The following is a 228590-nucleotide window of genomic DNA, read 5'->3' as shown; positions in this document are numbered from 1 at the left end:
CACGCTCGAGCGCCGGGATATCCGAGCAGCAACGCAGCGCGGCGAACCTCGCGGCCTGCCCGCGTCCCGCCCCCGGCACCGCCGGTTCCGGCCCGCTGGCCGGTATCCCGGTCAGCTGCCTGGCCGACGGCGGCGCGGTCGACCTGGCCGCCGCGCTCGCGGGTAAACCCGCGCTGCTGAACCTCTGGGCCTACTGGTGCGGGCCGTGTGCGCAAGAATTGCCGTATTTGCAGCAGTTCGCCCAACGCGCCGGAAACGCGATTACCGTGCTGACCGTGCACAGCGACCCCGATGAGGCCAAGGCGATTTCACGACTGACCGGACTGAACGTGAAACTCCCTGGAGTGCTCGACGCCGACGCGCGCGTGCGCACGGCCGTCGGCGCGCCCGCCGTGCTGCCGATCTCGGTGCTGTTGCGGGCCGACGGTTCGGTCGCGCGGGTCGAGGTGCGCGCGTTCACCGGGGTCGACGACATCGCGAACACCGTCGCGCAGGAGCTCGGGGTTGCCGCATGACCATCCCTGTGCCGCAAGACATTCCGAAGTGGCTGAGCAAGGCCACCGAGCCCGCGACGGACAACTCGGACACTCTCACGATCGCGCGCACGCTGCGTCGCGCCATGTCCATCACCTCGACGCCACGGCAGGCGGCGGTTCTGGTGCTGTTCGGCGGCGCACCCGAGGCCGATGCCGACGGGCTCGGCGGCCTGCCCGCCGATGCGGAGGTGCTGCTCACCCAGCGTGCCGCCACCTTGCGGCAGCATCGCGGCCAGATCGCGTTCCCCGGCGGCGCGGTGGATCCGGGTGACACCGGGCCGATCGATACCGCGTTGCGCGAGGCGTGCGAGGAGACCGGGCTGGATCGGGCCGGCGTGGATCCCCTTGCGGTGCTGCCGAAGTTGTTCGTGCCGCCGTCGCGCTTCGATGTGACGCCGGTGGTCGCCTACTGGCGCACCCCGAGCGAGGTCGGGGTGGTCGACGAGAGCGAGACCGAACGGGTGGTGCGCGTGCCGCTGGCCAGCCTGCTCGATCCGGCGAACCGTTTCCTGGTCCGCAGCAGTCTCGGCTACCAGAGCCCCGCGTTTCAGGTGGACGGCATGCTGGTCTGGGGTCTGACCGGCGGGATCCTCGCCGGGATCTTCAAAGCCGCGGGCTGGGAACCGGATTGGAACCACCGGGATGTGCGTGACCTAGAGGCCGCCCTTGCCGACGTGGGAATGACCTTATGAGTACCTCGGCCTGGCTCGATATCGCGGTGGTGCTGCTCGCGCTGCTGGCCGCCTCCTCGGGGTGGCGGCAGGGCGCGGTCGCGTCCGCCCTCGCGTTCCTCGGCGTCGTCCTCGGTGCGGTCGCGGGCATTCTGATCGCCCCGCACATCCTGATCCATGTCGACGAGGGCCGCGCCAGGGTCCTTACCGGCGTGCTGCTGATCGTGCTGCTGGTGATCGTCGGCGAGGTCGCGGGCATGGTGCTCGGCCGCGCCGCACGCGGCGGCATGCGACATCCGTTCACCCGCAGCGTGGACAGCGTGGTCGGTGCGGTGCTGCAGGCGGTGGCGGTGCTGGTCACCGCATGGCTGCTCGCGTTGCCGCTGGCCACCTCGTCGCAGCCGTCGATCGCCACCGCGATCAACGGTTCCCGGGTGCTCACCGACGTCAACGATGTCGCGCCGAACTGGTTGCGCCGCTTGCCCAACGAGTTCTCCAAGCTGCTCAACACCTCCGGCCTGCCGGACGTGATCGGCCCGTTCGGCCGCGCGCCCATCGCGGCCGTCGAACCGCCGGACCCGAGCGTGCTGTCCAGCCCGGTCGCCGCCTCGCTGCAGGGCAGCGTGCTGCGCATCCGCGGCGTCGCGCCGAGTTGCCAGCGCGCGCTGGAGGGTTCGGGTTTCGTGATCGCGCCCGAACGCATCATGACCAATGCACACGTGGTCGCGGGTACCACCAGCGTGCAGGTGGACACCGTGCGCGGCCCGCTGGACGCGAGCGTGGTGCTGTTCGACCCGTCCAAGGACGTCGCGGTGCTCGCGGTACCGGGGCTCACGGCCCCGGTGGTGCCGCAGGCGCCCGCCGCCGCGCGGCCGGGTGACAGTGCCATCGTGCTGGGCTACCCAGGCGGTGGTCCGTACACGGCGAGCGCGGCGCGCGTCCGGGAGACGCTGGACCTCACCGGTCCGACGATCTACCGCGACGGAACGGTGGAGCGTGAGGTCTACACCGTGCGTGGCCGGGTCCGCGCGGGCAATTCCGGTGGGCCACTGGTGGATACCGACGGCGAGGTGCTCGGCGTGGTCTTCGGCGCCGCCGTAACCGACGACGACACCGGCTACGTCCTCACGTTGTCCGAGGTCCGCGCCCAGCTCGATGCCGCATCCGGGTCCACTGTCCCGGTCGGCACCGGCGCCTGCGTCCTCAGCTGATACCCCGACCCGACCGAAGGCGACCTTCAGCCCGCCAGACAGCCCAAAGGGCGCCTTCGGTCAGCGTCCCGTCTCGAGGTTGTGCTGACCGCAGGCGACCTTCATCCCGGCAGACGGGTTGAAGGGCGCCTTCGGTCGGGGTTAGGTCAGGAGTTTGGCCAATTCGGCGGTGACCAGGTCCGGGTTTTCCTGATGGGCGTAGTGGCCCGCGGCGGGGATGGTGGCCAGGCGGCGGTCCGGTGAAAGGTGCTGGCCGCGGCGGAAGGTGCTGGTGAGCACGTACGGGTCGAGGTCGCCGCGCATGGCGAGGACCGGGATGCGGATCGGTTCGCGCATGGTGGCCATGAAGCGGCGGCCGTCCGGACGCCACTGGCTGCGGAAGGCCCAGCGCTGATATTCCAGCGCACAGTGCGCGGCGCCGGGAATCTGGATGGCCGAACGCATTCGGCGCGCGGTGTCGACGAATTCGGTGGTGCCCGACCAGGATCCGCTCACCCGCTGCCGCAGCAGCCGCTCGACCTCGAACCCGTCGGCGGTGGTCAGCAGCCGCTCGCCATAGCGGGGCAGCTGGTAGCGCAGGAAGTTGGGCAGCCAGGTCGCGCGCTGGTGCCGGTTGCGCAGCACCGCGCTCTTGAGTGCCGCCGGATGCGGGGAGCTCACCACCGCGATGGACCGGACCAGCCGAGGATGCAGCACCGCGGTCGCCCAGCACACCAGACCACCATCGGCATGCCCGACAAGTGTCGCGTCGGTGTAGCCGAGCGCGCGGATGAGCCCGGCGATATCGCCGGCCAGAGTCCAGCCGTCGTAGCCGCGCGGCGGTTTGTCACTGTCGCCGTACCCGCGCAGGTCCACGGCCACCGCGCGATAGCCGAGCTCGGCGAGCCCGGTCAGCTGATGCCGCCAGGACCACCAGAAGTCGGCGAAACCGTGCAGCAGCACCACCAGCGGTGCGTCGGTGCGCTCCGGGGCGGCATCGACCACGTGGAATCGAATGCCGTTGGCATGAACGTCCCGATGCGCCCACGGCCCGTCGAAACGGACGCTGGACGGATCCGGAATATAGTGCGACGACACGCCGATGCAGCCTAGTAGTTCGGGGTATCCGCGCGCGAGCGAGCGGTTACGAAGCGGGTTTTTCCAGCGAGCGGGGCGCGTCGTGGGCGGCGGCGCCGAGTCCGTGCGGCAGCGCCGCGCGGGCCTGCTTGAGCGAATCGATCGTCTTCTCCGGCGCGCGCAGCTTCTTCACCCGCAGATAGCCGAGGTAGGCGAGCACCGCGGTCGCGACGATCATCGACGCGAACACGATCAGGAACGCCGCCCAGCGGGCCAGCCACACGTCGAGCAGCTCGGCGACGAAGAAGAAAAAGAAGAACGTGCTGAACAGCAGGACGGTCAGCGCGAGGATGAAGTAGACACTGCCCTGCAGGCCCTTCTTGATCTCGCCGGTCACCTCGGCCTTGGCCAGCGCGACCTCGGCCCGGACCAGGGTCGACATCTGTTCGGTGGCGTCGCGCACCAGCGTGCCGAAGCTGGCGCTACCGCTGGGATTGGCGTCGGACAGGGGAATGGAGGTCACCGTACGACCGCGCTGTGCGTCGTTCCCGTTTCCGCCGTTTGTGACACTCACTTGGTAGACCCTTCTCCCTGTCCAGGCACTGCTTCGGCCTCACTCTTCTGGTTGTAGCGCACGGGCGTCCCGCCGCGCCTGGTGGACACGCCCACGTCGCAACAGTAGCGCCGAACCGGCGAGCGACGCCGCCATTGATGTGACCAACACAGCGGCCTTCGCCAATTCGACTTCGGAGCCGTCTCCGACGTCGGCCAGCGCGAGTTCTGCCACCAGAAGGCTAACGGTGAACCCGATCGCGCCGAGCACCGACAGGGCGAACATGTCGCGATAGCCGAGTCCGGCGGGCCGCTTCGCCACCCCGAACCGGATTGCGAGCCAGCTGATCCCGAAGATTCCGGCGGTCTTGCCGAGCAGCAACCCGAGAATGACGGCCAGCGCCAGCCTGTCGCTGAACAGCGCGCCGAATACCTTGCCGTCCAACGGAACTCCGGAGGCGAACAACGCGAACAGCGGCACGCACAGTCCGGCCGAGATCGGCTGGATCAGGTGCTCCAACCGGGTGGCGGGCGCCTCCTCCTCGCCGGGGTCGGTCCGCACTCGAGTGAGGAGGCCGAGTGCCACGCCGGCGAGCGTCGGGTGGATGCCCGCCTCGTGCAGCGCGTACCAGGACACCAACGCCAGCGGCAGATAGAGCCACGGCGTGCTGATCCGCTTGTGCTGAGCCAGCGCCCACGCCGCGAAGCAGGCCGCGGCGGCCAGCAGCCACAGCAGCGCCAGCGTGGAGGTGAACAGCACGGCGATCAGAATGATGGCCATCAAATCGTCGACCACGGCGAGGCTCAGCAGGAACACCCGCGCACTCGCCGGGATGCGCGATCCGGTCATCGCCAGCACGGCCAGCGCGAACGCGATATCGGTCGCCACCGGAATGGCCCAGCCGCGATCCATTCCCGGCACGCCCAGGCCGACCACCAGGGCGATCAATGCCGGGGTGACCACGCCGCCGACCGCGGCGATGATCGGCAGCGCGGCCCGCTTCGGGTCGGCCAGCTCGCCGACGACGAGCTCGCGTTTGAGCTCCAGCCCGGCGACGAAGAAGAAGATGGCGAGCAGGCCGTCGGCGGTCCACTCGGCCAGCGTGAGGTCCAGGTGCAGCCCCGGGATGGCGAGCGTCGTCTGTGTCATCGTCAGGTAGCTGTCGCCCCAGGGCGAGTTCACCCACAGCAATGCGACGGCCGCCGCGATGAGAAGGATTGCACCGCCGACTGTTTCGGTCCGGAGATAGCGGGACAGTTCCGAGCGCACTTGCGTGATCACGGGGAACCTTTCGGCAGGATCGGTCAACGCTGCGACCACGCCATCCACCGATTCGGCTGTCAGGTACGTGAGCGCATGCCGACCAGACTTCCCGGCACACCTTACGCAATCCTAACGGGTAGGGCCGGTGACGAATCACGCCACCGGCCCTAACATGGGGCGCTTGCGAGCCGCGAATGCGTGCGGCCACATGCACTGGTTATCGGAGCTGGGCTACGCCTTGGTCGCCCGAATCGCCTCGAAGACGTTGGGATCGACCAGCGTCGAGGTGTCGCCGAGTTCCCGGCCCTCGGCGACGTCGCGCAGCAACCTGCGCATGATCTTGCCGCTGCGTGTCTTGGGCAGCTCGGGCACCACGTGGATCTCCCGCGGCTTCGCGATCGGGCTGATCGCGCGGGACACCTCCGCCTTCAGCTCGTTCACCAGCGCCGTGCCGGTGTCCTCGGCCTCGGCGGTCAGGATGACGAACGCGACGATGCCCTGACCGGTGGTCTCGTCACTGGCCCCGACCACCGCGGCCTCCGCGACACCGGAATGCCCGACCAGCGCCGACTCCACCTCGGCGGTGGAGATCCGGTGGCCCGACACGTTCATCACGTCATCGACCCGGCCGAGCACCCAGAGGTCGCCGTCGGCGTCGAGCTTGGCGCCGTCACCGGCGAAGTACCAGCCCTGCTCGGCATAGCGCTCCCAGTAGGTGGCCCGGTACCGATCCATGTCGCCCCAGATGCCGCGCAGCATCGACGGCCACGGCTGGTCGAGCACCAGATAGCCGTTGGCCTCGGCCTCGCCGCGCTGCACCGGCTTGCCTTCCTCATCGACGACCAGCGCCGAGATGCCGGGCAACGCACCCATCGCCGCACCGGGCTTGGTCGCGGTGACGCCGGGTAGCGGGGAGATCATGATCGCGCCGGTCTCGGTCTGCCACCAGGTGTCCACGATCGGAGTCCGGTTGCCGCCGATGACCTCTCGGTACCAGCGCCACGCCTCCGGGTTGATCGGCTCACCGACGCTGCCGAGCAGCCGGATGCTGGACAGGTCGTGCGCGGCCGGGATCTCGCGGCCCCACTTCATGAACGTGCGCACCAGTGTCGGCGCGATGTAATAGATAGTGACGCCGTACTTTTCGATGATCTGGAAGTGCCGGTGCTCATCCGGGGAATTGGGCGTGCCCTCGTACACCACCTGGGTGGTGCGGTTGGCGAGTGGCCCGTAGACGATATAGCTGTGCCCGGTGACCCAGCCGATGTCGGCGGTGCACCAGTAAACGTCTTGTCCCGCTTTGTGATCGAAGACGTTGTGGTGGGTATAGGACGTCTGGGTGAGGTATCCGCCTGAGGTGTGCAGGATGCCCTTGGGCTTCCCGGTGGTGCCGGAGGTGTAGAGGATGAACAGCGGATGCTCGGCATCGAACGGCTGTGCCTCGTGCTCCGGGGATGCCTGCGCGACCGTCTCGTGCCACCACAGGTCGCGACCGTCGGTCCACGGCACCTCGATCTCGGTGCGGCGCACCACGAGTACGTGCTCGACGCTGTGCGGCACGTCGCCGTTCGCGAACAGCGCCTCGTCCACCGCCTCTTTGAGCGGGGCGGACTTGCCGCGCCGCCACTGCCCGTCGGTGGTGATGATCAGTCGGGCGCTCGCGTCGTCGACGCGCTGGCGCAGCGCGGTGGGCGAGAAGCCCGCGAACACCACCGAGTGGGTGAGGCCGAGCCGCGCGCAGGCCAGCATCGACACGATGGCTTCGGGCACCATCGGCATGTAGATGGCGACGCGGTCGCCTGCTTCGAGGCCGAGTTCGGTGAGGTAGTTCGCAGCGCGGCTGACCTCGGCGAGCAGCTCGCGGTAGGTGATCGCCCGCGAATCGCCGGGCTCGCCCTCCCAGTGGATCGCGATCTGGTCGCCGTGCCCGTCCAGCACGTGCCGGTCCACGCAGTTGTAGGCGACATTGAGCTTGCCGTCGGCGAACCACTTCGCCACCGGCGCATCGCTCCAGTCCAGCACCTGTGACCATGGCTGATGCCAGTGCAACCGACTCGCCTGCTCGGCCCAGAACGCGTCACGATCGGCCGACGCCCGCTCGTAGAGCGCGGCATCGGCGTTCGCCGCGGCCGCGAACTCCGCGCTCGGCGAGTACGAGTCCCTGTGGTCGGCGGTTTCGGTCATCTCGTATCTTCTTTCCACGTAGCCTGAGCCCACGATTCAAACGCAGCAAGTTCGACAGTAATCAACTGTGACCTACGCCGCGTCCGGTGTTTCCACCGGGTTTCGGTCCAGTCACTCCGTCGCGTAATCCGCAACGGAGTGGTCGGTCCCAGGAGACACCGGACGGTCTCTACGGAGGCAATGTTCCGGCCGATAGGCCATTTTCGCGCGATGTTTTCCGTGTTTCGGTCATGTTGCCGGATTGGTAACAAGTGGAACGAACCTTTGTCAATCCGATGACAAGGCACGTTCTTGTGGATAATCTGCGAGGCACCCAAGGCGGTTTGTGCCGGCATGCGCCTGGTGACCTCATGCGCGTGCCACGGATTCCGCCCTTCTCGAAATCGGGAGAACGCGTTGAGATTCAACAGAGCAATGGCGCTGACTGCGGCAGCCCTGCTGGCTACGAGCCTCGGACTGTCCGCATGTTCGTCGGACGACAGTGCCGACGCGAGCATCGTCACCACGAACGGTGGTGAGCCGCAGAACCCGTTGGTGCCCACCAATACCAACGAGAACATGGGCGGCCGCGTCGTCGACCGATTGTTCGCCGGCCTGAAGTACTACGACGCCAACGGCGTCGCGCACGACGAGATGGCGCAGAAGATCGAGACGACCGACCGCAAGAACTACACGATCACCATCAAGCCGGACTGGAAGTTCTCCGACGGCACGACGGTGACCGCGAAGTCGTTCGTCGACGCCTGGAACTACGGCGCCCTCGGCACCAACGCTCAGTTGCAGAGCTACGCGTTCACCCCGATCGTCGGGTTCGACGAGGTGTCGGCGGAGAAGCCGACGGCACAGACCATGTCGGGCCTGAAGGTGGTCGACGACAAGACCTTCACCGTCGCGCTCAAGTCGCCGTCCATCGACTTCGAGACCGAGCTCGGCTACGCGCCGTTCTACCCGCTGCCCGAGGCTGCGTTCAAGGACATCAAGGCGTTCGGCGAGAACCCGATCGGCAACGGCCCGTACAAGTTCGCGAAGAACGGCGCCTGGCAGCACAACGTGCAGATCGACCTGGTGGCCAACCCGGACTACCACGGTGGCCGCGCGCCCAAGAACAAGGGCCTGCGCTTCGTGATGTACCAGTCCTACGACACGGCATACGCCGATCTGATCGCGGGCAACCTGGACACCCTCGACACCATCCCGGACAGCGCGATCACCTCTTACGAGAAGGATCTCGGCGACCGGGCGATCACCAAGCCGACCGCGCAGAACCAGCACATCGGCATCCAGTCCAACGTCCCGCACTTCTCGGGCGAAGAAGGCGTGCTGCGCCGCAAGGCCCTCTCGATGGCGATCAACCGAGACCAGATCTGCGAGAACATCTTCCACAAGACCCGGTTGCCCGCGCGTGACTTCACCTCGGCCTCGCTGCCCGGCTTCAACGGCAACCTGCCCGGCTCGGAGTTCCTGAAGTACAACCCGGACGAGGCCAAGAAGCTGTGGGCCCAGGCCAACACCATGTCCCCGTGGTCGGGTCGCTTCGAGATCGCCTACAACTCCGACGGTGGCCACCAGGCCTGGATCGAAGCCGTTGCCAACAGCATCAAGAACACTCTCGGCATCGAGTCCATCGGCGCCCCGTACCCGACCTTCAAGAACATCCGTGACGAGGTGAACGCCAAGTCCATCGGCAAGGCGTTCCGCTACGGCTGGCAGGGCGATTACCCGACCATGCTGCAGTTCCTCACCTCGCAGTACTACAGCTACTCCTCCACCAACAACGTCGACTGGAAGGTGCCGGAGTTCGACAAGCTGCTCGACGCCGCGCTCGCCGCGCCGACACAGGAGGAGTCCTACAAGATCACCGCGCAGGCGCAGACCATGATGCTGCAGCAGATGGCCGACATCCCGGTCCTCGACTACATCGCGTCCGCCGGTCGCTCCGACAAGGTGAAGTCGGCCGGTCTCGCGTGGAACGGCCTGTTCGACTTCGAAGGCATCCAGAAGTAGCCGCTGCTGAGCCGCGCCGCCCCGCGCGGCGCGGCTCAGCACTGACCCAGGAGGCGAAATGGCCTGGTATATCGTGCGGCGTCTGCTTCAAATGATCCCCGTGTTCCTCGGGGCGACGTTGCTCATCTATGCCCTGGTATTCCTCGTCCCCGGCGATCCGATTCACGCGCTCGCCGGCGACAAACCGATGACCCCCGCGGTGGAGGCCCAACTCCGCGCGCGGTACCACCTCGACCGGCCCTTCTTCATGCAGTATCTGCTGTACCTGAAGGGCATCGTCACCTTCGACTTCGGCACCGCCTTCTCCGGCAGGCCGGTGCGCGCGGAGTTGGCTCGCGCCTTCCCCATCACGATCAAGCTCGCCTCCATGGCGGTGGTCATCGAGGCTGTGTTCGGCGTGGCGTTCGGCCTGATCGCCGGCCTGCGCAAGGGCAAGCTGTTCGACTCGACCATGCTGGTCGTCAGCCTGATCGTGATCGCAGTGCCGATCTTCGTGGTCGGCTTCCTCGCGCAGTTCCTGCTCGGCGTGAAGTGGGGGATCGCGCCGGTGACCGTCACCGGCAAGGCGAGTTTCACCGAGCTGCTTGTCCCGGCGTTCGTGCTCGGGTCGCTGTCGTTCGCCTACGTGCTGCGGCTGACCCGGAACTCGGTGGCGGAGAACATGTCCGCCGACTATGTGCGCACCGCGACCGCGAAGGGGCTGAGCAGGCCGCGCGTGGTGACCGTGCACATCCTGCGCAACTCGATGATCCCGGTGATCACCTTCCTCGGCGCCGAACTCGGCTCGTTGATGGGCGGTGCCATCGTCACCGAAGGCATCTTCAACATTCCCGGCGTCGGCGGCACGCTGTACCAGGCGATCACCCGAGGCGAACCGCCGACGGTCGTCTCGTTCGTCACGGTTCTGATCATCATCTTCTTGGTCTCGAACCTGATCGTCGACCTGCTCTACGCCGCACTCGATCCGAGGATCCGCTATGCCTGACCTCGACAAAGGACAAGGAATCGACCTCGCGGAGAGCGCGGCTCGGGGTAGGCAGACCTACTTCGTCGCGCCGCCCGACGAGGTCGAGGTGCTCGCCACCGACATGGTCGTCGACCAGGGCTCGCCGAGCAGCATCTGGTACGACGCGTGGCGGCAGCTGCGGCGCAACCCGATCTTCATTGTCGCGGCGCTGATGATCCTGTTCGTGCTCGTCGTGGTGATCTGGCCCGGTCTGTTCACCAGTCAGGATCCCCGGTATTGCAACGGCGACTTCAGCATGAATCCGCGCGGCGCGGGTCATCCGTTCGGCTTCGACAAGCAGGGCTGTGACATCTACGCCCGAACCGTGTACGGCGCAAGGGCTTCGGTGATGGCCGGGGTCGGCTCGACGATCGCCTTCGTGCTGATCGGCGGTGTGCTCGGCGCACTGGCCGGCTTCTACGGTGGGTTCCTCGACTCGATCGTGTCCCGCGTCGCCGAGATCTTCTACGCGATCCCGCTGATGCTGGCCGCGATCGTGATCATGCAGCTGCTCGATTCGCGGACCATCTGGACCGTGATCGTCATCCTCGCCGGGTTCACCTGGCCGCAGGCGGCCCGGATCGCACGCAGCGCGGTGATCCAGGCGAAGAACAGTGATTACGTCATGGCGGCAAAGGCATTGGGCGTTTCCCGAATACGCACGCTGATTCGGCACGTGCTGCCGAACTCGGCGGGCCCGCTGATCGTGGTCACCACGATCTGGCTCGGCGTCTTCATCGTCACCGAGGCGACGTTGTCCTACCTCGGCGTCGGGTTGCCGCGCACCATCGTGTCGTGGGGCGCCGATATCGCCTCCGGGCAGAAGGAGATTCGCACCTCCGCGATCCTGTTCTATCCCTCGGCGGCCTTGGCGCTCACCGTGCTGAGCTTCATCATGCTGGGCGACGCCGTGCGCGATGCCCTCGACCCGAAGGCGAGGAAGCGATGAGTGAATTCCGCAGCGCACAGTCGCCACTGCTCGAAATCAAGGACCTGAACGTCTGTTTCACCTCGGACGGCAAGAAGATCCCCGCGGTCCGTGATGTGAACCTGTCGGTATATCCGGGCCAGACCGTCGCGATCGTCGGCGAATCCGGCTCGGGCAAGTCGACGACGGCGCACGCGATCATCAATCTGCTGCCCGGCACCGGACAGGTGACCTCCGGGTCCATCATGTTCGACGGCAAGGACCTCGCGAAGGCGTCCAAGAAGGATGTCGTCGCGGTTCGCGGCAGCGGGATCGGGCTGGTCCCGCAGGACCCGATGTCCAACCTGAACCCGGTGTGGAAGATCGGCTTCCAGATCCGGGAGACGTTGGAGGCCAACGGGATCGCCAAGGGCAAGGCCGCCAAGCAGCGCGCTATCGAACTGCTGCACGAGGCGGGCATGTCCGACGGCGAGCGGCGGGTAAACCAGTATCCGCACGAGTTCTCCGGTGGTATGCGGCAGCGCGCGCTCATCGCCATCGGTCTGGCCTGCCGGCCCAAGCTGCTGATCGCGGACGAGCCGACCTCGGCGCTCGACGTCACCGTGCAGCGGCAGATCCTCGATCACCTCGACGGCCTCACCAACGAACTCGGCACCGCGGTCCTGTTGATCACGCACGATCTCGGCCTCGCCGCCGAACGCGCGGAGCACCTGGTCGTGATGTACCGCGGGCGCGTGGTGGAATCCGGTCCGGCGCTGCAGATTCTGCGTGAACCGCAGCATCTGTACACCAAGCGGCTGGTGAACTCGGCGCCCTCGCTCGCCTCGCAGCGGCTGTCTTCGGTGAAGCAGCGCATCGAGATTCGCGAGCAGGCGGTGCAGGTGGCCGAGCAGATCGCGGCCGCCGACACCGAGTTGTCCGGTGCTCCGGACGACGTGGTGGTCGTCGACAACCTCACCAAGGCCTTCAAGATCCGCGGCAACGCGCCCTGGAAGTCGTCGGACTTCATTGCGGTGCAGGATGTTTCGTTCCGGCTGCGGCGTGGCACCACCACCGCCATCGTCGGCGAATCGGGTTCGGGCAAATCGACTGTCGCGCAGATGATTCTCGGTCTGCTCGAGCCCACCTCGGGCAAGGTCGTGTTCGACGGCAAGGAAGTGGCGAAGCTGGATCGCAAGAGCGCCTTCGCGTTCCGGCGCCGGGTGCAGCCCATCTTCCAGGACCCGTACGGCTCGCTGGACCCGATGTACTCGATCTACCGCACCATCGAGGAGCCGTTGCGCACGCACAACATCGGTTCACCGAAGGAGCGCGAGGCCACGGTGCGTGAGCTGCTCGACAAGGTGTCGTTGCCGTCCACCGTGATGCGCCGGTACCCGAACGAGTTGTCCGGTGGTCAGCGGCAGCGTGTCGCCGTCGCCCGCGCCCTCGCGCTCTCGCCCGAGGTCGTGGTCTGTGACGAGGCGGTGTCCGCGCTCGACGTGCTGGTGCAGGCGCAGATCCTGCGGTTGCTGAACGATCTGCAGGCCGAACTCGGTTTGTCGTATGTCTTCATCACCCACGACCTGGCCGTTGTCCGGCAGATCGCCGACAACGTGCTGGTCATGCAGACCGGCAAGGTGGTCGAGGCAGCATCGACCGAAGAGGTCTTCGACAGTCCGCGGGAGGAGTACACGCGGCGGCTGTTGGATGCCATTCCGGGCCGAGATCTGTTGGTGAGCTGAGGAATCGGCTAGCCGAGAGCGTCAAGCGAAGCGGCCGCCTCGACCTGTTGGGTCGAGGCGGCCGCTGCTGTAAGAAGATTCGGGCCATGCTGACGGCCGCTCAGCTGGCGGCATTCAGGGGGCCGACAAAACCCCGCGGCAGGCTCCGGAACGGGCTGGGTAAGGCGTTCACGCGGGCGCAAGTAGCCTCGTAAGCCGTGACCGATCCGCTACAGCCCCTTGTCGATCTGCCCGGCGTCCGTGCCGCCGCCGACCGCGCCCGTGACGCACTCGCCGAGGTGCATCGGCACAGGGCGAATCGGCGGGGCTGGCCGACCACCGCCGCCGAGGCCGCGGTGCGTGCCGCTCGGTCCTCCGCCGCCATCGACGGCGGCAGCACCGAGCTGCCCGCCGACGGTCAGGTCGGTGATCCGATTCTGGCCGGATCGTTGCGGGTCGGGCAGGCGTTGGACGGTGACGCGCTGCGCAATCTCGTCGGCACCTGGCAGCGGGCGCCGTTGCAGGCGCTGGCCCGGCTGCATCTGCTCGCCGCGGCCGACTTGGTGGCGGACGAGGAGTCGCTCGGCAGGCCGCGCGCGGATGCCGGCGTGGCGGAGCGGCTCGATCTGCTGGTGCAGGCGGTGCTCGGGTCGAGTGCGCCCGCGCCGGTGATCGCGGCGGTGGTGCACGGGGAACTGCTCGCGCTACGGCCGTTCGGCACCGCCGACGGCGTGGTGGCGCGTGCGGCATCGCGGCTGGTGGCGGTGTCTAGTGGGCTGGATCCGCACAGTTTGGGGGTGCCCGAGGTTTTCTGGTTGCGGCGCAGGCAGGCGTATCTCGACGCCGCTGCGGCGTTCGGGAGCGGTGCGGCGGACGCGGTCGGCAGCTGGGTGATGCTGTGCTGCGGTGCGCTGGAGGACGGAGCGCGCGAGGCCACGTCGATCGCCGATTCGGCGGGATAACCCCGGACATCAAAACGGGCGGCGTTGTCGTTGTCGACCTCGCCGCCCGCGTAGCACGGACTACCCGGTTACCAAGCGTGCTGGGTGGGTTGTGTTCTTGCGGCCTCGGCGATAGTCCGAACTCCGGCGGTTCATCCCCGCAACCTGTGCGAGGCCCTCGCCGACGAAGACCCGGATTTCGCAGGCCCACAACGCTTCTGCCCTTGTCGCGGCGCGCTCCGCGTGGGTGCCTGGTGCCCGTGCTGGGAAGGGTGGTTGGGAGACTGAACCTTCTCTTCCGGTCCTGCCTTGGCCTTCCGACCTTCCGTAGTTACCTTTTTACCCTGTGATGGCCCTCACATCAATAGCTGGGAAAACATTGAATTTTCGGCGTGTCGAGCGGCGTTTCGTGGTTCAATGCCTGGTCGTGATTTCCTTGGCGTTTCGCCAGCAAACTCCCTTGGCAAGTACCCCGCTTCCCCTCGAGCAGCGCTGGGCGTGGTGCGGTGCGCGGTGGCTAAGCCTCAGCTGCGGCGGCGCAGCAAGCGATAGCTGATCGCGCCGGCGAGGACCGCGCTCAAGCCGACCACCGCGGTAGCGGCAAGGGTGGTGGACGACGGCGCCTGGAAGCGCGCCCACAGCGACACCGGATTCGAAAAGGTCAGGATGGGCCAACCTTTGGCGACCGCCTCCCGGCGCAGGTTGCGATCCGGATTGACCGCCGTCGGATGACCGACCGCGTTCAGCAGCGGCAGATCGGTGACCGAATCGGAGTAGGCGTAACAGCGCGCGAGGTCGTAACCCTCACTGGCGGCGAGCTTTTCGATCGCGGCGACCTTGCCCTCGCCGTAGCAGTAGAACTCGACCTCGCCGGTGTACTTGCCGTCCGCGACGACCATCCGCGTCGCCGCGGTGTGCGAAGCGCCGAGCACCTCCGCGATCGGGCCGACGATCTCCTCGCCCGAGGCCGACACGATCACCACGTCGTGGCCCCGGATCTTGTGGTCGGCAATGAGATCGGCCGCCTCGGCGTAGATCAGCGGATCCACCAGCTCGTGAAGCGTCTCGGCCACAATGGATTTCACCTGCTCCACGTCCCACCCGGCGCACATGTTCGTGAGATGGGCGCGCATCCGCTCCATTTGGTCGTGGTCCGCGCCGGACAGCATGAACAGGAAGTGGGCGTAACTGCTTTCGAGCACGTCGCGGCGATTCAACAGGCCTTGCGCGTAGAAGGGCTTGCTGAAGACGAACGTGCTCGATTTCGCGATCACGGTCTTGTCGAGATCGAAGAAGGCGGCGACGCGTCCGTCCGCAGTGGGTGAGTCCACTCGACCAGCATAGGCGTACGCCGGGATCCGCTTCGGCCGCGCGCGGGCGGTGTTCGTCGCGGCGGTCGCGCGGAACGGAACTGGGGATCGTCTGGGGACGGCGCCGGTGTCGTCCGCAGGCGGTTTCCGAGTCGCAGCCGCGGCCGCGAGCGGGGAGTTTGCCCCGCGGCCACGGAGCAGGTAATCGCCGTAAACTTCTGCCGCGACAGACTTGCGTTGTGGGCGGGGCTTGGGTGTAGTATTGCTGGCACCTGGACATGGTCCAGGCGCGTTCAGCCCGACCCCCCGGGGCTGAACCCGACGGCCCCAGCCTCCTCCCCCCCCGGCTGGGGCCGTCCTCTATTCAAGGGACGGTTCGCGTCCTGCTCGGCAGCCCTCGAATCCCGCGCCGCAGCACGCAAAAGTTCTCCACACCCCCGAGTTATCCACAATCGGCGCATCGCCTCTTCTGCCATCGCGCGAATTCGGCCACGCTCGGCCGCATGAATCTTGAAGTGGCGCCGGACAACAGCAGCCCGCCACCGGCACTGGTGCTCCTGCACGACTCCCGGCTGCGCGACGAAGTACGTCGCGTCGCCGCCGCGGCCGAACGTGCCCTCGACGAACGCTCGCTGCCTGTCGGCAGGCACGCCTGGACCGGAGCGCCATTGGTGATCCTGGACACAGCCGCGGCCCGGCAGGCCGCCGAAGCCGGGTATCTGCGCCGAGTCGGCGTCGTGCTGGTCACCGACGGCGAACCCGGATTGCTCGACTGGCAAGCCGCCGCGGCAGTCGGCGCCGAGCGCGTTATCGCGCTGCCCGGTGCCGCCGAAGGACTTGTCGAGATGTTTGCTGAGTACGGCGAACACCGCACGGGAGACGGTGTCGTTGTCGCCGTCGCGGGCGCCGCCGGAGGAGCCGGAGCGTCGACTCTGGCCGCCGCGCTTGCGTTGCGATCCGCCGCCGAAGGGTTCCGGCGCGACACCGTCCTGGTCGACGGCGCACCCCTCGGCGGTGGTCTCGACCTGCTGCTCGGCATCGAAACAAGCGCCGGACTGCGCTGGCCGGAACTGGTCGTCGAGGACGGCAGAGTCTCCGCGGCGGCACTGCACTCCGCGCTGCCCACCGCGGCGCCCGGCTTGGCGGTGCTCGCCTGCGGCCGCTGCGGTGCGGGCCGGTTGCCACGCGAGATCGGACCCGCCGCCGTGCGCGCCGTGATCGAAGCAGGCCGTGCCGCAGGCGATTTGGTGGTTTGCGACATTTCCGGCGAACGCGGCCCACATGCCGATCAGATGCTCGACTCGGCCGACCTGGTCGTGCTGGTCGTTCCGGCACGGTTACGCGCGGTTGCCGCCGCGGAAGCCGTGTCCGCGCACATCGGGCGTCGAAACCCCAACCAGGGCTTGATAGTCCGAGGCCCCGCGCCCGGCGGTTTGCGCGGCCCGGAGGTGGCCGAGGTGCTCGACCTCCCGCTGCTCGCCGCCGTCCGTGCTCAATCCGGTTTGGCCGCCCGCCTGGAACGCGGCGGGTTGACCGTGCATCGGCGCGGCCCGCTGCGCGATGCCGCCGACGCGGTACTCGGTGTCTTGAGCGCGCCTGCGGGGCAGCGGCGATGAGTGCGTTGGTGACGTCCGAGCTGTTGGATCGGGTACGGGAGCGGTTGTCCGGTGGCGCGGGGGATCCGGATCCGGCGCAGGTGGCCGCCGCTATTCGGGCCGAGGCGGGCGGGGTGCTCGGGGACACGGATCTGCTGCGGGCGCTGCGGTTGTTGCAGACCGAGATGACCGGGGCCGGGGTGCTCGAGCCGCTGCTGCACGATCCACAGGTCGCCGATGTGCTGGTGACCGGTCCGGATGCGGTGTGGATAGATCGCGGGCACGGTCTGGAGAAGACCTCGATCACCTTTCCGGACGAGGCGGCGGTGCGCAGGCTCGCGCAACGGCTCGCCCTCTCGGCCGGCCGGCGGCTCGACGACGCGCAGCCGTGGGTGGACGGCAGGCTGTCCGGAACCGGAGCGGCGCTGGGTGATTCGTTCGGCGTGCGACTGCACGCCGTACTCGCGCCGGTCGCACACGGTGGCACCTGCCTGTCGCTGCGGGTGCTGCGGCCCGCCACCCAGGGCTTGGACGCATTGGCGGCCGCCGGTGCGGTACCGCCCGAGGCAAAGCGACTGCTGGAGCGGATCATTCAGGCGCGATTGGCGTTCCTGGTGGTCGGTGGTACCGGCGCGGGCAAGACGACGCTGCTCTCCGGCCTGCTCGCCAAGGTCGAACCGCGCGAGCGCATCGTCTGTGTGGAGGACGCCGCCGAACTCGCACCGCCCCACCCGCATGTGGTGCGGCTCGTCGCGCGCACCGCGAACGTCGAGGGCGTCGGCGCGGTGACCGTCCGCGACCTGGTGCGACAGGCCCTGCGCATGCGACCGGACCGCATCGTCGTCGGCGAGGTCAGAGGCGCCGAGGTCGTCGACCTGCTGACCGCGCTGAACACCGGTCATGACGGCGGCGCCGGAACAGTCCACGCGAACTCGCCACAGGAGGTACCGGCGCGTCTGGAAGCCCTTGCGGCCCTTGGTGGCATGGATCGCGCCGCCCTGCACAGTCAACTCGCCGCCGCAGTCCAGATCGTCCTGCACGTGCACCGGCGGCCGGACGGCTCCCGAGGGCTGCGCGAGATCGGCCTGGTCCACCGCGACGCCGACGGCCGCGTCCGCATCGCCCCCGCCTGGCACGAATCCGCCCCGGCCCCCGCCTGCGGCGACCTTACTCGGCTCCTCGACCAAAGGCTCGACCGATGAGTGCCGAACGGACGGGCACAACACCGAAGCGGGTCAGCCGATGACCATGGCATTGACGTGTCTCGCGCTGGCACTGCTCACGGTGCCGGCTTCGACTTCGCGTCGTCGATTCGACGATCTGTTCGTGGAGCCGATCGAGGCTGGAAGAGTGCGGCGCGACACGGTACTTCGGGGGATTGCCTGCGGCGGAGTCGCGGCTGTGCTGGTGGTCGGGCTCGGTCCGTTCGTTGCGGCGGCAATGGTGGCGGGGACGGTGGGATTCCGGGTTCGTCGAGCGGGTCGGGATCGGCGCAGGAACGCCGAATGCGCCCATCTGCTGGACGCGTTGGAGGCGGTGATCGGCGAGTTGCGAGTCGGTGCGCATCCGAGTGCCGCTGCCGAGGTCGCGGCGAGTGAGGCTCGGGGTGAGTCCGCCAAGGCGTTCGCCGTGAGCGCCGGACGCAGCAGGCTGGGCGGTTCCGCCGCCGAGGGACTACGGCATCCGGACTCCATCGTGGCCGGCGAGCTCTCCCGCATCGCCGACGCATGGCAGGTGGCCGAGCGGCACGGACTCGCGCTCGCTGAGCTGTTGTCCGCCGCACGCACAGACCTGGTGGGCCGCATCCGTTTCCACGGCCGCACCACCGCCGCCCTCGCCGGTGCCCGCGCGACGGCCACCGTCCTTGCGGCATTGCCTCTCCTCGGCATCGGTCTCGGCCAACTGATGGGCGCCGCGCCACTACACGTCCTCTTCGCGTCGTCGGCGGGCACGATCCTGCTGCCACTAGGCGCCGCCCTCGCGTGCTCGGGCTTGCTGTGGACCGATGTCATCACCCGAAAGGTGCTCGTATGAAGCAAGTCAATTCGCATCGGTGCGGACAAACCATTGCGCGGCAAACGAATTCGTCATCCGCGACAGGCTCGGTTTCGCATTTCACGACTTACCTTGCGCTAGAGGAATATTCGTCTGACAACGTGCGTGGGGAGGCTCTGGGTGGAGCTGTCGGTAAGTTGTCCGGCACTGCCGGCGTTGCTGCTTGCGGTCGCACTGATCCTGTTGCCGGGCCGGGTCGCGGTGAGCCGTCGCCTGCGGGCCCTTCGGCAGCGGGAGGTCACGCAAACCACCACCCCTGCGTCCAAGCAGAAGCTGGACCCGCTCGCATCGGCCTCGGTGTTCGACCTGCTGGCAGCGTGTCTGCGAGCAGGGCTGCCGATGGCGGGCGCGGCTCGGGCGGTGGCGCCCGGGGCGCCGGAACCGTTGGGGGAGGCGCTGCGACGGGCCGCAGACCTGCTCGCGCTCGGTGCCGATGCCGCGACGGCATGGGAGCGTGCGGCGGCAGACGGAGCCGGGCGCGCGGGTACCGAGGAAGTCGAGTCACTGGCACGGATGGCGCGACGGTCGGCGCGGTCGGGCGCCTCGCTGGCGGTCGCCGTCGGCGAGCTGGCCGAACAACGTCGGGCCGCGGTCGAGGATGCCGCCGCGGCACGAGCCGAGCGAGCCGGAGTATTGATCGGCGGTCCACTCGGACTCTGCTTCCTACCCGCCTTCGTCTGCCTCGGCATCGTCCCGGTGGTGATCGGACTGGCCGGACGAGTGCTCGGCGGCGGACTGCTGTGAGCGAGCGTCCGTGCGGAGCGTCGTGAGCAAGCGGGGCACGACCGGAGCCGTGTACGCAAGGACCGCACGGCCCATCGGAACATGCCTGTGCGGATCGGCCGCGCGGGGTGAGGTGAGAGGGGAATCAGGTGCGGATCGAGCGATTGACGAGCCACGCGAGCCACGGCTCGAGGGCTGTATATACGGAGCTGCGTTTGCGAATCATGCACGCGGTGATCGCCGACGACGGGATGAGCACAGCGGAGTACGCGATCGGCACGATCGCCGCCGCGGCGTTCGGTGCCGTGCTGTACGGGGTGGTGACCGGCGACAGCATTGTGAACGCGCTGACGAAGATCATCGATCGGGCCCTCAACACCGCCGTGTAGTTACGTCACTGCACAGGGTAAGTCGTTGTGGTGCAACGTCTCTCGTGGATGATCGAGGATCGGTGACGGTAGAGGCGGCGATCGCCCTCGCCGCTCTTGTCGTCGCTGTCGTGCTGTGTATCGGAGCATTGCTGGCGGCGTCGACGCAGGTGCGCTGCGTCGACGCCGCTCGCGAGGCAGCGCGGCTGTCGGCCCGCGGCGACGAAGCGAACGCGATCTCGGCCGCACGCCGTGTCGCACCACCAACCGCGGACATCTCGGTGCACAGCGAAGGCAGCCAGGTAATCGCCCGAGTCACCGCCCGAACCCCTCTTCTGCCCCTGCTGACCCTCCACGCGGATGCTGTCGCGTCACGCGAGCCCGGGACAACACCGTGATCGCCTGTCGGCGGGAACCGCAGGTGCAGCGCGTCAGCGCGCGAGGGGCCGCGTGTCGGCGAGGTGCGATCGTGCGCGCCTTGGCGCGCTTGCGTCATCGATCGCCACCCGCCGGGCAGCGTGCGGGCGGCGGCGCTGTTCGGGTGTGGGCTGCGTGTTCTCGGCCGTTGTCTGGGCGTCGGTGGCCGGATCGTGGTGGCCGGGTGGGTGCGCCTGCGCGGCTTCGGGGTGAGGGTGGGGCCGCGACGGTGTTTGCGTGTCTTGCGCTGGCCGGGCTTATCGCGGGGACGCTGATGGTGGGGCAGGTGGGTGTGGTGGTTGTCACTCGGCATCGGGCGCAGGCGGCGGCGGATTTGGCGGCGCTCGCGGCGGCGGGGGCATTGGCCGAAGGGGGCGATGCGGGGTGTGCCGAGGCGGGTGTGGTTGCGCGGCGGATGGGGGTGCAGTTGGAAGGGTGTGAAGTCGCCGAGTGGGACGCAACTGTGATTGTTAACAGGAATGTACCAATGGGTCTGTTAGGAGTACGCATGGTGCGCGCTGTCGCACGCGCCGGACCGGTAGAAGACTGAGAGAAACCTAAGTGCAGACGCGCACTTCCGGGTTGTCGCGAGTGGCGGAAATTGGCAATTGCCCTGGCCAAATAATTTCAGACGGCACAATTGTCCGCAGGTATGCGGATAAAGAATCGAATGAATGCGCATGTACGCAGGCGACGATGTGGCAATAGCTCAGTTAACCTGAATACATTCCTCTTTATTCGGCTACCCTGCCCGGACCGCGGTCCGCACCGCCGGCAGCCGCCTGTGCCGGTGATCGCACAGGTCAGGTCGCTATTCGAGCACAAGCCGAGCTCGGCACCGTCACGGACCGAGCTCGGCCCGTCACCTGACCGACAGCTCGGCCAGCACCGCGGTGAGTAACCGTGCGGCGCAGGTCTTGTCGAGCGGGTGGTTCCCGTTTCCGCACTTGGGCGACTGTACGCAGGACGGACAGCCCGCGGCGCAGGCGCAGGACTCGATGACGGCGAGGGTCGCCGAGAGCCACCGCTGCAGCTGGGCGAACCCACGCTCGGCGAAGCCGGCCCCACCCGGCTGGCCGTCGTAGACGAATACCGTCGGCAGCCCGGTATCCGGGTGCTCGGCGGTGGAGACCCCGCCGATATCCCACCGGTCGCAGGTCGCCACCAGCGGCAACAGCCCGATCGCCGCGTGCTCGGCGGCATGCAACGCACCCGGCACGTCCGCCGCGTCGATTCCGGCCAGCGCCAACAACTCCGGGCTGACCGTGTACAGCACCGCCCTGGTCGGCAGCGTGTGCTCGGGCATGTCGAGTTCGACCAGGTCGAGCACCTCGCCGGTGACCAGGGTCCGCAAATAACCGACCACCTGGCTGGTCACCCTGACCTGCGCCAATGCGGTCGTCACATGGCCGTGGCGGCGCTGGTCGGTCATCGCGTCGATGGCGATCGAGGTGACCGACCGAGCGCTGGTGGTCCACCCGGGCTCGGCGCCGTGCACGAACGCGACACCGTCCTCGAGATCCAGCTCGTCGACCACATAGGTATCGCCTTGATGCAGGTGAACGGCGCCTTGATGCAGCGTCGCCGGCGCCCGACCGGCATCGGCCGTGCCGAGCAATCTGCCGGTCTCCCCGTCCACGATGGCCACCGGCGTACCGATCCCACCGCGGACATCCACGGCGTCGTGCGGCTGCGTCTCCGCCGTGACGTACCAGCGCCCGCGCTCCTCGTCGCCCGCGACCGCGCGCCGCCTGATCAGCCCTTTCTCGGCCAGACCGGTGAGCACCTCGCGCGCGCCGAGCTCGTCCACCTCCACGTCGGTGAGCGGCAGCTCCAACGCGGCGCAGAGCAATTGCGGACCCAGCACATAAGGGTTGCGCGGATCGGTGATGGTGGCCTCTACGGGCTTGTCCAGCAGCGCTTCCGGATGGTGCACCAGGTAGGTGTCCAGCGGATCGTCCCTGGCCACCAGCAGTACCAACGACCCTTGGGTGCGCCGCCCCGCCCGCCCCGCCTGCTGCCAGAACGACGCGACCGTCCCGGGAAAACCGCAGATCACCACGGCATCGAGCCCGGCGATATCGACCCCGAGCTCGAGCGCGTTGGTGGTCGCCGCGCCGAGCAGTGAACCGTCCGACAGCGCCGTCTCCAGCTCGCGCCGATCCTCCGCCAAATACCCCGCCCGATAGGCGGCAACGCGCTCGGCAAGGCTCGGATCGGTCTCGCTCAGCAGCCGCCGCGCATCCATCGCGGTGAGCTCGGCGGCCCGCCGCGACCGCACGAAGGTCAGCGTTCGCGCGCCCTCGACCACCAGGTCGGCCATGATCCGCGCGGCCTCCGTGGTGGCCGCCCGCCGGACCGGTGCGCCGTTTTCGCCGGTCACCGTGGTGAGCAGCGGCGGCTCCCACAACGCGACGGTGCGTGGCCCCTGCGGCGACCCGTCCTCGGTGACCGCGACGCACGGCGCCCCGATCAGCCGGGACGCGGCGGCCGCGGGATCCGCCGTAGTGGCCGAACACAGCACGAACACCGGGTCGGCGCCGTAACGCGCGGCGATCCGGCGCAGCCTGCGCAGCACCAGCGCCACGTGCGAACCGAATACGCCGCGATAGGCATGGCATTCGTCGACGACGATGTACCGCAGCCTGCGCAGCACCCGTGCCCAGCGCTGATGCGAGCGCAGGATGCCGAGATGCAGCATGTCGGGGTTGGTGAAAACCCAGCGTGCGTTCGCCCGTACCCACTGCCTGATCTCGGCAGGCGTATCGCCGTCATAGGTCGCCGGATGAATATCGCGCAGCGGTCCCTCATGAGTCAGCGCGCCGACCGCACGCAGCTGATCCGCGCCGAGCGCTTTGGTAGGTGACAGATAAATAGCGGTGGCACGTGGGTCTTCGCGCAGCGCGGTCAATACCGGCAGCTGATATCCCATCGACTTACCGGATGCTGTGCCGGTGCTGACCACAACGTTGGCGCCGCCGAAGGCGAGGTCGGCGGTGCGGGTCTGATGACTCCACGGCGCGGCCACTCCGGTGTCCTGTAATGCCGAGATCACCTCTGGCGATGTCCAATCGGGCCAGGTGGTGACCTCGGCGGCGCGTGCGGATAGCTCGACCACATGGGTTAGCCGAGGGTCGTCAGCGGGTGCGCCGGCTAGGACACGATTCAGCAACGATGTCCCGTAGCCGAGGTCGTTAGGGAGTGCCGCACGGGCGGTCGAGTTCGTCGGATTCATGCGGCGCGCGCCGCGACACGCTGAGAAAGTGTGAAACGTGCGCGGTTAGGAAGCCCTACCTGCCAATTCGATACCAAATAGCGACCTGGGTCACAGGCTGTTTGCCATACGCCCGCTCGGTTATCGGGAGGCAAACGAACCTCAAGTCTGGATTCTGGCATTGTGTCCCTCACCTGCGCATTCGCAAGATCAACTTTTTTGCAAATTGTCGGTAACTCGACTGTTGAATTGCTCGGAGACATGGTTCACTGGTTCCTGGTCGCAAGCTTCTGTGTTCGAGGGTCGGATCCAAAGTCCAAACCGTCAGCAGGATCGATGTTGCGAACGGTGTGCTTGGTGCTTTCCTGCAGGGGGAACCAACAGTACAGCGGTCGGAACGGGCCCGGTGGACGAACCCAGTTGTCCGCCGTTCCGGTAAGAAAAGAGAAGGAACAGAATGGCACAGGGAACTGTGAAGTGGTTCAACGCGGAGAAGGGGTTCGGCTTCATCGCGCCCGAGGACGGCTCCGCTGACGTCTTCGTCCACTACTCCGAAATTCAGGGTTCGGGCTTCCGCACCCTCGAAGAGAACCAGAAGGTCGAGTTCGAGGTCGGCCAGGGCACCAAGGGCCCGCAGGCCACCGGAGTTCGCGCGCTCAGCTGAGCGACGCCATCCAACACTCGTCCCTCACCGCCGGTAACCCGGAGGTGGGGGACGAGCTATATCTAGGGCAAAGACACACCCGGCGACTCAGGTCAGGGCGTTGTGAACACGCCGTGGCGCAGCGGAGGCCTGAACACAAGGCATACTGATTCGCAGTGACGCGCGTACGCTCTGTGGTTCAAGTCGCAAGCACTCGACCACACGTAGCGTCAAGGTATAAACGTGTCTGGTGGCGACGCCCAGCCGTCGTCCCCGCTTGCCCCAGCCGTGCACAGCGCCGAAAAGCGTCAGCGCGGGTCGACAGGAAAGGTGTATTCGCCGGTGGCAACACGAGACCGCGGTGCAGCCGACCAGGGCCGTCCCCTGCGTCGTCTCGTGATCGTCGAGTCCCCAACCAAGGCCCGAAAGATAGCGCCGTACCTAGGCCGTAACTACACGGTCGAGGCGTCGGTGGGACATATCCGGGACTTGCCACGGGGGGCGGCGGACGTCCCCGCCAAATACAAGGGTGAGTCCTGGGCGCGCCTCGGCGTCGACGTGGACCACGACTTCGAGGCCATCTATGTGGTGAGCCCCGATAAGAAGGCCAAGGTCGCCGAGCTCAAGAGCTTGCTGAAAGACGCCGACGAGCTCTATCTCGCCACCGACCCCGACCGCGAGGGCGAGGCGATCGCCTGGCACCTGCTGGAGACGCTCAAGCCCAAGATCCCGGTCCGGCGGATGGTGTTCCACGAGGTCACCGAGCCCGCGGTCCAGGCGGCCGCGGCCGACACGCGAGACCTCGACAACGATCTGGTCGACGCGCAGGAGACCCGCCGCATTCTGGACCGGCTGTACGGCTACGAAGTCAGTCCGGTGCTGTGGAAGAAGGTCATGCCCCGGCTCTCGGCGGGCCGGGTGCAGTCGGTCGCCACCAGGGTGATCGTCCAGCGCGAACGCGAGCGGATGGCGTTCCGCTCCGCCGAATACTGGGATATCGCCGCGAAACTCGACGCGGGCCCGGGCGAAGACGGTGACACCAGCAACCCGCGGACCTTCGGGGCGCGGCTGGTGAACGTGGCGGGCGCGCGCGTCGCGACCGGTCGCGACTTCAGCTCGGACGGCCAGCTCAAGACCGCCTCCGGGGTGGTCGTGCTGGACGAGGCTTACGCGCACCGCCTGGCGCAGGCGCTCAACGGCGCCGATCTGGTGGTCTCCTCCGCGGAGGCCAAGCCGTACAGCCGCAAGCCGTATCCGCCGTTCATGACTTCGACGCTGCAGCAGGAGGCCGGGCGCAAGCTGCGCTTCAACTCCGAGCGCACGATGCGGGTCGCGCAGCGGCTGTATGAAAACGGCTACATCACCTATATGCGTACCGACTCGACCACACTGTCGGAGTCGGCGATCGCCGCGGCCCGTTCGCAGGCGACGCAGCTCTACGGCACCGAGTATGTGCATCCGACACCGCGGCAATACACCCGCAAGGTGAAGAACGCGCAGGAGGCCCACGAGGCGATCCGCCCGGCCGGCGACACCTTCGCCACCCCGGGGCAGTTGCACGCGCGGCTGGACAACGACGAGTTCCGGCTCTACGAGATGATCTGGCAGCGCACGGTCGCCTCGCAGATGGCTGACGCCAGGGGCACCACGCTGACCCTGCGCATCACCGGCACCGCGACAACCGGCGAGGAATGCGTGTTCTCCGCCTCTGGTCGCACCATCACCTTCGCGGGCTTCCTCAAGGCCTACGTGGAGAGCGTGGACGAGGAGGCGGGCGGTCAATCCGACGACGCCGAATCCCGGCTGCCCGCGCTCGCCGAGGGCCAGGGCGTCACCGCGGTCGAGCTGAATCCCGATGGGCACAGCACGAATCCGCCCGCCAGATACACCGAGGCCTCGCTCATCAAGACGCTCGAAGAGCTCGGCATCGGCCGACCTTCCACCTATGCGTCGATCATCAAGACGATTCTCGATCGCGGCTATGTGTACAAGCGCGGCAGCGCGCTGGTGCCGTCGTGGGTGGCGTTCGCCGTGATCGGTTTGCTGGAAGAGCATTTCGGCCGACTGGTCGACTTCGACTTCACCGCGGGCATGGAGGACGATCTCGACGCCATCGCCGGTGGCCGCGAGCAGCGCGGAAGTTGGTTGTCCAGCTTCTATTTCGGCGGCGAGACCGGCGCCGAGGGTTCGGTGGCGCGCTCGGGCGGGCTGAAGAAGATGGTAGGCGAGCGACTCGATGACATCGACGCGCGAGAAATCAACTCCATCAAGCTCTTTGCCGACGAAGAGGGACGCGACGTCGTCGTCCGGGTCGGCAGGTACGGGCCGTACCTGGAGCGGATGGTCGTCAATCCCGATGACCCCGAAGGCAATTCGATCTCGCAGCGGGCCAACCTGCCCGACGATCTGCCACCGGACGAGCTGACCATCGAGGTCGCCGAGAAGCTGTTCTCGACGCCGCAGGAGGGTCGCTCGCTGGGCACGGATCCGACGTCCGGGCACGAAATCGTCGCCAAGGAAGGACGTTTCGGCCCGTACGTCACCGAGGTGCTGCCCGAGCCCGCCGCCGAGGAAACGGCCGCGCCCGCCAAGAAGACGGCGAAGAAGGCGGTCGCGCCCAAGCCGCGCACCGGGTCGCTGTTCAAGTCGATGGACCTGGCCTCGGTCACGCTCGACGACGCGCTCAAGCTGCTGTCGTTGCCGCGCGTGGTCGGCGCGGATCCGGCCTCCGGCGAGGAGATCACGGCGCAGAACGGCCGCTACGGCCCATATCTGAAGAAGGGCACCGACTCTCGTTCGCTCACCAGCGAGGATCAGATCTTCGACGTCACGCTCGACGAGGCGCTGAAGATCTACGCCGAGCCGAAGCGGCGCGGGCGGCAGGCGTCCGCCGCGGCGCCGTTGCGCGAGTTGGGCACCGACTCGGCCTCCGGCCAGCCGATGGTGATCAAGGACGGACGGTTCGGTCCGTACGTCACCGACGGCGAGACCAATGCCACGCTGCGCAAGGGCGACGAGATCGAGTCGATCACCCCGGAGCGGGCGATGGAACTGCTCGCCGATCGCCGGGCGCGCGGACCGGTGAAGAAGAAGGCGGCGGCCAAGAAGGCGCCCGCCAAGAAGACTGCGGCGAAGAAGACCACCGCCAAGAAGGCGACGGCGAGCAAGTCGACGACCACCAAGACGGTCGCCAAGAAGACCGCCGCGCAGAAGTCGGCGGCGAAGAAGACCGGCGTCGGGAATTCCTGAGTTCACGGGCCGGGCGGACCGCCCGGCCCGTGACCGGATTTCGCGTTATTTGCCGAGCACCCTGAGGAATTCACGCATCCACGCGGGATGATCGGGCCAGGCGCGACCGGTGACGATGTTCTCGTCGACGTAGGCCTCGCTGTCCACGAACTTGGCACCGGCCGCCTCGATATCCGGGGCCAACGCCGGGTACGCGCTGCACGAGCGGCCGACCAGCACGCCGGCGGCAGCGAGGATCAGCGGTCCGTGGCACAGCGCGGCGATGGGTTTGCCCGCCTCCGCGAAGTGCCGGGCCAGGCGCTGGCAGTCCGGGTTGTTGCGCAGGTACTCCGGTGCCCGGCCGCCCGGCACGACCAACGCGTCGTAGCCGACCGGATCGACGTCGGCGAACGCGACGTCGGCAGGCCAACTGTGCCCGAGCTTTTCGGTGTAGGTATCGAAGCCGTCGACGAAGTCGTGCACCACGAACTGCAACTTCTTGACGGCGGGGGCCGCGATGTGTACCTCGTGGCCCTCTTCGAGTAGGCGCTGGTACGGGTACATGACCTCGAGGTCTTCGGCCGCATCGCCGGTGATCAACAGGATTCTCACGATGATTCCACCTCCTTCTCGAGGATCCGCCCGGCAGTCGGCACGGTCAATAGCCGTGTGCGCGTCGCCCGCACCCGACCGGGCGATCCGTGTCGGTGCGGGCGGCTAGGGTGTACGGCGTGGCAGGTGTCTTCGATCGGTTGGTCGGCCAGGATGCGGTCGAGTCCGCGCTCACGACTGCCTCGGTCGCGGCCCGCGCGGAGGTCGTCCAGGGGGCGATGACGCACTCATGGCTGTTCACCGGTCCGCCCGGATCGGGCAGATCCGTTGCGGCGCTGTGTTTTGCGGCCGCGTTGCAGTGCACCGACCCCGGCACGCCGGGCTGCGGTCGCTGCCATGCCTGCACCACCACCATGGCGGGCACGCACGGCGACGTGCGCCGGGTGGTCCCGGAGGGGCTCAGCATCAGCACCAAGGAGATGCGCGAGATCGTGCAGATCGCCTCGCGCAGGCCGAGCACCGGCCGGTGGCAGGTGGTCGTCATCGAGGACGCCGACCGGTTGACCGAGGCCGCCGGCAACGTACTGCTGAAGGTGGTCGAGGAGCCGCCGGACCGGACGGTGTTCCTGCTGTGCGCGCCGTCGGTCGATCCCGAAGACATCTCGGTCACCCTGCGCTCGCGCTGCAGGCATGTGCATCTGGTGACGCCCTCGGTGCCTGCCATCGCGCAGGTGCTGCGGGAGCGCGACAACCTCGACGAGAAGACCGCGAACTGGGCCGCCTCGATCAGCGGCGGCCATGTCGGCCGAGCCCGCCGCCTGGCTACCGACGCGGAAGCGCGCGAACGCCGTCAACGGGCGCTGGCCCTGGTCGCCGCCGCCTCGAAACCCGGCGCCGCCTATGCCGCCGCCGACGAGCTGGTCAAGGCCGCCGACGACGAAGCCAAACAGATGAGCGCGGGCCGCGACGACCGCGAGCGCGAAGAATTGGCCACTGCGATGGGCGCGGGCGGCACCGGCAAGGGCGCGGCGGGTGCCACCCGCGGTTCCGCAGGCGTGCTGAAAGACCTGGAGCGACGCCAGAAGTCGCGGGCCACCCGCACCGGGCGCGACTCGCTCGACCGCGCTCTCATCGACGTGGCCGGCGTCTACCGCGACGCACTCGCGGTCCGCTTCGGTGCCGCCCGCAACGGCTCCGGCGTGGCCCTCACCCACCCCGACATGTCCGACCAGATCCACGACCTGGCCGACCGCGTCCGCCCCGAGGGCCTGCTCAAATCCATCGACGCCGTCCTGGCCTGCCGCGAGGCCCTCGACGTCAACGTCAAACCCCGCTTCGCCCTGGCCGCCCTGGCCGCCGCCCTGATGGCCGCCCAATCCGGCTGACATCACCTGGGTCCGCCCGCGGTGACCACCCGTTTTCGCGATCCACCCCCCAAGACGATAGACTCGCCACGCCGAAAGGCACGCCGCCTTAGCTCAGTCGGTAGAGCGCTTCACTCGTAATGAAAAGGTCGCGAGTTCGATTCTCGCAGGCGGCTCCATACTCCCAGTTGCGGGCCGATTTTCGGTCGCAACGGGGTTCGGCCTCTCTGGCTGAACTCCCACCGAAGTCCCGACAAAGTCGTTCGACGTGCCCGGCTGATCAGCGGGGATTGCTGACTGCGCGGTTCATGGCATCTGCGGGGTGATGCACTCGGCTGTGGCCACGTGCACCGACGCCGCCGAGCATTCCGCCGCGGTGCTCTGGCCTATCCAGCGTCTGGCTGACCACCGGCGATGACATCGCTCAGAATCACGCCGACGTGCGCGAAGAAGAAATTTCCGGGCCGTGTCGATCTTCGGCGTTCCCCGTTCGACCTATGGATGAAAGGGTCCACAGGGGACCCGGACGAACCTAGGAGACGAAACCATGAAGTACATGCTGGTGATGCGCGCGACGGACGAGGCGTATGCGGGGATGGGCGAGATCGACTTCGAGAAGATGCTGGAGACGGTCGGGCGGTTCAACGAGGAGTTGATCCGGGCCGGGGTGCTGCTCGCGGCCGAGGGGCTCGCGGATGCGGCCGAGGGGGTGGTCGTCGACTTCGCCGCCGAGCCGCCCATCGTCACCGACGGCCCCTACGGTGAGACCAAGGAGTTGTTCGGCGGCTTCTACATCCTCAATGTGGCGTCGAAGGAGGAGGCGATCGAGTGGGCCAAGCGCATGCCGATAGCCGGGCCCGGCTTCAAGACCGAGATCAGGCGAGTTTCCTCGATCGACGAATTCCCGCAGGACAACGAGTGGATTCAGAAGGAGCGGGTGTGGCGCGAAGCCACCGGTCAGCTCTGAGCGGGACGGCGGGCGATGGCCGAGCACACCGGTCGTGCGGCCGTCGCCGCCGTCTGGCGGATCGAATCCGCGCGGATCGTCGGTGCGCTGGCGCGCTACACCGGTGATTTCTCGCTCGCCGAGGACCTCGCGCAGGAGGCGCTGGCCGAAGCGCTGGTGACCTGGCCGCGCGACGGGGTGCCGGGCAATCCCGCTGGGTGGCTGCTCACCGTCGGCAGGCGGCGTGCGATCGACGCGTTCCGGCGGCGCTCCGCCCTCGACGACCGGTACATCGCGCTCGCCCGAAACCTGGGCGAGGGCGGTGCCGTCTCGGGCAGCGAACCGGCCGAGCCCACCGGCGACGTGCTGTGGGATCCGGACCAGATCGATGACGACATCCTCGCGCTGATGTTCATCTCCTGCCACCCGACGCTGTCCAGGGACGCCAGGGTCGCGCTCACGCTGCGCGTCATCGGCGGTCTGACCAGCGACGAGATCGCCAAGGCATGCCTGGTGCCGACGGCGACCGTGCAGGCGCGGATCACCAGGGCGAAGAAGACGCTGGCCGCGGCCAGGGTGCGGTTCGAGGTGCCGTCGGCGCAGGAGCGGGCCGCGCGGCTCGGCTCGGTGCTCAACGTGGTGTATGTGATTTTCACCGAGGGATCCACGGCCAGTTCCGGCAGTGAGTTGATCCGATCCGAGCTCGCGGGCGAGGCGCAGCGGCTGGCCCGGGTGCTCGCCCGGTTGGTGCCGAACGAGCCTGAGGCACAGGGACTTCTGGCGCTACTCGAGCTCACCGCGGCCCGCTTTCCCGCGCGCACCGGACCGGACGGACACCCGATCCTGTTGGCGCAGCAGGATCGTCGTCGCTGGGATCGCGCCGCGATCCGCCGCGGCCGCGCGGCCTTGGATCGCGCGGTGCGGGTCGGCCGAGGTCTCGGCGCCTACGGCCTACAGGCCGCGATCGCCGAATGTCATGCTGTCGCACCGTCGGTCGAGGACACGGCCTGGGATCGCATCGTGCTGCTGTACGAAGCCCTCGGCCGACTGGCCCCCTCACCGGTGGTCGATCTCAACCGCGCGGTGGCGGTGTCCATGGCGCAGGGGCCAGCGGCCGCGCTACTGATTGTCGACGAGTTATCCACAGCCCCAGCACTTTCGGGTACGCATCTGTTGCCGAGCGTGCGCGGCGAACTGCTGATCCAGTTGGGCAGGAACTCGGAAGCACGCGCTGAGCTGACACGCGCAATCACCTTGTGCGGCAACACCCGTGAGCGCGCGATCCTCTCCGACAAGCTCGCCGCCCTGGCCTAACCGCTGGTACATCGTCGAACGGGACACGATGGCGGTGACACACCCCGCAGCTGCCGCCACCATGTCCCGTTCGATGACGTGGCAGCCGAATTCCCTGGTTGTCAGGGCAGTTTGACGATTACCATCGCGCCATGTCAGTAAGGACGACGTCGCGCCGACGAACTAATCGGTACGGGGGTGTTGCTCCTGGGCTGGGCGCCGTTGACCAGCCCAGGAGAACAAGCGGGGTCAGCCTGCGACAGCCGTGCGGAGATTGGCCTGCTGGGCTACCAGTTCGAGTTCCGCGTTGAAGCGGTCGGCGGCCTCGATATTGCCGAGGTGGCCGGTCGGCCAGCTGTGGTATGCGGCGAGGTGGCCGGTGCCGGACAGGGTGTCGGCGATTCGGCGGGCCATCCGTTCCGGCAGCAGCCGGTCGTGGCTGCCGGAGATGACCGTGGTGGGGATGGTCAGGTGCGTGGCGCCGTCGCTGACGTCGAGGTCGGCCAGGGCGGCGGCGTGCTTGCCGCGGGCCAGCGGGCGACAGGAGCGGACGATGCCGAGGGCGAAGTTCACCTCGTCGGCGGTGGCGTGCTTGCTCATCACCCGGTCCTTGAGCACCGCGCCGACCAGCCAGCCGCCGGGCAGCGGGACCGGGCTGGTGAGCACGGTCTCGGAGACGAAGGTGGGCAGGCGGACCGGGGCGCCGAGTAGAGTGACCGGCTTGTTCTGCACGGTGAGCTGCTTGTTCAGCAGGGGGAGCAGGTCGGTGTCGTACCGGATATTGCCCGCGGTGGTGTTCAGCAGGATGGCGGCCGAGGCGCGGCGGGCCACCTGCTCGGGGTAGCGAGCTGCCCACGCCTGCACGGTGATACCGCCCATGCTGTGCCCGGCGAGCACGGCCCGCTGGCCGGGGCGCAGGGCGGCGTCGAGCACGGCGGACAGGTCGTCGGCGAGGGTGTCCCGGCTCGGCATGCGGCGGCCGAGTTCGCTGGCACCGTGGCCGCGCTGGTCGTAGCAGACCACCCGATACCGGTCGGCGAAGGTGTTGATCTGCGGATTCCAGTACTCGATGCTGCAGCTCCAGCCGTGGATCAGCACGATAACGTCGCCGTCGGCGGGGCCGTAGGCGTGCACCCGCAGGCGGGTGCCGTCGACGGTGGTGACCGGGATGACCTCGAGTGGTGCGGTGGGTGCGTTCAACGACGCGGTGCGGAAGGTGCGTGATCGCAGTCCGGCACGATAGGCGGCGGTCAGGGCGCCGTTACGCGCGTCCGCCAAAGTCTTCATCGACTTCACCAGCATCGGGCACTCCTTTGTGTCTGCCGCCACAGTACAGTGCAAGCTGAGTGCTTGCTAGTGCAAGCGCGCCGCAGCGGAACTTCTGGCTCACTGGGTTGAATACCCGGAATTCGGTGCAGTGACACCGTCTCTTTTCACAAAAAATCGGGTGGAGGATGGGCCTCTGCTCACTTCATCGCACCACCTGCCCGGCCCCGTTAGCCCGCGAAAGTGGCAATCCAGTAACGGTTTCCGCGAACGCGCTCAACTCGTGGAGTACAACGCGGCGATCACCTCGGGCAGCACCAGGCACACCTGGTCGTCCGGATGGAAGTCGCTGGGCACATCGCTGCGATTGGGCGCACGGACGAAGACCACCACCGAGGAACCGTCGCCGGGATCGATTTCTACCGCGACCATCCGACCGCTGTCGTCGTCGAGATCGTGATGCTTGGGTGCGGACCAGTGCCCCACATGCCCGAAATCGAGCCTGCGAGTCGCGCTGACCGCGAATCCGTCGAGCCGGGTAAAACCAACGGCATCCACAACAGAAATCATACTCTACCTGCGAAGATAGTGAATATATTCGATCATGTCCGACCCCGGTGCGATGATCGTCGGGTGGCTTCCGATGCGATCGGCTTCGCAGCACCCATTCCCGTATTGCGCATGTTCGATGTCGCGCGGGCGTACGAATTCTATTGCGACTACCTGGGTTTCACCGTCGACTGGGAGCACCGGTTCGGCGACAACTTCCCGCTGTACGCCGAGGTCTCGCGGGGCGCGGCGAAATTCCACCTCAGCGAGCATCACGGTGACGGCACGCCGGGCACCGTGGTGTGGATCGCGGTGGCCGACATCAAGGCCTGGTATACCGAGCTAGCAGGCAAGGAGTACCGCTACGCCAAGCCGGGACCACCCGAGAACGGCCCGGGCGGTCCGGGATTCGAGCTGATCGACCCCTCCGGCAACACCCTGCGCTTCGCCCAGCCCGACTGAGCCCGCGCCATCGGTATGGCGGTGACCGGTGGCGCGCAGTTACCGTTGGTGCTGTGGACAGCACGCACGTGGCACCGGAACCGGCGGCGCAGCAGCAATCAGCACCGACCAAGCCCGGTTTGCGCGGCGTGGGAGTGCCGCTGCTGGTGGCGGGTGTCGGCATCGGAATCGGGGTGCTGCTGCACGTGCGCGACCCGCACGTCGACGGCTCCTACGGTGTGTGCCCGGTCTACGCGCTGACCGGATGGTGGTGTCCCGGCTGCGGCGGCATGCGCGCTGTGCACAACCTGACCGACGGCCACCTGCTGGACGCGGTGCACAGCAACCTGCTTACGATTCCGCTGGTCCTCGCCTTCGTGCTGTGGGTGAGCGACTGGACCCTGCGCGCCTGGCGCGGCCAGCGCATGCGCCTGCCCTCGATCTCCCGCACCACGATGTGGACCTTCTTCGCGCTACTGACGGTCTACACCGTATTGCGCAATACGCCGTGGGGCACCTGGTTCACCCCGGTCTGATCCGCTCCGGCGTGCCCGGGTGATTTCCCCGCCGCGGACCGGGCAAGCTGCACCCATGAGTGATTCGCTGAAGGACCGTGTCCGCTCGAAGCTATTGCGCCAGCTCGCCGAAGACGGCACGCCGGACGCCGAACAGGACGATCCCCGCCGGCTCTCGGTCGAATCCGATCTCGAGGCACTCGACCACGTCGCCGACGACGATCCCCTCATCGAAGAACTCGCCTCGCGCTACCTGGTGTTCTGACGAACTACGCCGCCGAGGGCGGGAGCTGCGGCAGCGGCTTCTCCACCAACCAGCTGTCCCACAGCGGCCGCAGCGGAGTCCGGCTGTAATGCCCGGCCAGATCGGTGAACTCCTCGGTGCTCACCGAGCCGTGCCGGTAGCGAATCGTCCACTCCCGCAACAGATCGTAGAATCCGAGATCGCCCAGTTCCAGCCGCAATGCGTGCAGCGTGAGCGCGCCGCGCTTGTAGACCCGATCGTCGAACATGTGCTGCGGCCCCGGATCGCCGACGGCGATGTCCTGCGGCTGCCTGGACAGATTGTGCCGGGCCGCGCGCGCGAGCTGGTCGGCGGTCGGGCCGCCCGCCTCCTCGGACCAGATCCATTCGGCGTAACAGGCGAAGCCTTCGTGTAGCCAGATGTCGCGCCACTGCCGAATGGTGAGGCTGTTGCCGAACCACTGATGCGCCAACTCGTGCGCGACCAGCCGTTCCGCGCCGCGCCTGCCGTCGCAGTGGTTGGCACCGAAGATGGAAATGCCCTGTGCCTCGATCGGGATCTCCAGATCGTCGTCGGTGACGACCACGGTGTAACCCTCGAACGGATAGGGCCCGAACCGTTCGGTGAAGATCGCCATCATCTGCGGCTGGCGCGCGAAGTCGTGCTCGAAGTTGGCGCGCAGCCGGACCGGGGCGACGGCATGCATGGGCACCGAGTTGGGTGGGGAGACGATGCGGTGCTTCTGATACGGCCCGACCTGGATGGTCGCCAGATAGGTGGCCATCGGTTCGGCCTGCTCATAGACCCAGGTGGTCTGGCTGGCCTTGACCTGCTTGCGCAGCAGGGTGCCGTTGGCCAGCGCGTAGTACGGACTGTCGGTGGTGATCGAAATCCGGTAGCTGGCTTTGGAACTCGGATGGTCGTCACACGGGAACCAGGACGCCGCGCCGTTGGGCTGGCTGGCCACCAGCGCGCCCTCGGTGAGCTCCTCCCAGCCGACCGCACCCCACGGTCCACGCACCGGGCGCGGGATGCCGCCATACTGGACGACCAGCGAGAGCACACCGCCCGCCGGAATCCGCTGCTGCGGCGTGATCACCAACTTGCCGCGCTGATGGGTGTACTTCGCGGCCTTGGCGCCGTTGACGAACACCTTGGACACGGTGAGCGCCTGGGACAGATCGAGCGAGAAGCGCGGTTGCACGGCGGTGGTCACCGCGGTGATCTCCGCGCGGCCGGCCAACCGGTTGCTCGCCACCTTGTAGGTGAGGTCGAGCTCGTACCGCGATACCCGGTAGCCCCGATTTCCGTTCTGCGGCAGGTATTCGTCGATCGGTGCTTCGTAGAACTTCCCCGGCATCAGCGGGCCGCTCCCGGGTCGCCTCCGAACCAAGGCGCGATCGGGTTGCCCCACCAGCGAGTGGACGGGGGCACGGTATCGCCGCGCATCACCAGCGAGGCGGGGCCGATGGTCGCGCCCTCGCCGATGGTCGAGGCGGGCAGCGCGACGCAGTGCGGGCCGAGCGTGGCGCCCGCGCCGAGGGTGACCGTGTCCATGGACATGATGCGGTCGTGGAAGAGATGGGTCTGCACGACGCAGCCGCGTTCCACGGTCGCGCCGTCACCGAGTGTCACCAGGTCCGCCTCCGGTAGCCAGTAGGACTCGCACCATACCCCGCGGCCGATCTTGGCACCGAGTCCGCGAAGCCACAGGTTCAGCACCGGTGTACCCGTCGCGGCGCGCGCGAACCACGGCGCGGCAACGGTTTCCACGAAGGTGTCGGACACCTCGTTGCGCCACACGAACGAACTCCACAGGGGGTGCTCCTCGGCGCGAATCCGGCCGATCAGCAACCATTTCGCGGCCACCGAGCTCGCGCCCGCGAGCGCGCCGGCGGCCAGCAGCACGAAGCCGCTGAGTAGCGCAGTGGGCAGGTGGCCGAGGCTCTGCGCGAGCCAGGCGAGGGTGAACAGCACGCCGAGCCCGATGGCGAAGGTCACCAGCACCGGGATCAGGCGGCAGGTCTCGACGATGCCGCGCGCGATCCGCAGCTTCGGCGGCGGATCGAAAGTGCGTGCGGTGTCCGAGCTTTCCGGCGCGCGACGCAGCCGCACGGGCGGGCTGCCCAGCCAGGAGGAGCCGGCCTTGGACTTGGACGGCGCGGCCGAAAGAACCGCGACCAGACCGTTTTTCGGCACCCGACGACCGGGCGCGGTCATGCCGGAGTTGCCGAGGAACGCCCGCTTGCCGACCTTCGCCTCGCCGATGCGCAGCCAGCCGCCGCCGAGCTCGTAGCTGGCGATCATGGTGTCGTCGGCCAGGAACGCGCCGTCGGCGACCGTGGTGAACTTGGGCAGCAGCAGCACCGTCGACGCCTCGACGCCCTTGCCGATCTTCGCGCCGAGCAGGCGCAGCCAGATCGGCGTGAGCAGGCTCGCGTAGAGCGGAAACAGGAAGGTACGCGCGGAATCCAGCAGGCGCTCGGTGGACCAGACCTGCCACCCGGTCCGGCTGCGCACCGGGTGATAGCCCTCGCGCAACCGGAAGCTGAGCAGCCGCACCAGGATGATGGTGACCGCTGCGTAGACCGCGAGGCTGAGCAGCGTGGCGACCGGCAGGATAGCGAAGGCGCGGCCCAAACCGCCCGCGAGCGTGCGGGTGTCGCGGATGAACCAGGCGATGAAGAGACCACCCGAGCCGAGACCGAGGATGGGCACCGCGGCCAAGGTCATCGAGGTGACGCCGAAGATCGCGACCCAGTGCGCCGCGCGATCGGGCGTGTGCGCGGGCCAGCGGTGCTGTGCCTTACCGATTTTCGCGGCGGGCGAGCCCGCCCACTCCTGCTCGGCCTTGACCTTGCCGGATACCGCCGAGCCGGGCGCGACCTCCGCGTTCTTGCCGATCCTGGTGCCGGGCAACAGGATCGATCGGGCGCCGACCACCGCGCCGGGTCCGATGGTGATCGGGCCGAGGTGCACGACGTCGCCGTCGATCCAATAGCCGGACAGGTCGACCTCGGGTTCCACGCTGCAGCCGTCGCCCAGTTCGAGCATGCCGGTGACCGGCGGGAGGGTGTGCAGGTCGACGCCCTTGCCGATCTTGGCGCCGAGTGCCCGTGCGAACGGCACCATCCACGGTGCGCCGGAGAGGTTTTCCGCACCGCTCGCCTCGGACAGGCGTACCGCGGCCCACAGCCGTAGGTGTACCGCGCCGCCGCGCGGATACCGGCCGGGTGCGACGCCGCGCAGCAGCAGTCGAGCGCCGGCCACGCAGATCGCCATCCGGCCGGGCGGTGAGATGAAGAGCAGGAACGCCACCAGCGTCCACCACCAGGACAGCTGCGGGAGCCACGGCAGCGAGCCGGACCAGGCCGCGACATTGCCGACGATGGCCAGCCAGGTGAGCCACTGCAGGCCGGTGAGCGTCGTGAGTGGAATGGTTGCCAGCACCTGCGCCCACTGGGCGGGCCGCGGCGTCGGGCGCACCACGCGCTCCTCGACGGCGACGGCCGGTGTGCTCTGCTCGAGCAGTTCCACCAGCGCGCCGAGGCGGGGGTGGTCGTAGAGGTCGGCGACGGTGATCTGTGGATAACGCGCACGCAGCGCGGTCACCATCTGCGCCGCGGCCAGCGAGCCGCCGCCCAGGTCGAAGAAGTCGGCATCGAGGTCGGTGACCTCGCCGCCGAGCACCGAATCCCACAGTCCGGCAACCCATTGCGCGGTGCCGGTGAGATCGCTCTCGTCGTCGTCGGTGTTGTTCGGCAGCGGCCAGGGCAGGGCGTTGCGGTCGACCTTGCCCGAGGTGCGGGTGGGTAGCTCGTCGACCACGGCGAGCCGGGGGACCAGTGGCGCCGGAAGCTGTTCGGCGAGTTGGGCTCTGGCCGCCTTGCTGTCGAAATCGGGGCCGGTGCCGGCGAGGTAGCCGACCAGGATCTTGTTGCCCGCCTTGGTCGTTCGGATCGCGGCGGCGGCGCCGGTGACGCCGGGCAGGTGCTGTAGCGCGTTGTCGATCTCGCCGAGTTCGATGCGGCGGCCGCCGAGCTTGATCTGGTCGTCGGCGCGGCCGAGGAAGACCAAGCCCGCGCTGTCGTTGCGAACCAGGTCGCCGCTGCGGTAGGCGCGATCCCAGCCGACCGAGGGCAGCGGCGCGTACTTCTCGGCGTCCTTCGCGGGATCGAGGTAGCGGGCCAGGCCGACGCCGCCGATCACCAGTTCGCCGGATTCGCCCTCGGCCACCGGGTTTCCGGCCGCGTCGATCACCACCAGGTCCCAGCCGTCGAGCGGCAGCCCGATCCGGATGGGCCACGCGCCGTCGAGCAGCGCGGCACAGGCGACCACGGTTGCCTCGGTGGGGCCGTAGGTATTCCAGACCTCGCGATCCGTATCACCATTTCCGGCAAGGCGTTCGGCGAGTTCGGGCGGTACCGCCTCGCCGCCGAAGATCAGCAGCCGGACCGCGTCCAGCGCCTCGGCGGGCCAGGTGGCGGCCAGCGTCGGCACGGTGGAGACGATGCTGATCTCCCGGCGCACCAGCCACGGGCCGAGATCGGCGCCGGTGCGGACCAGGTCGCGCGGGGCGGGCACGAGACAGGCGCCGTTGCGCCAGGCCAGCCACATTTCCTCGCAGGAGGCGTCGAAGGCGACCGAGAGTCCGGCGAGCACCCGGTCGCCGGGGCCGATCGGGGCGTCCGGCAGGAAGAGCCTGGCCTCGGCGTCCACGAACGCGGCGGCGTTGCGATGGGTCACCGCAACACCTTTCGGCGTTCCGGTGGAGCCGGAGGTGAAGATGATCCAGGCGTCGTCGGCGGGGGTCGGCAGGGTGCTGGTGCTCGCGTCGGCCGGATGGTCGGTCGCGGCCCGGATACCCGCCGGTGTCGTCTCGATGCCTGCCGCCGTGACGATCGCGGTGACCTGCGCCTCGCCGAAGACCAGCTGGGCCCGTTCGTCCGGGTCGTCGGCGTCGACCGGCACATAGGCGGCGCCCGCGTACAGGACGGCGAGGATGGTCAGGTAGAGCTCCCTGGAGCCCGACGGCATCCGCACGCCGACCCGGTCGCCCGGCCGCACGCCCGCGGTGGCGAGCCGGGCCATGGTCTTCTCGATCTCGACGACGAGCTCGAGGTAGCTGAGCACCACCTTGCCGTCATCGATGGCGGGGGCGTCGGGATGGGTCAGCGCGGTCGCGGTCAGGATGTCGACGAGGGTCCGGGCCGGTGGCGTGTGCGCGGTCCGAAGTAGTGGGTCCACCGTCACATCAACCTGTGGTTGGAGCATGACGCCCTGCCCACCTCCCATTCGACCTGCCTCGCACTTCCCTGGTGTTGTTTGTGTCATAGCTGGGTTACCAGTGGGCAAACGCCACGGTGACCAGTTGTCCACGGTACTCGGGGTTGTCGACGTTTGTTGTTCACCGGCGCGGTTCCCGGTCGCGGGACTGTGGGCGGGGTTGTTGCAGGTCGTGGCGATTTTTGTCGGGCGCGCCGAAGCAACGCCTGGTGGGCGGGTTACCCGGTGGGTTCGCTGGACGGTCGCTGCGTCGAGCTGCTCATCCCGGTGTGATTCCCCACATGGGCTTGGTGATCTTGCAGCTCAGGGCGTTTCGAGCAGGGGCGATCAGGCCGCGGAGGCGGCGGTGCCGAGGCCGAGGGTGGCCAGGATCGCGGCGCTCACCTGTTCGAGTCGATCCCGGAGCTTCGGGCGGCGCAGCAGCGTGACCGCGCGAGAGGCGGCCAGGGCCAGGAGCACCATCGCTACCGCGGCAATGCTCGATTCGACGGCGCCGAGGGCGAGGGTGTTGGCAAAAGTGACCTCGGTCAGGAACTGGGGCAGCACGGCGAGATAGAACAGGCCGACTTTCGGGTTGAACATGCACGAGACGACGCCCGCGGTGAACGCCGAGCGAACCGATGCGCGGGTGCCGCTGCTCGCGTGCGCCAGACCCTCGGCGTCGGTGGCTTCCCGGCCTGTCCTGCGCTGCCGCCACTGGTCGAGCAGCGCGCGAATACCCAAGTACACCAAGTAGATTCCGCCGATCAGCTTCAGCGCGCGATACGCGGTCGCCGACTGCTCCAGCAGCGTGGCGACACCGGCCGCGACCACCACCGCCCACAGGATCCCGCCCAGCGCCGACCCGATCGCGGCCGCGACGCCCGGTCGGGCGTCTACCAGCGAGAACCGCAGCACGAGAAACGAATCCGGGCCCGGCGTCAGCGCCAGCAGCACGCACAGACCGACGAAGCTGAACAGCAGCGAAAGCGACACCTCATGATGTGACCGCAAAGTCGCCGGAGAAGCAATGGATTTCCACCGGTCCCGCCGGAGGTGACCAGCGCGCGAGATTTCCGGGCGAACACGCGGCGCCGCCGACCAGTTGACAGCGCCGGGGGATGTCTGCCAATCTCGGATCAGGTCATGAGTACCAGCGTTCAGCCCCGGCTTGCTGGTCGGCAACCCTCCTCCGCGGTGGGGTGCTCCGGGTGACGACCGGGCTGACACCCGACCGGGTGCGGCAAGCGCGGACTCGACGAATCACCTGATTGCGGGTCCCAGAGCCGACGGGATTTCGTGATGACTGCTGTTGTGACCCAGAACTGTGCGCCCCTCGCCCGGGTTTCCGGTGACGACCTCCAGGTGCCGCTCGTCCAAGGCGGGACAACCACCTACGCCAACTTCGACTACGCGGCGAGCGCGCCCGCCTTGGCCCAGGTCACCGACCGGATCCAGCAGCTGCTGCCGTTCTACGCGAGCGTGCACCGCGGCGCGGGCTACGCCTCCCGGATCTCCACCGAGTGCTACGAAGCCGCCCGTGGTTCGGTGACCCGCTTCCTCGACGCGACCGACGACCAGGCGGTGGTGTTCACTCGCAACACCACCGACTCGCTGAACCTGCTCGCGTCCTGTGTCCCGGGCGACACCGTGGTGCTCGACATCGAACATCACGCCAACTTCCTGCCGTGGACCAAGCACGGCCGCCGCGTCGTGCAGGCCGCGGCCACGGTCGAGGAGACCATCGGGCGCCTGGTCGCCGAGCTGTGTAGCAAGCCCGCCGCGCTGCTCGCGGTCACCGGCGCCTCCAACGTCACCGGCGAGGTGCTGCCGCTGGAGCGACTGGCCACCATCGCCCACCAGTGCGGCGCCCGCATCCTCGTCGACGCCGCCCAGCTCGCGCCGCACCGGCGAATCAGCCTGCGCGACACCGGTATCGACTACCTCGCATGCTCCGGCCACAAGCTGTACGCGCCGTTCGGCGCCGGCGTGCTGGTCGGCCGCCGCGACTGGCTCGACAACGCCGAGCCGTACCTGGCCGGCGGCGGCGCGGTCCGCGAGGTCACCACCACCGGCGCCGAATGGGCGCCCGCCCCGCAGCGGCACGAGGGCGGTTCACCCAACGTGCTCGGCGCCGCCGCCCTCGCCGCCGCCTGTGACGCGCTCTGTGAGATCGACGCCGACACGCTCGCCACGCACGAACACCAGCTCGCCGACCGACTGCGCGCCGGACTCGCGGCCATCCCCGGCGTCAACCTGCTGCGCATCTGGACCGACGCCCCCGACACCGTCGGTATCGTCGCCTTCACCCTGGACGGTTTCGTTCCCGGCCACGTCGCCGCCTACCTGTCCGCCGAACACGGCATCGGCGTCCGCGACGGCCGCTTCTGCGCCCACCCGCTGCTGGCCCGCCTCGATCTCGACGGCGCCCTGCGCGCCAGCATCGGCCTCGGCACCACCCTCGCCGACGTAGAGCGCCTGATCCAAGCCATTGCCACGCTCGTCGAGGGCGGACCGGCCTGGAACTACGCCACCACCCAGGGGCTCTGGAACCCCACCCCCGAAACCCGTCCCTTCACGTCCGAATCTCCCACCGGCGCAGCCCCCTGCCTCGTCGACTAGCCCGGCAACATCGCCCGGGCCCGGCGACCGCGTTCAGTCGCCGAGTCTGGTGGGGCGGTGGTAGCGGCCGTTGTAGTAGAGGAGGGGAGCGGCGGCGGGAGTTTCGTCGGTGTTGTCGTGGACTCGGGTTACCAGGCCGACGACGAGGGTGTGATCGCCCAACGGGATCAGTTGGTGGATGGTGGCGCGCAGCCAGATGGGGGTGCCGTGCAGGACGGGTTCACCGGTGTCCAGGGTGGTCCACAGCGAGCGGTCGGTGAAGCGGTCCGCGGCGGTGCGGGCGAAGCGCTGGGCCAGGTCGTGCTGGTGTTCGCCGAGGAAATGGATGACGACGGATTCGGCGTCCAGCAGGGCGGTGAGACTCGACGAGGTGTGCGCGATGTTGAAGGACACGAGCGGCGGCGTCAGCGACAGGGATGCGAACGAGGTCGCGGTGAAGCCGATCGGGCCGTTCGGTGAGTTCAGCGTGACAACGGTGACGCCCGCCGGATAGTGGCGCATCGAGGCGCGGAACTGTTCGGCGGTGATCCCGCTCAGATCATCAGGGATCTGGATATCCGTGGCGGGCCGTTCTGCTTCGGTCACCCGTCCAAAACTACGCGGGGTTCCTACGGCTCGCCTATAACGCCCGCGGTGACTTGTGGTCCGATTCGCTGCCAGCAGTTCTGCTGAATTCAGTCGACGTCTATCGGCAGGCCCGCGGTGATTCGCACCAGTTCGTGAAATGAGGTGCGGAACACCGTGTTCGGGTGGCCGCCTGCGGCCCACACCTCGCGATGGTTGGCGAGGGCGGTGTCTACCCAGGTGGGGAGGTTGGTGGGGTGGCCTACCGGGGCGACGCCGCCGATCGGCTGGCCGGTCACCTCGCGCACCATCTCGGCCGGTGCGTGGGTGAGCGTGCCCTCCAGCCGCTTTCCGGTGGACTCGAGATCGACCTCGTGTGCGCCGGAAACCAGCAGCAGCACCGGATCCTCGTCCAACAGGAAGACCAGCGCGGAGGTGATGGCACCCACCTCGACGCCGAGGGTTCGCGCGGCATCGGCGATGGTGGGTGTTGGTGCCGGCTGGGTCACGATGACACCGTGATGGCCTCGGGCGATGAGGGTGTCCGCGACTCGGCAGGCGATCGGTGGCAATGTCGACCTGCGCATGCCACCAGAGTAGAGCGATTGCGGATGGTGCGCCGGGCTACTCGATAATGCGTCAGTATTCCGGATAGCCCTCGCTCGGCCCGAGCATCAGCGTGATCCGCGCGCGGGTGATCCGCGCGAGCTCGGTCACGCTGCCGCCCGAGACCTGTTCGTGCGCAACTGCTTCGAGTGCCCGATCCAGATCGCCCTGGGACAACGCGAGCAACTCGATATCGGCCTCGGCCAGCAGCGCGTCCCGATCCGGATAGGGCCGGGCGGCCGCGAGCTTGGCGGCCCAGGTGACATTGCAGCAGCAGGAGAAGAGTGCGTGTATCGCACGGGCACGGGAGATTTCGTTGAACCGTTCGAGACCGATTCCTTGATGCATCAGCATGATGGCCTCCGACTCGATGATTGAGGTTTGCTGACCGCCTTCATGATCCGCCCGAGGGTGAGGTGGGACCTAGTGCGCCGCACCGATTTTGCGCAGGGTTTACATGGGAGGGGTGCCGGCCGCGCGATCGCGATGTTGACGTCCGGGTGGCTGCACCGTGTTCACGGGGCCACGAACTGCGCTCGTAAATCCACACCGTGCTGGTCGCGTGTGTGCCCCATTCCGGGATGCGGAGTGCCCGGCTCCCACCTGCTCGATACGCTGTACAAATGACTGATTGGCAGGCTTTCACCGTAGAAACGAAGGACCGCGTCGCACAGGTGACATTGACGGGTCCCGGCAAGGGCAATGCGATGGGCCCGGACTTCTGGCGGGAGCTGCCGGAGATCTTCCATGGCCTCGACGCCGACCCTGAGGTCCGGGCGATCGTGCTCACCGGCTCGGGCAAGCACTTCTCGTACGGCCTCGACCTGCCCGCGATGAGCGGCATGTTCGGCCCGCTGATGGCCGACAAGGCGTTCGCCGCGCCGCGCACCGAGTTCCTGGTCGAGCTGCGCAAGTTGCAGGCGGCGGTGACCGCGGTGGCGGATTGCCGCAAGCCGGTGATCGCGGCGATCTCCGGCTGGTGCATCGGCGGCGGGCTGGACCTGATCGCCGCCGTCGACATCCGCTACGCCAGCGCGGACGCGAAGTTCAGCCTGCGCGAGGCGAAGGTTGCCATCGTCGCCGACATCGGGTCGCTGCACCGGCTGCCCGGCATCATCGGCGAGGGCCAGCTGCGCGAACTCGCCTACACCGGCAAGGACATCGACGCGGCACGGGCGGAGAAGATCGGCCTGGTCAACGACGTGTTCGCGGATCAGGAGGCGGCGCTGGACGCGGCACACGCCACCGCGCGCGAAATCGCCACGAACCCGCCGCTGGTGGTGCAGGGTGTGAAGGACGTGCTCGATCAGCGGAACAAGGACCAGGTGGCCGCCGGGCTGCGCTACGTGTCCGCGTGGAACTCCGCGTTCCTGCCGTCGGAAGACCTCACCGAGGCGATCAAAGCGGTGTTCGAGAAGCGGGCGCCGGAGTTCAAGGGTAAGTAAAGCTCGGTAAATCACTTGCCCCAGTAGGAGGCTCGTCCGCATACTTGCATCGCGCAACTAATTGATTGATGCAAGCAAAGGTATAGGGTTTGGACGAGCAAACGATCGACACGATCGCGATGCAGCTCACCCGATTGCAGCGGATCCGCGACCGTACGGCGGCCCAGATCGGCACGTGGACCAAGGACGGGCTCGACCCCGCCGCGTACGGCACACTGCTTCGGCTGTGCTGTGACGGTCCGATGCGATCGGGCGCGCTGGCCGACGCGTTGCACTCGGACGCGTCGACGGTGAGCCGTCAGGTGGCACAGCTCGTCGGCAAGCAGTTGGTCGAGCGGCAGGCCGACCCGGCGGACGGGCGAGCCACCGTGCTCGTCGTTACCGAACGTGGCCGGACGGTCGCCGAAGAGGTCCGTAGGCGGCGCAACGAGAACCTGTCCCGGGTGCTGGCCGAATGGGCGCCGCAATCCCGGGCCGAGTTCGCCGAGCTGCTCCGGCAGTTCGTCGACGACTTCGAGCGCACCAGACCCGAGATGATCGCCGCGATGCGCCGCAACTGGGATCAGACCTTTACTGGGACGGAGAAAGACACGTGAGCGAGCAACGCGAGCGAACCGAAGACACAGCCGCCGTGGGCACGATGGAGCCGAGCGTCAGCGAGGCGCAGTCGTGACTACCGCTGAGAAGGTGGAGGCGCCACCCGCGTTCACTCATCGCCAGATCCTGGTGATCCTGAGTGGCTTGATGCTCGGGATGCTGCTCGCGGCATTGGACCAGACGATCGTGTCCACCGCGATCCGCACCATCGCCGACGACCTCGACGGCTACTCGTTGCAGGCGTGGGCGACCACCGCATACCTGATCACCGCGACGCTGGCGACGCCACTGTACGGCAAGTTGTCCGACATGTTCGGCCGCAAGCAGTTCTTCATGCTGGCGATCGCGATCTTCATCGTCGGCTCGCTGCTGTGCACGATCTCCCAGTCGATGTACGAGCTGGCGGCGTTCCGTGCCGTGCAGGGCATCGGTGCGGGCGGTCTGATGTCGCTGGCGCTGACCATCCTCGGCGATATCGTCGGGCCGCGGGAACGCGCCAAGTACCAGGGTTACTTCCTGGCCGTGTTCGGCACCTCCAGCGTGATCGGCCCGGTGCTCGGCGGCGTACTCGCCGGGCAGGACACGATCCTCGGGGTGAGCGGCTGGCGCTGGGTGTTCCTGGTGAACGTGCCGATCGGCCTGATCGCGCTCGCGGTGGTGTACCGGGTGCTCAAGCTGCCGAAGCGGCCGCATTCCACCGACCGGGTGGACTGGTGGGGCGTGTTCGTCCTCGCCGTCGGCCTGGTGCCGCTGCTCATCGTCGCCGAGCAGGGTCGCGAATGGGGTTGGGCCAGTGGGCGTTCCATTGCCTGCTATGTGATCGGTGTGGCCGGTGTGATCGGCTTCGTGTTCGTGGAGAAGTCGCTGCGTGACGCGGCGCTGATCCCGCTGCGGATCTTCAAGAACAAGACCTTCGCGCTCGGCGTGGTGATCTCGTTCGTGGTCGGCGCGGGCATGTTCGGCGGCATCTCGCTGCTGCCGCAGTACCTGCAGGTGGTGCGCGGCGCCAGCCCGACGTTGGCGGGTCTGCAGATGCTGCCCATGGTGCTCGGACTGATGACCGGTTCGGTGGTGTCCGGCCAGCTGATCTCGCGGACCGGCCGCTACCGCACCTTCACCATCATCGGCGCGACCATGCTGACGCTGGGCCTGTTCCTGCTGCACTTCCTGACCGCCGACACCCCGCTGTGGCTCGCGATGATCTTCATGGCGTGCACCGGATTCGGGCTCGGCAACCTGATGCAGCCGCTCACCCTGGCGCTGCAGAATGCGTTGCCGCCCAAGGACATGGGCGTGTCCACCGCGGCCGCCACCTTCTTCCGGCAGATCGGCGGCACGCTCGGTGTCGCGGTGTTCCTGTCCATCCTGTTCGCGCAGCTGACGCCCAACATCTCCGACGAGATGCGCAGTGCGGCAGCCGATCCGGCCTTCCAGCACGCGGTGGTCGAGGGCGCGCAGAGTAGCAACCCCGCCGATGTCGCATTGTCGAAAGGCCTGCTCGCGCAGGATACTTCGGCCGCGGGTGCGGTGCTGAAGGACAGCTCGGTCATCCAGCAGCTGAGCCCGGAGCTGGCCCGCCCGTTCAAGGTCGGATTCGCGGAATCCATGTCGACGGTGTTCCTGTCGGCGACCGGTATCGCGTTGCTCGCGCTGATCCTCGTGCTGTTCTGGCGAGAAGTGCCGCTGCGCATGGTCAGCGGCATCCAGGCGGCCAAGGACGCGGCGGCCGGCGAGTCGAACTCGGCGCTCGACGCGGAGGCCCGCGTGGTGGAACAGGCCGGGCTGCTGCTCGGCGGCGGGGAGGCGGTGAGTCCGCCGAACGGCGATAGTGGGCGCGACGGTGCCGCGGGTAGATCCACGGACGGCTCCGGCTCGGCGTGACCGCAGCCGGTGGCACCGCGCCCGGGTCGATGAGGGACTCGGGCGCGGTGGCGTCCGCGCGGCTGACAGCATGAACAACGTGATGGTGGCCCTACGCGCAGCGCGCGACCGATTGCGGCGCCTGCCGGGTGCGATCGTTTACCTGGTGGTCGGCGTCGTGACGTCGGTGGCCGCGCTGTTCGCGGTGATCGGCCTGTTGCTCGCCGCCGGATTCTGCTTGATCGGTATCGGAATACCAGCTCTGCCCGATGCGATTCGGGCGGTCCGCCCCGTGGCGTCATTCGAACGGCGCAGGGCGGCAAAGCAACTCGGCGAGCCGATCGTCGAGGCTTATCAACCCCTGACGGGTGGGCTGCGGCAACGGGTGACCACGGTTTTCACCGACCCGGCCAATCGCCGCGACTTCGCCTGGCTGGTCGCACAGGCGCTGACCGGGATGTTCGTCGGGCTCATTGCCGCCGCGCTGCCGGTAAGCGCGCTCATACAGCTGGTGACCCCGGCGATTTGGCAGCATGTGCCCCCTGGAGAACTGACCAGCTACGGATTCGAGGTCAACTCGTGGCCACGGGCGGCGCTGAGCTTTCTGATCGCGTTCCCCGTCGGATTCTTGGTCCTGCAGATCCCGCTCGTGGCGCGCTGGCAGGCGCTGCTGGCCCGCGCGCTGCTCGGACCTGCCGAGGGCGTCGTGCTCGCCGACCGGGTCGCCGCGCTGACCGCGACCAGGGCCGCCGCGTTGGACGCGCACGGTGCCGAACTGCGCCGGATCGAACGCGACCTGCACGACGGTGCGCAGGCCAGGATCGCGGCGGTGATCATGCAGCTCGGCCTGGCCGACCAGCTGCGCGAACAAGATCCCGAGACGGCGGCCGGGCTGGTCCGCAAGGCGCAGGACACCGCGACGGCCGCGCTCGCCGAACTGCGTGACGTGGTGCGCAACGTGTACCCGCCGGTGCTCTCGGATCGCGGGCTGGTGAGCGCGATCTCGGCGATCGCCGCGCGCAGCCCGATCCCGTGCGTGCTCGATTCGAGCGAGGTGGGCAGGCGGCCTGCGGCGGTGGAGGCGGCGGCCTACTTCGTCATCACCGAGGCGCTCACCAACGCCACCAAACATTCAGGCGCCGAAGGCCTTTCCCTGGTGCTGGGTGGCCCGCCCGAGCTGTTGCGGATCGAGATCCGCGACGACGGTGTCGGTGGTGCGGTCGAGACCTATGGCGGCGGCCTGGCCGGTATCCGGCGCCGGGCCGAGGCACTCGACGGCAGCATGGTGCTGACCAGTCCGCCCGGTGGCCCTACTGTGTTGCGGGTGGAGTTGCCGTGCGGGTCATGATCGCCGAAGACGACGCCCTGCTGCGGGAGGGGCTCGTCCTGTTGCTGAGCACCGCGGGCATCGAGGTGGTCGCCGCCGTGGACAACGCGGACGATTTCCTCGCCGCGGTGGCTGCGGACCGGCCGGACGCAGTGGTCGTCGACATCCGATTGCCGCCGACGTTCACCGACGACGGGCTGCGCGCCGCCGTCAGCGCCAGGAAGCTGCATCCCGGCCTGCCCGTGCTGGTGTTGTCGTCCTGGGTGGAGGACAGTTACGCCGCCGAACTGCTCGGCGACGGCGCGGGCGGAGTGGGCTATCTACTCAAGGAACGGGTCGGTAAGGTCGATCGCTTCCTCGATTCGTTGCGCCGGGTCGCCGCGGGTGGCACCGCCATGGACCCCGAGGTGATCTCGCAGCTGCTGGTCCGGCGTAAGGCCGACGATCCGCTGGCGGTACTGACCGTCCGCGAGCGCGAGGTGCTCGCGCTGATGGCCGAGGGACACAACAACGGGACCATCGCCGAACGGCTGGTGGTCACTGAAGGTGCTGTGCACAAGCACATTCGGAGTATCTTCGCGAAACTCGGGTTGTCCACCGAGGACGTCGGTCACCGTCGAGTGCTGGCCGTGCTCGCCTACCTGAACGCGTGAAGGCCTGAACCCGTTGGGGTTCAGGCCATTACACGATGTGATCAGTCGACGTGGCAGGTGACGTCGGCGGCGGGCATGGTGCCGTCGCGGAGGTAGGTGTTCACCGCCGAGTAGGTGCAGGCGTTCTGGTAACGCCCGAAGATCCAGTGAATCGGGACATCCTGGAGGGTGACCAGGCGGGATCCGCTCAGGTAGTTGTGCAAGGCGACCGCGCCTTGGTAAGCGGTCCGCGTGTCACCGGTGGACTGCACGATCAGAGCCGGCACCGAATTGCGCACCACGGTGGCCGGTTCGGCGGGCGGGGCCCAGAACGCGCACGGGGTGATGTTGTTGGTGAACGGGCCGAACACCGGTTGGGTGGGACGGGCAGCCTCGATATTGCGCCAGTAGAATCCCGGATCCCGTGGTGCGGCCACGTCGCCGCACATGATCGCCATCTGCGACGAATTATCTTGCGGCCGCGCCTTCAGCGCGTATCCGAGGCTGGCGTCCAACGTCTTGTCGAGCTCAGCGGGCTTGCCCGCGGCGGCGTCGGCGATCGTGCGGATTTGACCGGCGAGCATCTCGTATTGCTGTGGGCTGTCCAGTCCGACGAACAGCACAATCGGTAGCCAATGATCGTCGATCTCGTACTCGCCCAACCGGATCGGCTTGTCCGCGGCCTGTCGGATCAGGTCCTGGACTGCGCCGCGGACCTGGGCTCGGTCGGTGCCGAAGTGGTACTCGCCGTCACGCGCCGCGACCCAATCCGCCCACAGGTCGAGCGCGGCCTCATTGGCAGGCCCCATCGCCTGCATCATGCCGACGGTTCCGTAATTGTCCGGATCCGCCGCGCTGTCCAGCACGATCCGGTCGCTGCGGTCGGGGAACATCTGGGTGAATACCGCGCCGAGGTAGGTGCCGTATGAGGTGCCGTAGTAGCTGATTCGGTCGACGCCGAAGATGCCGCGGATCACGTCCATGTCCCGCGCGGTGTTCCGGGTGGTGATGTAGGGCAGTCGAGCCGCCTCCGTGGTCGCGCAGCGCGCGGCCAGATCACCCTGCACCGCAACGGATTTCGCGAAACCTGCCGCGTCGACGCCCGCCGACTGTAGCGCGATGCCGATCGGCCAGTGGCACTGGATAGGGGAGGAGCGCCCGACACCACGCGGGTCCATGCCGATCAGGTCGTAGCGGGCCCGCACGTCGGGGGTCATCGCCTTGCTGACGTCGACCATGAAATCCAGGCCCGCGCCGCCCGGTCCGCCGGGGTTGGACAACATGACGCCGCGCTTCTGTGCGGGATCGGTCGCGGCGAGCCGGGATATCGCGACCGTGAGGGTAGACCCTTGCGGCTCAGCATAATTCAGCGGAACGGTGACGTTCGCGCACTGCGCGCCCGCCTCGTCCAGTTTCGGCTCGCCGCAAGCCTTCCAGTCCAGCTGCTGGCTGTAGAAGCGGTCCAGCGCGGGGGCGCCCGGTTGCGCTTCGGCCTCGGGTCCGGCGCAGCCGAGCAGACCGGCACCGGCCACCAGGCTCGCCAAGGCGATGGCCAGCCCTTTCGTGCGTCTCACTGATTCTCCTCGGAAGTCATTCGGCTGCAACAGATATCGGCACGTTCGGGCTGAATGGCAGTACGGCCGATCATGAGGCGCACAGCGCGGCATCGAGCACACCGCCGACCGCGTCGGCCCCCTCCTCGGTGGTCGGCAGCTGGTTCACCGTGACCGTCACCGCGGTGCCATCGGCCAGCACGCCGTTGCGCGTCTCGAAGCCGGGAATGCTGCCGCCGTGTCCCCACACCTCTTTACCGCACGGGGTGGTCCGGTGGATAAGGGCGAGACCGTAATCGGCCCCGGCCATCCGATCGAACGGCACGGTACGCTTCATTTCCGCCAATTGCGCCGGCGGCAACAGCTTTCCGGCCGACAACGCGGTGAAGAACCGATTCAGGTCGGTCGCTGTGCCGACCATATCGCCGGCGGTGCCGCCCCAGGACGGGTCGAGGTCGGTGAAATCGACTTGCTTGCCGCCCACGACGTGGTAGCCCTGAGCATGCGGGCCACGAATGGTCGTTTCGCGCGAGGCGGGCACGTAGGTGTCGCGCAGGCCGAGCGGCTCGATGATCCGGCGGCCGATCTCGGCGGCGGCCGGATTGCCGGTCACCCGTTCGATCAGCAGGCCGGCCAGCACGTAGTTGGTGTTGGTGTAGACCGATTTCGCGCCGGGTTCGAAGTTCGGCCGCGCGCTCATCGCCCGGCGGACCAGATCGGCCGCGTCGAAGTGCTGCCAGCGGAGGGCTTCTTCGTCCGGGTTCAGCTGCTCGGAATGATCACGCTGGACGCCGTCGGGGCTGCCGTGGCCGAGGTAGTCCGGTATGCCGCTGGTGTGCTGCAGCAGCTGGCGCACGCTGATCCGGTTGCCGTCGTTGCCATTACCCTGCACGACGCCGGGCAGGTAACGCTCGATCGGCGCGTCCAGCTCGATCTTGCCCTCGGCGACGAGCTGCAGGACCACCGTCGATACGAATGTCTTTGTGTTGCTGCCGATTCGGACGCGAGCGTCGTCCGGGAACGGTGCCCGGGTGGTCAGGTCGCCGACGCCCGCGGTGAAGGTGCGATGCCCGCCGGGTCCGTCGATCACCACCTGCACGCCGGGAAATCCCTTGCGCACCGCGTTGTCCATGGCGGTGGACACGGCGGTCGGTGGCGTCTTCGCCGGATCATCGGTTTTGCCCGTCGACGTCTCACCGCCGCATGCGGACGCGGCGAGTACCGCGCCGACCACTGCGGCCGTGACGGCCGCCCTGCCGGAGTTGCGCCGAAATGGGTTCATGAGCAGTGCTTTCCTCCTGTTCGAGCCGGAAGGCGTTGGTGCATCCCCGACGCTTTCGAGCCTAGGAATCGGCAGCCGTCGCGCCCATGACGCGCGCACCCGAATGCGGGGTATTGCCTGCTGGTGTCCGATGGTGGGGCTAGCACTACCGCGCGCGGTCGCTCAGCAGCGGTGGCGAGCACCCGCAGTGCGTGCAAACATACGGTGACCGGGATCTGTATATCTATTACCGATCTCAACTGTCGAGAAGGGACATCCGGCCGAGTCGGATGTCCCTTTTCGTGCCTATACCAGCGCCGGATCAGTAAGCCGTCACGAAAAACTCATGAAACCATTGGTTGGATGTCTGGGCGATGACGTCAGATCAGCAGTGGCTCATCGGTGACTTCGCTTGGGCAGGACGGCCGAATACGTCGGACGATTGGCTACGTTCATTGTTGAACGATCGACGGTCAGAGAGAGGACCGAATGCTGAAGTTCGCTGTACTCGGCGAGGTGCGTGCGTGGCGCGGCGAACTGGAGCTCGATCTCGGCTCCAAACAGCGCCGAGCCTTGCTGGCGGCCCTGTTGCTGCGCAGCGGACGTTCGGCGACGGTGCCGGAACTCATCGACGGCGTCTGGGGCGAGCATCCGACGCCGAGCGCGATCGGCGCGCTGCGCAACCACATCCTGCATCTGCGCCGCGCGCTCGAGCCGGACCGGGCGGCCGGCGCGCCCGCCACGGTGCTCGTCGGGTTCGGCGGCGGCTACGCGCTGCGGCTGCCGCAGGGCGCGGTCGATGTGGAGATGGTCGAGGATATGCTGCTCGAGGTGCAGCCGGACCGGATCGACGCGGAGTCGGCGCACGCGGTCGAGCAGATCCGTGAACGGCTCGATGCCGCGCTGCGGCTCTGGTCGGGTACGCCGCTGGCCGGGCTGCCCGGCCCCTACGCGGACCGGCAGCGCACGCAGCTGATCGAACGGCGAGTCGCGCTGCTGGAACAGCGCATCGAGCTGGACCTGCGCTTGGGCCGCTATCCGGAGGTGATCGCCGAGCTGACACCGCTGTGCGGCGAGCACCCGATGCGCGAGCAGCTGCGCGGCCTGTTGATGACCGCGCTGTATCACGCGGGCAGGCAGGCCGAGGCGCTCGCGGTGTATGCCGATACCCGCAAGGTGCTCATCGAACGGCTCGGCATCGAACCGGGACAGCAGCTCGCCGAACTGCACCAGCGCATCCTGCGGGCGGATCTGCGTGCGCCACAACGAGATACCGAGAACGAAGCGGTCATCGTGCGACCGCCACGCCGTACCGTTGGGCGGGTCGCGCAGCTGCCCGCCGATGTCGTCGACTTCACCGGCCGCGCCGACACGGTCCGCCGGATCAGCGAATGGCTCACCCGCGCAGACGGTTTCGCGGTGCCGGTGTGTGTGATCGGCGGCATGGGCGGAATCGGCAAGAGCGCGCTCGCGGTGCACGTCGGTCATCGCGTCCGGGACCGGTTTCCGGACGGGCAGCTGCACGTCGATATGCACGGCTTCGCGCAGGCCCGCGGTCGCGGTCCCGGCACTCGATCCGGCACCCCGGCCGCGGACACGCTCGGCGATTTCCTGCGCGCCCTTGGCATTCCGGAGGGCGAGATCGCGCCGACCCTGGCCGAGCGTTCGGCCCAGTTCCGCAGCATCCTCGACGGCAAGCGGGTGCTCGTCGTGCTGGACAACGCGCGCGACAGCGACCAGGTCGCACCGCTGATTCCGGGCACACCCGGCTCGGCGGTGCTGATCACCAGCCGCTCATCGATGCCCGAATTACCTTGCGTGGTGGGCGTTCTCGGCGTGCGGCTCGACGTGCTGTCCCGGGCCGAGGCGCGCATCCTGCTCGCCGGAATCGCGGGTTCGCGTCGCGTCACCGCCGAGCCCGACGCGGTGGACAGCGTGCTCACCGCGTGCGGCGGGCTGCCGCTGGCCGTCCGGATCATCGGCGCGCGGCTGGCGGCCAGGCCGAACTGGAGCATCAGCAGCGTGGCCGAGCGGCTGGACGACGAGAAGCAGCGGCTCGGCACCCTGCGCAGCGGCGACCTCGCGGTCGAGGCGGCGTTCCGGCTCAGCTACGACCAGCTCGATTGCGCGCAGGCCAGGGCCTTCCGGATGTTGGCCATGCCGGAGGTCGCGGAGCTCTCGCTCGACGGCGCGGCCGCGATCCTCGGCTCGGACCGGATGCTGGTCGAGGAACTCTGTGAGTCGCTCGTCGACCTGAACCTGATGGAGACCAGCGCGTCCGGGCGCTACACCTATCACGATCTGCCCCGCCTGTTCGCCCGCGAGCTGCACCTGGGCCCCGACGCGGCCGAGCCGGTGTCCGGCGTGCTGATCCGCCTGCTCGACTTCTATCTGGCGACCATGAAAAACCTGATGACGGTGTGCAATCCGGGCTCACGACTATCGGAACACCTGGCGCCCACCGCAGCCGCCGGACTGTCGTTCCCCGACAGCATCGCCGCGCAGTACTGGCTCGACGTCGAGCGACCGAACCTGATCTCGCTGTACGAGCAGATCGCCAGGATCGGTGGTCCCGCGCTCGCGCTGGCCGCCGATATCGCCTGGGCCACTGCGGAATTGATCGACGGCGGGCCGCACTGTCAGGAGCTGTCGCGGGCGCTGGACCGGCTGCTCGAGGCAGGCGTGCGGGCGGGCGATCGCCGCGTCGAATGCCGGATCCGGGTCACCCTCGGCACGATCTACAGCTACTCGCTCGGCACGCTGCGCCAAGGCCGGGATCACGTGCGCATCGCGCTGTCCCTACCGCCGGCCTCGGCGAGTGACGTGCGACTGATCGCGTTCGCCGGCCAGCTGCTCGCCGCGACCACCAGGATGGGCACCGAGACGGCGGCCTCGATCGCGCACGCGGAACGGGCGATCCGGCTGGCCAGACGGGTCGAGGACCCCGCCGTCGAATGCGCCAGCCTGGTGCACATGTCCAAAACCCTGTCGGACGCAGGGAAATACCCGCAATCCCAGGAACGGGCGACCGAGGCGAAGACCCTGGCCGCCAAGATCGGCAATGCCGCGCTGGAGGCGATGGCGACCCACGAGCTCGGCGCGAGTCGCGGCTATCAGGGCGACCATCGGCACGCGATCGAGTTGTGCCGCGAGTCGGTGCGACTGGCCCGGCTCAGCGGGGTGGAACTGCGCGAAGGCTGGGCACTGGCCCGGCTGGCGCACGTGCACATGATGGCCGGGCAGGTGATCGAGGCCGAACCGATCGCCGATGCGGCAATCCGAATGCTCAACCGCGCGATCGGGCCGATGTCGCGGGCCCGCGTGCTGGTGCTGCACGGTCTCATCCTGCAGGCGGTCGGCCGGACCCATCAGGCGTATTGCGTATACCGTTCGGCGGCAGAGGCTTTCGCCCTCATGGAGGACGCGCACTTCACCCACGAACGGCTCAACGGTCAGGTGGAGGCGCCGATCCTGGCGCTGCTCGGCGAGCACCTCGACCAGGTGATCGCCGAACGCAATCAGCGGCGTGCCGCCACCGGTTCGGCGTAAGCGGGAAGCCACCGACGGACTTCCCGCTCACCGTGCCGCACGGCTCAGTGGCCGCCGTTGTCCTTCAGCCGCTGGATCGAGGCCGTCACCTCGGCCTCGGCCTCGGTGCGGCCGACCCACTCCGAGCCCTTGACGAACTTGCCGGGCTCGAGATCCTTGTACCGCTCGAAGAAGTGCTTGATCGCGGCAAGCTCGAACTCGGGCACATCCTTCAGATCCTGGATGTGCTCCCAGCGCGGATCGCCGGCCGGCACGCACAGCACCTTGTCGTCGCCGCCTGCCTCGTCGACCATCTTGTACATCGCGACCGGGCGCACCTCGATGAGGCAGCCGGGGAACACCGACTCGGGCAGCAGGACCAGCGCGTCCAGCGGGTCACCGTCCTCGCCGAGGGTGTTCTCGATGTAGCCGTAGTCGGCGGGGTAGACCATGGACGTGTAGAGGTGCCGATCGAGCCGGACCCGTCCGGTCTCGTGATCGACCTCGTACTTGTTCCGAGAGCCCTTGGGGATCTCGATGGTGACGTCGAACTCCACGCCATCTCCTTCGGTGCATCTATGAGCATGAGCAGTCACGACTGCCGACTCGCCAGGTTGTTCGGGGGAACGGTTGCGCAACGAGGATAGTGTGGTCGGCGGGGACATGGGTGCGGCAGGCGGCTGCTGCGGAAATCAGTCGAGGAGAGCTGCGGGCTGTGGTTGGTAAGAACATCGGTGGCTTGGCTGCCCGACGGCGCCGCAATATCTGGATCGGACTCGGCGTGACGCTCGCCGTCGTCCTCGCGGCGGGTGGTGGCGTCCTGCTCACGGTCAAGCCGTGGACCGACGAATTCCGGCACGGCGGCCTGACCACGGCCGCGCCGCCCGCGCCGGTCAAACCGTATCCGCAGGTGGCCCCCGCGCCCTCGAACGCGCCAGCGCCGAGCCCGGCCGGGATCGCCGCCGCGCTCGCGCCGGTCATCGGCAATCCCGATCTCGGCGCCTTCGCCGGGCAGGTCACCGACGCCGACAGCGCGACGGTGCTGTGGAGCGGCGACCCGACCCGGCCGATGATTCCGTCGTCCACCGCGAAGATCCTGACCACGGCCGCCGCGCTGCTCACGCTGCCGGACAATCATCGGCTGATCACCAAGGTGGTGGCCGGGACCGCGCCGAACGAGCTGGTGCTGGTCGGCGGCGGCGATCCGACGCTCACCGCCGAGCCGGAAGGCAAGGGTTACTACCCGAACTCGGCGCGGGTGTCCGATCTCGTCGCCCAGATCAAGAACTCGGGCCGGGCCATCGACACGATCGTGGTCGACACCTCGGCCTACGCCGGGCCGAGCATGGCGAAGGGCTGGGACCCGGTCGACATCCACGACGGCTCGATCGCGCCGATGGAGTCGGTGATGATCGACGGCGGCAGGCTGCAGCCGCTCGTCGAGTACTCGCCGCGCACCCCGACGCCCGCGCTGGACGCCGGGCGCAGGCTGGCCACCGACCTCGGTCTCGACCCGGCCAAGGTCCGGGCCGGCACCGCGTCGCCCGGCGCCGCCGAGGTGGCGAGTGTGCAGTCGGCGCCGCTGCGCGACCGGCTGCGCGACATGATGGTTTACTCCGACAACATTCTCGCCGAGGCGGTCGGGCGGGAGATCTCCGTCGCCAACGGCGGCGAGGCCTCGTTCAGCGGCGCGGTCGACGCGGTGCGCACCGCGCTCGGCAAGGCGGGCTTCGACCTGGCCGGGCTGGACATGCAGGACAACAGCGGGTTGTCGGTGGACGACCGCGTTCCGGCCAAGCTGCTCGATCGGGTCATCGCGACCGCGGCCAAGCCGAACGCGTCGACGGCCGTCCAGCCCGCCAACACCATGGCACGCCCCGAAAACGACCGGCTCGCAGCCACTTTGGCGCCGCTGCTGGACGACCTGCCGATCGCGGGCGCGACCGGGTCGCTGACCAGCCGCTATGTCGAACGCAACCGGCAGGGCGCCGGTTTTGTCCGGGCCAAGACTGGAACTCTGTCGGTGTCCAGCGCGTTGGTCGGGTATGTGCTCGACGCCGATGGGCGGGTGCTGACCTTCGCGTTGATGTCGAACGATCGACCGCCGGAGGTGAGCAGGCCCGCGCTCGACGCGATCGCAGGCACGCTACGCAACTGTGGATGCTCGTGACGGGTGGTTGACAATGCACGGAGAAATTTCCGACCCAGCTGATACCGGCGCGGGTTCAGTCGAGCCCGTGGCCGCGGGTGCGGTCGAGAAGGCCAAGGGCCGCTCGGGGTTCTCCGGTGCCGTCGACTGGAAGTTGGCCGCGAAGACCGGCGCCACCCTGGTGCCGTCCGGTCCGCGTACCTCGCGATACTCGGCCGAGCAGGTGGTGGCCGAGCTGGCCGTCGCGTCCGAACGCGCCGAAGGACCGGTCCGGGAAGTGAGCGGGCTGCTCGACGATCAGCCGGTGCCCGCCGCTCGGATCGTCGACCGGCCGGGCTGGATCGAGGCGGCCGCCGACTCGATGGGCCAGCTCACCGGCACCGGCGGGAACACCGGCGAGCGCGGGCTGCTGCAAGGCAAACCGGCAGGCGTGCAGGCGGGCGCGATGCTGGCCTTCCTGTCCACCGCGATCCTCGGCCAGTACGACCCGTTCACCGGGCCGGACGGCACCCTGCTGCTGGTCGCGCCGAACATCGTGGCGGTGGAGCGCGCACTGGGCGTCTCGCCGAGCGACTTCCGGCTCTGGGTCTGTCTGCACGAGGTGACGCACCGGGTGCAGTTCTCCTCGGCGCCCTGGCTGGCCGACTACATGCGCACCAATGTCGAGGTGCTCGGCGACGTCGGCGACGAACCGCTCAACGAGATGCTCTCCCGCTTGGTCGAGGAGGTCCGCGACCGCCGCCGCGGCAGCACGCCCGACGATCCCGCCGCCCGCGGTGTGGTCGGCCTGCTGCGGGCCACCCAGGCTCCGCCGCAACGCGAGGCCCTCGATCGATTGCTGATGCTCGGCACGCTGCTGGAAGGCCACGCCGACCATGTGATGGATGCCGTCGGTCCCGCCGTGGTCCCCTCGGTCGAACAGATCCGTTCCGCGTTCGACCAGCGCCGCAAGCGCCCGACCAACCCGCTGCAGCGCATCATGCGCGCGCTGCTCGGGGTGGACGCGAAGGTCGCGCAGTACGTGCGCGGCAAGGCGTTCGTGGACGACGTCGTCGGCCGGGTCGGCATGGAACGCTTCAACACCATCTGGACCAACGCCGAAACCCTGCCCCGCACAGACGAAATCGAGCGTCCTGAACGCTGGGTCACCCGCGTCCTCGGCTGACGCCGCGACCACGCGACTCCTCGACGGTAGGGGCGAGGTCGGTACGCTCCGGTTATGGGTGGACCTGTGGCTGAGCCGCGTCGGCTGCCGGAGACGGCGGCGGTGCTGGCGGTCCGGCGCGCGGTCCGGGACTGGGTCGCCGCGTATGCGCCGGGTGGGGATCTCGTAGTAGCGCTGTCGGGCGGGGCTGACTCGCTGGCGCTCACTGCCGCGGCTGTGGTCGAGGCGGGCGCGGTCGATGCGATCGTGATCGACCATCAATTGCAGGCGGGCTCGGACGTGGTCGCGGCGGACGCCGCTGCTGCGGCGCTGGCATTCGGGTGCCGCTCGGCTCGGGTGATCGCGGTCGAGGTCGGTGGCGAAGGCGGGCTGGAAGCAGCCGCGCGGCGGGCTCGGTATGCGGCATTGGACCAAGCACGGGACGGGCGGCCGGTGCTGCTCGGGCACACCCTCGATGATCAGGCGGAAACCGTATTACTCGGGTTGGCGCGCGGGTCGGGCGGACGTTCGATTCAGGGGATGGGCGAGTGGACGCAGCCTTGGGGCCGCCCGCTGCTCGGCGTGCGGCGGGCGGTGACACGGCAGTTGTGTGCGGACGTGGACGTGTCGCCGTACGAGGATCCGCACAACGCATCACCCGAGTTCACCAGGGTTCGATTGCGCACCGAAGTGCTGCCGTTGCTGGAGGAGGTGCTCGGCGGCGGGGTCGCCGCCGCGCTCGCGCGCACGGCCGAACAGTTGCGCGAAGACGGCGCGGTGCTCGACGCATTTGCGAGTGAGCTGCTGCACACCGCGAGTGATGGCGCGGCGCTGTCGATCGAGACGCTCGCCACTGCGCCCGCCGCGCTGCGTCGCCGGGCGATCCGGGCCTGGCTGCTCGCGGGCGGGGCGAAAGCGCTGACCGGCAAGCATTTACGCGCGGTGGACGAGCTGATCACCGACTGGCGCGGGCAGGGCGGGGTCGCGGTCGGCGGCGGGCGCGCGGGTAGCAGGTTGGTCGCGGCGCGCGAACATGGCAGGCTGACACTGCGGCGTGAGCGTCCGGCGTGACCACGCAGGGCCAGGGAACGCCGCCCGTGTTACTGCGTCTGCGCAGCGGCTGATGACACATAATGGGTCGGCCGTCCGGGAGCGAAAACCAGAAGGGAACAGCTGACGTGTACGGGGACGACATCGCGTCTGTTCTGATCACCCAGGAAGAGATCGCCGCCAAGACGAAAGAGCTGGCCGAGCTCATCGCCAAGCGCTATCCCGCCGACGCCCCCGAGGGGGACCTGCTGCTGGTAGGCGTGCTCAAGGGCGCGATCTTCTTCATGACCGACCTGGCCAAGGCGTTGCCGATCCCGACCCAGCTCGAGTTCATGGCCGTCTCGTCGTACGGGTCGTCCACCTCGTCCTCCGGCGTGGTCCGCATCATGAAGGACCTGGACAAGGACATTGCCGGGCGCAACGTGCTGATCGTCGAGGACATCATCGACTCGGGCCTGACGCTGTCCTGGCTCAAGCGCAACCTATCCACCCGCAACCCGGCCTCGCTCGAGGTGGTCACCCTGCTGCGCAAGCCGGACGCGCTACGCACCCACGTCGACGTCGCGCACGTCGGCTTCGATATCCCGAACGAATTCGTCGTCGGCTACGGCCTCGACTACGCGGAGCGCTACCGCGACCTGCCCTACATCGGCACCCTCGACCCGAAGGTCTACTCCTAGCGGTCCGGCAGAATGCCGAAAATCGTTGCGGGGGAGCCGGAGCCGCGCCGGTAGAGCGGCCCGCCGACCAGGATCCAGGCACCGGTCGCGGGGATCGCGGCCAGGTTGGCCAAGCACTCCAGGCTGATCCGGTGCTCGCCGTAGAGCAGTTTGGAGACGGCGTTGGTGTCGTCGGTGCCCAGGTCGGGGCCGAAGGTGTCGATGCCGAGCGCGCCGCGGTGGCCGAGCCTGCCGGTGCGCAGCAGCCATTCGATCGTCTCGACCGCGAAACCCGGCTGATGGTCGGCGAATTCGGCGGTGCCGAGGAATTCCGGGGTGCCCCACTTGGCATCCCAGCCCGTCCAGGCGATCACCGCCGCGCCGTTCGGGATGCGTCCGTGCCGTCCCTCCCACTGCTTCAGATCGGCGACGGTGATCGCGTAGTCACGATCGCGGTCGCACGCCTCGCGGACATCGACCTTCACCGCGGGCAGCAGCAGATCGTCCAGGTCGAGCTGGTCGGCGCCGAGACCGTCGGAGTGGAAGTGAATCGGTGCGCCCCAATGGGTTCCGGTGTGTTCGCCCTGCTGGATGTAGCGCAGGTAGAAGCCGTCGTTGGCGACCGTCGCGACGATGTCGGTGCGGAACTCCGGATCGTCCGGATACAACGGCGTGGTGGCCGGATCGTGCACATGCGAGAGGCTGACCAGCCGCCCGAGCGGACGCGGCGAGGTCATCGTTTCCGCTGCGGGATGGCTCGCGCGAGCGCGAGCAGGTCGGCCTCTAGCCAGCGGAACAACCGGTAGGTAACCACGAAGGCCAGAATGCCACCGACGCTGAGCAAGCGCACCGGAACGATCACCAACTCCAGGTCCCCGGCGTCGACGAAGGTCGCACCCGCCACGCCGAGCAGTGGCACCGACGCCGCGACGCCGAGATAGAAGTTGCCGCGCCGGGCCAGATTTCGCAGCTGGCGTTCGTCGCCCGGTCCGATTCCGCCGCGCACCAACAACTGTGGATACACCGAGCGGACCGCGTAGACCATGATCGGGAAGAACGGATAGGCCAGCGCGATGGCCGCGCAAACCACCTGTGCCGCAAAGAAATGCAGGAACGTCTTCGGCGGCAGATCGACACCGGTGAAAGCCAGGCCGAGCGGCCAGATCACGCCGGCGGCGAGCCAGAAGCCGAACGGCACCAACACCGCCCAGTCACCCATCAGCAAGGTGTCGCGGCGCGCCTTGGCCAGCGTGCGCGCGGAATACTCACGGCCACGGGCCAGGCGGAAGCCGATGGTCAGCGGCCTGCGGGTGAGGAAGATCAGCAGCAGCGCGGCGACCGGGAAGGCGATCAGGTTGTTGACCAACCCGACGGTGGCGAACTTGTGCTGATCGGCCTCCGACATCCGATCGATGATCAGCGACTGGTTCAGCTGGATGTTGTACCAGCTCGCCAGCACGTTCGGCACGCCGATGCACACGGCGGCGAACGGGATCAGCCAGCCGCGCGCCCGATGGGCCAGGCTGGTCGGCGGCGGATCGGCCAGGTTCCGTGCGCGGGCGTCCAGGCACAGGTCGAGCTGTCCGGCCAGCTCGGCGCCGTTGCGCCAGCGGCGTCTCGGGTCGGCGTGCAGGCAGTCCAGCAGCACGCGGCGCAGGGCCGCCGGTGTGTCCGCGGGCAGTTGGGAGCGGGTGGCGGCGGTGACGCCGTCGCGGCGTACGGCGAGCATGCGCGCGTGCGTCTCGGCCGGTGTCTCGCCTGCTCGCGGGGTGTCGTCGAACGGGCTTGCGCCCGTGAGCATTTCCCACAGCAACACACCGAGCGAGTAGATATCGCTGCGGGTGCCCGGCGCGGGCGCGGCCGGGTCGAGGAGGCGGGCCAGCTGCTCCGGCGACCGGTACGGCAGCGAATCATCCACGGGCTGAGCCGGATTCGCCGCGGCCGGGCGTGGACCCGACTCGCTCAGCGCGAAATCGGCCAGCTTCGGAATGCCCTCGGCGGTGAACAGCACGTTCGCGGGTTTGAGGTCGTGATGCAGCACCCCGTGGTGCTCCGCGTAATCCAGCGCGTCGGCCAGCCGCCTGCCCACCCAGGCCACCGTCTCCGGCCAGCTCAGCGCCCCGATCTCGGCCCGCACACTCGAATCCGACGGCCGGATCTCGCCTTTCGCCTCCATCGCCGCATCGATGGCGCGCAGCAGCAGCGCGCCACCGTCGGACTCCGGGCCGGTGCGCCGCTGGTCGAGCACGCCGACCGCGGTACCGCCGGGCAGGTACTGCATGTAGACGAGGCGGGGCGCGGCGGCGCTGAGCAGCGAGCGGCCGGTGCCGACCGGTGTGCCGGTGTCTCGCGCAACGCGTTCGCCAGGGAACGTGTCTGTCCGCGTAGGTCGCGGGAAGCCGGTGCTGCGGCCGCGCGGTGCGGCGACCGTCGCGTCGTCGGTCTGGCTCGGCGGATTACCGCTGACCGCGGTGGAATCGGCGTCTACCGGGCTGGCCACGGTAGCGTCGCTGTCCGAGGGTGCACCGTCGCGCACAGTGTTGTCTGTGCCGCCGGGCGCGTTGGCGACGGTGGCATCGAGCGATGCACTCCCGCGCACGGTGTCGTCTGAATCGAGGTTGTGCGGGGATGGGACCGTGACGTCGTCGGCCGAGGGTTTGCGGTCGGGCTCGGTGGGGTCTTCTGGGCGTGGGCGTTGCACGCTGTGGAAGCCGGGCGGCTTCGATCGGGAGCCCGCTCGGTTACCGGTGTCGCGGACGGAATCATCTGTCTCCCAGTCGAACGGGTCATCGCGGTCGGCGGAGGGGTCGGTACTCAGCAGCCGCTGGTCGAAGACTCGGACGATGTGCGCGTGATCGAGCTGCGCCATGGTGCGCGGCGCGCTGGCCCGGCCCGCCGAAAGGCGCACGGCGACAAGCCGTTGCATGGAGCGTTGCCTGGCCAGGAAGACTCGGCCGAGTACGCCGGTGCCGAGGTCGGTGATCAGGTCGAAGTCGTCGATCTGCCGACCGGGGGCCAGATCGGCCAGTGCGGCAACCGCTTCGGCGGATTCCGCCGTGCCGAAGTCGGCGGTGCTGTCATCGATGGCGAAGTCGGCGAGGCGCTCGCGCACCTCGTCGGCGAGTTCCGGGTATTCGGTGAGGAAGTCCTCGATGGTCAGCGGTGCGTGGCGGCGCCGCGCCAGGAACTCCTCGCAGAGCAGGTCGGTCAGCGCGGGACAGTGCTCGACCTCCGGAAATTCCTTGCGGTACTCGGCAATCCGCTTGCCGAGGTCGGCGGCCCTGGCCCAGCGCTCGCGTAGGTCGATGCGCAGCAGATCGGCGAGCACCGCGAGGCGCACCTGGGCGCCGTCGGGCACGTAGTCCGCGAGCCGCGGCGGCGTGAACGGATCCGCGCGCAGGCTGCGCTGCCAATCGTCGGCGAACCGGGCGACGGCGTCGGCGCGCGACGAGGTCACGTGCGCGTCTCCGGCCCGGTCGGCCCGCTGTCGTCGAAATCGGCCACTGTCACAACAATATTCGTGCCCGCCGACTCCGGCGCGACGACGCGCTCCAGCGCCCGCAGATCGGCCTCCAGCGCGCGGAACAGCAGATAGGAGCCGACGAACGCGATGATGCCGCCCGCGCACAGCACCCGAACGGCGAAGATCACCATCGGAATATCGGACGGCGGCAGGAAAGTCACCCCCGCCACCGCGAGCAACGGCACCGACGCGGCGACCGCCAGATATCCGTTGCACCGCCGGTCGAGCCCGCGCAGCCAGATCGCGTCCTCCGGGCTGATGTCGCCGTGCCGCAGGAACAGCGGATAGATGCAGCGCACCATGTAGAAGGTCAGCAGGAAGAACGGATACGCGACCGCGATGGCACCGCATACCACCAGCGACGCGAGGAAGTGCACGATCGCCCGCGCGGGCAGATCACCGGTCACCAGTTGCAGCGTGAGCGGGAAGGTGATGCCCGACAGCACCCACAGCGAAAACGCAACGGCCACCGCACGATCGCCGAGCAGCAGCGCGTCGCGTCTGGCATGGCGCAATGTCTCCGGGTCGTAGCGTCGCCCCTTGCGTAGTCCGCGCGGCACCGTCAGCAACGACCGGGACAGGTACACCACGATCGCGATACCGGTGGGGAAGAACACCGCGTTCACCACGCCGGTGATGACGACAAAGCTGTGCTGGGCCTCCTCGGTCAGCCTGCTGATGATCAGGTGCTGGTTGTGCTGGATGTTGTACAGCGAGGCAAGCACATTCGGCAGCCCGACCGACAGCAGCGTGACCAGCACCATCCACGGCCGCAGCCGCAGCCGCCAGCTGTTCGGCGCCGGATCGACGAGCTCGCGGGCCCGCGCGTCCAGGCACAGCTCGAACTGCCGTGCCAGCACCGACCCGTTCGCCCACCGCTTCGTCCGCTCCGGCTCCAGGCAGCTGAGCAACACCCGGCGCAGCGCCGCCGGGCAATCGGCCGGAACCCGTTCCAGCGCAGCCGCGTCCACCCCGCCGCTGCGCCGTTCCAGCATGGCCTCCAGCGTGGTGTCGTCGCCGGGATTGTCGGCGCCCGCGGTGCTGTCGTCGAACGGTTTCGCCCCGGTGAGCAGTTCCCACAGCACCACTCCGAGCGAGTAGATGTCGGCGCGGGTGTCCAGATCCGCCGCGCTGCGGTCGAATCCGGGATGGCAGGCCTCCAGCTGCTCCGGCGACATGTACGCCAGCGAGCCGCCGAAATAGGCCACCGGGCTGGTGCCCTCGACATTGCGGCTGAAGCTGATGTTGAAGTCGGCGAGCTTGGGCACCGCCTCCGCGGTGAGCAGCACATTGGCCGGTTTCACGTCGCGGTGCAGCACCCCGTGCGCCGAGGCGTAGTCGAGCGCCTCGGCCAGCCTGCGGCCCAGCCAGGCCACCGTCTCCGGCCAGCTGAGCGCGGCGATCTCGGCGCGCACGCTCGAATCCGTCGGCCGGATCTCGCCTTTCTCCTCCATTGCCGCGTCGACCGCGTCGAGCAGCAGCTGACCGCTGCGTTCGGCGGGTGGGGTGGCGCGCACCCAGCGCAGTACGCCCAGCAGGGTGCCGCCGGGCAGGAACTGCATGTAGAGCAGGCGCAGCCGGCGCGCGGGACCGGCGTCGTCGAGCAGGCGCTGGTCGAAGACCCGCACGATGTAGTCGTGGTCGAGCTGGGCCAGCGTCTGCGGTTCGGTGCCGTGATCGGTGGAGATCTTGACCGCGACGAGCCGCTGCAGCGAGCGCTGCCTGGCCAGGAAGACGCGGGCGAACGCGCCGCTGCCCAGCCCGGTCAGCAGGTCGAAATCATCGATCCGCTGGCCGATTTCGATGCGGTCGAGCGCGTCGAGCCGTCCGGGGCCGGTGCCGATCGTGGTGGGAATGGCTGTCGCCGTTCCCGTCAGATCGGTGGTGGTCGCTCGGGTCACTTCTGAACCACGAGTCGACTCGGTAGTTCGGTTCAATTCGTTATCGACGAAGGCGGCTCTGGTGCGCGCGAGCGCGGTCAGCGTGAAATCCTGCAGCGCCGCCCGCCGGGTGCTCTGATCGACATCATCGGCGTTCAGCAGTGCACGCAGTTCGGTCACCTGGTGGGGATATTCGCGCAGGCATTCGCGCGGATCCACCCGTTCGCCGCTGTGCCTGCGGATGACGAACTCCTCGTACACCAGACCGGCCGGGATACTTCCGGGCTGAAGTTCGGGAAACTCGGCGCAGTATTCGGCGAGCCGTTTACGGGTGTCCTGGTTTGCACCGAGCACCGTCCGGCGCAACCAGCGATGCCGCAGGTCGACGCGGATCAGCTCGAGCAGCGCCTCGGTGCGCAGCGTCCGGGCGTCGGGCAAATACTCCGCGATCTCGGGCGGGCGGCGGGCGGATTCATCGGCGGCGTCTTCCCACGCGGCGGAGAACGCTGCCACGGCGCTGAATTCGGTACGCAGCGGATGGTTGCCGAAACCAGCGCGCGCATCGAAACCGGCGGCGGAATCGGAACTTCTATCGGAGTTGGCACTCATTCTCGGACCTAGTGGCTCGGCGGACACCGGAGAATCCGCACTGGTCGGTCGGGTGGATGTGCCGGAGAAATTCCGCCACACCCGACGCCATCGTCCCCCGAGCAGTATTCGGAATGATAACTTGCGGCTTGAGAGCGATCACCCGAATTCGACAACGATGCGACGGGGGACGACCAGCACATGCAGATCAAGGCCACAGCGGTGGCGGACGCTTCGGCGAAAACCGAAACTTCCGGCCCGGAGACAGCCGCGCAGACGTCGACCAAGCACTCGGCGGTCGCGCAAGTTACCCAGAAACAGTCGACGGTCGCACCGGCATCGCCGACCCGATCGGGAGCCGAGGCGAGTGCGCCCGCTCAAGATAGTCCGCTAGGCGCGAACGACCAAATCCTGTCCGACAAGGGTCCGGCCGCGGCCATCGCGGCGGGCGTGCGGGACGGTTCGCTGACCGCGACGGAGGTGGTCGAGACGACCATGGCCCGGATCGTCGCCGAACACCGGAACACCAATGCCTTCAGCGTCATTCGCACCGAGAAGGCCAGGTCCGAGGCGGCGGCGCTGGAGCAGCGCGCCGATCTGGACGTGCTGCCGCTGGCCGGAGTGCCGATCGCGATCAAGCACAACATCGCGGTGACCGGCGAGACGATGCGGTCCGGCTCGGCGGCCACCGATGCCCGTCCGGTCGCCGACGATCATCCGGTGGTGCGCAGGCTGCGGGCCGCGGGCGCGGTGGTCGTCGGACTCACCACGGTGCCGGAGCTCGGGCTGTGGGGCACCACCGATACCCCGGAGCGGATCACCAGCAATCCATGGAACGTCGCGCGGAGTTCGGGCGGCTCGTCCGGCGGTTCGGCCGCGGCGGTCGCCGCCGGGCTGGTGCCGATCGCGCACGGCAACGACGGACTCGGTTCGATCCGCATCCCCGCGGCCTGCTGCGGGGTGTACGGCATCAAGCCGGGCCGCTACACGGTGCCCGCGGAGATCGGCGTCGACTCTTGGTCGGGCATGGTCGAAAACGGCGTGCTGGCAACGACAGTCGGCGATGCCGCGCTGACGCTGTCGGTGCTGGCCGCCCGACCGGACCTAGCCGAGGTGGAGCCGCCCGGCCGACTACGCATCGGTCTAGCCGTGGCTCCGCCGTATCGCTGCTTTCCGGTCGACCGGCACTGGACCAACGCCGCCCGCACCGCGGCCTCGGTCGCCGCCGCGGCAGGCCATCTGGTCGAGCCGACCACGTTGCCCTATGGCGACGCGATGCTGTCGATCTTCTTGCGCTGGTTGGCCGTTGGGTCCCGCGCCGCCGCCGCGCTACCCCATCCCGACCGCCTGCAACCGCGCACCCGCCGCCACCTCGCGCTCGGCCGCCTGGTGCAGCGACTACGCCTGGTTCGACCGGCCCAGATCGATCGGGTCGAGGCGCGCCTGCTCGAATACTTCGACCGCTACGACGTGGTGATCACGCCCACGCTCGCCTGCCCGCCGCCCAAGGCGCGGGCCTGGCACAGTCGCAGCTGGCTGGCCAATGTGCTTGCCACCGCCCGGTTTTCGCCCTTCACCCCGCTGTGGAACCTGGTCGGCTGGCCGGCCGCGTCCATCCCGATGGGCATGCATCCCGATGTCGGGACGCCGGTGGCCGCTCAGCTCGCCGGTCCGCCGGGGAGCGAATCCACCCTGCTGCGGTTGTCCGCGCAACTGGAATCGCTGCACCCGTGGCGGCGCACCATCAACTGATCAGGCGCTGATGGCGGGTTGCGGCTGCTGCACCGAGAACCCGCCGTCCACTGCGCGGCCGGCGAATTCGAGGATGGTCGGCCGGGTGTCGTCGGCCCGCCACGCGACGGCCAGCTCGCACGGTGCGAGGCCAGCCACCGGTCGCGCGGTGAGGCCGGGCCAGCGGTACATCGGCACGTTGTTCTCGGCCAGCAGGCAGACGCCGAGACCGAGGCTCACGGCCTCCAGCTTGTCCTCGGGGGTCGCCGCCTCGGCGCCGATCTTCGGCTGACGTCCGTTGCGGGCGTCGTTGCCGAGCCAGAAGTCGCGCACCGCACCGGCTTCGGTGGGCAGCGCGATGAACGGCTCGTCGAGCAGGTCGGTGAACTCGATGATTTCCCGGTCGGCCAGCGGGTGGTTCTCCGGGAGCAGCACCCAGCGCGGCTCGGTGCGCAGCACCTGCCAGCGGTAGCGGTTCGGGTCCGGCAGCGGCAGCCACACCAGCGACAGGTCCGCCTGCCGACCGGACAGGCCGCTGGACGGGTCGGTCCAGGAGGCCGCGTGCAGCGCGAGTCGGTGGCCGCTCGCGCTTTCCAGGTCGTTCAGCAGGCCACGGCCGAGCGCGGACTGGATGCCGACGCGCAGCACCTCGCCCGCCTCCTGCAGCGAGACGTTGGTGACCTCCCACAGCTCCAGGATCTTGCGGGCGCCCTCGAGCAGTTCCTTGCCTGCCACGGTCAGGGCCACGCTGCGCTGGTTGCGGTCGAACAGGACCACGTCGAGCTGGCGTTCCAGCTGCCGGATCTGACGCGACAGGGTGGGTTGAGCGATGTGCAGCCGCTGAGCGGCGTTGGTGAAGTGCAGTTCCTCAGCGACGGCGACGAAATACCGCAGGTCGCGCAAATGCGGGTCCATAGCCCCTTGCTATCAGAATCAGTCCTGAATTTCCAGCCTTATCAGGCCGGAAAGTTCGGATACGGGTACCAAAACGTTCTACAGGTTTGTTAGGGACAGCATATTGCTTGTGATGGTGGGACGCACCATCGACTCCGCGAATCTTCGGCATGTGAGCGCCGAACCGGCCACTCGGCGACAGTTGGGCGCGTGACCAGCAATGATGGTGGCCCGCCGCGCGCCGCGCGAGCTGAAACTGGCGGTCTGTGTGATTGCCGTTCGTCAGCTGGACACCCTCTTCTGGCCGATGTGTGGTCATTTCCTCCCCCGATAGTGATTTTCGTCACAATTTGGTTTGTATTGCCGATTGGACCGCATCTCGGACCGCTCCCGAACACGCGAAAAGGCGCTGCGGCCGGGACGAATCCACGGCCGCAGCGCCCGCTGCGCGACCCGATCTAGACGCTGCGCGCCCGGTCCTCATACGCCTTGCGCTTATCGGCGTCGACGTCGTCGAGGAACGCGTGACCCGAGCCGAGCACCCGGCCGAGGCCGTCGCCGATCGCCTCCGGCAGCAGCCCGACCAACTGCGAGACAATGCCCGCCACCGCCGTCACCCGCACCTTCGACTTCGGCGCGACGATCAGTCCGACGATCGCGTCGGCGATCTCCTCCGGCTCGGCCGGGCGCAGCAGCTTCGGCGCGGTGACGCCCGCACCGAGCTCGGTGTTGGTCAGCGTCGGCAGCACCGAGGAGAAGCGAACGCCGGAATCGCGGTACTCCTCGCGCAGCGTGTCGGTGAACCCGAGCACCGCGTGCTTGCTCGCGTTGTAGGTGGCCAGGCCGGGGATATGCGTCTCGCCCGCGAGCGAGGCGATGTTGATGACGTGCCCGCGTTTGCGCGGCAGCATCCGGGCCAGGCCCAGTTTGGAGCCGAGAATTACACCGTAGACATTGATGTCCAGGATGCGCCGGGTGATCTGGTCCGGCTCGTCGACCAGCTTGCCGGTCGGCATGATCCCCGCGTTGTTGATCAGTACGTCGATCGGGCCGACGGTGCGCTCGACCTCGTCGAGGAAGTTCTCGAACGAGGCGGGATCGGTGACGTCGAGGCGGCCGTACAGCTCGAAGCCGCGCGCGGTGCCGGACTCCTTCACGGTGGCCTCGTCGATATCGCCGATCGCGATCTTGGCGCCGAGCGCCTGCAACGCGGTGGCGGTAGCCAGGCCGATGCCGCGGGCGCCGCCGGTGATGACGACGACCTTGCCGCGAATCTTCGAAGTGTCCGTCACTTGTTGTCTCCCTTGAGCTTCAGCACGGCGGGCAGGTCGATGCGGCGCAGGCCGCGGGCACCGGCCGCGCGCATGGCGCCGAGTGCGAAGAGCAGCTTCGGCATCGAGTACGGGTACCAGAACAGCTCTTTGTCCTGGGTCGGCAGCATCGGCGCGGTGATCGCCTGCTGACGGCAGTACTTGCGCACGCCGTTGGCGCCGCCCCAGCGCGCGCCGACGCCGGACAGGCCCCAGCCGCCCATCGGCAGCGCGAAGTTGAACAGGTTGCTGAAGACGTCGTTGATGTTCACCGCGCCCGCGTTCAGCTGCCTGGCGATCCGCTCGCCGCGGTCCTTGTCGCCGGTCCACACCGACGCGGACAGTCCGTAGATCGAATCATTGGCCAGCCGAACGGCTTCCGCCTCGTCGGCCACCTTCATCACCGGCAGCGTCGGGCCGAAGGTCTCCTCGGTGATGCAGGACATGGTGTGGTCGACGTCGACCAGCACGGTCGGCTCGAACGCGGTGCCGAACCCGGCCCGCTTGCCGCCGGTGAGCACCCGTGCCCCGGCCGCGACGGCCTCGTCGACGTGGCGCTGCACGATGTTCGTCTGGTTCTCGTTGGCCAGCGCGCCCACGTCGTGCTTGGACTCGCGGCCGTCGATGCCCTGCCGCAGTGCCTTGACGTTCGCGGTCAGCTTGGCCACGAACTCGTCGTAGACCGGCGCCTCGACGTAGACCCGCTCCACCGAGATACATACCTGGCCGGAGTTGAACATGCCGCCGAACGCGATGCCGTGCGCGGCCCGATCCAGGTCGGCGTCGGCCAGCACGATGGCCGGATCCTTGCCGCCGAGTTCCAGGCTGTACGGGACCATCCGCTCGGCACAGGCCACCGCGATCTTGCGGCCGGTCGCGGTCGAGCCGGTGAACTGGATGTAGTCGGCATTGCCGACGACGGCCCCGCCGGTCGCGCCTGCGCCGGTGACCACCGCGAACACCGGCGGTGCGCCGATTTCGGCCCAGCCCCTTGCCATTTCGAGCGCGGACAGCGGCGTCACCTCGGATGGCTTCAGGATGACGGCGGCGCCCGCGGCCAAGGCGGGGAACACGTCCAGCGCGGGCATGGCGAGCGGGAAGTTCCACGGGGTGATCACGCCGACGACCGGATACGGCTTGTAGACGGTGGTCAGCTTCTTCACCCTGGCCAGCGGGCTGTGCGGCGACGGGTGGTCGTCGGCGAGGAACTTGGCGGCGCGGCGCGCGTAGTAGCCGACCAGGTCGGTCGCGAAGGCCGGATCGATCAGCGAGTCGACCCGCGGCTTGCCGGTTTCGGACTGCACCACGTCGGCGATGGAGTCGGTGTGGTCGATCAGCCAGTCCTGGAACTTCAGCAGCCATTCCTTGCGACCGTTCGGGCCGATGGCCTCCCACTCCGGCTGATACAGCCGCAGCTCGCGCACCTTGGCCGCGACCTCGTCCGCGCTCACCACCGGCACCGTCCCGACCAGCTCGCCGGTGCCGGGATTGCGCACCTCGATGACGGCGGGGGCGTCGGTCTCCTGGCGCACCGGCTCCGCCTTGGCCGCCGGGGCCACCGCCTTCTTCGCGGCCGTCTTTCGTGCCGGTGCCTTCTTTGCCGCGGCGGGCGCTGGGTCGGTATTGGTCACGCTGTTCTCCCACTGACGTTGTGCTGTGAACCGCATCGGCTGACTACTGTGAGTCAGAACACTGAACTATGATCGTGACACAATGCTGGGGGAGTTTCTTGGCTCGGTTTGTCAACGGATGCGAGCTAATTTGTGTTCTGAGAACAAATCGGAGGAGATGTGACCGCATCGTCGCCCCAGCGGATCGGGCCGAACAGTGAAGTGGTCCGCGACTGGCTGGCGGAGTACGTCTACGAGACGATGCGCAGCGAGTCCATCGAGCAGATCGTGCACCGGCTCGACAGCGCCATCATCGCGAGCCTGCCCGAGCTCGCCGATCGTGACGTGCGCCGCGATCTCGCCGCGAGTACCCGCGCGCACGCCAGGGTCATGCTGAGCGGAATCACCAGCGACACTTTCGAATACGTGCTGCCCGAGGAGGCGCACACCTTCGCGCGAACCATCGCGCGTCGTGGCTTCGAACTGCGCATGCTGCTGCGGACCTATCACGTCGGCATGGAGGCGGTGCTCGACTACATGACCGAGACGCTCGAGCAGCGCCCGGCGCCGCAGGACATCGAGCGGGCGGTGATGCTGCGGATGTTCGAGCGGGCGACGAAGTGGGTCAGCCTGTCGGTCGAATTGCTCACCGACACCTACATGGAGGAGCGCGAGCGAGTCCTGCGGGCCGCGCTCAATCGGCGCACCGAGACCATTCGCGCAGTGCTGGCCGGTGACGAACTCGATCTGGATCAGGCCTCGGCCCGGCTCGGGTATCGGCTCGGCCAGCGGCACGTTGCCTTCGTGCTGTGGACCGATGAAGGTGAATCCGGCAGTGGGGAAGGCGAAGTCGTCGGTTTGCTCGACCGGGTCGCCACTCGGGTCGCGGCCGAGATCGGCAACGGCCGGGTGCTCACCGTGGCGTCCGGGTCCAGCGGCATGTGGGCGTGGGCCGGGCTCGATGACCTAGCCGATGCGGCCCAGGAGCCCGGCGCGCTGGAGTCCGTAGCCGCCGGGCTGGTCGAATCGCCGGTCCGGGTGGCCTTCGGCGTGCCCGCCGCGCAGGTCGCCGGATTCCGGCAGAGTCATCGCGAGGCGGTGGCCGCCAGGCAGGTGGCCGAGCGCGGCCCGGCCGCCACGGCACGGGTCATCGGTTATCGCGAGGTGGAGATCGCCTATCTGGCCGGTGCCGACGACGCGGCGATGCGCGGCCTGATCGGCCGGGAATTGCGCACACTGTCCGGATCGGACCCGAACGCGGCGCGGCTGCGCGAGACGCTGCACGCCTACCTGAAAAGCCATCGCAGCCCGGAGGCCACGGCGAAACTGCTTGGGGTGCACAAGAACACGGTCCGCTATCGGATCCAGCGGATCGAGGAACTGCTCGGTCATCCGATCGAACAGCGCAGCCTGCCGCTGGAGGTCGCGCTGGCCTGCGTCGCCGCCTTCGGGGTAGACGCGCTGCCCTGAAAGCGGCGAGCGCTCAGTCGATGGTTGTCTCGCCTGCGGCGACGCGACGCGACGGCGGTTCCGTCGGCGCGGCCACCGGGCGATCGGGTAGGTCCGCAAGTAGCTGCGTGGTGGCCGCGGCGATGGCCGTGACCGCCTTGTCGACGGCCACCTTGGTCGTGGAGCTCAGGCCGGACACACCACCGACCGTGCGCACGTACTGCAGTGCGGCAGCATAGATTTCCTGCTCGGTAGGGGCAGGCTCCAGGCCGCGAAGGAGGGTGATGTTACTACTCATGCGAGCACAGTAGCTCTCGAGCACGGTATGCGGCAGGGCAAGAAAACTCCCGCTCCGAAAATCGCGCCGCGCCCGTCCGTGCGCGGAACCGGCCCCGGCGGACGAAGACGGGCGAGCAAACTCCGGCGCGCCAGCAGGGACACGCAGAATTCGTCCCGTTACACAGGCTCTTCCAAGATCTATGGTGAACAATCGGGGCCATGGCTGCCCGCGGTGTACCCACGTTGACAACCTTCCCGTACGAGGAGCTGGATCAGCGCGAAGAGGACCACTGGTCCGGCGCGGCGGTGGCCGACGACGAATTACGGGCGCTGGCGCTCGGCGCCTTCTACTCCGCGCGCTGGGACGCCTTCCACGACGCGCTGCTGCTCGGGCCGGAGCGCGAGCATCCGCTCGGCGACCGCCGCGAGCTCGCCATCGACACGCTCACCGGCGCCTGGGGCATCACCGACGCGACCGAGGCGCAGGCCTCGATGGAGCAGTTGCTGGACGGCATGCACGCGCCGCTGTACGCGCTGGTCCATCCGCTGGTGATGGCCTCGATCAACGCCAGCGAACGGGACCGGTTCGGCGAGCGCGCCGATCGGCACCGCGCGTTCCTGCGTCAGGTCGGCTCGTTCCGCGGCATGGACAACCCGGAGGCGCTGGTCCGCGACTACGACATCTGGTCCCAGGCGATCAAGATCGGCTTCACCGACCACCTCGCCCGCCCGCTGCCCAGCGACATCCACGCGTGGGACCTGGCCCGCGTGGTCGCCGTCGCGCGGATGGCCTTCACCGCCGGATATCTCGACGCCGATCTGGCCTGGGACTATCTGGCCAGGGCACTGCCCATCGCACAGGCCAAGTACCGCAACTGGCGTCAGTTCGGCGACGCCTACCTGACCGGCTGGACCTACTGGCAGGCGTGCGAAGACCTCGCCGAACTGAAGAACGGCGGCGTCGACCGCCGGATGGAACTGCTGCGGCTGTGGATGCGGCCGACCAGCCCGTGGCGGCGGATCAGCCTGACCGTGCCGCCGGTGGTGCAGCCCTAGCGGCCGGCCGCCGTCGGGCAGAGCGACGACCGCCATCGGGCCGAGCGGTCAGCCGCCGTCGGGGAGTGAGCGCAGGATGCCGCGGCCGTAGCGCTGGAACTGCGCGTCGTCGACCATGCCGAGCGAGTGCCGCTCGACCAGCAGCTCCCACTCTGAATACAGTTGGGCCACACCGGGATCGGCCGGGCCCGCGCCACCGTCGGCGGAATCGCGGCGCACCGCGAAGTTCACCGCGAGCGTGACGCGCTCGGTGTCGGCTCGATCGCTGCCGGTGAAATGCAGGGTGATGTTGCCGTCGTGCACATCCATCCCCGCCTCGCCGCGGACCGCGCCGATCTCGCCCGCCGCCGTCGGCGTGCCGTCGGTATTGCGAGCCCACAGCACCGCGGGGATGGGAAGTTCATGTGCGTAGCGGGCGCCGGTGCCGATCGAGATGAACAGCAGCCGCCCGGTCGTCGCGGCGAGCAGGCCCGGGCCGGTGCCGGCCGGCGGGTGCCCGACGGCGATCGCGGTCTCCAGCACGTATTCGTCCGGCGTGACGTATCGATGCAGCGCGGCGATGGCCGACTTCGCCTCGCGGTGCGGCGCCATCCGGCGCACGGCACGGTCCACATCGGCGCGGGTCGGGCCGGACTTGCCCCAGGTGGGGGCGGGCGGGTTCAGGTCGGGGGCGGCCACGTCGATGCGCTGGGTCGCCAGGATCTGGCCGTTGATCCGGTCGACGATCTCGGTCGCGGCCGGCACGTCGTGCTCGGCGATGAGCACGGGCAGCGGGGTGCGGTCGGCGGGCACGCCGGTCAGCACGGGAGTCGGGTATCTCAGATATATCTCGATGACAACGGCGTCGTCGGCGCGACGATTCAAGCGGACCTTCAACAGATCCGAGACCGGTACGTCGAGCACCCGCTCGCCATCGGAGCCAGGGCGCAACACGATCAATCGCCCGCGGCCGTGACGCACTATCGCTGTGGGTGTCCGTAGCTCAACTATGTCCATACCCCCTGCGCTCTGTTGGGTTTACGGTGCTCGCGGGCTGAGTAACGTGGTTCGCAAGCTACCGCCTCCGTGCCCGTCGTTCGCACCGCGGTGTTGTGTCGTCGCTCACGATAGGCCGAACATGCCATGATTGTGACCACTTGGAGTAACCCGGACCGGGGTCTTCGGGAACCACCGAGGTCCCTTGACCGTTTACCCCTTTAACTGCACCTGCAGCCGAACTGCGCGATGTATCGACTAGACCGTACGCGGTAACGTGGCATGTCCGCATCCGAACCCTCCCGGAGCCGGACGCGCTCGATGCATTGCTAGCACGAACCGGAGACACCGGAAAGGACTGGCCGGACCGGCCGACGCTCTATGAACCGCAAGACTGTGTTTCGCACCCTGGCCATAGTCTCGGGCATCTTGCTCGTGATCTATGCGTTCAGCTATTTCGGCAACGACACGCGCGGCTGGAAGAGCGTCGATACGTCCGTCGCATTGAGCCAGCTGAACGACAAGAGCAACGTCAAGAATGTTCAGATCGATGATCGTGAACAGCAACTGCGCATCGAGCTGAAGAACGGCAACGATGCGACCGGTGGCCAGAGCAAGATCATCGCCAAATACCCGGGTGGCAGCGCGACCTCCGGACAGGTTTTCGATGCCGTGAAGAATTCCGGCGCGACCTATAACACCGTGGTCAAGCAGGACAGCTGGCTCACCCAGATCCTGCTGTTCGTGCTGCCGATGATCATTCTGTTGGGGCTGTTCGTCTTCGTGATGGCCCGCATGCAGGGCGGTGGTCGCGGCGGCATGATGGGCTTCGGCAAGTCCAAGGCCAAACAGCTGTCCAAGGACATGCCCAAGACCACGTTCGGTGATGTGGCCGGTGCCGACGAGGCGGTCGAAGAGCTCTACGAGATCAAGGACTTCCTGCAGAACCCGGTGCGCTACCAGGCGCTCGGCGCCAAGATCCCGAAGGGCGTGCTGCTGTACGGCCCGCCGGGAACCGGTAAGACGTTGCTCGCGCGCGCCGTGGCCGGCGAGGCGGGTGTGCCGTTCTTCACCATTTCCGGCTCGGACTTCGTCGAGATGTTCGTCGGTGTCGGCGCGTCCCGGGTGCGTGACCTGTTCGAACAGGCCAAGCAGAACAGCCCGTGCATCATCTTCGTCGACGAGATCGACGCGGTCGGCCGCCAGCGCGGCGCCGGCCTCGGCGGCGGTCACGACGAACGTGAGCAGACGCTGAACCAGCTGCTCGTCGAGATGGACGGCTTCGGCGATCGCACCGGCGTCATCCTGATCGCGGCGACCAACCGCCCCGACATCCTCGATCCCGCGCTGCTGCGTCCCGGCCGGTTCGACCGGCAGATCCCGGTCGGCAACCCCGACCTGGCGGGCCGGCGCGCCATCCTGCGGGTGCACTCGCAGGGCAAGCCGATCTCGCCCGACGCCGACCTCGACGGTCTGGCCAAGCGCACCGTCGGCATGTCCGGCGCCGACCTGGCCAACGTGATCAACGAGGCCGCGCTGCTCACCGCCCGCGAGAACGGCGCCGTCATCACCGGCGACTCGCTCGAGGAGTCGGTGGACCGCGTCGTCGGTGGCCCGCGCCGCAAGAGCCGGATCATCAGCGAGCACGAGAAGAAGATCACCGCCTACCACGAGGGCGGCCACACCCTGGCCGCCTGGGCGATGCCGGACATCGAGCCTGTCTACAAGGTGACCATCCTGGCCCGCGGCCGCACCGGCGGTCATGCCATGACGGTGCCCGAGGACGACAAGGGCCTGATGACCCGCTCGGAGATGATCGCCCGCCTGGTGATGGCGATGGGCGGCCGCGCGGCCGAGGAGCTGGTGTTCCACGAGCCGACCACCGGCGCGTCCTCGGATATCGACCAGGCCACCAAGATCGCTCGCGCGATGGTGACCGAATACGGCATGAGCTCGCGCCTCGGCGCGGTGCGCTACGGCCAGGAGGCGGGCGACCCGTTCCTCGGTCGCTCGATGGGCCAGAGTTCGGATTACTCGCACGAGGTCGCCGGCGCCATCGACGAGGAGGTGCGCAACCTGATCGAGGCCGCGCACACCGAGGCGTGGGCCATCCTCAACGAGTACCGCGACGTGCTCGACGTGCTGGCGACGGCGCTGCTCGAGAAGGAGACGTTGCACCGCAAGGAACTCGAGACGCTGCTCGCCTCGGTGCAGAAGCGGCCGAGGATCACCGCGTTCAACGACTTCGGCGATCGGGTGCCCTCGAACAAGCCGCCGGTGAAGACCCCGGGCGAGCTGGCGCTGGAGCGCGGCGAGCCGTGGCCGCCGCCGGAGCAGATCCCGGCGCCGCTGCCCGCGGGCGTGGCGCGGGAGGGCCAGCCCGCCAACGGCTACCCGGGCGAGGGCGCCTACAACGCCCAGCCGCAATACGGTTACCCGGCGCCGCCCGCGACCGGCTATCCGGTGCCGCAGGGACCCGCAACGGGCGGCTACCCGCAGCGCGGTGGCACGCACGGCTCGCGGCCGGACTACGGCGCTCCCGCCGGCTGGTCGGCCCCGGGCTGGCCGCCGCGCGACGACCAGCAGCAGCCCGATCAGCCCAGCGGCTGGACCGAGCCGCCGCACCAGGGTTACCAGCCTTCCTGGGGCCCGCAGGGTGGTCCGCAGGACGGCGGCCACGACCGCGGTAACTACGGCGAGCACCCCGGCTACGACGAGCCGCGTCGCACCAACCCGAACGGCGAGGGCGACAACGGCGAATGGGATGGACCGAACAACGGTCGGCACTGAAGTACGGCGGCGCTCGCGCGACCTTTCCCGGTCGGCGCGAGTCGCCGCCGCCGGGCCTGTTGCTCACGCCGTGAGCAGCGACGATTAGGCTCGACCAGCGGGGTGCCGAGTAATTGCCGGGACCCGAGATTTTGGAGGTGTCCTCGATTGTCGGCCAACAATCACGTCGGCGGCCACGCGCTCGCCGATTCGGACGATGTTGACGAAAACGGTGCCGGCAACGGCGTGACCGGGCCGGAGCTCGTCGCTCTGGGAACCGGTCAACCGTTCGACCAGGCCAGGGCCGAAGCCGCGGTGCGCGAGCTGCTGCTGGCGGTCGGTGAGGATCCCGACCGGCCCGGCCTGCTCGACACGCCCGCCCGCGTCGCCCGCGCCTATCGCGAGATGTTCGCCGGGCTCTACGTCGAGCCGGACGCGGTGCTCAACACCACGTTCGACGAGGGCCATCAGGAACTGGTGCTGGTCCGTGACATCCCCATGTACTCCACCTGTGAACATCACCTGGTGTCATTCCACGGCGTCGCGCACGTCGGCTACATCCCCGGCAAGCACGGCCGGGTGACCGGGCTGTCCAAGCTGGCCCGCGTGGTCGATCTGTACGCCAAGCGCCCGCAGGTGCAGGAGCGACTGACCAGTCAGATCGCCGACGCGGTGATGCGCAAGCTGGACCCGCGCGGCGCCATCGTGGTGATCGAGGCCGAGCACCTGTGCATGGCGATGCGCGGCATCCGCAAGCCGGGCGCCAGCACCACCACCTCGGCGGTGCGCGGCCTGCTCCAGTCGAGTCCGTCCTCGCGCTCGGAGGCGCTCGATCTCATTCTGCGGAAGTGAACGAGGTTCACATGACCGTAGGTGGGAGCAGCTTCGCGCGTGGCGGTCGCTCCTGTGTGGTGATGGGCGTTGTCAACGTCACCAGTGATTCGTTCTCCGACGGTGGCCGCTACCTTGACCCCGAGCTGGCCATCGCGCACGGCATCGAGCTGTACGAGGCGGGTGCCGATATCGTCGACATCGGCGGCGAGTCGACCAGGCCGGGTGCCGTGCGGATCGATCCCGAAACCGAAGCGCAACGGGTGGTCCCGGTGATCCGGGGTTTGGTCGCGGCAGGCGTGCCGACCAGTGTCGACACCATGCGCGCCGGCGTGGCCGAGGCCGCGCTGGCCGCGGGCGTCTCGGTGGTGAACGACGTGTCCGGCGGCCGTGCCGATCCCGACATGGTGAAAGTCGTTGCCGCCGCCGGTGTCCCGTGGATCCTCATGCACTGGCGCGCCGGTGCGGACTATCGGCACACCGGCCCGGCCGACCACTACGACGACGTGGTCGCCGAGGTGCTCGCCGAGTTGACCGCCCAGGTCGAGCTGGCCGTCGCCGCCGGTGTCGACCCGTCCTGCCTGATCCTCGATCCCGGCCTCGGCTTCGCCAAGAACGCCGAGCACAACTGGGATCTGCTCGGCGCGCTGCCCGAGCTGATCGACAACGGACTGCCGATCCTCATCGGCGCTTCCCGCAAACGCTTCCTCGGCGCGCTGCTCGCCGACGACTCGGGCCCGCGCCCGCCGGACGGCCGCGAGACCGCCACCGCCACTATCTCGGCGCTGGTCGCCATGCACGGTGCCTGGGGCGTGCGGGTGCACGACGTGCGCGCCTCGCTGGACGCCATCACCGTCACCGACGCCTGGCAGGCCGCCGCCGGGCACCGCACCGCGCAGTCGAGCCCGTCGCAAGGAGCCCACCGATGAACCCGACCCCCGCCACCGCCGATCAGGCTGCGGCGCAGGAGAATTCGGCGGTCCGGCGCGGCGCCGACCGGATCGAGCTGCGCGGGCTACGCGCTTTCGGCCATCACGGCGTGTTCGATCACGAACGCCGCGACGGTCAGGAGTTCATCGTCGATCTGACCGTGTGGCTGGACTTTTCCGTCGCCGCGGCCTCCGACGATCTGGTCGCCACCGCGCATTACGGTGAGCTGGCCGGCAACGCCGTGCGCATCATCGAGGGCCCGCCGCGCAATCTCATCGAGACCGTGGCTTCGGAGATCGCCGACGACGTGATGACCGATCCGCGCATCACCTCGGTCGAGGTGGTCGTGCACAAGCCGTCCGCGCCGATACCGCACACCTTCGCCGATGTCCGCGTGGTCACCTCGCGGCATCGCGGGGAGCCGCTATGACCCGCGCCGTCCTGTCCATCGGTTCCAATATGGGGGACCGGCTCGCACATCTACGCAGCGTGGTGGACGGTTTCGGTGACCGGGTTGTCGCCGTGTCGCCGGTGTACTCGACCCCGCCGTGGGGCGGTGTCGAACAGGACGACTATCTCAATGCCGTTGTGGTGGTCGATGATCCGGAGTTCGACTGTATCGACTGGCTGCGCACCGGCCAGCGGCTCGAACAGGCCGCCGATCGGGTTCGCGAAGTGCGCTGGGGCGCACGGACTCTCGACGTGGACGTGGTCTGGTGCGCGCAGCCGGAAAACGGCGAGCTGGTGGCCGTCACCAGTGCGGACCCGGAACTGACCCTGCCGCACCCGCAGGCGCACCGCCGCGCGTTCGTCCTGATCCCGTGGCTGGACGTGGCGCCCGACGCGACGCTCGAGGTCGACGGCCGAGCCCAGGCGATCACCGACCTGCTCGACGAACTGCCCGCAGCCGAGCGCATCGGCGTCCAGCGGACCGAGCTGTCGTTGTCACCTGCCGCCGAAGGATCGGCGTCGTGCAGCTGAAACCCACGCGAATCCTGGACCTGGTGGCGAACGTGGTGATCGCCGCGATCGTCGCGTGGGTCGCGACGCGGATGGCGTACAACAGCTTTCCGCCGATCTCCACCTACGCGGGTGCGTCGCTGTATCCGGTCGCGGCCATCGAGGCGGTGCTCGGGTTCGTGATCCGGGCCAGGGTCAACGACAACCAGCTCGGCGACGGCAGGCATCAGCTGCATCCGATCACCGCGGCCAGGGCGGTCGCGCTGGCGAAGGCGTCGCTGCAGGTCGGTTCGATCGCGGCGGGCGTGTGGCTCGGGTTCCTGTGCTGGGTTTTCCCGCAGCGGGGCACCCTCGGCGCGGCCGCGGCGGACAGTCCGGGCGCCATCGTCGGGATGCTGGCAGGGGTGGCTTTGGTTGCTGCGGCCCTGTGGCTCGAGTATTGCTGCCGGGCTCCTGAGGACCCGACGGACGATCCGGCAACCACATAGCAAATATTGCGTTCGGAATTGCCGGACGGAGTTGTGGGCGCGACGAGTCGATCAAGCTACCCTGGCTTGCATGGTTTCACCCTCCCGTACCAGCACTTCCCGTCGACGGCGGGACGACGCGGGAAAATTGTTCATCGGCGTATTGATCTTGCTCGGACTGGTTGCCAGCGTTTTCCTCGTCTTCAGCAACAGCTTGCAGTTCGTCCGGATCGGTTTGGTCGCGGCCCTGTGGGCGGCGGTCATCGGCGCGTTAGCTGCGACGAGGTATCGCAAGGAAGCGACGATCGATAAGGCCAAGGTTCGCGATCTGCAGACGGTTTACGAGTTGCAGCTCGAGCGTGAGGTCACCGCCCGGCGCGAATTCGAGCTCGGGATCGAGGCGCGGGTGCGCGAGGAAGTCGGCGCCGACGCCACCGAATTGGCCGCGCTGCGCGCCGAGCTCACCGTGCTCCGGACGAGCCTGCAACGGCTTTTCGACGGCGATCTGCCGATGGATCGGCCCGCGCTGCGCGCCGACGCGACCCGGATTCAAGAGCTGACCAGCGCGGTCGGCGACCCGGCGAACAATAGCTCCGTGAATGCCGGACCCTGGTCCGTGCCGTCGAACCAGCAACCGCGCAGCAGTGTCACCCCGGTGTTCGTGCCCGACCATCCGGAGCCGCCGCTGTTCGCCAGCCCGTTCGACGACCCGGTCACCGCCGAGACCTCCGCGGTGTCGCTCGACGACGACGTGCCCGAGGCCGAAGTCGCCGACGCGGACAGCACCGAACGCAACGGCGATTCGGAGCGGTCCGCGTCCGGGTGGGCCGACGCCTTCACCGAGGGCCCGGTCATCCAGCCGACGCCCGCGCCGCGGCCGACGCCCAAGCCTGCGTATCAGTCGACCCGCCCGTCGGCCTGGCCGACCACCGAGGCCCCGCCGATCGGCACCGCGAGCTCGCGCAGGCGCCGTCGCGCCGAAGCCGACGCGGATTCCGATATGCCCGAGCGCCGCCTTTCGGTCGCCGAGATCATGGCCAACTTGCAATCGGAGGAGAAGAGCCGCGACCATCGGTGATCATTGCCGAGCCTGGTAGCAGGCAAAATTAGGCACTGCGTTGTAAATCACTGCCCAGGCCCGTGGCACTGGCAAACATCGGGCCGATATTCTCGATGGCGTACGTCTGGTACCCGCACGGCGGGACTGGAACGAAATCGAGAGGACACTGTTGACCTCGAGAAGCGTGAATTCTGACGACGCGGCTTCGGGCTACCCCGTTTCGAGCAACCCGCAATCGGCCGGTGATCTCGCGCCCGCACGTCTGACGGTAGGCATCGTCTCGGCGGGACGCGTCGGCTCCGCCCTCGGCGCGGCCCTGGAACGCGCCGGACATGTGGTGTTCGGTGTCGCCGCGATCTCCGACGCCTCGGTGCGCCGCGCGCGAACCCGGCTGCCCGACTCCGAGATCCTGCCGATCGAGGACGTGGCCGCGCGCAGCGAACTGCTGTTGCTCGCCGTGCCCGATACCGAGCTCGCCGGATTGGCGCGCGGGCTGGCCGGTGCGAATGTGGTGCGGCCGGGCACGATCGTGGCGCACACCTCCGGCGCCAACGGGGTCGGCGTGCTCGCGCCGCTGGCCGACATCGGCGCCATGCCGCTGGCCATTCATCCCGCGATGACCTTCACCGGCCACGACGAGGACATCACTCGCCTCGGCAACGCGTGTTTCGGCATCACCGCCGCCGACGAGATCGGCTACGCCATCGCGCAGGCGTTGGTGATCGAGATGGGCGGCGAGCCGGTCCGGGTGCAGGAGCACAACCGTGCGCTCTACCACGCGGCCCTCGCGCACGGCAGCAATCACCTGGTCACGCTGATCGTGGATGCCGTTGCCGCCCTTCGCATCGCGCTGGCGGGACCCGGGTTGCTCGGGCAGCAGATCGTTGACGACCAGCCGAACGGGCTGGCCGAGCGACTGCTCGCGCCGCTCGCCTCCGCCGCGCTGGACAACGCTTTGCGGCGCGGGCAGTCCGCGCTGACCGGCCCGGTGGCCCGCGGCGACGCGGATGCCGTCGCCGCGCACCTGACCGCACTGGAATCGGTCGACCCGCGCCTGGCCGAGGGCTATCGCGCGCTGTCGCTGCGGACCGCCGAACGGGCGGGCACCAACCCCGCCGTCATCGAGCTGCTGAAAGGGCGCTGATGTTCGATACGAAATTGCGTGGCGCTTATAAGCCCGGTGAATTGACCGTGCACCACGATCCCGCCGTGCTCACCCAGGTGTCCAACGCGCTGCGCAGCGTCGGCCGCACCGTTGCACTGGTGCCGACCATGGGCGCGCTACACGAGGGTCACCTGGAAATCGTGCGGGCGGCCAAGCGGAACAATCAGGTCGTCATCGTCTCGATCTTCGTGAATCCGTTGCAATTCGGCGCGAACGAGGACCTCGACAAATATCCACGCACCCTGGACTCCGACGTGGCACTGCTGCGCGAAGAGGGGGTCGGGCTGGTGTTCGCGCCGAGCGTCGCCGATATGTACCCGGACGGCCCGCGCACCACCGTGCAACCCGGTCCGCTCGGTGCCGAGCTCGAAGGGGCAAGCAGGCCAACGCATTTCGCGGGCATGCTGACCGTGGTCGCCAAGCTGCTGCAGATCGCGCGGCCGACCGAGGTGTATTTCGGCGAGAAGGATTATCAGCAACTCACGCTGATCCGGCAGCTGGTCCGCGACCTGAACTTCGATGTGCGGATCAAGCCGATCGCCACCGTGCGCGAGCACGACGGCCTGGCCATGTCCTCCCGGAACCGTTTTCTCGATGCGGCACAGCGCGAATCGGCGCTCGGCCTGTCGGCGGCGCTGGCCGCGGGCAGGCACGCGGGCGGCCTCGGCCCGGACGCGGTGGTCGCCGCGGCCCGTCAGGTGCTCGCCGCGGTGCCCGGCGTCGATATCGATTACCTCGAACTGCGCTCCACCACCCTCGGCCCCGCCCCGTCGACCGGCAACGCCCGGCTGCTGGTGGCGGCCAGGGTCGGTCCGACCCGGCTGATCGACAATGTCGCCGTCACCCTCGGCGCGCCGATCGACGGCCACCCCGACGCGTCCGCCCAGCGGACCTCCCAGCCTGTCTAGGCACGAACAAATCGAAAGGGCGACGCAATGTTGCGCACCATGATGAAGTCGAAGATCCACCGCGCCACGGTCACCCACGCCGACCTGCACTACGTCGGCTCGGTGACGGTGGACCAGGACCTGCTCGACGCCGCCGATCTGCTGGAGGGCGAGCAGGTCTGCATCGTCGACATCGACAACGGCGCCCGGCTGGAGACCTATGTCATCGCGGGCGAACGCGGATCCGGCGTGATCGGAATCAACGGCGCCGCCGCGCATCTGGTGCACCCCGGCGATTTGGTCATTCTTATTGCCTACGCCCAGCTGAACGAGCAGGAAATCGCGGAATACGACCCGAAGGTCGTTTTCGTGGACGAGCGCAATCGTCCGGTGGAACTCGGTTCGGATCCGGCGCACGCGCCGGAGGGCTCCGGGCTCACCTCGCCGCGTTCGCTGTCGCTCGCCTGACATGCTGCTGACAATCGACGTCCGCAATACCAGTATCGTGCTCGGACTGTTCTCGGGCAGCGGCGCGCATTCGAAACTGGTGCGGCACTGGCGAATCCACACCAATCCACTGCTCACCGCCGACGAATTCGCCATGCAGGTGCGCGGCCTGGTCGGCCCGCAGCTCGACCAGGTGATCGGAGTTTCCGCACTCGCCACGGTGCCGCCGGTGCTGCGGGAACTGCGCACCATGCTGAGCCAGTATTGGGGCCATGTGCCGCACGTACTGGTCGAGCCCGGTGTCCGGACCGGTATTCCGCTGCTGGTGGATAACCCGAAAGAGGTCGGCGCGGACCGGATCGTGAACTGCCTCGCCGCCTATCAGCACTATTCTTCGCCGGCCATCGTTATCGATTTCGGCACCGCGATCTGTGTCGACATGGTCTCGGCGAAAGGTGAGTTCCTCGGCGGAATCATCGCGCCCGGCGTGGAGATTGCGATGGAGGCCCTGGTCGAGCGCAGCGCGCTGCGCCGGGTCGAGTTGGCCCGGCCGCGTTCGGTGCTCGGGAAGAACAGCATGGAATGCATGCAGTCCGGCGCGGTTTTCGGTTTCGCCGGGATGGTGGACGGGTTGATCGACCGGATTCGCGACGAGTTCGAGGCTTTCGGCGGCAATGATGTCGCGGTGGTCGCGACCGGTCCGACCGCGGCGTTGATCGTCCCGGAATCGGAGACCATCGACGACCACGACCCGTACCTCACCCTGACCGGCCTGCGTCTTGTATACGAGCGAAACCAGCGCCGCAAGGGCACTGTCTGATTCTCGCGGTGTCGGATTCGTCGCACCGAGCGATGCTTGCCGACACCGCGCCGGATGCTGATACACTCACCGACGTGTATTTCCGCGTGCGCACCCAGGAGTGTTGTCGAGGCTGACCAAGCCTCGACCGATCGAGGCTGACCATCGCCCTCGACCGTTCGCTATCTCCTGGAGATTCGCTCATGCGTTCTTCCGTTCTTTCCCTTTCCTCAGCCCGGGACGCCCATTCGGCCAGCCCGCCGTTGGAACGTGCCGTGGCCTCCGCATTGCCGACGCGCCTGCGTCCCGCCGATTTACTGCGGTTGACCGATGAGGGCGCCGAGGACGTACTGGCCGGCCGGTACGACCACCTACTACCGTCGAATGGCATTTGGCCGGCCGATGAACGGTGGGCGGCCCGCCTGCTCACCGATGACGAAGTCGATGTCTGGCTGATCAGCTGGACGCCGGGCAAATCCACCGAACTGCACGACCACGCCGGCTCGCTCGGTGCGTTGACCGTGCTCAGCGGTGCGCTTTCGGAATTCCGCTGGAACGGATCCGAACTACGCCGCCGCATACTCGCCGCGGGCGATCAAGCCTCGTTTCCGATCGGCTGGGTGCACGATGTAATGCGTGCCCCGGCGCAGTCGGTGGCAGGCAGCACCAGCGAGTCGATCGATCCGGCACTGCTCGAACCCACGCTCAGCGTGCACGCCTATTCTCCGCCGCTCACCGCCATGTCCTATTACGAGGTCACCGGCCACGGCACCCTGCGGCGCACCCGAACCGTTCTCACCGACCAGCCCGAAGGTGACATGTAATGAATCGTCTGACCATCGATCAGATGCTCGACAACGCGCGGGCCCAGCTGAATCGGATCTACGCCTTCGAATTGCCGCAGGCGCTCGCCAGGGGCGCGATTCTGGTGGACATCAGGCCGCAGGCGCAGCGCGTGCGGGAGGGCGCGTTGCCCGGCGCCCTGGTGATCGAGCGGAATGTGCTGGAATGGCGGCTCGATCCGACCAGTTCGGCCCGCCTGGCACTGGCCACCGATCACGATGTGGAATGGATCGTCGCCTGCTCCGAGGGCTATACGTCCAGTCTTGCCGCGTACGCGCTGCAACAACTCGGACTGCACCGGGCGACCGATCTGGTCGGCGGTTTCCACGCATTGAAGGCAGCGGGCCTTCTGCACATCGGAATCCGGGCGCCGCACTTCGCCCGCGAGGTAGACTCGCTCGCCTCGCTGTAATTTCTCACGCATCCCTTCCATCTCGAAACATCAGGGCGCACAAGCGGTTTCGTGCGTCCATCGATGCATGCCCGCTATTTCCGGTGATACCGGACCGCACAAATCCGGCGGCAGGCGCGGGCCGGCGGCGAGACCGATCCGTTACTCGGTGAACTAGGCCGGGCGGCCCGCAAAACGATTTCCGGTGCACGCTAGGGTTGTTGGATGTGAGCACCAGCGACACTTCCTCGTCCAGCGATCCCGCATCGGATTCGCGGCCTGCCGTGGCGCCCGACGCCGACGACGCCCCGGAGCAGATACGGATTCGCAAGGAGAAGCGGGAGCGGTTGCTCGCGGACGGCGGTGACGCCTATCCCGTCGTCGTGCCGCGCACGCATACCCTCGCCGAAATTCGCGCCGCATATCCGGATCTGGACAAAGACACCCAGACCGGGCTGCAGGCGGGTGTCGCCGGTCGCGTCATATTCATGCGTAATACCGGGAAGCTGTGTTTCGCGACGCTCCAGGAGGGCGACGGCACCAAGCTGCAGGCGATGATCAGCCTCAACGGTGTCGGTGCCGACGCGCTCGCGGCCTGGAAGTCCGATGTCGACCTCGGCGACTTCGTTTTCGTGCACGGCGAGGTGATCTCGTCGCGGACCGGCGAATTGAGCGTGATGGCCGATTCCTGGTTCATGGCGGCCAAGTCGCTGCGCCCGTTGCCGGTGGCGCACAAGGAGATGAACGAGGAGTCGCGGGTCCGGCAGCGCTATGTCGATCTGATCGTGCGCCCCGAGGCCAGGGAAATGGCCCGCACGCGGATCGCGGTGGTGCGCGCGCTGCGCAATGCGCTGGAACGGCGTGGCTTCCTCGAGGTAGAGACGCCGATGCTGCAGACGTTGCACGGCGGCGCGGCGGCCCGGCCGTTCGTCACCCATTCCAATGCCCTCGATATCGATCTCTACCTGCGTATCGCGCCGGAGCTGTTCCTGAAGCGCTGCGTGGTCGGCGGGCTCGAGCAGGTCTTCGAGATCAACCGGAACTTCCGCAACGAGGGCTCGGACTCCACCCATTCTCCCGAGTTCGCGATGCTGGAAACGTACGAGGCGTACGGCACCTACGACGACTCGGCGCGGATGACCCGGGAATTGATCCAGGAAGTCGCCCAGGAGGTGTTCGGCACCCAGGTGGTGACACTTGCCGACGGCACCGAATACGACCTGCGCGGCGAGTGGACGACGGTGGAGATGTACCCGTCGCTCTCGGACGCCCTCGGCGTCTCCGTGACACCGGAAACGTCGATCGCCGAATTGCGCGCGCTGGCCGATCGGGTCGGTCTGGAAATTCCGGACGGCAAGGGCTACGGACACGGCAAACTCGTCGAGGAACTCTGGGAACACCAGTACGGCGACAAGCTGTACGCGCCGACTTTTGTGCGCGACTTCCCGGTGGAGACCTCACCGCTCACCAGGCAACATCGGACCGAGGCCGGGGTCACCGAGAAGTGGGACCTCTATGTCCGTGGCTTCGAGTTGGCTACTGGCTATTCGGAGTTGGTTGATCCGGTGATCCAGCGTGAGCGCTTCGTGGATCAGGCGCGACTGGCCGCGCAAGGCGACGACGAAGCGATGGCGTTGGACGAGGACTTCCTTGCCGCGATGGAGCACGGCATGCCACCGACCACCGGTACAGGTATGGGAATCGACCGTCTGTTGATGGCGCTGACGGGTCTCGGAATCCGGGAAACAATACTGTTCCCAATTGTGCGACCGGTCACTCGGTGACCGGCTGATTGCAAAATCTCGGCCTCGTCTTGGAAAATTTGGAATTCGAGGTATTCTTGCCTCGGGTAATCGGCCTAGTATGCGGGTCGCACGATTTCGAGAGGACGTTCATCTCATGGCAAAGAAGGTCACCGTTAGCCTGATCGACGATGTCGATGGGGAGTCCATCGCGGACGAGACCATCGAGTTTGCGATCGACGGTGTTTCGTACGAGATCGACCTGTCGTCGGCAAATGCCGCGAAGCTGCGCGACGGGCTGGAAGAGTGGGTTTCGAGCGCGCGTCGAGTGAGTGGCCGTCGCCGGGTCAAGGCCGCCGCGACCGCGACGGGTGCCCCGAAGAGCCGGGTCTCCATCGACCGGGAACAAAGTGCAGCAATTCGCGAGTGGGCTCGTCGGAATGGACACAAGGTGTCCGCGCGGGGGCGTATCTCCGCCGACATCACCGATGCGTACAACAAGGCCGCGAAGGGTTAGTTTCATATTTTTCAGCCGCCGTCCCAGCGAATCGTGCGACGCCGGGGCGGCGGTTTTCTCTTTCTCCGGCGGCTCATAGGCTGCTGATATAACCGTGCGGCGCGGTGACACGCTGCTGGAAGTGGCGCGCGGATCGATCTTGCTCGTGGTTCCAGGACGCGGCACCATGGAAACGTGCGACGGTCACTGGCGGTATGGAGAGGCGAGGTATCGGCGCAGTGACTGGATTCGTCGGATCATTTTTGCGATTCCAAGATGACACGGGTCGCCAGCAGGAACTCATGCTCAGCGCCGACCAGGAACGCGTGACGATCGGTCGCTCGCCGCAGGCCGACCTCGCCCTGCCGTGGGACGCCGAGGTGTCCAGGCTGCACGCCGCGATCGAGTATCTCGGTTCGCAGTGGACCATCGTGGACGACGGGCTTTCCCGCAACGGCACTTTCGTCAACGGCGACCGGCTGGTCGGTCGGCGCAGGCTGATGGCGGGCGACGTGATCCGGGTCGGCACCTCGCGGGTGTCCTTCCATGATTTCGGCGGCGTCGCCGACGACATCACCCGCGTCTCCAGCGGCACGGTGCCGCCGAGCTTCCGGCAGCTCACCGAAACTCAGCGCGCGGTGCTGATCGGGCTGTGCCGCCCGTACAAGAACGGCGCGGCCTTCGCCACGCCCGCGTCCAATCAGCAGATCGCCGAGGAATTGTTCCTCAGCGTCGACGCGATCAAGACGCATCTGCGCGCGCTGTTCGCCAAGTTCGGCGTGGAAGATCTGCCGCAGAACGCCAAGCGGGTCCGCTTGGCCTTCCTGGCGATCCAGAGTGGCCTGATCTCCGACCGGGACCTGTGACGCGCCCGTAGACGATCGCTTAGTCGGCCGAGTGTCTCGGCCATGGAGAGCCGCGTCGAAACCGGCTTGACTGGAGCCATCGAACCGGAGCGATGAGGGCTCCGGACGGGTTTCCATTCAGGAGGAATTATGACCGCCGCACGCCTGGCCGCCCTGGTCGCGGCCACCCTGGCCACCGGACTGATCGCAGGCCTTTTCTACGGCTACGCGAACTCGGTGATGCCGGCGCTGAATCAGACCGACGACCGCACCATGATCGACGTGATGCAGAAGATCAACGTGGTCATCATCAACCCGGTGTTCATGATCGGGTTCATCGGCACCGTCGGCTTCTCGATTCTGGCGGCGGCGCTGCATCTGGGTAAAGACCAGCGCACCACGCTGATCTGGATCGGTGTCGGCCTGGCCATCAATATCATCGCCTTCGCCGTCACCTCCGGCCTGAACGTGCCGCTCAACGATCAGCTGGCCGCCGCGGGCGATCCGTCGCAGATCGGTGACCTGGCCGCGGTGCGCGCCGACTTCGAATCCACTTGGGTGCGTTGGAATATCGTCCGCGCGGTGCTGCACACGCTGGCCTTCCTGGTGCTGTGCGGCGCGCTGTTCGTCTCGGGCATCCAGCAGGGCAGGGCGAGCGCCGCGGCGCCCGGTCCGCAGGTGGCGCAGGGTCAGTTCCCCGGTCAGCCGGGCGCCCCGACCTACCGGTAGGGCTGCTGGACATCAACGGCCACAACCAGTTTCGCGACTCGACCGCGCCTGGACACGCCGCACGGTAGCTTTCTGGAACACGTTCCAGATTTGGAGGCTACCGTGCCGCGTGTTCCAGGCTTTTCGCTTCTCGTCGTCCTTTTCGCCGCGCTGTGCGCAGTCACCGCGAGTCCCGCGCAGGCCGACCCGTATCCGGTCGACTACAACTTCTTCGCCGGCATCCCCAACGAACTACTGCATCCAGGTGGCTCGTTGCCCGGCACCAACGACTGGTCTTGCCGTCCGAGCGCCGCGCATCCGAATCCGGTGGTCCTGGCGCACGGCACCGGCGGTGGGGCACAGACGAATTGGGGGGTATACGCGTCACTGCTGGCCAATGAGGGCTACTGCGTGTACTCGATGACCTACGGCGCCTACGACCTGCCGTGGCCGATCTCGGCCATCGGCGGCATGCTCCCGATGGAGCAGAGCGCCCCGCAGTTCGCCGCGTTCGTCGACCGGGTGCTCGCCGCAACCGGTGCCCAGCGCGTCGACATCGTCGGTCACTCGCAGGGCAATTTCATCGGCAATTACTTCATCAAGCGGCTCGGCGGTGCGGCCAAAGTGGACAAACTGGTCGCCCTTGCCCCGCCGTGGCTCGGCTCGGACGTCGCGGGCGCGGGTGAAATCGCGGCCTTCAGTGAGCGTCTCGGCGCTGGCCCGGCCTTCGACGCCCTCACCGGATCGCTGTGCCAGGCCTGCCGTCAGGTCCTCGCTGGTTCGGATTTCGTGCGGTCACTCAACGCGGACGGCGTCTATGACCCTGCCGTCGCCTACACCAATATCTCGACCCGGCTCGACGAGCTCGTCGTCCCCTACACCTCGGGCCAGGTACCCGGACCGAACGTCACGAACATCGTGGTTCAGGATGGTTGTGCCCAGGACTTTTCCGAGCACGCGGGCATCGCGGGCAGTCCACGCGCCGCGGCATATGTGCTCAACGCGCTCGACCCGGCACACCCGCACGAGGTGCCTTGCGGTTTCATCCCGCCGTTCACCGGGTAGCACCCGGAAAACAGCGGCAGCGAGATATCCCTGTTCGCTGAGGGCAAAACTGGATCGGAAACGAATCCTGCAACCCTCACGTTATGAGTGAATGACCGTGCTGACGCTGGTCGCCAATAGGGTGGACTGGCGGCGGCAGCATCCCCCGCCAACTAGAGTGGAGGCGGGGGCCACGACCCCCGGGCTTCATGGCAGGCTGACGCCCACGGTTGTTACACAGCACACTGCGGCGTCTGTTGCCAGAATGTCGGAGCAGGAGAGTGAGGGAGCGATGTTCGAGAGGTTCACCGACCGCGCGAGGCGTGTCGTTGTCCTGGCCCAGGAAGAGGCCCGGATGCTCAACCACAACTACATCGGCACCGAGCACATCCTGCTGGGGCTGATCCATGAGGGTGAGGGTGTCGCGGCCAAGTCGCTGGAATCGCTCGGCATTTCGCTGGAGGGCGTGCGCAGCCAGGTGGAGGAGATCATCGGACAGGGCCAGCAGGCTCCATCCGGTCACATCCCGTTCACCCCGAGGGCCAAAAAAGTCTTGGAGCTGAGTCTGCGCGAGGCGCTGCAGCTCGGCCACAACTACATCGGCACCGAGCACATCCTGCTCGGTCTCATCCGCGAGGGTGAGGGCGTCGCCGCGCAGGTGCTCGTCAAACTGGGCGCCGATCTCAACCGGGTGCGGCAGCAGGTCATCCAGCTGCTGTCCGGGTACCAGGGCAAGGAGCCGGTCGAATCCGGTTCCCGCGGTGAGGCGGGCACGCCGTCCACCTCGCTGGTGCTCGACCAGTTCGGCCGGAACCTGACCCAGGCCGCGCTCGAGGGCAAGCTCGATCCCGTCATCGGCCGCTCGAAGGAAATCGAGCGTGTCATGCAGGTGCTGAGCCGCCGCACCAAGAACAACCCGGTGCTCATCGGTGAGCCAGGTGTCGGTAAGACCGCCGTCGTGGAGGGCCTCGCGCAGGCCATCGTCAACGGCGAGGTTCCCGAGACGCTGAAGGACAAGCAGCTGTACACCCTCGACCTGGGTTCCCTGGTCGCGGGCAGCCGCTACCGCGGTGACTTCGAAGAGCGCCTCAAGAAGGTGCTCAAGGAGATCAACACCCGCGGCGACATCATCCTGTTCATCGACGAGCTGCACACGCTCGTCGGCGCGGGTGCCGCCGAGGGCGCGATCGACGCCGCGTCCATCCTGAAGCCGAAGCTGGCCCGCGGCGAGCTGCAGACCATCGGCGCGACCACCCTCGACGAGTACCGCAAGTACATCGAGAAGGATGCCGCGCTGGAGCGCCGGTTCCAGCCGGTCCAGGTCGGCGAGCCGACGGTCGAGCACACCATCAACATCCTGAAGGGTCTGCGCGACCGCTACGAGGCACACCACCGGGTTTCCATCACCGATGGCGCGCTGGTGGCCGCGGCGACCCTGGCCGACCGCTACATCAACGACCGGTTCCTGCCGGACAAGGCGATCGACCTGATCGACGAGGCCGGTGCGCGGATGCGCATCCGTCGCATGACCGCCCCGCCGGACCTGCGCGAATTCGACGACAAGATCGCCGATGCGCGCCGGGAGAAGGAAAGCGCGATCGACGCGCAGGACTTCGAGAAGGCGGCGCGACTGCGCGACAAGGAAAAGCAGCTGGTCGCCAAGCGCGCCGAGCGGGAAAAGCAGTGGCGCTCCGGTGATCTCGACGTGGTTGCCGAGGTCGACGACGAGCAGATCGCGGAGGTGCTGGCCAACTGGACCGGTATCCCCGTCTTCAAGCTCACCGAGGAGGAGACCACCCGTCTGCTCCGCATGGAGGACGAGCTGCACAAGCGGATCATCGGCCAGGAGGATGCCGTCAAGGCCGTCTCCAAGGCGATCCGCCGCACTCGCGCCGGCCTGAAGGATCCGAAGCGTCCGTCCGGCTCGTTCATCTTCGCCGGTCCGTCCGGTGTCGGTAAGACCGAGCTGGCCAAGTCGCTGGCGAACTTCCTGTTCGGCGACGACGACGCGCTCATCCAGATCGACATGGGCGAGTTCCACGACCGCTTCACCGCATCGCGGCTGTTCGGTGCCCCTCCCGGGTACGTCGGCTACGAAGAGGGCGGCCAGCTCACCGAGAAGGTGCGCCGCAAGCCGTTCTCCGTGGTGCTGTTCGACGAGATCGAAAAGGCACACCAGGAGATCTACAACACCCTGTTGCAGGTCCTCGAGGACGGTCGTCTTACCGACGGCCAGGGACGCACGGTCGACTTCAAGAACACGGTGCTGATCTTCACCTCCAACCTGGGCACCTCGGACATCTCCAAGGCGGTTGGCCTGGGCTTCACCCAGTCCAACGTCCAGGGCTCGAACTACGAGCGGATGAAGCTCAAGGTCAACGATGAGCTGAAGAAGCACTTCCGGCCCGAGTTCCTCAACCGCATCGACGATGTCATCGTCTTCCACCAGCTCACGACCGATCAGATCGTGCAGATGGTGGACCTGATGATCGGCCGCGTCGGCGTCCAGTTGAAGAACAAGGACATGTCGATGGAGCTGTCCGAGCAGGGCAAGGCGCTGCTCGCCAAGCGTGGCTTCGACCCCGTGCTCGGTGCCCGGCCGCTGCGCCGGACCATCCAGCGCGAGATCGAGGATCAGCTGTCGGAGAAGATCCTCTTCGGCGAGATCGGCCCCGGCCAGACCGTCTTCGTCGACGTCGAAGGCTGGGACGGCGAAGGCTCCGGCGAGGACGCCAAGTTCACCTTCACCGGCAAGACGAAGCTGACCAAGGCGGACAAGGACGAGGAAAAGCCCGAGGTCGTGCTGACCGGTGCCGCTGAGGGCACCGCGGAAGCCTCAGGCGAGTAAAAGCACCACGAGAAAGGCCCGCTTCCCTTGGGAGGCGGGCCTTTTCCGTTGTCAGCGCTTCAGGATCAGGCACCACCCTGGCCGCCGACGTCGACCGGGTCGAACCGGCAACGCTCCTCGAGATAGACGACTTTGCGGACCTGCCACCGTTCCGCTGCCTTTCCCTGGCCGATCAAATCGCGGACAAGATCGCGGCGATGTATGAAGTCCACGGCCCCAATACCACGCCCTCTACTCGCTGGCACGATCTGTTCGACCTGCTGCTCATCATCGGCAGGTTTCCCGTCGATGCCACCAAAACCCTACGAGCACTTCGTATGCAGCAACAGCGACGGGACTACCTGACCTTGCCCAGTGCCGTTATTCGCCCTGGATCCGGATGGGACGCGGGCTACCCGCGCGAAGCCGCCGACACCTCACTACCGCCGGAGCTACACGGCCTCGACACCGCGTTGGCCGCGCTCTCCCGGTTTGCCGATCCCCTTCTTGCCGGAACCATGTCGGCCGGCACTTGGAACTCTGCGACCGGCCGGTGGGATACCCACGCGCCGAGCGAAACTCGTTGACCTGGGGTGCCGAGAATGGACAGCGCGGGCTATTGATCGCCGGTCGTGGCTGCGTAGCGCGCGAGCACCGGGGCGAAGGCGTCGGACAACTCGCCGGGGATGAGTACCTCGTCGATTCCGTATTTCTCCCTTCGGGTTTCGAGCACGTCGGCGGCGGCGGACGGATCCGCATCGAGGACACCCGCCGCGCCTGCGGCTCGCAGGTCGTCCATGCTGAGGCCGAGTCGGGTGCTCGTCCAATACGGCAGCCGGTCGCCGATACCGATCAGCTGATGGCTGAACGAGATATCCCGATCGGTGTGGTCGCGGACGATGCGGACCATGTCGGCCAGCTCCGCCTCGGTCACCCGCGGACCGGCGGCGAGCAGGATGCGATCGGCGAATTCCGCTGCCGCGGCGAGCATTCGCGGCCCGCTGGCGGCCACGACGACCGGCGGGGCCGGGGCGACCTGCGCGCGGACCGCCGCGATGGTGTCGGCCAGCTGCGCACGGCGTTCGGCGGCGGAACCCCATGGCATGCCGAGGCGTTCGGCCTCCGAACTGGCGTCCGGTCGGCCGGAGCCGATGCCGAGCTCGAAGCGTCCGTCCGAAAGCAGTTGCAGGGCTGCGGTTTCCCGGACGGTCGCGGCGGCGGTACGCAGCGGGACGGCGAGCACGTTGGGGCGCAGCCGGACCGTGCTGGTGACCGCCGCCGCGGCGGCCAGTGCCGGGAAGGGGGATGGGGTGTTCAGCGTGTCCGGCAGCAGGATCGTCCGATAGCCCTGCTGCTCGGCATCCCTCGCGGCGGTGGCCCATTCGGCGCCGGAGCGCGGGGTGACGACAATGCCGAATTTCATGCTCATGGTGATCTCCCGTCAGCTCTTTGCCGGGCGCTTCGGCTCGCGCAATACGGCGAGGCGGCTGCGGTACTGGTCCTCGGTGATCTCGCCGCGGGCGAAGGCGGTACGCAGCGTGCCGACGCCGCTTTCGCGGCCGATGAACCGGCGGCGCGCGAAGAACGCCAGCGTGATGAAGGTGATCCAGAACAGCAGCGGGAAAATCCAGAAGAACGGCCAGGGGTGCCAGCCGCCGTCGTAATGGTCGGCCAAGAAGGTCATGACCTCGGGTCGGGTTGAAATGTTCATGCCCAAAGCCTGCGCCGCCGACCCACCTCGCGGCATCGGTCGTGCGGCGCTGCTTGCCGTACGCCGCGGCGCGTATACGGGGGTACGTTGGATGGGGTTCGTCGAACCGACCCGGGGGTGCTGAATGACAAATCCAGATCTGACACTGATCGCCGTATTGCTCGACCGTTCCGGATCGATGCAGTCGATCAAGTCCGATACCGAGGGCGGTTTCAGCGCCTTCATCGAGGAACAGCGCAAGGTGCCGAAGACGATCGAGGTGACGCTGGCGCGGTTCGACACCGAATACGAATGCGTCTACGCGAACCGCCCGCTCGTCGAGGTGGCGCCGCTCGACCTGCAGCCGCGCGGCATGACCGCGCTGTACGACGCGGTGGGCAGGCTGGTCACCGACGTCGGCGCGGAACTCGCGCAGCGGCCCGAGCAGGAACGGCCTGGCACGGTCATTTTCGTCGTACTCACCGACGGTCACGAGAATTCCAGCAAGGAGTGGTCGCACACCGCGGTGAAATCGCTGATCACCCAGCAGCAGGACGTCTACAACTGGAACTTCCTGTTCCTCGGCGCGAATATGGACGCGGTCGCGATCGGCACCCAGATGGGTTTCGATCCGGGTAACTCCATCACCTATGCCGCGTCACCGCAGGGTGTTTCACGGGTGTTCCGCGCCGCGTCGGCCAGTTCGGCCCGGCTGCAGACCGCGCCGCCCGGCGCGAAGCGCGGCGGATTCACCGACGCGGAGCGCGAACAGTCCAATCCCGGCGGCGTGTAGTCACTGCCAGCCCGGACGCACCACGCCGGATTCATAAGCCATGACCACCAATTGGGTGCGGTCGCGGGCGCCGAGCTTCATCAGAATGCGGCTGACGTGTGTGCGGGCGGTGGCTGGGCTCATGAACAGCCGCTCGCCGATTTCGGCGTTCGTGAGGCCCTCGGCAACCAGCACCAGCACCTCGCGCTCGCGTTCGGTGAGTTCGGAAAGCGTTGCGGGCGGCGGTGTTTTGGCGTGCGCGGAGAATTCGGCGATCAGTCTGCGGGTGACGCCGGGGGAGAGCAGCGCGTCGCCGGCCGCGACCACCCGGACCGCCCGCACCAGGTCGGCCGGTTCGGTGTGCTTGACCAGGAACCCCGTCGCGCCCGCGCGCATCGCCTCGAAGACGTATTCGTCGAGCTCGAAAGTGGTCAGCACGACCACCCGTACCGCGGCCAGCTCGGTGTCCTCGGCGATCATCCTGGTGGCGGCGAGGCCGTCCAGGATCGGCATCCTGATGTCCATCAGCACTACGTCCGGGCGGAGGCTGCGGGTCATCCGCACGGCCTGTTCGCCGTTGTCCGCCTCGCCGACCACCTCGATGCCGTCCTGCGCCGCCAGCAGCGCGACGAAACCGCCGCGTACCAGCGCCTGATCGTCGGCCACCAGGACCCGTATCGCCACCACGCCTCCTACTGCGGCCCGTGCGCGCTGGACTGCTGCGCCTTGTCGCCGGGCCGGATCGGCCGCACGTTGTCGGGCCGGGGCGCGTCGTCGGATCGACTCGGCGGCGTGCGTTCGCTCGGTGCCATCGGCCGCAGCGGCAGTCGCGCCGCGACCCGGAAGCCGCCGCTCGGGCGCGGGCCCGCGGTGAGTGCGCCGCCGAGCGCGTGGGTGCGTTCCCGCATGCCGATGATGCCGTTGCCGCCGCTGGTGCCCGACCGCGTCGCCGGTGCGGTGGGGCGGGCGTTGTCGACGGTGATATCGACCGATTGCGCCGCGTAGCGCACCGTCACCGTGGCCTCCGCGCCCGGCGCATGCCGCACCACATTGGTCAGCGACTCCTGGATGATCCGTGCGGCCGCCACGTCGATCACGCTCGGCAACTGCTGCGGTTCGCCGATGACCTTGGTACTCACCGACAATCCGGCCGCGCGGGCGCGCTGGAGCAGGGTATCCAGCTCGGTGATGCTCGGCGCGGGGTTTCGCGGCGCCACCGGACGCGCCTCGGCCTCGGCGGATTCGGTAGCGGCCCTGCTCAATTCCGCCTCGTCGGCCGGAACACGTTCGGTCCCAGTGGAATTGCGCCCGCTCCAGCCGCGCGGACGACGCCGGCTCGGCACGCTGCGCTCGACGTCGATGAATTCGTCCTCGTCGCCGTCGGATTCGCCCGCGACGGTGCCGCCGGTGCGGAGCGAGTGCAGCAGCGTGTGCACTTCCGCGAGTGCGTCCCGGCTGGCCGTCTTGATCGCGTCCAGCGCGCTGGCGGCCTGCTCCGGCTTCTTGTCGAACAGCTCGAGCGCCACCGAGGATTGCACGTTGATCAGCGAAAGACTGTGCGCCAGTACGTCGTGCAGCTCGCGGGCGATGGCGAGGCGCTCCTCGCTGGCCCGCCGTTCCCGCTGCGCCTCCTCGTCGCGGCGCGCGGCCTCGGCCCGCTGCCTGCGCGCCACCAGCACCGCGGTGCGCTGTCGGAGCCCTTCCACCACGCACAGCAGCACGGCAAGCCAGGCCATCAGCGCGAAGATCTGCCACACATTGGCGCCGCGCCCGAACAGTTCGGGCACCGGCCAGACCAGTACGAGGTAGCCGACCGGCACGAGTGGGTAAGTCCACCAGCGTGATCCGGTGCTCGCGGCGGTCAGGAACGCGATGACCAACGAGACGAAGATCGGCCCGTAGCCGTAGCCGAGCGCCAGGTAGGCGGCGCACGCGCCGAGCGCGACGAGCAGCACCGGGATCGGCCGGGACCGCCGCCAGATCAACGCCACCGGACCGGCGAGTAGTAGCAGGTAACCGAGGATGTCGAGAGAATTCTCGCCCATCCTCATATTCGCGAACGTGCCGCCGACGATTTGGAGCGCGGCAACGACAAGCGCCACACCCCAATCCCAGCCCAGCGAGCCCTGGCTCGTTATCCCTGCCCTCACCCACAGCAGCCTATTCGGCTTCGCTGCAGATCGGCGTCCGCCTCGCTACGTATTGCTCAGGTAAGGCAGGAGCGTAGTGCGCTTTACGTATGCCGACCGTCGCCGCGCGACGGATGTGGTGCACCTGGTAGCGGCGGATTCTCGGTGCATGACAGATTCGATCGTGGTCACCCGAGGGTTGACCAAACGCTATGGGGCGCATGCCGCTGTCGACGGCGTGAGCATGAGTGTCGCGGCCGGGGAGATCTACGGGTTCCTCGGTCCGAACGGGGCGGGCAAGACGACCACGCTGCGGATGTTGGTCGGACTCATCCGGCCGAGCGACGGCGCCGCGACGGTGGCCGGGCAGGTGCCGGGTGATCCCGCGGTGGTCCGCCGGATCGGCGTTCTCATCGAGGGGCCCGGTTTCTACCCCTACCTTTCCGGTCGAGACAACCTGCGGGTGCTCGCGAAATACCGCGGTATCGGCAGCGTCGAGGTCGAGGAGGCTTTGGACCGGGTCGGCCTGGTCGACCGGGCCGACGACAAGTTCCGCACCTACTCCCTCGGCATGAAGCAGCGTCTCGGTGTCGGTGCGGCGCTGCTCGGCAGGCCCGACCTGCTCATTCTGGACGAGCCGACGAACGGTCTCGATCCGCAGGGCATGGCCGAAATGCGGGAGCTGATCACCACTCTCGCCGCCGACGGGCACACCGTGCTGCTGTCGAGCCACATGCTCAGCGAGGTGCAGGAGATCTGTGATCGGGTCGGCGTGATCTCGCGGGGCAAGCTGCTCGTCGAGTCGACCGTCGCCGAATTACGTGGCGCCTCATCGCTTTTGCTGCGGGCCGAACCGTTGGAGGTGGCGTTTCCGGCGGTGCGTGAGGTGGTCGGTGAGCGTGCCGCGATGCTGACTTCGAGCGGCATTCGGATCGAGGCGGGCAACGGCACTGCGCCCGCGGTGGCGCGGGCGGTCATCGCGGCAGGCGCCGATCTGCTGGAACTGCGGATCGACGAAAAGTCCTTGGAGGAAGTGTTTTTCGAAATGACTCAGTTGGAAGTGGCGAAATGACGGTGAAAGACCTGTTGGCGAGCACGAAGGCGGAGGCGCTGCGGCTGCGGAAGTGGCCCGCGTTCTGGATCCTCCTGGGGACCTGGATTCTGCTGAACCTCACCTTCGCCTACCTGTTCAACTATCTCGCCTACACCTCGGGCGAGTCGGGCCGGATGTCGAACGGTCTGCCGAAAGACGCGCTGCTGCACCAGATGCTGCCCGCCGCGGTGCCGGAGGTGTTCACCCAGGGCATGGCGATGTTCGGCGGCGCGCTGATGCTGGTGCTCGGCGCGCTGACCACCGGCAGCGGATATGGCTGGGGTACTTGGAAAACCGTGTTCACCCAGGGGCCGTCGCGGATCAGCGTGGTCGGCGGGGTGCTGGTGAGCCTGTTCGTCGTGGTCGTCGGGCTGGTGCTCACCGCTTTCGTCATCGATACCGGGGTGGCGGCGCTGATCGGTGCGACTCAGTCGCAGGCGCTCGCGTTGCCGTCGGTGCAGCAGTCGTTGCTCGGAATCCTCACGGGCATCGCGATTCTCGGTATGTGGACGTTGGCGGGCGCGCTGATCGGCAGCGTCGCTCGTGGTCCGGCAATGGCCGTCGGCCTCGGTCTGGTGTGGGTGCTGGTGGTGGAGAACCTGTTGCGCGGGGTGGCGTCGATCTTTTCGCCGATCGCGGTTATCACCGATCACCTGCCCGGCACCGCCGCCGGTTCGATGGCGGGGGCGATGCGGACGGTCGGTGCGGGGACGCCCGGTGTGCTCGACATCCTGTCGCGGACCGAATCGCTGATCATGCTGGGGATCTACATCGCGCTCTTTGTGGTGGGCACCATGTGGTTGATGCGCAGGCGCGATCTGGTGTGAGCTACTGGTGTGAAAGCCGTTGGTGGACAACCACCAACGGCTTTCGCGGATCAGTCGAGCACAGCGTGGGCGAGCCTGCCGAGGGCGTCGGCGATCTGCGCCGAGGTCAAGCCTCGACTGCGTTGCTGCTGGTAAACCTCGGCTCCCAATGGCGCGAGCAGTGCATCGATGAGTGCGTCCGGCTCGCGAATCTTGCCCGCCAGCAACAGGGCTCGCACGTGGGCGGACCAGAACCCGTACGAGCCCGTCGCGAATCGCGCCCCACCGATCTCCGCGCCGAGCACCAAATCCGCGTGTGCGTCCAGCAATTCGACCATCGCGGCGTAGAACGCGGCCAGTCGGGCCGCGGGCGGCGCACCGGGGCCCAGCGGCGGTGCGCCGCCGATCAGCTGCTCCTGCAGCGCCCGCTCGTGTTCGTCGAGCAATGCGACGGCGATCGAATTCGTGTCCGGGTAGCGGCGATACAGCGTGCCGCGGCCGACGCCTGCCGCCTTGGCGATGTCGTCCATCGTCACGGTCCGCGGGTCGCGGGTGGCGAACAGTTCGGCGGCCGCGGCGAGCACCTTGGCCCGGTTGCGCGCCGCGTCCGCGCGCTCCGGCGGGGCGGCCGCTCGCCCGCTGAGCAGATCCGTGTGCCTGGTCATGTCGCTGACTGTACCTGAGTTCCGGAATAAGTGGACACAATGTCCATTTGTCGATACTCTCGGATTCGGGACTAAGTGGACACAACGTCCAGTTGGACTGATTGTCGGTCCGGCGATGCGGAAATACAGAGTGAGGTCTAGTTATGAGCACGTTGTTGCACCTGGATGCGAGCGCCCGTACCAGCTCGATCAGTCGTGAGTTGAGTGCTGTCTTCGCCGATGTGTGGCGCGCCGCTAACCCTGATGGCGGGTATCGCTACCGAGATCTGGCGGCCGAACCGATTCCGTTCATCGATGCGGCGTGGACCGAGCTGTGCGACGCGGTACTCGCGCAGAGCAGCACTGATGTGGATCGGCTCAGTGAGCTGGTGCGCACGCCCGAGCAGGCGGCGGCGTGGGCGATCATCGAACCGCTGCTGGCCGAGGTGCTTGCCGCGGACGTCATCCTGATCGGCACCCCGATGTACAACTACTCGATTCCGGCCGCCCTCAAAGCGTGGCTGGATCAGGTGACGTTCCCGCGAATGTCACTGGGCCACCGCCGTTTCGTCGTCGCGACTGCCCGCGGCGGCGCCTACTCACCCGGTGCGCCGAAGGCCGCGTTCGACTACCAGGAGCGGTTCCTGCGCGACTTCTTCGCGGGCCACTTCGCCGTCCAGGACACGGTTTTCATCAATGCCGAACTGGCCAATGCCCGCCAGGATCCCGCGCTGGCACACCTGCGCGGCAAGCACGACGAGTCGTACGCGCTCGCCCTCGAGACCGCACGCAATCTCGCTAAGGAGTACTGACATGAACTGGGTCGTCCTCGGCCTCGCGGGCCTGGTCGAGATCGTCTGGTCGCAGAGCATCAAACCGACGGAGAACTTCACCCGCCTGGTGCCGACCGTGATCTGCTTCGTCCTCGGCGTCACCGCGGTGTACCTGCTGTCCAGGGCCATGCAGACGCTGCCGGTCGGTACCGCGTACGCGATCTTCACCGGGATCGGCGCGGTCGGCGCCATCGGCCTCGGCATCGTGTTCAACAAGGATCCGCTCAGCGCGGGCCGGGTGTTCGCCCTCTCGCTGATCATCGGCGGCATCGTGCTGGCCAGGGTCACCAATCCCGAATGACCTGCTGGCGTACCTGCGGCCAGCTTCGATGTTTCTAAAATGCCTCTGCGGCAACTGATCTCGCGTGTACATGGGTAACTCGCCGGGTACCGGGTAACGTGACGACCGCCCTCACCGCCGGCCGCCGACGCAAGAGCCGCGGCACTCGAATCTGGCCTGAATTCGCGGAGAGGCGGAACTGAAAGGACCGTGATGCCAACACGTACCGCGCGTACTGCCTGGACGGGCACTCTGCAGGAGGGGTCGGGGCAGGTCGAGCTGGCCAGCTCGGGCGTCGGCAAGTACGACGTGTCGTTCCCGAAGCGTTCCGCCGAGGACGCCGACGGCACCACCAGCCCGGAGGAGCTGATCGCGGCGGCGCACTCGTCCTGCTACGCGATGGCGCTCTCGGCACAGATCGGTAATGCGGGCGGGACGCCGGAGAGCCTGGACGTCAGCGCCGACGTGACCCTCGGCCCGGACCCGGCCGGTGGCTTTCGGATCAGCGGCATCAAGCTGACCGTGCGCGGCAAGGTCTCCGGCCTCGACGCGGACGGCTTCGCCGCCGCGGCCGAGGCCGCCAAGGCGGGCTGCCCGGTCAGCAAGGCCCTCGCCGGCGTCGACCACATCCTCCTCGACGCGGCCCTCGTCTAACTCGGCACAGCCGACTGCCCGGTTCGCGCACTATGGTGTGTGAACCGGGCAGTTTTGTGTGACAACCGATTTCGTGTGCCAAGGGTCAGGCTCGGCGAAAGTAACGGCGGGCGCTCGGGCGGTACATCGCGGGGATGGCGATCAGGACCGCGACGATGTGAACGGTGCGGAACAGGCCGATCACCGCGGATTCGATGGTGATGCCGGCGAAGAGGTCGCCGAACTTGTCCGCCGACAGCAGCGCCGCCAGCGGTTCGATGATCAGCGAGAGCAGGCCGATCACGCCGATGCCGAAGGTCAGCAGGACGCGCGCCCAGCGCGCGCCGTGCGTCATTCGGATGGCGACGACGAGCACGACCAGGTAGATCCCCAGTCGCACGGCGAGTCCGGTCGCCAAGCCCGCTAGGTCGATCTCGTCGCGCTCCAGTAGCAGCGCGGTCTGCTCGATCGCCTCGGCGACACCGGCGAGCAGGGCGACGACGAGGGCGACGAACGCGACGAGGACGGCGCGCGGTGGTTGTGCTGGTGCGCCCGAATGCAGCGGCGCGGGCAAAAAGGAAAGGGCGGTGCCGGTCATGACACCGACACTGCCCCTCGTCTTCCGGATGCGGATCAGCCCGCGGTAGCGATCGACTCTCGTACCGGAGTATCACTGCGCGTGGCGAATTCGCTGAGCGCGGCGAAGCCGAGGGCCAGGCAGGCCCATAGCGTCGCGGTCTCGGCCAGCGAGGACGCCCGGAACTGCCACAGCAGCGTGGCCGGGAAGTTCGCCTTCACCTCGTTGATGCCCGGCAGCAGGATGTAGCCCGCCGCCGTGACGAGGACGAACGCGGCCAGGCCGCCGATCAGTCGCAACGTGCTCAGCTGACCGCGCAGCAACTTGTAGACGTACACGCTCGCGCCGACGGCCACCAGGCCGAGCAGCACGGCGGCCACCCAGAGCAGGGTCCGCTGATTGATCGTCTCCGGATCACCGACCGCAGGTGGGTTCGCCGGGTACTTGAAGAACGGCACCGCCACGATCGCGGCCCAGCCGCCGAGACCGATCCCGAGCGCGAGCTTCGGCCCGGACAGCGTGGTGTAGCGGCGGGCGAAGTGGGCGACGGAGGCGAAGATGGCGCCGAGCGCGAGACCGGCCAGGCCGAGCGCGAGGAACTGTCCCGCCTTCTGGCCGGTGCGGCTGACCAGCGGTTCTTCTTCGTCACCGTGCGAATGCCCGTTGGTCGTTTCCGCTTCGGTGCCGTGCGGATGATCCGCGGCGGCCGCGCTACCGGCCTCTTCGATGGCGATGGCGGCGTCGACCTTCGGTTCGCCGATGAAGAAGCCGACCGAGGCCGCCAGCAGGCCCGCGATGAGACCGGCCAACAGGCCGCGCAACAGCAGGGTCCTGAGGGAACCGATCAATGGCACGGAAGCCCCAGCAGGTGACGTCCGTCGTGCATCAGCTCATGCAGGTACATCCCGCTGCGCGAGATGACGCCCTGATCGAAGCCGACCAGGTACAGCGTGAGCAGTGCCAGTAGAACGACACCAACTGTGACGAGCACAGTGGCCAGTGAATCGGTTGCCCGGCTCGGCGAATGCGCGATTGCCATGCGAGTCCTCCTAGGGATGCGCGTCCCGTCGAATGGGTTGCGAAGGAGCCGGTGTCTGGCTGTCCGGCACCCAGGGGCTCGGTGCATGGAATACAGTGGCGCGACCGCTCCGGAATTTCACCGGATTACCGCATCACCCTCGCGTTTTGTCATTCGAACTGTGACACCTGGAGGCACCCGCCGTCAATACGAACAGGGGGGTTGTGCCCTGAGGTCGGGCGAGTCGCCGGGCAGGTCGGTCCGCCCGGCATTGCTCGACAGCTCAGTCGGCGGGCTTGGCGGCCACGTCGATGACGACCTCGAATTCCAGCAGCGACGCGCCCGTGGAGACCGGCTTCTGCCGCTCGCCCGCATGCGCCTCGCGCGCAGGCCCGTCCCGCCACGCCGCGAACGCTTCTTCCGAATCCCACTGGGTGACAACGAAGTACCGCTTGTCACCGGCGACCGGCCGGAGCAGCTGGAAGCCGAGGAAGCCCGGCGAGCCCTCGACCGCGTGCGCACGGTGGGCGAACCGCTTCTCCAACTCGGGGCCCGCGCCCTCGGGAACCTCGATCGCGTTGATCTTCACAACAGCCATGGGCTCGACAATACGACCCGCGAGCGTCCGCCCGGTATGGGCCATATCGGGGGTACCGCGCACGGCGGGGGCGCGCCGGGCAGAATCAGCGGGGTGTTGCACGACGAAGGTGGAGCGGGTGTGCCGATCCTGCTGCTGCACGGATTGATGGGCAGTGCCAGGACCTGGCACGATCAGCTGGACTGGCTGCGCGACTACGGCCACGTCTACACCTTCGACGCCGCCGGGCACGGCAGGCCCGCGCCGGACGAGCTGACCACCGAGGCCTTCGTCGCCGATCTGGCCGCCGCGACCGCGGGCATCACCGAACCGATGGTGGTGATCGGGCATTCGATGGGCGCGCTGCACGGCTGGGTGTTCGCCGCGACCTATCCCGATCGGGTGCGCGCGCTGGTGGTCGAGGACATCGCCCCGGATTTCACCGGCCGGACCGCGGCCGACTGGGCGGCGATGATCGAGGCGTGGCCGCAACCGTTTCCGGATGCGAATGCGGTGCTGAGGTACTTCGGGCCGGTCGCCGGGCGGTACTTCCTCAACTCGTTCGAGCACGGCCCGCACGGATACCGGCTGCACGGGTCGGTCGCGACGTTCCGCGATATCTCCGAGGAGTGGGGTAGTCGCGACTTCTGGCCGCAGTGGCACGCCATCCGGGTGCCCGCGCTCTTACTCGAGGGGGAGCACACCATCACGCCGCCCGGTCAGATGCGTCAGATGGCCGCGGCGCATCCCGACGCCGAGCACGTACTCGTCGCAGGCGCAGCACATCTCGTGCACGACGACCAACCCGACCAGTACCGCGCCGCCGTCGAGCGCTTCCTCCGCCGCGTGCTGAACGCCTAGTTGCCGCCTTCACCGGCGAGGGCGAACAGGCCGTCGCCGGTTTGCTCGATCAGCCCGTCGACCAGTAGCGAGTCCAGGGCCCGGGCTCGCTGACCGGGGTCGCGCGGCCAGGCCAGATCCAGACTCACCCGCTCCACCGGGCCCGTCGCGCCGCGAAGGACGTCGAGCAACCTACCGCGCGCTTGGCGATCGGTGCCCTCGTATTTCTGTGTGCGACGGACGATTTCGGAGATGGGACGGCCCGCGGCGACCCACGCGCAACTCGGCAACGGGCAGCGTGAACAGTCCGGTGTGCGTGCCGTGCACACTGTCGCACCGAGCTCCATCAACGCGGCCGAGAACACCGCCGCCCGATCGATCTGTTGCGGCAGTAGAGCTTCCGTCTCCGGCAGATCACGCGACGACGGATTGCCCGCCTCCGCGCGACCGTGCACCGCGCGCGCGACGACTCGGCGAACGTTGGTGTCCACCACCGGAACCCGTTGCCCGTACGCGAAACACGCGACCGCTCGCGCCGTGTACGCCCCGATGCCGGGCAGGCCGAGCAGCACGTCCACGTCGGTCGGCACCTCGTCACCATGCTCCGCGGCCAGCACCCGCGCGCATTCGTGCAGCCGCAGCGCCCGGCGTGGATAACCGAGCTTGCCCCACGCGCGCAGCACCTCGGCCTGCGAGGAGGCCGCCATCGCCGACGGCACCGGCCAGCGCGCCACCCACTCCCGCCAGATCGGCTCGACCCGGACCACCGGCGTCTGCTGCAGCATGATCTCGCTCATCAGGATCTGCCACGCGGTGACCTCGCGGCGACGCCACGGTAGGTCGCGCGCGGTCTCCTCGTACCAGTCGAGCAACACGTCGGCATCGATGGTGTTCGGTGCTTTCCTCACGGTTCCTGTCCTACTGCCGCCAGCTGGTATTTGCCGACCCGTAACCAAACGAACTCGCTGGTAACCCAAGCCTTGTGCACAATGGTCGGTATGCCTGATTCAAATCCGGTCAGTGCCTGGAAGTCTTTGCGCGAAGGCAACGACCGTTTCGTCTCCGGTGCGCTGCAGCATCCTAGCCAGGGCGCCTCCGACCGAGCCAAGCTCGTTAGTGGCCAACACCCGTCCGCGATCCTCTTCGGCTGCGGTGACTCCCGGGTCGCCGCCGAGTTGATCTTCGACCAGGGCCTGGGCGACATGTTCGTGGTGCGCACCGCGGGCCACGTCGTGGACAGCTCGGTGCTCGGCTCGATCGAGTACGGCGTGCAGGTGCTCAACGTTCCGCTGATCGTGGTGCTCGGGCACGACAGCTGCGGCGCGGTGAAGGCCACCATCGACGCGCTGGACGGCGGCGAGGTGCCTGGCGGATTCATCCGCAGCGTGGTCGAGCGGGTCACGCCTTCCATTCTGATCGGCCGCCGGGAGGGTCTGTCCACCGTCGACGAGATGGAGGCCAGGCACGTCGTCGAGACCAGCAGGCTGCTCATGCAGCGGTCGATGATCATCTCCCAGCGGGTGGCGACCGGCGAATGCGCGATCGCCTGTGTCACATACAAGCTCGCCGAAGGACAGGTGAAGTTGCAGCGTGTCGTCGGCAACATCGGCGAGCTCGCCTGAGCCGGAGTCGTCGCCGTTTGCCCAGCGTGCGGGCCGGAATTCCATCGCCACGATCGCCTGATCCGGATCGACACGCCGTGCGCATGAGTCATCGTGCCCGGTCGTGCCCTTACCGTTGAGGCGTGCTGGAACCGAATGGACCGCTGCCACCGGAGATCTATTGGCGTCGTCGCGCATTGGCGATCGGCGCACTGGTCGTCGCGCTGGCGCTGGTCATCTGGCTCGTGCTGACGGTGTCCCGCGGCGGCGACTCGCCCGGTGACACCAAGCCCGTCGTGGCCGGTTCGTCGTCCACGACGCCGAGCAAGCCTGCCGATGCCACGACGACAAAAGCCGCGGGACCAAGCGAATCCGGCGCGGCGGCGACATCGAGCGTTTCCCCGTCCGCGTCGAATGAACCGGCCGCGGGCCCGGGGCAGTGCCCCGATCAGTCGCTGGCGATCAAGATCAGTGTGGACCAGCCGACCTATCGGGTCGGCGAGCAGCCGAACTTCCGGATCGTCATCACCAACATCTCCAGCGCGCAGTGCCAGCGCGACATGAACCTGGCGCAGATCCAGGCGTCGGTGCTCTCGCTGGACGGCCAGCGCCGCTTCTGGACGAGCTCGGACTGTTCGCCCGTCGACGAGTCGAACCAGCGGAACCTGAAACCCGGTGAGCAGGCGCTGTTCACGGTGCGCTGGTCCGGCACCACCTCGCAGCAGGGCTGCGTCGGCGAGCGGGTGCCGGTGCCCGCCGGGGCGTACCAGGTGATCGCGCAGTTCGGTTCGCTGCACAGCTCGCCGGAACCGTTCAATCTGACGCCCGCCTGAGCGACTCCGGATTCGGTTGGGCCCGTTAGAAATCGGGTGCCACTTCCTTCGCCTCCTGCGGCGCGCGCCGCTTGCGGGTGCCGGTGATGCGGATGGCCGAGCGCACGTCGGCCACCTCGTGGATCTTCATGCCACCGCGCTTGAGCGGGGCGTAGCCGGGCGGCACCAGCGCGGTGGTGAAGCCGAGCCGCTCGGCCTCGGCCAGCCTGCGTTCGAGTCCGGTCACCTTGCGTACCTCCCCGGCCAGGCCGACCTCGCCGAGAATCACCCAGCCCGCCGGAATCGCCACCTCGGAATTGGCGCTGGCGATGGCGAGCGTGATGGCCAGGTCGGCGGCCGGCTCCAGCAGCCGCATGCCGCCCACCGTCGCGGCGTACACGTCGGACTTGCCGACGAACACCTTGCCGCGGCTCTGCAGCACGGCGAGCACCATCGCGACCCGGTTGTAGTCCAGGCCGCTGACCGCGCGGCGCGGATTCGGGATCTCGGTCTCCACCGTCAGGCCCTGCACCTCGGCGACGAGCGGGCGCTTGCCGTCCATCGCCACCGTGACGGCGGTGCCGGGCACCGAATCGGTGCGGTGGTGCAGGAACAGTCCGGACGGGTCGTCCACGCAGGCGATGCCGTCCTCGTGCAGCTCGAAACAGCCGACCTCGTCGGCGCTGCCGAAGCGGTTCTTGATGCCGCGCACCATGCGCAGCGATGAGTTCTTGTCGCCCTCGAACTGCAGCACCACGTCGACGAGGTGTTCCAGCGTGCGCGGGCCCGCGACATTGCCGTCCTTGGTGACGTGCCCGACCAGTAGCACCGCGATCCCGCTCGCCTTGGCCAGCGAGGTCAGCGCGGAGGTCACCGCGCGCACCTGGGTGACGCCGCCGATCACGCCGTCCACCTCGGGCGCCAGCATGGTCTGCACCGAGTCGACGACCAGCAGCGTCGGTTGCACCTGCTCGACGTGCCCGAGCACGATCGAAAGGTCGGATTCCGCAGCCAGATACACCCTTTCGTGCACGGCGCCGGTCCGGTCGGCGCGCAGCCGCACCTGTCCCGCGGATTCCTCCGCGGTGACGTAGAGCGATTTGGCGTCGTGCTGCCGGGCCCAGCGGTGTGCGACCTCGAGCAGTAGCGTCGACTTGCCGACGCCGGGCTCGCCGGACAGCAGCACCACCGAGCCGGGGACAACGCCGCCGCCGAGCACCCGGTCGAGCTCACTGACTCCGGTCGGCTTCGCCCTGGTGATCTGGGAGTCGATGCTGGAGATCGGCGCGGCGGCGGTGCTCGGCAGCATCGCGCGCCTGGCCGGGGCGCCCGCACCGGTCGCCGCGACGGCTACCTCGTCGACGGTGCCCCACGCGCCGCAGTCGGGGCACTTACCCACCCACTTGGCGACCTCGTGCGTGCAGGCGGAGCACCGGAAGATCGACCTGGTCTTTGCCACACGCGCACCTTACGTACCGCCTCCGACAACATGTCGGATAAGAACGGCTGCCGCACCCGTCGGGTGTGGCAGCCGTCTCCGTAAGGGGGCTATACGGTCAGTGTCCGCCGGTGTGCTCTGCCTCGGCTGCGCCGGACTTGTCTGACTCGTGCCGCTCGGTGGCACCCGCGTCGACTGGCACCTGGACCTGCACGGTGCCGTTCTGCTTGAAGTTGAACGCCACGTTGTAGGTGAGGCCCGGCGTGATGTCCTTGGTCAGGCCGGTGATCTCGATCAGGATCGGGCGCGCCTCGGGATCCGTGGTCGCCTCGGCAACATCGGCATGGTCGGGCTTGGCCGAGGTCGGCGCGGCCGCAGCGGTCGGCGCCGCGCCGTGCGCGTCGCCCGCGGGTGTCGCGGCCTTGACCGGCTTGGTGGCCGCGACCACAGTTTGCTGCGGAGCCAGCTCGACCGTCGTCTTGCCCGTCGCCGGGGTGATCTTCACGGTGCCGAGATCGGTGGTGAGGCTGGTCAGCTCGTCGGGCACCGACGGGCTGTTGTTGATGATCGACAGCGCGATGACCGCCTTGCCGCCCTTGGTGTTGTTGTACTCGGTGCCCTGGGCGGGGAAGACGATGTGCACGTTGCGCAGCGCGATCTTGCCGACGTCGGCGTGGTTGCCATTGATCGCGGCGACCTGGTCCGCGGTCTGCGAGATCTGGCCCGAGCTACAGCCGGCGAGCGCGATCGCCGCACCTGCGGCGAGTGCGGCAACCGGCACCATGCGACGTCGCGCCTTCTTCAGGGCGGTCACAGCTTTCAGGGCAGTCACGGGTTGTCCCTCCATGTCGACCGGGTCACTCCGCAAGGGAGAGTAATAACTAGGCAGCGTAGTAGTTCCCGTCGCGGACCGGGAGCCGGGGCTGTGTCTGATCGGCGGCGCCTGCGGCGCTGCGTGTTCGCGGCCCCTGAGACGGGCCGCGAACGGCGCTCGCGGAACTCGCGCGTGTCGGTCGGTGGTGCGGGGAGCGGACACTCACATCGTTGGTAACAGTTTGGTCGAGCATCGACGGATCGCGCACGCGCTGCCTGCTCGGGTCGGGGGGCCGGTTCGGGGACAGTGCGGGGAGGTAACCCGTTCTGGCACAACATAATGCACACCGGGCGGTCGTTGTCAAGCCCCACCGCTGCCTCGTTGTGGCCCTGACCTGCACAGTTGATCGCGCCGTTACCGAGTCGCATGTTAAACTGTGAACATCGAAAGGGGCACGGGACACATGATTTTTAAGGTCGGAGACACCGTCGTTTACCCCCACCACGGAGCGGCGCTGATCGAAGCTATCGAGACTCGCACCATCAAGGGTGAGCAAAAAGAGTATCTGGTCCTGAAGGTCGCCCAAGGCGATCTGACTGTTCGGGTTCCCGCAGAGAACGCTGAATACGTCGGCGTACGTGATGTCGTCGGCCAGGAGGGTCTCGATCGAGTCTTCCAGGTTCTGCGCGCGCCGCACACGGAGGAGCCGACCAACTGGTCCCGCCGTTACAAGGCCAACCTGGAGAAGCTCGCCTCCGGCGATGTGAACAAGGTGGCCGAGGTCGTCCGCGACCTGTGGCGTCGAGAGCAGGATCGCGGCCTGTCCGCCGGTGAGAAGCGGATGCTCGCCAAGGCCCGTCAGATCCTCGTCGGTGAGCTCGCGCTCGCCGAGGGGACCGATGACGGCAAGGCCGAGACGCTGCTGGACGAGGTCCTCGCCGCGGCTTCCTGACCGTGAACAAACTCGACAACGGTGCTCGTCTCACCGACGGAACCGTCGTTGCTTTGGTGCCTGCCGCCGGTCGCGGCGTCCGCCTGGGTGAAGCCACGCCCAAGGCGTTCGTCCCGGTCGGCGGCAGCCCTATGGTCCGACTCGCCGTCGAAGGCCTGATCGCCTCCGGAGCGGTCGACCGGATCATCGTTATGGTTCCCGCCGAATTCGTCGAGAGCGCCGTTGCCCTGCTGCCGCCCTCGGATTCGGTACACGTGGTCGTCGGCGGCGCCGAACGCATCGACTCGGTGCGGGCAGGCCTCGCCGCCGCACCCGAGGCCGCCTACTACCTCGTGCACGATGCCGCGCGCGCCCTCACCCCGCCCGAGCTCATCGCCCGGGTCGCCGCCGAGTTGCGCGCCGGCCACCTCGCGGTGGTCCCCGCGCTTCCGGTCGCCGACACCATCAAGTCCGTCGACGCGGCGGGCGCGGTCACCGGCACGCCGGACCGCGCGCAACTGCGCGCCATCCAAACCCCGCAAGGCTTCGCGGGCGAACTGCTGCGCTCGGCCTACCTGTCCGAGGGTGTGCAAGCCACCGACGACGCCGGCCTGGTCGAACTGCTCGGCACCCAGGTGCGCACGATCCCTGGCGATCCGCTGGCTTTCAAGATCACCACCCCGCTCGATTTGCTGCTCGCACACGCGGTGCTCGACGGCGCGGACCTACGCCGGGCGGTGGCTCAGTGAACATGCGAGTCGGCATCGGCAGCGACGTGCACCCCATCGAACCGGGCCGCCCATGCTGGATGGCCGGACTGCTCTTCGACGGCGACGACGGCTGCGCCGGACACTCCGACGGTGACGTCGCCGCCCACGCACTCTGCGACGCACTGCTGTCCGCGGCCGGACTCGGCGACCTCGGCTCGGTCTTCGGCACCGACCGCCCGGAATGGGCCGGCGTCTCCGGCGCCGCCATGCTGAAGGAAGTGCGCAGGCTGCTCGGCGAGGCGGGCTTCGAGATCGTCAACGCGGCGGTCCAGGTGATCGGCAATCGGCCCAAGATCGGCCCGCGCCGCGACGAGGCCCAGCAACTGCTCGGCGAGCTGCTCGGCGCCCCGGTTTCGGTTTCCGGCACCACCACCGATGGCCTCGGACTCACCGGTCGCGGCGAAGGCATTGCCGCCATGGCGACCGCTCTGCTACAAGCCTGTCGCTGACCCAGCTCCGGCGGACCTGAACCGGGTCCGTGAACAGGCTTATCTACCAGCTAGGATCGAACGCCGTGACGCTGCGCCTCTTTGACACCGACACGCGAACCATGCGCGACTTCGCGCCCCTGGTCCCCGGCCGTGCCTCGGTGTACCTGTGTGGCGCCACCGTGCAGGGCGCGCCACACATCGGCCACGTGCGCAGCGGCGTCGCCTTCGACGTGCTGCGCCGCTGGCTGCTCGCGCACGACTACGACGTGTGGTTCATCCGCAACGTCACCGACATCGAGGACAAGATCCTCACCAAGGCCGCCGATGCGGGCCGGCCGTGGTGGGAGTGGGCGGCCACCTACGAGCGCGCCTTCGACGACGCCTACGAGACCCTCGGCGTGCTGCCGCCGTCCGTGCAACCACGGGCCACCGGCCATATCACCCAGATGGTCGACATGATGCAGCGGTTGATCGAGCGCGGCCACGCGTACGCCTCCGAGGGCAACGTCTACTTCGACGTGGTGAGCTACCCCGACTACGGCAGCCTGTCCGGCCACCGCCTCGACGACGTGCACCAGGGCGAGAGCGCGGGCGAGGGCAAGCGCGACCCGCGCGACTTCACCCTGTGGAAGGCCGCCAAGCCCGGCGAGCCGACCTGGCCGTCGCCGTGGGGCCCCGGCCGTCCCGGCTGGCACCTGGAGTGCTCCGCGATGGCCGAGTTCTACCTCGGCCCCGAATTCGATATCCATTGCGGCGGAATGGATCTGGTGTTCCCGCACCACGAGAACGAGATCGCCCAGTCCAAGGCGGCCGGTGACGGCTTCGCCCAGTACTGGTTGCACAACGGCTGGGTGACCATGGGCGGGGAGAAGATGTCCAAGTCGCTGGGCAACGTGCTGTCCGTGCCGAATGTGCTCACCCATGTGCGTGCCGTGGAGCTGCGGTTCTACCTCGGCAGCGCGCACTACCGCTCGATGCTGGAGTACTCGGACAAGGCGCTCAACGACGCAGCCCAGTCTTACCAGCGGATCGAGGCGTTCGTGCACCGGACCGCCGATCGTGCGGGCGACGTTCCGGTCGGCAAGTGGACCGACGCGTTCGCCGCGGCCATCGATGACGACCTCGCCGTGCCGAAGGCGCTGGCCGAGATTCACCGCGTCGTGCACGAGGGCAACAAGGCGCTCGAGGCCGGTGCGATCGACAGTGCACGGGACCTGGCCGGACAGCTCCGCGCCATGCTCGGTATCCTCGGTGTCGACCCGCTGGATCCGCACTGGTTCACCCCACGCGACTCGTCGGCGGCACTGGGCGCGCTCGACGTGCTGGTGCGCGCCGAGCTCGACCGCCGTCAACAGGCGCGAGCAGACAAGGATTGGGCGAGCGCCGATGCCGCCCGCGATCGATTGCAGGCAGCCGGAATCGAGGTCACCGACACGCAAAATGGTCCCGAATGGGCCCTTGGCGCTGCGCCGCAGACGGCGCCGGACGCGCTACAACCTGGAAAGGCCAAGTAATGGCAGGCAATTCGCAGCGTCGTGGTGCGATCCGCAAGGGCGGGACCAAAAAGGGCGCCGTCGTCGGCTCCGGCGGCAAGCGCAGGCGCGGGCTCGAGGGTCGCGGCGCGACCCCGCCCGCCGAGGCGCGCACCAAGCATCCCGCGGCCAAGCGGGCCGCCGCCGCGGCGAAGGCCGCCGCCAAGGGTGGCCCCCGCGGCAGCTCGGGCCGTGCGGCCGGACGCAAGGACGACGACAGCCCGGAAATGGTGCTCGGCCGCAACCCGGTGGTCGAATGTCTGCGCGCGGGCGTGCCCGCCACCGCGCTGTATGTCGCGCTCGGCGCCGAGAACGACGAGCGGCTGTCCGAGAGCGTGCAGATGGCCGCCGACGCGGGCATCTCCATCCTCGAGGTGCCGCGCGGCGACCTGGACCGGTTGAGCGCCAACGGCATGCACCAGGGCGTCGCCCTGCAGGTGCCGCCGTACCGCTACGCGCACCCGGACGACCTGCTCGCCGAGGTCCGCAATTCGCCGGAGCCTGCCCTGCTGGTGGCCCTGGACAACATCACCGACCCGCGCAACCTCGGCGCCGTCATCCGCTCGGTCGCAGCCTTCGGTGGCCAGGGCGTGCTGATCCCGCAGCGGCGCAGCGCGAGCGTCAGCGCGGTCGCCTGGCGCACCAGCGCAGGCGCCGCGGCCCGGCTGCCCGTCGCCCGCGCCACCAATCTGACTCGCACACTGAAGGATTGGGCCTCGCAGGGCATCCAGGTGGTCGGCCTCGACGCGGGTGGCGACACCACCCTGGACGACTTCGACGGCCGCGAAGCCACCGTCATCGTGGTCGGCTCGGAGGGCAAGGGCCTGTCCCGTCTGGTCCGCGAGAACTGCGATTCCATCCTCGGCATCCCGATGGCGGGTCCGGTCGAATCCCTCAACGCCTCGGTAGCCGCAGGCGTAGTCCTCGCCGAAATCGCTCGCCAGCGCCGTTCTTGATCCCGCGCCGCAGGCGCGAAACGCCCCTCGGCACACGGCAATAGACGCGTCGGGGCGCGCTGTCCCCGTAGAATTCGGCTCGTGGTGATACCCAATCAGCCCATCGGGAATCCGGTCGAGCATCCGAACGCGACGGCGGTGCTGTGGCTCGGTGCGGCGAGCGTGCTCTGCTGTGGCGTGCTCGGACCGGTGGCGTGGGCGATGGGCAAGCGGGCGCTGGATCAGATCGAGGAATCGCACGGCGCCTACGGTGGGCGGGTTCAGGTGGTAGTCGGCTACATCCTCGGCATCATCGGCACCATCATGATGATCGTCTTCGCGCTGCTCTATCTGATGATCCTGCTCGGCGGCAACGCCTAGTCGAGGCTGGGCCGTTCCTGGTCGCCCTGGTCGTCCCAGGCCGGCCACTCCTCGCTGACGCTGCCGGTCCAATTGGGTTGCCTGCGTTCCTTGAACGCTGCCATCGCCTCGCCGCCGTCGATGCTCTTGGTGACGTGGTCGTTCAGGTCGGTCTCCAACTGTCCGACCATGGTCGGGCTCATCCCGAGCCCCTCCCACAGCAGCCGCTTGGACATCGCCACCGGCAGCGGCGCGGACCCGTTGGCGATGTCGTGCGCGATGGCCAGCGCCATCGGCAGTACCTCGCCGCCCGGCATGCAGCCGTTGGCCAGGCCCATCGCCTTGGCCTCGTCGCCGTCGAAGGTGCGACCGGTCAGCATGATGTCGGCGGCATTGGCCATGCCGACCAGCCGGGGCAGCGTCCAGTGCGAATAGCCGTCGGCGAGTACGCCGCGCCGCACCTGGTTGAGCCCGTAGACGGCGTCGCGCGCCATGTAGCGCAGGTCGCACTGCAGCGCGAGGGCGAGCCCGATACCGACCGCGTGCCCGTTCACCGCGGCGATCACCGGTTTGCGCACCCGCCACGGCGCGGGCTCGATGGTGGCGCTGACGTCGCCGACCCGGCTGGATAGATCCGCGCCCGCGCAGAACGCGGGCGGGGTGCCGGTGATCACGACGACCCGGATGTTGTCCTCGACATCGCAGCGCTGCAACGCGGCGCTCAATTCGGCGGCCATCGTCGGGGTGAAGGCGTTCTGCTGAGCGGGCCGATTGAGCGTGAGCACGGCGATGCCCGCGGAGACATCGACGTGCAGTTCCGAACTCATGCCAGCGATGTTAGTCCAGGACGCCCCGCCCTGACCCTGGCCCGAAAAACCTCGCTCAACCACGCAGTACTTTGCGCCCGATCGCGTACTTGTGCACCTCGGTCGGACCGTCGTAGAGCCGGAAGGCGCGGATGTCGCGGAAGATCATCTCGACCACCGTCTCGTCGCTGATGCCGATGCCGCCCAGCACCTGCACGCACCGGTCGGCCACCTTGAACAGCTCCTCGGAGACATACGACTTCGCGATCGAGCTCTCGTGCCTGGCCTTCTCGCCCTGGTCCATCAGCCAGCAGGCGTGCCAGATGGTCAGCCTGCACTGGTGCAGCGCGATCTCGTTGTCCGCCAACATGAACGACACGCCCTCGTGCTCGCCGATCGGCTTGCCGAACGCGGTGCGGGTGCGCGCGTGCGCCACCGCGATGCTCTGCGCGCGCTCGGCCGCGCCGAGCCAGCGCATGCAATGGGTGAGCCGGGCCGGGGCCAGTCGCAGCTGGGCGTAGCGCAGGGCTTGTCCCGCGTCGCCGAGCAGCGCGGACTGCGGCAGCGTGAGGTTGTCGAAGCGGACGACGCCGTGCCCGGCCACATAGTTGCGGTCCATCGTGTTCATGGTGCGTTCGATGACGATGCCAGGCTGGTCGCCGTCGGTGAGGAACAGCGTCGGTCCGGCGGGCAGGTGCGGGTTTTCCGCGAGCCGGGCCATGATGATCCACGTCTTGGCGCCGTTGGCCCCGGTGATCAGCCATTTGCGGCCGTTGACGGTGAAGTTCTCGCCGTCGAAGGTGGCGGTGGTGGCCAGCTGGGCCGGGTCCGAGCCGGCGCCGTCCGGTTCGGTCATGGCGAACACCGAGCGGTGCCGGCCGGCGACCATCGGCGCGAGGTGGTGCTCGATCTGTTCCGGGTTGGCCACCTTGGACAGCAGGAACATATTGCCCTCGTCCGGCGCCGCGCAGTTCATCGCGATCGGGCCGAGGGTGGACCAGCCCGCCGCCTCGTAGATCACCGCCTGCTCGATATGCGACAGCCCGCGCCCGCCGAGCGATTCCGGCGCCTGCACCGTGAGCAGCTTCTCGGTCCGCGCCAGCTCGACCAGTTCCTGGCGCAGCTCGTCGGTCGGCCCGTGCGCGGTGAGCCGCGGATCCCGCTCGAACGGAACGATCTTGTCGATGACGAACTGGCGTACTCGATCGCGTTCGGCGGCGAGCTCGGCGGGCATCGAGAAGTCGATCATCGTTGGTCACCAATCGTTCGGGGTCGCGTGCGTCGAGCATACGAAACCCAGGCAGAGCGACTGAAGGCACCCGCCCTCAACGCCCTGGCGGGCTGTCATCCGAACGCTATTGACCGTGTGCCGCAGATGCGTAGAGATCTGCGGCCATGTTTCGGCCTGCCAGCGCGCGCCCCGAGGCCCACCGCCGCTCACAGCGGGCATACGCGACTGCTCCGCCGCGCACGCCCTACTCCACTGATCCCACCGAGCCCCCGTACCTCTCACAGACACTCAAAGGTATGCCCGGTCTGCGGGTTGCCTCGGGGCGGACGCTGAGAGCGCGTAAGCGCTTGGTGGGCCGGGGGTCAGCGAGCGCGGGCGAGTTGGCGGCGGCGGGTGCCGACTACTCGGCTGACGAGGTAGATCAGGAACGAGATCGTGGTGACGAACGTCGAGACCGGAACGCCGGGCGCGAGCGATAGCAGGATGCCGCCTACTGCGGCGATTTCGGCGAAGACGACCGCGAGCACGGTGGCGCGCACCGGGTTTGCGGTCAGTTGTGCGGCCGCGGCGGCGGGCGTGATCAACAGGGCGAGCACCAGTAGCGCGCCGACGATCTGTACCCCGAAGGCCGCGGTGATGCCGAGCAGTACGGCGAACACGATCGACAGCGCGCGCACCGGAACGCCCCGTGCCACCGCTACTTCCGGATCGGAGCTGGCGAACAGCAACGGCCGGTAGACGATCGCGAGGACCGCGAGTACGCCGACGGTGCAGGCCGCGAGCAGCGTGATGCCGTTGTTGCCCACGCTGACCACCTGTCCGGTGAGCAGCGAGAACTTCGAGCCCGCCCGATCCGGGCCGAGCCACAGGAACAGCACGGACAAGCCGAGCCCGAACGACAACACCACCGCGATCACCGAATCGCGTTCGCGGGCACGCGTTCCCAGCAACCCGAAGAGCACCGCCGCGACCACCGACCCGGCGATGGCACCCACGCCGACGCCGATCCCGGCGAGCAGTGCCGCGGCCGCGCCGGTCAGCGACAGCTCGCTGGTGCCGTGTACCGCGAACGACATCTGCCTGCTGATGATCAGTGGCCCGATCACCCCGGACAGCAGCCCGAGCAGCGCGGCGGCGAGCACCGCCTGCTGTACGAAGTCGTAGGAGAGCAGATTCGCGGTGGTGCCGAAGTCGAGCATCTTGCCGAGCACGTCGGACAGCTTGTCGATCACGAGCGGACCACGCTCGAATCCTGTTCGGGCACTGCGACTGCCGGGACGTCGACGCCCGCATCGCCATGGCAGTGCGCTCCGGCCGTACCGAGCGCGTCCATCGTGTCCCCGGTCCCGACGACCACCAGCCGCCCGCGCACCCGCAGCACATCGACCTCGGTCTGATACAGCTCCGACAGCACCGCGGAGGTCATCACCTCTTCCGGCGTGCCGATCCGGAACTTGCCGTCCACCAGGTACAACACCCGATCCACCAGCGGCAGAATCGGATTGATCTCATGCGTCACGAAAAGCACTGCGGTGTCATGGGTTCGCCTGCGCTTGTCGATCAGCTCCGCCACCAATCGCTGATTCGCCAGGTCGAGGCTGAGCAGTGGTTCGTCGCAGAGCAGCACCTTCGGATCGCCGACCAGCGCCTGCGCCACCCGCAGCCGCTGCTGCTCGCCGCCGGACATGGTCTCCAGCGGCGCGTGCGCGAACCGCTCCGCCCCGACGTCGGCGATCGCGGCCGCGACCCTGCGCCTGCGGTCGGCCCGCGCCCGGAGCCCGAGACCCCAGCGGTGGCCGTCGTAGCCAAGCCCGACCAGGTCGACACCGCGCAGCTGCACCCCGGCGTCGATCGTCTTCTGTTGCGGCACATAGCCGATGTCGGGGTTACCGGTCCGCGCGGGCGCGCCCGCGACCCGTGCGGTGCCCGCGCTCAGCCCGAGCTGGCCGAGCAGCACCTTCAGCAACGAGGTCTTGCCGGATCCGTTGGGTCCGAGCACGGCGACGAATTCGCCCTGTGCCACTTCGAGATCCAACTCCTGCCAGAGCGTCCGGTCGCCGAACGCCAACCGCGCCCCGTCGAGCCGGACCGCCGCAGTGCCGTTCGAAAGTGCTTGCCGCCGCGCCTGTTCGGTGTGTTCAACCACCGCGACCCCCTGGTTTGTCACGGTGCTCAACTCAACGCCGCGCTCAGTGCCTGAGCATTCTTGGTCTGCCACTGCAGGTAATCCATTCCGGCGGGCAGGGTTTCGGTCACCTCGACGACCTTCAGCCCGCTCGACTGCGCCACCGTCCGGAGGTCCTTGGTGATCTTGTCCTGGGTCTGCACGTTGTAGACCAGTGCGCGAACCTGCTTGCCGGTCAACAGCTCCCGGGTCGCGGCAACCGCGGCGGGCGCCGGATCGGTCTCCTGCTCGATCGCCTCCTGGAACTCGTGCGGCGTCCGATCCTCGACACCGGCGGCGAGCAGCAGGTAGTGCGCCAGCGGTTCGGTCTGCAGCACCGGCGTTTTCGGGTGCTCGGCGGCCAGCTTGCCCGCGATCGCGGTGATCCCGGCCAGCCCGCTCTTGAAGGTGGCGGCGCGCTCGGTGAAGCCGCTCGCGGCGGCGGGGGCCAGCTCGCCGAGGCTGCCCGCGATCCGGTCCGCGACCGCGGCGACGGTGCTCATGTCGTAGAAGACGTGCTCGTTCTGGTCGCTCTTATTCGGGCGGGCTTCGAACGCGTCGACAGTGCGCTTGTTCCGCCCCGCCACCGCCTTCTCGGCGAACTCGTCGTAGCCGCCGCCGTTGAAGACGACCAGGTCGGCGTCGCGCAGCTTGGCCGACTCGACGGCCGAGGTCTCGTGCGAGTGCGGGTCGGCGGACGGGTCGCTGATGATCGACTCGACCGTGGCGTCCGGTCCGGCGATCGTCGCGGCGATATCGCCCCAGACGTTGGTGGAGGCGATGACGGTCGGCTTACCCGAATCCTTCGAATCGCTGCCGCAGGCGGTCAGCGAGAGTGCGGCGACAACCCCCACGGCGACACCGGCGAACCGTATGGCAATGCTTGTCTTCACGCGGGGGCACTCCTGTGACGCTCAACAGCTGGTGACGCACTCGAGCGGGTGACACTACGCAGCTTAATGGAAATGGTTTCTGTTTCACTTTAGCAACTGCGCGCCGCCGAGACGAGTCCGGGCCCGCCGACCGGGACGCGCACTTGCGCGGCCGTCGACGGGCCCGGGAGAACCGAGATGGATCGGTTTAGACGAGCACCCCCACCGACTGACCGAGCAACTGCGCGCAACGCAGCAGGCCGAGGTGGCTGTACGCCTGCGGATGATTGCCGAGCGAGCGTTCGGCCACCGGGTCGTACTCCTCGCTGAGCAGGCCGGTCGGTCCCGCCACATCCACCAGCTGAGCGAACAGCGCCTCGGCGTCCGAGCGCTTGCCGATCAGCAGGTACGCCTCGACCAGCCAGGCCGCGCAGAGGTGGAAGCCACCCTCGCCGCCGGGCAGGCCATCGTCGTGGTGGTACCGGTACACCGTTGAGCCGCTGCGCAATTCGGCCTCGGTCGCGACGACGGTCGCGGCGAAGCGCGGATCGGACGGATCGATAAGTCCGCTCAGCCCGATGTGCAGGGTGGCCGCGTCCAGGTCGGTGCCGTCGTAGGCCGCGGTGAACGACTGGACCTCGTCGTTCCAGCCCTTGGACTTCACCTCGTCGGCGATGGTGTCACGCAGCATCGCCCAGGCCGGATCGACCTCACGCGCGAACTTCTGCGCCAGGGTCAGCGCCCGGTCGACGGTCAGCCAGCCCATCACCTTCGAGTACACGTGATGGCGCGGGTTGCCGCGGATCTCCCAGATGCCGTGGTCGGGTTCCTGCCAGCGCCGCTGCACTGCGGAAACCATGGCGCGCACCAGTTCCCAGTCCGCGTCCGGCAGTGCCGCGGCCGGATCGGTGATGCCCTGGATCTCCCGCGCGTGCGACAGGCTCGCGATCAGATCGACGATCGGACCGAACACGTCCAGCTGCACCTGCATGTTGGCCGCGTTGCCGACCCGGACCGGGCGCGAACCCGCGTAACCGGGCAGCTGATCGATCACGGCCTCGGGCGGCAGCGTCTCGCCGTACAGCGTGTACAGCGGGTGCAGCCGCTCCGGCCCCGGCAGCGTCTCGAGCACCTGATGCACCCAGCCGAGGAAGGCCTCGGCCTCGCCCAGCGACCCGAGCGAAACCAGCGCCTGCGCGGTGAGCGACGCGTCGCGCAGCCAGCAGTAGCGGTAGTCCCAGTTGCGCACGCCGCCAATGTCTTCCGGCAGCGACGTGGTGGCCGCGGCTAGGATGGAACCGGACGGCGCGTGCACCAGCCCGCGCAGGGTGAGTGCCGAGCGCTTCATCAGATCCGGCTTCAGCGGCGGCAGCTGCAACGTGCCCGCCCACTGCGACCAGTAGCCCTCGGCCAGCCGTCGCCGCTCCAGCTCGTCGGTCTTGGCCGGCTTGAGATCGGAGGTGCCACAACGCATTTCCAGCACGATCGGACCCTTGGACGGGTCGACAACGGCGCGCGCGGAATCGTGCGTGCCGTCGCTGAGGATCTCCCAGGACAGTCCGGGGGAGCGCAACACCATCGGATCGTTGGTGCCGAGCACCCGCAGCCCGTTCTCGGTCGCCTCGATGCTCACCGGCACCTGGCCGAATTCCGGTCGCGGCGCGAACGTCACGACGGCCTTGGCGTCACCGGTGATCACCCGGGTCAGGTCGGTGCGGGTCGCGGGCACGTCGTGCGGCAGGTAGTCCACCACTTGCAGCTTGGCCCAACGGGTTTCGACCGTCATGGTGCTGTCGATGTAGCGCTGCGAGAGCGGCAGACCCGGTCGCTCCGGCTCGATGGTGAAGTGCCCGGCCTGCGGTCCGCCGAGCAGATGCGCGAACACCGCGGCCGAATCCGGCTCCGGATGACAGAACCAGGTGACCGTCGCGTCCGGCGTCAGCAGCGCCACCGAGCGCGGGCTGGCCAGCATGGTCAGCCGCTCGATCCGGGGCGCGCTCGCGCCGGCCAGCCAGGTGCGCCGCTCCTCGAGCAGGAACGCGAGCGCGCACGACACGGCCTCGGTGCTGTCGACCCGGTGCTTGGCCTGGCTGTCACCCTCGCCGACCTTGATGCCGAGGTCGGGACCGGACAAGACGCGAAAGGCCTTCTCGTCGGTCACGTCGTCACCGAAGAACACCGCGGCGGACGCGGCGGCCTGATGCCGGATGGTGTCGAGTGCGGTGCCCTTGTCGGTCTGCACCACGGCCAGTTCGATGACGGCCTTGCCCTCGGTCACCTGCACGCCGAACCACAGCGCCGGACCCTGCCGGACGCTGGTGAGGGCCCGGTGTCCGATCTCCGGGCTCGCGTTGCGCACGTGCAGCGCGACGCTGGCCGGTTTGATCTCGACGGTGACACCCGGGTTTTCCGACGCGACCTGGGTCAGCGCGGTCTGCACCTCTTGGAGCAGTTGTTTGGCGTCATTGTCGATGGCATGCACGAAACCCACATCGAATTCCGAGCCATGGCTACCGATCAGTTGTACTTCGACCGGAAGTCGCGACAGTGCCGCGAGATCCCGCAGTGCGCGGCCGGAAATGACCGCGGCGGTGGTACCGGTGAGTCCGGCGAGCGCGCGTAACGCACTCACCGATTCCCGGTGTGGAAAGGCCTTCGCCGGGTCGGAAACGATGGGCGCAAGCGTCCCGTCATAGTCCGAGGCAACCAACAGTCTCGGCACTCGCGCGACTGTCGACAGTGCACGACGAAGTTCCAGTGGCAGATCCTGTGCGCTCACGCATCCAACCTAGTGATCGGAGGAGTTTTTTCATGGGCGGGCAGAACAATACTGGGTTAGATTTGCCGCACCGACGCCCGCCGCTATGCGTGCGCTGTGTCTAATTTTCCGCCCGTTCGCATCGGAGTGCGCGGCGACCGCCCGAACTCGGGTCCGAGCGGCCACAACTGGTCACTTCTTCGCGTGCGCTGCGATCATGTCGATGTGCGATGGGTAGTGCACGGGCCCCGCAAAACTCGCGCTACCCGGCTGCGCCGAGCAGCGGGCCGCGGACGCGAATTCTGTGCGCCCGGCCCGCCTTCGGCTCGAATGTGATCTTCCGCACGAACCCGGCATCCGCCCAGGATTTGCCGGGTATGCGCTGGCTGTCCGGATCTAGGAGCGGTCGCCGAGCAGCAGATCGACGGTGAGCTCGAGCCGCTCGGTCACATCGGTCGCCGAGGCGCGCCGGGTCAGCCAGGCGACCAGGTTCGACAGCCACACATCGCTGATCACCCTGGCGATGGCCAGCTGACGTTCGTCGGGTTCGCCGTCGTTCATGGCGCGGGCGAATACCCGATCCATCACCTTGCCGACCCGATCGACCTCGGCGGCCGCGGACGCGTCAGCGAACATGAACGCGCGCGTCATCGCCTCGGTGAGCAGCGGGTCGCGCTGCATCATCCGGGTGATCTGCTGCAGCAGCAGGTGCATGCGCTCCTGCGGCGACTGTCCGGCAAGCGGCTTGCGCTTGCCTTCGATCTGCTCGAATTCCCGAGACAGCGCGGACACCAACAGGTGCACCTTCGAGGGGAAATACCGGTACAACGTCCCGACTGCGACATCGGCGCGTTCGGCCACGGCACGCATCTGCACCGCGTCGTAGCCGCCCTTCGAGGCCAGCGCCAGCGTCGCGTCCAGAATCCGCTTACGCCGTTCCCGCTGCGCGGCCGAACTCAGCTCGTCCTCGCTGAGCGTCGTGACCGTCGCGGTAGCCGGTGCCGCAGTGGAGTCGGCCGGCTGCGATCGGGAGGGACTGGCCATCGGTGAGAGTCCTTTCCGGAGACGTCGTTGGTGTAACTGGCCCGAGTATCGGCTCGGCGGTCGTCTCTTGACTTCCGCACAGCTAGGATATTAGAACATGTTCTAGGTGTGGGAGTCACGCCGGGAAGGCGGTACGGAGTGTGACCATCGCCACCACTGACGAGCATAAAGCCGTCCAGGAGTCGATGCGTGGGTGGGCCGGATCGGTGCGTCCAATTGCAACAATGCGAATCGATCAGAGCGCCTTCTGGCGCGCGTATTGGCCCGGTCTCGCCGATCTCGGCATCTTCCGGGTCGCCGTGACCGAGGACTCGGGCGGGGCGGGCGGCTCGGTCGCCGATCTCGCCGTGCTGGTCGAGCAGGCCGCGCACGATCTGGTCGGCGGGCCGGTGCTGGCAACGGCGCTGGCCAATCTGATCACGGCGGGTCGGCTCGATGAGCAGCTGCCGTGCGGGGTTGCGCTCGACTTTGTTGTCGGTTCGCAGGTCAGCGTACCGGGCGCGGATGGCGAGTTGTCGCTCACCGGTTCTTGGGATTCGGTGGTCGGCGCGGCACCGGAAACCGCTGTGCTGCTACCGGTTTCCGCCCCGGACGGGCAGCGCTGGGTCTTGCTGCCGCCGGACACCGAAGGGGTTCGGGTCGAATCGCTTTCGCCGCTCGACCTGAGCACGCCGCTTGCTGGCGTGCATTGCGCCGCCGTGCGAGTACCGGCCGATCAGATCTTCGCCTCGCCGCACCCGGTCGAGGATCTGGTCGTGGTGCTGGCCGCCGCCGAACTGGCCGGTCTTGCGGGCTGGTGCCTGGAAACCGCGGTCGAATACGCAAAGGTCCGTGAGCAATTCGGCCGCAAGATCGGCTCGTTCCAGGCCGTCAAGCACATCTGCGCCTGGATGCTGTGCCGGACCGAGTTGATCCGTGCCGTCGCGGCCGACGCCGCGGCCGCCGTGGACGAGGGCGGCGCGGAGCTGCCCATCGCGGCCGCGATTGCCGCCGCCATCGCGCTGGACGCCGCGGTCGAGACCGCGAAGGACTGCATTCAGGTGCTCGGCGGCATCGGCTTCACCTGGGAGCACGACGCGCATCTGTACCTGCGCCGGGCGGTGGCCCTGCGCCAGCTGCTCGGCGGCTCGGCGCGCTGGCGGGCCAGGGTGACCGAACTGACCCGCGCGGGTCAGCGCCGCACCACCGGCGCCGACCGGGTCTTCGCCGCCGAAGGCGTTGCGGCCGTGGACGGCAGCAGCGCCGACGAGGTGGCGGCGGAGGTGGCGCGGATCGCCGCGCTGCCCGCCGACCAGCAGCGCGGGGCGTTGGTCGATGCCGGTCTGGCCATGCCGCACTGGCCGCACCCGTACGGTCGCGGTGCGGATCCGATGACCGGCCTGCTGATTTCCGAAGAGCTGCGTCGCGCCGGACTCACCGCGCCCGACTTGGCGATCGGCGGCTGGGCCGTTCCCACGCTGCTGCAGCACGGCACTCAGGAGCAGATCGAACGCTTCGCCTGGCCGACCCTGCGCGGTGAGGTCGTGTGGTGCCAGCTGTTCAGCGAGCCCGGCGCCGGGTCCGACCTGGCCGCGTTGCGCACCACCGCCAAGAAGGTGGACGGCGGCTGGGTGCTGAACGGGCAGAAGGTGTGGACCTCGTTGGGTGACAAGGCGAACTGGGCGATCTGCCTGGCGCGCACCGATCCCGAGGCGCCGAAACACCGCGGCATCAGCTACTTCCTGGTCGACATGCACAGCGCCGGACTGGAAGTGCGTCCGCTGGTGCAGATCACCGGCGAGGCGCGGTTCAGCGAGGTGTTCCTCGACGACGTCTTCGTCCCGGATGACGGCGTGGTCGGCGCACTGAACAACGGCTGGAAGATCGCTAGATCGACGCTGTCGACCGAGCGGGTGGCGATGGGCGGCAACGGTATCGGGCCGGTGCTCGACGAGCTGATCGCGAAATCGCCCGCCGCTGGACCCGGCGCGGAATTGGTGAACGACCGCCTTGGCGGATTCGTCGCCGATGCGATTGCAGGTTTACTGCTCGAGCAGCGCGCCGCCGTAAAAATGTTGGCAGGCGCCGATCCTGGTGCGCAGAGCAGCGTGCGCAAACTCGTCGGGGTCCGGCATCGGCAGGCGGTCGCGGAATTCGCCGTCGAGACGGCAGGTCCCGCCGGTGCGCAGGACACTGAAGTGGTAAAAGAATTCCTGCTCACACGCTGTTTATCGATTGCAGGCGGCACCGAACAAATCCTGCTGACCGTTGCCGGTGAGCGGATTCTCGGCCTACCGCGCGACACGGACAGCTAGCGACGAGTCGACTGGAGATACAAGCATGGATTTCACCAGGGACGAGGGCCAGGACGCGGTGGCCGAGGTCGTCGTGAGTTTATTGGAGCGGGAACCGGCCCGTGATTACGCGTTGTGGCCGAGCCTGGTCGACAGCGGGCTGCTCTCGGTCGCGGTGCCGGAGCGTTTCGGCGGTGACGGCATGGGCCTGCCCGAGGTATCGGTGTTGCTGACCGAGTTGGCGACCGACGCCGTCGCGGTGCCCGCGCTGCCGACGCTGGGCTTCGGGTTGCTGCCGCTGCTGTCGCTGCTGCCGGACAGCCTGGCCGAGCGGGTGTTTCCCGAGGTGGCCAAGGGCGCGATCATCACCGCCGCACTGAGCGAGCCGACCGCGCCGTTCGCGGTCAAGCCGGAGACGGCGGCCGTCGCCGACGGCGACTCGGTGCGGATCACCGGCCACAAGATCGCCGTACCGTACGCGGAGGAGGCTCGGTGGCTGCTGGTCCCGACCAATTCCGGTATCGCGCTGATAGATTCGGATGCCAAGGGTTTGATCCGGGTACCGTCGCCGGTCTCCGGTGACATCCCGGAATGCACGCTGCGGCTGGACCGGGTGCAGATCCCGGCCGCGCAGCTACTACCCGGTGGGCTGGCCGACCTGCACCGACTAGCCCTGGCGTCGATCGGTTCCGTCGCCGACGGACTGCTCAAGGGCGCGCTGGTAATGACCGCCGAACACCTGCGGACCAGGCGCCAATTCGGCAGGCCGCTGGCCGAATTCCAAGCCGTCGCCCAGCAGATCGCCGATCTGTATGTCGTCTCGCGCACCCTGCACGTCGCCGCGGTATCGGCGAATTGGGCGCTGGCGCAGGACGATTCCAGCCAGGAGCATCAGGCGCGGATCGACGACGACCTCGACGTCCTCGCCTACAGCGTGGCCGCTGACCTACCCGCCGCCATGCAGAAGTGTCATCACCTGCACGGCGGTCTCGGCGTCGACATCACTCACCCGATGCACCGCTACTACTCACAGGCCAAGGACATCGCTCGCTGGCTCGGCGGCGCATCGTTCCGACTCGATCGACTGGGGGCCAGATGTTCATCGATCTGACCGCCGAGCAGCGGCAGCTGCGCGGCGAATTACGTTCGTACTTCGCGGATCTCGTGACACCGGACGAGGAAGCCGCGATGGCGGTGAACCGGCACGGCGACGCCTACCGCGAGGTGGTGCGCCGGATGGGCCGCGACGGCTGGCTCGGCGTCGGCTGGCCCAAGCAGTACGGCGGGCAGGGCTTCGGCCCCGTCGAGCAGCAGATCTTCTACAACGAGGCGGTGCGCGCGGACGTTCCGCTGCCACTGGTCACGCTGTTGACGGTCGGCCCGACGCTGCAGCAGTTCGGCACCGACGCGCAGAAGAAGCAGTTCTTGCCCGGAATCCTTTCCGGCGATGTGCATTTCGCGATCGGCTACTCCGAGCCGGAGGCGGGCACCGACCTGGCCTCGCTGCGCACCTCAGCCGTGCGCGACGACTCCGGTGACTGGATTGTCAACGGGCAGAAGATCTTCACCACCGGCGCGCACGAGGCCGACTACGTCTGGCTGGCCTGCCGCACCGGAACGGTCGAGTCGCGACACCGCGGCATCACCATCCTGATCGTGGACACCACCGATCCCGGCTACTCCTGGACGCCGATCATCACCTGCGACGGTGCGCATCACACCAACGCCACCTATTTCGACGATGTCAGGGTGCCCGCCGACATGATGGTCGGCGAGGAGAACGGCGGCTGGCGGCTGATCACCACCCAGCTCAACCACGAGCGGGTCGGCCTCGGCCCGTCCGGCAAGATCGAGCAGCTCTACGACCGGGTGCGCGACTGGGCGCAGCCGCGTGGCGTGCTCGGCGAGATCGATGTGCGCCGCTCGCTGGGCCGCATCCACGCCATGGTCCGGTTGAACGAGCTGTTGAACTGGCAGGTCGCCGCGACCGTCGACGGCGACCAGTCCAGCGTCATCGCGGACGCCTCCGCCACCAAGGTCTTCTCCACTGAATCGCTGCAGGAGGCGGGCCGGCTGGCCGAGGAGATCGTCGGCCGCTACGGCGATCCCGCCGAGGCGGGCACCGCCGAGCTGCTCACCTGGCTGGACCGGCGGACCAAGCAGAACCTGGTGGTGACCTTCGGCGGCGGCATCAACGAGGTGATGCGCGAATTGGTCGCCACGGCCGGTCTGCAGCTGCCGCGAGTACCCAGATAGCCATCGCCAGTGCTAGTCGAGAAGGAGCCGCGCGTGCCGGAAACCACCAGTCCGGAAGCGATTGTCGCCGAGGCCGAACGGATCAAGGCGGTCGGTGATTGCACGCCGCGTCTCGCGCGTGATCCGGTGAACCAGCCGATGATCAACAACTGGGTCGAGGCGTTGGGTGACACCAATCCCATCTACGTCGACGAGGCGGCCGCCAAGGCCGCCGGCCATCCGGGCATCGTCGCGCCGCCCGCCATGGCCCAGGTGTGGACCATGTTCGGGCTCAACGGCGTTCGCCCACTGGATGATCCGATGGGCGAGGCGACCGAGCTGCTCGATGCCGCCGGGTACACCTCGGTCGTCGCCACGGACTGTCAGCAGACCTATCACCGGTATCTGAATGTCGGCGAGCAGGTGTCGGCGACCAGCAGGTTGTCCGATATCCGCGGGCCGAAGCGGACGGCGCTGGGGGAGGGCTGGTTCGTCACCTTCCTGACCAGCTGGCACGTCGGTGACGAGCTGGTCGCCGAAATGCTGTTCCGGCTACTGAAATTCGCACCGGGCACCGCCGCACCGCAGACCCCGGCCAGCGAGCGGGTCAAGCCGCTGGTGTCCTGGGACACCGAATTCTTCTGGGAGGGTACGAAAGCGGGCGAGCTGCGCATCCAAAAGCTGCCCGACGGTTCGCTGCGGCACCCGCCGATCCCGGCCCTGTGGAAGGACAAGTCGGAGCAGACCGACTACGTGGTCGCCTCAGGCCGCGGCACCGTATTCAGCTACGTCGTGCACCACGCGCCGAAAGTGCCAGGGCGGCAACTGCCGTTCGTGGTCGCGCTGGTCGAATTGGAGGAAGGGGTGCGCATGCTCGGCGAACTGCGCGGGATAGATCCTGCGGAAGTGCAAGTGGGGCTGCCCGTTCGGGTGGACTTCGAGAAGCTCGACGACGACGCGACGCTGCCGGTCTGGCAGGTGATCGTATGACGACGACCACTGTGCCGACCTCTGTGCAGGTCGGTACCGTGCTGCCCGAGCTGGTGATCCTTGCCGATCCGACCTTCGTGGTCAGTACGGCCTTGGCCACCAGGGACTTTCAGGACGTGCACCACGACAGGGACAAGGCGGTCGCCCGCGGTTCCAAGGACATCTTCGTCAACATCCTCACCGACACCGGCCTCATCCAGCGTTTCGTCACCGATTGGGCCGGGCCGCGCGCGGTGCTGAAGTCGATCTCGCTGCGTCTCGGCGTGCCGCTGTACGCCAATGACACGCTCACCCTGACCGGCGCCGTCACCGCCATCGACGGCGGCGACATCCACATCGACGTGGTCGGCAAGGACAGCCTCGGCGACCACGTCACGGCGAAAGCCGTTATCGCTTATCGGAGTTCGAATGAGTGAGCAGGCCCACCCGTCGCCCGACCGCCACCCCTCAGCGATACCGAGTATCTCGGGCCGCGCGGCCATCGTCGGCATCGGCGCCACCGACTTCTCCAAGGACTCCGGCCGCAGCGAATTGCGTCTGGCCGCCGAGGCGGTCACCGCGGCGCTGGCCGACGCGGGCCTGACGCCCGACGACGTCGACGGCCTGACCACCTTCACCATGGACACCAACACCCAGGCCGCCGTGGCCAGGGCGGTCGGCATCCCGCAGCTGAAGTTCTTCAGTCACATCGGGTATGGCGGTGGCGCGGCCTGCGCCACCATCCAGCAGGCCGCCATGGCGGTGGCCACCGGCGTCGCCGAGGTGGTCGTCGCTTACCGGGCTTTCAACGAGCGTTCGGTGTCCCGGTTCGGGCAGTTCTCCACCGCGCTCGCGTCCGCCCCCACCTCGTCGGGGATCGACGCGGGCTGGTCCTACCCGCAGGGGCTCGGCACGCCCGCCGCGCAGGTCGCCATGGTGGCCAGGCGCTACATGCACGTATACGGCGCCACCAGTGCGGATTTCGGTCGCGTTGCGGTCGCAGACCGCAAGCACGCCGCGGTGAACCCGGAGGCATTCTTCTACGGCAAGCCGATCACCCTGGAAGACCACCAGAATTCGCGGTGGATCGCCGAGCCGCTGCACCTGCTCGACTGCTGCCAGGAGTCCGACGGTGGTGTCGCCATCGTGGTCACCAGTGCCGAACGCGCCCGCGACCTGCCGCAGCGTCCCGCGGTGATCACCGCCGCCGCACAGGGTTCCGGCGCCGATCAGTACGTGATGACCAGCTACTACCGTGACGCGATGTCCGGTCTGCCGGAGATGGGGCTGGTCGGCGACCAGCTGTGGGCCCAAAGTGGTTTGCGCCCTGACGATATGCAGGCCGCAATCCTCTACGACCACTTCACCCCGTTCGTCCTCATGCAGCTGGAAGAGCTCGGTTTCTGTGGTCGCGGCGAGGCCAAGGACTTCATCGCCGACGGCGCCATCGAGGTCGGCGGCAGACTGCCGCTGAACACACACGGCGGACAGCTCGGTGAGGCCTACATCCATGGGATGAACGGAATCGCCGAGGCGGTACGTCAGATTCGCGGCACCTCGGTGAACCCGGTGGCGAACCTGGAGAACATCGTGGTGACCGCGGGTACCGGCGTACCGACCTCGGGTCTGGTGCTCAGCGCCAACTGAGCGCTAGCGCAGCGGTGCGCCCGGCTGATCGTGCGTCGAGCAGTGGATGCCACCACCGCCGGCGGCGATCTCATCGATCGGGACCGGGACGATGTCGCGGCCCGGCAGGTGATCCCGCAGGATGCCCTGCGCACGATCGTCGGCCCGCCGGTCGCCGAATTCCGGCAGGAACACCGCGCCGTTGGCGATATAGAAGTTCGCGTAGCTGGACACGAACTCATCGCCCCGGCCGGTGATCCGATCGGGGTCGGGCTGCGGCAGGTCGACGACCTCCAGCTTGCGTCCGCGCGCATCGGTGGACTGCGCGAGTACCTGCCGCGCCTGTTCGCTCGACCGCGACCACGAATCGGCGGGCGAACCGGGAAACGCGGTGTCCAGCAAGACAACTCCGGGCGCCACGTAACGCGCCAGGCAGTCGATGTGGGCATCGGTGATGTCCGCGCCGCGCACGCCCGCGCACCAGATCACCTTCTCGATGCCGAGGGTCTGCTTCAGCTCGGCCTCGAGCTGGTCGCGGCTCTTGCCGGGATTGCGGTTGTCGTTGACGATCGAGCTCTCGGTGACGAGCAGCGTGCCCTCGCCGTCGGTCTCCAGTGCGCCGCCCTCCGCGATGAAGGGGGCCTGGTGGCGGGAAATTCCATAGCGCGACAGCAGTTTCCGGCCGAGCGGGCCGTCGTTGCCGTGCCCCTGCTTGTTGCCCCAGCCGTTGAAGCCGAGGTCGACGCCGACCACCTTGCCCGCTTGCTCGACGAAGACCGGGATGGTGTCGCGGGCCCAAAGGTCGTCCACCGCAAGTGAAATCACCTGGACGCCACTGCCGCAGGCCCGCTGCGCCGCGTCGCGTTGATCGTCCCCGGCCAGCATAACTACCTGCTCGTACTCGGCGATGTCGCGGGCGAGTCCCGCGATGTCCTTGCGGACGTCGCCGAGGTACTGCCCCCAGATCGCCGCCTGGGCGGGCCAGGACATGAAGGTGCGCGCATGGCTCTCCCATTCGGCGCCGAACCGACCGCCGGGCCCCGCGGGGGCCGGCTCGGGGGTGCTGGGATCGCCCGGGGTGGACGGCTCGGCCGAGCCGCATGCCGACACGCCTGCGGCGAGCAGGCCGGCGAGGACGCTGAAGGCAGATCGGCGGGACATGTGGTTCTCCATCACGGGCTCCGATAGTCGACGATCCTGATTGTAGATCCTGACTAAAATTTCAGTCAGGAATTCACGGTACCATTGACGCCATGTCTCGTCGTGATTCGATCCTGGAGTCGGCCGCCCGCGTGGTCGCCCAGCGCGGTATCCGTGGCCTACGGGTGGAGGAGCTGGCCGAAGCGGCCGGCGTCTCCACCTCGCTGATCTACTACCACTTCAAGGACCGGGCGGGCCTGCTCGCGCAGACCCTGGACTTCATCAGCACCCGGGCCGAGCGCTACACCGAATCCGACGTCGACGCCGTCGCCGACCCGCTCGGCCACCTCGAACAATTGCTGCTGCTCGAGCTGCAGGACACCCCGCTGGTCATCGAGAACAGCACCGCGTGGGGCGAGTCCCGCGCCACCGCCGTCTTCCAGCCGGAGCTGCGCGACCAACTTCGCGCCGCCACCGTGCGCTGGACCGACTGCCTGAGCGCGCTGATCCACAGCGCCCAGGATCGGGGCGCCGTCCCCGCCGATATCGCAGCCGCCGATGCCGCCGAACGACTCACCGCACTGGTCGAGGGGGTGAGCATGCGCTGGCTCAGCGGCACCCTCGAGCTCGCCCGAGCCCGCGAATTGGTGCGCGGCGCAATCGCTCTCGAACTAGGCGCGCGACGGTAAGTTCGAATTGGCATCATCGCCGCACGTGAGGAGCCCCATGACCGCTCGGCACCTGGTCGACGTCCACGTCCTGCTCATCCGCGACGGCCGCCTGCTGCTCAGCAAGCGCCGCAGCGACGACGAATTCGACAGTCTCTGGCACCTGCCCGCGGGCAAACTCGAGGCAGGCGAATCCGCCACCGCCGCAGCGGCCCGCGAGGCAAACGAAGAAACCGGCGTCGAGATAAACCCCGCCGACCTGCGCCACATCCACACCTCCCACGTGGTCGGCTCCGGCCGTGACCCGCGCCTGGGCCTGTTCTTCGAGGCCCGCCACTGGACCGGCAACCCCACCAACCGTGAACCCGATAAATGCCACGAACTCCGCTGGTTTCCCCTCGATGCCCTCCCCGACGACATCATCGCCTACCCCGCCGCGGGCATCCGCGCCCACTTCACCGGCGCCACCTACAGCGAACGTGGCTGGTACGCCGCACCACGGAAGTAGATCGTCAGCAACGTGGTGAGTTGGCGGACGCTGGCGGGGGTGCCGGGCACGAGATCCGCTCGGCTGCCTGCGAATCGATCGAAGACCGCGCCTTCGAGCAGGGCGATGAAGTCGGCGGCGGCCGTCGTGGGATCAGGAACATCCATGGTGTGGAACAGTTCTCGGGCGCGCTCGGTAGAGAACAAGCTGCGCGCCAACCGAGTACGCAGATCGGCGTCTGGCAACAGCTCGAGGATGAGGGCGTGCCTGGCGATCAGATGATTGCGTCGTTCGGCGAGTAAGCGATCCAGCCAGGTGGCGATGCCGCGTGCGGCGGTGCCGGGATCAATGGGGCCAGGCTTGGGGAGTTGAGCGGCGAAGAAGTCCGCGCGGGAACGGGTCGTGATCCGGTCGACGATCGCCTCGACGAGCGCGCGCTTCGTGCGGAAGTAGTACGACGCCGAGCCTGCGGGGAGGTCGAGCGCGGTATCGAGGGCGCGGTGGGTGAGCGCTCGAAGGCCCTGGGTGGCAATCAGATCGATCGCGGCGTCGACGATCAGCACGCGCCGGTCGGTTGTGGACATCGTCACCTTTCCTGGTCTCGCTTCGGCGATCCCTCTACAAATGTAGAGGACGAGGAGGTGTCGTGGAAATCAACGGTGAAACTTCGGGGATCGTCCTGGACGCGGATCAGGCTCGGGCGGTGGCGCGGCTGGGGGAGTTGGTGGATCGGCGGGGTCGGCCGGTCCGGCGGCATCGGGGTATCTATCTGTATGGCAGGCCGGGGCGGGGCAAGACGATGGTGATGGATCGGTTCTTCGCCGGTGTCGCGTCGGATCGGAAGCGTCGCTTTCATTTTCATCTGTTCTTTGTCCGGCTGCATGAAGCCGCTCATGCGTCGGGCTCCATCGATAAGGCGGTCGCCGTGCTGCTAGGCGATGCGCGGTTGGTCTGCTTCGACGAATTCCATGTGCACGACATCGGTGATGCGATGCTCATCGCCCGAATGCTGGACGCTTTGTTCGCCCGGCGGGTGATCCTGGTGGTGACGTCGAATTATCCACCTGTGGAACTGCTGCCGAATCCACTGTTCCACGACCGGTTTCTGCCGACGATCGCTCGCATCACCGCGAACCTGGACGTGATTTCGATCGACGGACCGCTGGACTATCGCACCGGGGCGGACCGATCACTCGCCCGCCGAACAGGTTTCGCGGCAGGTCGATATCAGATCGACTCGGTGGAACGCGACACCGTGCGTCCAGACGCGACCTGGGTGCACGTCGGCACCCGCAAACTGCGCGTCCGCGCAGCCGATACCGCGCTCACCATCGAATTCGCCGCGCTGTGCGGCACTCCCACCGCCACCGCCGACTATGTCGAACTGGCCCAACGCTTTCAGCGGTGGGTCATCTGCGACGTGCCGCCCTTGCGCGAAGCACCGGCCGACTGGACGATGCGTTTCGTCAACGTAGTCGACGTGCTGTACGACGCGGATCGCGAACTCACTGTGCGGGCGCGAGTCCCCTTGGCAGGCTTGACCGAGGGTGTCCGGAATGTCCCTGATATTGCGCGACTCGCCAGCCGTCTTTGTGAACTATCCCAATTAGCGCCTTCCGTCATCGGATAGTTGTGCATGCCGCTGACGACCTGGGGCGGAGCAGCCCCGTGCACGGTTTAAGAGGATGTATTCCAAAGTATTCGATTCCCTCTCGAGCGGACCGTCCGGCATGTAACTATGTGGCTGTTTTGTGCAGTACTCAGATTTGGTGGTAATCAGTGGCTGGGGCGCGAGCGCCGATAATGCGCGTGATCGTGCTGATCACGCTGCTGGCTCTTGCTGCGATCACCCTGCACGGATACATCCCAGGAGTGACCGAATCCCGCGATAATCGCCCCGCGTCCTCGGCGCTGTCGGTGGCGCTGATGCCGGTATTGCTCACCGTGTCTGTGGTGATCCTGCTCGCCGGCGTGATCGCCAGCCAGCACCGCCTGCCACTGGCCATGCCCGAGCCCGACCGCGACACCGACCGCCAGCAGTGGCGCCTCGGCCGCGTCGGTCTACTGGTACTGGCCGGGCTCACGGCACTCGCGCTGATCTTCGCGGCCGCCGCCGCGGTGTTCTTCATCGGTATCGGACGTGAAAGTGCGCCGCCACCACCGGCACCGGCTCCCACCACAGGCCGGCCGCCAGCGGATTTCGCCACCGCGACGCCCGATCCGGGCTCCACTCCCGCCGAGTTGACCGGCACCGCCCTGGTGCTGACAGCCATCGCCGCAGTCGCTTTGCTCGGCGTGGCCGTCACCGGGCTCATCGTGGTCACGGTGGCCGCTCGGCGCAGACCCGCGCCTGCTCCGCTGCCACCGGTCCCGGTCGCGCCCACCGCGGTGGACTCGCTGGCCAGGGCGGCCGAAATGGGCTTGGCCGCAATGAATGTGCCCGGTCAAGAGCCGCGCGCCGCGATCATCGCCTGCTACGTCGCGATGGAACGCGGCCTCGCCTTCGATCGCGCTGCCGCGCCGCTGGTTTCGGACACCCCGATGGAGGTGCTCGCCCGCGCCTTCGAGCGCGGCGCGCTGCACGACGCGTCCGCGCGGGAGCTGGTCTCGCTGTTCGAGGAGGCCAGGTTCAGCCCGCACGCGATGCTCGAGTGGCAGCGCATGCGGGCCGAGCAACTGTTGCGAATTGTCCTGGCGGACTTGCAAGGAGAGGCGGCAGCTTGAATCGAACGGCCATCGTCATCAGTGCCGCGATCGTCATCGCGCTGATCGAGATCGTCACCCTCGACCGCGCGCGGGGGGCGCTGCTCTTCGTCGCGGCGGTACCCGTGGCGGTGGCCTGCGCCTGGCTCGTGTGGTCGCTGCTCGAGCGGGCGGAGCCGCGCGGCTACCAGGACATCGACGAGATCGAGAACGGTCCGGCCGAGATGCTGCACCGCTGGCACGCCAGGGCACAGATGCTCGCCGACCGCGCCGAGGGCACCCGCGCCGACTGGGACCGGCACCTACGCCCCTTGCTGGCCAAGGAATTCGAGCTGTCCAGCGGTCAGCGGGTCGCGAAGAATCGGCGGGCGACCGAGGCCGCGGGCATCCACCTGTTCGGGCCGGAACTGTGGCGCTGGGTGGACCCGGCCAACTCGGCATTGCGTGATCAGACCACTAGGGCACCGGGACGGGCGGCACTGGACGAGATCCTGAGCCGCCTGCAGAGAATGTGAAATGGGTTGAGGCAAGTGCGGGTACACACATGACGATGCCGATGGATGTCACCGTTCAGCGCAGCGACGCCGTGCTCAGGGAGCTATCCCGGGTGATCGTCGGCAAGCAGGAAGAGATGCGGTTGATCATGATCGCGGTGCTCGCCGGTGGTCACGTCCTGATCGAGGATCTACCCGGCCTCGGCAAGACGTTGATCGCCAGATCGTTCGCCGCGGCGCTCGGCCTGCAATTCACCCGGGTGCAGTTCACGCCCGACCTCCTACCCGCCGATCTGCTCGGGTCCACCATCTATGACATGAACTCCGGCCGCTTCACCTTCCGGCGCGGGCCCGTGTTCACCAACGTGCTGCTCGCGGACGAGATCAACCGGACGCCGCCGAAAACCCAAGCCGCGCTGCTGGAATCGATGGCCGAGGGACAGGTCAGCATCGACGGCGAAACCTTCCAGCTGCCACAGCCTTTCATCGTGCTGGCGACGGACAACCCGATCGAGTACGAGGGCACCTACCCACTGCCGGAGGCCCAGCTCGACCGATTCGCGATCCAGCTCCGGCTCGGTTATCTGTCCGAACCGGACGAGAAGCAGATGATTCGGCGCAGGCTGGAGCGTGGTTCGACCACGCCGCAGGTCACCCAGGTGGTGGACGCGAACGGGCTGATGGAGATGCGTCAATCGGTCGAGTACGTCACGGTGCATCCGGATGTGGTGAGTTATGTGGTCGCACTCGCCACGGCCACCAGGGCGCATCCGCAGGTGGAGGTCGGCGCGAGTCCCCGCGCGGAATTGGACCTGGTGCAGATGTCACGGGCCCGCGCGCTGCTGCTCGGCCGCGACTACGTGATTCCGGAAGACGTGAAGGCACTGGCGATTCCGGCCATGGCACATCGGATCACGCTGCGGCCGGAGATGTGGGTGCGCCGGATCCGTGGCGAGGACGTGATCACCGAACTGTTGCGTCGTCTGCCCGTTCCGCGCGCCACTGTGACATGAGCGAGCGAATCATGTGCCGGCGCGCCATGCTCATGACGGAGCCGAGCGCCAGCGAGGCACAGTCATGAGGCATCGTGATGCCAGCACCGCGGTCGAGGCCGAATTGCGGTGGCGCCCGGCACCGTTGGTCTTCATGCTGGCGATCTGCGCCGCGGCGGCGCTGGTGCTCGCGGTTGTGCTGGGCCGCTGGCAACTGGTCGTCTTCGCCGCGCCGCTGCTCGGGGTGCTCGCCACCGCGCCGTGGCAGCAGTCCTCGACGAAGATCCAGGTCGACGGCGGCGGGACGCTGCGGTGCTTCGAATCCGAAGAGGTGGTGCTGACCGTCGCCGCGTTCGTCGAGCAGGGGCATGCGCTGCTGCGGCTGAAGCCGGAAACGGTGGTGGCACTTGGCATCGAGGTCGAGGAGGCCAGCGATTCGGGCGTCGCCCCGGCCGGTCTGCGACTCGCGTTGTCGGCGGATCGGTGGGGTCGCTATCCGGTGTCGGTGCGGGTGTCCGCGCTCAGTCCGGCGGGGCTCGCGGTCGCGAATGTCGTACTGCCCGCCGGGCAGCTGTTCGTCTACCCGATCACCGATCCGCAGCGAATGCGACTGCCGCGCACCGAACTTCCCGAGCGGCTCGGCACCCACCTGACCCGTCGGCACGGACCCGGCGTCGAATACGCCGACATCCGTGCCTACGCACCCGGTGATCAGCTGCGCATCGTGAACTGGCCGGTGAGTGCGCGGCGCGGCAGGCTGTACGTCACCGAGCGGCTGACCAACCGTTCCGCGGATGTCGTTGTGCTGGTGGATACCTCGCAGCAGGCCCCGGGCCCCGCCACCGATTCCCTCGAACTGTCGGTGCGCGGCGCGGCGCAGGTGGTCCAATCGACCCTGCAAGCCGGCGATCGGACCGCCGTCGTGTGCCTCGGCCAATCGCCGCGCTGGCTACGGCCCGATATCGGGCGCCGGCAGTTCTATCGGGTCGTGGACACCGTGCTCGGCGTCGGCGACGAGCACATTCCGACCACCGGCACCCTGGCGCCGCACTCGGCTGTTCCGCTCGGCGCCATCGTGGTCGCCTTCTCTACGCTGCTCGACACCCAGTTCGCGCTGGCGCTGATCGATCTGCGCAAACGCGGGCACGTCGTGGTGGTGATAGATGTCTTGCGCGGCACACCGTTTCGCGGTCCGCTCGACCCGACCCTGGCCAAGATGTGGCAGCTGGAGCGGGCCTCCATGTACCGCGATATGGGCACCGTCGGCGTCGACATCGTGGCCTGGCCCGCCGACACCCGACTCGACCAGATCATGCGCGTACTGCCCGAGCATCGCCGCACCGTCCGGGTGCGCCGATGACCCGATTCCTCGCCGTCCTGTCGGGCGTACTGCTGGTGACGTCGGTGGCACTGCTGGAACCGTGGGCCGCCATTCCCGCCTTGGTCCTGGTCGCACTCGGCTGGTGGTTCCGTCCGGTAGCGGTAGCCGCCGTGCTGCTTGCCGTCGGGGTGCTCGCCGTCGCGAACCCCGGCGTACTCGCCGCTGCGGCAATGGGATTGGTCGCGACGACCTACCTGCTCAATGCCGCTACCGTCACCGCCCCACGCGGCGTGGTGCCGACCACGGTCCCGTCGGTGACCGGTGCGGTCGGCTTCGCCGCCGTCGGAGTGGGTGCGGCCTTGCTCCCGTTGCGCCTGGCCTGGGCCCCGATGGCCGCGCCCATTCTGGTGATCGTGCTGTACGCCTTGGTAGTCCACGGAGCCGCGATCCGCCGCGCTCGAAACGGCGGCGAACCGCGCACGTCGGGCACCGCGCCAGTGCACCCGCACGCCTCTTGATTTGCCGCACCGAAAGTCGCATGCGATTCTCGGTGCGGCAAACCAGGAAGCGTGCGCGTGCCGCGCGGCGCGTCAGGCGGACCGGAACCGCAGGGTCACGTCGCCGAGGACGGCCGCGTCCTCGCGCTCGACCACTGTCGCGGCAATGGTCAGTTCACCATCCTGCTGCCAGATGCGAGTGCGGATCGTCTCACCCGGGTAGAGCACACCCGCGAAGCGAGCGCGGAATCCGGTGACCCGGCCGGCAGCCGAACCCAGCACGGTGTCGGTCGCCGTCTTGCAGACGATGCCGTACGTGCACAGCCCGTGCAGGATGGGCGCGGGAAAGCCAGCGGCGCGGGCGAATTCGGGATCAGAGTGCAGCGGATTTCGATCGCCACACATCCGATAGAGCAGCGCTTGCTGCGGCAGCGTCGCAGTGGTCACGTCGAAATCCGGTGCCCGATCAGGCAGTTCGGACTTCGTGCTCGGCCCACGCTCGCCACCGAAACCGCCCTCGCCACGCGCGAAGATCGAGGACCGCGCGGTCCACAGCGGCTCACCGTCGGAACCGGTGACGGTCTGCTCCTGCACCACCACCGCCGCGGAACCCTTGTCCCAGAGCTCGGTGATCCGCCCGGTACTCGTCGCCTTGCCCGAGGCCGGGATCGGGCGATGCACCTCCACCTCCTGATGGCCGTGCACCACCTTCGCCAGGTCGATGTCGATGCCGGGGAAGCTGACTCGCGGCGGCTCGGTCTCGTGCAGGGTCGGTGCTACCGTCGCGAACGTCGGCAGCACCTGCGGCGCGCGGTCGTCGAGATAGCGCAGCTCGGCCGGTTCGGTCCACCGCGTGCCCGCGCCGAGCCCCAGCTGATACAGCTGCACATCCGACGGCGTCCACGAGAATGCACGGCTCGGAAGTTCCGCCCCGAGTGCGACTTTCGGATCGATGGGCATCAGGCCTCCTTGCTGCTCGGCAGCGGCCGGGTGGGCTGCGCGGCCTTCTTCTCGACGATATCGAGCACGGCCAGGTAGCCGAAGGTGAGTGCGGGACCGATGGTGGCGCCGGGACCCGCATAGGTGTGGCCCATCACCGGAGTCGAGCTGTTGCCCGCGGCGTACAGCCCTTGGATCGGGCTGCCGTCCTCGCGCAGTACCCGGCCCGAGGTATCGGCGACCAGGCCGCCCTTGGTGCCCAGATCGCCGGGCACGATCTTGGCGGCATAGAACGGGCCTTGCACCAGCGCGGCCAGGCACGGGTTCGGCTTCACCGTCGGATCGCCGTAGTACCGGTCGTAATGGCTGTCGCCGCGGCCGTAGTCCGCGTCCTTGCCGGTCTCGGCGAAGGTGTTGAAGCGGGCCACGGTGGCGGCCAGATCGGCCGACGGGACACCGATCTTCGTGGCCAGCTCTTCGAGGGTGTCCGCCTTCACGATGTTGTCGTTCTCCATCCACCGCGACGGGAAACGTTGGCCCGGCTGCAAACCCGCGAAGATGTAGCGGTTGCGATAGCGCTGATCGAAGACCAGCCAGGCCGGGATGTTCTCGCCCGGCCCCTCGCCCTGGCCGTACTCGCCGCCGTACATGGTGTGCACGGCCTCGACGTAGGGCGCGGACTCGTTGCCGAAACGCTTGCCCGCGGCGTTGACCATGATGGTGCCCGGCAGATTGCGCTCGGCCAGCGCGAACCACGGCCGCCCGCCCTTGAAGATGGTCGGACCCCACCAGGCGTCCTCCATGAAGCCGACGTCGCCGCCCGCCGCCATGCCCGCGACGATGCCGTCGCCGGTGTTGGCGGCCGCGCCGGTGGTCCACTCGGTGGTGATGGGCTGGCGCTGGTATTTGGTGCGCAGCTCGGCGTTGTGCTCGAAGCCGCCGCTGCCGAGCACCACGCCGTAGCGCGCGGTGAAGGTCACCGGCGCGCCCTCGTGCTCGGCCTCGACCCCGGTGACCACGCCGTTCTCCACCACGAGCCCGGTCAGCGGGGTGTTCAGCAGCACCGGCACATTCGCGTCGAGCAGCCCCTTGCGCATGGCGGCGATGATCGCCTGGCCCATGCCGACGATGTGCTTGCCGGTGGCCTTGGCCCAGTAGGTGCGCGCACCTACCCGCAGTGCCCGTGCGATGCCCTTCGGGTGCCTGCGGATCAGATTGAGCCGGACGAAATCGGCCTGCATGACGACGACGTTCAGCGGCGCCTTGGCGTAGGGCGGTTCCAGGTTGGCCAGTTCCGCGCCGAGCACCTTGGCGTTGAACGGGGCCGGTTCGCACGAGCGGCCTTCGCCGAGGCCGCCGGGCGCCTCGGGGTAGTAGTCGGAGTAGCCCGGCACCCACTTCATCTTCAGCGGGGTGTGGTCGAGCACGAAGTCGAACGCCTCCGCACCCCGGTCGATGTAGGTGTCGATCCGCTCTTTGGGCACCACGTCGCCGATGATGCTGTGCAGGTAGGTGCGGGCCACTTCGCGGTCGTCAGGTCGGCCGGACGCGCGCAGCGCCTTGTTGCCGGGGATCCAGACGCCACCGCCGGAGCGTGCGGTGGACCCGCCGTAGTGCGCGGCTTTCTCGATGAGCACCACGCTGAGCCCGTGGTGGGCGGCGGTGAGGGCGGCGGTCATGCCCGCAGCGCCGCTGCCGACGACCACCACATCGTATTCCCGATCAATCATGTAGAACACGTTATAGAATGATGCCGCCATTGGTCTATGTTGTGTGGCAGAAGACTTACTTGGCTTTCCGCTTGCTGAGAAACTCGTTTCAGTTTCAGACCGGAGTGAACTACATGGGGTTCGATTGGGACCTGGTGGCCGACGTGGTCGTCGTCGGCTTCGGCGCGGCCGGTGCCGCCGCCGCGCTGGAAGCGGCGGCCGACGGCGCGCAGGTGCTCGCGCTGGAGCGGTTCGCCGGTGGCGGGGCGTCGGCGTTGTCCGGCGGCATCATCTACGCGGGCGGCGGGACGTCGGTGCAGCGGGCGGCCGGGGTCGCGGATACGCCCGAGGCGATGCTCGCGTATCTGGAGCGGGAGGTCGGCGACGCGGTGTCGCCGGAGACGCTGCGCCGGTTCGTGGACGGCAGCCCGGCGATGATCGAGTGGCTGAAGGGCCATGGCGTTCCGTTCGAGGCGTCGCTGTGCCCGTACAAGACGTCGTATCCGAACGACAGCTACTACCTGTACTACTCGGGCAGTGAGATCTCGGGCGCGTTCCGGGACATCCCGGCGGCGCAGCGTGGGCATCGGGTCAAGGGCAAGGGTACCTCCGGCAAACAGCTGACGGGGCCGCTCACCGCCGCCGCCTCCCGGCTCGGCGTTCGGGTCGAAACACTCACGCAGGCAACGCAACTGATCGCCGACGACGCGGGCGCGGTGATCGGAGTCGAGTGCCGGACGTTGCGTGACGCACCGGGTCGCGTCCGCGATCGGTACACGCGCATGGCGAAGGTCGCGGCCAAGCCTGGTATCTACTATCCGCCGCTGCGCGCCGCATTGGAGAAACGGCTCGACCGGCTGGACCGTCAGTACGGCAAGACAATTCGCGTGCTGGCCCGGCGCGGGGTGGTGCTCGGCGCCGGTGGATTCATCGCCAATCGAGCGATGCTGCGCGAATACGCGCCGGACTATCGCGGCGGGCTCGCGCTCGGCACCACCGGCGACGACGGCAGCGGGATCCGGCTTGCGCAGCGGGTCGGCGCGGCCACCGATCGGATGGGCAATGTCTCCGCGTGGCGGTTCCTCTTGCCGCCCAGTGCCTTTACCGGTGCGGTGCTGGTCGATGCGGCGGGCCGCCGGGTCATCGATGAGACCAGATACGGCGCTGCGGTCGGTCACGCACTCATCACCGAACACGACGGCAAGGGCTGGCTGCTTGCCGACGACGAGCTGATGCGGACCGCGATCGGCCAGATCGGCAAGCAGGGCGCCTGGTTCCAGCGCGGGCAGTTCGAGGCGATGCGGCGCACCGCTATTCGCGGCGCCACCCTCGAGGCCGTCGCGGCGAAGGCCGGGATCGACGTGGCCGGGCTGCGCGCGACGGTGGACGCGCACAATGCGGCGATCGAGCACGGCACGCCGGACCCGGTCGGCAAGCCGGCCGAGTTCACCAAACCGCTGCGCACCGGGCCGTTCTGGTTGCTGGATGTCGGCATCAAACCGAGCCTGGCCAATCCTTGTCCGATGCTCACCCTCGGCGGCGTCGTCGTGGACGAGCAGACCGGCGCGGTGAAATCGACTGCCGGAAATGATATTCCGGGACTCTTCGCGGCGGGTAGGACCGCCGTCGGCATCTGCTCGGAGTCCTATGTCAGCGGGCTGTCGTTGTCGGACTGCATCTTCTCCGGCCGCCGGGCCGGGCGGTCCGCGGCGGGCCTGTCCGAACTCGAGGCACTCGATCAAGCAACGGTGTTCACCCACCCCGCCGGCTCCGCCGGCTGCCGTCCCCCAGTGGAAGGAAACTAGCGTGCTGTCCGACGCGGTACGAACCGAATTGGCCGATGAGCTGGAGCTCGCCGAACGGGATCGGGTGGCGATCGATCCACTGGTCGCCCGGCATCCGGACATCGACGTGGTCGATGCCTACGAGATCCAGCTGATCAATATCCGGCGCAGGCTCGACACCGGCGCCAGGATCGTCGGGCACAAGGTCGGCCTGTCGTCCAAGGCCATGCAGCAGATGATGGGTGTCGATGAGCCCGACTACGGGCATCTGCTCGCGGAAATGGAAGTCTACGAAGACGTTCCGGTCGAGGCCGGTCGCTACCTGTTCCCCAGGGTCGAGGTGGAGGTCGGCTTCGTGCTCGGCGCCGACCTGCCCGGCGCGGACTGCACCGAGGCCGACGTGCTCGCCGCGACAGTCGCTTTCGCGCCCGCCATCGAGCTGATCGATTCGCGGATCAAGGACTGGAAGATCGGCCTGACCGACACCATCTCCGACAACGCGTCCTCCGCCGGTTACGTGCTCGGCCCGGAACGGGTGGCGCCCAAGGACATCGACGTCAAGGCGATCGACGCGGTGCTCACCCGTAACGACGAGGTGGTGGCCGAGGGGCGCAGCGACGCCGTGCTCGGCGACCCGGTGATCGCGGTGGCCTGGCTGGCCCGCAAGGTCGCGAGCTTCGGGGTGCGGCTGAAGGCGGGCGACATCGTGCTGCCCGGCTCGTGCACCCGCGCCATCGACGCCAGGCCGGGCGACAAGTTCCACGCCGAGTTCGCTGGACTCGGTTCTGTCCGTTTGCAATTCATTTAGGAGGCTTGTGGTGTCCGACAACGGGACCGTCACCGCCGCGATCGTCGGGTCCGGCAATATCAGTACCGATCTGCTCTACAAACTGCTGCGCTCGGACGCGATCGAGCCGCGGTGGATGATCGGGATCGATCCCGACAGCGAGGGATTGAAGCGGGCCCGCGGGCTGGGGCTGGAGACCTCGGCCGAGGGGGTGGATTGGCTGCTCGGTCAATCCGAGCTGCCCGATCTGATTTTCGAGGCGACCTCAGCGTATGTGCATCGTGCCGCCGCGCCGAAGTACGCCGAAGCCGGCATCCGGGCGGTGGATCTCACGCCCGCCGCCGTCGGCCCCGCCGTGGTGCCCCCGGTGAACCTCGGCGCGAATCTGGACGCGCCGAACGTCAACATGATCACCTGCGGTGGCCAGGCCACCATCCCGATCGTCGCGGCCGTATCCCGCGTGGTGCCGGTGGTTTACGCGGAGATCGTCGCCTCGGTGTCCTCGGTCTCGGCAGGACCGGGTACCCGGGCCAACATCGACGAGTTCACCAAGACCACCAGCCGCGGCGTCGAAACCATCGGCGGCGCGGAGCGTGGCAAGGCGATCATCATCCTGAATCCGGCCGAGCCGCCGATGATCATGCGCGACACCATCTTCTGTGCCATCCCCGAGGATGCCGACACCGACGCGATCACCGACTCCATCCATCGGATGGTCGCCGACATCCAGAAGTACGTGCCCGGCTACCGCCTGCTCAACGACCCGCAATTCGACCCGCCGTCGGTGATTTCCGGTGGCATGGCGAAGGTTTCGGTATTCGTCGAGGTCGAAGGCGCGGGCGACTTCCTGCCGCCGTACGCGGGCAACCTCGACATCATGACCGCCGCCGCGACGCAGGTCGGCGAGGTCATCGCCGGTCAGATCCGGAGCCGAGCGCAGCGAGGCGACCAATCAGACTCAGCGGCCCGGGTGTAAGGAGCGAAAACATGGCTTACTCAGCAGAACTCGATATCCGCGTCACCGATACCTCGTTGCGCGACGGATCGCACCACAAGCGTCACCAGTTCACCGCCACCGAGGTCCGCGATATCGTCGCCGCGCTCGATGGCGCCAAGGTCCCGGTCATCGAGGTCACCCACGGCGACGGTCTCGGCGGGTCCTCGTTCAACTACGGCTTCTCCAAAACCCCTGAGCAGGAACTGATCAAGATCGCCGCGGAGACGGCGACCCAGGCCAAAATCGCGGTCCTGATGCTGCCCGGCGTCGGCGTCAAGGAGGACATCAAGATCTCCCAGGACAACGGCGCCTCGATCTGCCGCATCGCCACCCACTGCACCGAGGCCGACGTCTCCATCCAGCACTTCGGCCTGGCCCGCGACCTCGGCCTGGAAACCGTTGGCTTCCTGATGATGTCGCACAGCCAGCCGCCCGAGGTGCTGGCCAAGCAGGCCCGCATCATGGCCGACGCGGGCTGCCAGTGCGTCTACGTCGTCGACTCGGCGGGCGCCCTCGTGCTCGACCAGGTCACCGACCGCGTCGCCGCCCTGGTCGCCGAGCTCGGCAGCGATGCCCAGGTCGGCTTCCACGGCCACGAGAACCTCGACCTCGCCGTCGCCAACTCCATCTACGCCGTCCGCGCGGGCGCCACCCAAATCGACGGCAGCGCCCGCCGTTTCGGCGCCGGCGCAGGCAACACCCCCGTCGAGGCCCTGGTCGGCGTCTGCGACAAGCTCGACATCAAAACCGGCATCGACTTCTACGCCATCGCCGACGCCGCCGAAGACGTAGTCCGCCCCGCCATGCCCCAGGAATGCCTCCTGGACCGCTCATCCCTGATGATGGGCTACGCAGGCGTCTACTCCAGCTTCCTCAAGCACGCCGAACGCCAAGCCGAACGCTACGGCGTCTCCGCCGCCGAAATGCTCGTCCGCGCAGGCAAACGCAAACTGGTAGGCGGCCAGGAAGACCAACTCATCGACATCGCCCTGGAACTCCAGCGCGAGCAGCAAACCGTCCCCGCCACCTGACCGACCAGCTGCTGTCGCGGTACCCACCGCGACAGCAGCTGTCCCCGTGCTGATTCCGCTAGCCCTGACATCGCGATCCGCTCTCGCTCGAGGTAGGCGCTAGAACCCGAAGAATTCGTCGGCTTCTCGCCGCATCGCCACTGCGTCGACGCGTGGCAGACTTCGGTATCGCTGGATCAGTTCTTCAGTGGTGAGTCGTCGTCGTACGACAGGTCGGGATTCATCGATGGTCGTGCCGCGACGCACCACTGCCGCAGCGTATTCCAGCGCGGCGAGGATGTCTGCCGTCTCCAATTCGGGATAGTCTGCGACGATTTCATCGGCGATCATCCCTGATGCCAGCAGGCTCAGGAGCAACTCCACGGGATAGCGCAGGCCGCGCACGACGGGCTTGCCGTGGCAGACGGCGGGGTCGGTGGTGATCCGGCCGAGCAGGGACATCGGCCCACTATATGTGGGCACCGGATTAATCGCCCGATGTTTACAACCAGGTGTCGAGGGTGGTTGTGGTGAGGAAGTGGTCGAGGTCGGCGCGCCAGGGCGCGGGGGTGGTCTTGTCGGGTTCTATGGCGGTGTATTGGCCGCGGTAGAAGAGGAGGGGGCGGCCGGAGGTGGTCGATTCGGTGAGGGCTTGGACTCGGCCGATGACTATGTAGTGGTCGCCGCCGTCTACGACGCTGTCGACGGTGCATTCGATGGTGGCCAGGGCGTCGTCGAGCACCGGGAGGGTCAGCGGGGAGGTGTGCCAGGGGACGCCGGCGAACTTGTCGGGCTCGCGGGAACCGAAGCGGGCGCAGACTTCTCGCTGCTCCTCGGCCAGGACATTGACGCAGAAGCGGCCGGATTGTTCGATGGCCGTCCAGGAGCGCGACGTCTTGGTGGGGCAGAACAGGATCAGGGGCGGGTCGAGGGAGAGGGCGGCGAAGGACTGGCAGGCGAAACCGATCGGCGCCTCGGCATCGTCGAAGGTGGTGATGACGGTGATGCCGGTGCAGAACTGGCCGAGCACGTTGCGGAAGGCCCGTGCATCGATGTCGGGTTGGGTCATCGTTTCGCTCGCCCTCTCGGTCACTGCTGGCGCTGCCCCACCGTGAAGTCGTGGCCCCACAGGCTCACTGCAGTAGATTCGCGCGCAATCCAATCATTGTCGTCGACTTCGAGCCCCTCGCAGCCGAATTCGACGTCGAAGCCGCCCGGCGTCTTCATGTAGAAGGACAGCATCTTGTCGTTGACGTGCCTGCCGAGGGTCGCCGACATGCGAACCTTCTTGCGCAGCGCGCGATCCAGGCACAGCCCGACGTCGTCGGCGTCTTCCACCTCGAGCATCAGGTGCACGATGCCGCTCGACGTCGGCATGGGCAGGAACGCCAGCGAGTGGTGCCGCGGGTTGCAGCCGAAGAAGCGCAGCCAGGCGGGTTCACCGTCGGCCGGGCGCCCGACCATCTGCGGCGGCAACCGCATCGAGTCGCGCAGCCGGAAACCGAGCACGTCGCGGTAGAACTCCAGCGCCGCCTGATCGTCCTTGGTGCTGAGCACCACGTGCCCGAGCCCCTGCTCCTCGGTGACGAACCGGTGCCCGTACGGGCTCACCACCCGCCGATGTTCCAGTGCCGCACCGTGAAACGCCTCCAGGGTGTTTCCGGACGGATCGTTGAAACGGATCAGCTCGTGCACCCGCCGATCGGCGAGCTCCGCGGCGGTGCCCTCTTTATAGGGCACACCGGCGGTTTCGAGTCGGGTCCGAATATCCTGCAGCTCTTCGGCATTGGCGGTCTCCCACCCCGAGATCTGCAGTTCGTCCTTCTCGCCGGGCACGATCACCAGCCGCGCCGGGAATTCATCCATCCGCAGGTACAGCGCGTCCGGATTCGCGCCCTTGCCTTCGATCATGCCGAGCACCTTGAGCCCGTACTCGCGCCAGGCGGCCATGTCGGTCGCCTCGATGCGCAGGTAGGCCAGCGATCGAATCCCCATCACTTCTCCTTGGAACCGGCAAGGAAATCACTTGTCAGCCGGTTGAATTCGTGGAACTTCTCCAACTGTGCCCAGTGTCCACAGCCGCCGAAAACGTGCAACTGCACCCGCGGAATCACCTTGGTCGCGACCAGCGCGCCGTCGAGCGGATTCACCCGGTCTTCCCGGCCCCAGATGAGCAGTACCGGCTGCCGCAGCTGGTAGGCGTCGCGCCAGAGCATGCCCTTCTCGAAATCCGCTCCGGCGAAAGACTTCCCCATGGCACGGGCCGCGGCCAGCGATTCCGGCGTGCTCGCCGCGGCGAACCGCTCGTCGATCAGCTCGTCGGTGATCAGCGACTGATCGAAGACCATGATCCGCAGGAACGCCTCCAGGTTCTCCCTGGTCGGCTGGTAACTGAACTTGCCGAGCAGCTTGACGCCCTCGGTCGGGTCGGGCGCGAACAGATTGGTGCTCAACCCGCCCGGACCCATCAGCACCAGCTTGCCGGCCTGATCCGGGTAGTCCAGCGCGAACCGCACGGCCGCACCGCCGCCGAGCGAATTGCCGAGCAGATGCACCCGCGAGGTGATCTCCAGGTGCGCGAGCAGATCCTTCAGCGCCGAGGCGCTGTGCACGAAGTACTGCGGGTGCTCGGTCGGCTTGTCCGACTGCCCGTATCCGGGCTGATCCACGGCGAGCACATGGAAGTTCTGCGCGAGCACCGGGATGTTGCGGGAGAAGTTCGACCAGGAGGACGCGCCCGGTCCGCCGCCGTGCAGCAGCACGATCGTCGGCCCATTGCCGACGCCCGCCTCGTGGTAGTGCAGCCGCAGGTCCGGCCGCACCTGCGCGAAGCGGGAGGTCGATTCGGCGGTGAGTTCCACGGTAGAGGTCACAGTAACTCCTACACCATCGCGTCGGTGACGGGCAGCCCGAACTCGTGCTGACCGTACATCTGATATGCCCGCTCCGGGTCGTTCGCCGCATGCACCCGGCCGGCGTGCGCGTCACGCCAGAAGCGTTGCAGCGGAGTGCCGTTGGCCAGCGCGGTCGCACCGGAGCTCTCGAACAGCTTGTCGATGGCGGCAATAGCGCGTCCGGTGGCACGCACCTGGTCGCGTCGTGCCCGCACCCGCAGGTCGAACGGAATCTCCTTGCCCGCCAACAACAATGCGTACTCGTCGGCCACATTGCCGGACAACTGCCGCCAGGCCGCGTCGATATCGCTGGACGCCTCCGCGACGCGCACCTTGGCGAACGGATCGTCCTTCGCCTTCTCGCCCGCGTAGGCCGCGCGAATCCGCTTGCCCTGATGCTCGACGTGCGCGTCGTACGCGCCGTAGGCCATGCCGACGATGGGGGTGGCGATGGTCGTGGGATGGATGGTGCCCCAAGGCATCCGGTACACCGGATCGGTGTTCTGCTCCAGGCCGGGCGCCTTCAGCTCGCTCATCTTGCGGAAGCTGAGGAATCGGTGTCGCGGGACGAAAACGTCTTTCACCACAACGGTATTGGAGCCGGTTCCGCGCAGCCCGACGACGTTCCAGACGTCATCGATCTGGTAGTCGTCGCGCGGGATCAGGAAGCTGCCGAAGTCGACCGGCTTGCCGTCCTTGATCACCGGACCGCCGAGCACCGCCCAGGTGGCGTGGTCGGAACCCGATGACCAGGCCCACGAGCCGTTGACGAGGTATCCGCCCTCGGTCACCACGCCCGCGCCCATCGGCGCGTACGACGAGGAGATCCGCACCTCGGTGTCCTCGCCCCAAACGTCCTGCTGCGCCTGCTGATCGAACAGCGCCAGGTGCCAATTGTGCACGCCGACAATGCCTGCCACCCAGCCGGTGGACCCGCACGCGCTGGCCAGCTTGCGCACCGTGTCGTAGAACACCACCGGGTCGGCCGCGTGACCACCCCACTGCTTGGGCTGCAGCAGTCGGAAGAACCCGGTCTCCTGCAAGGCCTTCATGGATTCGTCGGGGATGCGCCGCAGGTCCTCGGCCTCCTGCGCGCGCTCGCGCAGGGTCGGCAACAGCGCGTCGACCCGTTCGGTCACTTCTTGCGTCATCTCGGGACCTGCTCCTGCCTGGTCAATTGGATAACCGGTACTCATTTGCTTCTGAGACTAGAACAGGTTCCTATTTCTGTCGAGAACGGGTGTCGATTGCGCGTCGTCGATGGACATGTGCAGGAAGTGGCGGGAATCGCTGGCGTGGAACGCCACATTTTTGTAACGTGTTCTAGTACAGAAGGAGGAGGATTCGCGATGGCAGTTACCCCACAGGGGAGCGGTGCGAAGGTCCGGGAGCTCGATGTCGGTACCGTGCCCACCCGCTATGCGAGGGGATGGCATTGCCTCGGTCTGGCCAAGTCGTTCCGCGACGGCAAGCCGCACGCGGTGAATGTGTTCGGCACCAAACTGGTGATCTGGGCCGACAGCGGCGATGAGCTGCGGGTGCTCGATGCCTACTGCAGGCATATGGGTGGCGATCTGAGCATGGGCGAGGTCAAGGGTGACGACATCGCCTGCCCGTTCCACGACTGGCGCTGGTCCGGCACCAACGGCAAATGCACCGCGATTCCGTATGGGAAACGCGTGCCACCGCTGGCGCGCACCCGGAAGTGGACCACGCTGGAGCGCAACGGCCAGCTGTTCGTCTGGCACGACGTCGAGGGCAGCCAGCCGCCGCCCGAGGTGACCATCCCGCATATCAAGGGTCCTTACACCGATACGGACGGCAACCCGGTCGAGCAGCTCGACAGCGGTTGGACCGACTGGACCTGGAACTCCATGCTGATCGAGGGCGCGAACTGCCGCGAGATCATCGACAACGTGGTCGACATGGCGCACTTCTTCTACATCCACTTCGCCTTCCCGACCTACTTCAAGAACGTCTTCGAGGGGCACATCGCCACTCAGTACTTGAACACCAAGGGCAGGCCGGACATCGGGATGGCGTCCAAGTACGGCGGCGACACCACGCTGACCTCGGAGGCCTCGTACTTCGGGCCGTCCTACATGATCAATCCGCTGGTCAACCTCTACACCGGCTACGAGGTCAAGAGCGTCCTGATCAACTGCCACTACCCGGTCACCCAGGACTCCTTCGTGCTGCAATGGGGCATCACGCTGGAGAAGCCGCAGGGCGTCGAGGGCGAGATGGCGGACAAGCTGGCCGCGAAGATGACCGAGGGCATCAGCGTCGGCTTCCTGCAGGACGTCGAGATCTGGAAGCACAAGTCCAAGGTCGAGAATCCGCTGCTGTGCGAGGAGGACGGCCCGGTCTACCAGCTGCGCCGCTGGTACGACCAGTTCTACGTCGACCTCGCCGATGTCACCGACAAGATGACCCAGCGCTTCGAGTTCGAGGTGGACACCACCAAGGCGAACGAGGTGTGGGAGGCCGAGGTCGCGGAGAACCTGCGCCGCAAGCGCGCGGCCGACGAGGCCGCCGCGAAACAGGCGGAGGCCGGGGTCTGATGGCCGCCACCTGGGCGAAAGCACCCGACTTCGCCGATCAGCCGGCGCGGCAGGCCGAAGTGCGCGCCCAGACGGTGGTCGACAAGCAGCACTATCTCGAGCAGGGCCTGACACCGTTGCGGTGTCAGGCCTGCCAGAGTCAAGTGATGGTGCGTAAGAGCAGTTCGCATCAGACCTCGGTGCAGTGGACCGAGCCGCCGCAGACGCACTGCCCGGTCTTCGCGGAGCTCAGCAGGAACGGGCACGGGCTCGGTCGCCCCGACTCCTGCCCGCAGTTGGAGAAGACCATCAAGTGGGCCGTCGACGAGGGCGTGGTCGAGGTGCCGGAGTAGGCGATATGACAACTTCGGTGGCAGCCGGATAGGCAGTTGGCCAAGGCGTTTTCCCATGTCACGCGGGCTGCTCTATTGTCCGGAACGAACCTGTTCCGGAGATTGGGGCGCGCAATGGCCACGCACACGGTTGGATTCGCCGAACTCACGGCACGGCTGACGGTGCCGTTGATCGCGGCCCCGATGTTCCAGGTCTCCGGGCCGGAACTGGTGATCGCGGCCTGCCGGGCCGGCGTGGTCGGCGCGTTCCCGACCGTGAATGCCCGTACGCCCGAACAACTATCGCAGTGGTTGTCGGAGATCGATACCGCGTTGGCGTCCGGCAGCGGGCCACGTTCCGCCCCGGTCGCGGCGAATCTCATTGTGCACCCGGGGAATGCGCGGCTGCTGCCGGATCTGCGGGTACTCCAGGAGCAGCCGACGGAGATCGTGATCACTTCGGTCGGGACGCCGCGCGATGTGGTCGAGCCGCTGCACGAGGTGGGTTCGCTGGTCCTCGCGGACGTGGCGTCGGTGCACCATGCGGTGCGCGCGGTGGAGTGCGGGGCCGACGGGTTGATCCTGCTCACCGCCGGTGCGGGTGGGCAGACCGGCTGGGCGAACCCCTTCGCGTTCGTTCGCGCTGTTCGCGAATTCTTCGATGGGCCAGTGGTTTTGGCCGGTGGCGTGTCCGACGGCGTCGCCTTGCGGGCGGCGATCACCCTCGGCGCTGACTTGGCCTACATGGGCACCAAATTCCTCGCCACGGCCGAAAGCATGGCCGCACCCGCGCACAAGAACCTGGTGGCCGCGTCCAGCCTCGACGACGTAGTGCTGACCTCCGACTTCACCGGCCTACCCACCAACATGCTGGCAGGCTCGATGCAAGCGCTCGGCATCGATGTCGCCGCGCTGCGAGCCGGAACCTTCGACACCGCAGCGCATTTCGCCGACTCCGGCGCACCGAAGAACTGGTCGGACATCTGGAGCGCGGGGCACGCCGCGTCCGGCGTCACCGAGGTGCTCGGCGTCGCCGAACTGGTCGACCGGACGCGGCGCGAATACGCGGGGGCGTAAAGCTCAATCCATCTGGAAGTCGGCGAAGTCGAAGCCGGGCGAGACGAAGCAGCTCACCAGCACGTACTCGTCGCCCGCCGGTCGTGCGGCCTGACTGACCCCACCCGGCACCACGGCCTGCAGCACCTGGCCGTGCTCGACATCGGGGCCGAGCACCACTTCCTCGCCACCGATGTTCAGCACCAGCGGGCCGCCGCGATGCCAGAGCCACAGCTCATCGGAGCGGACCGTGTGCGGCGCGGACTGCTCGCCCGGCAGCAGCAGGAAGTAGATCGCGGTCGCGCTGGACCGTGCGCCGTCGTAGCCCTCTGGCTTGAATTCCACGGCGCTGCGCCAGGTTTCGCGGAACCAGCCGCCCTCCGGATGCGGTGCCAGGTCGAGGGCTGCGGCGAGTTCGGGTCGGTTGTCGGTCATCATTCGACTATGCCTGATTCGGGGACGGTAGTCCCGGACGTCCCGGTGAAAAACCAGATGACCGGAGCTGAACTGTCGCGCTACCTTGTCTGAACACACCATGGTGGGTGTAGCTCAGTTGGTTAGAGCGCCTGGTTGTGATCCAGGAGGTCGCGGGTTCAAATCCGGTCACTCACCCTAAGGCGGTGGACCGGCGCCTTTCCGGGCCGCAGGCTCAGAGTTCCGCGATGCGCCAGGTGATGCCGAACGGCACCAGCGCATCGAGGAATTCGGTCGCGTCGAAGGCCTCGGCTGCCGTCAGCGCACCCGGCTTCGTGGTGCCGTCCGCCAGCCGGACGGCGACCGCCACCGCCATCAGTGCCGAATCGCGGTAGGAGTGCACACCGCTCACAACGCCGCGGATCGTGCGGCCGTCCACACCGAAGGCATCGACGACCAGGTCGTAGCGCAGATCCGCGCTCGGTGCATCGGGCAGTGCGTCGATGACGTCGGCGGTGAAGCCGCTCAGGGTGTCGAGGATCGAAGTGGCAAGCACGCCTTCGACATAGGAGACATCCGAGTGGCGCGGGATCGTAAGTACCGGCGGCTGTGGGAATTTCGCGACCCTGGTCGGTGCGGTGTCGCCGGGGAAGGTCATCGAAGAGTGCCTAGCCGCTGCGCCGGTGTGGAATTCGCCGTCGGCGTAGTTCCAGCCGCCGCTGCGGAACCAGTCCACACTGGCCAGCACCGTCTTCGCGCTGCCCTTGGAACCGTTCCCGCCGCTCTTGCTCAGATGGCTGACCACCACCTCGGCCGGACCGGCGACCCGGCGGGTGGTCAGGTAACCGAGCAGGTCGCCGGGCAGATTGCTGTCGGTGACACCGGCGATCAGGCTCACCCCGGCCGCCTCGGCGCGCGGGCCGAACTCGTCGAACACCTGCTTCAGGAACAGCTGTTCACCGGACATGTCGGTGTAGTTCGCTCCGGCCTCGATTGCCGCGGCCAAGACGGCAGGACCGTGTGCCACGTATGCGGGCAGGCTGCTGATCACCACGTCTGCGCCGGTGAATGCGCTCACCAGTGCGTCGTGATCGGGGAGTTCGGCCACCCGGACCTCCGCATTCGGCAGATCCGCGGCCGCTGCGGCGGCGTGGATGCGTGCTGCGTTGCGGCCCACCAGGATTGGGGTGAGGCCGCGGCGGCGCAATTCGGTGAGGAGGTAACCGCCGGTGATGCCGGTTGCGCCGTAGACGGCGATGGTCTTGCTGGATGCGGTTGTCATGGCTCAAATCTATGGTCGTTGAATGAGTAAACCAATGGCCGGATTGCTCGCTGCTATATCTCAAACACTCACTGTGGAGCGCTATGGTGAGTGGGTGGACATTCTCAGCGAGACCGTCGCCGCCATCCGCACTGGCAGTCCGACCTCCGGGATGTTCATCCGGCATGCCCCCTGGGGGCGCGATTATCCAGTCGTGCCCGGCGCCGGTTTCCACGTCGTGCTGCAGGGTTCCTGCTGGTTGGTGCCGCCGGGTGGTACGCCGATGGCGCTCGGTGTCGGCGACGTCGTCTTCATGCCGCGCGGCGCCGACCATGTCCTGGTCGACAGCCTCGACAGTCCGGTGACCGAGCGGGCTCAGCCGGGCGAACCGAGGGAACTGATCGGGGCCGGGGTGCGCACCGCATTACTTTGCGGCGCATACGAACTCGGCAGACAACGCAGCCACCCGCTGCTCGACGAGTTGCCCGAATTCATCCACCTGCCGGCTCGTCCCGGTCGTCATCCGGCGCTGCGCGGTGCCGTCGACCTGCTCGCGGCCGAGATCGCCGAACCGCGGCCGGGTAGCGATGCCGCCGTTCCCGCCTTGCTCGAAACATTGGTGCTCTTCGCCCTTCGCGCATGGCTCGACGAACAGTCCACTGCGCAATCCACCGGTTGGGCAGGCGCTTTCGCCGATCCGGCGGTCGCCGCGGCGTTACGTGCCGTGCACGAGGACCCGGCGCGCTTGTGGACCGTCCCGGACCTCAGCAGCCTCGCGGGCGTCTCCCGGGCCACCCTCGCGCGCCGCTTCACCGCCACCGTCGGCGAACCGCCGCTGACCTACGTCACCCGCTGGCGCATGCTCACCGCCGCCCGCCTGCTCCGCGACACCGACGCCCCGCTCGGCACGGTAGCCCGAAAGGTCGGCTACACCTCCGAATTCGCCTTCGCCAAGGCGTTCAAGCGCGAATACGCCGTCGCCCCAGGGCAATACCGGCGTGCCGAGGATAAGCCCCCGCTCGTCGCGGTCTGACGGCTGTAGGTGGGTAAGGGCAGCTACAAGAGAGTGTGTACACAGTTGCGTGTTCACTTTAGGCATGAGTGGGATCAGCACCCGCGAACTACGCACCAACCTGGCGAAATACATCGATGCCGCTGAGGCTGGCGAGCAGGTGATCATTCTCCGCGACGGCACCCCTGTCGCGGCGCTGGTCCCCCTGTCCGTGGTGGAAGCGGTCGACGACGCCGAAGACGAAATGTTGGCCCGTGCGGCCGTTGCCCGCCTCGCTGCCGGTGAGAAGTCCGTCAGCATGGCCGAAGTACTTGCCGACATTTTCGAGGCGCGTAAGTGAAGTACACGTTTCGGTTCCTCGAGTCCGCCCGGCGTGAACTGCGAGATCTGGAACAGCGAGACGTGATGCGCATCCTCACCGCTCTCACTGTTCTTGGCGACGATCCGTATGCAGAAGGGCTGTTCGTCCGAAAGTTGGTGAACGTGGACGCGTACCGTCTGCGGGTCGGTCGCTTCCGGGTCGTCTACCAAATACAGGACGAAGTGTTGGTGATCCTGGTCGTGAAGGTCGGTTGGCGGCGGGACGTGTACCGCGATCTATGACCAGCTCTAAAGCAGCCCTCAGCCGATAATGACTGTGGGCCTGTTTGTCTCGTACCGATAAGCAGGCGGACGGCTCGACTCGTTACCGCCGAACGACTCAACTGAACGGCGTCTTCGGACGTTCCTGCAACTCACCGTCGACGTAGGTGTCGACCTTCTCGTTGTAGAAGCAGACCAGCCCCGCGACCTTCTGGCTCTCTGGCAGCGGCGTGCGGTAGCCCCACACGTAGTCCTTGTATTCCTTGTCCCCGAGGCGGACGGTCCAGTAGTCGGCGGTGCCCTTGTAGGGGCAGCTGGTGTGGCTCTCCGACGGGTGCAGTAGGTCCATCTGGACGTCGGTCATCGGGAGGTAATACCTTGCGGGCAGGCCGGTTTCGAAGAGGATGCGCGGGGAGTGCGAGTCCGCGACGGTGACGCCGTCGATCTCGACGCGCACGTGCCGGGAGCTGCCGAGGATGTCGACTCGGGAATAGGGATCGCGCGGGTGGACGTAGACCGGCTCGTCTTCCTCGAACCACTCGTCCATTTTGCTCCACTCGAGCCGCACCAGATCGTTCAGCTCGGTCAACGGCGAATCGTGATAGCGCAGCGCGGCAGCGGCGGCGGTGGTGCCGTCGACGAGCACGTCGTATTCCGTCGCGTCACCACGGCTGGGGGAGTGGTGGGATCGACCGGTCGGCTCGAGTTTCGCCTGCAGATCCGCGGCCGGAATGTAGTAGGCCGGATAGTGCGGACCCTCCCACACCAGCACCGGCCGAGCCGTATCGGCCACTACCCGGCCACCGAGAAATACCCGAACTCGCTTCTGGCTGGTTTCGATCTTTACCCGGCCTCGCTGCGCATTGCCCATGACATCCGACGGTACTCCCGAGCAGCCTCGCGAGCATGTATCGCAGACAGCACAGCTGCCTGAACCCTGCGCGGATTCAGGCAGCTGTTGATCGGCTCAGTCGCCGACGGTGATCGCTTCGGCCTCGGCGACGCTGTGCGGCGCCGGGTCGTGCTCGTCGATATGCGCGAGTGCCGCGCGACCGGCCAGCAGCACCAGCACCGCGGCCGCGGTGCAGGCGGCGCCGACCCAGAACGGCAGCGCGATGCTGTGCTCGCCGAGCTTGCCCGCCAGGTACGGCGCCGCCGCGCCACCGGCGAACCGGACGAAGCTGTAGGCCGCCGAGGCGGTCGACCGCTCGACCGGCGCGGAGATCATCACGGCCTCGGTGATCAGCGTGTTGTTCACCCCGAGGAACAGCCCGGCCAGCACGGTGCCGATGATCAGCACCGGCTTGTGCTCGGCGAACGCCGCCATCACCGCGAGGTCGGCGGCGAACAGCGCGATCGACAGGCCCATCATCGGCAGCGAACCGAACCGCCGCTGCAACCGCGGCGCCAGGAACACCGACGAGAGCGCGAGCAGGATGCCCCAGCCGCAGAAGATGAAGCCGATCGCGTAGGTGCCCATGTCCAGCGGGAACGGTGTGTAGGCGAGCAGGGTGAAGAAGCCGAAGTTGTAGAGCAGCGCGGTGAGGCTGACGGTCAGCAGGCCGCGGTGCCGCAAGGCGAGGAACGGGGCGGCGATCGAGGTGTGATGTGTCGGCTTCGGCCCCTCGGGCAGCAGCACGACGATGCTGACCAAGGCGACGGCCATCAACACCGATACGCCGAAAAACGGTCCACGCCAGCTGATTCCGCCGAGCACGCCGCCCAGCAGCGGACCGGTCGCGATGCCGATACCGAGCGCGGCCTCATAGAGGATGATCGCGCGGGCGACGCCGCCGCTGGCCGCGCCGACAATGGTGGCGAGCGCGGTGGCGATGAACAGGGCGTTGCCGAGGCCCCAGCCCGCGCGGAATCCGACGATCTGGGTGACGGTGTCGGACAATCCCGCCAGCGCCGCGAACACGATGATGATCGCCAGACCGGCCACCAGCGTCTTCTTCGCGCCGAACCGGCTGGACACCACGCCCGTGATCAACATGGCCACACCGGTCACCAGCATGTAACTGGTGAACAGCAGCGAAACCTGCGACGGCGAGGCATGCAGCTGTTCGCCGATCGGTTTCAGAATCGGGTCGACCAACCCGATGCCCATGAAGGCGATCACGCTCGCAAACGCAACTGCCCAAACGGCTTTCGGTTGGCGGTTGGTCGCGGCGGCATCTGCGCCGACGGCGCGGTCAGGAGCCAATGTGCTCATCGATTAATCCCTCTATATCGGATGATGCTGTGGCGTAGCCGTTTTCAGGGCCTCCAGCAGTTCGTTCAAATCGGTGTCCATGCGGGCGAGGCGTTCGGTGCCGAAGCCGTCGAGCCGCGTGGTGAGCGCGGCGGCGAACGCCTGTCGCGCCTGGGTGAGCCGGTTGCGCCCGGCCGGGGTGAGTTCGACGACGACGGCCCTGGAGTCCGCCGAGTCCTTGCGCCGGGTCGCGAAGCCATCCGCGACCAGCCTGCCGATCAGCGTCGTTGCTGCCGGCTGCGAACAACGGTCGATCCTGGCGAACTCACTGACCCGCACGGCACCGTGTTCATCGAGCACCGCAAGTGCCCGCAACACCGCCCGCGGCAGTTCGTCGCCGCTGATCACCCCGGCCAGCCGAGTGAGCCTGCCCGCAGTAACGAGTAGATCGACGACAATGTCATCCGCTGTATTCACCTGAGCCTGCTGCACCTAGATATTATTGCATAAGCTAACTATATATGTCCCGTGAACTCGATCACGAACATGCGAAAGCCCCGGCACGCGGGAGCGTACCGGGGCTTTGAACTGGGCTTTCAGGAACTATGCGCGACTGGGCGGCGGGGGGTGCCGAAGAGGTGGGCGTCGGCGTGGGCGCGTTTGAAGAAGAGGTGGGCGTCGTGCTCCCAGGTGATGGCTATGCCGCCGTGGAGTTGGATGGTTTCGGCGGTGATGGTGGTGAGGGCTTCGGTGCAGTGCAGGCTGGCGGTCCAGACGTCTTCGGGGGCGGTGGGGGTGTCTTCGGCTACCGCGAGGGTGGCGGCGGCGGAGGCTGACTTGGCCGATTCGAGGAGGACGTACAGGTCGGCCATGCGGTGTTTGAGGGCTTGGAAGCTGCCGATGGGGCGGCCGAATTGAACTCGGGACTTGGTGTAGTCGACGGTCATCTGCAAGCAGTGGTCGGCGGCGCCCACCTGTTCGGCTGCGATTGCGGCCCAGGCGATTTCGCGCAAGCGGGCGATGGCCGGTGCGGGGTCGGCGGCGCCGAGGCGGCGGGCTTCGGCGGCGGTGAAGGTGATTTCGGTCAGTTTGCGAGTGGGGTCCATGGTGGGCAGGACGCGCCGCGCGACCCCCGTCGTGGTGGGGTCTACTTCGAAGAAGCCGGTCTCGGTGACCACGATCAGGGTGTCGGCGATGTGGCCGTCAAGCACGTAAACGGCAGTGCCGGAGAGCTTTCCGGCCGTCTCATGGACTCCTGGCTCGTCCCAACCTTTTTCGCCCGCCCAGCACACCGCGAGCGTGCGGGCGCCTTCGGCGACCTCGGGGAGCAGTCGAGCGCAAGCCTCCGTGTCGGCGGAGAGCAGCAAGGCTTGTACGCCGAGGACGGCGGACCCGAGCATCGGGACGCCGGCGAGAGTGCGGCCGAGTTCGCCTACCACGAGTAGGGATTCGACCAGGCTCGCGCCGATGCCGCCGTATTCCTCGGGGATGGCCAGCGCCGCGACGCCGATCTGTTCGCACAGTCGCTGCCACAGTGCCTGGTCGTAGCCGAGTTCGGTGTCCATCGCCGTACGCACCGCCGCCGATCCGGCGTGCTTGGTGAGCAGTGCACGCACCGAGGCGGTGAATTCCTGATGTTCGGTGGTCGTCATGCGGTCCCTCGTAGTTGCCGCGCGGCGTCGTCGCGGAGCGAGTCGGCGATCCGGGCTCGGTGCAGATCCGGTGTGCCCCAGGCGGTTCGGAGCGCGGTGACCTTGGTCAGCCACAGTGACAGGTCGTATTCGGCGGTGTAGCCGATCGCGCCGTGCACCTGCAGGGCCGCCCTGGCCGCCCGGTAAGCCGCGTCACCGCAGGCGATCACGGCGGCCGAGACATCGCGGCTGCGCGTCGCGTCACCCATGGTGAGCGCGGCGCGGTAGAGCAGCGGTTCGGCCAGATCCAGCCCGATCAGCACGTCGGCGAGCTTCTGTTTGACGGCCTGGAATTCGCCGATCGGCTTGCCGAACTGCTTGCGCTGCTTGGCATATCCGGTGGTGGAATCCAGCAGCGCACGCCCGGCGCCGAGTAGCTGTGCCGCACAGGCGAGCGCGCCGGTGTCGAACCCGGTGGCAATGGCGTCGGCGACGTCATCGGCGATCGACTCGTCGGCCGCCACGGCGAACAGTCGGCGCGCCGGATCGATCGACCGCACCAGCCCGGTCCGGTGACCGGTGTGCAGCTGACCGCCGTCCGCGATCAGCACGACCTCCGCACTGTCAGCGTCGAGCGCCACACCGTTATGGAACGCAACGGTGCCCATCTCGGTGCCTTCGGCGAAGCCGGGAAGCCAGCGTGCGGCCAGACTCGTGTCCGGAAGTGCTTGCAGCAGTGCCGGTATCGCGGCAGCCGTCTCCACCAGTGGACCGGGCGCGGCGGCCCGGCCGAGCTCGACGAACGCCACCACCAGATCGATGGGTTCGGCCCCGACACCGCCGTGTTCGTCATCGATGGCCAGACCGAGCACACCGGCACCCGCCAGCTGACGGATCAGGCTGCGCCCCGGGCGTGGATCACCGGTCGCCCAGCCGCGCACCGCGGCGGGCGTGCGACCCGCGTCGAGCAGCTTGCGCACGCTGGTGCCGAAGTCGAGTTGTTCGGGACTGAGTGCGAATCTCATCGGCTGCTCCCTCTGTGCTTACCCGCCCCGCCGGCTGCCGACCCCTTAGGTAGTCCGAGCAGCCGCTCGGCGATGATGTTGCGCTGAATCTCGTTGGTGCCCGCGTAGATCGGGCCGGACAGCGAGAACAGATAGCCGTCGGTCCACGGCCCGGACCGCTCGGCGGTCGCGCCGAGCACATCCAGCGCGGTCTCGTGCATGGCGATATCGAGCTCGGACCAGAACACCTTGGTGATCGAGGATTCCGCGCCCAGCTTGCCGCCCTCGTTCAGTCGGGTCACCGTGCCGAAGGTGTGCAGCCGGTACGCCTCGCTGCCGATCCAGGCGTCCACCACGGCATCTCGCTGCCCGGTGTTGGTCTCGTCGCCGGTCTCGAGCCACAGATCGATCAACCGCTGGGCCGTCGCGCTGAACCGCCCCGGGCTGCGCAGTGACAGTCCGCGCTCATTGCTGGAGGTGCTCATCGCCACGAGCCAGCCCTCGCCGGCCGCGCCGATCACGTCGCGATCAGGCACGAACACCTCGTCGAGGAAGATCTCCGCGAAGCCGGGTTCGCCGTCCAGCTGCGGAATCGGCCGTACCGAAACACCATCCGCGGACAGCGGGAACATCACATAGGTCAGCCCTTTGTGGCGCTCCGCCTCGGGATCGCTGCGGAACAGGCCGAAGGCCCAGTCCGCGTAGGCCGCTCGCGAACTCCACGTCTTCTGCCCGCTGAGCAGCCAGCCGCCATTGGTGCGCCGCGCGGTCGAGCGGATGCCCGCGAGATCGCTCCCCGCCTCCGGCTCCGACCAGGCCTGGGCCCAGATGTCCTCACCACGCGCCATCCGGGGCATGATCCGGTCGAGCTGTTCCGGTGTACCGTGCTCGAAAAGCGTTGGCGCCAGCAGGAAGATGCCGTTCTGACTCACCCGCCCCGGCGCCCCTGCGGCGTAGTACTCCTGCTCGAACAGCACCCACTCCAGCAGCGAGGCCTCCCGGCCGCCGTACTTCTCGGGCCACGCGACGACCGACAGCCGAGCATCGGCGAGCGTGCGCTCCCAGGCGCGATGCGCCTCGAATCCGGCCTCGGTGTCCATCGAGGGCAGTGGCTGCGCAGGCTTGTTGGCAGCCAGGAACTCTCGGACCTCGGCCTGGAATTCCTGGGTCGCCTGGTCGATATCGAGATCCACTTACGACGCCCCGTTCTCGCCGGTCGAGGTCGCCTTGGCCTTCATCGTTTTGGCGTTCATGCCGCCCAGCGAGTCGGCGCCGACCTCGGCGTTGTGCGCGTGCGCGAAGTGATGCAGCCCGAACACCGAATCCATCCCGTTGCGCATGCCCATCTGATCCTCGGCCTGATTCACCGCCTTCTTCGTCAGCGCGAGCCCGAATTGCGGCATGGCGCCGATCTTTTCGGCCAGCGCGAGCGTCTCGGCCGCCAACTCGGCACGCGGCACCACCCGGTTGACCATGCCCCACTCCTTGGCCTGCGCCGCACCGAACCGATCGCCGGTGAACAGGAACTCCTTCGCGGCGCGCGGCCCCATCACCCACGGGTGCGCGAAGTATTCGACGCCCGGAATGCCCATCCGCACAACGGGATCGGAGAAGAACGCGTCGTCGGAGGCGATGATCAGGTCGCAGACCCAGGCCAGCATGAGCCCGCCCGCGATGCACGCGCCCTGCACCATGGCGATGGTCGGCTTGGGAATCTCGCGCCAGCGCCGGCACATGCCGAGGTAGACCTCGAGCTCCCGCGCGAAACGCTGATCGCCGCCGACCTTGTCGACGTGGTCCCACCACAGCGCGGCCTTGTTCGGGTAGTGAATGTGATGATCGCGCCCCGGCGTGCCGATATCGTGCCCGGCGCTGAAGTGTTTTCCGTTGCCCGCCAACACGATCACGCCGACTTCGGGATCCTCGACGGCCCGCACGAAGGCGGCGTCGAGCGCGTAGGTCATCACCGAGTTCTGCGCGTTGCGGTAGTCCGGCCGGTTCAGCGTGACGATCGCCGTGCGACCACGCACCTCGTATGTGACGACGTCACCCTCGTCCGGGATCGGTTCCGACATTACGAAATCTCCTCACGTAGTTGACGCTTGAGCACTTTCCCGGCGGCGCTGTAGGGCAGCTGATCGCGGAATTCGATGAACCGCGGCACCTTGAAGTTGGCCAGCACGGTGGTGGCGTGGGCGAGCACCTGATCCTCGGTGAGCTGCGCGCCCGCCTTGCGAACCACGAAGGCCTTGCCCACCTCGCCCATTCGGGTATCGGGCACCCCGATCACCGCGGATTCGGCGATGCCGTCCAGCCGCGCGAGCGCCTGCTCGATCTCGGCCGGGTACACGTTGAACCCGCCGGAGATGTACATGTCCTTGAGCCGGTCGGTGATCTTCAGGTAGCCGCGCTCGTCCACCGTGCCGACGTCGCCGGTGTGCAGCCAGCCGTCGGAATCGATGGTCTCGGCGGTACTTTCGGGATCGTCGAGGTAGCCGAGCATCACGTTCGGCCCGCGCAGCAGCACCTCACCGTTGGGCGCGAGCCGCAGTTCGAAGTCGGCGATCGGGCGACCGCAGGTGCCCGCGATGGTCTCGGCATCGTCGTCCGCGCGGCACATGGTGCCGAACCCGGACGCCTCGGACAGCCCGTAACCGGTGATGACGACGTCGAAGTCGAGCTCCGAGCGCATCCGCTCGACCAGCACCACCGGCACAGTCGCCGCCCCGGTCACCGCGACCCGCAACGTGCTGAGGTCGAAGTCGCCGCGGTTCGGGAAGTCGAGAATCGTCTGATAGATCGTCGGCGGCCCGGGGAGCACGGTGATCTTCTCCTCGCTCACCAGCCGCATCGTGGCGGGCACGTCGAACACCGCCTGCGGGACGATCGCGGCCCCGGTGACCAGGCAGGCGAGGATGCCCGCCTTGTAGCCGAAGTTGTGGAAGAACGGGCTCACCACCAGATACCGGTCGGCGCCGTCGAGCGTCGTGCACTCCGCCCACGCCCGCACCACCGACAGCGCCTGCCGATGCGCCACCACGGTGCCCTTGCTGCGGCCGGTGGTGCCGGAGGTGAACAGGATGTCGGCGGTGTCCTCGGGACTGACCGCCGCCGCGCGCTCCTCGGCCTCGGCCGGTGTGGCCTTTTCGGCGACGCCCGCGAGCTCGGACCAGTCGAACGCGGTCTCGTCGCTGGTCTCGGAGCCCGGCTCGACCGGGATGACGACCACCGTCTCGATATCGAGTTCCGGTGCGGCAGCGCGTAATTCGGCCAGCCGATCACGGCCGAGGAAGGTGCCCGCGATGAACAACGCCCGCGCGTCGACCCGGACCAGCACATCGGCTGCCTCATCGGCGACATAGCGGGTGTTCAACGGCACCAGCGACGCACCGACGTAATGCGCGGCGAGCGCCGCGACGACCCAGTGATGGGTGTTGGGCGCCCACATCGCCACCCGGTCGCCCGACTGCACGCCCCGTGCGATGAGCGCTCGCGCCACCTCCTGGACCGCCGCGAGCAGCTCGGTCCAGTCCAGCCGCACCGGGCCGTCGGCCAGGGCGGGAGCGGTACCGAACGTGCGCGCGGCATGCTGCAGCGCCAGCGGTGTCGTCAGTGCAGGGGTTGTCACGGTTGTCCTTACCGTCCGTGTCGGGGCACTTATGCAAGCGCCCTACAAAGCAAGTGCTTGGTAGGTTATCCTACCGGCGTGGGTGCGATCCAGACCTCAGAATCCGACACCGCCGAGCCGGGCGGGCGGTTTTCCGCGACGCAAGACGCGCAATTCGCCGCCGACGTGCGCGAGTGGCTGGCGGAAAACCTGAACGGCGAATTCCGCGAGCTGCGCGGGCTCGGCGGACCAGGCCGCGAACACGAGGCCTTCGAGGAGCGCCTCGCCTGGGACCGGCACCTGGCGGCGGCGGGCTGGACCTGCCTCGGCTGGCCCAAGGAGTACGGCGGCCGCGAGGCGACCGTGCGCCAGCAGGTGATCTTCCACGAGGAGTACGCGAAAGCGAACGCGCCGTCGCGGGTTTCGCACGTCGGCGAGGAACTGCTCGGGCCGACCGTGCTCGCCTTCGGTACCCCGGCGCAGAAGGAGCGCTTCCTGCCCGGCATCCGCACGGTGACCGAGCTGTGGTGTCAGGGCTATTCCGAGCCGGGCGCCGGCTCGGATCTGGCCGCGATCACCACTGCGGCCCAGCTCGACGGCGACGAATGGTCGATCAACGGCCAGAAGATCTGGACCTCGCTGGCCCACCTCGCCGACTGGTGCTTCGTGATCGCGCGCACCGAGCGCGGCTCGGTCCGCCACAAGGGCCTGTCCTACCTGCTGGTTCCGATGCGTCAGCCGGGTATCGACGTGCGCCCGATCGTCCAGCTGACCGGCACCTCGGAATTCAACGAGGTCTTTTTCGACAACGCGCGCACCGCAGCGGACCTGGTGATCGGCGCGCCGGGCGACGGCTGGCGCATCGCCATGGGCACACTGACCTTCGAGCGCGGCATCTCCACGCTCGGCCAGCAGATCAGGTTCGCCAGGGAGCTCGCCAACGTCGAGGCGCTGGCCCGCCGCACCGGCGCCGCCGCCGACCCGCTCATCGCCGATCGGATCGACCGGGCCTGGGTCGGCCTGCGGGTGTTGCGCGCCCACGCGATTCGCACCATGGAGGGCGCGGGCGTCGACGACGGCGGCCAGGCTTCGGTCGCAAAACTGTTGTGGGCCAACTGGCATCGCGGCCTCGGCGAGCTCGCGATGGCCGTGCTCGGCCCCGCGGGCCTGGTGGCCGAGGCGGACGATCTGAACGAATGGCAGCGGCTCTACCTGTTCACCCGCGCCGACACGATCTACGGAGGTTCGAACGAAGTGCAGCGCAACATCATTGCCGAGCGCGTGCTCGGCCTGCCGCGGGAGGCTCGACCGTGACCGATCTTTCTGTTGCGCCACAGCCCGTCCCGGGACACGGACTGCTGACCGGACGCACCGCCGTCATCACCGCCGCGGCGGGCACCGGCATCGGCTCGGCCACCGCGCGCAGGCTGCTCGCCGAGGGCGCCGACGTGGTCGTCTCCGATTGGCATGAGCGACGATTGGCCGAGACCGCCGCCGAGCTCACGGCCGAGTTCCCGGCGCGCAAGGTCGCCTCGATCGCCTGCGATGTGCAGAGCACCGAGCAGGTCAACGCACTGGTGCGCGGCGCGGCGGCGGCGGTCGGCCGGATCGACATCATGGTCAACAACGCCGGACTCGGCGGCGAGACCCCGGTGGTCGATATGACCGACGAGCAGTGGGATCGCGTCCTCGATATCACCCTCAACGGCACCTTCCGCTGCACCCGCGCCGCGCTCGGCTACTTCCGCGACGCGGGCCACGGCGGCGTGATCGTCAACAACGCCAGCGTGCTCGGCTGGCGCGCGCAGCACGGGCAGGCGCACTACGCCGCCGCCAAGGCGGGCGTGATGGCGCTGACGCGGTGCAGTGCCGTCGAGGCCGCCGAACTCGGCGTGCGGATCAACGCGGTCGCCCCGAGCATCGCCAGGCACGCCTTCCTGGACAAGGTCAGCTCGACCGAGCTGCTCGATCGATTGTCCGAGCGCGAAGCCTTCGGCCGGGCCGCCGAGCCGTGGGAGGTCGCGGCCACCATCGCCATGCTGGCCAGCGATTACACGTCCTATCTGACCGGCGAGGTCGTCTCGGTCAGTAGCCAACGCGCCTGAGCCGGTTCAGTTTCCGTAGTCCGGCATGATCCATTGGCCGTGCGCGGGCGCGGGGGCCGACGCGGCGTCCATCGTGAAGGTCACCTCGACGTGGCCGGGTCCCGGATACAACCGGGGCTCGGCTCCGTAGTGGTGATAGCCCGGTCCGGCGATTTCCTGACTGATCGAGCCACTGCGCCCGTTGTCGGTGTTGGTCCAGTTGGCCGTGATGGTCGCCCGGCAGTCCCCGACGCCCCACAGTGCGGCCTGGAAGTTGAACAGGGCAGCACCGCCCGGCAGACCGCCGTGGCCGATGCTCGGGTCGATCCGGCCGACGCACAGCCCGGAGCGGGCCACGGTGAAAATCGTGTCCCAGGATTCCCCAGCTGGTGCTGCTGAGGCTGGTGTCGCGGTGGCGAGCACCGGCACCGCGGCCAATGCGGCGACCGCGAGGAGTCGTGCGGTGGTGGCGATAGGCATGAGTATCCCTTCGTGTCGAACTCGATCGATGATCCGGATGGGTGATTTCGCGGGCGTCGAGTCGGTATCGCGTTGTCGAGTGCCGCTCCGCGATCTTCGCGCATTACCGGTGCCGCGCACCGGAAGTTTCGGCGATCTGTCGTAGCGCGCAACATTTTTCGCAATCGGTTGCGCCAATCTCGTTCGCGTTGCCGGTCGTTGGCTGCGATAGGCGTCCGGTAGCGGACAGCAGACTGGACGGATGGCGGGTCGCGCCAGAGTGCGATCGCCTTCCAGCTTCCCGCGCATATCGAGCAAATGGGCGGCTGATCAGGTAGAAAAGGTCGCGCCAGATGTCCCCGGGGTGTGCGATGCTGGTTGAGATCGGATCCCGCACTCTCCAAAGGGGCGATGGCTATGGGCCTGGATAGCCCAGCTGCCCGCGAACAACTGGAACTCGAATTGGTGCGCGAAGTGGTGCTGGCCAGGCGCAGGCTGGACAGCATGGTGCTCGCCGCGCTAACACTCGGCGCCGAATTGATGGAGCATGCCTCCGAATGTGCGACCGCGATGCGCGCGGCGCAGATTCTCGAGCAATACGCCGTCGACGAGCGCGAGGTGACGCGCGACCCGCGGGCGGCGCTGCGCGCGGATATGGCGCGAGATCGGGAGCGGGCCAAGCAGATCGGGCTCGGCTCCGATCGGGCGGAGTCCGAGCAGGACCGGCGCAGGCATCGGCAGTCCGCGCTGCTGTGCGAGGTGCGCGCGGACCTGCTCGACGTGGTGGCCAAGTGCCGGAAGTTCCGGTTCGACCGGGTGGCCTTCGACGAAGAGATCGCCCAGGGCCTCTGCGCCGCCACCGACAAGCTGGTCGTCGGCGCGGACATGGACACCTACCAGGCGTGGCAGCGCGGCATGGTGCTCAAGCTGATCGAAGAGCCGATGGCCTACGGACCGCCGCGGGTGATGGCGACGGTGGACGCCGGTCCCGGGCGCGGCCAGCTCACCGTCGAGTGGGACAGCTGCGAACGCCGGCTCGCCTTGGTGGCGCGGATGGCGCGAGCGGGCATCGAGCCCGTGGTGATCTGCGACCGGCTACTAGCCGATCTATCGGTGTCCTCACCACTGCGATATTCGGTGCGCTGAAACCCCCTCGAACACAACCTGTCCACCGCCGCTCGCTCGATTGATCGCGCGCCGCCCTGTACCAAGCAAATGCTTGGTTGTATTATGGCCGATGTGACCGCACCCGAGGCTTCCAAATCAGCACGGCGCAATGAACTGCTCACGCTCGCGGCCGAACTGTTCGCCGAACGCGGCCTGCGCGCCACCACCGTGCGCGATATCGCCGACGCGGCCGGAATTCTATCGGGGAGCCTCTACCACCACTTCGATTCCAAGGAGTCGATGGTCGACGAGATCCTGCGCGGCTTCCTCGACGAGCTGTTCGGGCACTACCGGGAGATCGTCGGTGCCGGACTCAGTCCGCGAGACACCTTGGAAGCCTTGGTGATCGCGTCCTACCAGTCGTTCGATCGCCATCACGCCGCCGTCGCGATCTACCAGGCCGAGGCCAAGCGGCTGCGCACCGCAGAGCGGTTCACCTACATCGCCGACTACAACCGCGAGTTCCGCGAGCTCTGGCATCGGGTGCTGACCAACGGCGTGACCGACGGCAGCTTCCGGCCGGAGATCGACGTCGAACTGGCCTACCGATTCCTGCGCGACACCGTGTGGGTCGCGGTTCGTTGGTATCAGCCCGGCGGCCCCATCACCGTCGACAACCTCGCCAAGCAGTACCTGACCATCGTGCTCGACGGCCTCACGCTTTCCGGGGACGAACAAACCACGTAGGAGTTCCAGATGTCAGCACCATCCGCACCACGCCGCCCCTACACCCCGCTGCGGGACGCCTACGTGATCGACGCGGTGCGCACCCCGGTCGGCAAGCGCGGCGGCGCACTGGCCGCCGTGCACCCCGCCGATCTCGGCGCGGCGGCGTTGCGCGGGCTGTTGGACCGCAACACGATCGACCCGGGCAACGTCGACGACGTGATCGTCGGCTGCGTCGACAATGTCGGCCCGCAGGCCGGAAACGTCGGCCGCACCGCGTGGTTGGCCGCGGGCTATCCGGAAGAGGTGCCCGGCGTCACCGTCGATCGGCAATGCGGATCCAGCCAGCAGGCCATCAATTTCGGCGCGCAGGCCATCATGAGCGGCACCGCCGAGGTGATCGTCGCGGGCGGGCTGCAGAACATGAGCGCCATCCCGATCTCGGCCGCCATGTTCGCGGGCAAGGAGTACGGATTCGACTCGCCGTTCGTCGGTTCCGAGGGCTGGGACCACCGCTACGGCACCGCCGAGGTCACCCAGTTCCGGGCCGCTCAGCTGATCGCCGAGAAGTGGAACATCAGCCGAGAAGACATGGAGCGCTGGGCTTTGCGCAGCCACGAGCGGGCGCGCGATGCGATCAAGAACGGCCGCTTCGACAAGGAGATCGTGCCGGTCGGCGACTTCTGGATCGATCAGGGGCCGCGCGAGACCAGCCTGGAGAAGATGGCGTCGCTGCCGCCGCTGGCCGAGGGGAGCCCGCTGACCGCGGCCGTCGCGAGTCAGATCTCCGACGGCGCCAGCGCCACCCTGCTCGCCTCCGAATGGGCCGTCGAGGCCTACGGATTGACGCCGCGGGCCCGCATCCATCACGTCAGCGCGCGCGGCGCCGACCCGATCTTCATGCTCACCGCGCCGATCCCGGCGACCAAGTGGGCCCTGGAAAAGACCGGCCTCACCATCGATGACATGGACGTGGTGGAGATCAACGAGGCCTTCGCCCCGGTCGTACTGGCCTGGCTGAAGGAAACCGGCGCGGACCCGGAGCGCGTCAACGTCAACGGCGGCGCCATCGCCCTCGGCCACCCCCTCGGCGCCACCGGCGCAAAGCTTTTCGCCTCCCTGCTCAACGAACTCGAGCGCATCAACGGCCGCTACGGCCTACTCACCATCTGCGAAGGCGGCGGCACCGCCAACGTGACCATCATCGAGCGGCTCGACCGGTGAACTAGCCGGGCAGGCGCGCGGCGAGGTCGGCGGCCAGTTGGGTGAAGCGGGGGTCGTTGGTGCGCCAGAGTAGGGCGGTGCTCACGTTGAGGTTGAGGTCTTCGACGGGGAGGAAGCGGAATTCGGCTCGGTCGACGGCGTGCAGGCCTTCGGAGTCGAAGGGGGCGACGATGAAGCCTTGGGTTTGGCGCAGCATCATCAGCATGCCGTCGAGGGTTTTGAAGCGGCCGCGGCCTTCGCTGATGCCCGCGCCGGACAGGGCGGCCTTGGCGCGGTCGCCTAGGGCCAGTTCCCAATGTTTGGGGCCTTGGATGTGGGTGAAGCCGCGTAAGTCGGCCACCCGCACCGAGGTTCGGCCCTCGAACAGGGTGGCATCGACCAGAACGCCGATCGGTTCGGTGGCGATGACGACGGATTCGACGCCCGATCCGGAGGCGGGGATGTGCGACAGGGCGAGATCGATGTGGTTGCTGCGCAGGCTCGCCCCGATGTCGGCGGAGCGCATCTGCTCCAGCGCGAAGGTGTAGTCGGCGGCGAGGTCGGTCATCGCGGCGGTGAGCCGATGGCTGATGTCGGTGCCGAGCAGTTCAGGGATGGCGAAGCGCACGTCGATCGTGTGATCGTTCGGGGCGGTCAGTCGGCCGGGTAGCGCGTCGAAGTCGGTGATGATCGAGAGGGCCAGCGGCACCAGTCGTTCGCCGGTCGGGGTCAGCCGGACGTGGCGGGTGGAGCGTTCGAACAGGGCCGCGCCGAGTTCGGTTTCGAGGGCTTTGATGCGTTGGCTCAACGGCGGGACCGACATCTGCAATGCCTGCGCCGCCTTGGTGAAATTCAGCTCTCGGGCGACGGTCAGGAAGTAACGCAGATGGTAGATCTCCATTTGCGACATGGTAACTATCTGACTCGGTCGTACTCCGGTTGACCGCCCCGGACATTTGCGGCAATTCGCCTCTGCAATAAAATCCCAGCTAGACGCCGTTCCTGATTGTTATCGGCGTGGACATAGTGACACTGTGGAACATGGTAATTCCGTTAGCTGATCTATCGAATTAGCGTGGAAGCCGACCCGCTCGAGTAGGCGGTCACACCATGGAGGTGCCTCGTGTTCCAGGCGTTATTGGTACTCAACCCGGCAAGCCGCAGTATCGCCCGCATCGACCTGACCGACGCGTCCGTGACGACGGTGGTCAGCGATGTCGGCGCGGTTCCCGACGGCATCGTCTATGACGAGACCGCCGGGCGCATCTACTGGACCAACATGGGCGCGCCCGATTTCGATCCGGCCCTGCCGCTCGACGATAACAACTACGACTTCTCGCCGAAGAACGGTTCGATCGAGTCCGTCGCGCTCGACGGCACGGATCGCAGGCAGGTCCTCCCGGTCGGTGCGCTGACCACCGGCAAGCAACTCGACGCCGATTTCGTTGCCGGACAACTCTATTGGAGTGACCGCGAAGGCCGCCGAGTCAGCCGCGTCGGCGTCGACGGCACCGGATTGACCGATCTGGTGGTCAATCCCGCGACCGGAGACCAGGCCGATGAATGCGTCGGCATCGCCGTCGACCCGGCCGGGAACGCGCTGTACTGGACCCAGAAAGGTCCCGCCAAGGGCGGACGAGGCCGCATCTTCCGCGCGAATCTCGTTATGCCAGAGGGACAGACGGCCGCAGCCCGCACCGATATCGAGGTGCTGTGGAACCACCTGCCCGAGCCGATCGATCTCTGGCTCGACACCACCAACGGCTACCTCTACTGGACCGACCGCGGCGCCGAGCCCGCGGGCAACACCCTCAATCGCGCGCCGATTCCAGCGCGCGGCGAGCCCGGCGGGGATCCGGAAATCCTCGCTCGCGGCTTCGCCGAGGCCGTCGGCCTCGCCGTCGATCTCGAGGCGGGCCTGGCCTATGTCGCCGACCTCGGCGGCAGCGTCCGCGCTGTGGCCTTGGACGGCACCTCTGACAGCGTCATCGCGAAATTCGAGGGTCAGTCATTGACCGGAATCGTAGGTGTCCAATGAGTACTCAGCGCACGATGGCCGTGGTCGGCGCCGGCGTCATCGGTCTGTCCTGGGCCCGGCTGGCCCGCCGGCACGGCTGGCGGGTGACGATCACCGACCCGCGTCCCGACCTCGGCGAGCTCGTCGAGTCCGCATTCGGCACCGACGACCGCGTGTCCTGGACCGCGGACCTGGCCGAGGCGGTGAAAGGCGCCGACCTGGTCCAGGAAAACGGCCCGGAGCGGCTGCCCGTCAAGCAACAGATCTTCGCCGAAATCCTGCGCGCCGCACCCGCCGACGCCGTGCTGGCCACCTCGAGCTCATCGATCACCGCGACCCTGATCGCGGCCGATCTGGACAACGCGGGCCGCATCCTGGTCGGGCACCCCTTCAATCCGCCGGAGCTCATGCCGCTCGTAGAAGTGTTGCCCGGCAAGAAGACCGACGAATCGACCGTCGACCGCGCCGTCGCGCTCTACACCGAGCTCGACCGCGTCCCGGTCGTGATCCGCAAGGAACTCCCCGGGTTCGTGGCCAACCGGCTGCAGAAGGTGCTGAGCACCGAGGCCACCTATCTGGTGCAGTCCGGCGTGGTCAGCGTCGAGGAGCTCGACACCATCCTGCAGAACTCGATCGGCCTGCGCTGGGCCACCATCGGCCTCTTCGAGGGCAACGTCTTGGGCGGCGGGCCCGGTGGTGCACGGCATCTGTTCGCCGGTGTCGGCGCGGAAGTCGGCAAGATCGAGCCGGGCCAGCCGTCGTCGGACCCGGCGGCGATGGCGGCAATGATCGAAAACATCGAGGGCACTTACGGTTCCGGCGAACAGAACTACCAGCGCTTGGTCGACAAACGAGATCGGCGCACAAACGCGGTACTCGAAGCGTTGGCGAAGGTCGACGACGTCTACACCAGCCCGAGAGTCTGAGAGGTCTCAGCCATGCTCACTCAACGTCTGAAGAACGCGCTACACAACAAGAACCAGCCGGTCGATCCGCACGCCGAATTGCAGGAAGTGCTCGGCGGCGTCGGTCTCGCTGCCGAGGACTCGGGCGGCAAGATCGCCTTCGTCGGTGCCGACCCGATCGTGCCGAGCACGCTGAGCCTGGCCTCGGCGCCCGGCATCGCGCTCGTCGGCAAGTCGGTCGGCATGGCCAAGCTGTGGCAGCTGCGCGGCGGCCCCGGACAGGACATCAGCATGGATCTACGTAAGGCGCCGCACCGGCTGTGTCCCTTCTACGACGCCAAATGGGAGATGCTCAACGGCGAGCTGCCGCAGCCGATGGACCCGGCGGCGGTTGCCACGCCGCAGTTCTTCCGCACCGCCGACGACCGCCACGTGATGACGGTGCCGGTCTATCCCCAGTTGAAGTCCGATCTGCTGGAGCTGCTCGGTGCCACCGACAGCGCCGAATCCGTTGCCCGTCAAGTGCGTACCTGGAATTCCACCGATCTGGAGGTCGCTGCCGCCGCCGCAGGCGTAGTGCTGACCAAAGCGCTCAGCCTGGACGAGCTGATGGCCGAACGACAGTTCACCGAGGTGCTGGCGAATATGCCGCTGATCGCGGTCGAGAAGATCGGCGACAGCGATCCCGAGCCGCTGCCGGCCGGTGGCACCGCGCCGCTGGACGGCCTCCGGGCACTCGGCCACGCGCACATCATCGCCGGGGCCGGGATCGGCCGCACCCTCGCCCTGCACGGCGCCGACGTGCTCAACATCTGGCGTGCGCGGGAAGTGGAACTCGATACGCTCTATCGCACCGCCAACGTCGGCGTGCGCTCCTCGTTCCTCGACTTCGACACCGCCGACGACGTGAAAAAGATGCGAGAACTGTTGCAGGGAGCCGATATCTTCTATGCCAACCGGCGGGTGGGCTATCTCGACCGGCACGGGCTCTCGCCTGCCGAAGCCGCCGAGATCCGGCCCGGCATCATCCACGTCAGCAATTCGCTCTTCGGGCAGGCCGGGCCGTGGGCCGATCGCGTCGGCTTCGATCAGAACGCCGGCGTCGCGACCGGGATGACCCTCCTGGAGGGCAGTCCGGACGCACCGCGGCTGCCGATCCTCGGGGTGGTGAACGACTGGATCATGCCGTGGCTGTCCACCATCGGCATCGCCGCCGCGTTGCAGCGTCGAGCCGAGCAGGGCGGCAGCTATCGGGTGCACGTGAGCCTGTCCCGCGTCGCGCTCTGGACGTTGAGCCTGGGCATCTTCGACAAGGATTACGTCGCGGCCACACTCGACTCCGACGACGACCACCGCTACCTCGACCCGGACATCTTCACCATGGACGGCCCCGCGGGGAGGTACCAGGGCGTCACCGAGCAGGTGCAGATGTCGCAGACACCTGGCCAGTACCGGTTCGGCCTGGCACCCCGCGGCTCCAGCCGCCCGGAATGGCGGGCCGCGTAACTATGCCTTCTCGGCAGGTTTGAGCAGCACCGCCGTTCCGTAGGCGGCGACCTCGCTCATGGTGTTGGCGATCTCGTTGCAGTCGAAGCGCATGGCGAGGATGCCGTTGGCGCCGAAGGACATGGCGTGCTGGCACATTCGCATGATCGCTTCGTGGCGGGACTGGTAGAGCAGCTGGGTGTATTCGGTGATCTCGCCACCGCCGAGCGAGCGGAAGCCCGCGGCGAGGTTGGAGCCGATGCCGCGGCTGCGGACGGTCAGGCCCGCCACTTCGCCGAACACCCGGACGACCTCGTGGCCTGGCACGTCGTTCATGGTGGAGACCAGGATCGGGAACTGCGGTGCGGGCTGCTGTTGCGGCGGCTGCTGCTGGTAGCCCTGTTGCGGCGGCTGCTGGTATCCGGGCTGCTGCTGATAGTTCTGTTGTTGCGGGGGCATCGGCTGGTTCATGAGCCGGATCGTACGGGCACGGCGACCTGCGTGGCGACCGCAGTTCGCTGAGCGAAATGCCCCGCTCCCTCGCGGGTGCGGGGCATTCGCAGCGCGGGCTCAGAGGTTCTTCTGCAGCGCTTCGATCCGGGCGATCGCGTCGGCGACAATGCGATCGATGAGCTCCTGACAGGTGGGCAGGTCCTCGATGATGCCGGTGACCTGACCGGCGGCCAGCACCCCGGCCTGGGTGTTGCCCTCGACCAGGCCGGCGCGCAACAACATCGGCGTATTGGCGGCCATCACGACCTGAGACCAGGTGAGGTCCTTGGTCTTTCGCATGGTCAGCCCGTCGCGCACCAGGGTGGACCACTTCATGCCGGTCATGTTCTTGAACTTGGCGGCATTGGCCACCGCGGCGGCCAGCCCGCGGGTGCGGCCCGAATGTTCCAGGCGCTGCACCAGTTCGGTGTTCAGCACCCGGTGCGGCATGCCGTCCACCCTGGTGGAAACGACCGTGTCCTGCAGTTGCCTGCGCAGGTACTCCTGCTTGACGGCCTCGGGCACGGTGCTCTCCTGGGTGAGCAGGAAGCGGGTGCCCATCGCGACGCCCGCCGCACCGTAGGCCAGCGCCGCGGCCAGGCCGCGACCGTCGAAGAAGCCGCCCGCGGCGACCACCGGGATATCGACCGCGTCCAGCACCGACGGCAGCAGCAGGGTGGTGGCCACCGGACCGGTGTGCCCGCCGCCCTCGCCGCCCTGCACGATCACCGCGTCGGCGCCCCAGGACGCGACCTTCACCGCGTGCTTGGCCGCGCCGATCGACGGAATCACCACCACGCCTGCATCTTTCAGCTTGGCGATGAGATCCTGCTTGGGCGCGAGCGCGAACGATGCGACTGCCACCTTTTCCCGGATCAGCAGATCGATGCGTTCGGGCGCGTCCGAGGCGTCGGCGCGGATGTTCACGCCGAACGGTTTGCCGGTGTGCGCCTTGGTTTTCGCGATCGCCGCTTCGAGCTCCGGATAGGTCATGGTGGCCGAGGCGAGGATACCGAGACCGCCCGCCTCGGCGGTGGCCGCGACCAGGCTCGGGCCGGCCACCCAGCCCATGCCGGTCTGCACGACGGGATGTTCGACGCCGACCAGCTCGGTCAGCGGTGTCCGCAGCCGACCGGTCATGAGGGCACCTCGGTGTCGCGAATCTTCTTGGGATCCAGCACGTCCCGAATCAACCGCAGTTCCTCGGCGGTGGGCAGCCGGGATTCCCCGGCCTCGGCCAGTCCGTGGACCTCGAACGAGGTGTTCTCGGCGACCTCGGCGGCGGTGACGCCGGGATGCAGGCTGCGGGCGCGCATGGTGTGCTCGGGTCCCTCGAAGTCGAAGACGCCGAGGTTGGTGACCACCCGGTGCAGATGGTGGAAGCGGAAGGCCGGGTTGGCCGGGTCGACCTTGTCGTAGCCGACGCCGGAGACGATGTCGACCCGATCGGTGAACACCCGGTTGGTGTGCCGCGAAACCCAGTAGCTGGTCGCGTGATTGATCGTGTTGCCCGGTGCGCCACGGACGCCGAACATCTGCCGGGTCGGTTGCTGCAGCGTGCCGAACGCCGACAGATTCTGATTGCCGTACCGGTCGATCTGGTTGGCGCCCATCACCACGTGCCGCCGGCCGGAGGCGACCACGTCGAAGACGCGGCGGAACGGAATCCAGCCCTCGATCGGCGCCTTGCCGCCCAGCGGGGGAGTGTCGGCGAACAACAGCGCCTCGCCGTCGGAGAGCAGCAGGTCCGGTTCGGTGGTCAGCTTGGCGAGACGGGCGCCGATGATCGACATCGGCGACATCGGGCTGGCCATGATTTCGCCTGCGCCACTGAAGATCTCCGCGCAGGCAACCGCGCAGACCTCGGCGCGGGTAATGGTTTCGGTACTCGTCATCGCGAACCCTCCTGTGCGAACTCGCGCACGGCCGCCTGGTACTCGTCCTCGGAGACGGCCAGATACTTGTCGACGAACTGCTGCCACGCCTCGGGCGTCTTCGCCGACTGCACGTAGTGCTTCTGGAACTTCTCGTCCCGGCCGTAGCTGTCCCCGGCCAGGGTGAAGTGCGCGCCGTTGGGCGCCTCGACGACGCCGTCGACCATCATCCGGTTGAGCAGCAGCGATTGCAGCGGAACGGTTTTCACCAGCTCGTCGGTCTCGACGATCCGCTCGACCGACACGTAGCGTCGTTCGGCCGCCAGGCAGTACAGGTCATCGAAGTACGGATCGACACCGGTGTAGGCGGCATTGCCGTGCCGGTCACCGATGTTCAGATGCACCAGCGCCGCATCGAGATTCAGCGCTGGCATCGCGATGAGCGTCTCGGTCTGCCCATCGGCGTCCGGGTAAGGCGAAGCGACCGTGCGCAATTCACCGTCCCAGAAGTTCGGCACGTCCGAGCCGAGCCCGGCCCGGATCGGCAGGAACGGCAGCCGCGCCGCGGCCGCCTCCAGGCCGCACTTGAGCATGCCCTCGTCCATCTCGCGCGCCGCCAGCGCGCCCGAGGTCCTGGCGTGCGCGAACCACGGATCGTAGAACGGCGCGGAATCCAGCGACACGAAGCCGTAGTACGCCTTGCGTACCTTGCCCGCCGAACACAACAGCCCCAGATCCGGTCCGCCGTAACTGACCACCGTCAGATCGGTGATATCCGACCGCAGGATGGCCCGAACCAGCGCCATCGGCTTGCGCCGTGAGCCCCAGCCGCCGATCCCGATGGTCATTCCACTGCGCAACTCGCCGACGACCTCGTCGAGCGACATTCGCTTGTCTCGCATGACTGTTCAGTTCCCTTACTGCTCGGCCTTGCGCGCGGCCAGATCGTCGTCGAACCGGGCGCGGATCTCGTCGGCCACACCGGCGAGATTGAGTTCGAAGGTGAATCCCTGCTCGTACCGGTAGCTGCGGTGCACGTCCTGCGGGTCGATGCCGTTGAGCGCGCGCTTCGCCGCGCGGATCACCCGGCCGTCCTTGGCCGCGATGTTCTTGGCGACTTCCATTGCCGCGGCGTCGAGTTCGGCGCGCGGCACCACCTGATACACCGAGCCGAAGTGCTGCAACTGCTGCGCGGTAATGGTGCTCGCGGTGTAGAACAGCGCCCGCATCAGATGCTGCGGCACCAGTCGGGACAGGTGAGTGGCGGCGCCCAGCGCGCCGCGGTCCACCTCGGGCAGGCCGAAAGTGGCGTCGTCCGAGGCGATCACGACGTCTGCGTTGCCGACCAGGCCGATCCCGCCGCCGAGGCAGAAGCCCTGCACCACCGCGATCACCGGCACCGGGCAGTCGTAGACCGCCGCAAACGCCTCGAAGCAGCCATGATTCGCGTCGATCAGCGCCTGATGCCCCGGCTTGCTCTGGATCTCCTTGATATCGACACCGGCGTTGAAACCGCGATTCTCGGCGCGCAGCACCACGACTCGCGTTTCCTTGTTCCGCCCGGCCTCTCGGACGGCGTCGGCGATATCGAACCAGCCGTCCGTCGGTATCGCGTTGACCGGCGGATAGTCGACCGTGACCACGGTGATGCCGGTTGATTCGGAGTGACGGTTGATCCCCATCGACTATCCCTTCGTGCAGGCCACGGCCCACCGTGAGCGACCAGGCTCGGCCGGGCCCAGCATTGGCAAAGCAAGCAGTTGCTTGGTAGGTTAGCACGGTGGCACTCGAAATCGATCTGGCCGACCGCATCGTTCTGGTGACCGGCGGCGTCCGTGGCGTGGGTGCCGGGGTGAGCAGGGCGTTCCTCGCGGCGGGCGCGACGGTGATCGCCTGTGCCCGGCGGTCGGGCGACGCACCGATCGAGGCCGACGGCCGCGCCATCGAATTCCTGCCCTGTGATATTCGCGACGCCGACGCGGTGCGCGAACTTATCGATGCGGTCATGGAACGGCACGGTCGCCTCGACCACCTGGTCAACAACGCGGGCGGCGCCCCGTTCGCGCTGGCCGCCACCGCGAGCAAGAACTTCCACGCCAAGATCGTCGAACTGAATCTGCTTGCACCGCTGCTGGTTTCGCAGACCGCGAACGCGGTGATGCAGCAGCAGCCGGACGGCGGCTCGATCGTCAACATCTCCAGCGTCAGCGGCCACCGGCCGTCCCCGGGTACCGCCGCCTACGGCGCGGCCAAGGCGGGGATGGACAGCCTGACCGCGTCGCTCGCCGTCGAATGGGCGCCCAAGGTGCGGGTCAACTCGCTCGTCGTCGGCCCGGTCGTCACCGAGCAGAGCCAGCTGCACTACGGCGACCAGGCCGGCATCGACGCGGTGGGGCAGACCATCCCGCTCGGCCGGATGGCCGAGCCGGACGACGTCGGCCGCTGCGCCGTCTTCCTCGCCTCCCCGCTGGCCGGCTACGTCAGCGGGGCCGCCCTGCTGGTGCACGGCGGTGGCGAGCGTCCCGCCTTCCTGGCCGCGTCCACCGCGGCCATCGGTCAGCAGTCCTGAATTCACCGGACACCCACGAAGAGGACACAGGTATGGACACCGAGCAGATCTGCGCAGGGCGCACCGTCATCGTCACCGGCGCGGGCCGCGGCATCGGACGCGCACACGCGCTCGCCTTCGCCGCCGCCGGAGCGCGGGTAGTGGTCAACGATCTCGGCTCGGCGCTGGACGGCGCCGCAACCGGCGAGACCCCCGCCGAGCAGGTCGTCGCGGAGATCGCGGCGCTCGGCGGCACGGCCGTGGCCAATGGCGACGACGTCGCGGATTGGCAAGGCGGCCAACGGCTTATCCGCCAGGCGGTGGATACCTTCGGCGGGCTGGACGTACTGGTCAACAACGCGGGTTTCGTCCGCGACCGGATGCTGGTCAACCTCGGCGAGGACGAGTGGGACGCGGTGATCCGCGTCCACCTCAAGGGGCACTTCGTCACCATGCGGCATGCGATCGAGTACTGGCGCGGGGAGTCCAAGGCGGGTCGCCCGGTCGACGGCCGGATCATCAACACCAGCTCCGGCGCCGGCCTGCAGGGCAGCGTCGGTCAGGGCAACTACGGCGCGGCCAAGGCGGGCATCGCGGGACTCACGCTGACGGCCTCGGCGGAGTTCGCTCGCTACGGCGTCACTGTGAATTCCATCGCACCCGCAGCCCGGACACGGATGACCGAAACGGTGTTTGCCGACACGATGGCGCGACCGGAGGACGGCTTCGACGCGATGGCTCCGGAGAACATTTCGCCGCTGGTCGTCTGGCTCGGCAGCGCGCAATCCGCGGCGGTCACCGGACGCATGTTCGAGGTCGAGGGCGGGAAAGTGGCGCTGGCCGACGGGTGGCGGCACGGCGTCGCGGTCGACCGCGGTGCCAGGTGGTCGCCTGCCGAACTGGGCCCGGTAGTAGCTGACCTGATTGCCAAGGGGATGCCACCCGAACCGGTGTACGGGGCCTGACCAGGCTTATGACCTTCTTCCTGCGCACCTACCGATAGGGGTTTACTATGGCCCCCATCCGTTAAAAGTCCCGTGTGAGAGTCGCGACCGGGTGAGATCTGCGCTTTCTGAATGAGGGGAAGGTCCGGCGCATGGCCATTGGTCGCACGTTCCGCGTGGTCGCGGTAGCTGGGATTGTGGCCGGCTTTGCGCTACTCGGCCCGGTAGCGGCCGAAGCACAGCCCTCGGAACGCTGTCCAGGGTGCGCCGCAGACCCCGCTCCGCCGCCCTATGACACCGGAGCTCCCTGGTACCCACTGTCGGTGCCCGGTCAGCCGTCAGATGTCAGTGCGGTGCCGACCAATCCCGCGATCGGTTCGGGTTCGGCCGCCGGTTCCGCCGCCGTTGGTTCTGCCGCGGCCGGTGGATCGGCCGCAGGTGGTTCCGCAGCCGCGGGTGGATCGGCTGCGGCCGGTGCCGCTGGTTCGGCCGGACTCGGCGCGGTGCTCGGTACCGGATCCGCCGGACTCGGTTTGACGCTCGGTTCAGGTTCGGCCGGACTCGGCATCGTCCTCGGTTCCGGTTCGGCCGCGCTCGGCGCGACGGGTTCCGCGGGCGTCGGCGCGTTGGCAACCGGCTCCGCCGCCGTGGGGTCCGCCGGAATCGGTGTCGGCGCAACAGGTTCCGCCGCTGTCGGCTCCGCAGGTGTCGGTTCGGCCGGTGTCGGTTCCGCGGGTGTCGGTTCGGCCGGAGTCGGCTCCGCGGGCGTCGGTTCGGCCGCAACCGGTTCTGCCGCAGTGGGTTCCGCCGCCGTCGGCTCGGCGGCCGTCGGTTCCGCCGCCCCGCTGCTGCTCCTTTTGATCCCGATCCCGGCGCCGCCCGCTCCCCCTGCGGTTCCGCCGATCGCGGTCCCGCCGGTCCCCGCCCCGGTGATACCGGCCATCCCGGCGCTGCCGGTGCTCGTGCCCGCGCCCGCCGCGGCTCCGGCGGCAGTGCCACCACCACCGCCCCCGTCGGCACCGCCTGCCCCGGTGCAGGCGGCCCCCGCCAAGCCCAACCCCGACGTGCGTCCGACAAGTGCCAACGACGGACTCCCCAAACCCAAACTGCTGTCGGTGATCGGCGGACTGCTCGCCCTCGGGTTGGCCGGAGCCGGTTCCGGCGCAGTGAGTTTCCAGGGTGCCTCGGCCGCGCAAGCCCGAGTCGACGCCGCCCGTGCCATGTTCTTCCCGAGGCCGTGAGGGGTGCTGGCATGAGTGAGCGAAGCGAACGAATCATGACGCAGCGTGCCTCGCGCATGCCGGAACCGAGCGCCAGCGAGGTGCAGGCATGAGTGAGAGCAAGACGCAGAGCAGCTCGCGGTCTTACCGTCGAGTCGCGGCCGCGGTGGACGCGGTCTGTGCTGTCGCGGCTGACTCCGATGCCACCACCCTCGACGAGGTCGTGCTGGCCATCGCGAGCGAACGGCATCGCGAAATCGAAATCGCCAGTGCGGAATTGGGGCCGGGAGTGTGCGGGCAACGCAGGCTCTACCCTGATCGCGACGTGATCGTGCTAGCCCAGTCGCTGCCGAGCCGGGAGCACACCCTGGCACATGAGTTGGGGCACATCGTGTTCAACCACGAGGGCGCACCCGCGCCCGAGGTGACCTTGGAAGCCAGCGACGATCTGATCGCCTACATGCTCAGCCAGCGGGCGCACCAGCAGATCGTCGACGACGGCGCCGACGAGCTCGCCGAGTGGGAGGCCGAGACCTTCGCCGCCATGCTGATGACCCGACTCCGCGTGTTCAACAGCCGTGGCGCAGGCGTCTCGGTCCTTCGATTCGATGAGGCGCTCGGATGACCCTCTGGTTGACGGCTCTGCTGGTCTGGATGGCGGCCGGCGCGCGCGTGGGGCGCGTGCTGGTGAAGCCGGCTACCACGGCCCGGGTGGCCATCGTGGTCGCGGTCGCCGCCGTCGCGCTGGCCGCCACCGTCGCGGTCCCCGAGATCGCCGTCGCCATCGACAACCTGCGCCCGCACGGCGTGCACGCGGGCTGGCTGTCCGACGGTGTGGTGGTGTCGTCCTGGATCGCCTTCGTGACGGCCACCTCGGTGGTCGCTTCGGCCGCCTGGCCGGTCGTCTCCCGGCAGAACCTGCGTCAGGTCGCCATGGTGATCTACAGCATCGGTCTGGTGGCGGTGGCCGCGGCCATCGCGTGGTCGTTCACCCTCGGCTGGGAGGTCGTCGCGTTCGGCGCGGTGTTCATCGTCATCACCGGCCTGCGCAACCTCGACTGGACCACGCTCGGTCGTGGCATCGCGATCTACACCACCGGATCCGCGGTCGTCGCGGTGCTCGCGGTGCTGGAGATTCGTCGAGCGTTCACCGATGCGCCACCGGTGCCGCCCGGCCAGCCGAACTGGGCGTGGCAGGCGTGGGAGATCGCGAGCCTGCTCGTCGCATTCGGCGCCGTGTGGATCGTGGTGGAGCTGTGGGTGCGCGCGCGGGTGCTGCTGCGCCAGATTCGGCTGCTGCACCGCATCATGATCGGTCGCTTCCCCGAAGTGGTCGCACACGACCAGACCGGCACGTCGACTCAGTTGAAGGCGTCCGACCAAGTGGCGCAGATCATGGACGCGCTGTATCTGCAGTCGGGCGGTGGCGTGGTGCTCGCCGCGGTACCGCCGCCGCCACGGTCGGTGGTGGAGCGCGCGGACACCGTGGCGCAGTGGGCGAGAAACCCTTTGGGCGATGTGGCGGTCGACGCACGGTGGATTGCTCCGCCGGAGGGGATTAGTCCGCGCGGTTGGGTCCAGGCGATCGCCAGGGCGTATGACGCGACATCGCTGGAACACGTCCGAAATTGAGCGTGAAGGGCACCGGCGCGTATTCAACGCACTAGTGTGTGCCGCGAGATCGGCGGTCCGGGACGGTAGTCCCGCATACGGTTGAGTCGAAATCAGTTGTCCGGGGAAAACTTGCGCGAGCGCTAGTTCCAAGATTGTCGAATGTGCTTGCATCCGGCGGTGATCGGGACATCGTCAGCGGCCTTGACAGGGCACGCCCCTATTTCTCCGGGCACGCCCTGTTCCGCTCTCCGCATTGGACGCACACATAACACAGCACAGTGCGACCCAGAGGGCCGCACTGTGCTTGTCGTGCAAGCGAACCTATTCGGTGCCATCCGGAGGAATTTCGGGCAAGCCTTCACTTGCCCGCAACTTCTCCGCCATAGACGTGAGTAGGTTCTGAGATTCTTCGGACAGGTCGAACGCTCTACTCGACAGCCGTCGCAGTCCGTAGCCCTGCAGCTGGGACAGCAACTCCAGATCATGATCGATCTTGGCGGCATAGATGTCGTTGAAGAAGTAGTCCGGCTTGACCTTGAAGAACTTCGCCAGGGCGGCCACCGTCTCATCGGACGGGTTCGTCCGTTGTCCCGACCGCAACTGCGACAGGTACGGTTTCGAGATCGGATGTCCGGAGGCCGTCAGCGCTGCCGCAACCTCCGCGTTGGTGTGCGGCTTACGCCCCGGGGGATGCACGGTTTCGAACAGCTTGTTCAGCCGCGCCGCGAAATCAGCCATTGTGAGCCGCCCAATTCCCTTCGCTGTACTAACAGTCGTTATCTCGGATACGTATCATTGATATTAGCGGCTCAGTAACTGAAAACCTACGCCTGATTCCGGATTTCCTTGAAGCTTCTAGGTGCTGCTCCGGCGAAGGCACTGGGACCGTCGCGTTTGCGGGTCACCCCAACGGCTCTCGAGAAGCCGAGGTACGGACCGGTTCTGGCCCGTCGCGGAGGTCTTCCTCGATACGGTCCTGATAGCGGAAAGATAGCTGACGTCTCATCTAGTTGCAAGTCGAAGCCATCATGTGGCGTACGACACGTTTCCGGGCCTGGGGGATGAACGTTCAACAATCCCGTTTCCAGGGGTTGAAGGCCCTAAATCCGTTCGATGATGGTCCCTGTCGCCAATGCGCCACCGGCGCACATCAGCACCATGGCGGTGCTGCGGCCGGTTCGCTCCAGCTCGTGCAAAGCCGTTGTGATGAGCCGGGATCCGGTCGAGCCGACCGGATGGCCGAGCGCGATCGCGCCGCCGTTGACGTTCACCCGCTCCATGTCGGGCTGGTGCACCGAGGCCCACGACAACGCCACGGAGGCGAACGCCTCATTGATTTCGAACAGATCGATGTCGGAGATGGTCATACCCGATCGCTCCAACAGGCGCGAGCAGGCCTGAACCGGGCCGTCGAGATGGAACTCCGGCTCGGCGCCGACCAACGCCTGGGTGACGATTCGCGCCCGCGGCCGCAATCCGGCTCGCTGCGCGGCCTTTTCGTCCATCAGCAGCACCGCGGCCGCGCCATCGGAGATCTGCGACGAGCTGCCCGCGGTGTGAATGCCACCCTCCAGCACCGGCTTCAGCTTTGCCAGTCCCTCGGTGGTCGTCTCGCGCAGGCCTTGATCGCGTGACACGTCCAGCTTCTCGCCGGTCGGATTTCCTGCCTTGTCGACGGCGGGCGCGGAGACGGTCAGCACCTCGCGATCGAAGCGGCCCTCGGCCCAGGCCTGTCCGGCCAGGCGCTGCGAGCGGGCGCCGAACTCGTCGACGTCGGCGCGAGTGATGCCGCGCCGCTTGGCAATCCGCTCGGCCGCCTCGAACTGATTCGGCAGGTCGATGCTCCAGGACGCGGGCCTGCGCGACCCGGCGTGCTCGCCGACGTTGGCGCCCAACGGAACTCGGCTCATCGCCTCGATGCCACAGGCGACGCCGATATCGATGGCGCCGGTCGCGATGAGCCCGGCGATGAGGTGATTGGCCTGCTGGGCCGAGCCGCACTGCGCGTCGATGGTGGTCGCGCCGACCTGCCAGGGCAGTCCGGCGTGCAGCCAGGCGACCCGCGTCACGTTGTTGGACTGCTCGCCCGCCTGGGTGACGCAGCCGCCGATGACCTGCTCGACCAGTGCCGGATCCAGGTGCGCGCGCTCGAGCAGTCCGCGCTGGGCGAGGCCGAGCAGCTCGCTGGCGTGCAGGCCGGCCAGCCAGCCGCCGCGCTTGCCGATGGGGGTGCGAGCGGCCTCGACGATGACGGGTGTGCCCATGTCCAACCTTTCGTTCGATACAGAAACTGAAACGAGTTCCGGTAGAGAGGAGGCGGTTCTGTCCGGTTTCTTCCCTGATCCGGCCGCCTATGCTTCAATGATTATAGAACGTGTTTCAGTTTGTCGAAGGAGACATCTGGTGGTAGACCCTCGGAATGTCCGGCCGAATCTGCCGGACGGATTCGACGTCACAGACCCGGACATTTACGCCGACCGGATTCCGGTCGCGGAATTCGCCGAGCTGCGTCGCACCGCCCCGGTCTGGTGGAATCCGCAGCCGGTCGAGGTCAGTGGCTTCCATGACGAGGGCTTCTGGGTGGTCAGCAAGCACGCCGACGTCAAAGAGGTGTCGCGGCGCGGCGAGGTGTTCTCCACCTTCGAGAACACCGCCATCCCGCGCTTCAACGACGACATCAGCCGCGAGCAGATCGAACTGCAGCGGTTCATCCTGCTCAACAAGGACGCTCCAGAACACACGAAGCTGCGCAAAATCATCTCGCGTGGCTTCACTCCGCGCGCGATCAACGGCCTGCGCGAGCGACTTTCGGCGCGCGCCCACGAGATCGTCCAGGCCGCAGCCGAATCCGGCTCCGGTGACTTCGTCGCCAAGGTCGCGTGCGAGCTGCCGCTGCAGGCGATCGCGGAGCTGATCGGCATCCCGGATGAGGACCGGATGAAGGTCTTCACCTGGTCGAACGAGATGACCGGCTACGACGACCCGGACATCGATGTCGACCCGGTCGCCTCGTCGGCCGAAATCCTCGGCTACGCCTATCAAATGGCAGCCGACCGCAAAGCCTGTCCGGCCGACGACATCGTCACCAAGCTGGTCGAGGCCGATGTAGACGGTGATCAGCTGACGCCGGAGGAGTTCGGCTTCTTCGTGATCCTGCTCGCGGTGGCGGGCAACGAGACAACACGCAACGCGATCACCCACGGCATGATGGCCTTTCTGGACAACCCGGATCAATGGGAGTTGTTCAAGAAGGAGCGTCCGGCGACCGCCGTCGACGAGATCATCCGATGGGCCTCCCCGATCATCTCGTTCCAGCGGACTGCGCTGGAGGACACCGAACTCGGTGGGGTGCAGATCAAGAAGGGGCAGCGGCTGGTGATGCTGTACCGGTCGGCCAACTTCGACGACGAGGTGTTCGAGGATCCCGAGCGGTTCGACATCATGCGAAAGGACAACCCGCACTTGTCCTTCGGCGGCACCGGTGCGCACTTCTGTGTCGGCGCGAACCTGGCCCGGCTGGAGGTCGACCTGATCTTCAACGCCATCGCCGATCATCTGCCGGATATCACCAGGATCGGTGATCCGAAGCGGCTGCGATCCGGCTGGCTCAACGGCATCAAGGAATTCCCGGTCGATTTCAAGACCTGTCCCGTCGCGCACTGACATTCGCGGGTACCGACGAAAAGGGCCCTCGCACCGGAAGTCCCCACTCCGGTTCGAGGGCCCTTCGCCCGTTGGTTCAGCTGATCTTCTTCGCCGTCGCCATGGCTCGGTCTACTTCCCAAAATGCCCGCAGCGCCGCGATTTTGCCGGAATCGTCGACCCGGTAGGTGAAGACACCGTCGGCGTCGATCTGATGGCCGCCGAGCGTGCTGCGGATGGTGCCGGTGAACGCGATCTCGTTCCCGCAGGCGAACGAGTCGCCGAACAGGAACTCGATCAGCTCCGTCTGCGCGATCGCCTTGTCCCAGAACGCCGCGATCGCCGCCTTGCCGCGATGGCCCTTGCCCTCGGGGTCGAAACCCGAAGGGCCGATGGGATCTTCGACGATGCCGTCCTCGGCGAACAGCGCGACCCACGCGGCCTTGTCCCTGGCCCGCACCGCGGCCTGCGAGGCGAGCCCGGCCGTGCGGGCCGGATGGTCGGTGGTTGTCGTCATTTCGATGCCTCCGCGACGATCGGATTTTCGATGTTCGCCGCGGCGAAGCGTCGCAGCGAGTCCTGTTTGGCGGCGAGTTCGCCGTCGAAGCCGATGCCGTCGAAGAGCCAGGGCACCACGATCGCGTCGGTCACGCCCGCGTTCGCCAGATCCTGATAGCCCGAACGGCCGAACCGGTCGACGCACACCGCCTGGATCTCGAACGGCGCATCGCCACGGCCGAATTCGGCCCGCAGCGCGTCGAGCTTGCCGATGGTGCCGCACAGTTCGTCGTAGGTCATCATGGCCGAGGTCCAGCCGTCGCCGACCCGGGCGGCGCGCCGCAGCGCCGCCTCGGTGTGCCCGCCGATGTAGAACGGCACCGGCTCGGTCGGCGCGGGGCTGACCTGCAGCTGGTCGAAATCGAAGAACTCGCCGTGGAATTCGACCATGCCGCCGCCGAGGACCAGCTTGATGACCTCGATCATCTCGTCCACCCTGGCGCCACGCCGCGCATAGGGCACCCCGCACCACTCGAATTCCTCTGGTGCCCAGCCGATCCCGACCCCGAAGCCGAAGCGGTTGCCGGAAAGGTTGGCCACCGAGCCGACCTGGCGGGCCAGCAGCAGCGGATTGCGCGAACCGAGCTTGAGCACGTTGGTGTAGAACCGGATCCGGCTGGTCACCGCCGCCATGGCGGTCGCCCCGATGAGCGGATCGACCCACGGCGTCTCCGGACCCCAGAACCGGCTGCCGTCGGCGGTATACGGGTACTTCGCCGCCGCCGACTTCATGTAGAACAGCGAGTCCGGCAGCGCGATCGACGAGAACCCGCACTCCTCAGCGGTTTTCGCCAACTCGGGCAGCTGGTCCAGTGGACTCAGCGCGATGCCGAGGCTGAACTGCAGCGGGCTCATGGCTTCTCCGACCCGACGACCCACATCGAGAAGTACTGGGACCCACCGCCGTACGCGTGACCGAGCGCCTTGCGCGCACCCTCGACCTGGCAGGCACCGGCTCGGCCCATGACCTGCTTCGCCGCCTCGGCGAACCGGATGAGGCCGGAGGCGCCGATCGGATTGGAGGAGAGCACGCCGCCGGACGGGTTGACCGGCAGAATGCCGCCGATCTCGGTTTCGCCCTTGTCGGTGAGTTTCCAGCCGTCACCCTGCGGCACGAAGCCGAGGTTTTCCAGCCACATCGGCTCGAACCAGGAGAACGGCACGTAGATCTCGGCCACGTCGATCTCGTTGAGCGGGTCGGTGATGCCCGCGGCCTGCCACAGCGCGGCAGCCGCGTCCTGCCCGGCCTGCGGGTTGACCTGATCGCGGCCGGCGAAGGTGGTCGGCTCGGTGCGCATCGCGGTGCCGTGCACCCAGGCGACCTTCTTGCCGGTGGCCTCGACCGCGGTCGCCGCCTCTTCGTCGCCGATCACCACGGCGCACGCGCCGTCGGAGGACGGGCACGTCTCGTCGAAACGGATCGGGTCCCACAGCATTTGCGAGGCCAGCACCGATTCCAGCGTGATATCAGGCTGTTTCAGGTGGGCGAGCGGGTTCTTGGCGCCGTTGCGGCGATCCTTGACCGCGACCATCGCGCCGATATGGCTCGGTGCGTTCGAGCGCCGGATGTAGGAGCGCACGTGCGGGGCGAAGTAGCCGCCCGCGCCCGCGCCGACCGGCATGGTGAAGGGCACCGGAATCGACAACGCCCACATGGCATTCGACTCCGACTGCTTCTCCCAGGCGATCGCGAGCACCCGCTTGTGCACGCCCGCCTGCACTAGATTGGCGGCGACCACGCCGGTGGAGCCGCCGACCGAGCCGGCCGTATGCACCCGCAACAGTGGTTTTCCGGTGGCACCCAACGCATCCGCCAGGTACAGCTCGGGCATCATGACGCCCTCGAACAGATCCGGCGCCTTGCCGACGACCACCGCGTCGATATCCGCGATGGTGAGACCGGCGTCGTCGAGCGCGCGATCGATGGCTTCACGGCACATGCCCGCCATCGATACATCGGTTCTTTTCGTCACGTGATGGGTTTGTCCGGTGCCGAGCACCGCGGCCGGGTAACTCATCGGCTCGCCTCCGAATCAAGAACTGTCACAAGGTTTTGCTGCAATGCAGGCCCGCTGGTCGCATGAGCGAGTGCGCGATTCGCGTCGCCTGCCATGATCGCCTTGGCCGCGAAGCCGATTCGCTCCAGCCCGGCGGCGAACATCGGATTCGCGGCGAGCGCGCCACCCGACGGATTCACCTTCGTACCGTTCTTCAGGCCGATCGCCTCGGCCAGGATCAGCTGCTGATGACTGAACGGCGCGTGCAGCTCGGCGATATCGAAGTTGGTGTCGCCACCGGTAACCGCTTGCGCCGCAGCTGAAGTGGAGGGAGAAACGGACAGGTCGCGTGCGCCGAGCATCGGGGTGTCCACCCGGTGCGCCATCCCGGTGATCCACGCGGGACGCTCGCACAGTTCGCGAGCCCGGTCGCCGATCGCCAGCACGATGGCGGCAGCGCCATCGGTGATCGGGGCTACGTCGTGGGCACGCAGCGGATCGGCGATATACGGTGCGCCGAGCAGACTTTCGACATCGCCGCCCTCGCCCGCGGCTACCGCCGCCATATCGCGTTCAGTCCAGCGGCCCGCGTCGAGCCCGGCTCTGGCCTGCAGGCCCGCGATGGACCAGGCGTCCGGCCACAGCGGCGTCACCAGGTATGGATCGAGCTGCATGGTCAGCACCTGGCGCAGTGTGCCCGCCGACGACTTACCGAAGCCGTACACCAGCGCGGTCTTCGCCTGTCCTGAGCGCAGTTTCACCCACGCCTCGTACAGCGCCCACGCCGCGTCCATCTCCACGTGCGACTCGTTGATCGGCGGCACAGCGCCGATCGCATCGATCGCGGAGATGAACGAAAAGGCGCGTCCGGCAAGGTAATCCGAGGAGCCGGAGCACCAGAAGTCGATATCGGACTTGGTGATGCCGAGCTGGCTGTAGAGCTGCTGGAAGCAGGGCACCAGCATCTCCACCCCATTGGTGGTGCCGAAGGTTTCCGGCACGTGCGGTGCGTGGGCGAAACCCACGACCGCGATGTCGGTGGCGTTGTCAGTCAACGGTCGCCCTCTCAGAGGTGATGCTTGTAGGTGTCGTACTCGGCGTCCGGCTCGCCGGTGGGGCGGAAGTGGTCCACGTTTTCCAACCCGAAGCCCCACTCCTCGCGCGGCTTCCATACGGCCTCCACCCGCATGCCCATCCGCACTTCGCTTGCCTCGCAACCGAGTACGAGGTGCAGCACCGGGATGTCCGCGCCGTCCAGCAGCACGTAGGCCGCGACGTACGGCGGCTTGATCCGCTGACCGAGGAACGGCACGTTCACGATGCAGAACGTGGTGACCGTGCCGTGGTCGGGCAGCTCGACGACCTCGTCGGTGGGCCTGCCGTCGGTCGGGTTGGCGCCGCGCGGCGGGAAGTACACCTTGCCCGCGGCGTCGGTGCGGCCGCCCAGCAGCTTGCCTTCGGCCAGTCCGCGCAGGTAGACGGTCTCCTGCGGGGAGGCGGTGTGGTTGTAGCTGAGGTCGACCGGCGTGGTGATCACGGTGACCGGGTCACCATCGGCCGCGGCTTCGGCTGGTGCGTCGGACTTTTCGCCGGGTACGAAGCAGTCGATGTCGTGGATGGTGCCGGTGGTCTCGGCGGCCCATCGGACGGTCACCCGCTGGCCGGTCTGGATGTCGTCGGGTGTGGCGACGTCGACGGCGTGCAGCAGCGCGGTGTCCGCACCGTCCAGCCGGATCAGTGCCCACGCGAACGGCCGGTCGAACGGCTGGCCCGGCAGCGGCTCGCGCACCCAGGTCCACGATTCGACGGTGCCGGTGTCGGCGACATCGACGAACTCGGTGAGCGGCTGGGCGGTCACCGGGTCGTACTCCGGCGGCGGCACCAGCACTCGCCCGTCCGACCCGCGCACGCCGACGATCTTGCGGGTGCGCAGTTTGGTCAGGAAGTTGCCGATCGTCGGTCCGACGGACCGGGTGTAGTCGAATCGCACCCGAAGGGGCGCGCTGAGCACATCGGGTGCGGGTTTCAATTCCGACCCTCTCTCATCCGCGATTACGCCGGATGCAGTATTCCCCTGAGTCACAATGTCGAGTAGAACAGGTTCTTATTCTGCTGGCAAGCAGTTGTCTCGGAAAGGGTGTTCCATGAAGTTCGGACTGCAACTCGGGTACTGGATGGCGCAGCCGCCACAGCATGCGGGGGAGTTGGTGGTGGCGGCCGAGGATGCCGGGTTCGACGCCGTGTTCGCCGCTGAATCGTGGGGATCGGACGCGTTCGGCCCGCTGACCTGGTGGGGGTCATCGACCGAGCGGGTGCGGCTCGGTACCTCCGTGGTGCAGATGTCGGCCCGCACGCCCGCCGCGACCGCCATGCACGCGCTCACGCTGGACCATCTCAGCGGCGGCCGGGCCATCCTCGGGCTCGGGGTGTCCGGGCCGCAGGTGGTGGAGGGCTGGTACGGGCAGCCGTTCGCCAAGCCGTTGCAGCGCACCCGCGAATACGTCGGGATCATCCGGCGCATCCTCGAGCGGCAGGCGCCGGTCACCAACGACGGGCCGAATTACCCGCTGCCCTACAGCGGGCCGGGTTCGACCGGGCTCGGCAAGCCGCTCAAGCCGATCGTGCATCCGCTACGTGCGGATTTGCCGATCTGGCTCGGCGCGGAAGGCCCGAAGAATGTGGCGCTGACCGCGGAGATCGCCGACGGGTGGCTGGCGATCTACTACGCGCCGCGGCTGGCGAACATGTACAACGACTGGCTGGACGAGGGTTTCGCCAGGGCGGGTGCGCGGCGGTCGCGCGCGGATTTCGAGATCGCCGCCAGCTGCCAGGTGGTGATCACCGACGACGCGGCCAGCGAGCTCGAAAAGATGCGCTGGGTCATGTCGCTCTACATCGGCGGCATGGGTGCGCCGGAACAGAATTTCCACGCGCAGGTCTATCGGCGGATGGGCTACGAGCGAGAGGTCGACGAGATCGGCAGGCTGTTCCAGGCGGGCAAGAAGGCCGAGGCGGCGGCCGTGGTGCCCGACGAGATGATTCTGGACACCGCGATCATCGGCGACGAGGAGCATGTTCGCAAGCAACTCGGCGTCTGGTCGGCGGCCGGTGTCACCATGCTGTTGGTGTCGGCTCCCGATGTCGCGCAATTACGTCGGCTCGCACCCCTTGTCGATATGTAGAACACGTTCTAGATTCAATACCGTGAATGCCTCACCCACCCCGTCGGCTACGCCTCCTAACCACCCCCCAGGGCAGGAGTCAGTAAAAATTCTCGGTCTCTGGAACATCGCCGAAGCCGAACCCGATCGGATCGCCATGGTCGATCCGGCGGGCCGGGAGGTGACGTATCGCGAATTGGCCACGCTGGCCAACCGCTACGCCACCGGCCTGCGCGGACTCGGCCTGGAAACCGGCGACGTGCTGGTGAGCATGGTGCACAACTGCGTCGAGGCGATCGCCGCCTACTTCGCGGCGTACCAGGCCGGGCTGTACATCGTCGCGGTGAACTGGCACCTCACCGGCCCTGAGGTCGCCTACATCCTGCAGGACAGCGAGGCCAAGGCGTTCCTGGTCAGCGATCGTTTCGCCGCCACCGGCAAGGCCGCCGCCGACGAGGCGAAACTGCCTGCCTCGGCGCGTTTTTCGGTGGGCGAGATCGAGGGCTTCAAGTCGGTGGCCTGGCTGGGCGCCGCGGATACCGGTCGACCGGCCGACCGCAGCACCGGCGCGCCGATGCTCTACACCTCCGGAACCACCGGGCGGCCCAAGGGCGTTCGGCGTCCGCTCACCGGCGCCGACCCGGATGTCGTTCCGCCGCATACCGGCGCGTTCTTCGGCCTGTTCGAGCTGGCGCCGTACGACGATCACGTGCACATCTGCGGCTCGCCGCTCTATCACACCGCGGTGCTGAACTTCGCGACCATCTCGATTCAGTTGGGGCACAAGCTCGTGCTGATGGATCGCTGGGAAGCCGAGGAGATGTTGCGGCTGATCGACAAGTACCGGGTGACGCACAGTCACATGGTGCCGACCCAGTTCCATCGGCTGCTCGCGCTGCCCGAGGCGGTGCGCGCCAAGTACGACGTGTCCTCGCTGCGCAGCATGGTGCACGGCGCCGCGCCGTGTCCGCAGGAGACCAAGCGGAAGATGCTCGAGTGGTGGGGGCCGACGGTCACCGAGTACTACGCGGCCACCGAGGGCGGCGGCACGGTGATCAACGGGACCGAATGGCTGCGCAAGCCCGGCTCGGTCGGCAAGGCGTGGCCGTGGTCGGTGATCAAGGTGCTCAGCGAAGAGGACGGTACCGAGGTGCCCGCCAATGAGCCCGGCCTGGTCTACATGCGCATGGGCGCTTCGAGTTTCGAGTATCACCACGACAAGGCCAAGACCGAGGATTCTCGCGTCGGCGATCTGTTCACCGTCGGCGACATCGGCCACCTCGACGAGGACGGCTACCTGTACCTGCACGACCGTCGCTCCGACCTGATCCTGTCCGGCGGCGTGAACATCTATCCGGCCGAGATCGAGAACGTGCTGATCACCCACCCGAAGGTCGCCGACGTGGCGGTCTTCGGTATCCCGCACCCGGATTGGGGCGCCGAGGTGAAGGCCGTGGTGCAGCCCGCGGAAGGCGTCGAAGGCAGCGATGAGCTCACCGCCGAGCTACTCGCCTTCGCCGCAACGCAATTGGCGAAGTACAAGATGCCGAAGTCGGTGGACTACCTGGCCGAGCTGCCGCGCGACCCCAACGGCAAGCTCTACAAGCGCAAGCTCCGCGAGCGCTACGTCCCCGCGTCGTAAGACCATCGAAGGCGACCTCCGGACCGTGGAGGTCGCCTTCGATGTGCGTCAGACCGGTTCGCGCAGCTCCGGCGGCAGGCCGAAGAGCGGGAACAGTTTCTCCGTGTCGAGGAAGAAGCACATGCCCGAAATGGCATCGGCGTCCAGCTCGAGCACGATGACCGACCACGGGATCCAAACGCCCGGCTCGTCGCCCGGCTTGTACTGACCGAAGGCCGGTTCGCCGTTGGCGCCCGCCAGCCGGATCATCCGGGAGTCGCGGCAGGCGCTGCCGTGGCCCTGCATGAATGCGGCCACGTTCGCCGGGCCGGAGACCCAGAATTCGAGCGGCGGCATGGACAGGGAGACGTCGGTTTTGAGCAGCGCGGTGAGGGCGTCCATGTCGTACGCCTCGAACGCCTCGACGAAGTTGTCGATCAGCTTGCGCTGATCCTCGTTCGATTCGTCGTAGCTGTCGGTGGCGGCGGGCTGCACCTTCGACATGGTGGCCCTGGCACGTTGCAGCGCGCTGTTGACCGACGCGGGGGACATGGTGAGCGCCTCGGCGGTCTCGTTGGCGGAGAAGCGCAGCACCTCCCGCATGATCAGAATCGCGCGCTGGGTGGCGGGCAGGTGCTGACAGGCCGCGACGAAGGCCAGGCGCAGGGTGTCCTTGGCCGAGGCGTGGTCGGCCGGATCGGCGCCGAAGGCCAGGGCGTTCGGGATCGGCTCGATCCAGACGTAGTCCGGCTGTGGCGCGGGCAGTGGTGAATCCGGTCGCGACGGTCCGGACAGGTCCATCGGCCTGGCCCGCCGCTGCGGTCCGTCGAGCATGTCGAGGCAGACGTTGGTGGTGATCCGATACAGCCAGGAGCGCAGGCTCGCGCGACCCTCGAAGGAGTCGTAGGACTTCCACGCGCGGGTGAAGGTCTCCTGGACGGCGTCCTCGGCCTCGAAGGAGGAGCCGAGCATGCGGTAGGCGTAAGCGCACAATTCCCGGCGGTGCTTCTCGAAGGATTCGAGCACGTCGGGAGCGAGGCCGGCGGACGAGCCGGACAAGTCGTTCATGGGTGTCACCCTGCCACAGGCCACCGACACATCCCAGACCCAAATGCTTGCCACCAGCGCGATCAAGATCATCGTCCGGCTTGCCGCAGTGCGGCCAGTCACATCGTGTGGGCGAGCGATGAGTTCCGCAGCCGGGGTTCGTCTCTATTTGTGCGCAACTAAACAGGCGGACTACGAAAAGGTGCCGACATGACCAGCCGGATGATTTTCCTCAACCTACCCGTCGCCGAGCTGAACCGGTCGAAGGATTTCTACGAGGCGCTCGGCTGGAAGGTCAACCAGGAATTCTGCGACGACAACGCGGCCTGCATCGTGATCGACGACAACATCTGCCTGATGCTGCTGACCAGACAGTTCTTCACCACCTTCAGCAAGCGCCAGCTCGCGGACTGCACCGAGAAGATCGGTGCCAGTTACAGTTTGGCGCTGACCAGCGTCGCGGAGGTGGACGCGCTCGCGGCGGCGGCGCTGGCCGGGGGCGGTACCGAGGAGATCAGCGAGGACAAGCGGGCGCAGGAGGCGCAGGTCGGCATGTACAGCCGCACCTTCCTCGATCCGGACGGTCACCAGTGGGAGCCGTTCTGGATGGACTACCCGAGCTGTTGAGGCCGACGCGAGGCCGCCCCGGTGCCGAATGGCGCCGAGGGCGGCCTCGCGCATTCGTGGCTCGCAGAGCCCTCTGAGCGTTGCTGTCTCAGCTGCCGGTGAAGGTCGGCTTGCGCTTCTCCGCGAAGGCCTTCGGGCCCTCCTTGGCGTCGGTCGAGCGAAAGACGGCCGTGCCGAGCTTCGCGTCGATCTGGAACGCCTCCTCCTCGTGCATGCCCTCGGTATCGCGGATGGTGCGCAGGATGGCCTGCACGGCGAGCGGGCCGTTGGCGGCGACCAGCGCGGCGAGTTCGAGGGCCTTGTCGAGCGCGCTGCCGTCGGGCACCACGTGGCCGATCAGCCCGATCTCCTTGGCCTCGGCCGCGGTGACGTGCCTGCCGGTCAGCAGGATGTCGGCGGCGACGGTGTACGGAATCTGGCGGACCAGCCGCACCGCGGACCCGCCGAGCGGGAACAGCCCCCAACGCGCCTCGGACACACCGAATTTCGCGCTTTCGCCGGCCACCCGGATGTCGGTGCCCTGCAGGATCTCGGTGCCGCCGGCGATGGCCGCGCCCTCGACCGCGGCGATCAGCGGCTTGCTGAGCCTGCGGCCCTTGAGCAGCGCTTCGATCTTGGACAGATCCCAGCCGCCGCCCGCGAACGAATCGCCGGGGTGCTGAGTGGTCATCGCCTTGAGGTCGGCGCCCGCGCAGAATGCGCCGCCCGCACCGGTCAGGATCGCCACCCGGATGTCCGGATCGCTGTCCACCTGGTCCCAGGCGTCGCGCATGATCGCCATCATCTCCGCCGAGAGCGCGTTGCGCGCCTCGGGGCGATTCATCGTCACGATGAGGACATGGTCGCGTTTCTCGACGAGGCAGTGTGGCATTGACGAATCTCCTGACGTTCGCGCCGATCGTTTCGAGCGACCTGCGAGCAGTCGCTACGGCCTTGCCAGGAACGGTAACACGTTCTATTTTTAGCCTTGTGAGCTACAACATAGCGGACCTTGTCGAACATTCCATCGACCTGATGCCCGACCGCGTCGCGCTCGCTGACGACGGCCGCGAGGTGACCTACGCACAGCTGGAGGAGCGCGCCAACAAGTTGGCTCACTACCTGCTCGAACACGGTGTGAAACCGGGCGACAAGGTGGGCATCTACTCGCGCAACACGATCGAGGCCGTCGAGGCGATGGTCGCGGTGTTCAAGGCACGGGCAGTGATGATCAACGTGAACTTCCGATACGTCGAGAACGAGTTGCAATATATCTTCGACAATTCGGACATGGTCGCGTTGATCCACGAGCGCCGCTACAGCGATCGAGTGGCCGGAGTCCGGCCGAATACCCCGCTGCTGAAGACAGTGCTCGTCGTCGACGACGATACGACCGGCACCATCGCGACCGCAGCGGATTCGGTCGAATACGAAGCGGCGCTGGCGGCCTCGTCAGGCGAGCGGGACTTCGGTGAGCGTTCCCCGGACGACGTCTTCATGCTTTACACCGGCGGCACCACCGGGCTGCCGAAGGGCGTAATGTGGCGGCACGAGGACTGGTGGCGGGTGCTCGGCGGCGGCATCAACTTCATCACCGGTGAGCCCATCGAAGACGAATGGCAGCAGTCCAAGGTCGGCGCGGCCAACAATCCGAGCATGGTCCGGTTCCCGATTCCGCCGATGATCCACGGCGGCTCGCAGACGGCCACCTTCCACAGTCTGTTCGACGGCGGCAAAGCGGTGATGCTCCCCGAGTTCAGTGGGCACGGGGTGTGGCAGGCGATCGACCGGCACAAGATCAACCTGATCTTCATCACCGGCGACGCGATGGCGCGGCCGATGCTGGACGCGCTGATCGAGGGCAATCCGGAAACCGGTCAGCCCTACGACCTTTCGAGCCTGTACGTGATGGCCAGCAGCGCGGCGCTGTTCTCGCCCGCGATCAAGGACCAGTTCCTCGAGCTGCTGCCCAACCGGATGATCTCCGATTCGATCGGCTCCTCGGAGACCGGATTCGGTGGTATCTCGATCGTGGCCAAGGGCGTCAACCACACCGGCGGGCCGCGGGTGAAGATCGACGGCTCCACCGAGGTGCTCGACGAAGCGGGCAATCCCGTTCGGCCCGGGTCGGGGGAGGTCGGAATTCTGGCCCGCCGCGGGCACATTCCGCTCGGCTACTACAAGGACGAGGCGAAGACGGCCGCAACGTTCAAGGAGTACAACGGGATTCGCTATGCCATCCCCGGCGACTACGCCAGGGTCGAGGAAGACGGCACGGTCACCATGCTCGGCCGCGGCTCGGTCAGCATCAACAGTGGCGGCGAGAAGATCTACCCGGAAGAGGTCGAAGGCGCGCTCAAGACGCACCCGGAGATCTTCGACGCTCTGGTAGTCGGAGTGGACGACGAACGCTGGGGTCAGCGCGTCGTCGCGGTCGTGCAGTGCCGTGGCGAAAACCGTCCCACCATCGATGATCTGCGCCCCTTCCTCACCAAGGAGATCGCGCCCTACAAGCTGCCCCGCAGCCTGTGGTTCGTCGACGAGATCAAACGGTCCCCGGCGGGCAAGCCCGACTATCGTTGGGCCAAATCGCAAACCGAGGAGCGCGCGGCCGACGAGCACGCCGAGGCGAGCCGCAAGTAGGACCATCGGAAACAGGGGGAGATCGAAAGTGGTTGTCCGTTACGGGTTTTTCGAGGCGACCGCGCGCGGCTTCGAGCCGTTGCCGTTCGCCGCGAGCGCCTGGTCGCCCACGATGATCAATGGACCGGCGGTCTGCGGACTGATGGCCAGAGCGCTGGAACAGCAACATTGTTCGGCGGGTTTCATACCCGCCAGGCTGACCGTTGATCTGTTCCGGCCCACTCTGGCCAAGCCGCTGACCGTGGTGACGGAGCTGGTTCGGGAGGGGCGGCGGATCCGCGTCGCCGATGCCGCATTGATACAGGACGGCGTGGACGTCGCCAGGGCGACGGTCGTCTTCCTCAAGCGCTCGGTCCAGCCGCCGGGACAGATGTGGACGCGAACGGAGGTCCCGCAACCGCCGTCGGTGCCTGTCGCCACGGAACCCACTCGCCCGCTATGGGGCAGTGACGCCCATGCCGAAGGCTGGTCCGGCGAGATCGGCGAGCACCAGAACGACAGTCGAAAGCGCATGTGGCAGGTGCCGTTGCCGGTGGTCGAGGGTGAGACGCCCTCGCCGTTCGTCGGCGCCGTGGTGATCGGCGAGGGCACGAGCCTGATGACCAACTGGGGCAGCGCCGGAGTCGGCTTCATCAACACCGACATGACCCTGGCGCTGGCCCGGCAGCCGGTCGGGTCCGAGGTCGGCGTGGAAGCCGACAGCCACATCAGCGCGGACGGTGTCGCGGTCGGCAGCGCCACCTTGTTCGACCGGGCCGGATCCTTCGGGACCTGTGTGGTCACCGCGCTGTCGAATGCCGAGCGCCAGGTCGATTTCACCAACGGTGACATCACTTCGGCGAAAGCCGGTATCTCGTAGCGACTTTCGGCTCTCCGTGATGGGCGAGTTCAGCGAGCCGGTAGGCGAGCATGTGGCGGACGGCGGGGATTCGAGTGAGAGTCGACATGGTCAGGATGCGCGGTCGCTGCCGGAGCGGCGCCTGCGGCGGCGAAAACTCCGAGGACTGCGACCGAGACGCGAGCGAGGGTGGACCGTACGGTGGAAATATCGTCCTCCGAAATAGTTTGGGGTGGGCGGTGCGCGCACCGCGGTGTCATGCGGAACCCCTCGATATTCGGTACGGGTGCGCGTTCGGATAGGTGCCGATATCGACCGAGGCGGCCTCGGCGCTCGCAAAAGCGCTTTGCCTGCAACGCAACTGACGATGTGCGCGTTCTGAGGTGAGTTCGGCACAGACAAAAGAACGCCCCGCCGGTACCTGGCGGGGCGTTCTGGTGCGACGGATCAGGACGGGGTAGCGGCCAACAGTGCGCCTAGGGCGCGGAGGTGGTCGGTGCCGCCGCCGAGTGCGAATTCGTGGTGCTTCGCGGCGGTGAAGTAGTTGTGCACGATGTGATCTCGGTCGATGCCGACGCCGCCGTGGATATGCACGACGGTGTGTGCCACCCGGTGGCCCGCGTCGGCGGCCCAGAACTTGGCGGTGTGCACGGCCGCCGCGCCGGGCAGGTCTTCGGAGATCTGCCAGGCGGCCTGGGTGAGCGCCAGGCGCAGGCCTTGGACGTCGATGTAGGCGTCGGCCAGGCGCTGGGCCACGGCCTGGAAGCTGCCGACCGCCTTGCCGAATTGTTCGCGCTCGCGGGCGTATTCGGCGACGAGGTCGAGCGCCCGTTCGAGCGTGCCGAGCTGGAGGGCGCTGAGTCCGAGCCAGGCGCGGGTGAGCAGCCAGTCGAGGATCTCGGCACCGTTCTCCACGGCGCCGATCAATTCGCCGGGGGTGTCGGTGAGTTCGACGGCGTACTCGGGGGTCCGGTCGACCACCTCTTGCGCGGTTACCGTCGCCGCCGACGGATCGACCAGGAATACCGCAACTAACCCGGACACCGTGGCCGGGACCAGGATTCGGTCGGCCCGGTTGGCGAAGGGCACCGTGATCTTGGCACCGGTGAGCCGCCAGCCACCGTCGGCCTCGACGGCGGTGGTGGTGGGCCGGGCGGGTTCCCAGTTGTGCTCCTCGGTGAGCGCGGCGGTCAGGATCACCTGACCCGCACCCGCCTGCGCCGCCCGATCCTGTTGCGCCGCATCGCCGAACTTCGCCAGCGCGCCGGCACCGACCACGATCGACCACAGGTACGGCACCGCAGCGACGTACTTGCCCAGTTCACGTAGGACGGCGGTCTGCTCGAGCACGCCGAAATCGTTGCCACCAACCGATTCCGGAAGTGCCGCCGCGAGAACACCGGTCTCGGCAAGCGAACTCCAGAGCGCTTCGTCGAATCGCTCGGCCGCGGTGTCGAGTTCGCGCAGCCGGTCGGCGGTGACGAGCTTGCCGCATACCTCGCCGGTCAGCCTGCCCAGGTCGAGCTGGGCTTCGGTGGGAGTGAAATCCATGTCTGCTACCTGCTTTCTGGTGGTGCGAGCGACGGGCCCGGAGGAGGTAGCCTGCGTAACCACGCAGGGCCCCGGGAGCGCCGCCGATCAAACACAGCTCAGCGCGCCGACGCGGGCTGCTTGAGGGCGGTCATAGCGATGATGTCGCGCTGCACTTCGTTGGTGCCGCCGCCGAAGGTGAGGATCAGCGCGGCCCGGTGCATCCGCTCGAGTCGTCCGCGCAACGCCTCGCCGTGCGAGTCCTGGCGCAGATACGCCTGCGGGCCGAGGACTTCCATCAGCAGCCGGTACGCCTCGGTGGCCAGTTCGGTGCCGTACACCTTGCAGGTAGAGGCGTCCCACGGGCGCGGCGCGGCCTCGCCGCCCGCGTCGGCGCGGCTGGCGATCTCCCAGTTGAGCAGCTTCAGGTACTCGACCTTGGCATGCACGCGCGCCAGATTGAGCTGTACCCATTCCTGGTCGATGACGCGGGAACCATTGGCTGCCTTGGTGTTGCGGGCCCATTCGACGGTCTGGCCCACCGCCAGACCCAACGGTCCCGCCGAGGTCAGCGCGACCCGCTCGTGGTTGAGCTGGTTGGTGATCAGCGACCAGCCGCCGTTTTCCTGGCCGACCAGCGCGCTCGCTGGCACCCGGACGTCCTGGTAGTAGGTCGCGCTGGTGTCCGGCCCCGCCATGGTGTGCACGGGTGTCCAGGAGAAGCCCTCGGCGGTGGTCGGCACGATGAGCATGCTGATGCCCTTGTGCTTCTTGGCATTCGGATCGGTGCGCACCGCGAGCCAGACGTAGTCCGCGTAGGCGATCAGGCTGGTCCACATCTTCTGGCCGTTGATCACGTAGTCGTCGCCGTCGCGCACCGCGTTGGTGCGCAGACTGGCCAGGTCGGTGCCCGCGCCCGGCTCGGAGTAGCCGATGGCGAAGTGCAGCTCGCCCGCCGCGATCTTGGGCAGGAAGAAGCGCTTCTGCTCCTCGCTGCCGTAGTGCATGATCGTCGGCGCGACCGAGTTGATGGTCAGGAACGGCACCGGCGCGCCCGCGATGGCCGCCTCGTCGGTGAAGATCAGCTGGTCCATCGTCGGCCGGTCCTGGCCGCCGAACTCCTTCGGCCAGGCCAGGGTGAGCCAGCCGTCGCGGCCCATCTCCTGCACCACCTCGCGGTACACGTTGCCCTGGCCGTACTCGCCGGTCTGCGCGCTGAGCGCAGCCCGGCGCTCCGGAGTGATGAGTCGCGCGAAGTAGTCGCGCAGCTCCGCGCGTAGCTCCTCCTGCTGCGGCGTGTACGCAATGCGCATGGCAAATACCTCAGGCCTTCGTCGATGTGGGTTCACCCGATCATTGCATATGGACTGAAACATGTTCCAGTATTGAGGGGGAATCGGGTCGATGGCGCCACGTCCGGCGGCATCGGCTTGTTAGGCTTCGGCAAGGATCGCGGTAAAGGAGTTCTCATGAAGGTCAGCGTCGATCTGGATCAGTGTGAAGCGAACGGAATCTGCGTCGGAATCGCCCCCGACGTGTTCGAACTCGATGACGAGGACCAGCTGCACATCCTCGCGGCCGACGTGCCCGCGGACCGGTTGGGCGACGTCGAGGACGCGGTGGCGCAGTGCCCGAAAGCGGCGCTGCGGCTGCAATGAGACCGACCCTTGCCATAGAATGGAACACGTTCTAGGGTCGGGCTCGTGAGTGAGCGCAGCGAACGAACCATGGACACAGCGTCCGCAGGCACGGCGGAGCCGAGTGTTAGCGAGGCGCAGTCGTGAGTGATGATGTGAGTCTTGCTGGCCGGGTGGCGATTGTGACTGGGGCTGGTGCTGGGCTGGGGCGGGCAGAGGCGCTCGCGCTGGCCGGAGCCGGTGCTTCGGTGGTGGTCAACGATCTGTCGGAGTCCGACGCGGTGACCGACACCCTGTCCGATATCCGCGCACTCGGCGCCAAGGCCGAATTCGTCGCGGGCAGCATCGCCGAACGGGCGACCGCGGACGCGTTGATCCGCACCGCGGAAGAGTCCTTCGGCAGCGTCGACATCGTGGTGAACAACGCGGGCATCACCCGGGACCGGATGCTGTTCAACATGTCCGACGAGGACTTCGACGCCGTCGTCGCGGTTCACCTGCGCGGTCATTTCCTGTTGTCCCGCAACGCCGCAACGTACTGGCGCGGCAAGTCCAAGGCGGCCGGCGCGCCGGTTTACGGCAGGCTGATCAACACCTCCTCGGAGGCGGGCCTGCTCGGACCGGAGGGGCAGGCCAACTACGGCGCCGCCAAGGCGGGCATCACCGCGCTGACCCTGTCGGCATCGCGGGCGCTGTCCCGTTACGGCGTGCGCGCCAACGCGATCGCGCCCCGCGCGCGCACCGCGATGACCGAGGCCGTGTTCAGTGCGGCACCCGAGGGTGAGGTGGACCCGCTCTCGCCCGATCACGTGGCCAGGCTGGTCGCCTACCTCGCCTCGCCCGCCGCCGACACGGTGAACGGCCAACTGTTCGTGGTCTACGGGGGGATGGTCGCGCTCATGGCGGCCCCCGTCGTCGAGCAACGCTTCGACGCCACCGGCGGGCAATGGTCCGCCGGCGACCTCGCCGCCACCCTCGGCGGCTATTTCGCCGAACGCCCTGCCGGGCAGACATTCTCGGCCTCGGCCCTGATGGATCTAGGCTGAGTTCGTTCGCCGACTCCGCCGCGCGAAACATGCGCAGCGTGGACCGACATCTGCAAGACCCGCTGACATTGAACTGCTGATCGGCCGTCCAACTGTTGATCAAGGGTCGGGTGCTTGGTAGACATTGGTGTGTGAGATGTGTGCCGCCTCACAAAGGTGGGATCTATCTCCTGACACTCGTTCCAAATTCACATGCCGATGTAAAGAAAAAGTGCAGTTCAAAAGTGGCAAACATCTTCCGGCAACGCAGTGAACGTGTTCTAATCGTGGAGGCGGTGCGGCCTCGGTGAAGAATCGTGCCGTGAGTAGTACGCGCAGATTTCAGCAAGGAGGTTCAAAGATGAACGAGGTCCTTGCTGTGCCATTGCGGGCGGTCGGCGGGTTCTTCGAACTGACGGCCGAAGTAGCGCGTTCCAGTGTGCGCAGGCCATTTCAAGGACGCGAGTTCATCGACCAGTCCTGGTTCATCGCACGCGTTTCCATCGTGCCGACACTGTTGGTCGCGATTCCATTCACCGTTCTGGTGAGCTTCACGCTGAACATCCTGTTGCGCGAGATCGGCGCGGCCGACCTCAGCGGGGCGGGCGCGGCCTTCGGCGCGGTCACCCAGGTCGGCCCGATCGTCACCGTGCTGATCGTCGCGGGGGCCGGCGCCACCGCCATCTGCGCTGACCTGGGCGCGCGCACGATTCGCGAGGAAATCGACGCGATGCGGGTGCTCGGCATCAACCCGGTGCAGCGGCTGGTGGTGCCGCGGGTGCTCGCGTCGATGTTCGTCGCGCTGATGCTCAACAGCCTGGTGTGCACCATCGGCATCGTCGGCGGATTTCTGTTCTCGGTCTTTCTGCAGGACGTGAACCCCGGCGCCTTCGTCAACGGCATCACGCTGCTGACTCATTTGCCCGAATTGGTCATCTCGGAGGTGAAGGCCGGATTGTTCGGGCTGATCGCCGGGCTGGTGGCCTGTTATCTGGGTCTGAATGTCAAGGGTGGTCCCAAGAGTGTCGGTGATGCGGTGAATCAGACCGTTGTCTTCGCCTTTATGGCTTTGTTCGTGGTGAACGTCGTGGTCACCGCCGTTGGTATCAAGTTCACGGCGCGGTGACCGCATGGCCTTCGTGATCGAATCCCGCTTCCCGCGTACCGTGCGACGAGTGCGTCGGATGTCGGACTCGCTCGATTCTGTTGGTAAACATGCTGTGTTCTATGCACAGGCCCTGGGGGCTATTCCGCGTGCCCTGACGCACTACCGCACCGAAACCATTCGGTTGATCGCCGAAATCAGCATGGGCAGCGGTGCTTTGGCGGTGATCGGTGGCACCGTGGTGATCGTCGGCTTCCTTACCCTGTTCGCGGGTGGCACCATCGCCGTGCAGGGGTACAGCTCGCTCGGCAATATCGGCGTCGAGGCGCTCACCGGCTTCTTCGCGGCATTCATCAATGTCCGCATCGCGGCGCCGGTGATTTCCGGCATCGGACTGGCCGCCACCATCGGGGCCGGGTCGACCGCGCAGCTGGGCGCGATGCGGGTGGCCGAGGAGATCGACGCGCTGGAATCGATGGCGATCCGGCCGGTGCCGTATCTGGTCGGCACCAGGGTGCTGGCCGGGATGATCGCGATCGTGCCGCTGTACGCCCTCGCGGTGATCGCGTCGTTCCTGGCCAGCCGGTTCGCGACGGTGGTCATCTACGGGCAGTCGGCGGGCGTGTACGACCACTACTTCTCCACCTTCCTGATCCCGAGCGACATCCTCTGGTCGTTCGCCCAGGCGATCTTCATGGCGCTGGCGGTCATGCTGATCCACACCTATTACGGCTTCCATGCCTCGGGCGGACCGGTCGGGGTCGGCGTCGCGGTCGGCAACGCGGTGCGGGCCTCGCTGGTCGCGGTGGTCACGGTGACCCTGCTGATCTCGCTGGCCATCTACGGCACCTCCGGCAACTTTCACCTCTCCGGGTAAACCGATATGGCGGATTCGAACAAAGTGCGCGCAGCAGTGGGATACAAGTTGGCCGGTGCCGCGATGGTGCTCGCGCTGGTCGCGATCGTCGCCGTCGCGCTGGTGATGTTCGTCGGCGGGTTCACCTCGACGGCCACCGTGACGATCGACGCGCCCCGCGCCGGGCTGGTGCTCGACCCGGACGCCAAGGTGAAGGTGCGCGGCGTGGAGATCGGCCGGGTGGTCTCGATCGATCAGACCGCCGACGGCGCCAGCCTGAAGCTGGCGCTCAATCCCGAACAGCTGAAGCTGGTTCCGGCCAACGCGGGCGTCGATATCCGCTCCACCACCGTCTTCGGCGCGAAGTACGTGAACTTCACCGTGCCGCAACAGCCTTCGTCGGCCTCGCTGCAACCGGGCGCGCGGGTGACCGCGCAGCACGTGACCGTCGAATTCAACACGCTGTTCCAGCACCTGTCCGACGTGCTGGCCAAGGTGCAGCCGGAGAAGCTGAACGCGACGCTGTCCGCGCTCGGCACGGCGCTGCAGGGCCGCGGCGAGAAGCTGGGCGACCTGCTCGCCCGCAGCGACGCCTACCTGCGCGACATCAACCCGTATCTGCCGACACTGCAACAGGACCTGGTGAAGACCGGTGACGTCACCAACCTGTACGCCGACACCGTGCCCGACCTGTTGCGCACCGTCGACAACGCCACCGTCACCAGCCAGACGCTGGTAGACGAGCAGCAGAGCCTCGACGACGTGCTGGCCAACCTGATCGGCCTGGCCGACACCACCGGATCGGTGTTGCGCGAGAACGAGGCCAACTTCAGCACCGCACTCGATCTGCTGCGACCGACCACGAGCCTGCTCTTCGAATACGCCCCCGCGCTCAGCTGCATCATCAACGGCCTCGGCCCGATGATGCCGCTGGCCGAGGAGGTATTCGGCGGCAAGCTGCCCGGCATCGGGATGAACACCAACTTCATGTTCGGCGCGCAGCCCTACAAGTATCCGGACGACCTGCCGAAGGTGAACGCGACCGGCGGCCCGCACTGCGAGGGCGTGGTCGATCGAGTGCCGGACAGCCATGCGGGTTACGTCGTCACCGACACGAACGAGGGAGCCCCGTACGTGCCGAGCACGGGTTTCACCAAGCCCAACGAGGCACCGAAGGTCTTCCAGCTGCTGTTCGCCGGACTGCCGGGGGTGGGCTCGCTGTGAAGAACACCGCCACGACGGTCAAACTGCTGATCTTCACGCTGGTGATGGCGCTGGTGTTCGCCGGTCTGGTGATCGTGTTCAGCCAGATGCGCTTCGCCAGGGAGTACGGCTATCACGCCGTGTTCACCAGTTCGTCGGGGATGTTGCCCGGCTCGAAGGTGCGCATCGCCGGCGTGCCGGTCGGCTCGGTCTCCTCGGTGAAGGTGGGCAAGGACCATCTCGCGCACGTCGAGTTCGACGTCGACCGCAAGTACCGGCTGCTCACCAGCACCCGCGCCACCGTCCGTTACGAAAACCTGGTCGGTGACCGGTATCTGGAACTGCTGGAGGGGCCGGGCACGAACGAGGTGCTGCCCGACGGCGGCACCATCGACAAGGACAAGACGGCGCCCGCGCTGGACCTGGACATGCTGCTCGGCGGGTTCCGGCCGCTGCTGCGCGGCCTGGACCCGGCCCAGGTGAACGATCTGACGGGCGCGCTGCTGCAGATCTTCCAGGGCCAGGGCGGCACCCTGGTTTCGCTGCTCAACAGCGGCGGTTCGTTCGCCAAGACCCTCGCCGACCGCGATGAGCTGATCGGCAACGTGATCAACAACCTGAACACGGTGCTGGCGACCATCGATCAGCGTGGCGACCAGTTCGCCACCACGCTCGACGAATTGCAGCGGCTGGTCAGCGGTTTGGCCGCCGACCGGGACCCGATCGGTGACGCGCTGCCCCGCATCGCGGGCGCGACCCGCGACCTCACCGGGCTGCTGCAGACGGCGCGGCCGGACCTGCGGTCGACCATCGAGCAGACGGGGCGACTGTCCACCAATCTCGACAACGGCTCGGACACCCTGCAGTGGGTGCTCGACAAGTTGCCGGACACCTACAAGAAGCTGATCCGCATCGGCGCCTACGGCTCGTTCCTGCAGCTCTACGTCTGCGGGACCAACCTGGTGGTGGACGGCCCGAACGGGCAGCCGATGCAGGTGAACCTGCCGGGTAAGCAGACGACCGGAAGGTGCACGCCCTGATGAACGAGCGATCACGCGCCGTCACCATCGGCATCGTCGGGCTGGTTGTCGCGGCGTGTGTTGCCCTGTCCGCCTTGCAGTTCGGCCGGTTGCCGTTCATCCACGGCGGCGCGACCTACACCGCGTACTTCGCCGACGCGGGCGGCCTGCTGCCCGGCGACGCGGTCCAGGTGGCCGGCGTGCGGTCCGGCGAGGTGGACGACGTGCACCTGGACGGCGCCAAGGTGCTGGTCCGGTTCACCCTCGACGAGTCGATCGTGCTGGGCCAGAAGACCTCTGCCGCGATCAAGACCAACACGGTACTCGGCCGCAAGTCGCTCGAGCTGACCCCGACCGGATCGGGTACGCTGCGGCGCACCGACCCGATTCCGTTGGACCGCACCACCTCTCCGTACTCGCTCAACGACGCGCTCGGCGACCTCGGCCGCACGGTGCACGGGCTGGACATGGATCAGGTGGACAAGACCCTGGACACGCTCTCGGCCACCTTCGCCGACACCCCGGCGCCGCTGCGGGCGGCGCTGGACGGCGTAACCGCCTTGTCGCGCAGCATCAATGCCCGCGACCAGGCCCTGTCCGAGCTGCTGACCAGGGCACAGAACGTCACCAAGATCCTGGCCGACCGGAGCAACCAGATCAACGCGCTGCTGCTCGACGGCAACAACCTGCTCGGCGAGCTGGACCGGCGCCGCGCTGCGATCGGGCAGCTGATCGTCTACGTCAACGAGGTGGCCAAGCAGCTGTCCGGCCTGGTCTCGGACAACGAGCCGATCCTCAAACCCGCACTGGACAAACTGAATTCGGTGCTCGGCCTGTTGCAGCGCAACAAGCAGAACATCTCCGACGCGCTCGACAGCCTCGGTCCGTACGCCGCGGCGCTCGGCGAGCAGGTCGGCAACGGGCCGTGGTTCAACGCCTACGTCGTCAATGCCACCAGCACCGAGTTGCAGCCGCTGGTCGATGCGCTGGTGTGGCCGGAGCATCTGCCCGAGGACCTGCGCAATATCTTCACCAACCCGGCACCGCCGTCGATCGGGCCCGCCATTCAGGAGCCACCGCGATGAACATGCTGGACAGAGCTCGCAAGTTGCCGCGCTGGGCGCTGCTGGTCGCCGGCGGGCTGGTCGCCGTGCTGGTGGTTGCCGGGGTGTACAGCGGCGTGAGCCGGATCGGGAAGACCTCGATCACCGCGTATTTCCCGTCGACATCCGGGCTGTACCAGGGCGACGAGGTCCGGGTGCTCGGCGTCGACGTCGGCCGGATCGACTCGATCGAGCCCGGTAAGGATCGGGTGAAGGTCAAGATGACCATTGATCGCGGGATCGACCTGCCCGCCGACGCACGCGCGGTGATCATTTCGCCGTCGCTGGTCTCGGCACGGTTCATCCAGGTGGCGCCCGCCTACGTCAGCGGCCCGAAAATGCGTAGCGGCGCGGAGATTCCGCTCGAGCACACCGCCGTGCCGGTGGAGTGGGACGACATCAAGGCCGAACTGTCCAAGCTGTCAACGACTCTGGGCCCGGTCGGCGACGACCCGCAGGGCTCGTTCGGTCGCTTCGTCAACACCGCCGCCGACAATATGGACGGCAACGGGCAGAAGCTGCGCGACACGTTGCGCGAGCTGTCCGCGACCCTGAACACGTTGTCGGACGGGCGAACCGATCTGTTCGGCACCATTCGCAATCTGCAGAAGTTCGTCGACGTGCTGTCGGCTAGCAACGAGCAGATCGTGCAGTTCGGCGGCAGGCTCGCATCGGTGTCCTCGGTGCTCGCGGGCACCTCGCAGGAACTCGGTGCGGGACTGGACAATCTGGATACCGCGCTCGGCGATGTGAAGCGGTTCCTGGACGGCAGCGGCGCCGAACTCACCGAGGGCGTGCAGCGGCTGGCCGACGTCACCCAGCAGCTGGTGGACAAGCGGCCCGAGCTCGAGCGAGTGCTGCATTCCGGGCCGACGGCGCTGGTGAACTTCTATCAGATCTACAAGCCTGCCCAGGGCACGCTGGCCGGCGCGGTCTCGCTCAACAACACGGCCGATCCGCTCGGCTTCCTCTGCGGTTCGGTGCGGGCACTGGAAACCAACGACTCGGATCGCTCCGCCGATCTGTGCGCGCAGTACCTCGCGCCGGTAATCAGCTCGCTCGCTATGAATTACGCGCCGATCATGCTGAATCCGGCCACCGGCGTGCACGCGTTCCCGAACCAGCTGACCTACAGCCCGCCGAGCCTGGCCGGGCAGACCGCACCGCCGGGTCCGGCGCCCGGTCCGGCCCCGGTGACCGTGCCGAACGGCCTTACCGGACTGGCTATTCCAGGAGGAGGGCGATGAAGCGGCCGCGCCGGATGGCACTGCTGGTGGTGGGTCTCGCGGTGGCCCTTGGCATCTCGGGCTGCGAGTGGGACGGATTGAACTCACTGCCGATGCCGGGCACCGAGGGCACCATGGACGGCGCGTACACGGTGCGCATCCAGATGCCGAATGTGACCACGCTGACCAGGAATTCGCCGGTCCGGGTCGACGACGTGACCGTCGGAACGGTGTCGGATATCGAGGTGGAGGGCTGGCACGCGCTGGTCACCGTCACGCTGAATCCCAGCGTGCGACTACCCGCCAATGCCGTCGCCAAGATCGGCCAGACCAGCCTGCTCGGCAGCAACCACGTCGAGCTGGCCCCGCCGAGTGATGCGGTGCCGCAAGGACAGTTGAAGGACGGCGACCTCATACCGCTGGAGCGGGCAGGCGCCTATCCGACGACGGAGCAGGTGCTCTCGTCACTGTCGGTGGTGCTCAACGGCGGTGGCATCTCGCAGCTGGAAACGATTACCCGCGAACTGAATTCCGCGCTCAATGGGCGGGCGAACGATATCCGCGATCTGTTGCCGCAGCTCAACGAGCTGACCACCAACCTGGACAAGCAGCGCAACGACATCATCGCGGCGATGAGCGGACTGGACCGCCTCGGCGGCCAACTGGCCCAGCAGCGCGACGTGGTCGCCGCCGCCATCGAGCGCATCCACCCCGCGCTCACCGTGCTCGCCGACCGCACCAAGAACATCACCGCGACGATCAACGCGCTCGGTGACCTCAGCGACGTGACCGATCGGCTCATCGCCAGCAGCGGCGACAACCTGAAGGCCAATCTGCGCAGCCTCGCCCCGGTGCTGCAGACGCTGGCCGACACGGGGACCAACCTCATCGAGTCGCTGAAGATCATCCCGACCTTCCCGTTCCCGATGAAGAACCTCGACAAAGCGATCATGGGCGACTATCTGAACCTGTTCATCACCGTCGACCTCACCGGAAAACGCCTGGACAGCAACTGGTTGACCGGCTCGCCGCTCGGCGGTCGATTCGGCGGCGTCGAGGGCGTGATCGGTAGTTTCGCGCCCGACACCGCGACGCAGAGCGGCAATCCGGCGACCGGACCGCTGCAGCCTGCGCCCGCTCCCGGCGCCCAGCCCACGCCGACCATTCCCGGCCTGCCGCCGATTCCCGGGCTGCCCGCCATCCCCGGGCTGACCGTGCCGCTGCCGGGAAACACTGCGCCACAAGGGGGTCCGGGCCGATGACGCTCACCCGATTCGTCCGCATCCAGCTGTCGATCTTCGCCGTGCTGACGGTGATCGGCCTGGTGATCATGGGCGGGGTGTATGTGAAGGTGCCCGCCATGTTCGGCATCGGCCGCTACGAGGTCACGGTGCAGCTGGAGTCGACCGGTGGTCTCTACCCGACCGCCAACGTGGCCTACCGGGGCACGAATGTCGGTGTGGTCAAGGATGTTCGGCTCACGCCGAGCGGCGTCGAGGCGAAGCTGTCCATCGACAGCGACTACAAGGTGCCCTCGGACGTGAACGCGTGGGTGCGCAGCGTCTCCGCGGTCGGCGAGCAGTACGTCGACCTGATTCCGGCCGATCACCCGGTCGGCGGCAATCTGGCCGACGGCGCGGTGATTCCGGTGGGGCGCACCAAACTTCCGCAAGACGTCGGCTCGCTGCTCGACCAGTCCGACCGGCTGCTGTCCAGCGTCGCCGACACCCGGCTGCGGCAGGTGATCGACGAGGCGTTCAAGGCGTTCAACGGCGCGGGCCCGGACCTACAGCGGTTCATCGACTCGGCCTCGCTGCTGGTGCAGGAGGCGCAGAACAGCGCGGAACCGACGAAGAAGCTGCTGGATCAGATCGGACCGCTGCTGGACACCCAGATCGAGTCCGACGCGGCCATCCGGTCGTGGACCAGCGACCTGGCCACGGTCACCGACCAGCTGCGCGCGCACGATCCGTCGCTGCGCAATGTGCTGCGCGACGGGCCGTCGGCGATGCGGCGGGTCAGCGCGCAGTTCGAATCGCTGCGGCCGACGCTGCCGCTGCTGCTGACCAACCTGGTCAGCACCGGGCAGGTCGGCGTCACGTATCACGCTGGGCTGGAACAACTCCTGGTGGTCTTCCCGCCGCTGATCGCGGCGCTGCGGACGATCATCCGCGGACCGGTGGAGTACGGCGCCATGGTCGACTTCATGGTGGTGGTCAACGACCCGCCCGCCTGCACGACCGGATTCCTGCCGCCCAACGAACGCCGCTCGCCGAGCGAGCTGGATTCGATCCCCTCGCCGCCCGGCCTGTACTGCAAAGTGCCGCAGAACTCGCCGGTCGACGTGCGCGGCATCCGCAACACGCCGTGCGCGGAATTCCCCGGCGTGCGAGCGCCGACCCCCGAGCTCTGCCGGACCGGTTATGTCCCGGAAGGGGACAACCCCGCGTTCGGTCCGCCGCGCCCGGTAGCGCCCGCGTCCACGCCGGTCGCGCCGGGTTCGACACAGGTGGCACCCGCCGCGTACGGCACCGGCACGCCCGCTGCCGCGAGATCCTATGACCCGTCCACCGGCCAGTACATCGGCCCGGACGGCCGCACCTACCGACAGGGCGATATCGGACCGGGCGGTTCTGGCACGGTACCGTCGAGCTGGCAGGCGATGCTCGAGGAGCAGCAACGATGAGTGAAAACGCAGATCAGCACCGGACGCGGCGACGCGCGGTGCGCTCGGTGGGTCCGCCGGCGGACGAGACGGCGCGCCCCGCTGTGACGTCGGTTCCGGTCGCGAAGGCCGACACTGCCGCGTTCACGGCTCGTGCCGCGGCGCTGGGTGGTCAGACGACGTCCGCCGACGGTGAAAACACGTCCGGTGGCACGGCTTCCGCCTCGGCGGCGAAGGATTCGGCACCTGTCGACGCCGTGGTCGCCGATGCGGCCGACAGCACGGTGGTCGACCTTGCGAAGGGCGCGCCCACCGATGCGCAGGACGCCGAACCCGAGCGGACCAAGCGCGGTGCGTGGCGCACCATCGGCGTCGCCGCGGCCGCGGTCCTGGTGCTCGCGCTGTTGGTCGGCGCGGGCTTCGCCGGAATGAAGGTGCGTTCGATCGACGCCCGCGACGAGCGTCGCGGCGAATACGAGCAGACCGCCCGGCAAGCCATCCTCAACCTCACCACCATCCGTGCCGATTCCGCCAAGGCCGATATCGACCGGATCCTCTCGGTCGCCTCCGGCCAGTTCAAGAACGAATTCGACGGGCGGGTCGACCCGTTCATGAATATCGTGCAGCAGGCCAAGGTGGTCTCCAACGGCGAGATCATCGACGCGGCGCTGGAAAGCGACAGCGACGACTCCGCGTCGGTGCTGGTCGCCGCCAAGCAGTCGCTCACCAACGCCGGCCAGCAGGGCGAGCAGACGCGGTTCTACCGATTCCGGGTCACCGTGAGTCGCGGCGACTCCGGCATGACGGTTTCGAAGGTGGAGTTCGTCGGATGACACTTCGTGGAATGACCAAGCGCGGCAAGATCTTCCTGGCCACCCTGAGCGTGCTCGCCCTGGCGGCGGTGGTGGTGCTCGGCGTCAGCGGCTACCGGATCTGGAACGACAACCAGGCCGAGCAGGCGCGCAAGGACGCGGTGACGGCCGCGAGCCGAACGGTTTCGGCCATGTTCACCTACGACTTCCAGACGGTGGACAAGGAACTGCCGAAGGCGGCCGACAACCTCTCGCCGAAGTTCAAGGACGACTACCTGAAGCTCATCGAGCAGGCAATCGCCCCGGGCGCCAAGGAAAAACAGCTCAACGTCAAGGCGACCACCCAGGCGGGCGGCGTCGTTTCCGGCGACACATCGAAGGTCGTCGTGCTGCTGTTCCTGAATCAGGTGACCACCAGCAAGGATTCGCCGGAGGGCACGACTACCGGCAGCCGGGTCCGGGCCACGGTGGAGAAGGACGGCGATCGCTGGCTGGTCGATCAGGTCACGCCGGTTTAACCGAAAACCGCTGTCACGCCGTCGTTTCCCGCGGCAACCGAACGGTGAAGGTGGTGCCGACGCCCTCGGTGCTGCGCACATCGACCGTGCCGCCGTGCGCGCTGACCAGCGCCTGCACGATGGACAGGCCGAGCCCGGTGCCGCCGCTGGTGCGGGCGCGCGAGTTATCCGTGCGGTAGAAGCGCTCGAAGATCCGGTCGGCCTCGTCGGCGGGTAGGCCGGGGCCGGTGTCGGCGACCTCGAGCAGGACCTCGTCGGCGGTGGGGGTGAGGCGCACCGCGACGGAGGCGTCCGGCGGGGTGTGCGTGAGCGCGTTGTTGAGCAGGTTGGCCAGCACCTGGCGCAGCCGGGTCTCGTCGCCGGTGACCTCCAAAGTGCCTTCACCGGTTTCGATTTCGAGTTCGATGCGGCGGCTGGAGCCGTTCGGATGCGCGGCGGCCGCCATCGCCCGCGCGCTGTGCACGGCGTCGCTGGCCACGGCGAGCAGATCGACCTGGCCCTGCTCCAGCGGGCGCTGAGCGTCCAGCCGGGCCAGCATCAGCAGGTCCTCGACCAGGATGCCCATCCGCTGGGATTCGCGTTCGATGCGGTCCATGAAGAGGTCAGGGTCGGTGGTCGCGCCCTGGCGGTAGAGCTCGGCGAAGCCGCGGATGGTGGTGAGCGGGGTGCGCAATTCGTGGCTGGCGTCGGCGACGAACTGGCGCATCTTCGCCTCCGACCGCTTGGCCGCGGCCTCGGACGCCTCGGTTTTCGCGAACGCCTGCTGGATCTGGGTGAGCATGCCGTTGAGCGAGCGAGACAGCCGGTCGACCTCGGTGTTGCTGCCGCGCACCGGGACTCGGCGATACAGGTCACCGCGGGCGATGGCGGCGGCGGTGTTCTCCACCCGCAGCAGCGGGCGCAGGCTGCGCCGGATCACGAAGTACGCGGCGAAGGCCAGCGCGGTCAGCACGATCAGCCCGACGACCAGTTCCAGCATGACGAGCCGTTGCACGATGTCGAAGTTCTGGTTGAGCGGCAGCGCCACCGTGGTGGTGCCGTCCGGAACGCGGACGGTCAGGGTCCGCCATTCGATCGGCCCGCCGCCGATCGAGCGCACGGTCATCGGCCCGATCTCCGGCGAATCCGGCAGTGCGGGATCGACATCCAGGCCGAACGCCTTGATGACGTAGACCCGTCCGTCGTCCTGCACCGAGCGGACATAGAACTGGCTGGTGTGCCGCGGATCGCCCGGCAGACTCGGCGGCGGCGGTACCCGGCGGCGCGACCATTCGATCGCGCCGTTGCGCAGCTGCTGATCGGTGCGGTCGGTCAGCGAGCGTTCCAGGCCCGAGGTGACCACCATGCCGGAGATCAACAGCCCGAGGCCCGCGGTGGCGACCAGAATCAGCATCAGTGTCACCCGCAGGGGGATCGCCGACAACACACCGGAGGTCTTGGCGCGCAGCGCCGCGATCCGGCCCTCCGTCATTTTCCAGCCGACCGGCTGCGACTCGGGGCGCGCATGACGTAGCCGACACCGCGCAGGGTGTGGATGAGCCGCTCGTCGCCGGTGTCGACCTTCTTGCGCAGATACGACACGTAGGTTTCGACCACGCCGACCTCGCCGCCGAAGTCGTAGCGCCACACGTGATCGAGGATGCGCGGCTTGCTCAGTACCGTGCCCGCGTTGACCATGAAGTACCGCAGCAGGGTGAACTCCGTGGGCGACAACGCGACCGGTTCGCCCGCCTTCCACACCTCGTGGGTGTCGTCGTCGAGTTCGATGTCCTCGAACCGGAGCCGGGAACTCTCCCGCTGTGGCGCGACGTGCCCGGCGCGGCGCAGGATCACCCGCAGCCTGGCCACCACTTCCTCCAGACTGAACGGCTTGGTGACGTAGTCGTCGGCGCCGAGGGTGAGGCCGGTGATCTTGTCCTGCACCTCGTCGCGCGCGGTCAGGAACAGCACGGGGGAGTCGATGCCGTCCGCGCGTAGCCGGCGCAGCAGGCCGAAGCCGTCCATGCCCGGCATCATCACGTCGACGATCAGCGCCTGCGGCCGGAAGCTGCGCGCCTTGTCCAGCGCCTGCGCCCCGTCGACGGCCGTATCCACCGCGAAGCCCTGATAGCGCAGGCTCACCGCGAGTAGCTCCACGATCATCGGCTCATCGTCGACCACCAGCACCCGAGCCTCGGGTGCCTGCTCCGCAGGCGCACCACTCATGGGTTCATAGTCCGTTATCCGGCTGCGAACTTGCTGGACCAAACCTGGGTGATTCCTGTGAAGCGGGTTAGCGTGACGGCTGCCGCTCCTCCGGGTAGGTGTCGTCGTCGGTCAGCAGCGCGCTGCCCGCGACCTGCCCCTGCGCCAGCGCCTCGAGGAAGGCGCGGGCCCAGCGGTCCACGTCGTGCGCGAGGACCTGGCGGCGCAGCGAGCGCATGCGGCGGCGTTTGGTGTCGCGATCGTCCTCGATGGCGGAGACGATGGCGTCCTTGACGCTGTCCAGGTCGTGCGGGTTGCACAGGTAGGCCTGCCGCAATTCGGCTGCGGCGCCGGTGAATTCGCTGAGCACCAGGGCGCCGTTGAGGCCGCTGTGGCAGGCGACGTATTCCTTGGCGACCAGGTTCATCCCGTCGCGCAGCGGCGTCACCAGCATCACGTCGGCGGCGACGAAGAAGGCGATCAGCTCGTCGCGCGGGATGGGCCGGTGCAGATAGTGCACCACCGGGTAGCCGACCTGGGCGAACTCGCCGTTGATCCGGCCGACCTGGCGCTCGATGTCGCCGCGCATCTGGATGTAGCTCTCCACCCGCTCGCGGCTGGGCGTGGCGAGCTGGACCATGACGGTCTCGGACGGATCGATCCGCTCCTCCAGTAACAGCTCCTCGAGCGCGTTGAGCCGGATGTCGATGCCCTTGGTGTAGTCCAGCCGGTCGACGCCGAGCAGGATGTTCTTCGGATTGCCAAGTTCCGCACGGATTTTCGCGGCTCGCTCGCGGATGGAGCGGCGCCGGGAATGCTCGTCGAGTTCGGCCGAGGAGATCGAGATGGGGAACGCGCCGACCCGGACCGTGCGGAAGCCGACCTGCACGACGCCGAGCTTGGAGCGGACGCCGACGGTGCCGCGCGAGGTCGGCTGTCCGGCCAGCCTGCGGGCCAGGTACAGGAAGTTCTGCGCACCGCCGGGCAGGTGGAAGCCGATCAGGTCGGCGCCGAGCAGGCCCTCGACGATCTCGGTGCGCCACGGCATCTGCATGAACAGCTCGACCGGCGGGAACGGGATGTGCAGGAAGAAGCCGATGGTCAGGTCGGGGCGCAGCATCCGGAGCATCTTCGGCACCAGCTGCAGCTGATAGTCCTGCACCCACACGGTGGCGCCCTCGGCGGCCACCTTCGCGGTCGCCTCGGCGAAGCGCCGGTTCACCGTGACGTAGGCGGCCCACCACCTGCGGTCGTAGACCGGGCGCACGATCACGTCGTGATAGAGCGGCCACAGCGTGCCGTTGGAGAAGCCCTCGTAGTAGTCGGCGACCTCCGCCGCCGTCAGCGGCACCGGATGCAGCTCGAGGCCGTCCTCGATGATCGGATCGACGTCCGCGTCGGGCACCCCCGCCCAACCCACCCAGGCGCCTTTGTTGTTGCGCAGCACCGGTTCCAGTGCCGTGACCAGACCACCCGGACTGCGTTTCCAGCGGGTCGTGCCGTCGGGCAGCCGTTCCAGGTCGACCGGCAGCCGGTTGGCCACGACGACGAAGCCGGAACCGGATTCGGCCGGGCCGGTGCTCGTCGCGGTGGTGTCGTCAGGTGCCGTGTCTAGGGCGGGGTCGGAGTCGTCGGACGAAGTCATCTGGTGCACTCACGCATCCTTTGCGCGTCGCTGGGTCCCCCCGGGAGTCCGGTGCGTCGACGTCGCCGTTGGCGTCGAAAGGCTGGGCTTATTCTGCCCGGGCGCTCGGTGCGATGCCGAGCATCGACAACAGCATCCGGCACTCGTCGGCGTCCTCGGCGTAGGCCGCGACAACGCGCTGTGCCTGACGTGCGGTTTCGTCGGCAAGTGGTTCCAGATCGTCGTCCGCGATGTCGTTCGCGCTGCCCTTCGCGGCCATCTTCAAGTCCTCCCGGTTCACTACGCTCGTACGTGCGAATAGTCAATGGTATCTGTCCTCAGCAGGCGCGGGTGGCACCCGCGTCAGACCGGCCCCCGGCCGGTGTGCCGACTCCCTCCGCCCCTATACCGTGGGGCGGAGCATCAACTCCACGAAAGGGTCGATATGCCGCTGGCCACGGTGAACGGAATTTCCCTCAACTACCAGGTCAAAGGTGACCGCGCGCGGGGTACCGATGTCAAGGGTTCCGGGCCGCTTGTGGTCATGATCATGGGCACCGGCAGTCCCGGCCGGGTCTGGGACCTGCATCAGGTGCCCGCACTGGTCGCGGCGGGATACCGGGTGTGCACCTTCGACAACCGCGGTATCGCACCCTCGTTCGAGGCCGCGTCCGGTATGACCATCGACCAGCTGGTCGCCGATACCGCCGGACTGATCGAGTTGCTCGACGAGGGTCCCGCGCTGGTGGTCGGCACCTCGATGGGTGCGCGGGTCGCGCAGGAACTGGCGCTGGCCCGGCCCGAGCTGGTCCGCAAGGCGGTCTTCATGGCCGGCCACGGGCGCCTCGATCAGTTCCAGAAGACGCTCTCGCTCGGCGAACACGATCTCGACGCCAGCGGGGTGAAGCTGCCGGAGAAGTACGAGGCCGCGGTGACCGCGGTGATGAACCTGTCGCCCGCGACGCTGGCCGAGCCGAACTCCGCGCGCGACTGGCTCGACCTGTTCGAATTCACCGGCGGACCGGTGACGCCCGGCATCCGCGCACAGCGTCGGATGGATCACGATTTCGACCGGGTGCAGGCTTACCGTGCGATCACGGTGCCGTGCTTGGCCGTAGGCTTCGCCGACGACCGGATGATCCCGCCCTACCTGTCCAGGGAAGTTGCCGAGGTCATCCCCGGTGCGCGCTACCAAGAGGTGCCCGACGCCGGCCACTTCGGCTACCTGGAACGTCCCGAGGCCGTGAACAAGATTCTGCTTGACTTCTTCGCGAGCTGAGATTCCCCGGCCAGAGGTAACCGCCCAGGCGTAACGTCTCCCTTGCTAGGGTCGAAACAACGCTCGGGACTCCAACGGCGCGCAAGTCTGTGGAACCTCTCGGTTCGTCGGACCCGGCGCCGGGCGATCCACGAGCGATCCCGTACATAGCGCCAGTATCCAGTGAGGTGAAATTGAGCACCAACCCCTTCGATGATGAAGACGGCCGCTTCTTCGTTCTGGTCAACGACGAGGAACAGCATTCCCTGTGGCCCGCCTTTGCCGAGGTCCCGGCCGGATGGCGGGTCGTGTTCGGCGAGGACAGCCGCGCTGCCTGCGTCGAGTACGTCGAAAAGAACTGGACCGACATGCGTCCGAAGAGCCTGCGCGACGCGATGGCCGCCGACGACGCGGCCCGTCAGGGCGCCCAGTCCTGAACTCGCGGTAGCTCAATACTGCGCCGGGACACCCGCCGACTGCGTGATGCCGTAAAGCCGGTGTCACGCAGTCGGTGTGTCCGGCTATGATGGCAACCGCTTTTCGAAGACACCCCGCCTCCTTAGCTCAGTGGTAGAGCACCGCTCTTGTAAAGCGAAGGTCGTCAGTTCAATCCTGACAGGGGGCTCACCCAAAAACGGGTGGTCAGACCGAGTTCGGTCTGACCACCCGTTTTGCTTCGGTCCAGAACAACGTCGGGCACCACGCGATCGGAGTGAACTATGACGGGCCCCTCCGACAGCGCACCCTCAGCTTTGTGACAGGGCGAAGGCGAGCATTGCGGTTGAGGTGAAGTCGATCGAGGGTTCCACACTCTGCCATGCGCCGACGTCGTCGAGGAAGCGGGCTTTGTGCCCGTCGAAATCGGTCCAGGGTGTACCGGGATCGGCGGAGCAACGTTTCATGGTCGGGAAGGTATTGAGTTCGTCGAGTTTTTCCGCGGCGTTCGGGCCGTTCACGACGGCGCCGCGCAGGATGTCGCCGTTGCCGTCGAGGCTGCCGACGAGGTTGGCCACCTGGTGTTCGGGGCAGTGCGGGTAGACCTCGCCCGCACCGATGAGGAAGGTACTGCCCCAGGAGTTCGCACCAAGGGCCCAACTGCGCTGTTGCGTACCGAAGGCGTCGTAATAGTGGTCACCGGTGGCCTTGCGGTACAGCTGCGCGGTGGTGACGAGGCCGAAAGTGTGTGGTACCGAGTCGAAGTCGGTGTACACCGCCCCTGCTCGGAAGGGGTCCTCGGCGGCTCGGTTCATGCCGTCGTCCAACTGTCGGCGCAGGTCTTTCCGCAGGATCTCACCGTTCTCGTCGCCTGCCTGCAGGAGTGTGCCGAGATCGGCGTGGGCGAGGGCGCTGACATCGGCGACGCCGAGGGTGCCCTTGGTGTCGGCGGAAATGTACTGTGCCGCCCAGTGAGTGGCCTGCTGCTTCCAGTCGGCGGCGCGGGTGTCGCCCAATGCTGTGGCGGCCAGGCTCATTTCGGTTGCGCCGAACTCCATGTCGTCCTGCCAGGAGTTCTCGGGGTAGAAGTTATGCGGGAACGCGGTGATCAACGCGTCGCCGGGCTCGGTATTCGCCTTGGCATAGACGGCAGCCGCTTTGTCCAGCCAGGACCTGGCGGCAGCGGGATCGTCGTTGGCACTGTTCTGCGCAGCGAGCGCGAAGACCGCGGCTACCCGCCCGGCCAGGTTCGGGCTGATCGGTGCGCCGGGCTCGTTGGCCCGGAACACCGGCCGGTTCTTGATCAGGTAGTCCGGGGCGCCCGGTTGCACGTTCAGAGCATCGTCGGTCTCGGGTAGCCGCCAGATGTCGTGGTCGGTGTGGACGTTGTCGTTGCCCGCGCCGATGCCGACTTGGGCGTAGAGGGTGCCGCTCTTGCCTTCCCACATCTTGTCCAGCCAGGACAGCCCATGGTTGGCCTCCTGCACCAGGCCCGCGGCGTGCGGAGCGATGCGCAGCGCAAGCAGGAGGGCGGCGGTGCTGAAGGCGGTGGTGTGGGTGAACTTCAGGAAGTCACCCGCGTCGAACCAGCCGCCGGACACGTCGACGGGTCCGCCGATCGGGGTCAGCGCCGCGTCGAGCAGCTCGTTGCCTTCCTCGTTGTACCGGGGAGTGGCGTACACGGTGGCCTGGCGGTCCGCCAGGTGTGCGGGCTTGCGGTGCAGCACATCCGCAAGCACGTCCGCGCCGTCGCGCTGGGCCTGGAAGAAACGGACGTTGTCCTCGATAAGGGGGGTGAGCAGCTGCGCGGCGGGCGCGATGCGGAACATCGGGGAGCTGCCCGAAGCCGTGCCGGTGAGCTCGACGCGATAATTGCCGGGAGTGTCGAGACTGGAGAGGTCCACGAGGTGGACTGCGGGGTACTTGCTGCTCCAAGTGCCGGTGCGGGCGCCGACCTTGCCCGTGGTCAGGATGGTGCCGTGTTCGTCTACCACCCGGTAGCCGGCCTGGCCCAATTCCGTGTCCGACCCCATGACGAAGGCCTGCTTGGCTTCTCCGACGGCGTAGCCGGCTTGGTTGACCCGGATCGCGGGCGGGTGGGTGCTCGACGGGCTTTCGTCGTTAGGACTGGTCCCGCCCGCAGGGAGGGTGCAGGCGGTGATCGCGAGGGTGAGAGCTGCCAGCAGTGTGGTGGAGCGCAGGCTCCAGGTGCGGCCGAGTCGAAATGTGGACATGAGCCGCACCCTGCCCGCTGCTAGATGAGATGAAGATGAGGAACGGCTGTGCGGTTCAGCCGCTTGTGCGTGCGGGTAGCAGCAGCTGCGCCAATGCCCCACCGCCGGGTGCCTGCGACATCCGGGCGGTGCCGCCGTGCAGCTCGGCCACCCACGCGACGATCGCCAGGCCGGTGCCGGTACTTGCGGCGCCGGTGACGCGGCGTTCGAATATCCGAACCCGGTCTTGCGGGGGCACACCGGGGCCGTGGTCGCTTACCTCGATCCCGGTGGCCGTGACCGTCACGTCGACCGCCGTGCCACCGCCGTGGCGTAGCGCGTTTTCCACGAGGTTTCGGACCGCTTGGGCCAATAGCTCGGGATCCCCGTCGACGATGACGGGCTCGCTGGTGACGGTGACACCGGCGGGATCGGGTAGCTCCCGGATGGTCTGTCGGACCAGTTGGTCCAGGCGCAGCGGGGTGAGTTCGGCGGCCTGGGTCCCGGCTTCCACCCGGGCGCGGGCCAGCAGCCCGGTGACGAGCCGGCCCAACCGGTCGACCAACCCCAATGCCTCGTCCAGAGCCGCGGGTGCGCGTTCCGGTGAGCCGCTGCCGTGCTCCACCACCAGGCGCAGGGTGGCCAGCGGTGTGCGCAGTTCGTGGGCGGCCTCGGCGAGGAACTGCTCCTGCTGCTCGAGTCCCTGTAAAGCGGGCCGCATCGCGCGTCCGCTCAGCAGGTGACCCGCGGCGGCCGCCGCCAGTACCAGTGCCGCGCAGCCAAGAGCTAGCCACTCGATCAGCCGTTGGTGGGCGGCCTGGCTGAGGGCCGGGTCGGCCCCGACCAGCACCGTGGCGCCGATACTGTCCTCGTCCCAGACCGGGGCCGCGGCCCACCGATACTCGCTCCCATCGGCGGCCGCAGTGGTCACCAGGACCGTCTCCTGATCGTGTTGCACTTCCTGCCAGATCTCCCGGAGTGCCCCCTGCGCGGGCAGGGCCGCCGGGGACGGGTAAGCGGAGCGGATCTGCGGTCCAGAACTCGGGGATGCCTGCAGGATGGCGAGCATCTCGGCGCTGCGGGCGAGCTCGTCCTCGGGCAGTGAGTCCAGCCGCAGCGTGCCCTGCGCGTCATAGAACAACGTGCGGGCCAGGCCGTCGGCGCGGTGACTGACCGCATTGTCGAGGTCATTGGTGCGCGAATGGCTGTCGGTGCGCACCGCGATGGTGGCCAACACCAGCAGACACAGAGCGGTCGTCGCCGCGAACAGCAGAGTCATCACCCACCGGGCGCGATGCAGCCGCGCGAGTGCGGGCGTTCGCGACGTCACTGGTCGGTGGCCGGGTCGGCGATCCGGTATCCCACGCCGCGCATCGTCACGATGAGCTCCGGTGGGCCCAGCTGACGGCGCAGTTGACCGATGAGGACATCGACGACGTTCGACAGCGGTTCGGTCTGCTCGTCCCAGCAGCTTTCGATGAGTTCACTGCGGGTGACCACCTCTCCCGCACGCATCATCAGCACCTCCAGGACCGCGAACTCCTTTGCGGTCAAAGCCAGCAGCACGCCGCCTCGCCGCACCCGTCGGCGTGGATGATCCAGTTCGAGGTCACCGACCCACAACTGCGGTGGCCGAACAGGTTGGCCGCGGCGGCACAGCGCGCGCACCCGGGCGTTGAGCTCGGCGAACGCGAAAGGTTTGACGAGGTAGTCATCCGCGCCGTGCTCGAAGCCGGTCACGCGGTCGCTGACCGCGTCCAATGCGGTCAGCAGCAGGACCGGGAGTGTGGAACCTGCTGTGCGCTGGGCGGCCAGCAGGGTCAGCACGTCACCGTCGGGCAGCATGCGGTCCGCGATCAAACAGTCGTAGGTGTTGACGGCGAGTTTGAAGTCGGCGTCGGCCAGATCGACCGCGACATCGACCGCGAAGCCTGCCTCGCGCAGCCCTCGGGCGATTGCCGGGCCGAGCTCGGAGTCGTCCTCGAGGACCAGTAGGCGCATGCCAAGCGACGCTACTTGGCCAGGTCGTTAGTTCGATCCTGACCGGGGCTCATCCGAAAAGGTGGTCAGACCGGGTTTCGGTCTGACCACCCTTTTGCTTTGAGCTGGAACGACGTTCAGTCCGGGACGTTGGCGCCGTAGCCGAGGTCGCGCAGGGCCTGCTTGATCTTGGCTTGGGCCTCGTCCATCGACTCGGGAGTCGGGTCGGTGTCGGCGCCGGAGATGTCGAAGTCGCCCATGGTGAAGGCGGGGAAGACGTGCACGTGCAGGTGCGGGACCTCGAGGCCGGCGATGAGCAGACCGGCACGCGGTGCGTCCCAGGCGGCGCGCACGGCCTGGCCGATCTTCTGGGCGACGACGTTGAGGCGGGCGAAGGTGTCCGCGTCGATGTCCTGCCACTGATCGATTTCCTTGCGGGGCACCACCAGGGTGTGCCCGGGGGTGACCGGTGCGATGGTGAGGAAACCGACGAATTCGTCGTCCTCCCAAACGAATCGACCTGGTAGCTGACCGGCGATGATCGCGCTGAAGACAGAAGCCATGCCCCGCAGGCTACGCCGAGGTGAAATGCGACAGGATGCCCTGCACCTCGTAGATGTCGACCTGGCGGTTGAACCGTTTCTGCAACGGCTCGTGGCTGCCGGAGATCCAGATGCAGAGCTCGGCGTCCAGGTCGAAGGTGCCAGCGGTCTCCACCGAGAAGTGGGTGATCGCGCGGTAGAGGATGCTGTGATAGCTGACCTTGCGGCCGGTCACGCCCTGCTTGTCGACCAGGATGAGGCGCCGGTTGGTGAACAGGATGGCGTCGCGCACCAAAAGATATGCGGCGTAGATCTGTTCGCCGTCGCCCATCAGTTTCGCGTATTCCTGTTGCGCCCGGCCGGGATCGATCCGCCCGGCATTGCCCATCAGTCCGTCGATCAGACCCATCGTGTGCACATCCTTCGCGCGGTGTGGGTGGCATGGCCCGGCTGAGGTATGCCGGAACCATCCCTTTCCATCATCCATGTCGCGAGACCGATATCCGATGGTCGACTGCTGTTCATGAGTGAGCGCAGCGTGTCCTGGGCCTTCACCTAAGCTGTCTGCCGTGCGCGTACTCGTCATCGGTTCCGGAGCCCGTGAACATGCCCTCGTCCTTGCGTTGCGCCGCGACCCCGTGGTCAGCGCGATCGTCGCCGCGCCGGGCAACGCGGGCATCGCGCAGCACGCGACGACCAGGCCGGTCGATCCGTGCTCCGCGGAGGCGGTGGTCGCGCTGGCCACCGAGTCGGCCGCCGATCTGGTGGTGATCGGGCCCGAGGTGCCGCTGGTGCTCGGCGTCGCCGACGCCGTGCGGGCGGCCGGGTTCGCCTGTTTCGGACCGTCCGCCGCGGCCGCGCGGATCGAGGGCTCCAAGGCCTTCGCCAAGGACGTGATGGCGGCCGCCGGAGTGCGCACCGCGCACAGCGAGATCGTGGACACCCCGGCCGACCTCGATGCCGCGCTGAGCCGGTTCGGGCCGACCTGGGTGGTGAAGGACGACGGTCTCGCCGCGGGCAAGGGCGTGGTGGTCACCACCGACCGTTCCGCAGCCCGCGATCACGGCGCCGAACTGCTGGAGCAGGGACATCCGGTGCTGCTGGAGTCGTTCCTGGACGGGCCGGAGGTTTCGCTGTTCTGCCTGGTCGACGGCGAGACGGTGATGCCGCTGCTGCCCGCGCAGGATCACAAGCGGGTCGGCGATGGTGACACCGGACCGAACACCGGCGGCATGGGCGCGTACACGCCGCTGCCGTGGCTGTCCGACGAGGCGGTGACCGCGATCGTCGACGATGTGGTGAAACCCGTTGCGGCCGAATTGGTTCGCCGGGGCAGCGCGTTCTCCGGGCTGCTCTATGCCGGCCTCGCGATGGGTGTCGCCGGACCGGCGGTCGTCGAATTCAATTGCCGCTTCGGCGATCCCGAAACCCAGGCGGTGCTCGCCCTGCTGGAAAGCCCGCTGGCCGAGCTGCTCAACGCCACCGCCACCGGCACCCTCGCCCAGGTCGACCCGCCCCGCTGGCGCGACGGCGCCGCGATCACCGTGGTGCTCGCCGCCGAGAACTACCCGGGCCGCCCGCGCGTCGGCGACGTCATCACCGGCGCGGGCGACGGCGGGGCGGACGACTCCGCCGCGGTGCTGCACGCCGGAACCGCGCAGCGCGAGGACGGCGCATTGGTCTCCGCCGGCGGCCGCGTGCTCAATGTGGTCGGCGTCGGCGCCGACCTCGCCGAGGCGCGCGCACACGCCTACGCGCGCATCGC

The 228590-nt window shown here is 67.7% G+C and carries 222 protein-coding genes, 3 tRNA genes and 2 riboswitches (2 of these 227 running past the window's edge); of the genes, 133 read left to right on the top strand and 92 right to left on the bottom strand.

The genetic code is table 11. The features are described from left to right. The 3 genes in view from ABZ942_RS07115 to ABZ942_RS07105 are tightly spaced (each overlapping or abutting the next) and all read left to right on the top strand, a layout consistent with a single transcriptional unit that may run on beyond the window. Positions 1 to 515, top strand: the 3' portion of a protein-coding gene (locus ABZ942_RS07115; RefSeq protein WP_357379818.1) for a TlpA disulfide reductase family protein. Its footprint begins 124 nt before the window's first position; the window shows 515 of its 639 coding nt (coding positions 125-639); its start codon lies off the left edge, out of view; the stop codon is at positions 513 to 515. Continuing rightward, positions 512 to 1228 carry a CoA pyrophosphatase gene (locus ABZ942_RS07110; protein WP_357379817.1) on the top strand — a complete coding sequence of 239 codons (717 nt, stop codon included), beginning with the start codon at positions 512 to 514 and terminating at the stop codon, positions 1226 to 1228. The genes ABZ942_RS07115 and ABZ942_RS07110 overlap by 4 nt, the downstream gene beginning before the upstream one ends. Next, positions 1225 to 2418: a MarP family serine protease gene (locus ABZ942_RS07105; protein ID WP_357379816.1), complete on the top strand. Its 1194-nt coding sequence runs from the start codon at positions 1225 to 1227 to the stop codon at positions 2416 to 2418. Before ABZ942_RS07110 ends, ABZ942_RS07105 begins: the two co-directional genes overlap by 4 nt. 141 nt (positions 2419 to 2559) lie before the next feature. Here the strand turns inward: ABZ942_RS07105 and ABZ942_RS07100 are convergent, their stop codons facing one another. The 4 genes from ABZ942_RS07100 to acs all read right to left on the bottom strand — a co-directional run bounded on the left by ABZ942_RS07100 (position 2560) and on the right by acs (position 7474). Then, complete coding sequence (locus ABZ942_RS07100; protein ID WP_357379815.1) at positions 2560 to 3495, bottom strand: alpha/beta hydrolase; 936 nt, start codon at positions 3493 to 3495, stop codon at positions 2560 to 2562. Positions 3496 to 3541: 46 nt separating this feature from the next. Then, the gene (locus ABZ942_RS07095) at positions 3542 to 4048 is read right to left on the bottom strand and encodes a phage holin family protein (RefSeq protein ID WP_357379814.1); all 507 of its coding nucleotides are present in this window, start codon (positions 4046 to 4048) and stop codon (positions 3542 to 3544) included. Between the two features lie 39 nt (positions 4049 to 4087). Continuing rightward, on the bottom strand, positions 4088 to 5305 hold the full coding sequence (gene nhaA / locus ABZ942_RS07090) for a Na+/H+ antiporter NhaA (protein ID WP_357380351.1): 1218 nt from the start codon (positions 5303 to 5305) through the stop codon (positions 4088 to 4090). Positions 5306 to 5521: 216 nt separating this feature from the next. Further along, positions 5522 to 7474, bottom strand: coding sequence for an acetate--CoA ligase (gene acs / locus ABZ942_RS07085; RefSeq protein WP_357379813.1), 1953 nt, complete (start codon positions 7472 to 7474; stop codon positions 5522 to 5524). 414 nt (positions 7475 to 7888) lie between these two features. On the opposite strand from acs, the gene ABZ942_RS07080 reads away from it, so the two are divergent. From ABZ942_RS07080 to ABZ942_RS07060, 5 genes are all read left to right on the top strand, one after another. After that, positions 7889 to 9478 carry an ABC transporter substrate-binding protein gene (locus ABZ942_RS07080; RefSeq protein WP_357380350.1) on the top strand — a complete coding sequence of 530 codons (1590 nt, stop codon included), beginning with the start codon at positions 7889 to 7891 and terminating at the stop codon, positions 9476 to 9478. A gap of 58 nt (positions 9479 to 9536) precedes the next feature. Further along, positions 9537 to 10463 carry an ABC transporter permease gene (locus ABZ942_RS07075; RefSeq protein WP_357379812.1) on the top strand — a complete coding sequence of 309 codons (927 nt, stop codon included), beginning with the start codon at positions 9537 to 9539 and terminating at the stop codon, positions 10461 to 10463. Then, complete coding sequence (locus tag ABZ942_RS07070; protein ID WP_357379811.1) at positions 10456 to 11433, top strand: ABC transporter permease; 978 nt, start codon at positions 10456 to 10458, stop codon at positions 11431 to 11433. Before ABZ942_RS07075 ends, ABZ942_RS07070 begins: the two co-directional genes overlap by 8 nt. Then, positions 11430 to 13136, top strand: a complete 1707-nt coding sequence (locus ABZ942_RS07065; RefSeq protein ID WP_357379810.1) for an ABC transporter ATP-binding protein — start codon at positions 11430 to 11432, stop codon at positions 13134 to 13136. The genes ABZ942_RS07070 and ABZ942_RS07065 overlap by 4 nt, the downstream gene beginning before the upstream one ends. Before the next feature lie 197 nt (positions 13137 to 13333). Beyond that, complete coding sequence (locus ABZ942_RS07060; protein WP_357379809.1) at positions 13334 to 14077, top strand: oxidoreductase; 744 nt, start codon at positions 13334 to 13336, stop codon at positions 14075 to 14077. Positions 14078 to 14580: 503 nt separating this feature from the next. On the opposite strand, the gene ABZ942_RS07055 is transcribed toward ABZ942_RS07060, so the two are convergent. Beyond that, a complete protein-coding gene (locus ABZ942_RS07055; RefSeq protein WP_357379808.1) occupies positions 14581 to 15387 on the bottom strand; it encodes an HAD-IB family hydrolase in 807 nt (268 codons plus the stop codon). A 482-nt stretch (positions 15388 to 15869) separates the two neighbouring features. Between ABZ942_RS07055 and ssd the strand changes: the two genes are divergently transcribed. The 7 genes from ssd (at position 15870) to ABZ942_RS07020 (ending at position 21074) form a co-directional block, all read left to right on the top strand. Further along, entirely contained in the window at positions 15870 to 16982 is a 1113-nt protein-coding gene (gene ssd / locus ABZ942_RS07050) for a septum site-determining protein Ssd (RefSeq protein ID WP_357379807.1), read from the top strand. After that, positions 16979 to 18163, top strand: a complete 1185-nt coding sequence (locus ABZ942_RS07045; RefSeq protein WP_357379806.1) for a TadA family conjugal transfer-associated ATPase — start codon at positions 16979 to 16981, stop codon at positions 18161 to 18163. The genes ssd and ABZ942_RS07045 overlap by 4 nt, the downstream gene beginning before the upstream one ends. Before the next feature lie 40 nt (positions 18164 to 18203). Continuing rightward, the gene (locus tag ABZ942_RS07040) at positions 18204 to 18995 is read left to right on the top strand and encodes a hypothetical protein (RefSeq protein WP_357379805.1); all 792 of its coding nucleotides are present in this window, start codon (positions 18204 to 18206) and stop codon (positions 18993 to 18995) included. A gap of 141 nt (positions 18996 to 19136) precedes the next feature. Continuing rightward, complete coding sequence (locus ABZ942_RS07035; protein ID WP_357379804.1) at positions 19137 to 19760, top strand: type II secretion system F family protein; 624 nt, start codon at positions 19137 to 19139, stop codon at positions 19758 to 19760. A gap of 203 nt (positions 19761 to 19963) precedes the next feature. Then, positions 19964 to 20128: a DUF4244 domain-containing protein gene (locus tag ABZ942_RS07030; protein WP_357380349.1), complete on the top strand. Its 165-nt coding sequence runs from the start codon at positions 19964 to 19966 to the stop codon at positions 20126 to 20128. A gap of 62 nt (positions 20129 to 20190) precedes the next feature. Further along, positions 20191 to 20505 carry a TadE family type IV pilus minor pilin gene (locus ABZ942_RS07025; RefSeq protein WP_357379803.1) on the top strand — a complete coding sequence of 105 codons (315 nt, stop codon included), beginning with the start codon at positions 20191 to 20193 and terminating at the stop codon, positions 20503 to 20505. 203 nt (positions 20506 to 20708) lie between these two features. After that, positions 20709 to 21074, top strand: coding sequence for an Rv3654c family TadE-like protein (locus tag ABZ942_RS07020; protein ID WP_357380348.1), 366 nt, complete (start codon positions 20709 to 20711; stop codon positions 21072 to 21074). A 312-nt stretch (positions 21075 to 21386) separates the two neighbouring features. Here ABZ942_RS07020 and ABZ942_RS07015 read toward each other — a convergent pair whose 3' ends face one another. Continuing rightward, positions 21387 to 23759: a DEAD/DEAH box helicase gene (locus ABZ942_RS07015; protein WP_357379802.1), complete on the bottom strand. Its 2373-nt coding sequence runs from the start codon at positions 23757 to 23759 to the stop codon at positions 21387 to 21389. Positions 23760 to 24195: 436 nt separating this feature from the next. Between ABZ942_RS07015 and ABZ942_RS07010 the strand changes: the two genes are divergently transcribed. Next, complete coding sequence (locus ABZ942_RS07010; RefSeq protein WP_011206895.1) at positions 24196 to 24402, top strand: cold-shock protein; 207 nt, start codon at positions 24196 to 24198, stop codon at positions 24400 to 24402. Positions 24403 to 24777: 375 nt separating this feature from the next. Beyond that, positions 24778 to 27630, top strand: coding sequence for a type I DNA topoisomerase (gene topA / locus ABZ942_RS07005; protein ID WP_357380347.1), 2853 nt, complete (start codon positions 24778 to 24780; stop codon positions 27628 to 27630). Positions 27631 to 27675: 45 nt separating this feature from the next. On the opposite strand, the gene ABZ942_RS07000 is transcribed toward topA, so the two are convergent. Further along, positions 27676 to 28221, bottom strand: coding sequence for a DJ-1/PfpI family protein (locus ABZ942_RS07000; RefSeq protein ID WP_357379801.1), 546 nt, complete (start codon positions 28219 to 28221; stop codon positions 27676 to 27678). A 119-nt stretch (positions 28222 to 28340) separates the two neighbouring features. On the opposite strand from ABZ942_RS07000, the gene ABZ942_RS06995 reads away from it, so the two are divergent. The 4 genes from ABZ942_RS06995 (at position 28341) to ABZ942_RS06980 (ending at position 31785) form a co-directional block, all read left to right on the top strand. Continuing rightward, positions 28341 to 29546, top strand: a complete 1206-nt coding sequence (locus tag ABZ942_RS06995; RefSeq protein ID WP_357379800.1) for a DNA polymerase III subunit delta' — start codon at positions 28341 to 28343, stop codon at positions 29544 to 29546. A gap of 82 nt (positions 29547 to 29628) precedes the next feature. Then, a tRNA-Thr gene (locus ABZ942_RS06990) sits at positions 29629 to 29704 on the top strand. A 368-nt stretch (positions 29705 to 30072) separates the two neighbouring features. Further along, positions 30073 to 30492, top strand: a complete 420-nt coding sequence (locus tag ABZ942_RS06985; RefSeq protein WP_357379799.1) for a YciI family protein — start codon at positions 30073 to 30075, stop codon at positions 30490 to 30492. Positions 30493 to 30507: 15 nt separating this feature from the next. After that, positions 30508 to 31785: a sigma-70 family RNA polymerase sigma factor gene (locus ABZ942_RS06980; protein WP_357379798.1), complete on the top strand. Its 1278-nt coding sequence runs from the start codon at positions 30508 to 30510 to the stop codon at positions 31783 to 31785. A 228-nt stretch (positions 31786 to 32013) separates the two neighbouring features. On the opposite strand, the gene ABZ942_RS06975 is transcribed toward ABZ942_RS06980, so the two are convergent. Continuing rightward, complete coding sequence (locus ABZ942_RS06975; protein WP_357379797.1) at positions 32014 to 33066, bottom strand: alpha/beta hydrolase; 1053 nt, start codon at positions 33064 to 33066, stop codon at positions 32014 to 32016. Between the two features lie 240 nt (positions 33067 to 33306). After that, positions 33307 to 33588: a hypothetical protein gene (locus ABZ942_RS06970; protein ID WP_357379796.1), complete on the bottom strand. Its 282-nt coding sequence runs from the start codon at positions 33586 to 33588 to the stop codon at positions 33307 to 33309. Positions 33589 to 33663: 75 nt separating this feature from the next. Here ABZ942_RS06970 and ABZ942_RS06965 point away from each other — a divergent pair, with 75 nt between their 5' ends. The 3 genes from ABZ942_RS06965 to ABZ942_RS06955 are packed head-to-tail and all read left to right on the top strand — an operon-like array spanning position 33664 to position 34800. Then, on the top strand, positions 33664 to 34041 hold the full coding sequence (locus ABZ942_RS06965) for a glyoxalase superfamily protein (RefSeq protein WP_357379795.1): 378 nt from the start codon (positions 33664 to 33666) through the stop codon (positions 34039 to 34041). 53 nt (positions 34042 to 34094) lie between these two features. After that, positions 34095 to 34556, top strand: a complete 462-nt coding sequence (locus ABZ942_RS06960; protein ID WP_357379794.1) for a DUF2752 domain-containing protein — start codon at positions 34095 to 34097, stop codon at positions 34554 to 34556. Positions 34557 to 34611: 55 nt separating this feature from the next. Further along, a complete protein-coding gene (locus ABZ942_RS06955) occupies positions 34612 to 34800 on the top strand; it encodes a hypothetical protein (RefSeq protein WP_357379793.1) in 189 nt (62 codons plus the stop codon). Between the two features lie 4 nt (positions 34801 to 34804). Here the strand turns inward: ABZ942_RS06955 and ABZ942_RS06950 are convergent, their stop codons facing one another. The 3 genes from ABZ942_RS06950 to ABZ942_RS06940 all read right to left on the bottom strand — a co-directional run bounded on the left by ABZ942_RS06950 (position 34805) and on the right by ABZ942_RS06940 (position 41040). Further along, positions 34805 to 36139, bottom strand: a complete 1335-nt coding sequence (locus ABZ942_RS06950; protein ID WP_357379792.1) for a M1 family metallopeptidase — start codon at positions 36137 to 36139, stop codon at positions 34805 to 34807. Further along, positions 36139 to 40053: a Pls/PosA family non-ribosomal peptide synthetase gene (locus ABZ942_RS06945; RefSeq protein WP_357379791.1), complete on the bottom strand. Its 3915-nt coding sequence runs from the start codon at positions 40051 to 40053 to the stop codon at positions 36139 to 36141. Before ABZ942_RS06945 ends, ABZ942_RS06950 begins: the two co-directional genes overlap by 1 nt. 339 nt (positions 40054 to 40392) lie before the next feature. Then, complete coding sequence (locus tag ABZ942_RS06940; RefSeq protein ID WP_357379790.1) at positions 40393 to 41040, bottom strand: LysE family translocator; 648 nt, start codon at positions 41038 to 41040, stop codon at positions 40393 to 40395. 146 nt (positions 41041 to 41186) lie between these two features. After that, a riboswitch (SAM riboswitch) is annotated at positions 41187 to 41300 on the top strand. A 46-nt stretch (positions 41301 to 41346) separates the two neighbouring features. On the opposite strand from ABZ942_RS06940, the gene ABZ942_RS06935 reads away from it, so the two are divergent. Continuing rightward, a complete protein-coding gene (locus ABZ942_RS06935) occupies positions 41347 to 42666 on the top strand; it encodes an aminotransferase class V-fold PLP-dependent enzyme (protein ID WP_357379789.1) in 1320 nt (439 codons plus the stop codon). A 33-nt stretch (positions 42667 to 42699) separates the two neighbouring features. Here the strand turns inward: ABZ942_RS06935 and ABZ942_RS06930 are convergent, their stop codons facing one another. The 3 genes from ABZ942_RS06930 to ABZ942_RS06920 all read right to left on the bottom strand — a co-directional run bounded on the left by ABZ942_RS06930 (position 42700) and on the right by ABZ942_RS06920 (position 44190). Further along, positions 42700 to 43251: a flavin reductase family protein gene (locus tag ABZ942_RS06930; protein ID WP_357379788.1), complete on the bottom strand. Its 552-nt coding sequence runs from the start codon at positions 43249 to 43251 to the stop codon at positions 42700 to 42702. Positions 43252 to 43340: 89 nt separating this feature from the next. After that, on the bottom strand, positions 43341 to 43817 hold the full coding sequence (locus ABZ942_RS06925) for a YbaK/EbsC family protein (protein ID WP_357379787.1): 477 nt from the start codon (positions 43815 to 43817) through the stop codon (positions 43341 to 43343). Between the two features lie 52 nt (positions 43818 to 43869). Further along, the gene (locus ABZ942_RS06920; RefSeq protein WP_357379786.1) at positions 43870 to 44190 is read right to left on the bottom strand and encodes a 2-oxo-4-hydroxy-4-carboxy-5-ureidoimidazoline decarboxylase; all 321 of its coding nucleotides are present in this window, start codon (positions 44188 to 44190) and stop codon (positions 43870 to 43872) included. 269 nt (positions 44191 to 44459) lie between these two features. Here ABZ942_RS06920 and ABZ942_RS06915 point away from each other — a divergent pair, with 269 nt between their 5' ends. The 5 genes from ABZ942_RS06915 to ABZ942_RS06895 all read left to right on the top strand — a co-directional run bounded on the left by ABZ942_RS06915 (position 44460) and on the right by ABZ942_RS06895 (position 49718). Then, positions 44460 to 45281, top strand: coding sequence for a crotonase/enoyl-CoA hydratase family protein (locus tag ABZ942_RS06915; protein WP_357379785.1), 822 nt, complete (start codon positions 44460 to 44462; stop codon positions 45279 to 45281). Positions 45282 to 45370: 89 nt separating this feature from the next. Continuing rightward, a complete protein-coding gene (locus ABZ942_RS06910; protein WP_357379784.1) occupies positions 45371 to 45877 on the top strand; it encodes a MarR family transcriptional regulator in 507 nt (168 codons plus the stop codon). A gap of 73 nt (positions 45878 to 45950) precedes the next feature. Then, complete coding sequence (locus tag ABZ942_RS06905; protein ID WP_357379783.1) at positions 45951 to 47759, top strand: MDR family MFS transporter; 1809 nt, start codon at positions 45951 to 45953, stop codon at positions 47757 to 47759. Positions 47760 to 47829: 70 nt separating this feature from the next. Then, entirely contained in the window at positions 47830 to 49086 is a 1257-nt protein-coding gene (locus tag ABZ942_RS06900) for a sensor domain-containing protein (protein WP_357379782.1), read from the top strand. Beyond that, positions 49074 to 49718, top strand: coding sequence for a response regulator transcription factor (locus ABZ942_RS06895; RefSeq protein WP_357379781.1), 645 nt, complete (start codon positions 49074 to 49076; stop codon positions 49716 to 49718). The genes ABZ942_RS06900 and ABZ942_RS06895 overlap by 13 nt, the downstream gene beginning before the upstream one ends. A gap of 41 nt (positions 49719 to 49759) precedes the next feature. On the opposite strand, the gene ABZ942_RS06890 is transcribed toward ABZ942_RS06895, so the two are convergent. After that, positions 49760 to 51271, bottom strand: coding sequence for an alpha/beta fold hydrolase (locus tag ABZ942_RS06890; RefSeq protein WP_357379780.1), 1512 nt, complete (start codon positions 51269 to 51271; stop codon positions 49760 to 49762). Between the two features lie 70 nt (positions 51272 to 51341). Further along, positions 51342 to 52532, bottom strand: coding sequence for a serine hydrolase domain-containing protein (locus tag ABZ942_RS06885; RefSeq protein ID WP_357379779.1), 1191 nt, complete (start codon positions 52530 to 52532; stop codon positions 51342 to 51344). A gap of 468 nt (positions 52533 to 53000) precedes the next feature. Here ABZ942_RS06885 and ABZ942_RS06880 point away from each other — a divergent pair, with 468 nt between their 5' ends. Next, positions 53001 to 56060, top strand: a complete 3060-nt coding sequence (locus ABZ942_RS06880) for a BTAD domain-containing putative transcriptional regulator (protein WP_357379778.1) — start codon at positions 53001 to 53003, stop codon at positions 56058 to 56060. 44 nt (positions 56061 to 56104) lie between these two features. Here the strand turns inward: ABZ942_RS06880 and ABZ942_RS06875 are convergent, their stop codons facing one another. Further along, positions 56105 to 56596: an inorganic diphosphatase gene (locus tag ABZ942_RS06875; protein ID WP_357379777.1), complete on the bottom strand. Its 492-nt coding sequence runs from the start codon at positions 56594 to 56596 to the stop codon at positions 56105 to 56107. Positions 56597 to 56769: 173 nt separating this feature from the next. On the opposite strand from ABZ942_RS06875, the gene dacB reads away from it, so the two are divergent. The 4 genes from dacB to hpt all read left to right on the top strand — a co-directional run bounded on the left by dacB (position 56770) and on the right by hpt (position 61062). Further along, a complete protein-coding gene (dacB, locus tag ABZ942_RS06870; protein ID WP_357380346.1) occupies positions 56770 to 58209 on the top strand; it encodes a D-alanyl-D-alanine carboxypeptidase/D-alanyl-D-alanine-endopeptidase in 1440 nt (479 codons plus the stop codon). Between the two features lie 13 nt (positions 58210 to 58222). Continuing rightward, positions 58223 to 59353, top strand: a complete 1131-nt coding sequence (locus ABZ942_RS06865; RefSeq protein ID WP_357379776.1) for a zinc-dependent metalloprotease — start codon at positions 58223 to 58225, stop codon at positions 59351 to 59353. A 54-nt stretch (positions 59354 to 59407) separates the two neighbouring features. Next, positions 59408 to 60403 carry a tRNA lysidine(34) synthetase TilS gene (gene tilS, locus ABZ942_RS06860; protein WP_357379775.1) on the top strand — a complete coding sequence of 332 codons (996 nt, stop codon included), beginning with the start codon at positions 59408 to 59410 and terminating at the stop codon, positions 60401 to 60403. Between the two features lie 107 nt (positions 60404 to 60510). Next, on the top strand, positions 60511 to 61062 hold the full coding sequence (gene hpt, locus ABZ942_RS06855) for a hypoxanthine phosphoribosyltransferase (RefSeq protein WP_357379774.1): 552 nt from the start codon (positions 60511 to 60513) through the stop codon (positions 61060 to 61062). Here the strand turns inward: hpt and ABZ942_RS06850 are convergent. From ABZ942_RS06850 to ABZ942_RS06840, 3 genes are read right to left on the bottom strand one after another with little or no spacing between them, the layout of a single operon-like run. Then, entirely contained in the window at positions 61059 to 61778 is a 720-nt protein-coding gene (locus ABZ942_RS06850) for a cyclase family protein (RefSeq protein WP_357379773.1), read from the bottom strand. The two genes, hpt and ABZ942_RS06850, sit on opposite strands and share 4 nt — an antisense overlap. Next, the gene (locus ABZ942_RS06845; protein WP_357379772.1) at positions 61775 to 64498 is read right to left on the bottom strand and encodes a protein kinase; all 2724 of its coding nucleotides are present in this window, start codon (positions 64496 to 64498) and stop codon (positions 61775 to 61777) included. The genes ABZ942_RS06850 and ABZ942_RS06845 overlap by 4 nt, the downstream gene beginning before the upstream one ends. After that, on the bottom strand, positions 64495 to 67053 hold the full coding sequence (locus ABZ942_RS06840) for a serine/threonine-protein kinase (protein ID WP_357379771.1): 2559 nt from the start codon (positions 67051 to 67053) through the stop codon (positions 64495 to 64497). Before ABZ942_RS06840 ends, ABZ942_RS06845 begins: the two co-directional genes overlap by 4 nt. Positions 67054 to 67233: 180 nt before the next feature. Here ABZ942_RS06840 and ABZ942_RS06835 point away from each other — a divergent pair, with 180 nt between their 5' ends. Next, on the top strand, positions 67234 to 68784 hold the full coding sequence (locus ABZ942_RS06835; RefSeq protein WP_357379770.1) for an amidase family protein: 1551 nt from the start codon (positions 67234 to 67236) through the stop codon (positions 68782 to 68784). Here ABZ942_RS06835 and ABZ942_RS06830 read toward each other — a convergent pair whose 3' ends face one another. The 3 genes from ABZ942_RS06830 to ABZ942_RS06820 all read right to left on the bottom strand — a co-directional run bounded on the left by ABZ942_RS06830 (position 68785) and on the right by ABZ942_RS06820 (position 72598). Then, positions 68785 to 69678: a LysR substrate-binding domain-containing protein gene (locus tag ABZ942_RS06830; RefSeq protein ID WP_357379769.1), complete on the bottom strand. Its 894-nt coding sequence runs from the start codon at positions 69676 to 69678 to the stop codon at positions 68785 to 68787. A 437-nt stretch (positions 69679 to 70115) separates the two neighbouring features. Then, the gene (locus tag ABZ942_RS06825; RefSeq protein WP_357379768.1) at positions 70116 to 70949 is read right to left on the bottom strand and encodes an SDR family oxidoreductase; all 834 of its coding nucleotides are present in this window, start codon (positions 70947 to 70949) and stop codon (positions 70116 to 70118) included. Beyond that, on the bottom strand, positions 70946 to 72598 hold the full coding sequence (locus tag ABZ942_RS06820; RefSeq protein ID WP_357379767.1) for an aldehyde dehydrogenase family protein: 1653 nt from the start codon (positions 72596 to 72598) through the stop codon (positions 70946 to 70948). Before ABZ942_RS06820 ends, ABZ942_RS06825 begins: the two co-directional genes overlap by 4 nt. Positions 72599 to 72757: 159 nt before the next feature. On the opposite strand from ABZ942_RS06820, the gene ABZ942_RS06815 reads away from it, so the two are divergent. Continuing rightward, on the top strand, positions 72758 to 74047 hold the full coding sequence (locus ABZ942_RS06815; protein WP_357379766.1) for a helix-turn-helix domain-containing protein: 1290 nt from the start codon (positions 72758 to 72760) through the stop codon (positions 74045 to 74047). A gap of 13 nt (positions 74048 to 74060) precedes the next feature. Here the strand turns inward: ABZ942_RS06815 and ABZ942_RS06810 are convergent, their stop codons facing one another. Next, positions 74061 to 74324, bottom strand: coding sequence for a DUF2277 domain-containing protein (locus ABZ942_RS06810; RefSeq protein ID WP_357379765.1), 264 nt, complete (start codon positions 74322 to 74324; stop codon positions 74061 to 74063). 200 nt (positions 74325 to 74524) lie between these two features. On the opposite strand from ABZ942_RS06810, the gene ABZ942_RS06805 reads away from it, so the two are divergent. Next, entirely contained in the window at positions 74525 to 75361 is an 837-nt protein-coding gene (locus ABZ942_RS06805; RefSeq protein WP_357379764.1) for a DUF1266 domain-containing protein, read from the top strand. 48 nt (positions 75362 to 75409) lie between these two features. Here the strand turns inward: ABZ942_RS06805 and ABZ942_RS06800 are convergent, their stop codons facing one another. Next, complete coding sequence (locus tag ABZ942_RS06800; protein ID WP_357379763.1) at positions 75410 to 76264, bottom strand: hypothetical protein; 855 nt, start codon at positions 76262 to 76264, stop codon at positions 75410 to 75412. Between the two features lie 453 nt (positions 76265 to 76717). On the opposite strand from ABZ942_RS06800, the gene ftsH reads away from it, so the two are divergent. From ftsH to ABZ942_RS06705, 19 genes are all read left to right on the top strand, one after another. After that, positions 76718 to 79126, top strand: coding sequence for an ATP-dependent zinc metalloprotease FtsH (gene ftsH / locus ABZ942_RS06795; RefSeq protein ID WP_357379762.1), 2409 nt, complete (start codon positions 76718 to 76720; stop codon positions 79124 to 79126). Between the two features lie 225 nt (positions 79127 to 79351). After that, positions 79352 to 79957: a GTP cyclohydrolase I FolE gene (gene folE / locus ABZ942_RS06790; protein ID WP_357380345.1), complete on the top strand. Its 606-nt coding sequence runs from the start codon at positions 79352 to 79354 to the stop codon at positions 79955 to 79957. A gap of 11 nt (positions 79958 to 79968) precedes the next feature. Continuing rightward, positions 79969 to 80865, top strand: coding sequence for a dihydropteroate synthase (gene folP / locus ABZ942_RS06785; RefSeq protein WP_357379761.1), 897 nt, complete (start codon positions 79969 to 79971; stop codon positions 80863 to 80865). Further along, positions 80862 to 81296 (top strand): dihydroneopterin aldolase, encoded by a 435-nt coding sequence (gene folB / locus ABZ942_RS06780; protein ID WP_357379760.1) that lies wholly within the window; start codon positions 80862 to 80864, stop codon positions 81294 to 81296. Before folP ends, folB begins: the two co-directional genes overlap by 4 nt. Beyond that, a complete protein-coding gene (gene folK / locus ABZ942_RS06775) occupies positions 81293 to 81847 on the top strand; it encodes a 2-amino-4-hydroxy-6-hydroxymethyldihydropteridine diphosphokinase (RefSeq protein ID WP_357379759.1) in 555 nt (184 codons plus the stop codon). Before folB ends, folK begins: the two co-directional genes overlap by 4 nt. Further along, a complete protein-coding gene (locus tag ABZ942_RS06770; protein WP_357380344.1) occupies positions 81844 to 82314 on the top strand; it encodes a DUF3180 domain-containing protein in 471 nt (156 codons plus the stop codon). The genes folK and ABZ942_RS06770 overlap by 4 nt, the downstream gene beginning before the upstream one ends. 70 nt (positions 82315 to 82384) lie before the next feature. Further along, on the top strand, positions 82385 to 83371 hold the full coding sequence (locus ABZ942_RS06765; protein ID WP_357379758.1) for a DUF6779 domain-containing protein: 987 nt from the start codon (positions 82385 to 82387) through the stop codon (positions 83369 to 83371). Positions 83372 to 83615: 244 nt separating this feature from the next. Then, on the top strand, positions 83616 to 84497 hold the full coding sequence (locus tag ABZ942_RS06760; protein WP_357380343.1) for a DUF2520 domain-containing protein: 882 nt from the start codon (positions 83616 to 83618) through the stop codon (positions 84495 to 84497). Further along, positions 84497 to 85426: a pantoate--beta-alanine ligase gene (gene panC / locus ABZ942_RS06755; RefSeq protein WP_357379757.1), complete on the top strand. Its 930-nt coding sequence runs from the start codon at positions 84497 to 84499 to the stop codon at positions 85424 to 85426. Before ABZ942_RS06760 ends, panC begins: the two co-directional genes overlap by 1 nt. 27 nt (positions 85427 to 85453) lie before the next feature. Then, complete coding sequence (gene panD / locus ABZ942_RS06750) at positions 85454 to 85873, top strand: aspartate 1-decarboxylase (protein WP_357379756.1); 420 nt, start codon at positions 85454 to 85456, stop codon at positions 85871 to 85873. A gap of 1 nt (position 85874) precedes the next feature. Further along, complete coding sequence (locus ABZ942_RS06745; protein ID WP_357379755.1) at positions 85875 to 86672, top strand: type III pantothenate kinase; 798 nt, start codon at positions 85875 to 85877, stop codon at positions 86670 to 86672. A gap of 182 nt (positions 86673 to 86854) precedes the next feature. Then, positions 86855 to 87475, top strand: coding sequence for a cysteine dioxygenase family protein (locus ABZ942_RS06740; protein WP_357379754.1), 621 nt, complete (start codon positions 86855 to 86857; stop codon positions 87473 to 87475). 8 nt (positions 87476 to 87483) lie between these two features. Further along, positions 87484 to 87906 (top strand): rhodanese-like domain-containing protein, encoded by a 423-nt coding sequence (locus tag ABZ942_RS06735; protein WP_357380342.1) that lies wholly within the window; start codon positions 87484 to 87486, stop codon positions 87904 to 87906. Positions 87907 to 88169: 263 nt separating this feature from the next. After that, on the top strand, positions 88170 to 89669 hold the full coding sequence (lysS, locus tag ABZ942_RS06730; protein WP_357380341.1) for a lysine--tRNA ligase: 1500 nt from the start codon (positions 88170 to 88172) through the stop codon (positions 89667 to 89669). A gap of 115 nt (positions 89670 to 89784) precedes the next feature. Beyond that, entirely contained in the window at positions 89785 to 90144 is a 360-nt protein-coding gene (locus ABZ942_RS06725; protein WP_029900677.1) for an Lsr2 family protein, read from the top strand. 281 nt (positions 90145 to 90425) lie between these two features. Continuing rightward, positions 90426 to 90989, top strand: a complete 564-nt coding sequence (locus ABZ942_RS06720) for an FHA domain-containing protein (protein WP_357379753.1) — start codon at positions 90426 to 90428, stop codon at positions 90987 to 90989. Between the two features lie 129 nt (positions 90990 to 91118). Continuing rightward, complete coding sequence (locus tag ABZ942_RS06715; RefSeq protein ID WP_357379752.1) at positions 91119 to 91697, top strand: anthrone oxygenase family protein; 579 nt, start codon at positions 91119 to 91121, stop codon at positions 91695 to 91697. 102 nt (positions 91698 to 91799) lie between these two features. Then, a complete protein-coding gene (locus tag ABZ942_RS06710; RefSeq protein ID WP_357379751.1) occupies positions 91800 to 92741 on the top strand; it encodes an alpha/beta fold hydrolase in 942 nt (313 codons plus the stop codon). A 271-nt stretch (positions 92742 to 93012) separates the two neighbouring features. Further along, on the top strand, positions 93013 to 95568 hold the full coding sequence (locus ABZ942_RS06705) for an ATP-dependent Clp protease ATP-binding subunit (RefSeq protein ID WP_357379750.1): 2556 nt from the start codon (positions 93013 to 93015) through the stop codon (positions 95566 to 95568). 65 nt (positions 95569 to 95633) lie between these two features. Here the strand turns inward: ABZ942_RS06705 and ABZ942_RS06700 are convergent, their stop codons facing one another. Continuing rightward, complete coding sequence (locus ABZ942_RS06700) at positions 95634 to 95780, bottom strand: hypothetical protein (RefSeq protein WP_357379749.1); 147 nt, start codon at positions 95778 to 95780, stop codon at positions 95634 to 95636. Here ABZ942_RS06700 and ABZ942_RS06695 point away from each other — a divergent pair. Continuing rightward, the gene (locus tag ABZ942_RS06695) at positions 95709 to 96134 is read left to right on the top strand and encodes a nucleotidyl transferase AbiEii/AbiGii toxin family protein (RefSeq protein WP_357380340.1); all 426 of its coding nucleotides are present in this window, start codon (positions 95709 to 95711) and stop codon (positions 96132 to 96134) included. The genes ABZ942_RS06700 and ABZ942_RS06695 overlap by 72 nt on opposite strands. Before the next feature lie 29 nt (positions 96135 to 96163). Here the strand turns inward: ABZ942_RS06695 and ABZ942_RS06690 are convergent, their stop codons facing one another. Then, positions 96164 to 96976: an LLM class flavin-dependent oxidoreductase gene (locus ABZ942_RS06690; RefSeq protein WP_357379748.1), complete on the bottom strand. Its 813-nt coding sequence runs from the start codon at positions 96974 to 96976 to the stop codon at positions 96164 to 96166. A 12-nt stretch (positions 96977 to 96988) separates the two neighbouring features. Continuing rightward, on the bottom strand, positions 96989 to 97258 hold the full coding sequence (locus ABZ942_RS06685) for a hypothetical protein (RefSeq protein WP_357379747.1): 270 nt from the start codon (positions 97256 to 97258) through the stop codon (positions 96989 to 96991). A 124-nt stretch (positions 97259 to 97382) separates the two neighbouring features. On the opposite strand from ABZ942_RS06685, the gene ABZ942_RS06680 reads away from it, so the two are divergent. After that, positions 97383 to 98030 (top strand): vWA domain-containing protein, encoded by a 648-nt coding sequence (locus tag ABZ942_RS06680; RefSeq protein ID WP_357379746.1) that lies wholly within the window; start codon positions 97383 to 97385, stop codon positions 98028 to 98030. On the opposite strand, the gene ABZ942_RS06675 is transcribed toward ABZ942_RS06680, so the two are convergent. Both ABZ942_RS06675 and ABZ942_RS06670 read right to left on the bottom strand, forming a co-directional pair. Next, entirely contained in the window at positions 98031 to 98693 is a 663-nt protein-coding gene (locus ABZ942_RS06675; RefSeq protein ID WP_357379745.1) for a response regulator transcription factor, read from the bottom strand. It abuts the gene before it with no gap. Between the two features lie 8 nt (positions 98694 to 98701). Next, positions 98702 to 100159: a histidine kinase gene (locus tag ABZ942_RS06670; RefSeq protein ID WP_357379744.1), complete on the bottom strand. Its 1458-nt coding sequence runs from the start codon at positions 100157 to 100159 to the stop codon at positions 98702 to 98704. Between the two features lie 148 nt (positions 100160 to 100307). Between ABZ942_RS06670 and ABZ942_RS06665 the strand changes: the two genes are divergently transcribed. Beyond that, complete coding sequence (locus ABZ942_RS06665; protein ID WP_357379743.1) at positions 100308 to 101210, top strand: ABC transporter ATP-binding protein; 903 nt, start codon at positions 100308 to 100310, stop codon at positions 101208 to 101210. Further along, on the top strand, positions 101207 to 102058 hold the full coding sequence (locus ABZ942_RS06660) for an ABC transporter permease (protein ID WP_357379742.1): 852 nt from the start codon (positions 101207 to 101209) through the stop codon (positions 102056 to 102058). Before ABZ942_RS06665 ends, ABZ942_RS06660 begins: the two co-directional genes overlap by 4 nt. Before the next feature lie 50 nt (positions 102059 to 102108). On the opposite strand, the gene ABZ942_RS06655 is transcribed toward ABZ942_RS06660, so the two are convergent. Next, entirely contained in the window at positions 102109 to 102702 is a 594-nt protein-coding gene (locus ABZ942_RS06655; RefSeq protein WP_357379741.1) for a helix-turn-helix domain-containing protein, read from the bottom strand. 143 nt (positions 102703 to 102845) lie between these two features. Here ABZ942_RS06655 and ABZ942_RS06650 point away from each other — a divergent pair, with 143 nt between their 5' ends. From ABZ942_RS06650 to ABZ942_RS06640, 3 genes are all read left to right on the top strand, one after another. Next, entirely contained in the window at positions 102846 to 103493 is a 648-nt protein-coding gene (locus tag ABZ942_RS06650) for an NAD(P)H-dependent oxidoreductase (protein WP_357379740.1), read from the top strand. A gap of 1 nt (position 103494) precedes the next feature. After that, the gene (locus tag ABZ942_RS06645; protein ID WP_357379739.1) at positions 103495 to 103815 is read left to right on the top strand and encodes a multidrug efflux SMR transporter; all 321 of its coding nucleotides are present in this window, start codon (positions 103495 to 103497) and stop codon (positions 103813 to 103815) included. 192 nt (positions 103816 to 104007) lie between these two features. Beyond that, positions 104008 to 104448 (top strand): OsmC family peroxiredoxin, encoded by a 441-nt coding sequence (locus ABZ942_RS06640; protein WP_357379738.1) that lies wholly within the window; start codon positions 104008 to 104010, stop codon positions 104446 to 104448. Positions 104449 to 104533: 85 nt separating this feature from the next. Here ABZ942_RS06640 and ABZ942_RS06635 read toward each other — a convergent pair whose 3' ends face one another. From ABZ942_RS06635 to mhuD, 4 genes are all read right to left on the bottom strand, one after another. Next, positions 104534 to 105025 carry a hypothetical protein gene (locus tag ABZ942_RS06635; RefSeq protein ID WP_357379737.1) on the bottom strand — a complete coding sequence of 164 codons (492 nt, stop codon included), beginning with the start codon at positions 105023 to 105025 and terminating at the stop codon, positions 104534 to 104536. A gap of 35 nt (positions 105026 to 105060) precedes the next feature. Then, positions 105061 to 105858 (bottom strand): CbtA family protein, encoded by a 798-nt coding sequence (locus tag ABZ942_RS06630; RefSeq protein ID WP_357379736.1) that lies wholly within the window; start codon positions 105856 to 105858, stop codon positions 105061 to 105063. Continuing rightward, positions 105849 to 106043, bottom strand: a complete 195-nt coding sequence (locus ABZ942_RS06625; protein WP_039794710.1) for a CbtB-domain containing protein — start codon at positions 106041 to 106043, stop codon at positions 105849 to 105851. The genes ABZ942_RS06630 and ABZ942_RS06625 overlap by 10 nt, the downstream gene beginning before the upstream one ends. A 28-nt stretch (positions 106044 to 106071) precedes the next feature. Further along, positions 106072 to 106239: riboswitch (cobalamin riboswitch) on the bottom strand. Between the two features lie 66 nt (positions 106240 to 106305). Then, a complete protein-coding gene (gene mhuD, locus ABZ942_RS06620) occupies positions 106306 to 106620 on the bottom strand; it encodes a mycobilin-forming heme oxygenase MhuD (RefSeq protein WP_357379735.1) in 315 nt (104 codons plus the stop codon). Between the two features lie 93 nt (positions 106621 to 106713). Between mhuD and ABZ942_RS06615 the strand changes: the two genes are divergently transcribed. Then, a complete protein-coding gene (locus ABZ942_RS06615; RefSeq protein WP_357379734.1) occupies positions 106714 to 107460 on the top strand; it encodes an alpha/beta hydrolase in 747 nt (248 codons plus the stop codon). On the opposite strand, the gene ABZ942_RS06610 is transcribed toward ABZ942_RS06615, so the two are convergent. Beyond that, positions 107457 to 108347 (bottom strand): A/G-specific adenine glycosylase, encoded by an 891-nt coding sequence (locus tag ABZ942_RS06610; RefSeq protein ID WP_357379733.1) that lies wholly within the window; start codon positions 108345 to 108347, stop codon positions 107457 to 107459. The two genes, ABZ942_RS06615 and ABZ942_RS06610, sit on opposite strands and share 4 nt — an antisense overlap. Positions 108348 to 108437: 90 nt before the next feature. Between ABZ942_RS06610 and ABZ942_RS06605 the strand changes: the two genes are divergently transcribed. Continuing rightward, positions 108438 to 109061 (top strand): carbonic anhydrase, encoded by a 624-nt coding sequence (locus ABZ942_RS06605; RefSeq protein WP_357379732.1) that lies wholly within the window; start codon positions 108438 to 108440, stop codon positions 109059 to 109061. Positions 109062 to 109183: 122 nt separating this feature from the next. Next, on the top strand, positions 109184 to 109873 hold the full coding sequence (locus ABZ942_RS06600; protein ID WP_357379731.1) for a hypothetical protein: 690 nt from the start codon (positions 109184 to 109186) through the stop codon (positions 109871 to 109873). A 25-nt stretch (positions 109874 to 109898) separates the two neighbouring features. Here the strand turns inward: ABZ942_RS06600 and radA are convergent, their stop codons facing one another. Then, positions 109899 to 111311 carry a DNA repair protein RadA gene (radA, locus tag ABZ942_RS06595; RefSeq protein ID WP_357379730.1) on the bottom strand — a complete coding sequence of 471 codons (1413 nt, stop codon included), beginning with the start codon at positions 111309 to 111311 and terminating at the stop codon, positions 109899 to 109901. Between the two features lie 97 nt (positions 111312 to 111408). Further along, positions 111409 to 112122, bottom strand: coding sequence for a hypothetical protein (locus ABZ942_RS06590; protein WP_357379729.1), 714 nt, complete (start codon positions 112120 to 112122; stop codon positions 111409 to 111411). Positions 112123 to 112567: 445 nt separating this feature from the next. Between ABZ942_RS06590 and carD the strand changes: the two genes are divergently transcribed. The 6 genes from carD (at position 112568) to ABZ942_RS06560 (ending at position 117084) form a co-directional block, all read left to right on the top strand. Continuing rightward, positions 112568 to 113056 carry an RNA polymerase-binding transcription factor CarD gene (gene carD, locus ABZ942_RS06585; protein WP_011206964.1) on the top strand — a complete coding sequence of 163 codons (489 nt, stop codon included), beginning with the start codon at positions 112568 to 112570 and terminating at the stop codon, positions 113054 to 113056. Positions 113057 to 113058: 2 nt separating this feature from the next. Next, complete coding sequence (ispD, locus tag ABZ942_RS06580; protein ID WP_357379728.1) at positions 113059 to 113784, top strand: 2-C-methyl-D-erythritol 4-phosphate cytidylyltransferase; 726 nt, start codon at positions 113059 to 113061, stop codon at positions 113782 to 113784. Between the two features lie 2 nt (positions 113785 to 113786). Further along, complete coding sequence (gene ispF, locus ABZ942_RS06575) at positions 113787 to 114254, top strand: 2-C-methyl-D-erythritol 2,4-cyclodiphosphate synthase (RefSeq protein WP_357380339.1); 468 nt, start codon at positions 113787 to 113789, stop codon at positions 114252 to 114254. Between the two features lie 65 nt (positions 114255 to 114319). Then, on the top strand, positions 114320 to 115750 hold the full coding sequence (gene cysS, locus ABZ942_RS06570) for a cysteine--tRNA ligase (protein WP_357379727.1): 1431 nt from the start codon (positions 114320 to 114322) through the stop codon (positions 115748 to 115750). Then, entirely contained in the window at positions 115750 to 116724 is a 975-nt protein-coding gene (gene rlmB / locus ABZ942_RS06565) for a 23S rRNA (guanosine(2251)-2'-O)-methyltransferase RlmB (protein ID WP_357379726.1), read from the top strand. Before cysS ends, rlmB begins: the two co-directional genes overlap by 1 nt. 81 nt (positions 116725 to 116805) lie before the next feature. Continuing rightward, complete coding sequence (locus ABZ942_RS06560; protein ID WP_357379725.1) at positions 116806 to 117084, top strand: DUF4190 domain-containing protein; 279 nt, start codon at positions 116806 to 116808, stop codon at positions 117082 to 117084. Here the strand turns inward: ABZ942_RS06560 and ABZ942_RS06555 are convergent. From ABZ942_RS06555 to kstR, 7 genes are all read right to left on the bottom strand, one after another. Beyond that, positions 117081 to 117890 carry an enoyl-CoA hydratase-related protein gene (locus tag ABZ942_RS06555; protein WP_357379724.1) on the bottom strand — a complete coding sequence of 270 codons (810 nt, stop codon included), beginning with the start codon at positions 117888 to 117890 and terminating at the stop codon, positions 117081 to 117083. The genes ABZ942_RS06560 and ABZ942_RS06555 overlap by 4 nt on opposite strands. A gap of 55 nt (positions 117891 to 117945) precedes the next feature. Further along, positions 117946 to 119118, bottom strand: a complete 1173-nt coding sequence (locus ABZ942_RS06550; RefSeq protein ID WP_357379723.1) for an acyl-CoA dehydrogenase family protein — start codon at positions 119116 to 119118, stop codon at positions 117946 to 117948. A 344-nt stretch (positions 119119 to 119462) separates the two neighbouring features. Continuing rightward, positions 119463 to 120332 (bottom strand): metal ABC transporter permease, encoded by an 870-nt coding sequence (locus ABZ942_RS06545; protein ID WP_357379722.1) that lies wholly within the window; start codon positions 120330 to 120332, stop codon positions 119463 to 119465. After that, on the bottom strand, positions 120329 to 121246 hold the full coding sequence (locus ABZ942_RS06540) for a metal ABC transporter ATP-binding protein (RefSeq protein ID WP_357379721.1): 918 nt from the start codon (positions 121244 to 121246) through the stop codon (positions 120329 to 120331). Before ABZ942_RS06540 ends, ABZ942_RS06545 begins: the two co-directional genes overlap by 4 nt. A 26-nt stretch (positions 121247 to 121272) precedes the next feature. Further along, positions 121273 to 122157: a zinc ABC transporter substrate-binding protein gene (locus tag ABZ942_RS06535; protein ID WP_357379720.1), complete on the bottom strand. Its 885-nt coding sequence runs from the start codon at positions 122155 to 122157 to the stop codon at positions 121273 to 121275. A 187-nt stretch (positions 122158 to 122344) separates the two neighbouring features. Further along, a complete protein-coding gene (gene otsB, locus ABZ942_RS06530; RefSeq protein ID WP_357379719.1) occupies positions 122345 to 124915 on the bottom strand; it encodes a trehalose-phosphatase in 2571 nt (856 codons plus the stop codon). Positions 124916 to 125290: 375 nt separating this feature from the next. Then, on the bottom strand, positions 125291 to 125938 hold the full coding sequence (gene kstR / locus ABZ942_RS06525) for a cholesterol catabolism transcriptional regulator KstR (RefSeq protein ID WP_357379718.1): 648 nt from the start codon (positions 125936 to 125938) through the stop codon (positions 125291 to 125293). A 140-nt stretch (positions 125939 to 126078) separates the two neighbouring features. On the opposite strand from kstR, the gene ABZ942_RS06520 reads away from it, so the two are divergent. The 6 genes from ABZ942_RS06520 to ABZ942_RS06495 are packed head-to-tail and all read left to right on the top strand — an operon-like array spanning position 126079 to position 133062. Then, positions 126079 to 128232 carry an acyl-CoA dehydrogenase gene (locus ABZ942_RS06520; RefSeq protein ID WP_357379717.1) on the top strand — a complete coding sequence of 718 codons (2154 nt, stop codon included), beginning with the start codon at positions 126079 to 126081 and terminating at the stop codon, positions 128230 to 128232. Positions 128233 to 128257: 25 nt separating this feature from the next. Further along, a complete protein-coding gene (locus tag ABZ942_RS06515; RefSeq protein ID WP_357379716.1) occupies positions 128258 to 129322 on the top strand; it encodes an acyl-CoA dehydrogenase family protein in 1065 nt (354 codons plus the stop codon). Further along, positions 129307 to 130467, top strand: coding sequence for an acyl-CoA dehydrogenase family protein (locus ABZ942_RS06510; protein WP_357379715.1), 1161 nt, complete (start codon positions 129307 to 129309; stop codon positions 130465 to 130467). The genes ABZ942_RS06515 and ABZ942_RS06510 overlap by 16 nt, the downstream gene beginning before the upstream one ends. Before the next feature lie 60 nt (positions 130468 to 130527). Continuing rightward, positions 130528 to 131436: an OB-fold domain-containing protein gene (locus tag ABZ942_RS06505; RefSeq protein ID WP_357380338.1), complete on the top strand. Its 909-nt coding sequence runs from the start codon at positions 130528 to 130530 to the stop codon at positions 131434 to 131436. Further along, on the top strand, positions 131433 to 131852 hold the full coding sequence (locus ABZ942_RS06500) for a MaoC family dehydratase (RefSeq protein ID WP_357379714.1): 420 nt from the start codon (positions 131433 to 131435) through the stop codon (positions 131850 to 131852). The genes ABZ942_RS06505 and ABZ942_RS06500 overlap by 4 nt, the downstream gene beginning before the upstream one ends. 37 nt (positions 131853 to 131889) lie before the next feature. Further along, the gene (locus ABZ942_RS06495; RefSeq protein ID WP_357380337.1) at positions 131890 to 133062 is read left to right on the top strand and encodes a lipid-transfer protein; all 1173 of its coding nucleotides are present in this window, start codon (positions 131890 to 131892) and stop codon (positions 133060 to 133062) included. A 3-nt stretch (positions 133063 to 133065) separates the two neighbouring features. On the opposite strand, the gene ABZ942_RS06490 is transcribed toward ABZ942_RS06495, so the two are convergent. Next, positions 133066 to 134202: an agmatine deiminase family protein gene (locus ABZ942_RS06490; RefSeq protein ID WP_357379713.1), complete on the bottom strand. Its 1137-nt coding sequence runs from the start codon at positions 134200 to 134202 to the stop codon at positions 133066 to 133068. A 92-nt stretch (positions 134203 to 134294) separates the two neighbouring features. Between ABZ942_RS06490 and ABZ942_RS06485 the strand changes: the two genes are divergently transcribed. Next, complete coding sequence (locus tag ABZ942_RS06485; RefSeq protein WP_357379712.1) at positions 134295 to 134870, top strand: helix-turn-helix domain-containing protein; 576 nt, start codon at positions 134295 to 134297, stop codon at positions 134868 to 134870. 37 nt (positions 134871 to 134907) lie between these two features. After that, positions 134908 to 135357 carry an NUDIX domain-containing protein gene (locus ABZ942_RS06480; RefSeq protein WP_357379711.1) on the top strand — a complete coding sequence of 150 codons (450 nt, stop codon included), beginning with the start codon at positions 134908 to 134910 and terminating at the stop codon, positions 135355 to 135357. Here ABZ942_RS06480 and ABZ942_RS06475 read toward each other — a convergent pair. Continuing rightward, on the bottom strand, positions 135318 to 135920 hold the full coding sequence (locus ABZ942_RS06475; RefSeq protein ID WP_357379710.1) for a TetR family transcriptional regulator: 603 nt from the start codon (positions 135918 to 135920) through the stop codon (positions 135318 to 135320). The two genes, ABZ942_RS06480 and ABZ942_RS06475, sit on opposite strands and share 40 nt — an antisense overlap. Before the next feature lie 62 nt (positions 135921 to 135982). On the opposite strand from ABZ942_RS06475, the gene zapE reads away from it, so the two are divergent. From zapE to ABZ942_RS06445, 6 genes are all read left to right on the top strand, one after another. After that, positions 135983 to 136966, top strand: coding sequence for a cell division protein ZapE (gene zapE, locus ABZ942_RS06470; protein ID WP_357379709.1), 984 nt, complete (start codon positions 135983 to 135985; stop codon positions 136964 to 136966). A gap of 173 nt (positions 136967 to 137139) precedes the next feature. Beyond that, entirely contained in the window at positions 137140 to 138060 is a 921-nt protein-coding gene (locus tag ABZ942_RS06465) for a DUF4129 domain-containing protein (RefSeq protein WP_357380336.1), read from the top strand. After that, the gene (locus ABZ942_RS06460) at positions 138057 to 138554 is read left to right on the top strand and encodes a hypothetical protein (RefSeq protein WP_357379708.1); all 498 of its coding nucleotides are present in this window, start codon (positions 138057 to 138059) and stop codon (positions 138552 to 138554) included. The genes ABZ942_RS06465 and ABZ942_RS06460 overlap by 4 nt, the downstream gene beginning before the upstream one ends. 29 nt (positions 138555 to 138583) lie before the next feature. Then, on the top strand, positions 138584 to 139546 hold the full coding sequence (locus ABZ942_RS06455; protein WP_357379707.1) for a MoxR family ATPase: 963 nt from the start codon (positions 138584 to 138586) through the stop codon (positions 139544 to 139546). 64 nt (positions 139547 to 139610) lie between these two features. Next, positions 139611 to 140885, top strand: a complete 1275-nt coding sequence (locus ABZ942_RS06450) for a DUF58 domain-containing protein (protein ID WP_357379706.1) — start codon at positions 139611 to 139613, stop codon at positions 140883 to 140885. Continuing rightward, positions 140882 to 141364 carry a hypothetical protein gene (locus tag ABZ942_RS06445; RefSeq protein WP_357379705.1) on the top strand — a complete coding sequence of 161 codons (483 nt, stop codon included), beginning with the start codon at positions 140882 to 140884 and terminating at the stop codon, positions 141362 to 141364. The genes ABZ942_RS06450 and ABZ942_RS06445 overlap by 4 nt, the downstream gene beginning before the upstream one ends. A 72-nt stretch (positions 141365 to 141436) precedes the next feature. On the opposite strand, the gene ABZ942_RS06440 is transcribed toward ABZ942_RS06445, so the two are convergent. Together ABZ942_RS06440 and kstD are read right to left on the bottom strand one after the other, a co-directional pair. Continuing rightward, positions 141437 to 142303, bottom strand: a complete 867-nt coding sequence (locus tag ABZ942_RS06440; protein WP_357379704.1) for a MaoC/PaaZ C-terminal domain-containing protein — start codon at positions 142301 to 142303, stop codon at positions 141437 to 141439. After that, entirely contained in the window at positions 142303 to 144021 is a 1719-nt protein-coding gene (gene kstD, locus ABZ942_RS06435) for a 3-oxosteroid 1-dehydrogenase (protein WP_357380335.1), read from the bottom strand. Before kstD ends, ABZ942_RS06440 begins: the two co-directional genes overlap by 1 nt. A gap of 104 nt (positions 144022 to 144125) precedes the next feature. On the opposite strand from kstD, the gene ABZ942_RS06430 reads away from it, so the two are divergent. The 4 genes from ABZ942_RS06430 to dmpG are packed head-to-tail and all read left to right on the top strand — an operon-like array spanning position 144126 to position 148590. Then, positions 144126 to 145796, top strand: a complete 1671-nt coding sequence (locus ABZ942_RS06430; protein WP_357379703.1) for an FAD-binding protein — start codon at positions 144126 to 144128, stop codon at positions 145794 to 145796. 1 nt (position 145797) lies between these two features. Further along, positions 145798 to 146583: a 2-keto-4-pentenoate hydratase gene (locus ABZ942_RS06425; protein ID WP_357379702.1), complete on the top strand. Its 786-nt coding sequence runs from the start codon at positions 145798 to 145800 to the stop codon at positions 146581 to 146583. A gap of 10 nt (positions 146584 to 146593) precedes the next feature. Beyond that, on the top strand, positions 146594 to 147538 hold the full coding sequence (locus tag ABZ942_RS06420; RefSeq protein WP_357379701.1) for an acetaldehyde dehydrogenase (acetylating): 945 nt from the start codon (positions 146594 to 146596) through the stop codon (positions 147536 to 147538). 11 nt (positions 147539 to 147549) lie between these two features. Next, complete coding sequence (gene dmpG, locus ABZ942_RS06415; protein WP_357379700.1) at positions 147550 to 148590, top strand: 4-hydroxy-2-oxovalerate aldolase; 1041 nt, start codon at positions 147550 to 147552, stop codon at positions 148588 to 148590. 99 nt (positions 148591 to 148689) lie between these two features. Here the strand turns inward: dmpG and ABZ942_RS06410 are convergent, their stop codons facing one another. From ABZ942_RS06410 to hsaA, 5 genes are read right to left on the bottom strand one after another with little or no spacing between them, the layout of a single operon-like run. Beyond that, complete coding sequence (locus tag ABZ942_RS06410) at positions 148690 to 149031, bottom strand: DUF433 domain-containing protein (protein ID WP_357379699.1); 342 nt, start codon at positions 149029 to 149031, stop codon at positions 148690 to 148692. Between the two features lie 40 nt (positions 149032 to 149071). After that, positions 149072 to 149638, bottom strand: coding sequence for a 3-hydroxy-9,10-secoandrosta-1,3,5(10)-triene-9,17-dione monooxygenase reductase subunit (gene hsaB / locus ABZ942_RS06405; RefSeq protein WP_357379698.1), 567 nt, complete (start codon positions 149636 to 149638; stop codon positions 149072 to 149074). 20 nt (positions 149639 to 149658) lie between these two features. After that, entirely contained in the window at positions 149659 to 150564 is a 906-nt protein-coding gene (gene hsaC, locus ABZ942_RS06400) for an iron-dependent extradiol dioxygenase HsaC (RefSeq protein ID WP_357379697.1), read from the bottom strand. Beyond that, positions 150564 to 151442 carry a 4,5:9,10-diseco-3-hydroxy-5,9,17-trioxoandrosta-1(10),2-diene-4-oate hydrolase gene (gene hsaD / locus ABZ942_RS06395; protein WP_357379696.1) on the bottom strand — a complete coding sequence of 293 codons (879 nt, stop codon included), beginning with the start codon at positions 151440 to 151442 and terminating at the stop codon, positions 150564 to 150566. Before hsaD ends, hsaC begins: the two co-directional genes overlap by 1 nt. An 8-nt stretch (positions 151443 to 151450) precedes the next feature. Beyond that, complete coding sequence (gene hsaA / locus ABZ942_RS06390; protein WP_357379695.1) at positions 151451 to 152614, bottom strand: 3-hydroxy-9,10-secoandrosta-1,3,5(10)-triene-9,17-dione monooxygenase oxygenase subunit; 1164 nt, start codon at positions 152612 to 152614, stop codon at positions 151451 to 151453. 198 nt (positions 152615 to 152812) lie between these two features. Between hsaA and ABZ942_RS06385 the strand changes: the two genes are divergently transcribed. From ABZ942_RS06385 to ABZ942_RS06375, 3 genes are all read left to right on the top strand, one after another. Then, positions 152813 to 154027 carry a Rieske 2Fe-2S domain-containing protein gene (locus tag ABZ942_RS06385; protein WP_357379694.1) on the top strand — a complete coding sequence of 405 codons (1215 nt, stop codon included), beginning with the start codon at positions 152813 to 152815 and terminating at the stop codon, positions 154025 to 154027. Beyond that, positions 154027 to 154359 carry a hypothetical protein gene (locus ABZ942_RS06380; RefSeq protein ID WP_357379693.1) on the top strand — a complete coding sequence of 111 codons (333 nt, stop codon included), beginning with the start codon at positions 154027 to 154029 and terminating at the stop codon, positions 154357 to 154359. The genes ABZ942_RS06385 and ABZ942_RS06380 overlap by 1 nt, the downstream gene beginning before the upstream one ends. A 114-nt stretch (positions 154360 to 154473) precedes the next feature. Continuing rightward, the gene (locus ABZ942_RS06375; protein ID WP_357379692.1) at positions 154474 to 155415 is read left to right on the top strand and encodes a nitronate monooxygenase; all 942 of its coding nucleotides are present in this window, start codon (positions 154474 to 154476) and stop codon (positions 155413 to 155415) included. A 3-nt stretch (positions 155416 to 155418) separates the two neighbouring features. On the opposite strand, the gene ABZ942_RS06370 is transcribed toward ABZ942_RS06375, so the two are convergent. Next, positions 155419 to 155829, bottom strand: coding sequence for a cupin domain-containing protein (locus ABZ942_RS06370; RefSeq protein WP_357379691.1), 411 nt, complete (start codon positions 155827 to 155829; stop codon positions 155419 to 155421). Between the two features lie 103 nt (positions 155830 to 155932). Between ABZ942_RS06370 and ABZ942_RS06365 the strand changes: the two genes are divergently transcribed. Then, a tRNA-His gene (locus ABZ942_RS06365) sits at positions 155933 to 156006 on the top strand. 37 nt (positions 156007 to 156043) lie between these two features. On the opposite strand, the gene ABZ942_RS06360 is transcribed toward ABZ942_RS06365, so the two are convergent. Further along, positions 156044 to 157090, bottom strand: a complete 1047-nt coding sequence (locus ABZ942_RS06360) for a saccharopine dehydrogenase NADP-binding domain-containing protein (protein ID WP_357379690.1) — start codon at positions 157088 to 157090, stop codon at positions 156044 to 156046. Between the two features lie 22 nt (positions 157091 to 157112). Here ABZ942_RS06360 and ABZ942_RS06355 point away from each other — a divergent pair, with 22 nt between their 5' ends. The 3 genes from ABZ942_RS06355 to ABZ942_RS06345 all read left to right on the top strand — a co-directional run bounded on the left by ABZ942_RS06355 (position 157113) and on the right by ABZ942_RS06345 (position 158684). Further along, complete coding sequence (locus ABZ942_RS06355; protein ID WP_357379689.1) at positions 157113 to 158102, top strand: AraC family transcriptional regulator; 990 nt, start codon at positions 157113 to 157115, stop codon at positions 158100 to 158102. A 64-nt stretch (positions 158103 to 158166) separates the two neighbouring features. After that, the gene (locus ABZ942_RS06350; RefSeq protein WP_357379688.1) at positions 158167 to 158421 is read left to right on the top strand and encodes a type II toxin-antitoxin system prevent-host-death family antitoxin; all 255 of its coding nucleotides are present in this window, start codon (positions 158167 to 158169) and stop codon (positions 158419 to 158421) included. Then, the gene (locus tag ABZ942_RS06345; protein WP_357379687.1) at positions 158418 to 158684 is read left to right on the top strand and encodes a type II toxin-antitoxin system RelE/ParE family toxin; all 267 of its coding nucleotides are present in this window, start codon (positions 158418 to 158420) and stop codon (positions 158682 to 158684) included. The genes ABZ942_RS06350 and ABZ942_RS06345 overlap by 4 nt, the downstream gene beginning before the upstream one ends. A 97-nt stretch (positions 158685 to 158781) precedes the next feature. Here ABZ942_RS06345 and ABZ942_RS06340 read toward each other — a convergent pair whose 3' ends face one another. The 8 genes from ABZ942_RS06340 to ABZ942_RS06305 form a co-directional block, all read right to left on the bottom strand. Further along, on the bottom strand, positions 158782 to 159534 hold the full coding sequence (locus tag ABZ942_RS06340) for a DUF427 domain-containing protein (RefSeq protein WP_357379686.1): 753 nt from the start codon (positions 159532 to 159534) through the stop codon (positions 158782 to 158784). A 96-nt stretch (positions 159535 to 159630) separates the two neighbouring features. Then, complete coding sequence (locus ABZ942_RS06335) at positions 159631 to 160878, bottom strand: MFS transporter (RefSeq protein WP_357379685.1); 1248 nt, start codon at positions 160876 to 160878, stop codon at positions 159631 to 159633. Positions 160879 to 160890: 12 nt separating this feature from the next. Next, positions 160891 to 161334 carry a MarR family transcriptional regulator gene (locus ABZ942_RS06330; RefSeq protein WP_357379684.1) on the bottom strand — a complete coding sequence of 148 codons (444 nt, stop codon included), beginning with the start codon at positions 161332 to 161334 and terminating at the stop codon, positions 160891 to 160893. Between the two features lie 119 nt (positions 161335 to 161453). After that, the gene (locus tag ABZ942_RS06325) at positions 161454 to 162509 is read right to left on the bottom strand and encodes an acyl-CoA dehydrogenase family protein (RefSeq protein WP_357379683.1); all 1056 of its coding nucleotides are present in this window, start codon (positions 162507 to 162509) and stop codon (positions 161454 to 161456) included. Beyond that, complete coding sequence (locus ABZ942_RS06320; RefSeq protein ID WP_357379682.1) at positions 162506 to 163513, bottom strand: acyl-CoA dehydrogenase family protein; 1008 nt, start codon at positions 163511 to 163513, stop codon at positions 162506 to 162508. Before ABZ942_RS06320 ends, ABZ942_RS06325 begins: the two co-directional genes overlap by 4 nt. Beyond that, positions 163510 to 164685: an acyl-CoA dehydrogenase family protein gene (locus tag ABZ942_RS06315; RefSeq protein WP_357379681.1), complete on the bottom strand. Its 1176-nt coding sequence runs from the start codon at positions 164683 to 164685 to the stop codon at positions 163510 to 163512. Before ABZ942_RS06315 ends, ABZ942_RS06320 begins: the two co-directional genes overlap by 4 nt. Beyond that, positions 164686 to 165567, bottom strand: a complete 882-nt coding sequence (locus ABZ942_RS06310) for an enoyl-CoA hydratase (protein ID WP_357379680.1) — start codon at positions 165565 to 165567, stop codon at positions 164686 to 164688. Further along, the gene (locus tag ABZ942_RS06305) at positions 165567 to 167120 is read right to left on the bottom strand and encodes a FadD3 family acyl-CoA ligase (protein ID WP_357379679.1); all 1554 of its coding nucleotides are present in this window, start codon (positions 167118 to 167120) and stop codon (positions 165567 to 165569) included. Before ABZ942_RS06305 ends, ABZ942_RS06310 begins: the two co-directional genes overlap by 1 nt. A 78-nt stretch (positions 167121 to 167198) precedes the next feature. On the opposite strand from ABZ942_RS06305, the gene ABZ942_RS06300 reads away from it, so the two are divergent. Both ABZ942_RS06300 and ABZ942_RS06295 read left to right on the top strand, forming a co-directional pair. Then, a complete protein-coding gene (locus ABZ942_RS06300; protein WP_357379678.1) occupies positions 167199 to 168413 on the top strand; it encodes an acyl-CoA dehydrogenase family protein in 1215 nt (404 codons plus the stop codon). After that, a complete protein-coding gene (locus ABZ942_RS06295; RefSeq protein WP_357379677.1) occupies positions 168410 to 169204 on the top strand; it encodes an SDR family oxidoreductase in 795 nt (264 codons plus the stop codon). Before ABZ942_RS06300 ends, ABZ942_RS06295 begins: the two co-directional genes overlap by 4 nt. Positions 169205 to 169210: 6 nt before the next feature. Here ABZ942_RS06295 and ABZ942_RS06290 read toward each other — a convergent pair whose 3' ends face one another. Next, positions 169211 to 169663, bottom strand: coding sequence for a hypothetical protein (locus ABZ942_RS06290; protein WP_357379676.1), 453 nt, complete (start codon positions 169661 to 169663; stop codon positions 169211 to 169213). 396 nt (positions 169664 to 170059) lie between these two features. Between ABZ942_RS06290 and ABZ942_RS06285 the strand changes: the two genes are divergently transcribed. From ABZ942_RS06285 to ABZ942_RS06275, 3 genes are all read left to right on the top strand, one after another. Next, positions 170060 to 170788, top strand: coding sequence for a hypothetical protein (locus ABZ942_RS06285; RefSeq protein WP_357379675.1), 729 nt, complete (start codon positions 170060 to 170062; stop codon positions 170786 to 170788). Positions 170789 to 170872: 84 nt separating this feature from the next. Further along, positions 170873 to 171496: a TetR/AcrR family transcriptional regulator gene (locus ABZ942_RS06280; RefSeq protein ID WP_357379674.1), complete on the top strand. Its 624-nt coding sequence runs from the start codon at positions 170873 to 170875 to the stop codon at positions 171494 to 171496. A 48-nt stretch (positions 171497 to 171544) separates the two neighbouring features. Further along, positions 171545 to 172699, top strand: a complete 1155-nt coding sequence (locus tag ABZ942_RS06275) for an acetyl-CoA C-acetyltransferase (RefSeq protein ID WP_357380334.1) — start codon at positions 171545 to 171547, stop codon at positions 172697 to 172699. A gap of 1 nt (position 172700) precedes the next feature. Here ABZ942_RS06275 and ABZ942_RS06270 read toward each other — a convergent pair whose 3' ends face one another. Further along, positions 172701 to 173579, bottom strand: a complete 879-nt coding sequence (locus tag ABZ942_RS06270; RefSeq protein ID WP_357379673.1) for a LysR family transcriptional regulator — start codon at positions 173577 to 173579, stop codon at positions 172701 to 172703. Positions 173580 to 173801: 222 nt separating this feature from the next. Between ABZ942_RS06270 and ABZ942_RS06265 the strand changes: the two genes are divergently transcribed. From ABZ942_RS06265 to ABZ942_RS06255, 3 genes are read left to right on the top strand one after another with little or no spacing between them, the layout of a single operon-like run. Then, the gene (locus ABZ942_RS06265) at positions 173802 to 174716 is read left to right on the top strand and encodes a hypothetical protein (protein ID WP_357379672.1); all 915 of its coding nucleotides are present in this window, start codon (positions 173802 to 173804) and stop codon (positions 174714 to 174716) included. Continuing rightward, on the top strand, positions 174713 to 175621 hold the full coding sequence (locus ABZ942_RS06260; protein WP_357379671.1) for a 3-hydroxyacyl-CoA dehydrogenase NAD-binding domain-containing protein: 909 nt from the start codon (positions 174713 to 174715) through the stop codon (positions 175619 to 175621). The genes ABZ942_RS06265 and ABZ942_RS06260 overlap by 4 nt, the downstream gene beginning before the upstream one ends. 12 nt (positions 175622 to 175633) lie before the next feature. Next, positions 175634 to 177106, top strand: coding sequence for a CoA transferase (locus tag ABZ942_RS06255; RefSeq protein ID WP_357379670.1), 1473 nt, complete (start codon positions 175634 to 175636; stop codon positions 177104 to 177106). Here the strand turns inward: ABZ942_RS06255 and ABZ942_RS06250 are convergent, their stop codons facing one another. From ABZ942_RS06250 to ABZ942_RS06230, 5 genes are all read right to left on the bottom strand, one after another. Then, positions 177107 to 177436, bottom strand: a complete 330-nt coding sequence (locus ABZ942_RS06250) for a heavy metal-binding domain-containing protein (protein WP_357380333.1) — start codon at positions 177434 to 177436, stop codon at positions 177107 to 177109. It lies immediately after the preceding gene. Positions 177437 to 177655: 219 nt separating this feature from the next. Then, a complete protein-coding gene (locus tag ABZ942_RS06245; RefSeq protein ID WP_357379669.1) occupies positions 177656 to 178717 on the bottom strand; it encodes a nitronate monooxygenase in 1062 nt (353 codons plus the stop codon). Further along, a complete protein-coding gene (locus ABZ942_RS06240) occupies positions 178714 to 179472 on the bottom strand; it encodes a CoA-transferase (RefSeq protein WP_357379668.1) in 759 nt (252 codons plus the stop codon). Before ABZ942_RS06240 ends, ABZ942_RS06245 begins: the two co-directional genes overlap by 4 nt. After that, positions 179469 to 180353 (bottom strand): cholesterol ring-cleaving hydrolase subunit IpdA, encoded by an 885-nt coding sequence (gene ipdA, locus ABZ942_RS06235; RefSeq protein WP_357379667.1) that lies wholly within the window; start codon positions 180351 to 180353, stop codon positions 179469 to 179471. The genes ABZ942_RS06240 and ipdA overlap by 4 nt, the downstream gene beginning before the upstream one ends. Positions 180354 to 180368: 15 nt before the next feature. Further along, the gene (locus ABZ942_RS06230; RefSeq protein WP_357379666.1) at positions 180369 to 181133 is read right to left on the bottom strand and encodes an enoyl-CoA hydratase family protein; all 765 of its coding nucleotides are present in this window, start codon (positions 181131 to 181133) and stop codon (positions 180369 to 180371) included. Between the two features lie 98 nt (positions 181134 to 181231). On the opposite strand from ABZ942_RS06230, the gene ABZ942_RS06225 reads away from it, so the two are divergent. The 5 genes from ABZ942_RS06225 (at position 181232) to ABZ942_RS06205 (ending at position 185795) form a co-directional block, all read left to right on the top strand. Beyond that, on the top strand, positions 181232 to 182020 hold the full coding sequence (locus tag ABZ942_RS06225) for an SDR family oxidoreductase (protein WP_357379665.1): 789 nt from the start codon (positions 181232 to 181234) through the stop codon (positions 182018 to 182020). 32 nt (positions 182021 to 182052) lie between these two features. After that, positions 182053 to 182964, top strand: a complete 912-nt coding sequence (locus ABZ942_RS06220; protein WP_357379664.1) for an SDR family oxidoreductase — start codon at positions 182053 to 182055, stop codon at positions 182962 to 182964. A gap of 131 nt (positions 182965 to 183095) precedes the next feature. Further along, positions 183096 to 184184 carry a hypothetical protein gene (locus ABZ942_RS06215; protein WP_357379663.1) on the top strand — a complete coding sequence of 363 codons (1089 nt, stop codon included), beginning with the start codon at positions 183096 to 183098 and terminating at the stop codon, positions 184182 to 184184. An 88-nt stretch (positions 184185 to 184272) separates the two neighbouring features. After that, entirely contained in the window at positions 184273 to 184788 is a 516-nt protein-coding gene (locus ABZ942_RS06210) for an ImmA/IrrE family metallo-endopeptidase (RefSeq protein WP_357379662.1), read from the top strand. Beyond that, on the top strand, positions 184785 to 185795 hold the full coding sequence (locus tag ABZ942_RS06205) for a hypothetical protein (RefSeq protein WP_357379661.1): 1011 nt from the start codon (positions 184785 to 184787) through the stop codon (positions 185793 to 185795). Before ABZ942_RS06210 ends, ABZ942_RS06205 begins: the two co-directional genes overlap by 4 nt. Before the next feature lie 303 nt (positions 185796 to 186098). On the opposite strand, the gene ABZ942_RS06200 is transcribed toward ABZ942_RS06205, so the two are convergent. Both ABZ942_RS06200 and ABZ942_RS06195 read right to left on the bottom strand, forming a co-directional pair. Further along, positions 186099 to 186515 carry a helix-turn-helix domain-containing protein gene (locus tag ABZ942_RS06200; protein ID WP_011207048.1) on the bottom strand — a complete coding sequence of 139 codons (417 nt, stop codon included), beginning with the start codon at positions 186513 to 186515 and terminating at the stop codon, positions 186099 to 186101. A gap of 362 nt (positions 186516 to 186877) precedes the next feature. Beyond that, positions 186878 to 188041 carry a steroid 3-ketoacyl-CoA thiolase gene (locus ABZ942_RS06195; RefSeq protein WP_357379660.1) on the bottom strand — a complete coding sequence of 388 codons (1164 nt, stop codon included), beginning with the start codon at positions 188039 to 188041 and terminating at the stop codon, positions 186878 to 186880. A gap of 139 nt (positions 188042 to 188180) precedes the next feature. Here ABZ942_RS06195 and ABZ942_RS06190 point away from each other — a divergent pair, with 139 nt between their 5' ends. Then, positions 188181 to 189440, top strand: a complete 1260-nt coding sequence (locus tag ABZ942_RS06190) for a cytochrome P450 (protein ID WP_357379658.1) — start codon at positions 188181 to 188183, stop codon at positions 189438 to 189440. Between the two features lie 76 nt (positions 189441 to 189516). Here the strand turns inward: ABZ942_RS06190 and ABZ942_RS06185 are convergent, their stop codons facing one another. The 5 genes from ABZ942_RS06185 to ABZ942_RS06165 are packed head-to-tail and all read right to left on the bottom strand — an operon-like array spanning position 189517 to position 194003. Further along, positions 189517 to 189936: a nuclear transport factor 2 family protein gene (locus tag ABZ942_RS06185; RefSeq protein ID WP_357379656.1), complete on the bottom strand. Its 420-nt coding sequence runs from the start codon at positions 189934 to 189936 to the stop codon at positions 189517 to 189519. Continuing rightward, entirely contained in the window at positions 189933 to 190823 is an 891-nt protein-coding gene (locus ABZ942_RS06180) for a TIGR03619 family F420-dependent LLM class oxidoreductase (RefSeq protein ID WP_357380332.1), read from the bottom strand. The genes ABZ942_RS06185 and ABZ942_RS06180 overlap by 4 nt, the downstream gene beginning before the upstream one ends. Before the next feature lie 5 nt (positions 190824 to 190828). Next, positions 190829 to 191995, bottom strand: coding sequence for a thiolase domain-containing protein (locus ABZ942_RS06175; protein ID WP_357379654.1), 1167 nt, complete (start codon positions 191993 to 191995; stop codon positions 190829 to 190831). Continuing rightward, complete coding sequence (locus ABZ942_RS06170; RefSeq protein WP_357379652.1) at positions 191992 to 193029, bottom strand: thiolase domain-containing protein; 1038 nt, start codon at positions 193027 to 193029, stop codon at positions 191992 to 191994. Before ABZ942_RS06170 ends, ABZ942_RS06175 begins: the two co-directional genes overlap by 4 nt. Before the next feature lie 11 nt (positions 193030 to 193040). Further along, entirely contained in the window at positions 193041 to 194003 is a 963-nt protein-coding gene (locus tag ABZ942_RS06165) for an OB-fold domain-containing protein (RefSeq protein WP_357379651.1), read from the bottom strand. A gap of 115 nt (positions 194004 to 194118) precedes the next feature. On the opposite strand from ABZ942_RS06165, the gene ABZ942_RS06160 reads away from it, so the two are divergent. Both ABZ942_RS06160 and ABZ942_RS06155 read left to right on the top strand, forming a co-directional pair. Next, complete coding sequence (locus ABZ942_RS06160) at positions 194119 to 195156, top strand: LLM class F420-dependent oxidoreductase (protein ID WP_357379649.1); 1038 nt, start codon at positions 194119 to 194121, stop codon at positions 195154 to 195156. A 22-nt stretch (positions 195157 to 195178) separates the two neighbouring features. After that, entirely contained in the window at positions 195179 to 196777 is a 1599-nt protein-coding gene (locus tag ABZ942_RS06155; protein WP_357379647.1) for an acyl-CoA synthetase, read from the top strand. Positions 196778 to 196825: 48 nt separating this feature from the next. On the opposite strand, the gene ABZ942_RS06150 is transcribed toward ABZ942_RS06155, so the two are convergent. Then, the gene (locus tag ABZ942_RS06150) at positions 196826 to 197824 is read right to left on the bottom strand and encodes a sigma-70 family RNA polymerase sigma factor (RefSeq protein ID WP_357379645.1); all 999 of its coding nucleotides are present in this window, start codon (positions 197822 to 197824) and stop codon (positions 196826 to 196828) included. A 189-nt stretch (positions 197825 to 198013) separates the two neighbouring features. On the opposite strand from ABZ942_RS06150, the gene ABZ942_RS06145 reads away from it, so the two are divergent. Beyond that, a complete protein-coding gene (locus tag ABZ942_RS06145; protein ID WP_357379643.1) occupies positions 198014 to 198430 on the top strand; it encodes a VOC family protein in 417 nt (138 codons plus the stop codon). Positions 198431 to 198518: 88 nt separating this feature from the next. On the opposite strand, the gene ABZ942_RS06140 is transcribed toward ABZ942_RS06145, so the two are convergent. Next, positions 198519 to 199301: a crotonase/enoyl-CoA hydratase family protein gene (locus tag ABZ942_RS06140; protein ID WP_357379642.1), complete on the bottom strand. Its 783-nt coding sequence runs from the start codon at positions 199299 to 199301 to the stop codon at positions 198519 to 198521. A gap of 98 nt (positions 199302 to 199399) precedes the next feature. Between ABZ942_RS06140 and ABZ942_RS06135 the strand changes: the two genes are divergently transcribed. Further along, positions 199400 to 201052 (top strand): acyl-CoA synthetase, encoded by a 1653-nt coding sequence (locus ABZ942_RS06135; protein ID WP_357380331.1) that lies wholly within the window; start codon positions 199400 to 199402, stop codon positions 201050 to 201052. Between the two features lie 28 nt (positions 201053 to 201080). After that, complete coding sequence (locus tag ABZ942_RS06130) at positions 201081 to 201911, top strand: thioesterase family protein (RefSeq protein WP_357379640.1); 831 nt, start codon at positions 201081 to 201083, stop codon at positions 201909 to 201911. Between the two features lie 426 nt (positions 201912 to 202337). Here the strand turns inward: ABZ942_RS06130 and ABZ942_RS06125 are convergent, their stop codons facing one another. Then, positions 202338 to 203441 carry an acyl-CoA dehydrogenase family protein gene (locus ABZ942_RS06125; protein ID WP_357379638.1) on the bottom strand — a complete coding sequence of 368 codons (1104 nt, stop codon included), beginning with the start codon at positions 203439 to 203441 and terminating at the stop codon, positions 202338 to 202340. Positions 203442 to 203539: 98 nt separating this feature from the next. Next, entirely contained in the window at positions 203540 to 204733 is a 1194-nt protein-coding gene (locus ABZ942_RS06120; protein ID WP_357379636.1) for an acyl-CoA dehydrogenase family protein, read from the bottom strand. A gap of 156 nt (positions 204734 to 204889) precedes the next feature. On the opposite strand from ABZ942_RS06120, the gene ABZ942_RS06115 reads away from it, so the two are divergent. The 12 genes from ABZ942_RS06115 to ABZ942_RS06060 all read left to right on the top strand — a co-directional run bounded on the left by ABZ942_RS06115 (position 204890) and on the right by ABZ942_RS06060 (position 216589). Continuing rightward, a complete protein-coding gene (locus ABZ942_RS06115) occupies positions 204890 to 205078 on the top strand; it encodes a ferredoxin (protein WP_357379634.1) in 189 nt (62 codons plus the stop codon). A gap of 122 nt (positions 205079 to 205200) precedes the next feature. Next, a complete protein-coding gene (locus ABZ942_RS06110) occupies positions 205201 to 206103 on the top strand; it encodes a 3-oxoacyl-ACP reductase (protein ID WP_357379632.1) in 903 nt (300 codons plus the stop codon). A gap of 340 nt (positions 206104 to 206443) precedes the next feature. Beyond that, positions 206444 to 207208 carry an ABC transporter permease gene (locus ABZ942_RS06105; RefSeq protein ID WP_150403813.1) on the top strand — a complete coding sequence of 255 codons (765 nt, stop codon included), beginning with the start codon at positions 206444 to 206446 and terminating at the stop codon, positions 207206 to 207208. 4 nt (positions 207209 to 207212) lie between these two features. Then, positions 207213 to 208064 (top strand): ABC transporter permease, encoded by an 852-nt coding sequence (locus ABZ942_RS06100; protein ID WP_357379630.1) that lies wholly within the window; start codon positions 207213 to 207215, stop codon positions 208062 to 208064. 6 nt (positions 208065 to 208070) lie between these two features. Next, positions 208071 to 209267, top strand: coding sequence for an MCE family protein (locus ABZ942_RS06095; RefSeq protein ID WP_357379628.1), 1197 nt, complete (start codon positions 208071 to 208073; stop codon positions 209265 to 209267). Continuing rightward, positions 209264 to 210286, top strand: a complete 1023-nt coding sequence (locus ABZ942_RS06090) for an MCE family protein (protein WP_357379626.1) — start codon at positions 209264 to 209266, stop codon at positions 210284 to 210286. The genes ABZ942_RS06095 and ABZ942_RS06090 overlap by 4 nt, the downstream gene beginning before the upstream one ends. Further along, the gene (locus ABZ942_RS06085) at positions 210286 to 211350 is read left to right on the top strand and encodes an MCE family protein (protein ID WP_357379624.1); all 1065 of its coding nucleotides are present in this window, start codon (positions 210286 to 210288) and stop codon (positions 211348 to 211350) included. The genes ABZ942_RS06090 and ABZ942_RS06085 overlap by 1 nt, the downstream gene beginning before the upstream one ends. Beyond that, positions 211347 to 212615, top strand: a complete 1269-nt coding sequence (locus ABZ942_RS06080) for an MCE family protein (protein WP_357379622.1) — start codon at positions 211347 to 211349, stop codon at positions 212613 to 212615. The genes ABZ942_RS06085 and ABZ942_RS06080 overlap by 4 nt, the downstream gene beginning before the upstream one ends. Continuing rightward, positions 212612 to 213856 (top strand): MCE family protein, encoded by a 1245-nt coding sequence (locus tag ABZ942_RS06075; protein WP_357379620.1) that lies wholly within the window; start codon positions 212612 to 212614, stop codon positions 213854 to 213856. The genes ABZ942_RS06080 and ABZ942_RS06075 overlap by 4 nt, the downstream gene beginning before the upstream one ends. Next, on the top strand, positions 213853 to 215280 hold the full coding sequence (locus tag ABZ942_RS06070) for an MCE family protein (RefSeq protein ID WP_357379618.1): 1428 nt from the start codon (positions 213853 to 213855) through the stop codon (positions 215278 to 215280). The genes ABZ942_RS06075 and ABZ942_RS06070 overlap by 4 nt, the downstream gene beginning before the upstream one ends. Beyond that, positions 215277 to 216092 carry a hypothetical protein gene (locus ABZ942_RS06065; protein ID WP_357379616.1) on the top strand — a complete coding sequence of 272 codons (816 nt, stop codon included), beginning with the start codon at positions 215277 to 215279 and terminating at the stop codon, positions 216090 to 216092. The genes ABZ942_RS06070 and ABZ942_RS06065 overlap by 4 nt, the downstream gene beginning before the upstream one ends. After that, positions 216089 to 216589: a h domain protein gene (locus tag ABZ942_RS06060; protein WP_357379614.1), complete on the top strand. Its 501-nt coding sequence runs from the start codon at positions 216089 to 216091 to the stop codon at positions 216587 to 216589. Before ABZ942_RS06065 ends, ABZ942_RS06060 begins: the two co-directional genes overlap by 4 nt. Positions 216590 to 216602: 13 nt before the next feature. Here ABZ942_RS06060 and ABZ942_RS06055 read toward each other — a convergent pair whose 3' ends face one another. From ABZ942_RS06055 to ABZ942_RS06040, 4 genes are all read right to left on the bottom strand, one after another. Continuing rightward, positions 216603 to 218060, bottom strand: coding sequence for a HAMP domain-containing sensor histidine kinase (locus ABZ942_RS06055; protein ID WP_357379612.1), 1458 nt, complete (start codon positions 218058 to 218060; stop codon positions 216603 to 216605). Then, entirely contained in the window at positions 218057 to 218794 is a 738-nt protein-coding gene (locus ABZ942_RS06050) for a response regulator transcription factor (RefSeq protein WP_357379610.1), read from the bottom strand. Before ABZ942_RS06050 ends, ABZ942_RS06055 begins: the two co-directional genes overlap by 4 nt. Before the next feature lie 67 nt (positions 218795 to 218861). Beyond that, on the bottom strand, positions 218862 to 220418 hold the full coding sequence (locus tag ABZ942_RS06045; protein WP_357380330.1) for a trehalose-6-phosphate synthase: 1557 nt from the start codon (positions 220416 to 220418) through the stop codon (positions 218862 to 218864). Between the two features lie 88 nt (positions 220419 to 220506). Continuing rightward, the gene (locus ABZ942_RS06040) at positions 220507 to 220698 is read right to left on the bottom strand and encodes a hypothetical protein (RefSeq protein ID WP_150403824.1); all 192 of its coding nucleotides are present in this window, start codon (positions 220696 to 220698) and stop codon (positions 220507 to 220509) included. A gap of 144 nt (positions 220699 to 220842) precedes the next feature. Here ABZ942_RS06040 and ABZ942_RS06035 point away from each other — a divergent pair, with 144 nt between their 5' ends. From ABZ942_RS06035 to ABZ942_RS06025, 3 genes are all read left to right on the top strand, one after another. Next, a complete protein-coding gene (locus ABZ942_RS06035) occupies positions 220843 to 221676 on the top strand; it encodes an alpha/beta hydrolase (RefSeq protein WP_357379608.1) in 834 nt (277 codons plus the stop codon). 173 nt (positions 221677 to 221849) lie between these two features. Continuing rightward, positions 221850 to 222092, top strand: coding sequence for an MbtH family protein (locus tag ABZ942_RS06030; RefSeq protein WP_011207082.1), 243 nt, complete (start codon positions 221850 to 221852; stop codon positions 222090 to 222092). A gap of 116 nt (positions 222093 to 222208) precedes the next feature. Then, a tRNA-Thr gene (locus ABZ942_RS06025) sits at positions 222209 to 222280 on the top strand. A 121-nt stretch (positions 222281 to 222401) separates the two neighbouring features. On the opposite strand, the gene ABZ942_RS06020 is transcribed toward ABZ942_RS06025, so the two are convergent. The 5 genes from ABZ942_RS06020 to ABZ942_RS06000 form a co-directional block, all read right to left on the bottom strand. After that, the gene (locus ABZ942_RS06020) at positions 222402 to 224324 is read right to left on the bottom strand and encodes a glycoside hydrolase family 9 protein (RefSeq protein ID WP_357379606.1); all 1923 of its coding nucleotides are present in this window, start codon (positions 224322 to 224324) and stop codon (positions 222402 to 222404) included. Positions 224325 to 224379: 55 nt separating this feature from the next. After that, complete coding sequence (locus ABZ942_RS06015) at positions 224380 to 225582, bottom strand: HAMP domain-containing sensor histidine kinase (RefSeq protein WP_357379605.1); 1203 nt, start codon at positions 225580 to 225582, stop codon at positions 224380 to 224382. A gap of 47 nt (positions 225583 to 225629) precedes the next feature. After that, the gene (locus tag ABZ942_RS06010; RefSeq protein ID WP_357379603.1) at positions 225630 to 226304 is read right to left on the bottom strand and encodes a response regulator transcription factor; all 675 of its coding nucleotides are present in this window, start codon (positions 226302 to 226304) and stop codon (positions 225630 to 225632) included. Between the two features lie 116 nt (positions 226305 to 226420). Continuing rightward, entirely contained in the window at positions 226421 to 226846 is a 426-nt protein-coding gene (locus ABZ942_RS06005; RefSeq protein ID WP_357379601.1) for an HIT family protein, read from the bottom strand. 10 nt (positions 226847 to 226856) lie between these two features. Beyond that, positions 226857 to 227234 carry a PH domain-containing protein gene (locus ABZ942_RS06000; RefSeq protein WP_357379599.1) on the bottom strand — a complete coding sequence of 126 codons (378 nt, stop codon included), beginning with the start codon at positions 227232 to 227234 and terminating at the stop codon, positions 226857 to 226859. A gap of 160 nt (positions 227235 to 227394) precedes the next feature. Between ABZ942_RS06000 and purD the strand changes: the two genes are divergently transcribed. Continuing rightward, positions 227395 to 228590: the 5' portion of a phosphoribosylamine--glycine ligase gene (gene purD, locus ABZ942_RS05995; RefSeq protein ID WP_357379597.1), read on the top strand. It continues 118 nt past the right edge of the window; the window shows 1196 of its 1314 coding nt (coding positions 1-1196); the start codon lies at positions 227395 to 227397; its stop codon lies beyond the right edge, outside the window.

The sequence above is a fragment of the Nocardia sp. NPDC046473 genome (assembly GCF_040645995.1).
In the GTDB taxonomy this organism is placed as follows: domain Bacteria; phylum Actinomycetota; class Actinomycetes; order Mycobacteriales; family Mycobacteriaceae; genus Nocardia.
The sequence above is the reverse complement of the archived record's forward strand: the minus strand, read 5'-3'. Positions and strand labels throughout refer to the sequence as shown.

Coding starts and splice junctions, on each gene's coding strand:
- panD (WP_357379756.1), top strand. CDS start 85,454: ATGTTGCGCACCATGATGAAGTCGAAGATCCACCGCGCCACGGTCACC.
- ABZ942_RS06200 (WP_011207048.1), bottom strand. CDS start 186,515: ATGGCTGATTTCGCGGCGCGGCTGAACAAGCTGTTCGAAACCGTGCAT.
- ABZ942_RS06850 (WP_357379773.1), bottom strand. CDS start 61,778: ATGACCTCGCCGCGTCCGCTCGGGCGGCTGGTCAGCCTCTCGCATGTG.
- ABZ942_RS06945 (WP_357379791.1), bottom strand. CDS start 40,053: ATGCTCCAACCACAGGTTGATGTGACGGTGGACCCACTACTTCGGACC.
- ABZ942_RS06160 (WP_357379649.1), top strand. CDS start 194,119: ATGAAGTTCGGACTGCAACTCGGGTACTGGATGGCGCAGCCGCCACAG.
- ABZ942_RS07110 (WP_357379817.1), top strand. CDS start 512: ATGACCATCCCTGTGCCGCAAGACATTCCGAAGTGGCTGAGCAAGGCC.
- ABZ942_RS07040 (WP_357379805.1), top strand. CDS start 18,204: ATGACCATGGCATTGACGTGTCTCGCGCTGGCACTGCTCACGGTGCCG.
- ABZ942_RS06175 (WP_357379654.1), bottom strand. CDS start 191,995: ATGAGTTACCCGGCCGCGGTGCTCGGCACCGGACAAACCCATCACGTG.
- hsaC (WP_357379697.1), bottom strand. CDS start 150,564: ATGGGGATTCGATCGCTGGCCTACCTGCGCATCGAGGCGACCGACATG.
- ABZ942_RS06320 (WP_357379682.1), bottom strand. CDS start 163,513: ATGAGATTCGCACTCAGTCCCGAACAACTCGACTTCGGCACCAGCGTG.
- ABZ942_RS06205 (WP_357379661.1), top strand. CDS start 184,785: ATGACCCTCTGGTTGACGGCTCTGCTGGTCTGGATGGCGGCCGGCGCG.
- ABZ942_RS06480 (WP_357379711.1), top strand. CDS start 134,908: ATGACCGCTCGGCACCTGGTCGACGTCCACGTCCTGCTCATCCGCGAC.
- ABZ942_RS06955 (WP_357379793.1), top strand. CDS start 34,612: ATGAGTGATTCGCTGAAGGACCGTGTCCGCTCGAAGCTATTGCGCCAG.
- ABZ942_RS06105 (WP_150403813.1), top strand. CDS start 206,444: ATGAACGAGGTCCTTGCTGTGCCATTGCGGGCGGTCGGCGGGTTCTTC.
- ABZ942_RS06985 (WP_357379799.1), top strand. CDS start 30,073: ATGAAGTACATGCTGGTGATGCGCGCGACGGACGAGGCGTATGCGGGG.
- ABZ942_RS06050 (WP_357379610.1), bottom strand. CDS start 218,794: ATGAGTGGTGCGCCTGCGGAGCAGGCACCCGAGGCTCGGGTGCTGGTG.
- ABZ942_RS06830 (WP_357379769.1), bottom strand. CDS start 69,678: ATGGACCCGCATTTGCGCGACCTGCGGTATTTCGTCGCCGTCGCTGAG.
- ABZ942_RS06440 (WP_357379704.1), bottom strand. CDS start 142,303: ATGCCCATCGATCCGAAAGTCGCACTCGGGGCGGAACTTCCGAGCCGT.
- ABZ942_RS07045 (WP_357379806.1), top strand. CDS start 16,979: ATGAGTGCGTTGGTGACGTCCGAGCTGTTGGATCGGGTACGGGAGCGG.
- ABZ942_RS06145 (WP_357379643.1), top strand. CDS start 198,014: ATGACCAGCCGGATGATTTTCCTCAACCTACCCGTCGCCGAGCTGAAC.
- ABZ942_RS06705 (WP_357379750.1), top strand. CDS start 93,013: ATGTTCGAGAGGTTCACCGACCGCGCGAGGCGTGTCGTTGTCCTGGCC.
- ABZ942_RS06685 (WP_357379747.1), bottom strand. CDS start 97,258: ATGAACATTTCAACCCGACCCGAGGTCATGACCTTCTTGGCCGACCAT.
- tilS (WP_357379775.1), top strand. CDS start 59,408: ATGGGTGGACCTGTGGCTGAGCCGCGTCGGCTGCCGGAGACGGCGGCG.
- ABZ942_RS06280 (WP_357379674.1), top strand. CDS start 170,873: ATGGCCGATGTGACCGCACCCGAGGCTTCCAAATCAGCACGGCGCAAT.
- ssd (WP_357379807.1), top strand. CDS start 15,870: ATGAATCTTGAAGTGGCGCCGGACAACAGCAGCCCGCCACCGGCACTG.
- ABZ942_RS06355 (WP_357379689.1), top strand. CDS start 157,113: ATGAGTAAACCAATGGCCGGATTGCTCGCTGCTATATCTCAAACACTC.
- ABZ942_RS06515 (WP_357379716.1), top strand. CDS start 128,258: ATGGATTTCACCAGGGACGAGGGCCAGGACGCGGTGGCCGAGGTCGTC.
- ABZ942_RS06230 (WP_357379666.1), bottom strand. CDS start 181,133: ATGGGGATCAACCGTCACTCCGAATCAACCGGCATCACCGTGGTCACG.
- ABZ942_RS06805 (WP_357379764.1), top strand. CDS start 74,525: ATGGCTGCCCGCGGTGTACCCACGTTGACAACCTTCCCGTACGAGGAG.
- ABZ942_RS06410 (WP_357379699.1), bottom strand. CDS start 149,031: ATGTCCCTGCTCGGCCGGATCACCACCGACCCCGCCGTCTGCCACGGC.
- ABZ942_RS06500 (WP_357379714.1), top strand. CDS start 131,433: ATGACGACGACCACTGTGCCGACCTCTGTGCAGGTCGGTACCGTGCTG.
- ABZ942_RS06350 (WP_357379688.1), top strand. CDS start 158,167: ATGAGTGGGATCAGCACCCGCGAACTACGCACCAACCTGGCGAAATAC.
- ABZ942_RS06475 (WP_357379710.1), bottom strand. CDS start 135,920: ATGTCCACAACCGACCGGCGCGTGCTGATCGTCGACGCCGCGATCGAT.
- ABZ942_RS06185 (WP_357379656.1), bottom strand. CDS start 189,936: ATGACGACAACCACCGACCATCCGGCCCGCACGGCCGGGCTCGCCTCG.
- ABZ942_RS06455 (WP_357379707.1), top strand. CDS start 138,584: ATGACGATGCCGATGGATGTCACCGTTCAGCGCAGCGACGCCGTGCTC.
- carD (WP_011206964.1), top strand. CDS start 112,568: ATGATTTTTAAGGTCGGAGACACCGTCGTTTACCCCCACCACGGAGCG.
- ABZ942_RS06690 (WP_357379748.1), bottom strand. CDS start 96,976: ATGAGCATGAAATTCGGCATTGTCGTCACCCCGCGCTCCGGCGCCGAA.
- ABZ942_RS06975 (WP_357379797.1), bottom strand. CDS start 33,066: ATGCTGGTGAAGTCGATGAAGACTTTGGCGGACGCGCGTAACGGCGCC.
- mhuD (WP_357379735.1), bottom strand. CDS start 106,620: ATGGCTGTTGTGAAGATCAACGCGATCGAGGTTCCCGAGGGCGCGGGC.
- ABZ942_RS06240 (WP_357379668.1), bottom strand. CDS start 179,472: ATGACGAGTACCGAAACCATTACCCGCGCCGAGGTCTGCGCGGTTGCC.
- kstR (WP_357379718.1), bottom strand. CDS start 125,938: ATGGCCAGTCCCTCCCGATCGCAGCCGGCCGACTCCACTGCGGCACCG.
- ABZ942_RS06335 (WP_357379685.1), bottom strand. CDS start 160,878: ATGAGCACATTGGCTCCTGACCGCGCCGTCGGCGCAGATGCCGCCGCG.
- ABZ942_RS06285 (WP_357379675.1), top strand. CDS start 170,060: ATGGGCCTGGATAGCCCAGCTGCCCGCGAACAACTGGAACTCGAATTG.
- ispF (WP_357380339.1), top strand. CDS start 113,787: ATGCGAGTCGGCATCGGCAGCGACGTGCACCCCATCGAACCGGGCCGC.
- ABZ942_RS06260 (WP_357379671.1), top strand. CDS start 174,713: ATGAGTACTCAGCGCACGATGGCCGTGGTCGGCGCCGGCGTCATCGGT.
- ABZ942_RS06000 (WP_357379599.1), bottom strand. CDS start 227,234: ATGGGTCTGATCGACGGACTGATGGGCAATGCCGGGCGGATCGATCCC.
- ABZ942_RS06810 (WP_357379765.1), bottom strand. CDS start 74,324: ATGAGTAGTAACATCACCCTCCTTCGCGGCCTGGAGCCTGCCCCTACC.
- ABZ942_RS06065 (WP_357379616.1), top strand. CDS start 215,277: ATGAGTGAAAACGCAGATCAGCACCGGACGCGGCGACGCGCGGTGCGC.
- ABZ942_RS06085 (WP_357379624.1), top strand. CDS start 210,286: ATGAACGAGCGATCACGCGCCGTCACCATCGGCATCGTCGGGCTGGTT.
- ABZ942_RS06950 (WP_357379792.1), bottom strand. CDS start 36,139: ATGCCGGGGAAGTTCTACGAAGCACCGATCGACGAATACCTGCCGCAG.
- ABZ942_RS06740 (WP_357379754.1), top strand. CDS start 86,855: ATGCGTTCTTCCGTTCTTTCCCTTTCCTCAGCCCGGGACGCCCATTCG.
- dmpG (WP_357379700.1), top strand. CDS start 147,550: ATGGCTTACTCAGCAGAACTCGATATCCGCGTCACCGATACCTCGTTG.
- ABZ942_RS06510 (WP_357379715.1), top strand. CDS start 129,307: ATGTTCATCGATCTGACCGCCGAGCAGCGGCAGCTGCGCGGCGAATTA.
- ABZ942_RS06680 (WP_357379746.1), top strand. CDS start 97,383: ATGACAAATCCAGATCTGACACTGATCGCCGTATTGCTCGACCGTTCC.
- acs (WP_357379813.1), bottom strand. CDS start 7,474: ATGACCGAAACCGCCGACCACAGGGACTCGTACTCGCCGAGCGCGGAG.
- ABZ942_RS06055 (WP_357379612.1), bottom strand. CDS start 218,060: ATGACGGAGGGCCGGATCGCGGCGCTGCGCGCCAAGACCTCCGGTGTG.
- ABZ942_RS06490 (WP_357379713.1), bottom strand. CDS start 134,202: ATGTCCCGCCGATCTGCCTTCAGCGTCCTCGCCGGCCTGCTCGCCGCA.
- hsaB (WP_357379698.1), bottom strand. CDS start 149,638: ATGACCCAACCCGACATCGATGCACGGGCCTTCCGCAACGTGCTCGGC.
- ABZ942_RS06380 (WP_357379693.1), top strand. CDS start 154,027: ATGGCCGCCACCTGGGCGAAAGCACCCGACTTCGCCGATCAGCCGGCG.
- ABZ942_RS06745 (WP_357379755.1), top strand. CDS start 85,875: ATGCTGCTGACAATCGACGTCCGCAATACCAGTATCGTGCTCGGACTG.
- ABZ942_RS06935 (WP_357379789.1), top strand. CDS start 41,347: ATGACTGCTGTTGTGACCCAGAACTGTGCGCCCCTCGCCCGGGTTTCC.
- ABZ942_RS07030 (WP_357380349.1), top strand. CDS start 19,964: ATGCACGCGGTGATCGCCGACGACGGGATGAGCACAGCGGAGTACGCG.
- ABZ942_RS06385 (WP_357379694.1), top strand. CDS start 152,813: ATGGCAGTTACCCCACAGGGGAGCGGTGCGAAGGTCCGGGAGCTCGAT.
- ABZ942_RS06885 (WP_357379779.1), bottom strand. CDS start 52,532: ATGAACCCATTTCGGCGCAACTCCGGCAGGGCGGCCGTCACGGCCGCA.
- ABZ942_RS06765 (WP_357379758.1), top strand. CDS start 82,385: ATGGTTTCACCCTCCCGTACCAGCACTTCCCGTCGACGGCGGGACGAC.
- folB (WP_357379760.1), top strand. CDS start 80,862: ATGAACCCGACCCCCGCCACCGCCGATCAGGCTGCGGCGCAGGAGAAT.
- ABZ942_RS06100 (WP_357379630.1), top strand. CDS start 207,213: ATGGCCTTCGTGATCGAATCCCGCTTCCCGCGTACCGTGCGACGAGTG.
- ABZ942_RS06325 (WP_357379683.1), bottom strand. CDS start 162,509: ATGACGACCACCGAACATCAGGAATTCACCGCCTCGGTGCGTGCACTG.
- ABZ942_RS06005 (WP_357379601.1), bottom strand. CDS start 226,846: ATGGCTTCTGTCTTCAGCGCGATCATCGCCGGTCAGCTACCAGGTCGA.
- ABZ942_RS06840 (WP_357379771.1), bottom strand. CDS start 67,053: ATGAGTGCCAACTCCGATAGAAGTTCCGATTCCGCCGCCGGTTTCGAT.
- ipdA (WP_357379667.1), bottom strand. CDS start 180,353: ATGCGAGACAAGCGAATGTCGCTCGACGAGGTCGTCGGCGAGTTGCGC.
- ABZ942_RS06020 (WP_357379606.1), bottom strand. CDS start 224,324: ATGTCCACATTTCGACTCGGCCGCACCTGGAGCCTGCGCTCCACCACA.
- rlmB (WP_357379726.1), top strand. CDS start 115,750: ATGGCAGGCAATTCGCAGCGTCGTGGTGCGATCCGCAAGGGCGGGACC.
- ABZ942_RS06655 (WP_357379741.1), bottom strand. CDS start 102,702: ATGACCAGGCACACGGATCTGCTCAGCGGGCGAGCGGCCGCCCCGCCG.
- ABZ942_RS06550 (WP_357379723.1), bottom strand. CDS start 119,118: ATGATCGACTTCTCGATGCCCGCCGAGCTCGCCGCCGAACGCGATCGA.
- ABZ942_RS06650 (WP_357379740.1), top strand. CDS start 102,846: ATGAGCACGTTGTTGCACCTGGATGCGAGCGCCCGTACCAGCTCGATC.
- ABZ942_RS06370 (WP_357379691.1), bottom strand. CDS start 155,829: ATGACCGACAACCGACCCGAACTCGCCGCAGCCCTCGACCTGGCACCG.
- ABZ942_RS06360 (WP_357379690.1), bottom strand. CDS start 157,090: ATGACAACCGCATCCAGCAAGACCATCGCCGTCTACGGCGCAACCGGC.
- ABZ942_RS06375 (WP_357379692.1), top strand. CDS start 154,474: ATGGCCACGCACACGGTTGGATTCGCCGAACTCACGGCACGGCTGACG.
- ABZ942_RS06430 (WP_357379703.1), top strand. CDS start 144,126: ATGGGGTTCGATTGGGACCTGGTGGCCGACGTGGTCGTCGTCGGCTTC.
- ABZ942_RS06465 (WP_357380336.1), top strand. CDS start 137,140: ATGCGCGTGATCGTGCTGATCACGCTGCTGGCTCTTGCTGCGATCACC.
- hsaA (WP_357379695.1), bottom strand. CDS start 152,614: ATGACGCAAGAAGTGACCGAACGGGTCGACGCGCTGTTGCCGACCCTG.
- ABZ942_RS06720 (WP_357379753.1), top strand. CDS start 90,426: ATGCTCAGCGCCGACCAGGAACGCGTGACGATCGGTCGCTCGCCGCAG.
- ABZ942_RS06220 (WP_357379664.1), top strand. CDS start 182,053: ATGGACACCGAGCAGATCTGCGCAGGGCGCACCGTCATCGTCACCGGC.
- ABZ942_RS06215 (WP_357379663.1), top strand. CDS start 183,096: ATGGCCATTGGTCGCACGTTCCGCGTGGTCGCGGTAGCTGGGATTGTG.
- ABZ942_RS07105 (WP_357379816.1), top strand. CDS start 1,225: ATGAGTACCTCGGCCTGGCTCGATATCGCGGTGGTGCTGCTCGCGCTG.
- folK (WP_357379759.1), top strand. CDS start 81,293: ATGACCCGCGCCGTCCTGTCCATCGGTTCCAATATGGGGGACCGGCTC.
- ABZ942_RS06660 (WP_357379742.1), top strand. CDS start 101,207: ATGACGGTGAAAGACCTGTTGGCGAGCACGAAGGCGGAGGCGCTGCGG.
- ABZ942_RS06925 (WP_357379787.1), bottom strand. CDS start 43,817: ATGCGCAGGTCGACATTGCCACCGATCGCCTGCCGAGTCGCGGACACC.
- ABZ942_RS06060 (WP_357379614.1), top strand. CDS start 216,089: ATGACACTTCGTGGAATGACCAAGCGCGGCAAGATCTTCCTGGCCACC.
- ABZ942_RS06120 (WP_357379636.1), bottom strand. CDS start 204,733: ATGCGCATTGCGTACACGCCGCAGCAGGAGGAGCTACGCGCGGAGCTG.
- ABZ942_RS06865 (WP_357379776.1), top strand. CDS start 58,223: ATGCACGGAGAAATTTCCGACCCAGCTGATACCGGCGCGGGTTCAGTC.
- ABZ942_RS07015 (WP_357379802.1), bottom strand. CDS start 23,759: ATGAATCCGACGAACTCGACCGCCCGTGCGGCACTCCCTAACGACCTC.
- ABZ942_RS06125 (WP_357379638.1), bottom strand. CDS start 203,441: ATGGATTTCACTCCCACCGAAGCCCAGCTCGACCTGGGCAGGCTGACC.
- ABZ942_RS06915 (WP_357379785.1), top strand. CDS start 44,460: ATGACTGATTGGCAGGCTTTCACCGTAGAAACGAAGGACCGCGTCGCA.
- ABZ942_RS06340 (WP_357379686.1), bottom strand. CDS start 159,534: ATGGGCAATGCGCAGCGAGGCCGGGTAAAGATCGAAACCAGCCAGAAG.
- ABZ942_RS06290 (WP_357379676.1), bottom strand. CDS start 169,663: ATGCCTATCGCCACCACCGCACGACTCCTCGCGGTCGCCGCATTGGCC.
- ABZ942_RS07010 (WP_011206895.1), top strand. CDS start 24,196: ATGGCACAGGGAACTGTGAAGTGGTTCAACGCGGAGAAGGGGTTCGGC.
- ABZ942_RS06245 (WP_357379669.1), bottom strand. CDS start 178,717: ATGACCGGTCGGCTGCGGACACCGCTGACCGAGCTGGTCGGCGTCGAA.
- ABZ942_RS06920 (WP_357379786.1), bottom strand. CDS start 44,190: ATGCTGATGCATCAAGGAATCGGTCTCGAACGGTTCAACGAAATCTCC.
- ABZ942_RS06640 (WP_357379738.1), top strand. CDS start 104,008: ATGCCAACACGTACCGCGCGTACTGCCTGGACGGGCACTCTGCAGGAG.
- ABZ942_RS07070 (WP_357379811.1), top strand. CDS start 10,456: ATGCCTGACCTCGACAAAGGACAAGGAATCGACCTCGCGGAGAGCGCG.
- ABZ942_RS06255 (WP_357379670.1), top strand. CDS start 175,634: ATGCTCACTCAACGTCTGAAGAACGCGCTACACAACAAGAACCAGCCG.
- ABZ942_RS06270 (WP_357379673.1), bottom strand. CDS start 173,579: ATGGAGATCTACCATCTGCGTTACTTCCTGACCGTCGCCCGAGAGCTG.
- ABZ942_RS06115 (WP_357379634.1), top strand. CDS start 204,890: ATGAAGGTCAGCGTCGATCTGGATCAGTGTGAAGCGAACGGAATCTGC.
- ABZ942_RS06485 (WP_357379712.1), top strand. CDS start 134,295: ATGTCTCGTCGTGATTCGATCCTGGAGTCGGCCGCCCGCGTGGTCGCC.
- ABZ942_RS06035 (WP_357379608.1), top strand. CDS start 220,843: ATGCCGCTGGCCACGGTGAACGGAATTTCCCTCAACTACCAGGTCAAA.
- ABZ942_RS06445 (WP_357379705.1), top strand. CDS start 140,882: ATGACCCGATTCCTCGCCGTCCTGTCGGGCGTACTGCTGGTGACGTCG.
- ABZ942_RS06980 (WP_357379798.1), top strand. CDS start 30,508: ATGGCCGAGCACACCGGTCGTGCGGCCGTCGCCGCCGTCTGGCGGATC.
- ABZ942_RS06880 (WP_357379778.1), top strand. CDS start 53,001: ATGCTGAAGTTCGCTGTACTCGGCGAGGTGCGTGCGTGGCGCGGCGAA.
- ABZ942_RS06645 (WP_357379739.1), top strand. CDS start 103,495: ATGAACTGGGTCGTCCTCGGCCTCGCGGGCCTGGTCGAGATCGTCTGG.
- ABZ942_RS06900 (WP_357379782.1), top strand. CDS start 47,830: ATGAACAACGTGATGGTGGCCCTACGCGCAGCGCGCGACCGATTGCGG.
- ABZ942_RS07065 (WP_357379810.1), top strand. CDS start 11,430: ATGAGTGAATTCCGCAGCGCACAGTCGCCACTGCTCGAAATCAAGGAC.
- ABZ942_RS07080 (WP_357380350.1), top strand. CDS start 7,889: ATGGCGCTGACTGCGGCAGCCCTGCTGGCTACGAGCCTCGGACTGTCC.
- ABZ942_RS06715 (WP_357379752.1), top strand. CDS start 91,119: ATGACCGCCGCACGCCTGGCCGCCCTGGTCGCGGCCACCCTGGCCACC.
- ABZ942_RS06195 (WP_357379660.1), bottom strand. CDS start 188,041: ATGGGCACACCCGTCATCGTCGAGGCCGCTCGCACCCCCATCGGCAAG.
- folP (WP_357379761.1), top strand. CDS start 79,969: ATGACCGTAGGTGGGAGCAGCTTCGCGCGTGGCGGTCGCTCCTGTGTG.
- ABZ942_RS06075 (WP_357379620.1), top strand. CDS start 212,612: ATGAAGCGGCCGCGCCGGATGGCACTGCTGGTGGTGGGTCTCGCGGTG.
- ABZ942_RS06010 (WP_357379603.1), bottom strand. CDS start 226,304: ATGCGCCTACTGGTCCTCGAGGACGACTCCGAGCTCGGCCCGGCAATC.
- ABZ942_RS06665 (WP_357379743.1), top strand. CDS start 100,308: ATGACAGATTCGATCGTGGTCACCCGAGGGTTGACCAAACGCTATGGG.
- ABZ942_RS06095 (WP_357379628.1), top strand. CDS start 208,071: ATGGCGGATTCGAACAAAGTGCGCGCAGCAGTGGGATACAAGTTGGCC.
- ABZ942_RS07075 (WP_357379812.1), top strand. CDS start 9,537: ATGGCCTGGTATATCGTGCGGCGTCTGCTTCAAATGATCCCCGTGTTC.
- ABZ942_RS06450 (WP_357379706.1), top strand. CDS start 139,611: ATGAGGCATCGTGATGCCAGCACCGCGGTCGAGGCCGAATTGCGGTGG.
- panC (WP_357379757.1), top strand. CDS start 84,497: ATGTTCGATACGAAATTGCGTGGCGCTTATAAGCCCGGTGAATTGACC.
- ABZ942_RS06140 (WP_357379642.1), bottom strand. CDS start 199,301: ATGCCACACTGCCTCGTCGAGAAACGCGACCATGTCCTCATCGTGACG.
- ABZ942_RS06725 (WP_029900677.1), top strand. CDS start 89,785: ATGGCAAAGAAGGTCACCGTTAGCCTGATCGACGATGTCGATGGGGAG.
- ABZ942_RS06045 (WP_357380330.1), bottom strand. CDS start 220,418: ATGACTTCGTCCGACGACTCCGACCCCGCCCTAGACACGGCACCTGAC.
- ABZ942_RS06150 (WP_357379645.1), bottom strand. CDS start 197,824: ATGAACGACTTGTCCGGCTCGTCCGCCGGCCTCGCTCCCGACGTGCTC.
- ABZ942_RS06310 (WP_357379680.1), bottom strand. CDS start 165,567: ATGTCGGAACCGATCCCGGACGAGGGTGACGTCGTCACATACGAGGTG.
- ABZ942_RS06835 (WP_357379770.1), top strand. CDS start 67,234: ATGCAGATCAAGGCCACAGCGGTGGCGGACGCTTCGGCGAAAACCGAA.
- ABZ942_RS06625 (WP_039794710.1), bottom strand. CDS start 106,043: ATGGCAATCGCGCATTCGCCGAGCCGGGCAACCGATTCACTGGCCACT.
- ABZ942_RS06070 (WP_357379618.1), top strand. CDS start 213,853: ATGACGCTCACCCGATTCGTCCGCATCCAGCTGTCGATCTTCGCCGTG.
- ABZ942_RS06635 (WP_357379737.1), bottom strand. CDS start 105,025: ATGACCGGCACCGCCCTTTCCTTTTTGCCCGCGCCGCTGCATTCGGGC.
- ABZ942_RS06605 (WP_357379732.1), top strand. CDS start 108,438: ATGCCTGATTCAAATCCGGTCAGTGCCTGGAAGTCTTTGCGCGAAGGC.
- ABZ942_RS06015 (WP_357379605.1), bottom strand. CDS start 225,582: ATGACTCTGCTGTTCGCGGCGACGACCGCTCTGTGTCTGCTGGTGTTG.
- ABZ942_RS06210 (WP_357379662.1), top strand. CDS start 184,273: ATGAGTGAGAGCAAGACGCAGAGCAGCTCGCGGTCTTACCGTCGAGTC.
- ftsH (WP_357379762.1), top strand. CDS start 76,718: ATGAACCGCAAGACTGTGTTTCGCACCCTGGCCATAGTCTCGGGCATC.
- ABZ942_RS06080 (WP_357379622.1), top strand. CDS start 211,347: ATGAACATGCTGGACAGAGCTCGCAAGTTGCCGCGCTGGGCGCTGCTG.
- ABZ942_RS06555 (WP_357379724.1), bottom strand. CDS start 117,890: ATGAGTTCGGAACTGCACGTCGATGTCTCCGCGGGCATCGCCGTGCTC.